The organism is Burkholderia sp. BCC1644 (assembly GCF_902833225.1).
GTDB lineage: Bacteria > Pseudomonadota > Gammaproteobacteria > Burkholderiales > Burkholderiaceae > Burkholderia.
The window spans coordinates 1-226,876 of sequence record NZ_CADFEI010000013.1; the positions used below are offsets into that span (position 1 = coordinate 1).

A 226,876-nucleotide genomic window follows, 5' to 3' on the forward strand; every position below is an offset into this window, starting at 1 on the left:
TGCGCTCCCTCTTACAGCACCTTGGCTTCGGTCTTCAGCTTCTCGACCAGCGTCTTCACGTCCGGCACCTTCACGCCGGCTGCGCGCTTCGGCGGCTCGACGACCTTCAGCGTCTTCAGACGCGGCGCGACGTCCACACCGAGGTCTTCCGGCTTCACGGTTTCCAGCGGCTTCTTCTTCGCCTTCATGATGTTCGGCAGCGTCACGTAGCGCGGCTCGTTCAGGCGCAGGTCCGTGGTGATCACGGCCGGCAGCGACAGCGACAGCGTTTCCGCGCCGCCGTCGACTTCGCGTGCAACCGTTGCCTTGCCGTCGGCCACCGTCACCTTCGACGCGAACGTCGCTTGCGGCAGGCCTGCCAGCGCGGCCAGCATCTGGCCGGTCTGGTTCGAATCGTCGTCGATTGCCTGCTTGCCGAGGATCACCAGTTGCGGCTGCTCCTTGTCGACCAGCGCCTTCAGGATCTTCGCGACGGCCAGCGGCTCGACGCTGTCGGTCGATTCGACGAGGATCGCGCGATCCGCGCCGATCGCCAGCGCCGTACGCAGCGTTTCCTGCGCCTGCGTGACGCCCACCGACACGACGATCACTTCGGTCGCGACGCCCGCTTCCTTCAGGCGCACGGCTTCTTCAACGGCGATTTCGTCGAACGGGTTCATCGACATCTTCACGTTCGCGATGTCGACACCGGATTGATCGGACTTCACGCCGACCTTCACGTTCGCGTCGACCACGCGCTTGACGGGTACGAGAATCTTCATGAAAAGGTTTCCTTCGGAAATCAGTAGGAACGGGGCAGTTGCAGCACGTGCTCGGCCACGTGCCCCAGAATCATGTTGGTGGAAATCGGTGCGACCTGATACAGGCGCGTTTCGCGGAATTTGCGTTCGACGTCGTATTCGCATGCGAAACCGAAACCGCCGTGCGTCTGCAGGCAGGCGTTCGCCGCTTCCCAGCTGGCCTTCGCGGCCAGGTACTTGGCCATGTTGGCCTCGACGCCCGCGTTCTGGCGCGCGTCGATCTTCTCGCACGCACGCCAGCGCATCAGGTTCGCGGCTTCCAGCTCGATGAACGATTCGGCCAGCGGAAACTGGATCCCCTGGTTCTGCCCGATCGGGCGGCCGAACACCTTGCGCTCGACCGCATAGTCGCGGGCCTTCTCCAGGAACCAGTAACCGTCGCCGATGCACTCGGCCGCGATCAGCGTGCGCTCGGCGTTCAGGCCGTCGAAGATCACCTTCAGCCCCTTGCCCTCGGTGCCGAGCAACGCGTCTTCCGGCAGTTCGAGATTGTCGAAAAACAGCTCGTTCGTCTCGTGGTTGACCATGTTGAGGATCGGACGCACGGTGAGGCCGTTGCCGATCGCCTTGTCCAGCTCGACGATGAAACACGACAGGCCGTCGCTCTTCTTCTGCACCTGGTCGAGCGGCGTGGTACGCGCGAGCAGGATCAGCAGGTCGCTGTGCTGCACGCGCGAGATCCACACCTTCTGGCCGTTGATGACCCAGCGGCCGTCCTTCTTCACCGCGGTGGTCTTGAGCTTGGTGGTATCGCTGCCGGTGGTGGGCTCGGTCACGCCCATCGACTGCACGCGCAGCTCGCCGGACGCGATGCGCGGCAGGTAGCGCTGCTTCTGCGCTTCGGTGCCGCTGAACACGATGGTGTTCATCACGTACATCTGGCCGTGGCACGCACCCGAATTGCCGCCGGAGCGGTTGATCTCTTCCATGATGACCGACGCTTCCGCCATCGACAGGCCGGGGCCGTCGTATTCCTGCGGAATCAGCGCGGCCAGCCAGCCGGCCTGCGTAAGCGCGGTGACGAACGCCTCGGGATACCCGCGCTCCTCGTCGATCTTGCGGTGGTATTCGGCCGGAAACTGGCTGCAGAGGCCGCGCACGGCATCGCGAATTTCCTGGTACTGGTCGGGGGCGGAAAAAATGGAGGCGCTCATGAATCCTGTCTCGTTTTTGGCATCGGTTAGGTCCATAATAAGTTTTGATGGATTCGTTAAAAAATAGAATTTTTTGATCGATGTATCAGTTTTCGGTATCGAGGACCCTGCGATGGATCTCAAGCAACTGCGCGCCTTCGTCACCGTGGCCGAGACCGGCAACGTCACGCGTGCGTCGACCCTGCTGAATCTCGTGCAGCCGGCCGTGTCGCGCCAGCTGCGCCTGCTCGAGGAGGACATGGGCACCGAGCTGTTCGAGCGCGGCCGTCACGGCATGCAGCTCACGCCGTCGGGCAAGACGATGCTCGAATATGCGCGGCGCATCCTCAACGAGGTGGCACGCGCCAAGGCCGAGATTCAGCCTACCGACGGGCCGGTTGCCGGCATCGTCAGCATCGGCCTGCTGGCCAGCACGTCGGACCTGCTGGCCACGCGGCTGGCGAGCGAGGTGGCGCGACGTTACCCGCACATCCGCCTGCGGCTCACGATCGGTTACGCGGGGCACCTGCAGGACTGGCTCGAAGCCGGCGACGTGGATGCCGCGCTGCTGTACGGGCAGAAGGAAACGCCCGCGCTGCACGTCAAGGCGCTGATCGAGGAAAGCCTGTGGGCCGTGGCCGCGCCGTCGGCCGGGCTGTCGCGCAAGCTGCCGCTCGCGTTGTCGCGCGTGGCGAGCGAGCCGTTCATCCTGCCGTCCGCGCCGCAGGGCCTGCGCGCGGCGATCGAGCACGCGGCGGCCGAGGCCGACGTGACGCTGCGGGTCGTCACCGAAACCAATGCGCTGAGCGTGCAGAAGGACCTGGTCGCGCAAGGCCACGGCTGGACGATCCTGCCGGCCGTCGGCGTCACACGGGAAGTCGAGCAGGGCACGCTGAGCGCGGCGCCGCTTGCGGCCCCGGGCATCAAGCGCACGATCGTGCTGGCCGCGCCCAGCAGCCGGCAGGCCACGGCGCCGGTGCGGTGCGTGGTGGGCGTGCTGCTCGACTGCGTGAAGGCCACGTTCGACGAGGGCCACTGGCCCGATGCGCGCTGGCTGGGCTAGGGGCCGCGCATGCCCGTTATTGACGTGAACGGGCACGGGGAAGAAGGGTACGAACTAGAGCCGCTCCTGCAATTGCCGCCTCATGAGCTTGCCATTGCTGTTGAACGGCAGTTTGTCGATGGGGATGAAACGCGCGGGATGCTTGTAGGGCGCGAGTTGCTCGCGCAAATACCGGCGCAACGCGGTTTCGTCCAGCGCGCGGGCGGCATCGAGCTCGACGAACGCGACGACGGCCTCGTTGCCGTCCGCTTGCTTCTGGCCGACGACGGCCGAGTTCAGGATGCCCGGAAAGCGGTTGAGCGCCTGCTCCACTTCGCCCGGATACACGTTGAATCCGGAGCGGATGATCATCTCCTTGAGCCGCCCGACGATGAACAGCGCGCCGTCGTCATGCAGCTCGCCCAGGTCGCCCGATGCGTACCAGCCGCCTTCGCGCATCACGTCGGCGGTGGCCTGCGGGTCGCGGAAATAGCCGGGCATCAGGCCCGTGCCGCGCAGCCAGATCTCGCCGCGCGCGCCGGCGGGCAGCGCCTGGCCGGTGGCGGGATCGACAATGCGCAACTCCGCGCCCGGGAAGGCGTAGCCCGCGCTGGTGTCGCCGCGCGTTTCGCCGAGGCGGGTGGCGTGCAGCGAGCCCGCGTATTCCGACAGGCCGTAACCGTGATGCAGCGTCTGCGCGAACAACGCCTCGACCTGCTGCTTGAGCGCCAGGTCGAGCGGCCCGGCTCCGGCGTAGAGATAGCGCAGGCAGGGCGCCTCGGGACGGACGATGCCTTGCTCCGCGCAATATCGCAGCAGCCGGGAGAACAGCATCGGCGGCCCCTGCACCTGGCTCACGCGCCGGTGTGCCAGCGCGTCGAACAACTCCGCCGGTTCGAACTGTGGCCGCATTTCCAGTGCCGCGCCCGCGTGCAGCGATGCCAGTAGCACCGTGCCGAGGCCGAAGATGTGCGTCATCGGCGCATACGCGTAGACGCGGTCGTCGGGGCCGAGCGCGCGCGACTCGGCCGACACGCGTGCGAAATGCAGCACACCGCGGTGGGTCATCATCACGCCCTTGGGCGCGCCGGTGGTCCCGGACGTGAAGATGACGGCCGCCACGTCGCTGGCCAACGGTTCCGGCTCGACTCGCGCCGCGGTATGCACGGCACTGCGCGCGAGGCCGTTCACGCATGACGGGCGGGCGTCGTGCCGCGCCGCATGCGCGCCGGCCGCCGGCGAAACGCCCGACGTGAAGTACAGCACGCGCGCATCGGCCTTGCCCGCGAACGCGTCGACTTCGCCCGGCGCCATGCGCGCATTGACGCCGCACGACCACGCACCGACGCGGCTGCACGCGATCAGCAGCGCGGCATGTTCGGCGCAGTTCTCGGCCACGACCAGCACGCGGTCGCCGCTGCGTACGCCGTCGTCCCGCAGTTCGCGTTCGAGCGCATCGGCCAGCGCGCCGACGTCCGCATAGCTCAGGCTGCGATCGGGGAGATGGATGAACGGGCGCGCGGGGGCCTCGGACAGCCAGCGATCCAGCAGTTCATGAATGCGTGCGGTCATGCTCGATGCTCCTCGTCCCTCACTGCGATACGCATGCGACGGCCGGCCGGCTCAGGCGAAGCGCACCAGGTCGTCCACGTCGGCACGCGTGGTGCGGAACTGGTTGACCGGATGCGCGTCTTCCGCGTAGCCGAACGAGATGCCGCAGATCATGTGCTGCGTATCGGGAATGCCGAAATACTCGCGCACGAAGTGGGCATGACGCGCCAGCGCGCCCTGCGGCGTAGTCGCCACGCCGTGTGCATAGGCCGCGATCAGGAACGACTGCACGAAGCCGCCGGCATCGACGAGCGCATACGGGCCGAGTTCCACCGGCACCGTGATGATCGCCACGTGCGGCGCGTCGAACATGCGGAAATTGCGGAATGCCTGCTCGGCGCTGCGCTCGCTGTCCTTCGGGCCGATACCCAGCGACGAATACAGCGCAATGCCCGCGCCGCGCCGGCGCTCGCCGTAAATGCCGTCGTAACGCGGCGGGAAGGGCAGGTCCGATTCGTTTTCCGGATGTTCGTTGACCCGCTGCATCAACGCCTGGCGAAAGCGTTCGGTGCTTTCGGGCGTTTCGGTGATGACCAGTTGCCACGGCTGCACGTTGCACCATGAAGCCGAGCGCCCCGCCATGCCGACGATGCTGCGGATCAGTTCGAGGTCCAGCGCCTGGTGCCGGTACGCGCGGCAGGTCGAACGGCCGCTCGTCAGGCGATCCAGTGCCGCGAGTTCGGGGATGGGGGATGTCATGTCAGTAGCGTCCTTGCCAGTTGCCCGGCCCGCGCGCCTCGGCGGCGCGATGGGCACGAGCGGAAAACCGCGGGGGACACGCGCGACGATTGCGCCGGCGGCCGCAGGGCGGTGCGCGCGACGCTGTCGGCGGTCGTGTTCGCCCGCATCAGATGAACGTACCCTGCGCGCGCAAGGCGTCAATGCGCGCGTCGGGAAGCCAGTCCTGCAGCGCGGCGATCGCGTTGTCGGTCGTCGGCGGCGCAGGCGGTTCGGGGTGTGCCGCGGGCGTGCGCGAAAAACGCGGGCCGGGTGCCGGATGCGTGACGCCGTCCAGATCGATGAACGTGCCGCGCGCCTTCACGTGCGGATGGTCGGGCGCTTCGTCGAAGTCGAGCACGGGCGCCACGCATACGTCGAGATGGCCGAGCCGTTGCGCCCACTCGTCGCGCGTGCGTTCCCTGAACTTCTCGGCGAGGATCTGCTTGGCTTCGGGCCATTGCGCGCGATCCATCTGCGCCTGCAGCCGCGGATGGTCCTGCAACCCGAGCTGTTCGAGCAGCAGCCGGTAGAACTTGCCCTCGATGGGGCCGACGCTGACGTACTTGCCGTCGGCGCACGCGTACACCTCGTAGAACGGCGCGCCGGTGTCGAGCAGGTTCGTGCCGCGTGCCTTGTCGAGCATGCCGGCCGCATGCAGGCCCATCGTCACCGTCATGATCGAGGCCACGCCGTCGACCATCGCGGCGTCCACCACCTGACCCTGCCCGGAACCGCGCGCTTCGAGGATGCCCGCGAGCAGCCCGAAGGCCAGGTACAGCGAGCCACCCGCATAGTCGCCCAGCACGTTGAGCGGCGGCGTCGGCGCCTGCCCGGCGCGGCCCATCGCATGCAGCGCGCCGGTGATCGAGATGTAGTTCAGATCGTGCCCGGCCACCTGCGACAGCGGGCCGTCCTGCCCCCAGCCGGTCACGCGGCCGTAGACGAGGCGCGGGTTGCGCGCGAGGCACGGTACGGGGCCGAGACCGAGGCGCTCCATCACGCCGGGGCGAAAGCCCTCGATCAGGCCGTCGGCTCGCTCGATCAGTTCGAGCACCATTTCGACCGCGGCGGGATCTTTCAGGTCGACGCGCACGGACTTGCGATTGCGCAGGCCCAGGTCGAATTCGACGGGGCGCGGCGCGCCGAGCCCCGAAGGTTCCTTGCGGTCCACGCGGATGACGGTCGCGCCCAGGTCGGCCAGGAACATCGCGGCCAGCGGCCCGGGGCCGATGCCCGCGATCTCGACGATCCGGATGCCCGCGAGCGGGCCGCGACGGGGTGGCACGGCTGGCATGGTCAGATCACTCCCTGTTCGCGCAGTTGCTGCAGGCGATCCTCGGACAGCTTGAGCAGCCCCCGATAGATCTCGTCGTTGGCGGCGCCGAGTTCCTGCGCCGGCTGGTCGAACTGCACGGGCGTCTGCGACAGCTTGATCGGCAGGCCCATGCCCATCGCGTCGACGTCGGCCAGCCCCGGGTGCTCCAGCTTCACCACCGCGCCGCGCGCCTGCAGCACCGGGTCCTTCAGCACGTCGAGCGGCGAGCGCACGGCCGCGGCCGGCACGCCACGTCGAACCTGCAGTTCGGCGATGACTTCCTCGGTGCTGCGACAGCTCGTCCAGTCCTCGATGATCGCGTTGATCTCGGCCGCATGCTTCATGCGCGGGCCGCGCGTTGCGTAGCGCGGGTCGGTGACGATCTCCGGCCGGCCCACGGCTTCCATCAGGTTCTGGAACCAGTCGGGCTGGAACGCGACCATCGCCACGTGGCCGTCGCGCGTGCCGTAGACGCCGAACGGCACCAGCCGGTCCTGGAAATTGCCCGAGCGCTTCGAGTAACCGTGCTTCAGGAACACGTCGAAATGCTCCTCGGCCACCAGCGACGACAGGCAGTCGAGCATCGACACCTGCACCGACTGGCCCACGCCGGTGCGGCCACGGTGAATCAGCGCGGCGAGGATGCCGTTGACGGCGTACAGCGGCGTGATCAGGTCGGCGATCGGCAGGCCCGAGCGGGTCGGCGGGCCGTCGGCGAAACCGGTCACGTCCATGATCCCCGATAGCGCCTGGACGATGATGTCCATGCCCTTCAGGTTCTTGTACGGGCTCGGTTCGCCGAACGCCTTGATCGACGCATAGACGATCCGCGGATTCACCTGGCGCACGCTCTCGTAATCCACGCCCAGGCGCGCCGTCACGCCCTCGCTGGCGTTTTCGATGACGACGTCGGATTCCTTGACCAGTTCCATGAACAGCGCCTTGCCCTGTTCCGATTTCAGGTCGAGCGTGATGCTTTTCTTGTTGCGTGCGCGGTTGAGGATGGTCAGCGACACCTCGTCGTCGCCCTTGACGCCGAAGTGGACGCCGTCCTTGCCGACATAGGGGGGATTGTTGCGCGCGATGTCGCCGCCGCCCGGCGATTCGACGCGGATCACTTCGGCACCCATGCCACCCAGCAGCAGCGATCCGTACGGGCCGGCCAGGGCCACGGTCAGATCGAGCACTCGGATACCTTCCAACGGTCTTGCAGCTGACATGCTTGTCTCCTGAAACTGGCCTGCGGCCGGTGCGCGGCCCGAATGCGCCGGGCGCGGCCCGCAGACAGTTCTTTATGCCTGTTCGATGCCCGACGCTTCCCGGACCGGGAAAACGTCGGCGGATTACCGGATTCAATAAGACTTCGGCAACCCGAGCTTGCGCTCGGCAATGTTCGACAGAATGAGTTGCGGAGTGACAGGGGCAATGTAGCCGATCCACGCCTCGCGCATGAACCGCTCGACGTGATACTCCTTCGCATAACCGAAGCCGCCATGCGTGAGGATCGACGTCTGGCACGCATTCATGCACGCCTCGGACGCCAGCAGCTTCGCCGCGTTCGCCTCCGAGCCGCACGGTTGCCCCCGGTCGTACAGGTCGGCCGCTGCGAAGATCATGTGGTTCGCGGCTTCCAGCTCAGCCCAGTTGCGCGCGAGCGGATGCTGCACGCCCTGGTTTTGCCCGATCGGGCGGCCGAACACGACGCGCTCCTTCGCATATTGCGTCGCCAGGTTGAGCACCGCGCGGCCGATGCCGACCTGCTCGACGGCCACCAGCACGCGCTCGGCGTTCATCCCGTGGAAGATGTAGCTCAGGCCCTTGCCTTCCTCGCCGATCAGTTCGTCCTTCGACACCGGCAGGTCGTCGATGAACAGCTCGTTGGTGTCGACCGCCGCGCGGCCGAGCTTGTCGATCTCGCGGATGTCGACATACTTGCGATCGAGCTTCGTATAGAACAGGCTCAGCCCCTCGCTGTGCTTCTTCACTTCCTCGATCGGCGTGGTGCGCGCGAGGATCAGCATGTGGTCGGCCACCTGCGCGGTCGAGATGAAGACCTTCTTGCCCGAGATCAGGTAATTGCCGTCAGGCTGCTTCTTCGCGACCACCTTGAGTTTCGTGGTGTCGAGGCCCGTGTCCGGCTCGGTCACCGCGAAACAGGCCTTGTGTTCGCCGCGCGCGAACGGCGGCAGCCACGCCTTCTTCTGCGCTTCCGTGCCGAAATGCACGACCGGCTGCAGCCCGAAGATGTTCATGTGGATGGTCGACGCCGCCGCCTGCCCGCCGCATTCGGCGACCGTGCGCATGAACAGCGCCGCTTCCGTCACGCCGAGGTTCGCGCCGCCCACGTCTTCCGGCATGCAGATGCCGAGCCAGCCGCCGCTCGCGACGGCCGTGAAGAACTCGTGCGGGAATTCGTGATTCTTGTCCTTGTTGCGCCAGTACTCGAGCGGAAAGTCCGCGCAGATCTTCTGCGCGGCATCGACGATCGCGACCTGGTCGGGGCTCAGTTGGTAGTCCATGTCAAATTCTCCTGCGGAAACGAGGTCAAGCCTGGCTGGCGGGGCGCAGCATCATCAGGCCCGTGCGCACGGCCGTGCACACGATCTCGTCGCGCTGGTTGCGGGCCACGTGCTTGAAGGTGACGATGCCCGAATCGGTGCGGCTCTTCGACAGGCGCGCCTCGACGATCTCGGTCTCGACGCGGATCGTGTCGCCGTGGAAAGTCGGCTTCGGGAACGCGATCTCGCCGAAGCCCAGATTACCGAGCGTCGTGCCGAGCGTCGTTTCGTACACGGTGATGCCGGCCACCAGCGCGAGCAGGAACATGCTGTTCACGAGGCGCTGGCCGTACATCGTGTTCTTGCTGTATTCGGCGTCGATGTGCAGTGGCGCGCAGTTGTAGGTCATCGCCGAGAACAGCACGTTGTCGGTCTCGGTCACCGTGCGGCGGATCGCATGCTCGATCACCATGCCGGGCTTGAATTCTTCGAAGTAGAGGCCTGCCATTTTGTGTCTCCTGACGTATTCGGGTGGGTAATCAGCGGTTGAACGACTGCGCGAGCGCGATGATTTCGCGTGCCGTTTTCGCGTGGGCGATGTCGATGTGCTCGCCGTCATAGATGCACGACGCGCGGCCTTCCGCCTGGGCCTGGTCGAGTGCGTCGATCATCCCCTGGTAGAACGCGACTTCCTCTTCGGTGGGGCTGTAGGTGCGGTTGACGATCTCGACGTTCGACGGGTGCAGCACCAGCTCGCCGCTCATGCCGAGCTGGCGATCGTTCGCCGACGAGACCTTGAGCCCGTCGAGGTCGTGCACCTGCTGCCACACGCCGCCGATCGGCAGCTTGCCGGCGGCGCGCGCGGCCATCACGATGCGCGACTTCAGGAACTGGGTTTCGCGGCCTTCGAGCGACCAGACGGTCTTCAGCGCGCGCGCCACGTCGGCGTTCTTCGCGGTCGCGCCGACGATCGCAGGCACCCGATCGTGCTGCGCGATTTCATACGCGAGTTGCAGCGAGCGGGCGGTTTCCAGCAGCGGAATCACCTTGGTGTGACCGACCTCGACGCCGGCGCGGTACTCGGCTTCGGCCAGCATCGACGACACGGTGTGGATGTCTTCCGGCCCGCACGGCTTCGAGATCACGATGCCCTCGACCACCGGGTTCACGATGGCCAGGATGTCGTCGAAGTCGTACAGGTGCGCGCTGCGGTTGATGCGCACCCAGACGCGCTGTTTTTGCTCGGCCAGCCAGGCCAGCTTGGAGCGGACGATCTCGCGCGCCTCGACTTTCTGCGCCGGCGGCACGCTGTCCTCGAGGTCGAGGATCAGCGCATCGGCGCCGGACTGAATGGACTTCTCGATCCAGGTCGGCTTGTTGCCCGGAACGAAAAGGAAGGAACGGATCGGTTTCATCTGCGTCGTCATGACTGTCTCGGCCTGTTGTTGGGGGGCATCGGATACATGCGTCAGGTTTTACCTAACAACTGGTAGTTAGTTTGATGCGCAAATGCCGAGACCGTCATTGGGGTTTATACCGAGACGCAGACGCTGTGGTGCAGTGGCGCGCACGCCGGTTCCGGGTTCGAGGGCGGCGCACGGTGGGGGTCGGCTGCGAGGCAGGGCGCGGCAATCAGCGCGACGCCGGCCCTGCGCCGGAGAAGAACAGGGTGCAAAGCTGGTCGGCGACCCGCTCCAGCGAGCCCTTTTGCGGGTTGAACCACGACTGGATCGAGTTGATGCTGCCCAGGATGTGGATGCGCGCGAGGGGAATGTCCACGTCGTCGCGGAGCCTGCCTTCGGCACGCAGGTCTTCCAGCAACCCGTTCCAGAGCGTCTGGTGATGTTCGCGCCGCACGACCTGCCGTTCGCGGATCGTGTCGGGCAACTGGCCCAACAGCCGGCCGTGCGCGACCGCGAAATCGCCGTGCATGACGAGGCCGCGCATCTGCCCGAGTACCGCCGCACGGAACCGTTGCTCGGCGGTGGCGCCGGCGCCGAGTGCGCCCAGCTGCTCGTTCAGGTGATGGAGGATGTGCAAGGCACCTTGCTCCATCACCGCTTCGACGAGTTCTTCCTTCGACGCGAAGTGGTAGTAGATGCTCGCGGCCTCGATGCCGGCCTGATCGGCAATGTTGCGCATCGTCGTGGCCGAATAGCCTTGCAGGCCGAACGTGCGGGCGGCAAAACGGATCAGCGATTCACGCGTCTCGCACGTACCGGCTGAATTCGATTTCGATCGTTTGGCCATTCCCCTGGTTGCCTGTACATGGTGAGTCATGCCGACATACTAACAGTAGTTAGGTTGGTGCCAGGGGAATCGGAATGCGCGAACGGATCGCCGCGCGAAGCAGGCGATCCGTTCGTTGTCCGTCCGGTCGGCACGGTGCGCGGTTGCGCGCACCGGCCGTGTACCGGTCGTGGTTCGCGTTACAGCGCGCCCTTGAAGAACGGCGCGAGCACGGAGACTGCTTCATCGACGTATTGCGGGACGTCGTACAGCGACATGTGGTTCGCGCCTTCGACCACATGGAAACGCTTGTCGGCGCTGGCGGCACGTGCGAACAGGTCGTCGCTCATCCACTTGCTGCCCGCGACGCTGCCGGCCACGATCTGCAGCGGCTGCGTGAGGAACGCTTCGGCCTTGTTATACGCGTCGTACGTGATGATCTGGTTGAGGCTGCGGGCGGTCATGAAGCCGGGCGCGTTCGGGTGTTCGCAGCGCGGCGTATGGTAGTACTCCCATGCTTCTTCCAGTTCCTTGTTCGGTGCATCTTCCTTGCGCATCGGCGCGAGCGGCAGCGTGGCCAGTTGCGCGCCCGACGCATCGCTGGTGCGTGCCTGCGAACCGTGCGCGATGTACGGGATCGCATCGGCGTCCTTCACGTTGTTGTCCCAGCCGTTGCGGAACATCGAACCGATGTTGACCGCGCTGACCGTGCCGAGGGCCTTGATGCGCCGGTCGTTGATGGCCGCGTTGGCCGCGTAGCCGCCGCCCGCACAGATCCCCATCGCGCCGATCCGCTCGACGTCGACGTACGGCAGCGTGGTCAGGTAGTCGACCACCGCGCTGACGTCTTCCGTGCGGATATACGGGTTTTCGAGCTGGCGCGGTTCGCCGGTGCTTTCGCCTTGATACGACGCGTCGAACGCGATCGCGACGAGACCGTTCTCGGCCAGTTTCTGCGCGTACAGGCCGGCCGTCTGTTCCTTCACGCCGCCGCCCGGATGCGCGACGACGACGGCCGGGTACTTCGCGTTCGAATCGAAACCGGCGGGAACGTGGATCACGGCGGCAATCGTGACGCCCTGGCCGTTCAGGTTCTTGAAGTTGACTTTCTGCATGATGGGTAACTCCAGTGGTGGGTGGCAACGAGGTGATGTGATGCCATGGTAGGCAAGAAATTGATTCGGATATATGGGCTAAAACAGACTTCAGTGTTAAGCCTGACTTTACAGAATCTGAGGCACACGCTTCGCCACGATGCGTTGCCCAAGGCCGCGATTGTTAAGGCTGGCATACGACTGATGTCAGATTTGCGCGCTTGAGTAATGCCAATCGGCCCCTACGATAGGAGGGTCCGCCGCACCACCGGCCCGGGCCGCGTGTCGCGAGTCCAGCGTCGGTGAGGCGAGCGCCACATCACCGCGGCGTCGAGCCGCACGTTCCACTCCATGCCGCACCGTGAACGCACCGCGTGCGGCAGCCAATCAGGGATTCCCATGACTCAAGCATTTCAGACGCTGTTCCAGCCGCTCACGTTTCCGAACGGCGTCACGTTCCGCAACCGCGTGCTGATGGCGCCGATGACGACCTGGTCGTCGCATCCGGACGGCACGATTTCCGATCAGGAACTCGCGTATTACCGCCGCCGCGCGAACGGCGTCGGCGCGGTGCTGACCGGCTGTACGCACGTGACGGAAAACGGCATCGGCTTCACCGACGAATTCGCGGCGCACGACGATCGTTACGTGCCGAGCCTGCGCAAGCTGGCGGACGCCGCGAAAAGCGGCGGGGCGCCCGCGATCCTTCAGATCTTTCACGCGGGCAACAAGGCCGTGCCGACGCTCGTGCCGGATGGCGTGCTCGTCAGCGCGAGCGCGATGAAGGCGCCGCCGGGGCCGTTCAACAGCGGCGAGCTCGAGAGTCGCGCGCTGACCCACGACGAAATCGGCGAGATGATCCGCGCGTTCGGCGAAACCACGCGACGTGCGATCGAAGCCGGTTTCGACGGCGTCGAACTGCACGGCGCGCACGGCTTCCTGATCCAGAATTTCTTCTCGCCGCGCTTCAATCAGCGCACCGATGCATGGGGCGGCTCGCTCGAGAACCGGATGCGTTTCCCGCTTGCGCTGGTTGCCGAACTCAAGCGCGTGATCGCGCTGCATGCGGATCGTCCGTTCGTGCTCGGTTACCGAATCTCGCCGGAAGAGCCCGATGCGGACGGGCTGCGCATCGACGATGCGCTGACGCTGGTCGATCGCCTGATCGTCGCGGGCATCGACTACATCCACGTGTCGCTGACGGACCTGCTGAATGCGAAACCGCTCGATGCGAGCGACGAGCGCCGCACGATCGAGCGCGTCGCCGCCATCGTGCAGGGCCGCGTGCCGCTGATGGCGGCCGGCACGATCAGGACGCCCGAGCAGGCGGAAGCCGCGCTTGCGCTGGGCGTGTCGGTGGTGGCGGTGGGCAAGGGGCTCGTGATGAACCCCGGCTGGGTCGAGCATGCGCAGCGAGGCGACGCTGCCGCGATCAATACGCAGTTGAATCCGTCCGATGTGCCGCAGCTCGGGATTCCCGACAAGCTGTGGGGTGTCATCGACGCGACGACCGGCTGGTTCCCGGTGCAGCGCGACACGCGTTCGGCCGCCTGAAGCAGCGATGCCGCCGGCGGGGTAACCCGGCGGCGGCATCGGTCGCGGCGCGGCCGCAGCGCCTACAGCGTGAGCTGCAGGCTAGGGCGAATCTCGAGTTCATTGACGAGCACGCCCGGCGGTTGCGCGAAGCTGTACACCAGCGCGCGGGCGACGTCGTCGGGCAGCAACGCGCCGATCGCGTCGCGACGCTCGCGCATCGCTTCGGCCGGGACGTTGTGCCCCCATTCGGTATGCACGGCGCCGGGGTAGAGCAGCGACACGCGGATGCCGTCGCCGGCCAGTTCCTGCCGCAAGCCTTCGCAAAAGCCGCCGACCGCGAACTTGGTCGCGCAGTACACGGCCCAGTTCGGTGCCCCCGTCTTGCCGCCGACGCTGGACACGGTAGAAATCATCGCGCCCGCGCGCCCCTTCATCAACGGAATGGCCGCGTGCGTGCAATGCAGCATGCCGTACAGGTTCGCGTCGATTTGCGTACGCCATTCATCGGGCCGGCTGTGTTCGAACGCACCGGCGATGCCCATGCCCGCGTTGTTGAACAACAGATCGAGCCCGCCGAAGTGCGCACGCACGGTGTCGAACAGCGCGGCGACCTGGGCGGCGTCGGAGACGTCCGCCGCCACGGCAAGCGCCGCATCGCCCAGCTCGGCGGCGAGCGTGTCGATCCGTTCCTTCCGGCGCGCGGTCAGGACGACCTTCATGCCTTCGGCGACCAGCAGGCGCGCGGCCGCTTCGCCGATGCCGCTCGACGCACCGGTAATCACGGCGATCTTGCCGTTCAGCTCCTGCAACTTCATCCGTGTCACCTCTTACATGAAGTACGGCTTGTCGCCGTCGCTGCCGGGCTGGTTGACGCCGAGGTTCTCGCCCACGTGCAACTCGGGCGCAGCGACGATCCGCACGATCAGGTCGCCCACGCTCTTGCGCGACACCACGGTGCCCTTGAACGGTTCGTTCCTGCCCGTGAGTTCGTAGTCGACTTCATCTTCGTCCGTCAGCCAGGCCGGGCGCAGGATCGTGTACTGCAGGCCGGACGCCTCGATCGCGTCGGCCGAGCGGCGGTAGGGCTTGAGGTCTTCGCCGATGATCGCGTTGTTCCAGTCGCCGAACTTGCCGGGCACTTCGTCGTAGATGCCGAGCGAGAGCACGAAGACGAGGCGCTTGACGCCCGCCGCCTGCATCGCCGCGATCACGCTCGCCGCCTGCGTGTCGAGGTTCGCGCCGGCAAGGTTCGCGTAGACGATGTCCTGCCCTTGCACCGTATTCAGCAACAGCGCCCGGTCGAGCACGTCGCCGGTCACGACCCGCGCGTTCGCCGGCGTATCGCCGAGATTCCTGGGATTGCGCACCAGCAAGGTTTGACGGACATTCCTGTCGGCCGCGAGTGCGTCGATCACCCAGCGGGCGATCTGGCCGTTTGCGCCCAGAATGAGGACGTGCTTCACGAGATGACTCCTTTTACGATGATTGCGATGGGTCGGCCGGCATGCGGGCCGGCGCGCACGCGGCGCGCCCGATCTCCCGGCACGCCGGCCGAGCCCGTCATGCGCCGATATAGGCGCCGTTGTCGACCACCAGCACGCGGCCGGTCACGGCCCGGCTCAGGTCGCTGGCGAAATAGAGGATCGCGTTGGCCTGGTCGTCCGGCTGGGTGAAGGGCAGGTCCTGGTTCGCGTACTTGCCCGCGTATTCGACCATCGTCGTGCCGCCCGGCAGTTCGCCTGCCGCCCAAGCCTGGGCCATCGGCGTGTCCGTATTGCCGGGCGCCACCGCGTTGCAGCGGATGCCGGTGCCCGAGAAGCGCACGGCGATGTTGGTCGTCATCGTGTTCACCGCGCCCTTGGTCGACGTGTAGGCCACGCCGCCGACCGGCAACGAGCCGTTGATCGACGTGACGTTCACGATCACGCCTTCGTTGCGCGGCAGATAGTGCTGGATCGCTTCGCGGCAGAAGCGGAACACGCCCGCGTAGTTGACCTGCACGACCTGGTCGAAGTGCTCGTCCGAGCACTCCTCGATGGAAACCATGTCGCCATAACCGGCGTTGTTGACCAGGATGTCGACCTGGCCGAAGGCGTCGATGGCCTGCGCGAAGACCGTCTTCGGCGCGCTCGGGTCGGCCGAGTCGGCCAGCACGCCGATGGCCTTGCCGCCCGCCGCGACGATGCCGTTCACGGCCGCGTCCAGGTCGGCCTGCTTGCGCGCGGTCAGCACGACATTGGCGCCTTCCTGCGCGAACAGTTGTGCAGTCGCGAGGCCGATACCCTTGCTGGCGCCGGTGATGATGGCGGTCTTTCCGGAAAGCAGTGATTTCATGGGAAATGATTTCGTATGGTCAAAAGAAAACGGGCGTGTGCCACGCCCGTCCGGTGAGTGGCGTTGCGGCTGGCCGTGACGCCTGGGGCCAGCGCAAGCCAGTTATTGGCGTGAACAGGCCTTAGAGGCTTTCCTTGAAGAACGGCACGACCTGCTTCATCGCGATGCCGACCGGTTCGGGTTTGTCGTACAGGTCGTAGTGCGACCAGCCTTCGGCCACGACGATCCGCTTGTCCTTCGACGCCGCGCGGCCGTAGATCTCCCAGCCGTCGCGATACGCGCCGAAGCCGCCCGGCTTGTCGCCGATCACGACCAGCAGCGGCTGGGTCAGCAGCACTTCGGCGTTCAGGAACGCATCCCAGCCCATCGCGGCGCTGCTGAACGACATCAGCTGGCTCGTGGCGCCGTTGGGCTGCTGGCCGCGTGCGGTCTTGTAGTACTCGGTGGCTTCGAGCACGTCGATGTCGGTGATGCCGGCCTGCTTGCCGGCTGCCACGGAGTCGGGCAGCAGGTTGGCGACGTGGCGTTCGACACCCTGTGCTTCGGCGGTACGCATCGACGCCATGTTCTCGAGGAACTCGACCGGCTTGAAGGCGGCGAAACCTTCACGGATCAGGCGGCCGTAGTTCACGCCGGTGATCGACACCAGCGCCTTGATGCGGTGGTCGGTAATGCCGGCATGCACGGTATAGGCGCCGCCGCCGCATACCCCGATCGCGCCGATGCGGCCGGCGTCGACGTACGGCAGCGACTGCAGGTAGTCGACCGCGAAGCGGATGTCGGACACGCGGATCGACGGGTCTTCGATGAAACGCGGCAGGCCGCCGCTCGCACCCTGGAAGCTCGCATCGTGCACCAGCACGACGAAGCCTGCCTCGGCCAGCCCCTTCGCGTAGATGTTGCCGGCGGTCTGCTCCTTGCAACTGCCGATCGGATGCGTGCTGACGATGGCCGGGTACTGCTTGCCCTCGTCGAAACCCGGCGGGAAATAGAGATCGGCGGCCGTGTCCCAGCCGAGGTTCGGGTAGGTGACGGTCTTGATCGGGGTTGTACTCATGAATTGCTCCAGTGTGACGGGCATGGCGGCCTGGTTCGCGCCCTGCGAGGACTTGCTTCGACGTGCGTCGGGAAAGCGGCGCGTGCGCCGAGGCGGCCGGGGTAGCGCATGGCGGCACGTCGTACGGCGACGTGGGGTTCGTTCCAGTACACGTCGTGCACCGGCTTGCGTGGCTGGCGATGTGCGACTGCGAATCGTCGCTCAATCGGCGATGCGTGATGTCAGGTTCAAATGGTAGGAACCGAATCCACCATCGACAAGCGCCGCCCGGCTACTACACATGTAAGTCCCGCTTAACAATGCAGGAACCGGCTTGTCCCCCTGGAAGGTGATGCCCTGCGGTGCACGTGCCTCCTATCATCGGTCTCGTCGTTTGCCCTCGCGAACGCGACGACAACGATCACAACCCACAGGAGACGTGTCCATGACATTCAGCGTGTCGTGCCGGCCCCGGCATCGAGCCGTGGCAGCCGGCCATCCGGCGAGGACCCCATGACTTCAACGACAGTGACAAGCCAGGCATTGCACCTGGAACGCACGCCCGTGGACGGTGCGTGTCCCGCGTGCGACGCGATGATGCTCGCGCGTTATCCCGTGCATTCGGAGGGCGGCTGGTTCGACGTCGTCAAATGCCAGGCATGCCTGCATTCCATCCGGCGCGAGCCGGCGTCCCGGCTCGGGCCCGTGCTGCGCCTGCTGTCGGACACCCTGTAGGAGAGAACCCGGATGATTGCTATCGACGTAGGCGGTACGTTTACCGATGTGGTCTCGCTGCGCGACGGCCGCATCGAGACCGCCAAGATCTCGACGGACTATGACGACGTGACGAAACCGATTCTCGCCGGCGCGCGCGAATTGAACGTCGCCGACGCCAAGGCCTTCAACCACGCCAGCACGCACGGCCTGAACGCCGTCATCACGCGCCGGCTGCCGAAGATCGGATTCCTGACGACCGAAGGTCACCGCGACATTCTCGACATGGGGCGCGTCTGGCGTCCCGCCTCGGCGATCCTCGATCCGCGGTGGCGCCGCAGCTTCGGCGACGCGACGCGCCCGCTGGTGCCGCGCTATCTGCGCCGCGGCATCCGCGAGCGGATCCTCGCCGACGGCTCGGTGCTGTTCCCGCTCGACGAAGCGCAGGCGCGCGAAGAGCTTGAAGTGCTCAAGCGTTGCGGCGTGACCGGCGTGTCGATCTGCCTGCTCAATTCATACCTGAATCCTGCCCACGAAGTGCGTCTCAAGGCGCTCGTGCGGGACGTGCTCGGCGACGTCGCCTGTTCGATCTCGAGCGAGGTTTCGCCGCTCGCGCGCGAGTATCCGCGTGCGTCGACGACCGTGATCGACACCTTCATGAAGATCATCTACGCGGACTACACCGAGCGGCTCGAGAACGGCCTGAAGGCGGCGGGCTTCGGCGGCGAGCTGAACTTCGCGGACTGCGCGGCGACGCTCGTCCCGGTGCGGCGCGCGATGGAGCAGCCGTACCGCATCGTGTTTTCCGGCCCGTCGGCGGGCGCGATCGGCAGCGCGCACTTCGGCGCGATGATCGGCGAGCCGAACCTGCTGTGCGCCGACGTCGGCGGCACATCGCTCGACATCAGCGTGGTCACGGGCGGCGCGCCGTTCGTCAACACGTCGTTCGAACTCGAGCACGACATGGTGGTGAACGCGCTCGCGATCGACGTCACGGCGATCGGGGCGGGCGGCGGCAGCATCGTCGCGATCGGGCCGGCCGGCGAGATCCAGGTCGGGCCGGCGAGCGCCGGCTCGACGCCGGGGCCGGCCTGCTACGGCCGCGGTGGCACGCAGCCGACCACCACGGACACCTTCCTGATGATCGGCGTGATCGACGAGCACGGCTTCGCGAACGGCGCGATCAAGCTCGACCGTGCGCTGTCGCGGCAGGCGTTCGAGCATCTCGATACGGGGTTCACGCTGGCCCGGCGCGTGCGCTACGCGTACGAGATCGCGATCCACAACATCGCCGAAGGGCTGCTCAACGTGGCGATCAAGAACGGCATCGACCCGCGCGACTACAGCCTGATGGCGTACGGCGCGGCCGGGCCGATGCTGTTGCCGGGCGTGCTCGATACGCTCAAGTGCAAGCAGGTGATCGTGCCGCCGAATCCCGGCCTGTTCTCCGCGCTCGGGCTGCTGTCGGCCGACCAGGTGTTCACCGCCAGCCGCAGCCACTACGCGATCCTCTCGGCCGAACTCGCGCCGCAGGTCGACGCACTCTACGCAACGATGGAAGCGCAGCTGCGCGAAGGGCTCGATGCGGGCGCACGCGTCACCTTCGAGCGCAGCTTCGACGCGCGCCTGGCCGGCCAGAGCTGGGAAACGCCGTTCGTGCCCGCGCCGAACGGCACGATCGACGCGGCCGCGATCGACACCATGATCGCCGCGTTCCACCACAGCTACGAGACGCGCTCGGGCAACCGCTTCGAGGCCTTCCCGGTGCAGGGCGTGACGTTCCGCGTGCGCGCCGTGCTCGAAACGCCGAAGGTCGCCTATCCGGAGCTGCCGGCGCGCGGCGCCGAGCCGCTGCGCCCGGCCGGCCGCACGACGCTGCGCTACCTCGGCGACCTGTCCGACGCGAGCGGCGAAGGGCGCCAGGACGCGGCCGTCTATCACCGCGACGCGCTGCGTCGCGGCGACGTGATCGACGGCCCGGCCGTCGTCAACGAAGGCTTGTCGACCACGCACATCGGCGCGCGCCAGACCGCGACCGTGGGCCGCTTCGGCGAAATGCTGATCCGCAACAAGGAATGAGCGCACCATGAATCTCCTGACCGATATCGCCGCCGCACCGCGCGCCGGCGACACCCATGCGCGCATCCGCGCGCTGTCCGATGCGCAATTCCTGGAGCGGTACGCATGCGAGCGCTTCACGGCGTCCGTGCTGATCAACCGGTTGCGCTACGCGGTCGAGCACATGTCGACCGGCTTCATGCGCGAAGCGTTCTCGCCGATCATTCGCGACTGGTACGACTTCGCGTGCACCCTCAGCGGGCCGCCGGAGATGGACTACCCGATGCCGGTGGTCAGCAACAGCCTGGTCGTGTTCCTCGGCACGATGGGCGACGCGGTGCGCAACGCGGTACAGGAATACGGGCCGCACAACCTCGAACCCGGTGACGTGCTGATCTGCAACGACCCGTACCGCGTCGGCACGCACGTCAACGACGTCTGCTTCATCCGTCCGGTGTTCGTCGACGGCCGGCTCGTGTCGTTCGTCAACATGCGCGCGCACCAGCTCGACATCGGCGGCGTCGTGCCGGGCGGCTTCTCGGCGAGCAAGCGCAACGTCTACGAGAACGGCCTCGTGATTCCGCCGATGCTGCTGTGGTCGAAAGGCAAGCCGGTGCGCTCGACGTTCAGCCTGATCTTCGACAACTCGCGCTTCGGCGGCCTGCTGCTGCCGGACTTCCACAGCATCGCCCATCAGCTGGAACTGGGCGAGCGGCTGGTGCGCGAAAACATTGCGCGCTACGGCCTCGAGGCCTATTTCGGCAGCCTGGCCTACGCGTGCGACGTTTCGGCCGAACGCATGCGCGACGCGATCGGGCGGATTCCTGACGGCGACTACACGGGCTCCGCGCTGATCGACGCGGACGGCGTCGATGACAGCGTCGACTATCGCGTCAACATCACGCTGCGCAAGCGCGGCCACCGGATCGAGGCCGACCTGTCAGGCAGCTCCGCGCAGGCGCGCTCGTCGATCAACTGCGGCATTCTCGATGCGAAGACGGCGCTCGGCGTCGCGCTGACGCTGTTGCTCGACCCCGAGGCGCCGTTCACCTCCGGCACCTGGCGCGACATCGACCTGGCCGCGCCGGCCGGCACGCTGCTGACGTCGCTGCCGCCCGACGGCGCGATCATGATGTTCTGGGAGAGCAGCGGCGCGCTGGTCGCGGCGATCCTCAACGCGCTCAACCCGGTGCTCGGCGAGAACGCGGTGGCGGGCGACTACGGCTCGACCAGCACGCACAACGCATACGGCGTGACACGTGCCGGCACACCCTGGGCCAACGTCTGCCAGTGCGGCGGCGAGCACGGCCCGTGGGGCGCGACCAAGGAGGCGGACGGCGACAGCTACACCGTGCTGCTGACGCTCAACAACCTCGATCCGGCGACGGAATCGATCGAGGCCGATTCGCCGGTCGTGCTGCTGCGCAAGGAGCATGCGATCGACGGCGGCGGCGCGGGCACGCATCGCGGCGGCGCCGCGCACCTGAAGGACACGCTGTGGCTGACGGCCGCCGATCACCACAGCTCGCCGTTCCGCACGCGCGAACCGAGCGGCGTCGGTGCAAACGGCGGCAGTGCGGGGCCATGCGGCGGCGTCTGGTTCTTCCCGCCCGCACGCGATGCGGACGGCCGCCCGGACGCGCTGCTCGGCACCGGCCCGGACGTCTATGCGGCCAGCACGCCGGTCGCGGGCGTGCTCGACCCGCAGAGCAAGGTGCTCGACCCGCAGCGGGGGCGCTACCACTACTACGGGAGCCAGCCGGTGTGGAAGACCGAGCCGGGTGCGATCTCGCGCTACATCACGAACGGCGGCGGCGGGTGGGGCGATGCGTTCGCGCGCGATCCGGCGAAGGTGCTGGCCGACGTGCGCGACGAGTACGTGAGCATCGCGGGCGCGGCGCGCGATTATGGTGTCGTGGTAGTTGGTGATCCGCTTCGGGACCCGGAAGGGCTGCGTATCGACGAAGCCGGCACGCAACGCCTGCGCGCGGCGCGCTGACGGCGTTCGAACGCGAAACGTTCGCGTACGCACGGCCGGATGCGTCTGGTCGGCTCGCCGGCCGTGCGCGGGTCGCATAGAGGAAAACACCAGCTATCAAACGTCACCCCGACTACCTAACATTTGATCGGTTCGGTTTCCGCCCCGGCGTCACACGCGGGCCGGAACCGGCATTCGATCAATCCACCCTGTTGGGGCAGACGGAGGCGAGCTTGTCCGGTGCGGCAATCAGATCGACCCATCCGCTCGACAGCCTGATCGGCGCGATCGGGAGCGCCGCGTTTCCCGAGCGGTTCGGCGCGTCGCTGCACGCTCTGTGCGGCGCGGAGCTCGCGTTCATTTTCCGGATCGTCGACGCGCGCCCCGTCGAGTTCGTCTCGATCGGCTGCGACGGGTCCGACCGTGTCGAGCACGTGCGCAACACCTATCTCGGCGGCCGATGGTGGCAGTTCGACGACGAGATCAACGAACTCGGAACGAGCAGGGGCGACGACTGCCGTCTGCTGAAGACCGACTTCAAGCTGTCGGCACCGCCGCGCCTGCGGCAGACCCTTTACGGGCAGCTGAACATCCGCGACCGGGTGCTGATGGGCGGCCGCGTCGACGGTCATCCGCTCGTGCTCGGCGTCACGCGCCCGGAACAATACGGCCCGTTCGCATCGCGTCACGTGGATGCGCTGGCCGACCGCGCCGCGACGATCCTGTCGATCGTCGCCAGGCATTACGACCTCGCGATGCGCGCGCGCCGGCTGCCGAGCCTGCTGACCGACCTGGCCGAGATCGAGCGGCAGATCGCGCTGTCCGGCGAGCGGCTGACCACGCGCGAATCGGAGGTTTGCGCGCGCTATCTGTACGGCCTGCCGACGTCGGGGATCGCGGCCGATCTCGGCATCGGCGCGGAGACCGTCGTCACGTATCGAAAGCGCCTGTATGAACGATTGTCGATCGGCAGCCACCGGGAACTGCTGCTCTGGTATCTGAATCTCTGCAGCTACCTGCAATGAAGGCCTGCGCGGTGTCGCAGCTCCGCCTTTTCGCTTCCAGTGCCCGTTATTCCGAAGCACGGAACGGTATCGCCGCGCGAATTGACTTGCCTGCACGCCGGAATCAGGCTGCCTCACATTGCGTCCAGCCGCCGTGCTGCCAGGGCCGCCCGCGACCGCTGCGCCGCGGCGATCGCCGGACGGCATGCGCTTGTCGGACGCAAACGCCCAAATGCGCTGATACGCGTGTTGCGGCCATGGTGCAAGCCGTTCGCGGGGTTTTACGTCTATGCGCCGACCCGGACGCAGATGCCGGCCAAGGTCAGGGCGATCATCGATTTCCTGGTGGAGAAGCGGGAAGCCATTGCGGCTTCCCTCGGTCGAGCGTCGGCGGTACCCGGTCGTTGACTGTCAACCCACGAGACGCAGGCCGGGTGTCGCCCGGTGCAGCCAACGAAACCACCCCGATGTACGGAACGTCGAAACACGCCGAATTGACACCCGGCAGCCCACCCCCTGTAATCGAACGATCAGGGAGGGGAATCGTGCGATGTTCGTCGCGCGTTTTCCAGAGGGTTGACAACCTCGAACGTATGCACTTGCAACGTTCGACAACCAGAGGCGACGAACATGATCGACGGACTGACCGTCCGGGTCGCGGCGAAACATGACGAAGCCGCCGACATCTGCGGTTTCGAACTGGTTCACGCGGACGGCCTGCCACTGCCGCCGTTCTCGGCGGGTTCGCATATCGACGTGGTCGTGCCGGGCGGGCCGACGCGCCAGTATTCGCTGTGCAACGCGTCCGACGAACATCATCGGTACCGGATTGCCGTGCTGCGCGACCCGAAATCGCGCGGCGGGTCGGCCGGCATGCACGATCGCGTGAATGCCGGCGACACGCTGACGATTAGCGCACCGAGGAATCACTTCGCGCTCGCGCATGACGCGACGCACAGCCTGCTTCTGGCAGGCGGCATCGGCGTGACGCCGATTCTCTGCATGGCGGAACGGCTGGCGCGCATCGATGCGTCGTTCGACATGCATTACTGCACGCGCTCACGCACGCGCACGGCCTTTCTCGACCATATCGCGCACGCACCCTATGCCAGCCGCGTGCAGCTTCATTTCGACGACGAAGGCGAAAACCAGCGCTTCGATATCGCAGCACGGCTCGCGGCTCCCGCGCCCGGCACGCACCTGTACGTATGCGGCCCGAAGGGCTTCATGGACGCCGTGCTGACCACCGCGCGTGCGACCGGATGGCCGGAAGCGCAACTGCATTACGAGTTCTTCGCGGCCGACGCGCGACAGACCGGTCGGGATGGCCGGTTCGAAGTCGAGATAGCAAGCTCGGGCAGGGTGATCGTCGTCGAGAAGAACGAATCGGTCGTGCGGGCACTTGCGAAGGCCGGCATCGCGATCGAGACGTCGTGCGAGCAGGGCGTGTGCGGAACGTGCGCGACCCGCGTGCTCGCGGGCGAACCCGAGCATTTCGATCTCTGCCTGACGCCCGACGAACGCGCGGCGAACGACCAGTTCCTGCCGTGCTGTTCGCGGTCGAAATCCGCGCGGCTGGTTCTGGATCTGTAACGAGCGTGCGTCGACGGCCGGTTCCGGCTCGTCGTACCGGATGCGAAATGCAGTGCGCCGCGCGAACCCGTCGCGAGGTCTGCGGCGGATTCGTGCGGCGCGGTACGTCGACACGGCGACCGGAGTCGCCGCGATGCGTCAGAACTTGTGCCGCATCGCGATGCGAAGCGCGACCTGGTGATTCGACGTCGACGGCGTCAACTGGTTGATCGACGCGACCGCGCTGCGGCCGGTCGAATCGGTTCCGCTTGCACGCTGATACGTGCCGACGAAGTAGAGGTCCGTGCGTTTCGACAGGAAGTAGTCGGCACCGACCGACGCCTGGTTGTAGTGAGCGCCCCCGACAGCATCCGCGCCGCTGTTCTTCGTGTAGACATAGTTCGCGCCGACGATCAACGCCGGCGTGATCTGATACTTCACGTTCAATTCCGCGTTGTTGAATTTCGCGGTACCGCCGATCCCGCCGGCCGGCACGGGGCCCGACGTGGTATCGCCGAGATGGCGGAACTGCGTATTCGAATACGTCGCGCCCAAGGTCAGCGAACCGATCGTATAAGCGGCACCGGTGCCGATCACCTGCAGCGTATGCGCCGATGCATACCCCGAAATCACCGGCGACGCACCGAAGTTCGAGCCGGGCACCTCGTTGACCGTCGCGGCGACAGTTCCCCCCGATCCGTAGAAGGACGTATTCGGGTTCCGCACGTTGAGGTAGCCCGCGCCCAGCGACAGCGGGCCGTTCGCGTAGCTGGCGCCGGCCGACCAGATCTGGTTGCGCCCGGTGCGGCCCGGCACGCCGCCCAGCGAGTAGAGCGCGGTCGCGGTCAACCCGTGAAATACCGGGCTGGTGTACTTGATCGCATTGTTGACGCGGTTGGTGTTGTTGAAGTTGTCGTTGTCGGACGGATGGGCGGCCAGGTAGCCGCCCCATTGATCGCCCGCCTCGAGCAGGCCGACCGAATCGACGACGGAGTCGTATTGACGCCCGAGGGTGACGACGCCGTACGGGCCGGAAAGCCCGACATAGACCTGCCGGCCGAATTCGAGTCCGCCCTGGCCGAGCTTGCCGGTGTTGACGTCGAAGCCGTTTTCCATCACGGCCACGACGCCGTAGCCGCCGCCGAGATCCTCCTTCACGCGCAACCCCCAGCGGCTTCCGTTCAGCACGCCGCTCGCGAGACTGTAGAGGGGATGGCCGGATGCGTTGCTGACGTAGTTGACCCCTTCGTCGAGGATCCCGTACAGCTGCACGCTGCTCTGCGCATGTGCCGTGCCGCAGGCGCACCCTACCGCTGCGCAAAGCGCAATCGTCTTTCTCATTGAACGTCTCCAAATTTCTTCTGAATTTACGTGTCGTGACGTAGCAATCAGCGGGCGATTCAATGATTCGGATGACTAAACGAAATGGCTCTACGGAGGTCTTTTTCCAACCACCTGTCCATCCGGATCGACCGAACCTGCAACGTCCCGCTGCAGCAACGTTCGGTGATTAGATGCGTGGCCGATATCACCGTCAATCGATCGGGCGATCCGATTCCGTGCAGTGAAACTGACGTGCCGCGAGGCCCTGCGCTCCGCGTGGAGACCCTTAAGGGTAAAGCCGCAGCGCGCGGTCTCGAACGCGTTTTGCCGCGATCGTCCGGCGTTGCGAGCGATACGTCGTGGGGGATGTGGGCGAGATCGATCGCTGGCGTATGCGTGCCTCCGATCGATCGTGGAAGGGTGATGGTGCAGCGCGTTCGAAACCGTCGTTACTTCACGAGGTGAATTCTTCGTCCGGATTCGGTGGATGTCGACGGCGTATCGATTCGCACGGTGCCGCCGCCTTCGACGTTCTCCTTTGCGATCCGCATCGCCTGATCGAACTGCGTGCCGGTCGCGACGTGACGATGATCGACGCTGACCAGCCATCCGCGTCCGCTGTGGCACCAGCGTATCCGCCGCTCGTCCAGCAACGCGGCAAACCATCGCCACAGCGCGGCGTCTTCCGCATTGGCGCTGTCGCGCGCGGCGGCGCGCGCGCCCATCATGCTCGATAAGTAGTTCTCGGTTCGTCGCTTCTGCATTGTCTGAGCCTCGCGATGAGCCAGGCTGGCCCGTCGATTCCGGCATCGCGTCGCACCGGTCGCCGACGCGGCCGCCCTTGACCACGCGTTCGACCGGAACCTGACCATGCCGTAGCATCAACAGTGTCGGTTCGCTTATCGCGACGTCAATACCGCTCGTTCGATGATTCCGTACTTCGGAAAGCGTGCCGGAAATATGGAATCCGGCGCGCCGGACGGATCATGCTTCCCGGACGAAAAGGCGCGAGGCCGGCGTTCCGACGTACGGAACAACCGCCGGCCTCGCATTGACGCTCCCCGGTGCGCCGCACACGATGAATGCCGATGACCGTCGCATTACCTGCGACCGGGCCCGGTTCCGGAACAGACGCACGTCCGGAGATCCCGTCGATACGCCGGCACCGCAGGCGCGACGCACGAGCACTTCAATCCGTCACGACGACGAATCCGGATGACCTGAACGACGCCGGAGCGTGTGACGTGACCTTCGACCTTGTTTATTCATGAGCCACGCAGAACTCGCGATTCCGGGCGGTTCGGCCGATGCCCGCCAGGGCGGCGACGGCCGCGCACTTTCCACGCTCATTCGCCCCGGCGACACGGTGATGTGGGGCCAGTCGCACGCCGAGCCGGTGACGCTGATGCGCGCGCTGGTCGCGCAGCGGCACGACCTGAAGCGGATTCGCCTCTTTCTCGGCATCGGCCTCGCCGACATACTCGCGCCCGACCATGCCGACGCATTCGATTTCCTCGCCTACTGCGGCAGCGGCGCGAACCGCAAGCTCGCGCGCGCGAACGTGCTCGACATTCTCCCCGCGCACTATTCGCAACTGCCGGAGCTGATCCGCAGCGGCGCGTTGCGGATCGACGTCGTGATGCTGCAGGTCTCGCCGCCGGACGAGCAGGGCCGCTACAGTCTCGGGCTCGCACGCGAATACCTGGTCGAAGCGGTGAAGCATGCGCGGGCGATCATCGCGGAAGTGCATCCCGACGTGCCGTGGACCTATGGCGGGCCCTACTTGCGCGCAGCCGACATCGATTTGCTGGTAGCGTCGGACGCGTCGTTCCCGGACGCCGTATCGACCGCTCCCGGGCCGGTGGAACAGGCGATCGGGCAGCACGCCGCATCGCTCGTGGAAGACGGCGCGACGCTGCAGACGGGCATCGGCGCGATTCCGGATGCGGTGATGGCCGCGCTCCACGGCAAGCGCGACCTGGGCGTGCATACCGGCAGCATCGGCGACGGCATCGCGACGCTGTGCGAAGCCGGCATCGTGACGAACGCACGCAAGACGATCGACGCGGGCGTCACCGTCGGCGGGGTCATCATCGGCTCCGCGCACGTGCGCCGTTTTGCGCATCGCAATCCCGCGCTCGAACTGCGCGGTACCGAATACACGCACAACCCGCACGTGCTGCGTCGCATCGATCGCTTCGTTGCAATCAATTCGGCGGTGGAGGTCGATCTGACAGGCCAGATCAACGCCGAGGTCGCCGCCGGTACGTACGTCGGCGCGATCGGCGGCGTGGCCGATTTCCTGCGTGCGGCGCAGGCCAGCCGCGGCGGCGTGCCGATCGTTGCGCTGCCTTCCACCGCGAACGCGCACAGCCGCATCGTGCCCCGGCTGTCGGGCCCCGTCACGGTGCCGCGCAGCGACGCGTGCGTGATCGTCACCGAATACGGGATCGCCGATTTGCGCGGCCTGTCGCTCGCGCAGCGCATTCCGAAGATGATTGCCATTGCCCATCCCGATCATCGCGAGCGGCTCGAGCGCGACGCCCACCTGCTCGGCTGAGCGCGACTGCGCGACGCGCCGCCTCCCGCGCGACCCTCCGTTTCGATCCGCCCGAAGTGCCGATTCGATTAATCGAAATTGGCCGGATCGCCCGACACGCGTACCCTGAAAACAAAATATTCACGGAGACGATCAAGACGGGCAATGCAAAAGGGCCGCTTTCGGGAATCAGGATAGTGGAACTGGGCGGCGTCGGGCCGGTGCCGTTCTGCTGCATGCTGCTGTCGGATCTCGGCACGGACGTCATCCGTATCGACCGCCCGCCGGGTTACGACGGCGGCCAGCCGGGCGATCCGCGCTTCAACCTGCTGAACCGCGGCCGGCGCAGCGCGGCATTCGACCTGAAGAAGCCGGAAGCGGCCGACGCGGTGCTGAAACTCGTCGCCCGGGCCGACGCGCTGGTCGAAGGGTTCCGCCCGGGCGTCGCGGAGAAACTGGGCCTCGGTCCGGACGCGTGCCTCGCGGTCAACCCGGCGCTCGTCTACGGCCGCATGACCGGCTGGGGGCAGGACGGCCCGCTCGCGCAGGCGCCGGGCCACGACATCAACTACATCTCGCTGAGCGGTGTGCTGCATGCGGTCGGCGCGGCCGGCGGCCCCCCTGTGATCGCGCTCAACCTGGCCGGCGATTTCGGCGGCGGCTCGCTGTATCTCGCGCTCGGGGTGGTGTCGGCGCTGCTCGAGAGCCGGCGCTCGGGGCAGGGGCAGGTCGTGGACGCCGCGATGGTCGACGGTTCGGCGTCGCTGATGACGCTCTTCTACGGCATGTTCGCGAGCGGGTAATAGGAGTGATAGCCCTCGAACGTCTTGCACCACGCGCCCAGCACCTCGACCAGTTGCCCGGACGCGAGCGCAGCGCGCACGTACTCTTCAGGCAGATAGGCGAGCCCGAGGCCAGCGAACGTCGCATCCCGCACGGGTGCGATGTTGCTGGGCACCAGCGGGCGAATCTGCCGTGTCGTCAGTTCCAGCCGCTCCGCTGCGCGCCACGGCTTGAGCTTGCCGTCCGCCACGTCCTGAATGACCTTGAATCGGTCCAGTTCGCGCATCGTCATCGTGATCCGTTCCGTTGCAGCCATCGCAGCCTCCGGCGCCGGACACCCGGCGGCCGGACAGCTTACGCGGCGCGAAAGCGGACATTTCTATGTAGCCAAAAGCGGACATTTCTATCTAGCCTCTACACCAAAAAAATTTGATCATCAGCATTATGTCAAGTCAAGAATCTGTTCAAATGCAGTACACGCCCCGAGTAATACTGACTTCTCCAGAAACGCGGCGACTTCCTCACGCAACTCGGCCTCGTCGTCGAGCAACAGCACCTTAGCCATCTCACCGCCCTGGCCGCCTGCGTCATCGACCCCACAATTGCTTGCGTTTCGCGAGCACGGCGAATTCTAGCCGACGATTACCGTGGAGACGATGGCCGGCTGCAAGGAATCAATGGTTGGGCGAGGCACAACAACATCCCGCATCGAATATCTTTGATATCAGTCAACGATCGTTCTTGACCACACACGCCAATTCTTGCGGTTGATCCTTCAATTGCCGCCGAACGTTGTCCGACAAACTCGGAGTATGGCGAACGTCCGCCAATACCGACCCGGCCTGCGTCCGGGCGACATTGATTCGTCTGACGGACAGTGATAGCGTCGCGTGCAGGAACAGCGCATCGTCATTCATTCCGGTATTTGCCGTCACATTGGTTTTTTGCCAGTCTGAGGAAGCGGCTTGAAGCGAAACTACCGAATATCGCGGGTGTCCGTGACGGCCGCGGCCATACTCGTTCTCGGCTTGATGTTCAGCCTGGCGGCAGGTCATTTTGTTGCCGACGGCAATGAACGCGAAACGCGGGCCGCATTCAGCCAGGCTGCCAATGACGCGGTCAATACGGTCATCGTACGCATCGGCCGATACGAATACGGGTTGAGAGGCGCGCGAGGGGCGATCGTCACCGCCGGCGACGATCGCATCAGCCGGGACACCTTCCACCGCTACAGCCAGACGCGCGACATCGAACGCGAATTTCCGGGCGCGATGGGTTTCGGATTCGTTCGCAGGGTCGCGCCGCCGGACTCCGCCCGGTTCGTCGAACGTCAGCGCTTGGACGGGGCCCCCGGCTTCGCTATCCGCCAGATCGCCCCGCACGACGGCGAGCTGGACGTCGTGGCATACGTCGAACCCGAAACGCCGAACCGTGCCGCAATCGGCCTCGACATCGCGTCCGAGCCCAATCGGCATGCCGCGGCATTGACCTCGATGCGCACCGGAGTCGCCACGCTGACGAGTCCCATCACGCTTGTCCAGGCGAGCGGCAAGGCACGGCAATCGTTTCTGTTCATGCTGCCGATCTATCGCCCGGGTGCGCCACTCCGGACGGCTTCGGAGCGCGAGGCCGCGGCGATCGGCTGGAGCTACGCGGCACTCGTCATGGAGGAAGTGCTGTCCGACCTCAACTTCCAGCGAAACGGCATCCGGCTGTCGGTCGAGGACCTCACCGTGCCCGGTCACCCCGTGCCGTTCTATACGTTCGGTGGGCCGCCCTCCTCCAGCTCCGCCGGGCGCGTTGCCTTCGTGACGCAACGGCAAGTCTACGGACGCACCTGGTCGTTCACGTGCGAACCGACCCCCGGGTTCGTTGCGTCATTGCATCAGACCTCCCCCGCCACCGTCATCGTGGCAGGCGGTGTCGCCAGCGCGTTGGCGGCCCTGATCGCATTCGTGATCGGCCGAGGCGCCGAACGGCGGCGGCAAGTGCAGGAGGAGCGCTCGGAGGAGCGCGCCAGGCTCGCGGCGATCGTCGAGAGCTCGGCCGATTGCATCGTCGGGATGACACTCGACGGCACCGTGAGCAGCTGGAATCGCGGTGCGGAATCGATCTTCGGCTACAGCGCGGGCGAGGCGATCGGCCATTCCCTCGCGAGCCTGATCGTTCCGGACGAGCTGGTTGGCGAAGAGCGGGAATGGCTGGCCATGATCGCGCAGGGGCAGCGCATCCCCGGCCGCCACACGCGCCGGCATCGCAAGGACGGCCATCTGATCGACGTGTCCGTGACCATTTCACCCATTCTCGGCCTGGCCGGCGAGGTCCTGGGCGTATCGAAAACCGTGCGCGACATTTCCGCGCAAAAGGCCGCGGAAGCACAGATCATCGCACTGAACTCCGGCCTCGAGGAGCAGGTCGCGAGGCGCACGGCACAACTGCACGAACTGAATGCGTTGTTGCAGGAACAGCGCCACGAACTGGCCGCCGCACGCGATCAACTGCTGCTCGCCGCACAGGCAGCGGAGCTGGGCATCTGGACCTGGGACATCGATGCCCGAACGGTCACGTGGAATGCGCGGATGTTCGATATCTACGGGTTGCCGTCGTCCACCGCGCAAGAACCGCTGACCGTCGAGCGCTGGCGATCGCTGTTGCATCCCGACGATCGCGAACTGCTGTTTCATGCGCTCGGCGAGATTCTCGAGCGGCGCGACGCGGCAATCGAGCCGTTTCGCATTGTTCGCCCGGACGGGGAAGTGCGCCATATCCAGGCCAATGCGCTGGTGGATCGCGACGTCGGAGGCGATGCCGTGCTCATGACGGGAACGCACCGCGATATTTCGGCGCAGTACCAGCTCGAACGCGATCTGCGCAAGGCCAAGGAGCAGGCCGACACGGCGAACGACGCGAAGTCGGCGTTTCTCGCCAACATGAGTCACGAGATCCGCACGCCGATGAACGGCATCATCGGCATGACGCGGCTCTGTCTCGACACCAGGCTGAACGAGGAGCAACGCGAATACCTGACCATGGTGCTGTCGTCCGCACAGTCGTTGCTGACGGTGATCAACGACGTACTCGACTTCTCGAAGATCGAGGCCGGGAAGCTGCTGCCCGATTCGACGGACTTCAACATTCGCGCGATGCTCACGGAGATGCTCCGAACGACGACCTTCCGGGTAACCGACCGGCAGGTCGAGATCCTGAGCGAAATCGATCAGGACGTGCCCGATTCGCTGGTCGGCGACGCGGGCCGTCTGCGGCAGGTGCTGACGAATCTGGTCGGCAACGCGCTGAAATTCACGGAACGCGGCGAAGTGAAACTGTCCGTTCGTCTCGATCGGGCCGTCGCGTCGGAGGTCATGCTGAACTTCTCAGTCTCCGACACCGGGATTGGCATCGCACCGGAATATCTCGAGCACATTTTCGATTCGTTTTCGCAAGGCGACAGTTCCACGACACGGCGATACGGCGGCACGGGCCTGGGATTGACCATCTCGTCGCGCCTCGTCGCGATGATGGGAGGCCGTCTGTCGGTACAAAGCTCGCCGGGTGCCGGCAGCACGTTCAGCTTCACGTTAACGTTCGCGCTGGGCAGCGGCCCGTCGCTCCCGCATCCGCCGCTACCGCCGACGCTGCGCGGCGTGCGCATTCTGGTCGTCGATGACAACGCAACGAATCTGCGCCTGATGAACGACATGCTGCGCAACTTCGGCACGAATCCGACCTGTGTCGGCACCAGTGACGACGCGCTGAACGCGCTGTACCGGCAGGCCAGGGCCGGCGAGCCTTTCGCGATCGCGCTGGTGGACGGCCAACTGCCCGACTGCGACGATTATTCGCTCGCGCTCGAAATCGCGGGCGATCCGTCGCTGCGTCGGACGTCGGTCGTCGTGCTGACGTCGCTCGCCAGCCGGCTCGACAGCGCGACGCTTCGGCAAGCCGGCATTGCCGCGCTGATGACCAAGCCGATCGACCAGTCCGAGATATTCAACACGTTGGTCAGGATTCTCGGCGACGCGGTCTTCGCGTCCCATCCGCCGACCGACGCGCCGCGCGTACCGGATGCCGAGGCGTCCCCGAAACACTACGACGTGCTGCTGGTCGAGGACAATCCGATCAATCAGCGGCTCGCGCTGCGCCTGCTCGAAAAACTCGGTCATCGCGCAGAACTGGCGTCGAACGGCCGGGAGGCGCTCGATAAACTCGAGCGCGGCAGCTTCGATGTCGTCCTAATGGATATCCAGATGCCCGAGATGGACGGGCTGGCGGCGACACGGGAGTGGCGTGCCCGCGAGCAGCATGGCGAACATGACCGTCTCCCGATCATCGCCATGACCGCGCATGCGATGCAAGGCGACCGGGAGCGCTGCCTCGCCGCCGGGATGGACGGGTATGTGTCGAAGCCGGTTGCCGTTGACACGCTGGTTCGGGAAATCGAGCGGGTGATCGGCGCGTCGCCGCATCATGCGCTCGTGAGCGAAGCGGACGAGCGGCCCGTCCTTTACGATCCGCAGATCGCGTTGTCCCGACTGGACGGCGATGCCGGATTGCTGAAGGAACTGGCTCAGTTGCTGGTTGGCGGATCGAAGCGACAACTGGACGAACTCGACGCGGCAACCGGAGCCTGCGACCTGGCGCAGCTCGCACGCATCGCGCACAAGCTGAAAGGCGATGCGGGCACGTTCGCGAGCAGCGAGCTCGCGCGCGTCGCACGGAACCTCGAGACGGCCGCCCGGCACGAACAGGTCGATGCCGTCGCCGCCAATAGCGCAGCGTTGCGGGAAACGTTCGCACGCATGGTCGATCAGGTCGAGCAGCACATTCTCGGCCCCGCGCCGTGAGCCCCTGCCGCGCGCAGCTAACCGGGCGTGCGCCCCGCCGCGGCCGCCCCGGCCGCGACGCTTTCACTGGCGCCGTGCGTGGCCATCTGGCGCATGAACTCGAGCCCGGGCGCAATGGTCATCGCCCACGCGATCTCGACCTTGGCATCGTAGTGGTGGCTGTCCAGGTCGCGAACCGTGGCGAGAATCGCGGCCCGCCACGCATTGAACATCGCCTCGGGAATGCACAGCTTCGCCGGGCCGTGTTCGATCGCGATGCGTTCGAGATAGTCCGACGTCACCTTGGTGTGGTAAAGGTTCAGCAGATGGAAGAACGACTTGCGCGCCAGTTGCTGGTGGCGGGGCATTTCGGTATGGGCGAATTTTTCGCGAATGTCGTCCGACGTCGCGAGAAAGTTCTCGTAGAAGCGTTCGAAGAACCGCTCGCCGTTGTCGTCACCCGTCACGCGGCGATAGCTTTCCTGGAAAATTTCTTCGTAGTTCGTCACGACCGCTCCCTGCGGAAGACCGTTGCCGCCGCGACCGGCCGCCCTCTTCCGTCCCGTCACCGGCAACAAGCGTAGCAGACTTCCCTGACCGATACGATCGGGAACATCGCCCCGTGGCCCCATCGCGCAGCCCGGTCGAAGCAACGAACGCGCTTGCCGCGGAACGGCCGGTCAGCCGCGAGCGCGATGCTTGACGAGTCGCAGCCGGTTGATGCCAAGGCGGCGCCGATACGCAACTACGTCGACGCACGCGTAAAGAATGCCGAGCCCCATGCCGCTTTCGGGCAAGTGCTCGATGTGGCCGGGATCGAACACCGGTGTCAGATGATACCGCTCGAACAGTCCGTTGGGCGCCGCGCGGCCCGCGTCGAAGAGGTCGACGACGACTCGGTCGGGACGAAAGCGGAGCACCAGCACAATGCCGAAATCGCGCTGCCCCACGCGTGCCGGCGAGGTGGCTCCGCCGTGCCGCATCGCGTTGGACGCGGCCTCCACGATCGCCAACTCCAGTTGATCGACCCAGGCCGGTGCTGCGTCGCGCTCGGATTCGGCACGCACCCAGCTCGCGATGTCGCGCAGCGCATCGAGCCTCGCGCGAAAGCGCGCGCGTACTTCGCGCGGGGAGGAGCCGGTTGCGGCCTGTCCGATGTTCATGCGGCGTCGGGTCCGGTCGGTTCGCGCGGCGTCACGTGCGCAGATAGGCGCACGCGGCGTCGACGTCGGCAACGACGTGAAACACGCGGTCCATGCGCGTGAGCCTGAGCAAGGTCCGTACCGCGTCGGAGGCACCGCACAGCACGATGTCGCCGCGCCTGTCGAGGGCCTTGTACCCCGAGACCATTGCGCCCAGTCCGCTGCTGTCGACAAACGAAACGTGTTGCAGGTCGACGACGATCCGGTGCGCCCCCTGCTGTACGAGGCCGACAAGATCGTCACGAATACGTGGCGCCACGAACGAGTCGAATCGCGCGACCCGTATTTGCATCAACGTGATGTCGTCCAGCGTCGTGGTTTCGGTCAGCACGATCCCTCCTTCCCGGGCAGGTGTCGCTCGGCACGCTTCTGCAATGCGAGTATCGAAATATCGTCGTCGAATACGGCGGATGCCGCGCCGCGCCACGCCTGCAATCTTTGCTTCAACGCAGCCAGGGTTTCGCGCAGGGAGTCGCCGGCATGCGCGGCGAGGAACGCTTTCAACCGTTCGTCGCCGAATTGCTCGCCGTCGGCATCCATGCATTCCGTCACACCGTCGGAATACAAATAGAGCCGGTCGGACGGCTGCAACGCGAACTGGATCGTTTCGTAGTCGCACCCGTCGATCAGCCCGACGGGAAAACCGCCGTCTCCGAGTGTCGTCACGTGCCCGGCAGCATCGACGAGCAACGGGTGCGTATGCCCGGCCTGCGTCAGCTTGCCTTCGCCGGTGCGCGTATTGACCACGCCGTACGCCATCGTGAAATACGCGCCGTCGGCCAGTTCGTCGACCAGCTGGCTGTTCATCCTCGCGACGACCTCGGAGGGCGCCCGCAGCGCGCTTTCGTCGCTGCGCTCCGCTTCTCGCGCCAGCAACCGGTTGACGATCACCGACAGCATCGCCGCCGGCACGCCGTGACCGGCCACGTCGATATCGTAGAAGATCACATGCTCGTCGTCGATCGCCTTCACGTTCAGCATGTCGCCGGAAAGATAGGCCGACGGGATAAACAGCCATTCGCAGTCGAGCCCGTCGAACGCCAGTTCGGCTGCCGGCAGCATCGATTGCTGGACGGTGGCCGCCGCCTGCAGGTCGTTGCGAATCTGCTGGTATGCGGTATCGAGGTGACGGTTGCGTTCGGCCAGTGCGGCCTCGAGATCAATGACGCGTTGCCCGGCACGCAGGCGCACGCGCAACTCGTTGACGTCGACGGGCTTGGTCAGGAAATCGTCCGCCCCCGCCTCCATGCCGTCCACCAGTGCGTCGGAACCGTCTCGCGCCGTGAGGAGAATGATGTAGACGTAGCGGCCGAGCGACTCTTCGCGGATCGCCCGGCAGAGTCCGGGACCGTCCAGCTCCGGCATTTCCCAGTCGCTCACCACCAGCGCGATCTCGTGACGCTCGCGCAGCAGCCGCAGCGCTTGCACGCCGTCCTCGGCCTCGACAATACCGAAGCCCAGCTTGCCGAGCGTACGTTTGAGCAGCAACCGGTAATTCGGCGAATCCTCGACGATCAGAACGAATGGGGAATTCATGGTGCCCGTTCAATGAGAAGGTTGACGGCACACCCGCGTGTTGGGCGTGCGCTGACGCTCCGGCTCCGATACGGTTGCATGCCCGGCAGGCTCGAAAACACCCCGGCCTTCGCGGCACGCAGTAGTTTTATCGTAAATGCCCGCGGCCATCAACCGTCGCGCGATGGCACGATCGAACCTGCATGCCGGCCGTTCGGAGTCACGCGATTGCGGGGCACTCGACGGGCATCCGGGCTTCGCGCACGTCGTCGTCAGCCGGCGCAACGGCGCGAGCATGCCGCGCGGCACCGCATTCGGGCACCGGCTCCCGCCAGCCCGGCACGTGCCGTGGTTCGCGCGTGCCGAGGAACGCATCCAGGTAAGCCCCGAATTCCGGCGCGACTTCCGGATGCCGCAACGCGAACTCGACCGTGGCTTTCAGATAATCGAGCTTGCTGCCACAGTCGAACCGTTTGCCGCGGTAGGCGTAAGCGAGCACCTGTTCGTCCGCGAGCAGCGACTGAATCGCGTCGGTCAGCTGCAGTTCGCCGCCCGAGCCCGGCTGCAACGTGCGCAGGTGGGCGAAGATGCGCGGCATCAGGATGTAGCGTCCGACGACGCCGAGATTCGACGGCGCGGATTCCGGCGACGGCTTTTCGACGATCCGCGACACCTTGACGACCGAATCCGCCCACGGCTTGCCCGCAACGATCCCGTACGAGCGCGTGTCGGCAGGCGGGATGGCCTCGATGCCCACGATCGAGCTGTGATAGTGGTCGAACAGCGTCACCATCTGCTGCATGACCGGGGGCGCGCCGTCAAGCAGGTCGTCCGCCAGAATGACCGCGAACGGATGGTCGCCGACGAGCTTTTCCGCGCACAGTACCGCGTGGCCGAGGCCGAGTGCCGACGGCTGCCGCACGTAAAAGAAATCGACGTCGCGCGGCTTGATGCTGCGCACGGCTTCGAGCAACGCCGTCTTGTCGCGGTGCTCGAGCTCGCGTTCCAGCTCGTAAGATTTGTCGAAGTGATCTTCGATCGTGCGCTTGCCGCGACCCGTGACGAAAATCATCTCCTTGATCCCGGCCGCGATCGCCTCCTCGACCGCATACTGGATCAACGGTTTGTCCACGACCGGCAGCATCTCCTTCGGACTGGCCTTCGTGGCCGGCAGGAAGCGGGTGCCGAGCCCCGCCACGGGAAACACGGCTTTCGTTACCTTGAGCATGACTCCTCCTTGCGATTCGATGATCGTGTCGATGTAGCGTGCGTGCGATTCGCGGGGGCGCTGCTTTCAGCCGATTCCGCGAGCCGGGATGCCTTCATGCAAACTTCAGTCTCAGCGCCGATGCCAGCAGGCGAAGCGACTGGAACGGCTTGCGCGTCGCGATGCCGTAGAGGTCGGCCGCCGCGTGGATTTCGCTCGTGAGCGGGTCGTCCGGCGGCAACGCGTCGTCCGGCAAGCCGGTGTCGATTCCGGCCGCAAGGACGGGCATGTTCAGCCATCCGGGCGGCCGGGCGCCCAGCAGCATTTGCCAGTCGTGAGGCAGCATCGCCAGCTGCACGGCGGAGCGAGGCCGCGGCCCGATCCAGTTGCGTACGCCGGCCGCGACATCGAGCGCGTTGCCGAACATCGACAGCACGGCGCCGCCAATTTTCCCGTGCCCTTTTCTCGGCACCCGGATCGCGCGTTCGATCCATTCGGCGGACGCGGCATCCCATCCGACCACGACGTTCTCGTGCGTCCACATCCTGGCGCCGACCCGCGAGAAACCCGCTGCCGCCACGCCATATGCGAACGGCGAAAGAGCCGCCGCGACCACGGCGGCCGCAAGACGTCCGGCCAGGCCGCCGCCCTGTTGCGCGGGCTGCGCGATCAGCGGCGCAATCACGGCATCGCCGCTGCGGAACGCAAGCTTCGCGCGCCAGCGTGCGCTGTACAGGCTCGCCTGCCCGGCGATGGCACCGTCGAGTACCAGGCCGGGCCCCACGTACACGCCCGACAGCACCGTCGTATCGCGCAGCGATGTACCGGTCGCCACGATCACGTCGTCGCCGATCACGACGTTCGGGCCGATTTCCGCGCCGGGGCCGATCAGGCATCGCTCGCCGATCAGGACCGGCCCGCGGATCGTCGCGTCGGGCGCGATCCGGCACTGCGCCCCGCGGCCGCCCCACCCTTCGGCCCGATACTGCGGCGGAACCTTGCCCGACGCGACTGCAGCCAGCACGGATGCCTGCGCGCGCATCCAGCCCGCGATCGAATCGACCCGCATGAAGTCGCCGGCACGCGCCGCCTGCGACGGCAATGCACGGTCGAGCAGCCGATGGAGCGCGTCGGCGTCCAGCGCGAGGTTCGCCTGATTCAGCGCGTCGGCGCGCGCGCCGGCCCAGCCGAGCCAGCGCGGTTCCTCCGCGTCGCATGGTTCGACGAGAAGCGCGGCGCGCTCGTACAGTCCGGACAACACATGCGCACCCGGCACAACCTCCGCATGCCCGACCAGCACGGTGTCCCCGGCCGCTCCGGCCACGATGCGGTGCAGCCATTCATACGGATGGCTCGCACTCGCACTCGCATGCAGGTGCAGGTCCAGCCCCCAGCGCTGGCCGTCGCCGACGATCGCGCGGAACAGAGCCGGCGCGTCGCTGACCACGAGATCGACACGCGAGCAGCCTGCCGCCGCCAGATGCTCGAGCACGCGTTCCAGTGCGGTTGTCGCGCCGAGCGGCAGCAGCGCTCCCGGCGTGTCGGCCGGCACCGGGAAATCGTCGGGCGCCGGGCGCGTGGCGAACAGCACGCAGCGCCGCCCGCCTCGCGTAGCCGGTTCCGGCGACGCGAATTCGTCCGCGCCGACGATCCGGCATACGATCCGGCGGCGCCAGCCGAGATGCTGCAACGCGATGCGCGCGAGGAACGTCGCATTGCCGATCAGGTAGCGCTTCCACATGCGGCCGGGCTCGATGGCCAGCCGGAACAGCCACTCGCCGCCGAGTTCGCGCAGCCAGGACGGCGCGCGCGGTGTCGCGCCGGACATGAAGTCGAACAGCCCGCCGACGCCCATCGCAACATCGACGCCGAACGCGGCGAGATGCCGCGCGATGAATTGTTCCTGCACCGGCACGCCCATCGCCACCAGCAGCAGGCGCGCGCCGCTTGCACGGATCGCATCCGCCACGTCGCGCGTTGCGGCCGCGTCGTGCGTGTCGAAATAACCGTGCCGCCAGCCGGCGATCGACAGGCCCGGATACTGCGCAGCGATACGCTCGACCATCGCCTGCGCGACACCGGGCTTGCCGCCCAGCAGGAAGATGCCGTGCCCGCTGCCTTCGAGCGCGGCGCACAGGCGCGGAAACAGGTCCGTGCCGTTCACGTTCTGACGCAGCGGTGTCGCCAGCAAGTCGCCGGCGATCTTGATGCCGATGCCGTCCGGCAACACCAGCGCGGCGCGGCGCAGGATCGTCCGATAGCGCCGGTGCCGCGCGGCGATGTTGACGCAGGCCGGATTCACGAAGCAGACCTGGGCCGGCGGCCCGCCGGCACCCAGCCGGTCGCGGATCTGCGCGATCGCGTCGTCCATCGACAGGTTGTCGAAACGCACGTCGACGATCGTCACGTCGTCCGGCATCGCGTGTTGCCCGGCGGCGCCGGTGATCAGCGTCAGCAGCGCATGACGAACGACGATACCGACGTCGCGCCGCACACCGCGATCGCGCAGGTATTCGAGGTCCGCCTGCCATTCAGTTCCGTAGTCGATCGACGTGCGGAGACGGAGCGACCACAGGCACATCAGTCCCGGCCGCACCGCGAGCCGCTGGGCGCCGATCCCGGCAGGCGCGTCGTCGGTGCTCGCGAGCGCCCTCGGGCCCACCCACGCCATCTGTCCGCATGCGACATTCAGCAGCGTGAGCCAATGATCGGCGCCGAACCGGGCACGGAGCGTGTGCCGGCCTGCGTCGCGCGACACGAGCCGCCACATCCCGAACCGGCGGCCCGACCGTCCGATGCGCGTCACCCGCTCGACGCGTGAAAACGGCACCAGCATGCCGAGCGGCACGGCGAGCAACACCAGCGTGAAGCAGGCAGCCAACGCGCCGATCCAGCGAACGGCGAAGCCGTCGCGTGTCGAATCCGTCAAGTTGAGCATCGTGGTTCCCCGGTCAGTACGCACCGTGGCCGCGCAGCACGGCCGGCACGGTCTTGCAGAGCAGCTTCAGGTCGAGCGCGAGCGAGCGTTCGCGGATGTATTCGAGATCCATCGTCACCTGCTGCGGAAATGCGATGTTCGCGCGCCCGCTGACTTGCCAGATGCACGTCAGGCCGGGCGTGACTAGCAGCCGGCCGCGGTCCGGCAGCGTGTAGCGCGCGACTTCCTGCGGCAGCGGCGGACGCGGTCCGACCAGGGTCATGTCGCCTTTCAGCACGCACCAGAGCTGCGGCAATTCGTCGATGCTCATGCGGCGAATGAAGCGGCCGACGCGCGTGATCCGGGGATCGTCCGCGCGCTTGAACGTCACGCCCGCGGCACCGTGCTGATTGAGGTGGGCAATTTCGGTACGGCGCCGCTCCGCATCGACGATCATCGACCGGAACTTCGGGAACGCGAATTCCCGCCCGTGGCGCCCGACCCGGCGCTGCCAGAACAGCACGGGCCCGCGATCCTCCAGCCGGATGCAGAGCGCGACGACGCCGAACAGCGGGCTCAACAGCAGCAACGACGCCGACGCGACCGCGATGTCGAGCAGGCGTTTGACGGATGCGTACCGGCATGCGTGCCAGCGCCATGCCAGCCGGGCGAGGCGAAGGGAATGCGCGGCGCGGCGCGGTGAAACGACGGCAAGGCGGGTATCGAGCGGCATGGTGGGTCTCCTGCACCGGGTTGTGCGCCATTAAAGCCCGCCGCCTCGCGCGAATCGTGACGGATTTGCAAACACTGGCGCGACACGCGCGCCAGCGCCGGCCCCACCGCACAACCGCCACCCGTAGTGGCATAATCGTCCGAACTTTCGCCATGGCAACCAGCCGGCTTGCCCAGCAAGGCCCCCGCGCGGGGCCATATCATGGAAGACACCCGATGACGCCTGATCCGGTCAGCCGTCTTTCCCGCGCGCCGCTCCGCGTGCTGGTGGTCGACGACATCGATACGAGCCGCGCGGCGCTCGCGGAACTCGTCCGCCAGGCTGGCCATGTACCGCTCGAAGCATCGAGCGGCGCCCAGGCGCTCTCGCTCAGCCGCGTCGAAGCGGTCGATCTCGTCTTGCTCGATCTGCTCATGCCGGACATGGACGGCTTCGAGGCCACACGCGTGCTGCGCGCGTCGCGCCGGGGCGCGTGGCTGCCGATCGTCGTGATGTCGTCGATGCAGGGCGACGACCTGTTCGTCCGCGCGATCCGCTGCGGCGCCGACGACTACCTGCTCAAGCCCGTCGATCCCGCGCTCCTCGACGCGAAGATCCGCAACCTCGGCCGCGTGCTCGACCTGCAGAGCCGGCTCGCCGAACTGGCCGCGCACAACCGCGAACTGTTCGATCATGTCGAGGACGCCGTGCTGACGGTCGATCGCGACGACCGTATTCGCGACGCCAACGCGGCCGCGTGCGCGCTGCTCGGCATCGATGCGCTGCCGCCTGACGGTTTGCCGCTTGCCGCGCTCGGCGCGCCCGTGCACGGCGAAGCGTGGCGGCTGGACGAGCGGCGTTCGATCCACGAGATCGACGCCAGGCGGCCCGACGGCACGATCTTCCCGGCCGAAGTGCGCATCAGCCGCTGGCGCCACGACACGGCCGGCCGCGTGTCGGTGCTGATTCGCGATCTCACCGAACAGCGCCGGCTCGAGCGCCTGAAGGACGAATTCCTGAGCACCGTGAGCCACGAGCTGCGCACGCCGCTGACATCGGTATCCGGCGCGATCGATCTGCTCGTGGCGGGCGCGGCGGGCGAGCTGCCCGCCGCCGCGCAAAAGCTGCTCGATGTCGCGAAACGCAACGGCGAGCGGCTGGGGCGGCTGATCGACGACGTGCTGGACGTCGCGAAGCTCGAGGCCGACCGCGTGACGCTGCAACTGAACGTGCACGTGCTCGACACGCTGCTCGACGAGGCCGTCGCCGCCAATCTCGACTATGCGCGCCGCTTCGGCATCGCGATCGAACGGATCGGTTGCGCTGCCGGCGCCACCGTGCGAGTCGACGCCGACCGCTTCCTGCAGGTGATGGCGAACCTGCTGTCGAATGCGATCAAGCATTCGCCAGCAGGCGCATGCGTCGACATCCGGACCGAAGTGTCGGCCGATCGCGTGCGGATCGCCGTCCGCGATCGCGGGCAAGGCGTGCCGGACGCCTTTCGCGCACGGATCTTCGAGAAATTCTCGCAGGCAGACGACACCGATCGCCGCGTCGGAACCGGTACCGGCCTCGGCCTGCACATCACTCGGGTACTGATCGAACGGATGCAGGGGCAGGTCGGGCTGACGTCCTCCATGGGGCGCGGCGCCGAATTCCACATCGATCTGCCGCGTTGCGATGCCGACGGACAGGCCGCCCCGATGCGTCGTACCGCACCGCGCGTCGTCGTGATCGATCGCGACGCGGCCGCCCGCTCGCGGCTCGGCATCCTGTTGTCGCCCCATTACGAGATCGTGCTGGCCCGCACGCTCGACGATGCGGCGCTGCCGCGACCGGACGGGCCGGCTCCGGCGCTCGTGATCTGCGATCCGGAGGGCGCGGGCACCACGCTTCACACGGTTGCCGCGCGCCTGTCGGCCCTCGCGGGCCCGGCCCCCGTGCTGCTTTATACCGACGCGGTGGCGGCCGCCCAGGCGCACGCGCTCACGTTCGCGCATCTCGCCAAGCGCGATGCCGACAACGATACGCTGCTGACGGCGATCGGCCATGCAATCGGCTGGAACGGAGGTGCGTCCCGATGAACGACTCGCTGCAGCGAATCCTGTGCGCGGAGGACGATCCGGATATCCGAACCATCCTCGATTTCAGTCTGTCGACCGTCGGGGGGTATGAACTCTGCCTGTGCGCGGACGGCACCGAGGCGCTCGAACAGGCCGATGCGTTTGCCCCCGACCTCGTTCTCCTCGACGTCATGATGCCGAGACTCGGCGGGCCGGAAACCATGCGTGCGTTGCGCGAACGCCCGGCGCTGCGCGACACGCCGATCGTGCTGATGTCGGCCCGCGCGCTGCCGGACGAGATCGAGGCCCTGCTCGCGCATGGCGCCACCGGCGTGATCGTGAAGCCGTTCGATCCGGTCGCGCTGCCGGAGAACCTGAAGATCTACTGGAACTACGCGCATGACAAGCCGGCCCACGACGCCTGACGGCGAAGAAGGCCGGTTCGCCGACAGGTTTGCGTCCCTGAAACGCAACTTCGCGCTTGGCCTCGCCGGGCGTCGCGACGAGCTGGCAGCGGGCTGGCAAGCCTGGGCGGCCTGCTCCGCGGCCGACCCACCTGACGCACCTGACACTCCGCGCGCCGCCGCCGCGCGCGCAGCGCTGGCCGCCGGCCTCCACCGGCTTGCCGGCGCCGCGGGCGCATACGGCTTCGATGCGCTGGGCAGGCAGGCCCGCGACCTCGAACGGCAGGTGGATTCCCCGGATGCCGTGCCCGCCCCGCTCGCGGCGCCGTTTGCCGCGTTGCAGCACGAACTGGCCACCATTGCCGGCGCCACCGCCGGCGCATCCTGATCCCCCGGTTTTCCCCCGTTCGTCGTTCAGTTCACATTCCGGTGACACTGTCGGCGCCGAGCTGGCGTCAAATGGGTGCGTCGAATCCGTCCGCACCATCGTCGAACCAGGGAGGCCCCATGGAACTGATCGCGACCCACGACCCGTCCGGAACGTTGCTCGTCCGCCTGAACGAGGCCCACCTCGATGCCGGCAACGTGAAGGACTTCCGCGAAGCCATCGCGCCCTGGCTGGAACGCCACGGCCACATCGTGTTCGACATGTCGGTGCTGCGGTTCGTCGACAGCTCCGGCCTCGGCGCGCTGATCGCGTGCCAGCGTCAGGTGCATCGGCAGCGCGGCGACTTCAAGCTGTGCGCGATGTCCAGGCCGGTCTGCGCGCTGTTCGAGCTGATGCGCATGCATCGCGTGTTCAGCATCCACGAAACGCGCGAAGAAGCCGTACGCGCGTTCGCCTGACGCCGGGGTGGCCGTCATGTCCGATACCCTTCCCGGCCCCGGCATCAAGCCGCTCGTCAGCCTGCGCGCGCATCCGCGCATTGCGGCGTGCGTCGTGATCGCCGTCGTGTTGCTCGGCATGCCGCTCGCATGGGTCAAGGGGACGGCCCGCTACCACGCGGAAGCGACCGTACAGGTTGCCCCTCGCTTCATGAAGAACCTGAGCGAGGATCAGGAGCTCGTCTTCGAATCGAATTCGCAGTACCGGCAGTTCGTCCAGCAGCAGGTCCAGACGGTGCGCCGCTACGACATCGTGCAGCGCGCGCTTGCCGCGCCGGCCGTGCGCGCGTTGTGGAGTCGCCCGGGCGAGCCGGACCGGCACGCGATCGAACGGCTCCAGACCGCACTCGTCGTGCAGCCGGTTCCCGATACCTACCTGATCCGCATCGCACTCGACGGCACGAAGCCCGCGGGCCTTGCCGAGATCGTCAATGCGGTTACGCAGGCGTATCTCGACACCGCGCACGACGAACAGCTGTACGCGGCGGACGAACGCACCGTCACGCTCAAGCAACGCGAGGACGAGCTGCTGTCGCAGATCACCACCCTGTCGGCGAACCGGGACGCGATCGCACGCGACCTGAACCTGACGAGCTTCGCGGACAACGTGACCAATCCGTTCGACAAGCTGATCGCGGACCAGCGGCATGCGCTCGAGGACGCGATGCAGCAGCGCATCGCGGCGGACGCCGCGCTCGACGCGTTCCGCAAGCGCGGCGATACCGGCATCAACGTGCGTTCCGTGCTGGAAAACGTGTTGAACGACCCGGGGCTGAACAGCCTGAAATCGAATCTGTACAAGCGCGAAGGCGACCTGACGACGCAGATGTCCGGCCTGCGGCCCGACCATCCCGCGTACACGGCGGCCCGGCAGGAACTCGCGGAGATCACGCAGACCGTCAATACGCAGGATGCGCGTGTCGAAGCGCGGGTGCGGTCCAACGTCGACGCGCGCCTCGCGGGCACGGCCGATCAGGCGCATCAGGTGGAAACCGGTCTCGCGCGGGAACTGACGGCGCTCGAGGCGCGTTCGGCCGATTACGCGCGCCTGTTCCAGCAGGCGCACACGCTGACCGGCGATATCGACCGCGCGCGCAAGGAACTCGACCAGATCCGCGACCGCGCGGACTTCCTGCGGATGGAGTCGGGCGCCCCCGGCTTCGTGCGCGGCGTCAGCAAGGCGTTGCCGGCGGTCGAACCCTACGGCCCGGGTCGCAAGAAGATGATGTTGATGGCGCTGCTGGCCGCCGTCGCGCTGGGGGCGATCGTCCCGCTCGCGGTCGATCTCGCCGACCGCCGCGTGCGGACCGTCAACGTCGCCCAGTCGCTGATGGGCATTCCGCCCGCCGGCTGGCAGATCGACCGGCGCGACTCGGCCAGCCACCTGTTCGCACTCGACCAGGACCGCCGGCTGGCGAGCGCCCTGATGAGGTTCAACGGGCGCAACGGGAAATCGGTGTTCGGCTTCACGGGCGTCAAGCCGTCGGCCGGCACGACCACGTTGCTGCTCGGGGTGGCCGACGCGCTGCGCCAGCTCGGTTCCCGCGTGCTGATCGTTGAGGCCAACGCGTTCCGGCCCGATGCGCGTTTCGGCGGCGCACCGGCCGGGCTGGCCGATGTGCTGGCCGGGCGGGCGCCGCGCGACGCGGCGGTGACCACCGACGGTGCGCTTCCGCCCCACGTCGCGTTCTGCCGTCATACCGCGACCGCGCACGACGGCGCGTCGTCCGAGGGGCTGACGCGCCTCGATCGCCTGGCCGAATGCCTGGCCGCATGGGCGGCCGACTACGACTTCGTGCTCGTCGACATGCCCCCGCTGCTCGTGTCGGCCGATACCGAACTGCTGTTGTCGCGCATCGCCCACGTGATGGTCGTGCTCGAGGCCGGCGCGACCACACGCGGCGAGGTGGCGCGCGCGCGGCGCATGCTGCAGACGATCGATCCCGATGCCGTCGGTTTCGTGCTGAACCGGGTCCGTCCGTTCAACGGCGGCGGTTATCTGCGGGAGAACCTCGTCGAATTCCTGACGCGCCGCAAGCACCGCGACGTGATGACGGCGGGCCAGTGGCAGCTCTGGCTCGGCCGCATGCAGGTGCTGTTGCTCAGGAAGCTTCGCGCCCGCTGATCTGCGCGGCACACGTCATATTCCGGGAGGGCGTCGCGTGACGCAAACGACATGAACCTGCTGGCGAATTTCGATCGCATCTACATCATCAATTTGCGTACGCGCACCGATCGCCGCCGCCAGATCGTCCGCGAGCTCGCGCGTGCCGGTTTTGCACACGACGACGCGCGCATCCGCTTTTTCGACGCGATCTGCCCGGACGTGCCGGACGGTTTCCCGGGCATCGGTGCGCGAGGGTGCTACCTGAGCCACCTGGGCGTGTTGCGTGAAGCACGCGATGCGGGGCTGGCCAACGTGCTGGTGCTCGAGGACGACGCCGTGTTCGAACCGGCGCTCGAGCGGTGCGGCGCGGCGATGGTCGACACGTTGCGGCTGGGCGCGTGGGATTTCGCGTATGTCGGCCATGTCGAGACCTGTGGCGTCGACGTGCCGGGCTGGCATCGCACGGACCGGCCGCTCGTGTGCGCGCATTGTTATGCCGTCAACGGGCCGGCGCTCGCCCCGCTCGTCGCCTTTCTCGAGGCCTGCGTCGCGCGCGCGCCCGGCGATCCGCTCGGCGGGCCGATGCACGTGGACGGCGCGCTGTCGATGTTCCGTGCGGCGCGCGCCGGATGCCGGACGCTGCTCGCCGTGCCGTCGCTCGCGCGGCAGCGCAGCTCGCGCAGCGACATCGCGACCGGCCGCTGGTTCGACCGGGCCGGACCGCTGCGCGGCGTCGTCGCGGGCGCGCGCTGCCTGAAGGAGTGGCTGTGGCACCGCCGGCACGCGTCGTCCTGAACCGGCTGCTGGGCGGCATCGCGGCGGGCCTGGCGATCGCGGCGATCGGCGCATCGCCGGGCGCGGTGCCGCTGCCCATGCAAGCGGATGCGCGGCTCGACCCGGGCGCGGTCGTGGCGACGCACGTACCGCGTTACGGCGTCAATCTCGGCAGCTGGACGACCTGGGGCGCCGAGCAATTGAGCGCGCACATCGTCAAGAATCCCGGGCTTCAGCCCGGGATCGATCGCGCGCTTCTGGTCGTCGCGACCATCGGCGACGACGGCATCGGCGACGACGCCCCATGGGCGGCCCGGCCGCCGGGCGCGTGGGACGGCGCACGCTTCGCTATCCTGACCGGTGCGAGCCGGGGCGCATCGGGTGTCGTGTCCGACCCGCCGCCCGCCGCCGGCGGCACGCGCGCGCCGCTCGGCCTCACGCCGCGTCCGGCCGGACTGGCGCGCGGCGACGTGATCGCGCTGACCCGCGACGCGGCCGGCACGCTTCCGCTCTGGTGGCAGGCCGGAGACGTGCGTCCCGCGGCCGGTGCCGGGCCGGCCGGCGGCCCGGCGGCCGTACTCGACGGCACGCGCGGCGTCGCTGCGCTGCGCCAGTATTTCGACATGCTCGGGCCGCGCGCCGGCAAGCTCCTGCCGCTCGACGGACGCTGGAGGATGACTTTTCAGGTCCGCGCACTGCGCGGCGCGCCCACACTGCACGCGGGTTTCGGCCGCGACCGTGCGCGCCTGCTGGTCGACCGCACGATTGCGCCGGGGCCGGCCTGGCAAACCGTAACGATCGATTTCGACGGGGCCGACCCCGGGCCCGCGGGCCCCGTCACGCTGTCGCTCGAAGCCGCGGGCGGCGTGCTCGAGCTGGCCGCGATCGACGTCGAGGATCGCGATCCGGGCGCCGGCGGTTTTCGCCGGGCTGTGGTCGACACGTTGAAGGCGTTGCACCCGGGTTACCTGCGCGACTGGCAAGGGCAGCTCGCGGACACGGCGGCAAATCGTTTCGCCGCACCGTTCGACCGGCGGCCGACGCGCTACCGGCCCGGCGACGCGGAATGGCAGTACGGTTATGGCACGGCCGACCTGTTCGCGCTCTGCGCGGCGGTGGGCGCCCGGCCGTGGCTGGTGCTGCCGACCACGCTCGACGACGCCGAGGCCGCCGACATCGGGCGACGGCTCGGCCGGCTCGCGCAGGCGTACGGCATCGATGAAACCGTCATCGAATTCGGCAACGAGAACTGGAACGCGATGTTCCGCCCCGCGGGCATCATGAATCCGGACAGCCTCGCCGAACGGGCCGACCGCGTGTTCGGCCTGATTCGCGAGGCGGCCGGCACGGCCCGGCTGCATCGGGTCGTGGGCGCGCAATACGCGAACCCGGGCGCGGTGGAGCGGCTCGGCGCGCGCCTACGTGAGGCGGACGGCGTCGCCGTCGCACCGTATTTCCTCTACCGCCTGTCCGCCGCCCAGTCCGGCGATGCGGCGCTCGACGGCCTGCTCGACGGCGATCGCGACGCGCTGGCCGAGGTCGCCGCGCGCCTGCGGCGCGCCGGCAAGCAAATGGACGTCTACGAGGTCAATTTCCATACGACGCTCGGCGACGCACCGGCGGCCGCGCGCGCCGACCTGCTGGCGCGGGGGGCGGCCGGCACGGCGCTGGCCGCGCGGCTCGTCGCGGCGACGCTTGCCGGCAGCCGCCGGCAGGCGGTCTACAGTCTCACGGGCTTCGACACGCGGATCGCACGCCCGGCCGCCGGTTCCCGCGATGCGCTGATTCCGCTGTGGGGCATTACCCGCGATCTGGCCGGCTCCGCGCACTGGCGGCCGACCGGTACCGCGCTCGCGATGCTCAACGACGTCGCGGGCGGAACCGTTCACGAGATGACGTGTACCGGCGCGGAATGCGGCACGTTGCTCGCCGCGGGTTTCGACGACGACCGGATCGCGGTCGTCTCGCGTGCAGCGCGGCCCATGCGCGTGACCGTGCCGTGTCACGGCAGGCCCTCGCTCACGATGCGCGTGCTCGACGACACGGCGCCGCAGTCGGTTGCGCCGCGTCCGGCGACGCTTGCGTGCCGCGCGGATCGTGCGATGGCGACGCTGCCGCCCCGCAGCCTGACGACCGTCCAGGCCGGCGATACCGATCCGGCCGACCGTTGAGTTGAACGCAACAGGGCGCCGGGCCCGGGCGCACGGGCGCCGCTTCCGTGCAGGCGTGCGGACGTGCACGCGCCGACGTGCCTACGAAATGACGCCCCTGAACGGCAGGGTCCGCTGGGGCGGCTCGCCCGCGGGCTGCGGCATCCGGGCCGGCACGGTATCCGGTGCCTGCAGATAGCCCTCGGACCATCCGACGATGAAGAAGAACAGCGGCATCGCGGCTTCCCCGAGGTACACGGTGCCGAGCGAGATCGCGACGGCGATCAGGATGCCGAGGAACGTGAACGACAGCGAATTCGGCGGCTCCTGCGTGCCGTCGCGGGCGCGCGCGCGGCCGACGTCGGCCAGGCCGAAGCGCAGCAGGCGGGCCGACATCCACACGATCAGGAACACGAGGAGCCCGGTGCCGACGAGGCCGTGCATCAGCGACAGCAGCAGGTAATAGTTGTCGATCGACGGCATGCCCGGCACCTTCGGCCAGGTATTGCGCCCCCAGCCGAGCGCCGCGTGATCCATCGCGATCGACAGATAGCGGTCGAACAGTTCCTTGCGGTACATCGCCGATTCCTGCGATAGCGTCATCGCCTGTCCGGGCTTGACGTCGAGATATGCGCCCAGGCCGATCCAGACCGCCGCGCCGCCCGCGACGAGCAGCGTGCCGACCTGCGCGAGTACCCGCTTCGGCTGCTTCGCGCGCCCGATCGCGGCGAGCAGCGCGCCCGCCGCCGCGCCGAGCCACGGGCCACGCGCGAGCGTCATCACGACCCCCGCTGCAAGGATCAGCGTGATCGTGCGGGCCTTGCCGATCCTGAGGTTGGGAAAGCGCTTGAAGCGCGGCTCCCAGTGCCCGCCGAGTTCGAGCCAGCGCTGCAGCCGGAACCCGATCACGAGGCCCACGCCCGCGAGAATCGCGTGGCTGAACGGCCCGGCCGTCCGGGCGACGCCGTAGCGAAAGGTCGTGACCCAGCCGAGCCCCTGCCCCGGGAAGAACAGGCCGGGAATCGCATGAAACAGGTTGATGCCGAAGCGGAATTCCCAGACGTTGACGATCGTGACGAAGGCCAGCAGCCCGACGATACGGCGAGCGACCGCAACGTGCAGACGCTCGCCCGGAATCACCCAGCGGGCGATGAAATACGGCAGCGCGGCGGACGTCAGCATCACGAAGGTGAGGTTCTGCGCCTCCTTGTAACCGGCGTTGCGGTACTCGGAACAGGCCACGCCGATCACCAGCGCGACGACCGCCAGATCGGCCACGCTCGGCCGCCAGCGCGGCAGGTAGCGCGGCAGCGCGACGCACGCTATCGCGACGATCGCGAGCTGGTTGAAGTTCGGCGTCGTCGACACCGTCGCGTGAAACGTGCTCGGGATCAGCAGCAGCACGGGCAGATAGACGCCGGCCAGCGCGGCCCCCGGCGTGCGGCGCACCGCCACCACGAACGCGGCAATCAGGGCGAGGAAGACGATCAGGGTCATGGATCGGCCGGCGGCGGGTTCTGCGACATGGCTGCCAGTATCGCCAAATCGCCGCGTGCCGGCGCATCACGCCCGCGAGAATTCACAATGCAGCCACAGTCTCGCGGCGGCCCGGCGGTTCAATACGCGTACCGCACCGGGAGACACCATGACCTCACCCACCCCTGCCCGCGCCGGCGCCCGGGACCCCTCGCTGGGGCACGACATGCTGTTCGTCGTGTTCAGCAAGGTTCTCTATCTGGCGGTCCGGCTCGCGATTCCGCCGCTCGTGCTCGCGCATGTCGGGCTCGCCGAGTACGGCTTGTGGACGACCTGCTTCATCCTGGTCAGCTACATCGGCATGTCGGCGTCCGGGTTCGCCGTTGTCTACGTCCGTTTCGTCGCGCAGTATCACGCGCAAGGCGACGTGCGCGCGATCTCGCGCCTGCTGTCGACCGGCATCGTCACGATGGGGACGGCGGCCATCGTGCTGCTCGCGGCGCTCTGGCTGGGCATGCCGCACCTGCTCGCGCTCTTCAAGGTCGCGCCCGCGTCCCGCCCGACCGCGGCATGGCTGTGGTTCGGCGCGTGCGCGATCTTCCTGCTCGACGCCAGCGTCGGTGCGTTCAGCTACGTGCTGCACGGGCTGCAGCGCATCCGCCGCGAACAGCAGATCTGGATCGCCGCGTACGTGCTCGAGACGGCGTGCATCGCGCTGTTCCTGCATGCCGGGATGGGCGTCTACGGCTTGCTGGTCGCATTCGGCGTGCGTTACGTGTTCTCGATCGCGGCGGCGGCGATCGTCGTGCGCGTTGCATTGCCCGGGCTGCGGATCGGCGTCGGCCAGTTCGACCGCCGTTGCCTGCGCATCTTTTTCGGATTCGGCACCGGCGTTCAGATCGGCGGGCTGATCAGCACGTTCCTGCAGTCCGCCGACCGCATGATCGCGGGACTGACGATGGGGCCGGCGGCGGCGGCGATCATGGATCTCGCCGGCAAGCTGCCGGCGACCGGCGCGTCGCTCGCCTCCTCCGTCAGCATGGTCGCGCTGCCGGCCGCTGCCCGGCAGGGGGCGCTCGGCGCGGACGCATCGCTGCTCGGCGTGTACGAACGCTCGGTCAGGATGACCGCGTGGTTGTCGGCGATGGTGCTGCCGCCGCTCGCGTGCCTCTCGCCGCTCGTCGTCGCGGCCTGGCTCGGCCCGCGCGCCGACGCGCCGGCACTGGCCACGATACTCACCTGTGTCGCGCTGTACACGCACCTGCATGTGCTGACCGGGCCGGCGTCGTCCGTCTATCGCGGCCTGGGCAAGCTGTCCAACGAGTACGTCTATCACGCGCTGCGACTGACGGGGCTCGCGCTCGGGCCGGTCGCGCTGTCGGTGACCGTCGCGATTTCACCGGTACAGCTTGCGCGCGCCCTTGCGGTATCAGGCATGTCGGCGGCCTCCCTCTACCTGATCGTCAGCCATCGGCGTCTCGCCGGCGACATCCGCGGCATGGTCCGCCTGTACGTCCTGCCCTACGGCCTGCCGTACGCGGCCGCCGCCGCCGTCGGCGCGCTCGCGCAACAGTGGCCGCTGCCCGCGCACGCCAGCCGGTTCGCGGCGCTTGTTCACCTCGCGCCGGCCGGGCTGCTTTATACGGTCGCCGCGTGCGCGATCGCGTGGCGCTGGATGCTCTGCGCCGAGCAGCGCAGCGCGTGCGTTGCCCGCCTGAGCCCGCTGGTTCGCCGTGCGGGCCGCTCGCAACGCGGCGCCACCCACCCGCTTTCGGAGCCTTCCCATGATTGAGTCGACCGTTCGCCGCATCGCGGCCTGGCTGCTGGCGGCCAGCACTGCCATTTCGCTGTGCGCCTGCCAGTCGGTCATGCCGACCGTCCCGACGGCGGGGGCCGACGCGGTCTTCAAGCCCGCCAGCAAGGCCGACCATATCGTGTTTCCGGACGACGACGAGCTGGCGCGCCTCGATGCGCCGGCCGACAGCGTCCAGCGCATCGGCGAAGGCGACGTCCTCAACGTCAACGTCTGGGGCCGCGCCGAGCTGACGGCGCACTACGTGGTCGGCCCCGACGGGCGCATCACGCTGCCGCTCGCCGGCAGCGTGAAAGTCGGCGACGACACCCGCGAAGCGGCCGCGGCGAGGATCCGCGATGCGCTGCTGAAGTACTACACGGCCCCGGCCGTGACGGTCGGCATCGAGCAGTACACGTCGAACCGGATCACGGTGCTCGGCCGCGTCCAGAACCCGGGCACGCTGCAGTTCGAACACGCGCCGACCGTGCTCGAAGCGCTGGCGCGGGCCGGCGCGCTGCCCGTCATCGACAAGCAGGCGAGCCTCACGCGCTGCGCTGTCTTCCGCGGCCGCGAACGCCTGATCTGGATCGACCTGAAGCGTCTGCTGAACCAGGGCGACATGGCGCAGAACCTCAGGCTGCACCCGGGCGATCTCGTCTATATCCCCGATTCGTTCGACACCCTCGTCTACGTGATGGGCGAAGTGGGCAAGCCGGGCGCATACCGGCTCACGCCGAACATGTCGCTGCTCGATGCGCTCGCGCAGGCAGGCGGCCCCAACGAGGACGCCGCGCCCAACGAGATCGGCATCTACCGGCCGAGTACGCATGCGGTGCAGCGCGTACCGCTGCGCAGCCTGCTGACCGCGGATCACAGCGTCAACTTCGCGCTAGAGGAAGGCGACGTGATCTACGTGCCCAAGAGCGGGATCGCCGATTTCGGCTACGTGATGCGGCAGCTTGCATCCGGGCTGACGATGATCACGGTCGGCGCGCTGCTCAAGTAGGCAGGCAGAAACGAGCGGCCCGGCCGGACATCGTGACATCGGGTTTTGCAGTTGCGTCACGATTCGGCGCGCGGCCGGCGTTCAAATGGACATCACGTTCTCCCGATGGAGTCATGTCATGACAACGCCACTCGTCTACATCCTGCACAGCGGCCAGCTGTTCGGCACCGAGCGCATGGCCGTCCGTACGCTGGCCGGGCTCGGCGGCTGCTTCGATCGCATCATCGTCGCGCCGCCCGGCCCGGTTCACGAGCATGTGCGCGCACAGGGCCTGCGCAGCGTCTGCGTCGAATCGCCGGCGGCGTTGGCCGGCTTCCTGTGGCGGATCGGGCGCACCCACCGTGCGTGCCGGGTGGCCGCCACCGGCTTGTCGCATTCGCTGGTCAGCGTGGCGGTGCAGGCGCTGACCGGCTGCCGGATGACGCACATCCATGTCGTTCACGGCGGCACCGATGAGCGGCTGAGCTACGGCCGCAAGCGCCTGCTTCTGCCGTTCGACGTGCAGTTCGTCGCGGTCTCGGAATTCGTGCGCGACCGGCTCGCGGCGCATGGTGTCCCGCCTGGCCGCGTGACCGTGATCGAGAACTTCATCGAGACGCCGCCGGACGGATGCCGCGCGGCGTTCACACGGGATGGCGTGCGGCGCGTGGTCGTGCTGAGCCGGCTCGACCGCATCAAGCGTGTCGGCCTGCTCATCCAGGCCGTGCGACGGACCCCGGCGCTCGCCGACATGCGCTTCGACATCTTCGGCACCGGCGACGAACAGGCGCTGCTGCGCGAACTGGCGGCGGATGTGCCGAACGTCCGTCTCCACGGCTTCGACCCCAATGCAGGGGCACGCCTGCGCGACGCCGACCTGCTCGTCCATACCTGCGCGGAGGAGCCGTTCGGCCTCGCGATCCTCGAAGCGTTCGCGGCACGCGTGCCGGTGCTGGTGCCGAACGCGGGCGGTGCCGGCGCGCTCGTGCAGGACGGCGACACGGGGTTCCATTTCGCCGCCAACGACGCGGCGGCGCTGGCCGGCGCGCTGACGCGCCTGCACGACGCGCCGGCCGCGCTGCTCAACGGCGTCGCCGATGCCGCGCGCGCGACGCTCGCCCAGCGCTTCGCGCCGGAGCGCCAGACGCGCCGCTACCTGTCGGTGCTGGGAGCATGGGCATGACCGGCGAACCGAAACCCTGTCACGTGTCGGTCGTCGTGATCGGCCGCAACGAAGGCGAGCGCCTGCGGCGCTGTCTCGACAGCATCCGTGCCGCGGACTGGCGGCATATGCGCTACGAGCTGATCTACGTCGATTCGGCGTCGAGCGACGGCAGCGCCGCGTGTGCGGCGCGCGCCGGCGCCCGCGTGCTGCAAGCAGCCGGCGCGCACCGCAACGCGGCGGCCGGGCGCAATGCCGGCTGGCGCGCGGCCCGAGCCGATACGGTGCTGTTTCTCGACGGCGACACCGTACTCGACCCGGGGTTTGCACTGCGCGCACTGGCCGCGCTCGACACGGGCCCCTATGCGGCCGTGTGGGGACACCGCCGCGAGATCGCGCCGCGGCAGTCGGTTTATACGGCCGTGCTCGATCTCGACTGGATCTATGCACCGGGCGAGACGGATTACTGCGGCGGCGACGCGCTGTTTCTGCGCGCGGCGCTGGCGCAGGCCGGCGGGTTCGACGAGACGTTCGATGCAGGCGAGGAGCCGGAGCTGTGCCGCCGCCTGCGTGCCCACGGATGGCGCATCCTGCACATCGATGCGCCGATGACGCTGCACGATCTCGCGATCTCGCGTTTCGGCCAGTACTGGCAGCGCGCGCTGCGTGCGGGACACGCGTATGCGCAGGTGTCGTCGCGCTATGCGGGCAGCCGAGACCCGCTGTGGCGCCGCGAAGCCCGGCGCAACCGCGTGCACGGCACGCTCGTGGCCACTGCGCCCTTTGCATGGGCCGCCGTGCTGGCCATCGCGCCGCTCGTCGCGTCCGTGCTGGCCGTGCTGGGCGTCGCGATCTGGTTGCGCTCGGCGGCGCGCGCGTACTGGAAGGCGCGCGGCTGGAAGCTGGCCCTGCTCTACGCGGCGCATGCCCATGCGCAGCAGGTTCCGATCCTCGTCGGCCAATGGCGCTACTGGCGATCGTCGCGCACCGGCCGCGCCGCGGCGACGCCGCAATACAAGGATTCCACAGTCGAACCCGCCAACCGGGAGGCATCGTGAACATCAAACTGCAGACCGCGCGCGCGCTTGCGCCGCTCGCGGCATTCGTCTCCGGCCCCGGCATGCGGTGGCGGCGCCTCTGGTCGTTCGTGCGGCTGCGCGAGGCGCTGGCCGGTGCGGTCGACGCATCGGTCGTCGTCGAGGGTTGCCCGGAACTGCACGGCACGCGCCGCATCGCGCTCGGCCGCTCGCTCTACCTGTATCCGGGCCAGTACTGGGAAACCCGCGATGCCGGCCGCATCGCACTCGGCGACCGCGTCGTCCTGTCGCGCGGCGTGCACCTCGTCGCACGCGCGGGCATCGACATCGGTGCCGGCACGATGATCGGCGAGTACGCGAGCATCCGCGACGCCAATCACGGCGTCGGCGCACCCAGCCTGCGCGATGCGCCGCACGTCGCGTCTCCGATCCGGATCGGCCGGGAGGTGTGGATCGGCCGCGGCGTCACGATTCTGCCCGGCGTGACGATCGGCGACGGCGCCGTGGTCGGCGCCAATGCCGTCGTGACCCGCGACGTCGCGGCCGGTGCCGTCGTGGCCGGCGTACCGGCGCGTCCCATTCATTCCGCTACCGTCACGGAGGCATCATGAAACAGGCCCCGATTCTCCTCGTCGCGTATCAATGCGGCCCGGGCATGGGCTCGGTCTCGCAGATCGGCTGGGAATGGCTGGCCGGTCTCGCACGCGTCAGGCCCGTCACGCTGCTCACGCATGTGCGCAACCGGCCCGCGATCGATGCGGCCGGGCCGCTGCCGGCCGGCGCGGACATCCATTACATCGACACCGAATGGCTGGCCGGGCCACTTTATCGCCTCGCGCGGCGGTTCTTTCCGCGCAGCGAGCACAGCGTGTTCCTGGTGTCCCAATGCGATTACTTCGCGTTCGACCGCGCGGCGCTTCGCGCGGCGCGCCGGATCGCCCGGCAACACGACGGCACGATGCCGTGGGCGGTGACGCACGTGGTCACGCCGGTGACGCTGTCCGCGCCGACCGTGCTGCATCGGCTCGGCCTTCCGCTGGTGCGCGGGCCGCTCAACTGCGGGCTGACCGATCCGCCGGGATTCGGCCACGTATTGCGGCAGGAATCGCGCTGGCTGTGGCGGGTACGCGCGCTGCTGAAAGCGTTCGATCGCGCGATCGGCTCGATCGCGCACTCGGATGCGCTGCTCGTGGCGACCGATGCGACGGCCGCCGCCGTTCCTGCCGCCCATCGTCATCGCTGCATTCCGATGCTGGAGAACGCGGTCGATCTCGCCCGTTTCACGCCCGGCACGCCATTGCCGCCGCCCGGGCCGGACGAACCGCTCGCGATCACGTTCGTGGGCCGGCTCGTGCCGGTGAAGGCGCTGGACCTGCTGCTCCACGCGCTGCACCGGTTGAATGCCGAGGGGCTGCGCGCCCGCCTCACCGTCGTCGGCGACGGCCCGATGCGGGCGCCGTGGGAAGCGCTGGCCCAGCGGCTCGGCCTGGCCGCGCAGGTTCGCTTCGCCGGCAATCTGAGCCACGACGAAGTGGCGCAGGCGATGCACGACTGCCACGTGTTCTGCCTGCCATCGATCCGGGAATCCGGCGGCGCCGTGCTGCTCGAGGCGATGGCATGCGAACGGCCGGTGATCGGCCTGGATTTTGGCGGTCCGGCGGAAATCGTCGACGACGAGATCGGCCGGTGCGTGCCGTTCGATGGCCCGAACAGCGCGATCGACGGGCTCGCGGACGCATTGCGCGACTGCGCCGCTCGCCCCGATGCGTGGCGCTGGCGCGGCATTTTCGCGCGCCAGCGCGTCGTCGACCGGCATACGTGGGAAGCCCGGATAGCGGCCGCCGAACAGCTGTACGGGCGGCTGTCCGAGACGCACACGAACGCCGGGCACGATGCCGGTCCGGCGCCGTTCGCCGTCTGACGAACGTGTCGCAATAGTTTGCAATTTCGTCACAGGTGCGCGGGCGTTCTCGCCTGTAATGCATCCATCGCCACACGAACCGTGCACGATCATGCGAACCCTGCCCACTGCCTGCCGCGCGAACCCATCCGCCTTGCGACTCGCCTACCTCGTGAGCCGCTATCCGGCCGTATCGCATACGTTCATCCTGCGCGAGGTACGCGCCCTGCGCGCCCTCGGCGCCACGGTCGCCGTGGCATCCGTCAACGCGCCGGATCGCCCCGCGCAACGCATGACGGACGCCGAGCGCGACGAGGCGCACGCAACCTACTACGTGAAGCGTGACGGCGCAGCCGGCGCGCTGCGCGCCGTGCTGCACTGCGTGCTCAGGCATCCCGGCGGGTGCCTGCGCGCACTCGCGACCAGCCTGACGCTCGGGCGCGGCGCACGTCGCCTGTATGCGCTCGCCTATCTTGCCGAGGCCGCGATGGTCGTGCGCTGGATGGCCGATCGCGACCTGCATCACCTGCATGTGCACTTCGCGACCGCGGGGGCGAACGTCGGCCTGCTCGCGCGAACGATCGCGCCGATCGGCCTGTCGCTCACCGTTCATGGTCCGGACGAATTCGACGACGTCGATGGCCAGCATCTGCGCGCCAAGGTGCGCGCGGCCGACCTGGTCGTGTGCATCAGCCAGTTCGCCCGGAGCCAGCTGATGCGGCTGTCGGAGCGCGCACAGTGGCGCAAGCTGCAGGTGTGCCGGCTGGGCGTCGCGGAGCATGCCGGGTCACGCATGCCGGCGCGCGGCGCGGCGACGGAGCTGCTGTGCGTCGGCCGCCTGACGGCGGCAAAGGGGCAGCATGTGCTGCTCGACGCCTGCGCCCGCCTGCGGGCGCAGGGGTGCGCATTCCGCCTGACGCTCGTGGGCCAGGGCAGCGACGAGGCAAGCCTGCGTGAGCGTGTGCGGCAGCTCGGCCTTGGCGAGCACGTGTGCTTCGCGGGAGCACTGAACGAAGCCGAAGTGCGCGCGGCCCTCGATGCCGCCGACGCATTCGTGCTGCCGAGCCTCGCCGAAGGCATTCCGGTCGTCCTGATGGAAGCGATGGCCGCCGGCGTGCCGTGCATTTCGTGCCCTGTCAACGGGATTCCGGAGCTCATCGAGGACGGCAAGAGCGGCTTGCTCGCGTCGCCTGGCGACGCCGATGCGCTGGCCGGCAGCATCCGGACACTGCTCGAGGATGCCGATGCGCGCCGCCGTTTCGCGGAAGCCGGACGACAGCATCTGCGCGAAGCATTCGATCTTCAGCAAAACGTCGCACGGCTCGCGTCGCTGTTCGTGGCCTTGCCGCACACCGGCGGCGCCACCCAACCCGAAGGGGATCAATGATGAAACTGCGCATCTGGATCGACCGCCTGCTCGGCCGTCTCGCGATCGAGCACGGGATCGGTGTCGCGTGGTGGAAGCGCATCTCGCGGCCGAACGGCATCGCGTGGGCAAACTACCTGCAACGGCACGGTGGCCTGTACGCGATGGGCGACGAATGCGTCGTTCAGACCAACGTGGTCATCACCGATCCGCCATACGTCCGGCTCGGCCGTAATGTGCACCTGTCCGGCTGTACGCTGTTCGGGCACGACGGCGTGGTCACGATGCTCGCGACGGCCTACGGCGTGAAGCTCGACAAGGTCGGCGGCATCGACATTGGCGACAACGTATTCGTCGGCCACCAGGCGATCGTGATGCCGGGCGTGCGCATCGGCGCGGACACGATCGTCGCCGCCGGTTCGCTCGTGACCCGGGACGTGCCGCCCGGCGTAATCGTCGGCGGCATTCCGGCGCGCCCGATCGGCACGGTCGACGCACTGGTCGACCGGCTGCAGCGCGAAACCGAGGCGCTGCCCTGGCATGCACTGTGGCGCGACCGCGCGGCGGGCGGACCGCACACGACGCCTGCCATCGATGCGATGCGCATCGCCCATTTCTTTGCCGGCGCACGCGCCACGGGAGACGGCCATGCCGGTTGAGCTCATCGGATTGGCGCTGACCGCGCTGCTGGCGCCGGGCGCACTTTACCTCCTCGTGCTGACCGTCGCGGCTGCGCTGCCCGCACGCCGGTGCGCGCCGGACTTGGACGTGCCCGCCGCGAACGCACGCCTGGCGATCGTGGTGCCCGCGCACGACGAAGCGGCCGGGTTGGCCGCCACGCTGGCGAACCTGCGCGACGCGACGGCCGGCGACGACGCCTGTTCGATCGTCGTGATCGCCGACAACTGCACGGACGACACAGCGGCCATTGCCGCGCGAGCCGGCGTCACCGTGCTCGAGCGCAACGATCCGCACTGGCGCGGCAAGGGGCCCGCACTCGGGTTCGCGTTCGCGCGGCTGCCGGGATTCGACTGGTACCTGATCGTCGATGCCGACAGCCGGATCGACCGGGCCTCGCTCGATGCCGTTCGCCTGACGATCGGGCGCGGTGCCCGGGCCCTGCAGTGCCGTTACCTCGCGATGCGGGAAGACGGCGACGCGATGCGTGCGCATCGCGCGCTCGCCGAGGTGGCGTGGTTCGGCTGGAATCTCGTGCGCCCGCGTGGACGTGCGCGGCTGGGCTGGTCGACGGGCGTGCTGGGCAACGGCTTCGCGCTGAGCCGCGAAACGCTCGCACGCGTGCCGTATGAATCGGTGTCGATCGTCGAGGACGTCGACTATCACATCCGCCTCGTGCGTGCCGGCTTGAAGGTCGAATGGGTCGACGATGCGACCGTGCGCGCGCCGGCCGCACCGGACCGCCGCGCGGCGGCAACGCAGCGGGCGCGCTGGACCGGCGGCCGGTTGGCGTTGTTGCGCACGCAGTGGCTGCCGTGCATTCGCGATGTTGCCGCCGGCAGGTGGCGCTGCGCCGACGTGCTCGGCGACCTGCTGCTGCCGCCGCTGACGTGGCTCGTGACGGCCGCGGCCGTGCTCGCCGCATGGCCCGCGCCGGCGGTGTCGGCCGGTGGTCTCGCGGTGCTGGGCATCGTCGCGCTGCATGTCGTCGTCGCCATGCGGGCGGGACGCGCATCGCGCCGGCACTGGCTCGCGCTGTTGCGGCTGCCGCTCTATCTCGCCTGGTCGTTCACCGTATTGCCGCGTGCGCTTCGGTGCGCGCGCGGAACCGCCGCGTGGGTTCGCACGCCGCGCGCCCCCCATGCAGGAGACCCGCAATGATGACCGCCATCTCGACCCACGGTACCGCCTTCGCCGATGCCCCTTCCAGATTCATGTGCTCGCCGAGCCGGCGCGCGCTGTCGATCCTGATCGTCACCTACAACTCGGCCGGTGAAATCGGTACGCAACTGGATGCATTGCGTGCCGATGCCGAACGGGACAACTGGCAGGTGATCGTGCTGGACAACGCATCCGCCGACGGCACGGCCGATCTCGTCGAACGGCGGCATCCGTGGGTCACGCTCGTGCGTTGCCCGCGCAACCTCGGTTTTGCTGCCGGCAACAATCTCGCCGCCCGCCATGCCGACGGTTCGCTGCTGTTGCTGCTCAACCCCGACGCCGAACCGGCTCCCGGCGCGATCCGGGCCGGGGTGGCGCGCATGCGCGCCCGCCCCGAAGTGGGCGTGGCCGGCGCGCGCCTGACCGGCGGCGACGGCAGCGATCAGCCATCGGCACGCATGTTCCCGTCGATCCTGAACGACGTACTGGCCATCAGCGGCCTGTCGGCCCGATACCCGCGTTCGCGGCTGTTCGGCCGCGCGGACCGGACCTGGTGCGATCCCGCCGCGCCCGCGCGCGTGGACTGGGTGCCCGGCGCATTCGCGCTGGTCCGGCGCGATCTCTTCTGCCATCTCGGCGGCTTCGACGAACGGTTTTTCCTGTACTACGAGGAGGTCGATCTGTGCCGGCGCGTCAAGCAACGCGGTTTCGACGTGTGTTACTGGCCCGATCTCGTGGTGCGGCATGTCGGCGGCGTGTCCGCGCGCAGCGTCAGCCAATCGACCGGCGAAGCGTTCTCGGGAGCCGGCGCGCAACTGACGCTCTGGCGCATGCGCAGCGCCATGCTCTATTACCGCAAGCATCATGGCCTGCCCGCCGCGTGGCTGGCCAGTCGGGCCGAACTCGGCTGGCACGCGTTGCGCATGGTGCGCAATGCGCGCGCGGGCGCCGCGCCGCGCCAGGACAAGGTGGCCGACTCGAAGCGGCAGGCCGCCATGCTCAAGCGCGCATGGCGCGAAACGATGGGCGGCCGCGTTTCGCCGCCGACCCCGTGGTAAGGAGCCGGTCATGTTCGACAATCTTCGCGAGGACTGGCGCACGTACGAGCGCGACATCTGGCGGCAAGGGTTCTGGGTGATGGCCGTCTACCGCTTCGGACGCTGGCGCTACCGCGTGCGCCCGAGCCTGCTTCGCCGCCCGCTTTCGTTCCTGTACAAGCTCGGCAAGATCGGCAGCCAGATCCTGACCGGCATCGACCTGCCTTGCGAGACCGTCGTCGGCAGGCGCTTGCTGATCGAGCATTTCGGCGGCATCGTGATCAGCGGCGACACGATCATCGGCAACGACGTCGTGATCCGTCACGGCGTGACGCTCGGGTTGCGCCACAGGGGTACCCGCGGCGCGCCGATCATCGGCAACGGCGTGGACATCGGGGCGGGTGCGAAGATTCTTGGCCCGGTACGGATCGGCCACGGTGCGGTGATCGGGGCCAATGCCGTCGTGCTCGACGACGTGCCGCCGAACGCGCTGGCCGTCGGTGTGCCGGCAACGATCAAGCGACGCCGCGTGCGTGCCGGCAGCTCGTTGACGGCATGCGTGGGCGACGACGCATGAGTGCGGCGGCGTGTCATGCCGGGTCGTCGATTCGGACGCAGCGATAGCCGAAGCCGTACACCGGCGCGACCTTCCAGCCATGGGTGCCGTCGAGCAGAAGCTTCTTGCGCAGGCGGCTCACATGCGTATCGATGGTACGGGTATCGACGTCGGCATTCACGCCCCAGATACGATTGAGAAGGTGATCGCGCGACAGCAGTTTCCCCGGATTCTGGAACATGTAGACAGCGAGATCGAACTCCTTCTGGGTGAGCTCGACCGGCCCGCCGCTCATCGACAGCGACATGCGCTGAATGTCGATCGTGTAGACGCCGAGCTGCATCGGCACGACGCTACCCACCCCGTAGCGCCGCGCCACCGCGCCGATCCGGGCCAGCAGTTCCGCCGCGCGCGCCGGCTTCACCACGTAGTCGTCCGCGCCTGCCTTCAACGCAGCCAGCACGGTCTGCTCGTCGTCGCGCACCGTCAGCACGATCACGGGCACCTCCCAGCCCAGGTGATTGCGAATCCACTGGATCACCTCGCCACCGGATGCGTCCGGCAGCCCCCAGTCGACGACATAGAGATTGAAGGGATCCTGTTTGATCCCGTCGAACAGCGCCTGCGCCGTACCGAACCCGCGTGCGCGGTGGCCGCCTTGCTCCAGCCAGAGCATCAGCAAGTCGCGTTGATCCTGGTCGTCTTCCAAGACTGCAATTAACATGGCCGATCTCCGTGAATGCATGCCGCCGATAACGCAGCGGCATGCCATTGGATACTTGCCTGGCGGCCACCCGAACGGGCATCGAATTCGTGGTGCCGATGAAATTGGCATCGTTAAACTAGCATACGAATTCAGAAGAATAAAGATCGCAACGGATTGGCTTCCGGTTTATCCGGAATGGCTGTACATAATCACGCCGTCGTTTTTTCGATTCCCCGCCCAACCCGTTGGCGATCGAGCCGTTGACGACACGGCCAGGCGCAACGCCGTCGCATCGCCGAAATCCATGTTGTATGTTGGCGAAATACACCCAGCATCGGCCGCCTTCGACAAAGAGGAGTCGTAGCCTTCATTCCGTACCGCTACGACGGCCACGGATACGCGCCCAACGGTTCTTTCGCACGTGCGACACCGAGGCTTTCGAGCGCTTACCTAATGGTCTCCGCCACAACCGTTTCACCTTTCGAATCAGAACCTGGCGGAACCACCGTGAATTCCCTCCCGTCATAACCCGAAACATAATCCCCATTGCTTAGCATTCCAGCAAACTTCGCCACACGATTTTCTTGTTGGCTTGCTTACCGAAGGAATGGTTTGTGGTCGGTGTTTGTGTATGCCTTCAAGGTATCGGTGTCGATCAAACGCAGTGACCACAGCATATGATTCTACCCAGTGCGCTGCCATTCCCGATGCAGCACTTCACTGAATTGAGGCTAGCCCAATTTCCGCCCCTGCAGCACAACTTTCAGATAGGCCAGAGAAGATAAATTATCTTGCCGAAGCTGTGAAAACTCGGCGAAATGGCGGAATTGGGGCTCTCATCTTTCGGGCTGCCACGCCGATCGCGCCAAGACCAGGGCTGCGATCGTGGGCTGCTGCGCGCGATAGCGACGATGTGGTTGCATCCACCCAGGCAACCATCTGACACACGAAGGGCGGACATTGCCCGCCCGCAGCCGGAACCACTTCTTCGCGCACGTTGACCGGTGACGGGATTCCGTTCAGGGTCGGCTGGCTCCAACGGAACCGTTGTTTCGGTTCCTTACCGTGTTGGCGCGCGACCTCGAAATAGATTTCCCTGGCTCGAGACTCTCGCGAACTATCGCCCGCATCTGCACTGCCATCCAGCGCCACCGACGCTCGGAGCCCGTCTACACTCCCGTGACTTCCTGCCCGGTGTAAGTCAAAAACTCCTGCTTATGCCTACCCGCTCTATCTCCGGTGCGTCACGGCGCTGCTACCCCTCCATGAGAATCCGCGACAAAGGCACCTGCGCTGTAATGGTGACGCCGTTGCCCGGCACACTCTCAATGGAAAGGATCCCGCCAAGCTGCAAGATCCGCTCACGCATTCCGAGCACGCCGAAGGCGTCCGCTCTGGTTGGCGATTGCTCCGGGAACCCCACCCCATCGTCATGGACCCGTAATCGGCACTCACGCTCGTTCGTTGACAATATGACCGATACCTCGTTCGCTTGGGCATGCCGCGCGACATTGGTCAATGCTTCCTGAGCCACGCGATATAGGGAAATGGCCGCCAGGTCGTTCAAATGCAGCGCATCCGTGTGGATCTCGCATCGTGTGCGCACACCGTATCGGCGCTCAAAACCCTCCGTCATCCATTCGAGTGCAGCTTCCAGTCCCAAGTCATCAAGGACAGGCGGGCGAAGATCGGCTGCGATACGCCGCACCGATGTGACCATCGCGTCGATCTGGCCAGCCATCTCGTGCATGGCCTCCAGATGCGTACGGATGTCTGCGGCAACGTATTGAGCCAATTCTGTTTCGTGGAGCGCGAGCGTCATTTTCAGTGCGGTAAGCTGCTGCCCGAGATCATCGTGCAGTTCACGTGCGATACGCCCCTGCTCGTTCTCACGCGCCTGCTGAACAATTGCCGAGGCGGCGCTCACGCGCTCAAGCTCTTCCAGACGCCGCCGCTCGCTCAGATCACGTGTGATTTTCGCGAATCCCAGCAGCGTCCCGTCATGGTCACGCACGGCCGTGATGACGACGTTCGCCCAGAACTGGCTACCGTCCTTGCGCACCCGCCACCCCTCATCCTCCGCGCGGCCCTGTGCCTCGGCTGCAGCGAGCAACTGAGCGGGCTTACCGGCGGCAATATCCTCACCCGTATAAAAGATCGAAAAATGCTTGCCGACAATCTCGTCGGGAACATAACCCTTGGCTCGCTGTGCTCCGGGGTTCCAGCTCGTCACGTTGCCGTTCGGATCCAGCATGAAAATCGCGTAATCCCGCACTGCCTCGATAAACAACCGGTAGCGGTGTTCGATTTCGATATCGCTCAAGTTACGAGAAGAGTACGACGCGGTGCTCCCTTTCATTGCATCTCCCGGAAAATCGGGCCACGTCTGCCGGCCGTCAAGCTGACCCCGAAAGGTGATCTCGGCCGGTTCAGTCCTGACAAACTCAATGCTATACGACCCGCGTTGACTTTCCCAATGAGGCGTCACGATAAGGGGTCAAAATGACTTGCCCCAAATTTGCCACTTACCGTTGATCAGTTGCAGCCGCCTACAAGGCGGCGGATAGCAAAAACGACACAAGTCCGGATTCTCGAGTGCAACCCGACTCGAGCGGGACCAGGCGAGGTGCACGGTAGCTGGACGCGAGGGCAGAAACCGCAATGTCAACTCGGAAGGATCCGGGTATTCCATGTTGCGGCGAGCACTAATCCAAGAAAGCTCCGGATGCATCGCAAACGGTTGCATTGACCGACGTTGATCGGTATCAAGTCCTTCGGCCTCCCCACCCATAGATTCTCGTTTTACAAGAAGCGGCGCGACCTCACGCGAAGACCACAGCGCCGCAACATTCGCTTTGCATGGGGAACAGTTGTGGATACGAACGACGCAGTCCGCACGGCAGAAGCTGGGCAGAAAAGGACAGCCAGTGGGCGTGGTTCGACGATGGAAACCGCACGTTGTCTTAATCCGGCGGTTGCGAGGTAGCGCGATGACATTCGTTTCGACGCTACCGTCGCTGCAGGTGGAGTATTTCCACCTATTCAATGCGCTCGTCGTGATCACATGTGTGGTCATCGAAGTGATCTATCCCATGCATCTGAACCCGAATGCGAGCGGCCCGGTCCGTTCGATTCTGGGCGATCTGCGAAACATGCACGTGATCGGGCCGCAAGAGTATCTGCCGTTCGTGTACCTGATTCGAAACGACGGCGGTCAACTCCAGGCAGCCCGACGTCCGCTCCCGATACGGCTCGATGCCGCGTTGACGCACCGCGAGACAATTCGCAGAATCACGAGACTGGAACGGCGATGACACGTGCGCGCTACCCCGGCGCACCGCAAGGTGCGACGATGCCCCGCATCTTTTGGCAAATGGTACAGAGGCGATTGCGATTCATGCCGTTTATGGCCAACAAGGATGATCGAACGGAATCGGACGATTCAACGGGGCTGACCAGCACGCTTTGGCAAGCATTGACGGCATCGTCACTAGTCTTCACGGTGTCCGGCACCACGATTGCGCTCATCATGGTCAGCCTGTGTGCGGTCGTGCTGTATGAAAGCCGGCAGGATGCGCTGGATCATACGCGCGAAACCCTGCGCAATATCGCAGTGATCGCCCAGCGAGACATCGAACGCAATCTCGATTTGTACGAGCTATCGCTGCAAGCTGTGGTCGACGGGCTGCAAAAACCCGAAGTGATGGCACTACCAAGCGAGCTGCGTCGTGGCGTCTTGTTCGACAGGGCTGCTACGGCCAAGCATCTCGGCTCCGTGCTGGTGCTGGACAAAGCCGGCAACATCATCTTCGACGCCGCGAACAATGTCCCTCGCAAAGGAAATTTTTCTGACCGACCGTATTTCACCGTCCAACGTGACAATCCGCACATTGGGCTTTATATCAGCGACCCGTATCAATCGCGATTGCGAGGCGGCAAGGCAAGCATCGCATTGAGCCGTCGGCTTTCCCATCCGGATGGATCGTTCGCCGGCATTGTGCTGATGGCAATCAACATCGACTACTTTCATGAACTCTTTTCCGGATTGTCGCTGGGCCCTCACGGCTCGATGGCGTTGATCGGCAAGAACGGTGTAATGATCATGCGCCAGCCATACGATCCGCGGATTATCGGACGGGACATCAGTACGGCAAACACCTTCCAGCATTTCATCGCTGCGCCTCAGGGGAGTTTCAGCGAGCGGGCCTCGATCGACGAAACACAGCGCCTCTACTGGTTCCAGAATTTTCCGAACGCACCACTGATCCTCATGGTCGCGGCCGGTGAACAGGACATCTATGCGGCATGGCGTCGACGCGCGATCACGATAGGTTCGCTGATGCTGGCATTCGCCGGCGCGTTCATCACGCTTTCCGCCTTGTTTGGCGTGCAACTGCGCAGACGGATCCAGGCGGAGTCGGAGTTGCGACTGCTGGCCCGTACCGATGGGCTGACGGGCCTGAGCAATCGCCGCAGCTTCGGCGAGATCCTTGAACGCGAATGGCGACGTGCGATACGAACTCGCAGTGTCCTATCGCTCCTGTTCGTCGATATCGACCGATTCAAGTCATACAACGACACCTATGGTCATCAGTCGGGCGACGATGTGCTTGTCGTGGTGGCGAAATGCATTTCGGATAACGTTTGTCGGCCGACCGACACTGCCGCGCGTTACGGAGGCGAGGAGTTTGTCATCGTCCTGCCTGATACCTCGGCATCGGGTGCCACTGAGATTGCAGAGAAAATTCGACGCTCGATCTTCGAGCGTCGAATCGAGCATGCCGGCAGCGAGTATGGACGCGTAACGGCAAGTATCGGTGTCGTGAGTCGGCAGCCGCAGGCGGACGACGAATCAAGTGTCGTCATCAAGGCTGCCGACGAGGCACTCTATCACGCGAAATCGACAGGTCGGAACAAGGTATCAGGATTGGAAGGCGCGTAAGTTTCGTATGCCATCTTGCGCTTCGCAAGCGCATGATTTCGGCCAAATTCCGGGAACGACGCGAACAGATCGTATGGTATGTATGCATGCTGCGCGATCAGTTTTTGGCACCTTTTCTAGCGCAGATCGCGTAGCCTCCAACCATCCCTGCGTTTCCCGAAAGAAGTCGGTCGAAATGTCGACGGCGTATACCAGCGGATCTTTCGCTTCCGTCTCCGAACGACTACTCCCCTCACGCGTTTCATCTGTCGATTCGACGTTTCTCGTTGATCGGGATCAAATGGGAACAGGGCGTGCGGCGATAAATAGTTCTCAGTGGCGCGTCCCCGATCGCACCGGCCGGGAACGACTCTTCAATGCAAGCAGATCTCCGCGTCGCGGCTCACGCATGCGGCGTTACGAGATCCGCGATTGCCGACGGTACGCCTTCCGATGCAAACCGCACCCGAGCATGATCCCGCTGCCGGCGCCCCGCTCCACGGGCATGTCGTCGCCATTCGTGGAGCGGTCGTCGACCTGGCCTTTCCGTCCGGCAAGCTTCCGCCGCTGGACACGTCGCTTTCGATTGAAAGCGACGACGGCCGTGAAATCGTCGCCGAAGTGCAAGCGCACCTGGATGAACGAACGGTGCGCGCACTGGCCATGCAGTCGACGAACGGGTTGCCGCGAGGCTTGCGCGTGACTGCGTCGGGCCAGCCGATATCCGTTCCCGTGGGCAACGCAATGCTCGGGCGTCTGATCGACGTGATCGGCACGCCTGGCGACCGCGGCCAGACACTTCCCGGCGATGTGCCGCGACGCCCCATCCACCAGCCACCGCCTCCCCTGTCGGCACAGGACGGCGCAACCGGCATGTTTGCAACCGGCATCAAGGTCATCGACCTCCTTGCTCCCCTCGCCCGCGGCGGCAAGGCCGCGATGTTTGGCGGCGCAGGCGTGGGCAAGACCGTTCTCGTGATGGAATTGATCCATGCAATGGTCGAGCACTACAAGGGCATTTCCGTATTCGCCGGCGTGGGTGAACGATCGAGAGAGGGGCACGAATTGCTGCAGGACATGCAGCGCTCTGGCGTGCTGCCAAGGACGGTGCTCGTATACGGCCAGATGAACGAGCCCCCCGGTGCGCGCTGGCGGGTGCCGCTGACGGCCTTGACCATCGCCGAGTACTTTCGCGACGAACAGCGCCAGAACGTGTTGCTGCTGATGGATAACGTCTTCCGCTTCGTCCAGGCCGGCGCGGAAGTCTCGGGCCTGCTCGGGCGCATGCCGTCGCGTGTCGGCTACCAGCCGACGCTGGCCACCGAAGTGGCCGCGCTGCAGGAGCGCATCGTCTCGGTCGGCGGGGTGTCGATTACGGCAATCGAAGCCGTCTACGTGCCGGCGGACGACTTTACCGACCCCGCCGTGACGACAATCGCCGCGCATGTCGACAGCATGGTCGTACTGTCGCGCGCGATGGCAGCCGAAGGCATGTATCCGGCGATCGATCCGATCGCATCGTCGTCGATCCTGCTCGACCCGCTCATTGTCGGCGCGGAACACGTGGCCGTTGCGACCGAAGTGAGGCGCACCATCGAACACTACCGGGAATTGCAGGACGTCATCTCGCTGCTCGGCATCGAGGAACTGGGCGCCGACGATCGTCGCGTCGTCGGTCGGGCGCGGCGCCTGCAACGTTTTCTGACGCAACCGTTTTCGGTTACCGAGGCGTTTACAGGCGTGGCCGGGCGTTCCGTCGCGATCGACGAAACCCTCGAGGGGTGCAAGGCCATTCTCCGCGGCGAATGCGACATCTGGCACGAAAAGTCGCTGTACATGGTCGGCACCCTGGACGAAGCGCGTGCGCGCGAGCGAGGCGCATCATGAACACGGCGCTGCGCGTTACGATCGCCGCACCGTCCGGATTGCTGGTCGACAGCGCCGACGTCGTCGCATTCCGCGGGGAGGATGCAACCGGCAGCTTCGGTATCCTGCCCGGCCATGCGGACTTCCTGACCGTACTGGTGCCCTGCGTGCTGCGCTGGCGCACCGCCGACGGCCAGCGGCGCTTCTGTGCCGTGAGCGGCGGAATACTGCGCGTCGTCGACGGGCAGCACGTCAGTATCGCGTGTCGTGCGGGCGAGCTCGGCGACGCGCTCGAGACGCTCGAGACGCAGGCGCGCGCGACGCGCGAAGCACGCCTCGACGCGGCACGCCGGGCGCGGGTCGAGCAGACACGCCTCAACGCCCGGGCGATCCGCCAGATCCTCAAGTACCTGCGCCCTGGCGCGACGGGAGCCGCCACACGAGCGGACGGCGCCAACGAGGGCGGCAATCATGGCTAGACGTCAAGAACCGGCGCCCCGCCGCGACGATCATCCGCCGGATCACGCTCGCAAGCGGAACGGGCATCCCCTCGAGCGTACCGCCCGACAGGCGCTGCAACGCGACCGGAAGGCCCGGGACGTGCCGGAGCCTAGCCTCGGGGCGAGGCTAGGCCAGATCGGCATTCTCGGCTGGACGATCGTCGTCCCCACCCTGCTGTGCCTGTGGGGCGGGCACTGGCTCGATCGCCGGTTCGGCACCGGCGTGTTCTTTTCGGCACCGCTTCTGATGGTGGGCGCTGCGATCGGCTTGTGGTCCGCGTGGCGCTGGATGCATCGCCAAGGCTCGGAGGATTGAATCATGCTGTCGATCCCCGCACTTTCCTCTTCACTGCAGATTGCCACGGGCGGCACGGCCGGCGTCATCGCCGGTGCCGCGTATTTCGCGGCCCTCCATGTGAACGCGCGCTGGTATGCGCATCACGCGTTGGGGGCCGCCCTCGTCATGCAGGTGCTGCGATTCGGGCTGCTCGCGCTGATGCTCTACGGTCTCGCCCGGCTCGGCTCCGCCGCCTTGCTGAGCGGACTGGCCGGCATTGTCGTCGCACGCCACGTCGCGACCCGGCTTCTGGAGCGTACGCCATGATTCATTCGCCGCTCGTCACGGAACCGCTCGTCCGCATTGGCTTCGTATCGATCTCCGCGCCCGTGCTGACCACGTGGTGCATGATGGTGCTGATCGTCGGCGCAGCGTGGGCAATACGAAAGCGCCTGTCGCTGACTCCCACGAAGCTGCAGGCCATACTGGAGCTGCTCGTCATCTCGCTGGATGACCAGATCCACGACACGATCCAGGCCGACCCCACGCGCTATCGCGCGTTGATCGGAACGTTGTTCGTGTTCATCCTGGCCTGCAACTGGTCCGGCGTGATTCCGGGCGTCGAGCCGCCCACCGCGCACCTTGAAACGGATGCCGCCCTCGCCGCCGTCGTGTTCGGCTCGACCGTCTACTACGGCATACGATCGCGCGGGGTGCTCCGCTATCTCGCATCGTTCGCCGAACCTGCATGGATCATGATCCCCCTCAATCTGATCGAACAGATCACCCGTACCTTTTCGCTGGTCGTCCGTCTGTTCGGCAACGTGATGAGCGGCGTCTTCGTGATCGGCATCGTCCTCTCGCTGGCGGGATTGCTGGTGCCGATCCCGCTGATGGCGCTCGACCTGCTGACTGGCGCGGTTCAGGCCTATATCTTTACCGTGCTCGCGGCCGTATTCATCGGCGCCGCGCTCGGCGACGAAACCACGACCGTGTCGCATCCACCGCAAGGAGCATCATGACCAACTGGATTCAACTCGTCAGCATCGTCGCGGCGACGATCGCCGTCTCATTCGGCGCCATCGGCCCCGCGCTCGCGGAGGGGCGTGCCGTCGCCGCCGCGATGGATGCGCTGGCACGGCAGCCCGAGTCGGCCGGCGCGATTTCGCGCACGCTGTTCGTCGGCCTGGCGATGATCGAGACGATGGCGATCTACTGCCTCGTCGTGGCGCTGCTTGTGCTGTTCGCAAACCCATTCACCAAGTAGGCGTGCGATGCGCATCGACTGGTGGACACTCGGCTTCCAGACCGTCAACGTGCTGGTGCTCGTGTGGCTCATGTCACGGTTCCTGTTCAAGCCGCTAGCGAAGATCATGGCGGATCGCCAGCAGGCCGTGGCGGCGCTGATGCAGGATGCCGCCGCCGCGCGCGACGCGGCCGAGCACGATCGCAAGCAAATCACCGGCCAGGTTGCGGAACTGGATGCGCTGCGCATGCAGCGGTTGAATGACATGTCCGCCGAAGCGGAGCGCCTCAAATCGTCGCTTCTGGCCGCCGCACGCGCCGAAGCCGACGCGTTGCGTGCATCGGCCGCCGCGGAAATCGAAGCCATGCGGCAACGCGCGTCGCGCGGCAACGCGGCGCAGGCTGCCGGATTCGCACTGGAGATCGCGTCCCGGTTGCTTGCACGACTCCCGCGCGACGGGCAAATCAGCGGATTCGTCGCGCCGCTTGCCGATGCCGTGCGTGCATTGCCCGACGCGCATCGCCAACAGCTCGGCCAACAACGTGAAGCGCTGCATCTGGTCGCGCCGCGCGCGCTCGATGACGGTGAACTGACACATTGCCGCGAGGCGCTTGCGACTGCGTTGGGCCACGAAGCGGCCCTGCAGGTCGACGTCGATCCGGCATTGATTGCCGGACTCGAGCTCACCGGTCAGCACGTCATCGTGCGGAACAGTTTTCGACACGATCTGGACACTCTGAAAGCCGAACTGCTGGCGCATGACGATGAACGACACGACTGATGCGACGAACGATGCGTGGTTGATGCGCGGCCGGGCAGCGCTGGCACGACTCGATCTTGCGCCGCAGGTCGAGATAGTCGGGCGCGTCGAGCATGTCGCGGATGGCATGGCGCGCGTGAGCGGACTACCGCGCGTCCGGCTGAACGAACTGTTGCGCTTCGACAGCGGCCAACTCGGGTTCGTGCTCACGCTCGACGCCGATACTTTGAGCTGCGTTCTGCTCGACGGAAGCGAGCGCATCGCCGCTGGCACGCGCGTTTCGGGTACGGGGCGCGTCGTCGAGGTACCCGTCGGCCCGACCCTGCTGGGCCGTGTGATCGATCCGCTCGGCAGGCCGCTCGATCGCGGCGCCCCGCCGGATTCCACGCTGTCGTTTCCCGTCGAACGACCGGCTCCGGCCGTCGTCGAACGTGCGCTGGTGTCGCAGCCGATCGAAACCGGCGTCCTGCTGATCGACGCGCTGTTTGCCATCGGCCGCGGCCAGCGCGAGCTGATCATCGGCGATCGGGCGACCGGCAAGACCTCCATTGCCATCGACACGATCGTCAACCAGAAGCATTCGGATGTGGTGTGCGTCTACGTGGCGATCGGCCAGCGTGCGACCGCTGTCGAGCGCGTGATCGACGCGGTGCGGCAGCATGGTGCGCCTGAGCGATGCATTTTCGTGGTTGCATCGGCGGCCGATCCTCCCGGCCTGCAGTGGATCGCGCCGTTCGCGGCATTCAGCATCGCGGAATACTTTCGGGACCGCGGCGAGCATGCGCTGATCGTGATCGACGATCTGACCAAGCATGCGGCGACCCATCGCGAACTGGCGCTGCTTGTGCGGGAACCGCCGGGGCGAGAGGCGTACCCCGGCGACATCTTCTATCTGCATGCCCGGCTGCTGGAGCGGGCCGCGCAACTGTCGCCGGAACAAGGCGGCGGTTCGCTGACCGCGATACCGATTGCCGAGACGGATGCGGGCAATCTTGCCGCGTACATCCCGACGAACCTGATCTCGATCACGGACGGGCAGATCGTGCTCGATGCGCGCCTGTTCGCCGCCAACCAGCGCCCTGCCATCGACGTCGGGCTGAGTGTCAGCCGAGTAGGCGGCAAAGCTCAAATGCCGGCCATGCGTGCGGCCTCCGGAAGGCTGCGGCTCGATTACGCACAGTTCATCGAACTCGAGATGTTTACGCGCTTCGGGGGCCTGAGCGATGCGCGCGTGAAGGCGCAGATCGTGCGCGGCGAACGCATTCGATCGCTGATCGCGCAGCCGCGCTTCTCGCCGCTACGGCCGATCGACGAAACGGCGCTCCTGCTTGCGCTGGCCGACGGCGTATTCGATACGTACCCGCCGGACGCCGTGGCCGGGATCCGCGATGCGCTGCCGGCCCGTCTCGATGCCATGGGCATCGCGGCAAAGCTGGGCCCGGCACTGCAGGCGGCGGAATTGACCGACGATGACCGGCGCGCTCTCGTGAACATCATCCGGAATCTCGCGGATGGGGAACGTACGGCAGGAGATACGCTTGAGCAACCGGATCGGTGACGTCCAGACGCGCCTGGACACGGTCCGGGAACTGGCGTCCGTCGTGACGGCGATGCGCGGCATCGCCGCAGCGCGCGTGCGCGAGGCGTTTGCGCGCCTGCCCGGCATCCGCGCCTGTGCCGGCGAGATAGGCGCCGCGATTGCCGACGCGATGACGCTTGCACGCCCGCCGGAGCCGGAGCCGACGTCGCCGCCGAATGACGCTGCAACGGGCGCAATGGTCGTGGTCGTGCTCGGTGCCGAACAGGGGTTCGTCGGCACCTTCAATCATCGCATCATGCAAGCCGCGCAAGCGGCCGCCACGGACTGCGCCGAGTACTTCGTGATCGGCGAGCGTGCCGGGCTTGTCGCGACGGAGTTCGGCCTGCCCGTCGCATGGACGGCCGGGATGATCGTCCATGCGGACGCCGTGGACGAACTTGCCGACAGGATCGTCAACGCCCTGTACCACCGCCTCGGAACCGGCGGCGTGTCGCGCGTGGCGCTCGTGCACGGGTCGCCCGAGGCGGTCGGCACATCGGAAATCGTCGCAACGTCGCTGCTGCCGTTCGACTTCCGGCGATTCAAACCCGTGGTTCGCCCTTTCGCGCCGCTGATCGCATTGCCAGTTCTCCATCTGCAGGAACGGCTGGTGGAGGAATACGTGTACACGCAGATCTGCGAAGCGCTCGTCCTCTCCTTCGGCGCTGAAAACGAGGCGCGCATGCGGGCGATGATCGCGGCTCGACGCAACATCGACGAAACCGCTCGAGACTTGACGAGGGAGTACCAGCATCTGCGTCAGGAGCAAATCACGACGGAAATCGTCGAACTGTCGATTGCCGACGGCGGCCACCCCGCATGATCGGTTGACGTGCATCAAGGCTGCACGCACGGACAAACCTAGACTGGATCATGGCCCTCGTCAGAGGGCGAACCACAGGAGTCTGCCGTGCGCATCACCGTTCATCTCGACACGTTCGCGCATGCCGGCCCTGCGGCGTATGCGATCGTCTGGCTCGATTTCGACGAGTACAAGTGGTCGTGCGAGGGGCACGACGCCATGGCCATGCCGTCATGGGGCACGCTTGCGCGGGCCGGCAACGGCATCCGGCTTGCCGCACCCGATTCCGACCACCCGCTCATCGTCCTCGACGACTTCCTGTCCGCCAATGCCAAAGCGCCGCCAACCGGAGCATCCGGCATCGCACGCTGGTACCGGCACGCGCACCACACGCAAGAAGCCGGCCGCTGGCATGTGCAGTGCATCGATACCGAACAGGCCGAACCCGAGCACCGGCTGTTTGCCGACGATGCAAGCTGAGCCCGTCGCACAAGCCGTGCCCGCTAGCGGCATGGCTGGCACCGCGCGCCGTGTCGGCATTGCGTGATTTCGGCCGGCGACGGTCGGCATCCCGCCCTCAACCCGTACCATCAGACGAACCGCCGGCCAGAGGTCGCGCGCGAAGCGCTAGGCTTCCGTTTCCGGAATCGCATTCACGATCATCGAGAACAACTTGCCGAGATCGTCCTCGAGTTTGACGCCGTCGAATGGATCGCGATTCGCGCCGAACGCGCTGTCGAGGTCCGCCCAGTCCTCGTCGGTCAGCAGACTTCTGGCGGCAGGCAGTATCACCATCTCCTCCACCCGCCGGTGAGCAGAATAGAAGTCGGCATAGGCATCCACCAGCGCCACCAGCGCCGGAAGTGCGGGCGTGCTGAGTCTCCAGCTCGTCAAGGAGACTGTCGAACTCGGACGTCGCATCGCGCAAGGGTGCGAACAGGTAGCGTTCCTCTTTCGGATGATGAACCTGTTCCGGGTACTCCCGAATGTAAAAGAGCATTGCCCTCAAAACCATGAGACCCGGAACGGCCTTGCCCGCCTCCAGCAGATGGGCAAAGCGCTGCATGCCGTCGATTACGGCAGACAGCCGTTCGTGCTCTTGGAGAATGACGGTGATCGCGCCACGTGGTTTTAACGACGACATATTCCACCCCATCGAGATAGGCGAAATGCGCTGGCGATCGATTGATCGACCGGCCGCCGCGGATGCGCGGCGAACCCATTGGCCAGTGCCCACAGCATCAATCTTGCTCGGCTGCCGCCCGACATCATAGTCGGCCGGCGCCATGGCCTTGAGAGAGATCAACGACTGTGCCGACACGTCCTGCGATCGATCCGCCGTGCCAGGCGGGCACGCCGCATGCCAGGCTCAGGCTCCGCGAATCGGCCGATCGGCGATCGACTTGAATCGCACGTCGCACGACGGCGGCACGGTTCGTGCGCGCCGGCCCGGTTTGTGCGACGCCCCGTCTGCAACGCAGGTAGCCAGCGTCATGCAGCCGTTCGCTCGCCTTGTCTTCTGATTTGCGTCAACCGTCGATCGAGCGCCGCGCATAACGTATTGACACGACGTCGCGCCCGTCTTGGGGATTGCATGATCGGACGCGCGCATTCCAGCTTCCGCGATTCCTCGGCACTTTCATGACCGCTGCCCTGATCTTCCTGAATGTCGCCGTTTTCCTCGTCGAACTGGGCGGCCCGCAGCCGCTCATCGACCTGTTCGCCCTTTGGCCTCTCCAGCCATCCGGCGAGCCCGGGACGGCACCGTTCCATGTGTGGCAATTGCTGACCTACAGCGTGCTGCACGCGAGCATCGCGCACGTCGCATTCAACATGTTCGGTCTGTACATGTTCGGGCGCGACGTCGAGCGTGTGCTCGGGCGCGCGCGCTTTCTCGGGCTGTATCTGGCGAGTGTCCTCGCGGGCGGCCTCACGCAGATCGCCGTCCTGTCGGCGGCGCCGCCGTCCGGCACCCCGACCATCGGCGCGTCGGCAGGCGTGTTCGGCATACTCGTCAGCTATGCGGTGCTGTTTCCGCAGCGGCGGGTCGTGCTGCTGTTTCCGCCGATTCCGATGCCGGCGTGGCTGTTCGCCACCGGATACGCATTGGTCGAGTTGCTGTCGGGCGTGAGCGGCGACACGAGCGGCATCGCGCATTTCGCGCATCTCGGCGGGATGCTCGGTGCGATCGTGTGTCTCGCGTTTCGGGCACGCGACGCGAGACGCTCGCAATGAGCAAACCTGGGCACGGCATCACGCCGCTGTCGACAGCAACAGTGCGCCTGCCAGGCCCGTACCCGTCATCGCGAGCACACCTCACGCGACGACGCGCAGCGCGCCGCGCCAGGCCGGCGCGCCGCCCAGCCTGGCGGAGACGGTACCGACCACCGCGAGCGCGACGAGCGTGACGCCCGCAACGCTTTCGACAACTCGCGGCTGCGGCGCGACGAAACCGGCGACGAGCGGCCCGAGCGCGCCCGCGGCAAAGCTCTCGCTCGACGCCAGCGCCGCCATGACCGGGCGTGCGGACAACGCGTCCGAGATACCGACGTCATCGCGCAGATGCGCGGTGAGCGCATCGTGATCCATCAACTGCCGCGCCACCTGTCGGGCGAACTCCGGTTCCAGCCCGCGCTGCGCATAGATATCCGCGAGTTCGGCCAGCTCGTCGTCGTAGTCGTCCCGCAACGCGCGGCGTTCGATATCGATGTCGGCGCGCTCGATGTCCGCCTGGGCACTCACCGACACGTACTCGCCGGCGCCCATCGACAACACGCCGGCCACGAGCCCGGCCACGCCTGCGGTGAGGATCTCGCGCGGATGCGACCGGGCGGCAGCGACGCCGATCATCAGGCTCGACATCGACAGCAGACCGTCGTTCGCGCCAAGCACGGCTGCCCTGAGCCATCCCGAGCGATGCGTGCGATGTATATGTCCGGTCACGTCGGTGCCCCACCGCGGTCAACGGCCGAAGGTGCGCGTATGGTCATCGTAGTCGAACAGCCCTGCATAGCGCCCCCAGTCGATCACGACGCGCAGCGCCTGGTCCGCGTTGCGCGGGTCGAGGTGATCCTCCAGCTCCAGCTCGAAGCGTTCGCGCGGCGCGCGGTGCCCCTCGCGCTCGCCCAGCACCTCGTCGATATGCGCGGCAAGCGGGACGAACCGGGCGAGATGCTCGCGAAACAAGCGCCGCCGGGCATCGTCGTCGCTGCGCGCGAACAGGTGTCCCGCCGCGCTCAGCCGGATCGTCCGCTCATGCCATTCGGCGAACGCGAGAAGATGAAGCCCCGCCACGGTCGGATAAAGCGCGTCGATTCGAAGTGCGAGCGCCGACGCGATCCCGCCGAGCTCGGCATGCCCGTCGTACGGCGCGGCCGCCAGCAGTTCAATCAAGCCGGCGAGATGATGGCTCGATACATCGGGAAGCGCCATGGCGAGCGTGTTCCACGATGCGTCCCTGCCCTCCTTCGTGTCGGCGATGCGCGCGGTCAGCGTCGCGTAGATCTGTCCGACGATCGCCTGAAAGGCCGGGTCGCGCCGGTTGCGCGGGCGAGGCAACGGCACGTTCAGCATCGCCTCGATACGCGCCGGGCCGGCGCCGAGCACCTGGATCCGGTCACACATGAGCACGGCTTCCTCGATGTTGTGCGTGACCATCATCACGGCCCTGATCGACAATTGATGCGCATCCCACAGATCGAGAAAATCGGTGCGCAGCGTTTCCGCCGTCAGCACATCGAGCGCGGAAAACGGCTCGTCCATCAGCAGGAGTTCAGGCTCGCTGACGAGCGCACGCGCGAAACCGACCCGCTGGCGCATGCCGCCCGACAACTCGCGCGGAAACGCCGATTCGAAACCGTCGAGACCGATCAGCTCGATCGCGGCGTTCGCCCGGGCGCGCGCATCGCGCGGCGCGATGTCCAGTGCATCGAGGCCGAGTTCCACGTTCTCGATCACGGTCAGCCACGGATACAGCGCGAACGTCTGGAACACCACGGCGATGCCGTCCATCGGGCCCGCGAGCGGCGCGCCGCGATATCGCACCGTTCCCGACGACGGCTCGGCCAGACCGGCCGCCATGCGCAACAGCGTGGACTTGCCCGAACCCGAGCGCCCCAGCAGGCCCAGGATCTCGCCCTCGCGCAGCGTTAGGTCGATATCCGCAAGGACGTGCAGCGGTTCGCCCGACGGTTTCGTGAAGGATTTGCACACGTTCGTCAGTTCGAGCACGGTCGCGCCCGTGCCTGCGAGCGGCGCGGCTTCGCGTGCCGTTTCGGGTTCGTCGAGGTTCGCCACGTGTGTCTCCGTCGAGGGTATCCGGTCAGTCGAGCCGCGTGCGACGCGCCGCGAGCGCATACATCGGCCGCCACACCAGCCGGTTGGTCGCGACGACGATCAGCGACATGATCGCGACGCCGAGCGCGATGCGCGGAAAATCGCCGGCATCGGTCATGCGCGCGATGTAGGCGCCGAGGCCGCCGGCGTCGAGGCGCGTATTGCCCCAACTGACGGCCTCGGTGACGATGCTCGCATTCCACGCGCCGCCGGATGCGGTGATCGCGCCTGTCACGAAGTACGGAAAGATGCCCGGCAGCATCACGCGGCGCCACCAGGTCCGCTGCCTGACCCGGAAACTCCGGGCCGCTTCGCGCAGATCGGCCGGAAACGCGCTCGCACCCGCGATCACGTTGAACAGGACGTACCACTGCGTGCCCAGTATCATCAGCGGACACAGCCAGGGGTCGGGGGCGAGCCGGAAATGCACGATCGCGAACACCGCGACCGGGAACAGCAGGTTGGCCGGGAACGCGGCCAGGAATTGCGTGACGGGCTGGATGTACGTGGCGAGCCTGGGTCGCAGGCCGATCATGGTGCCGATCGGTACCCAAACCAGCGACGCCGATACGACCAGCACCATCACGCGAACGAACGTAAGCGCGCCGGCGTGAGCGACGGCGGACAGATCGGCCCAGGTCAGCGTCGAGCGGCCGGCGCGAAACAGCACGACCGCAGCGTACGCGCATCCGGCACCGCCCAGCGCCAGCCAAAGTGCATCGCCGGCCCGTCGGGACAACACGATCGGGTTGCGCCACGGCAGCGCGACCCCGCGCAGCCGCGCATGGGCGATACGGCGCAGCAGCACGCCCGCCGGGCGGCATGCCATCGTCACCCACCGCGAACGCCGGAACAAATCGAGCACCCAGCTGTGCGCCCCGCCCTGCACCTCGGCATCCCCGTAGCGGAACTTCTCCGCCCAAGTCACGAGCGGCCGGAACAGCAACTGGTCGTACAGCACGATCGCGATGCTCATCGCGACGATCGCCCAGCCTACCGCGACGAGGTTGCGGTTCGCGATCGCCTGCGCGACATAGGCGCCGACGCCCGGCAGATCGACGTGCAGGGCGCCTACCGCGATCGCCTCCGACGCAACCACGAAGAACCAGCCGCCGGACATCGACATCATCGCGTTCCAGACGAGGCCCGGTATCGCGAACGGGACGTCGAGCCGCCAGAAGCGCTGCCAGGCAGACAGCCGGAAGCTGCGGCTCGCCTCGTCGAGGTCGAGCGGCACCGTGCGCAACGCCTGGTAGAAACTGAACGTCATGTTCCAGGCCTGACTCGTGAAGATCGCGAAGATCGCCGCGCACTCGGCACCCAGCATGCGCCCCGGAAACAGCGACAGGAAGAACAGCACGGTAAACGACAGGTAGCCGAGTATCGGTACCGATTGCAGCACGTCGAGCAGCGGGATCAGCACCCGTTCTGCCCGGCGGCTCCTGGCCGCAGCGGTCGCATAGACGAACGTGAACGCGAGCGACGCGACCAGCGCCGCGAACATCCGGGCGACGGTGCGCAACGTATATTCGGGCAATACAGCGGGCGACAGCGAGATGGCCGGCGGATGCGCGATGGTCAGCGGCCCGGCCATCTGGCGCGCGGCAATGCCGGCCAGCAGCAGGAAGCCCGACACGAGCAATGCCGCGGCGATGTCGCTCCAGCCCGGTGCAGGCAACGTCCACCGCCCTCCCCGCAACACCTCTGCATGGTGCTCCACGACGCTTCTCCCGCGATGATGGCGGTTTATCTTCGCGAAGGGGCCGACCGGCGCGCTTGACCTGCGTCAACCGTCGCGCGACGGTATCGTTTTCGGAGGCGCTGCCTGTCGGTGCCGATCGTCGCGCGCTGCACGGCGCCGCGTAGCGGACAGGCGGTTGACGTGCATCAAGCGCGCAAGACGGCCGACTGCAAAAATGTATCCCGACCGTTGTACCCACCCTCGCGGCGAGCCTTCGTATGAACGACACATCGCGTTGCGCCCCCGTCGTCGAAACCGACCGGCTGACCCGGCGTTTCGGCGCGCTGTGCGCGGTCGACGAACTGACGCTGACGGTGAAGCCCGGCGAAGCGCTTGGCCTGCTCGGCCGCAACGGCGCGGGCAAGACGACGGCGATCAAGATGCTGGCCACGCTGCTTCCGCCCACGTCCGGCCGTGCGACCGTCGCCGGCTTCGACATCGTGAACGACGCCGGGTCGGTGCGCCGTGCGATCGGCTACGTGCCGCAGGCGCTGTCGGCGGACGGCGACCTGACCGGCTACGAAAACCTGCTCGTGTTCGCAAAGCTGTACGACCTGCCGCGCGCGGAGCGGACGTCGCGGATTCGCGACGCGCTGGCGTTCATGGAGCTTTCGGAATTCGGCGACAAGCTCGTGAAGACCTATTCCGGCGGCATGATCCGTCGGCTCGAGATCGCGCAGTCGACGCTGCATCGCCCGCAAGTGCTGTTTCTCGACGAGCCCACGGTCGGGCTCGATCCGATCGCGCGGGCCACGGTCTGGACGCTGGTGGAGCGGCTGCGGTCCGAGTACCGCAGCGCGGTCCTGTTGACGACGCATTACCTCGACGAAGCCGAGCAGATGTGCGACCGCGTTGCGATCATGAGCCGCGGCCGCGTGACGGCGATCGGATCGACGCGCGAACTGGCCGCCCGCGTGCGGCCCGGCGCGACGTTCGAGGACGCGTTCGAGCACTTCACGCGCGATGAAGCCCGTTCGGAAGGATCCTACGATGAAATCTCGCAGACTCGCCGCACTTCCCAGCGGCTCGGCTGAAACCGGCGCTGTCGCGCATACCGGCGCGCGGGGGCCGAGGCCGATCCGCCGCACGGCCGGATTCTTGACGAAGACGCTGGCGATCGCCGACATGGAGATCCGCAAGCTGCGCCACGATCCGACCGAACTCGCCACGCGTGCGATCCAGCCCGCGCTGTGGTTGCTGATCTTCGGGCAGGTGATGAGTCGGGCTCGCGCGATCGAGACGGCGGACATGCGCTACCTCGATTTCCTGACGCCGGGGATTCTCGCGCAGAGCGTGCTGTTCATCGCGATCTTCAACGGCATCTCGATCATCTGGGAACGGGATCTGGGGATCGTGCACAAGTTTCTCGCGACGCCGACGCCGCGCGCAGCGCTGGTGATGGGCAAGGCGCTCGGCGGCGGTGCCCGTGCGCTGGTCCAGGCCGCCGTGGTCATGGCGCTCGGCGCGATGCTCGGCGTGCACATGCGCTACGATCCGGTCGCGCTCGCCGGCCTCGTGCTGTTCGTCGTGCTCGGCGCGGCGGTCTTCTCGACGTTCTCGCTGATCATTGCCTGCCTCGTGAAAACGCGCGAGCGCTTCATGGGGGTCGGGCAGGTACTGACCATGCCGCTCTTCTTCGCGAGCAATGCGATCTATCCGACCGCGATGATGCCGCGCGCGCTGCAGGTCGTCGCGCACCTGAACCCGCTCAGCTACCAGGTCGATGCGCTTCGTCTTCTGCTGCTGCCCGGCTACGGCGCGATCGCGCATATCGGGCTGGCGCAGGATTTTGCCGTTCTCGCCGGTACGCTCGTGTTTCTGGTAGTCGTCAGCGCGCGGATTTATCCGCACATTGCACGCTGACGCGCGATCGCCGCAGGCACCGTCACCGGGCGGACAAAGTCGCGCCGGGCCCGCTACCCGCGCTGTTTTTCCTCGAAATACGGCTGGCGTGCCGCGACGAGGCGCAACTCGTCGAGCAACGCCGCCGCCGCACGCAACAGATCGTCGAGGGCAACGATGCCGACCAGTTCGCCGTCATCGCCGACGACCGGAAGCCGGCGTACGCCATGCTGCCGCATGCGCTTGGCGAGCAGCCAGACATCGTCGCCGCCGTTTGCGATCGCGACGGGTTCCGACATGATGTCCCCGACGAACAGCGATCCCGCTTCGGCATCCGGGCTCACCACGGCGAGCACGATGTCGCGATCGGTCACCATGCCGACCGGCAGCAGGCATCCCTCCTGTTCACGCACCACGACCAGATCGCCGGCGTGCGCGTCGCGCATCCGTCTGGCTGCCTCGGCGACCGTGATCGTTGCGAAACACGTGGCGACATCGCGAGTGCAGAGCATCGCAGCATTCATGTCATCTCCTGGTTGTTCCGGGTGGCGCGGATCGTCACCTCAGTGCGGACGCCTTGCCCGTCGATCGGCGCCTGCCTTGCTCCGGACCGATGGCTTCGCGCATGCCGCACGCCGCACGCCGCACGCCGCATGCCGTGCGCCGCATGCCGTGCGCCGGCCACGCAGCATCGAACGCAAGCCGCCATTCGTGCAACGAATCCACGCGCGAGGTCAAAGTCACGCAGCCGTCCCGGAAGGTGATGCCGACGTGTCTCGCTTGTTGCGATCCGATAACAACAACGGTAGGCGCCGCGCCGCCGGCATGAATTGACGCAGGTCAGCGCGAAAGCCCGTGCGAGCGCCCGGAAGATGTCATAGTCCAACGCAGCGCCGTTATAGCCTCGCAGCGGCTTCGATCCGCCCGGTTCGATGAGGCGCAGGACGATCCGGCGTTCTCGATGCAGGTCGGCAATCGATCGACGATGATCGGGATATCCGCGCGAACTTCAGTCGGAACGCCTCCGCAAGAACCGGAGCGACCGTATTGGCGGCCTTGCGGCTGACCTGAATCGGGAACGGGTGCCGCGGGCCGCGCTCGGCTGCGCTTGACGTCGGTCAACGGCTGCAGCCGGTCGTTTCGTACGCTCTGGATCGGGTGCGCGTCGATTGCGCCCGGCCATAGAAAGGAGTCCGACCATGGTGACCGTGCTTACGCTCAGATCAATCCGTCTCGCAGCCGTCGTCGTAACGGCCGGATTCGTCGTATCGGTTCACGCGCAGAATCCGGGGGCAGCACCATCCGGCGCACCGTCGCCGGACGTCGACGCGACATCCGAACGCGCACCGCCGGCCACCGCCCCAACGTCGGGAAACAGCGATTACGGAAAAACGCGCGCACAGGTCAAGCGCGAGCTGGAGCAGGCCAGAAGGATTGGCGAAATGGAGCGCAGCACCCGGTTTTTCAGTGGCGGCAGTTGACCATGGCGAAACGACGCGGCCGCATACCGCGCCTGCCCGGCGGATTCAGTACAGCAGAAACGGCAAGCGCGCTTGCGCGAACGCCGCCGCCTGCACGTCGACGACCCGTTCGATGTCGTCGAGCGGCTGCCCCGCTTCCAGCATGTCCGCCACGTCGCGCGAACCGACCGATGCGCGAATCGCATCGATCCGGAACAGTTCGGGATACCGACGGTGCAAAACGAGCGCGACTGCGAGCCCGATTTCGCCGGGTTTTGCCGCGCCGGGCAGTCGCACGATGCGCACGCCCTCGCACGGTACACCGCGATAGGGGCCCTCCGCCGGCACGAAGCGAACCGGTGCGAAATTCGCGCCGAGCCGCATCGAACGAAGTTCGTCGGCGAGCGCATGGCCGTCGATCCACGGCGCGCCGACCACACCGAATGGCGTCGCGGTACCGCGCCCGACACTGATCGACGCACCTTCGACGAGCCCCGTATCGGGATATAACGACAGCGCGCCGGCATCGCGCAAGTTCGGCGACGGCGGTACCCAGCCCAGCCCGGTGGCGTCGAAGCGCATCGCACGCGCGTAGTGCGCCATCGGCACCACCGTCAGCGCGGCGCCGATTCGCAGCCGTTCGTTGAACAGGCGCGCGAGTTCGCCGATCGTCATCCCGTGTTGAAGCGGCAGCGGGTAATAGCCGGTGAACGTAACCGGCCCCGGATCGGCCGCCGGACCGCCGACGACATCCGCGCCCAGCGGATCGGGACGGTCCAGCACGAGCACCGGACGATGCGCGGCGGCCGCCGCCTCGAGCGCGTAGCCGAGCGTGGCCAGGTAAGTGAAGAAACGTACACCGGCATCCTGCAGATCGATCACCAGGACATCGGCGTCGGCGAGCCACCCGGGGGCGATCCGGCGCCGGCTGCCGTAGAGGCTGTGAACAGCCACACCGGTCGCGGCATCGGTCGTGTCGCCGAACGTTTCATCGACGTCCGTGCCGAGCCCGTGCTCGGGTGCGAACAGTGCAACGAGCCGTGCGCCCGGCGCGTGCGCGAGCAGGTCGGCGGTGCGCGTGCCGAACCGGTCGAAGCCGCTGCGATTCGTGAGCAGCGCGATGCGCTTGTCGGCCACGGCCGCGAATCCGCTCGCCGCGAGCACGTCGATGCCGGCCAGCACCGGACCGTGCGATGCCGGCAGCCGGCCGGCACGGGCGACGCCCTCGGCCATCGCGGGGGCGCGCGCCGCGATCTGCGACGACGTCACGGGCCCCGCCTCGCTAGATACGATGCCGAGCACCAGCTCGCGCAGCGGTGCGGCCGTGCCGGTTTCATCGGGATACAGCCGGCTCGTCAGCACGACCGCGAAGCGGCGCGTCACCGGATCGATCCACAGGGCCGTGCCCGTATAGCCGAGATGCTGCAACGCACCGACCGGGGGCAACCGGTAGCGGTTCGCGACGAGCGGCGCCGCGACGGCCCAGCCGGTCGTGCGCAGGTCGCCTTCGGCATCGAGTGTGGCCGGCGTCTCGAGCGTCGCAACGCTGGCGCGGCTCAGCACGCGTGTTGAACCAAGTGTGCCGCCATTCAGCAGCATGCGTGCGAAGCGCGCGAGATCGTCGGCGCTTGCGAACAGGCCCGCATTGCCCGCCACATCGCCCATCGCGGCGGCGATCGGGTCGTGCACGCGCCCCCTGAGCAGGCGGCCGTCCCGGACGATCGTGGGGGCGATGCGCGCGAGCCGGGATTCGGGCGGCCGAAATGCGGTGCTGATCATCCCGAGTGGCGCGAACAGGTGCATCGCGCACCACGTGTCGAGCGGCTGTCGCGACACGCGCTCGACGATCTCGCCGAGCACCACGTAGTTGACGTCGCTGTACCGCACGCGCGTTCCGGGCCGCGCGTGGGGCGCCATCGCCGCGATCTCGGCCAGCACGGCCGCGCGACCGTGCAGCGCGCGAGACGACACGCCGGCCGGCAGGCCGGACGTATGCGCGAGCAACTGTCGAACCGTGATGTCCGCCTTGCCGCGCGCGGCGAACGCCGGCCAGTAGCGTGCGGCCGGCGTGTCGAGATTGAGCTGGCCGCGCTCCTCTAGCTGCATGACGGCGACAGCCGTCGCCACGGGCTTCGTCAGCGACGCGAGATCGAAAACGGTATCGGCCGTCATCGCCTCGGCGGCCGCGCCCGTCACCCGCAAGCCACGGGCGACGCGTACGCGCACGCCGTCGGCATCGCCCGTCACGACGACAGCGCCGGCAAGATGACGATCGGCGATCTCGGCGGCAATGGCTGCGTCGATCGCGGCGGCCGGCGGCAGCGCCGCGGTCGCATCTGCGTCCGCCCGCGCGCCGGCGGGTGCCAGCGCGAGCAGCAGCGCGCCGGTCAGCGCGGCAGCGCAGCGGGATCGTAGCGGTTGCGCGGATTCCACAGCATCCACCCGTCCGTGCCTGCGGCGTCGGCCGCATCCGCTTGCGCACGGATCTCGTCGACATCGAACGCACGATGATCGAACGCATAGTCGCGAAACGCCTGCAGCCAGGGCCGGAAACGCACCCCATCGAGGCCGGTGCGGCGCTTCGCCTCCTCCAGCGACCGGGAAACGATCTCGCCGGGGTGGCCGGTGGGTTCCCGGCAGCCCGGCAATCCCCACGTGAACCCGGACGGATACAGCATCGGCGAAATGTAGTCGACGACCCGCCCGAACGTCTCGAGCCGCTGCCCGATCGAGGTGTCGTTGAAATTCCAGCAGACGTAGCCGAAGATGTCCGCCGACACATAGAGGTTGTACGGCCGCAGGCGCTCGTGCGCCCCCGCCAGGAACCCCGTGATCGCCGCCACCCGGTTGGCCTCGGTGTTGGGTTCGCCGAACCGCAGGCCGTTGGCGTCGGGAAAGCGCAGGTAGTCGAACTGGATCTCGTCGAAGCCGATCCGGGCCGCCTCCTCCGCGACGTCGTAGTTGTGTTCCCACGCCGCACGCACGGTCGGATCGATCCAGCGCTGGTGTTCGCGATCGCGCCAGATCTCGCCGGCCGCATCGTGCACGGCCCATTCGGGATGCGCGCGGGCCAGCGGGTCGTCCTTGAACACGACGATGCGCGCGATCACGTACAGGCCGCGCGCATGGAACGTCGCGAGCAGCGCCGACAGATCCGCGGGGCGCCGCTCGCCGCCGGCGACCGGGTCCGCCGCGCCGGCGATTTCCCGCGCGAGGCTGCGGTAAGGCGTCATCCCGCTGTCGCCCTTCACGTCGATCACGAGCGCGTTGATGGCCGTCCTGCCCTGCAGCGCCAGCACCGCATCGCGCAGCGTCCGGTCATTGACGCCGTAAGCCGACAGATAGACGGCCTTCGGGCGCAGTGCCGTCATGCGGATCGTGCGGGAAACGTCATGTCCGTCCAGCGTGATCGCCGCGCGCGCATAGCCCGGCGTCCGCACGCTCACGTTTGCCGCGCTGCCGTCCGCCGGCACCGTGAACTTGCCGGCGGCATCGGCAATTCGTCCCGCGCCGGCCGCGTAGCCGATCGCACCGGCCAGCGGGCGGCCGCTCGCCGCGTCGACGACCGTGATCGTCACGGTCGCCGTCTCCGCATGCGCGGAGAACCCGACGAAAAGCAGAACGATCCATACGAGCATGCGGTTAGCCATGGTTGCCTCCGTCGGTGCGCAGCAGGGCGTTCATGCAGCGTGTGTCGCATGCATCGGTCATCAGATAGCGCGGCAGCGCCATCGGCGGGTCGGTCATGCGCACCGGCCGCGCATCGATCGTGAACGCGGCGACATAGCCGTCGCGCTTGGCAAGCTGGTCCGTTTCCGTGTCGTGGACACCGAACGGCCAGGCCAGCAGCCGGACCGGCTTGCCGATTTCGGCTTCGAGCCGATCACGGGAGCGGCTCAATTGCCCGGAGACGAAGCGCCGGAAATCGTCAGGCGTTCGCCGCGCGCGCTCGGTCGCGAAATTGGGATGCCAGTACGTATGGGATTCGATGTCTAATGCCTCCGAACCGGCGAGCGTGCGCAATTGATCCCACGTCATTGCATAGCGGGCGTTGGAAATCGCCGACGGATAGATGAACAGCGTGACCGGCACCGGATGCTGCGCAAGGATCGGGCGCAGCACGTCGAAGACGGAGCGATGGCCGTCGTCGACCGTGATCGCGACGGCGCGCGGCGGAATCGCGCCGGCGTCGCCGGCATGCCAGCGCACGACGTCGGCGAGCGGCACGATCCGGTAGCCGGCCGCGTCGATTGCCCGCAACTGGTCGCGGAACGTGTCCGTCCGCACCGTCATCGAATCCAGCCGCTCGCTCGCAAACCGGTGATAAACGAGGATCAGCACGCGCGGCGACAACGGCGCGACGTCGCCGCCGAACACGGCCGACGGCGCGAATGACAGCAGGAACAGGCAGACGATCAACCGGACGGTCACGATGCACCTCGCACAAAACCCGTCCCTCATTCTTGCCAATCGCACGGTGCGCGCGTTGAGTCAGATCAATCGGCGACGAGGTGCGTGCGGTGCATCGTGATCCATCAACTGCCGAGCCAGCTGCTGATTCCGGCCCGCGCGGCTCTTGGATTTTCTCGGGTTCGGCAAGCTTGTCGTCATGGTCCTCCTGCCCTGCGCAGCGTTCGAGGTCGATGTCAGTCCGCGTTGGCCTGCGTTGGGAATCTCCGTGGCGCAACCCGGCAATCGGCAATCCGCGTGCCGTATTCGCCGGCCGATCGTTGCACCGGCTTGATACCGATCAAACGCGGCGGGGCGACTCACCGTACGGTGGATGAAGGGCGATTCGCCGCGAAGCGCACCGTCTTCCATGCGGCACGGCCACTTTCAGGAGCGTTGCATGACTCAAGCCGACCGAACTTCCCCCGCCCCGCTTTCCGACGCATTGCTGCATCGCATGAACGCGTGGTGGCGGGCCGCCAACTATCTGTCGGTCGGGCAGATCTACCTGCTCGACAATCCATTGCTTCGCGAGCCCCTGCAGATCGCGCACGTCAAGCCGCGCCTGCTCGGACACTGGGGCACGACGCCGGGACTGAACTTCATCTACGCCCATCTGAACCGCGTGATCAACGCACGCGACCTGGACGTGCTCTTCATCGCCGGACCGGGCCACGGCGGCCCCGGCGTGCTCGCCAACGCCTGGCTCGAAGGGGTTTACAGCGACGCCTATCCGAACGTGCCGCAAACCGCGGAAGGCATGGCGGCGCTGTTCCGCCAGTTCAGCTTCCCCGGCGGCGTACCGAGCCACGTCGCGCCTCAGACGCCAGGTTCCATTCACGAAGGGGGCGAACTGGGCTACTCGCTGTCGCATGCGTTCGGCGCGGCCTTCGATCATCCGGGACTGATCGTCGCCTGCGTCGTGGGCGACGGCGAGGCGGAAACCGGACCGCTCGCGACCGCCTGGCATTCGAACAAATTCCTCAATCCGGCATCGGACGGCGCGGTGCTGCCCATCCTGCATTTGAACGGTTACAAGATCGCCAGTCCATCGATCCTGGGCCGCATCGAACAGGACGAACTGGAGAGCCTGCTGATCGGCTATGGTTATCGGCCGCTGTTCGTCTCGGGTGACGAGCCGATGGCCACGCACCAGCGCATGGCGGCCGCGCTTGACGACGCGCTGGACGACATCCGCGACATCCAGAACCGGGCGCGCGGCGGAGGCGACCTTGCCCGTCCTCGCTGGCCGATGATCGTGCTGCGCACGCCCAAGGGCTGGACCGGCCCGAAGCTTGTCGATGGACTGAAAACGGAGGGGCACTTCCGTTCGCATCAGGTGCCGATCGCCGACCTGAAGCAACCGGGGCACCTGCAATTGCTGGAAGCCTGGCTGAACAGCTATCGCCCTGACGAACTGTTCGACGCGGACGGGCGTCCATGCGCGGCGATCCGGTCGCTAGCGCCGGCCGGATCGCGCAGAATGAGCGCGAATCCGGTCGCGAACGGCGGCGGCGAAGCGCGCGAGTTACGGATGCCGGATTTCACCCGCCACGCGGTGGCAGTGCCCGCACCAGGGCAGGTCGACGCGCAGGCCACGCGCGTGATGGGCGGCTTCCTGCGCGACGTGATGTCCGCAAATCTGGCCGACCGGACCTTTCGCGTGTTCGGCCCGGACGAAACGGAGTCCAACCGCTTGTCGGCTGTATTCGACGTAACCGCGCGCACCTGGATGGCTGCCACCGATCCTGACGACGTCCAGCTCGCGCCCGACGGCCGGGTCATGGAGATGCTCAGCGAGCACACCTGCCAGGGCTGGCTCGAAGGCTATCTGCTGACCGGCCGGCACGGGCTCATGTCGTGCTACGAGGCGTTCATTCATATCGTGGATTCGATGTTCAACCAGCATGCAAAGTGGTTGAAGGCGTGCCGCGAAATCCGTTGGCGCAGGCCGCTGCCGTCGCTCAACTACTTGCTGACATCGCACGTCTGGCGGCAGGACCACAATGGCTTCAGCCACCAGGATCCGGGTTTCGTCGATTTTGCGGTCAACAAGAAAGCCGACACGGTGCGCGTCTATCTGCCTCCCGACGCGAACACCTTGCTGGTCGTCACGGATCACGCACTGCGCACATGGAACCGGATAAACGTCATCGTCGCCGGTAAGCAGCCTGCGCCGCAATGGCTGGATCTGGATGCCGCGATCCGGCATTGCAGCACAGGTGCCGGCATCTGGGAATGGGCGAGCAGCGACGGCGAACCGGATGTCGTGATGGCCTGCGCCGGAGATGTGCCGACGCTCGAGACACTGGCCGCCGTCGACCTGCTGCGCACCCATCTGCCGGCGTTGCACGTCCGGGTCGTCAACGTCGTCGACCTGATGACACTGGAGCCTGCCGACGTTCATCCGCACGGGTTGAGTGACGCGGATTTCGACGCGATGTTCACGACCGACCGGCCGGTGATATTCGCGCATCACAGCTACCCCGCCTTGATTCACCGGCTGACCTATCGCCGCACCAATCACGCGAATTTCCATGTGCACGGTTTCATCGAGGAAGGAACGACCACGACACCGTTCGACATGACGGTCCTCAATCGGGTCGACCGGTTCCATCTGTGCGAGGCCGTGCTCAATCACATCGGCGAACACGGGCAGCCGGGCACGCATCTCAGACAGTACCTGCGTGACAGGTTGGTCGAGCATCGACGCCATGTGGACCGTTACGGCGACGACCTGCCGGAAATCCGTGATTGGCGCTGGCACGCGACGCCGGGAGGCCGAAACCCGATGCTGTGAGTTCATATCCGACGGGAGTCGGTTACAGCTCGGGTCCGATCGCGAACCCCGGCCGTGCGCCCTGTCGCAGTCCGGCCGACGGACAAACCGCCCGTCGGCCGGTAGCGACGCGCATCGATTCGATGACGATTACACTCATTCCGGCGAGATGCGCGCCCTGTCCTCTTTGAACATCGGGTCGGCAAACGACCGGAAGTCGCTCTCGATCTCGAGGATCTGTGCCACGCACACGTCGTATCGCACCTGTTCGAGCGCCCGCTCGCGCAAAACACGCATCGTCCGCAGCGGCGGCCGAGCCCGGCACGCCGGCGCGATCGCCGGCGCCAGGCATTCTCTGGATCGATACGGCCATGCGCCGCTGGTCACGCGAAGGTCATGCAGGGATGAACCTGCCGCGTCGGGGACGCTCGTCCACGAAGGCAGCACCACCCGGATGACGGGTACCGACAACGCCGACACCCTATGCTGGCTCGACGATTTCGATCGCAAAGCACCGTCCGGGCTATTCGAAGGCGAAGCCGGCCGCGCGCTTGCTACGCGACGCCCAGCGAGCACTATTGCCTGGCACATGGCGGGTGCAGTGGATCGACGATACGACGGCGATACCGGAACACGAGGTCTTCACGGGTAGCGAAGAAGATTTGCCGGACCAGAGGTGCTGACTGCCGTGGATCGACTCACGCTCGGCGAATCACTGCGGGTCGGTGTCCCCTATGCGCAGGACGAGTCAGCGTAGGCTCTCGCCGACTCCAGTGGCCGCCGTGCTGGCGAGTTGCCGTTCGGCGAGGTCGAATGCCCGCTTCAGCGCGTCCAAGACATCCGCGCCCGTCATATGCGGAACGGGACAGAATTCCCCCTTACGCGTGATCAAATCGAGTCGTACGTCATACCTCTGCTGGCGTGTCGTTGCATCCATGGTCTCGATCGCGAGATGACAGCCGGCCAGTTGTGCACTGAACGGCTCGAGGCGCATCAACTGGATGCTCGCTTCCGCCTCCAACTGAGCCGACCCGGCAAAGCCGAAGTAAGCGATCTGCATCCCGATTCCCATGTTCCGCACCTGTTGATCGCGTCGATTGATGCCAAGAGCCGGTTCACCCGTATGGTGCACTCGAAATACCCAATCTCGTGCATCCATCTTCCGCGGCGACGGCGCGGCCTCGTTGATGTGCGTCAAACAGCGGACATCACCGCACAGACCCTGCCTCGACTCCACGCACGGCAAGAAGTTGGATAATTTTTTGTGTCCGTCGAGAAGCACGTCGGAGGAACTGATACCAAGAAGGAAATACACGAAGGAATTCAAGATGGAGGCGCTACGGTCAGCCGATTACGCGTAGTTCGATGGGATGAACGCCGCTGCGCCTGCCGGACGTCGACCAGGGGGGGCAGATAAACTGCCTGCGCCTCAACTAGGCAACGGTGCAGATCCTGCCCGGCCAAAGCCCTGGGGAGTCGCTGGTCGATATCGCCAATAAACCGGGTGATACAGCCTGGGCGTCGACACCCGTCAATGCTGAGTTGTGCAGAGGCCGTGCTTGAGCGCGGAAGGACGCCTTGGCGGGGCGGGCAAGTGACGCTGCCAGGAAGCGCGCTTTGGCTCGATAACCGGCAACGGACGTGGTTGCGCCATTTGCACGCTGCTTGGGGAAGATGTCATCGTTCAGATCTACGGCGGCTGGACGGGCTACGCAGCGGCGACGGTGACTGGCGCTTTGCGAGCAAGGCGGAACTTCGGTCAATGACGATGCGCCGCAGGCGCCAAGACCAATCATCAACCCTTTGATAACCGACCGCACCCGACACCGGCCGGCCGCTGCCGGCATCGACGACCGTCACCGGGACGCTTCCGGCTCGGGCGGTGACGCACGACACGCGGCCAATTGACGATTGCCAGACTCTTCAATGCACACCTCGAGACGCGGATTCCTGCGCACATTGTTGCGAACCCGGCACAACGTCGCGTGAGGCAGATCAACGGTACGCGCTGCGCCGCCGCCCGATCCGCGTCGACCGCAACGTGCGTCTAGGGCGTGCCGGTGCCCGGACAACCGGCGCAAAGCCGTATCACACCGCGCCGCTCCGGGTTCCGCCAGTAGAACCGCATATCGACAGCACCGTGTGTCGGCACGACGACGTGACGGACTTCCTGGACGGCCCGATCGCGCGCCGATACCGTATATCGCCCCGGCGGCACGCGCGCGAACAGGAACGGGCCGGCCGTGTGCACGTCGAGGATCGTCGACTTGCCGGACGCCAGCGTGACATCGACGTCGGACAGGTAATGACCGGCCTTCGACGCGAACGTGATCCGCAGGTTGTAACGCGGCGCAGCGGCACGAAACGCAGCGACCTCCTCCCCGCCGATGCCGCCCGTGATGTACACGGCGCCGTTCTGCTCGACCGGCTCGGGCAGCGCTTGCGCCAGCACGCTCGCGGCAGCGGCCAGCAAACAGGTCGACAGCAGCAGCGACCCGATGATTCCAGTCCGCATTTCATTCTCCCGATTCAGGCACGCGGGTGGCGATGCGGCTCGCTGGTTCGGGCGCGTCACGGCTGGCGTGCCACGACATGACGCATTCGCATCGTCGACGAAGCCAGCGTCGCGCGGAACGTCGATTTCCCGTTGACGCAGGTCAATCGCCCCTGATCTACCCGCGGTGTGGCGCTCGATCACGAGACCGCCGACCGAGCGACGCGACGGGCCCGCGCGGCGGGCCACGCGCGGGCGTTGCGGCGCCGTCGCCCGTTCCGGCTGTCAGCCGATATTGCACGACGCGTCGGAAATTTCCGACACGCCGGCCCGATGTCGGACAGCAAGCTCAGGCCGCGCTGATTGTCCGGCCATGTTCCGCCGCCAATACTGGAGACGTGACAGGATGCAACGCGTTCCGCAGCCGGCAAACAGGTGTTCCGCGGGCCGCAAACGGATCCAGGAGCTGGCCATGACTCACCCGAACGCAGCCCATGCCGACGATGCCACGCCGGATCGCGACCTTCCGGTCGGCGCCCACCTCGTGACCCGGCGCCCCGGCTACGCACATCACGGGATCTACATCGGCAACGGCAACGTGATCCACTACGCGGGCCTGGCACACAGCCTGGGCGGCGGCCCGGTCGAAGTCGTCTCCCTTGACCGCTTCTGCGCCGGTTTCGGTCTCGCGATGGTCCGGCATGCGCGGACCCCGTACGACGGCGCGGAAGCAGCGCGGCGCGCTGCCTCGCGCCTTGGCGAATGCCGATACCGGCTGCTCACCAACAATTGCGAGCACTTCTGCCTGTGGTGCCTGTTCGGCGTCGGAAGGAGCGAACAGGTCGCGTCGTGCCTGCGCAACCCGGTTCACGGCATCACGGTCGTCGTCATGCTGCTTGCGTGCGTGCTGGCCGCGCGGCTGCATGCGGCATCCGTCGAATGCACGCCGGACGCGCACGCCTGCCCGGCTCGATGCGGGGCCTAGCGCCGCCTGAATCGACAGGACGCTCCGCCGCTCACGCGCGTTGGCGGAAGGCCGCACGTACCTGCCCCCAGCGCTTCGCCCGCGCGATCGCGATACGGATCGCGCTGCCCTCGGCGCGCCCTTGCCGCAGCAGCGCGTTGGCGATCTCGATCGCCTTGCCGCGAACCGGCGGCGGCAGGTTCCGCATCGACGGCGGATAGCGTTCGTCATCCCACGGCATGGTTGATCCCTCTCGTACTGGTGCGCCGGTCCCGACGTGCCGGCCGGCAGGTCATGCGGCGGACCCCAAGGAATCCGGCCGCGCGTGAACCCTGGCGGAGACGACATCGGCGAGCGGTGGCGGCAAATCCGCGATCCGGCGACCGGTCACGGTTTCTCCCCGGCGGGCTGGAGCAATCCGTTCATGCAACGCGTCTCGCACGCATCCGTCATCAGATAGCGAGGCAGCGCCATCGGGGGATCCGTCAACCGAACGGGGCGTGCATCGATCGTGAACGCCGCGACATAGCCGTCGCGAGCGGCCAGTTGGTCGGTCCCCGCGTCATGGACGCCGAACGGCCAGGCCAGCAACCGGACCGGCCGACCGGTTTCGGACTCGAACCGTTCGCGAGACCGGCCGAGCTGGAACGCGACGAATCGTCTGTAATCCTCTGTAGTGCGCCGCGCGCGCTTGGTGCGGAAATTCGGATGCCAGTAGGTATGCGACTCGATATCGCATCCGCCGGATCGGCCAAGCGCGCGCAGCGGGTCCCATGTCATCGCGTAGCCGGCGTTGGAAATCGCCGACGGATAGATGAACAGCGTGACCGGTACCGGATGCGCCGCCAGCAACGGGCGCAGCACGTCGTAGACGGAACGGTGACCGTCGTCCACCGTGATCGCGACCGCCCGCGCCGGTATCGCGTCCGTCTGGCCGTCGTGCCAGCGCACGACGTCGGCGAGCGGCACGATACGGTAGCCGCTCGCCTCGATCGCGCGCATCTGCTCGATGAATGTTCCGGTGCGCACCGTCATCGAATCCACGCGTTGCGCCGCGAAGCGGTGATAGACGAGTATCAGCACGCGCGACGGCACGGACGCGACCGTGCCCGCGCCGGCCATCGATGCAGGCCGGCCCTGACACCACCTTACGTGTGCCCCTTCGCACCGCCTTGACGACCGTCAAGCGATGCCGCAAGCGCGCGGGATTGCGCTCGATCAACGACGCGGGTGGGCAGGCCCGTACAGTGGGTCATCCGTCGTCGCCGAGCTCCGCCATGGACGAGCAGCCGCTGTGCACCACCGTGTTCGCCGAGCGCTATGCGCAGCCCGGCGAAACGTCCCGCGCGGCCGTCTTCCATCGCGTCGCCCATGCGCTGTCGCTCGCCGAGCCGCAGGCGCTGCGTGCGAGGGCCGAACGTACGTTCCTCCTGAACCTGCAGCGTGGCGCGATCGGCGCCGGCCGCATCCTTGCGAACGCCGGTACGCAGACGGGCGGGACGATGATCAACTGCTTCGTCCACCCGCTCGCGGTTCCCGTGGCGGTGCCGCTGCAAGGCGTCGACGCGGCGCTCGCACAGGCGCTCGACGACGCCCGGCTCACGCTGCTGATGGGTGGCGGAATCGGCTACGACTTCTCGCCGGTGCCGCCCGCCGGTGCGTACGAACGCCGCCTGTCGTCCGAACGTGGCGCATGTGCGGCGATCGACCGCTTCGATGCGATGTGCCGCGCACTGCCGTTCACCGGCCCGCGCCGCGGCGCGCAGATGGGCGTCCTGCGCTGCGATCATCCGGATCTGGCCGCGTTCGTCACGGCCAAGCGCGGGCGGTCGCGCTGGCCGACCTTCAACCTGTCGGTCGGCGTCACGGACGCGTTCATGGAAGCGGTCGCGCACGATCAGCCGTGGGCGCTCGTCCATCATGCGCCGCGCCATGCCGATGCCGGCGCACCGGCCCGGCGGCCCGACGGGCGCTATCTCCACGCGACGGTTCCGGCCCGCAAGCTGTGGCACGAGATCGTCAACGCCGCACGTGACAGTGCCGAACCCGGGCTGCTGTTCCTCGACACGATCCGCGAGGCGAATCCGCTGCGCGAGCACGAGCGGATCGACGCGACGAACCCGTGTGGCGAACAGCCGCTGCCGCCCTACGGCAGCTGTGTGCTCGGGCCGATCGACCTGTCGCGGTTCGTGCACCATCCGTTCGGTATCGACGGCAAGCCGCGCTTCGACTTTGCGACGCTCGCCGACGCCGTGCATGTCCAGGTCCGCCTGCTCGACAATGTGCTCGAGCTGACCGCCTGGCCGCTCGCCGCGCACGCGCACGAGGCGCACCGGACGCGGCGCATCGGTATCGGCGTGACGGGCCTGGGCGACGCACTGACGATGCTGCAATTGCGCTACGACAGCGTCGAGGCGCGTGCGTGTGCGCGCAGCATCGCGCTGACGATGCGCGAGCACGCGTTTGCCGCATCGGCCGCGCTGGCCTCCGAGCGCGGCGCGTTTCCCGCCTACGATCCGGCCGATTACCTAAGCGGCCCGGCGTACCGCATGCGCCTGCCGCTGAAGGTGCACCACGCGATCGCGCGGCACGGGCTGCGCAACAGCCATCTGCTGTCGTTCGCGCCGGCCGGCAGCGTGAGCCTCGCGTTCTGCGACAACTGTTCGAACGGCATTGAGCCGGCCGTCGGCTGGACACAGCGCCGGACGGTCCGAACGGCCGACGGCCAGGTGCGCCCGTTCCGGGTGCATAACCATGCCTACAGGCTGTTTCGCGCACTGCACGGCGACCACGTCGAGCTTCCGGACTATTTCGTCACCGCGGCCGAAATCGCGCCGATCGATCACGTCGCGATGCTCGCGGCGTTGCAGCCCTGCGTCGACGCCGGCATCTCGAAGACCGTGACGATGGACAGCCAGTGTTCGCTGGCGCAGGTCGACGCGCTGTTCTTCGCGGCGTGGCGCGACCGGCTCAAGGGCATCACGGTGTTCCGACCCGATCCGCGACTCGCGTCGGTCGTCACCGACGACACGGCGCAACTGCGCGATGGCGCAATGTGCATCGGCTGTTGAACGGCACGAGCGCCGGCGGCCGGTCAGGCCGGCGCGTCCGTTGCCGGCTCCTCCACCTCGGCTCGTGCCGGCTCGGACGCCCCGCCGCCATCGCCCGGCGGGGCGATGAGCGCCACCAGCCCGTCATGATCGATCGACTCGTGCTGCAGCAGGCACTGTGCGATCCGTTCGAGCGCGTCGCGATGCGCGCCGAGCGTCGCCGCGACGCGGACGTGCGCGTCTTCGAGCAGCGCGCGCACCTCCTCGTCGATCAACTGCGCGGTGTGTTCGCTGCAACGGCCGTCGCCCGGCGTCCACACGCCGGGTGAACCGCCATGCGGCGTCGCGTCGTCCAGCGTCGCCAGGCCGAGCTTCGCGCTCATCCCGTACTGCATGACCATGTGCCGTGCCAGCGCGGTCGCACGCTCCAGGTCGTTCTGCGCGCCGGTCGACACGTCGCCGAATGCAATTTCCTCGGCGACCCGGCCGCCGAGCAGGACGTCGAGCCGGTCGAGCAACTCGCTCCTGCGCAACACGTAGCGATCCTCTGTCGGCACCTGCTGCGTGTAGCCGAGGGCCGCGATGCCGCGCGGGATGATCGACACCTTCTTCACGGGGTCGCAGTGCACGCGGCTTTGCGCGACGAGCGCGTGGCCTGCTTCGTGATACGCGATGGTCCGTTTCTCCTGTTCGTTCATCACGCGGCTCTTGCGCTCCATGCCCGTCATCGCGCGATCGATCGCCTCGTCGAAATCGGCCATCCCGATCGCCGGCTTGCCGAGTTCGGCCGCATGCAGCGCGGCCTCGTTGACGACGTTCGCGAGATCGGCGCCGACGAAGCCCGGCGTGCGCTGCGCCAGCTCTGCCAGGTCGACTTCCGGGGCCAGCTTCACGCGCTTTGTGTGCACGGCCAGGATCTGCTTGCGGCCGGTCAGGTCCGGCCGGTCGATCGCGATGTGGCGATCGAAGCGCCCGGGCCGCAGCAGCGCGGGGTCCAGGATTTCCGGCCGGTTGGTCGCGGCCATGATGATCACGCCCGAATTGGCCTGGAAGCCGTCCATCTCGACGAGCAGCTGGTTGAGCGTCTGCTCGCGCTCGTCGTTGCCCGATATCAGGCCGACGCCGCGCGCCTTGCCCAGCGCATCGAGCTCGTCGATGAACACGATGCACGGCGCCTTCTGCTGCGCCTGCTCGAACAGGTCGCGCACCCGCGCCGCGCCGACGCCGACGAACATCTCGACGAACGCCGAGCCGCTGATCGTGAAGAACGGCACGGCCGCCTCGCCGGCCACCGCGCGCGCGAGCAGCGTCTTGCCGGTGCCGGGCGCGCCAACGACGAGCACGCCCTTCGGGATCTTGCCGCCAAGCCGCTGATAGCGTTCGGGGCTGCGCAGGAACGCGACGATCTGCTGCAGTTCGGCTTTCGCCTCGTCGATGCCCGCGATGTCGTCGAACGTGATGCCGGTTTCCTGCTGCACATACACGCGCGCCCGGCTTTTGCCCATGCCGCTCAGATCCCGGATCCCGCCCGGCCTGCGCATCATGAAGCTCCACATCACCACGAGGACGATCACCGGCAGCGCCCACGCCGCCAGCGTCTCGAACCAGCCCGAATCCGGCACGCCGCGATAGCGGATGCCGGCGGCCGTGAGCGTGGTGACGAGACGATCGTCGGCCACCCGGTTCGTCGCGAAGCGCCACGGCGCCCCCGCCTTCTTCACGGCGGCAGCATCGGTGGCCGGCAGCATCGTGCTAGCCTCGGGCATACGCAGCGCGCCCGAGATCGACGACTGGCCGATGTCAAGGTCGTCAACGAGCCGCGCGTCGACCAGGCGGTGAAAGTCGCTGTACGAGATCTGCGTGGTCGCCGGCTGAGCCATCAGCAGTTGATACGCCACCAGCACCGCGAACACGATCGGGATCAGCAGCCCGGAATAGTCGAAGGTCTTTTTCATGGCGTCGAGCCGGTGCGGCGGGCGTGGCCCGCTCACGCAACGGTCAGCCGGTCGACGACCTCGCGCACGCTCCTGACCGACGCGGCCGCGCCGCAAGCGGCACGCCGCTCCGCGAGCGACGCGACGGTGCCCGTCAACGTGACGATGCCGTCGGCGGCATCGATCGAGATCCCTGCGGATTCGCGCTGCGCGCGGCGCGCGAGCGCTTCGGCGATCCGGGTGCCGACGTCGGGCACCGTATGGTCGGCGCGCACGCGGATGCGGTTCGCCACACCGACGACGCCGATCATCCGGCTCACCATCCGTTCCGCCGCACGGCTCTGGAACGCGTGATCCACTTCGCCGTCGAGCGTCACGCAGCCGTGATCGACTTCGACGCGGATCTTGTGATCGCGCAGCGCCTCCTGCCAGCCGAGCGCGAACGTGATCGCCAGCTCCTGGTCCGCGCATGCGTTCTCCGGCGGCGCAACGTTCAGTTCGAGCACCAGCGCGCGCGCATCCTCGACATGCAGCGCCGTTTTCTGCGCCTCGAGCTTCTGGGCCCAGCTGTCGACCGTGCCGCGCAACGTCACTATCCGGTCGCGTACGTCGACGTCGATCCGCCGCGCATCGATCGCCGGATTCCAGAACAGCGCCTGCTCGACATCCTGCTTGAGTGATGCATCGGACTTCATGTCGGTCTCCCGTCGGCCCGTGCCGGTCGCGACAGTCGTGACCGGGTGCGGGCCGCACCGAATTCAGCATTGCGCATGGCGGCGCCGGCGGCTTGACGAGGATCAAGTAACGTCATGCTTGCGTCGGCTGCCGCCGGGCTTGGGAAAACCGGGTTTTCCCGTTGATGCAGATCAACCGCGCGGCGGAGCGCGAAGCGATCATGACCCCGGACGCAACGAAGCGCGTGGCGCCACGCGCACGTCGCCTCGTTGCGATAACCGCTCTCCGGGAGAACATCATGAACCGCAGGCAATACCGAATCGCGCTCGCGACACTCAGCGTGTTCATCGCGCTCGCCTCGCTCGCCGGCATCATTCACGGGATGCTGTTCGACGAGCGCGTGTTCAGGTATTCGCTCGTCACGCTGATCCTGAGCATCCTCTCATTCGTCGTACTGCTGAACCTAGCCCCGGGCGACCGGCTGTAACGCGAGCGACGCCGCTGCCTGCGAACTCGACGCAATGAGCGGCGTCGTTCCGCCGTCGCTCATGCGCCACGTCGACAGTGGCGCAACATTCACCGCGCCGGATTCGTCGCCCCCTCGAATTCGCAATCCCGCGCGGCCAGCACAGAGGTGCCGGCAGTGTCGTCGACGAGGCACGCGATCTCCGAGAGCGAACCGATGGACGCTCGCCGGCCGGTCGCACGTGCGAAGTCGCCGGCGGCCTCGACCTTCGGCCCCATCGAGCCAGGCGCGAAGGCCAGCGCGGCGAGCGCGTCCGCCGACGTTCGGCGAACCAGCCGTGCGTCCGCGGTGCCCCAGTCGAGGTAAACTCCCGCCACGTCCGTCGCGATCACGAACAGGTCCGCATCGATTTCACGTGCCAGGAGCGCCGCGCTGCGATCCTTGTCGATAACCGCCTCGATTCCCCGATGCTGGCCATCCCCTGCCTCGACTACGGGAATTCCGCCTCCTCCGGCGCAAATCACGATCGCGCGGCTGGCGAGCAGCGCCCGTACCGGCTCTATCTCGAGAAAGCGCAGCGGCCGCGGGCTCGGCACGACGCGCCGGTACCCGCCACCGTCCGCGACGATCTTCCACCCATTGGCATCGACCATCTCGGTTGCCGCTGCTTGCGTAAGAACCGGGCCGACCGGTTTGTCGGGATGGTGAAACGCCGGATCGTCGGCACTCACCTCGACCATCGTCAACAGCGTTGCGCATGGACGCGACTCCGGCAGCCGATTGCGCAGCTCCAGTTCGATCAGGTAGCCGATCATGCCTTCGGTTTCGGCGTCGAGCACATCGAGCGGAAAGCGTTCGGCGACCGGCACCTGTCGGGAAAGCGCCGCAAGCATGCCGACTTGCGGGCCGTTGCCATGCACGATCACCAGCTCGTTTCCGTGCGCGATGCTCGCCAGCTGAACCGCGGCCAGTCTCACGTTCTGCAACTGCGCGGCGGGACTCATTGCCTCTCCGCGACGCAGCAACGCATTGCCGCCGAGTGCGACCACGATACGCATCACGCGCCCTCCTCTAAGGCCTATTCACGCAAATAACGGGCTTGCGCTTGCCCCAGGAATGAATTTTTCCAAATAGGGGAATGTGTCGTGCCGGCCGCTTTGCGGCGTCGCGCGTCGCTTGTCCCCCAGGGTGACAGCCGGCAAGGAACGTTCGCAAGCCTGCCATTAGCGTGAACAGACGCTAGCCGGCGAGCGTTGCAACGAGCACAGCCTTGATCGTATGCAGTCGGTTCTCGGCCTGGTCGAAGACTATCGACGCGTCGGACTCGAACACTTCGTCGGTAACTTCAACGCCATTGGTCAAGCCGTAGCGATCTGCAATCTGCTTGCCCACCACCGTATGTGCGTCGTGAAATGCCGGCAGGCAATGCATGAATTTCACGCGGGGGTTACCGGCGTCTGACAGGAGTTTTGCGTTCACCTGATAGGGAAGCAACGTACCGATGCGCTCTCCCCATCGCTCCTCCGATTCTCCCATCGACACCCACACGTCCGTGTAGATGAAGTCCGCGCCCTTTACCGCTTTGCCGGGCTGCTCGGTCAGCATGAGCCGGGCGCCAGTCTTCCCGGCAATCTCCCGGCACTGCGCGATCAACTCGTCGTGCGGCCAAAGGTGCCGCGGCGCACACAGCCGAACGTCCATGCCGAGCTTCGCGCCGACGATCATCAACGAGTTGCCTGTATTGTTGTGCGCGTCGCCGATGTAGCAATACGCGATTTCGTGCAGCGGCTTGTCGCTGTGTTCGTGCATGGTCAGCACGTCGGCCAGCATCTGGGTCGGATGGAATTCGTCGGTCAGCCCGTTGTAGACAGGTACGCCGGCATACTGCGCGAGTTCCTCGACAATCTCCTGGCCGAAACCGCGGTACTCGATCGCATCGTACATCCGGCCGAGCACGCGGGCGGTGTCTTTCATCGATTCCTTGTGGCCGATCTGTGAGCCCGTCGGATCGATATAGGTGACGTGCGCGCCCTGGTCATGGGCGGCAACTTCGAACGCGCATCGCGTGCGGGTCGAGGTTTTCTCGAAGATCAGTGCGATGTTCTTGCCGGTCAGTCGCGGCACCTCGGTGCCCGAATATTTCGCGCGCTTGAGGTCGCGCGACAGATCGAGCAAATAACGGATCTGGCGCGGTGTGTAGTCCATCAGCGTCAGATAGCTGCGATTGCGTACGTTGAACATGATGAGTTTTCTTCTCTCGAGATCAGCATGGAATCGCGCGGTTCAGAGCGCGACCGGATCGCGCGCGACCGGGCAGCTCAGGCAATGACTGCCACCGCGCCCGCGACCGAGCTCGCCGCCCGGCAGTTCGATCACCTCGACACCGGCCCGGCGCATTTTCCGGTTCGTGTGGGTGTTGCGGTCATACGCGAGCACGACGCGGCGGTCGAGTGCGAGCACGTTGTTGCCGTCGTCCCATTGCTCACGTTCGCTTTCGTAGCGGTCCCCACCCGTCGTCAGTACCCGCAGCGAGCCGACGCCGAGCGCGTTCGCTAAGACCTGCAAGAATTTCTCGTCATGACGCTCGTAGCGAATCTGCCCGAGCGCGTCTCCGGCGTACAGGCTCGTGCAGCGGATCTCGTCGGCCACATCTGGATAAATGCTGACGAAATCGACGTCCAGGAACGAAAATACCGTGTCGAGATGCATCGATGCGCGCGACTTCGGAAGCTGGCATGCAATCACGCGCTTCGCGCCATTGCCGGCGAACAACGCGCGCGCGACCTGCGTGACCGCTTGCGGGCTCGATCGTTCACCCATGCCGATCAGCACGACGCCGTTGCCGATAGCCATCACGTCGCCGCCTTCGAGCGTCTGCGCACCGTGATCGACATCCGGGTTGCCCCACCACGTGCGAACCTTTCCCGCAAAGCGCGGATGAAACGCGTAGACGGCCGCGAGCAGCAGTGTTTCTTTCCGGCGCGCGGGCCAGAACATCGGATGCAATGTCACACCGCCGTAAATCCATGCACTCGGGTCGCGCTGAAACATCAGATTCACGAGGGGTGGAATCACGAAATCCGATCGCTCAAGATATCCTCCAAACAGACCGCTTGCGTCGAACGGCAGTTCCGATTTCGCGACGCCGCCGATCAGTACATCGGCAAGCTGCCGCGCCGGCATCGATTCAAGCCATAGTCGCAACTCGCGCAGCATGCCTGTTCCGACTTCCTCCTCGGTAATGCGGCGATCGAGTATCCAGTCACGCGCGCCGGTATCCAGGCAGACTTCGGCCAGCAGATGCTGAAACTCGAGCACCTCCACGTCCCGTTCGCGCAGCACCCGCACGAACGCCTGATGATCTTCGATTGCCTTGTCGACCCAGATCACGTCGTCGAAAAGCAAGGTTCCACAGTTGGCCGGCGTCAGCCGGCGATGGGCCAGGCCAGGCGCGCAAACCATCACGGTTCGCAGTTTGCCGGCCTCGGAATGAACGCCAAGTGTCATGGTCGGATTCCCGAAGTTCCGTAGCTGTTGTTCAGACACGACGCCGAATTGGCGTGGGCTGTTTGTCAATGGTCCTGTCGATCTCGTATTCGATACCCGATCATCCGATCGACACGACGCCCTTTGCGAAGAGCACGCACGCAATCGCCGCGACGGCAAGCAAGACGACAGCGGCCGTGCGCTCGACTCCGGTAAAAGCGGGTGAATCAGGATTCTTCTCGCGCTGCGCATACCAGAACACCGGGATACCGATCACGAAGAAGATCGTCGACATCAGCAGATACGTCGGACCGGCCGCATAGAGCAGCCATGCTGCGTATGCGGTGCCCAGAACGCCGGTCCACATCGACGCGCGTTTGCTCTCGCCCGCATGCTCGTGGAAGCTCCTCTGCGTCGCGCATTTCCACAGAAAGCCGGTACTCGCGAGATACGGCGGCAGGATCATCACGCCGGCCACGCTGATGAGCCACATCCAGGCGTCGTGCGCAAACAGCACGACGAACATCATGGCTTGCATCACGGCACTCGAAATCCACAGTGACGGCGCAGCCGCATGATGGCGATTCTCGTGCGACAGAAAACGCGGAAAGATGTTGTCTTTAGCGGCCGCATATGGCAACTCGGCAACGAGGACCGTCCACGCCAGCCAACAGCTCAGCACCGAGAACAGCAGCGCGACGACAATGAAGATCGCCCCCCAGTGTCCGACGAGCTGCTCGAGGACATATGCCGTGGACGGATTCTGAAGGCCGGCCAACTGATGCTGCGACATCAGGCCGAACGGCAACGCGGAAAGCAGGAAATAGAGCGTCGTGCAGACCGCGAGCCCGATGAAGGTCGCGGTGCCCACAGCATGCTGATCGCGCGCCCGATCGGACACGACGACAGCGCCCTCGATGCCGATGAACACCCACAGCGTGACCAGCATCGTGCTTTTGACCTGTGCCAGCGTGCCGCCGAGATGCTGCTGCTGCCCCCACACGTCGAACGAGAAATGTCCCTTCTGGAAGAACAGCGCCATGACGACAATCGCGACAGACAGCGTCACGACATTGACCACGCTCGTTATCGTGTTGAGGATCGCTGCGCGTTTCACACCGGAAAGCACCATGAAGTGCAAGGCCCAGATCAGCAACGATCCACCTACGATCGACTGCCAGTTCTTGCCGTCGAACGCAGGGAAGAAAAAGCCGAGCGTCTGCATGATCAGTACCGCGAACGCGACGTTGCCGAACGCGGAGCTCAGCCAGTATCCCCAGGCCATCTCAAAACCCGCGAACTTGCCGAAGCCTTCCCGCGCATACGAGTAGATGCCCGCGGTAAGTTCGGGCCGCTGATCCGCCAGCGTCCGAAATGCGTTCGCCAGAAAGAACATGCCGATGAGCGTGATGATCCACGCGATCGCGATGGCGCCGAGGCCGGCGCCCGCAGCCATGTTCTGCGGGAGGTTGAATGCCCCGCCGCCGATCATCGACCCGACGACTATGCCGCTCAGCAGCAGTAGACCTAGCTTGCGTGTATCGGGACTGCCGCCGGCCGCCCTTGGCGCAGACGCCGCCGGATCGCCCTCGATGGAGGGTTTCTCCACAACAGGTTGACTCATGTCAATTCTCCACAGACGTTGACGCCTCCTGGTCATGCGGCTGGCCGCATGAGACAGACGGCAACCATGACCAGGTTCCTGGCAAACGAGAATTCAATCCGGAGTACTGTATATTTGCCATTCATCGATTCCAGAATCAAACCGGAATCGGCGATGCAATGTGTCGGCGAGGCCGCACATTCGGGCGCCAGAGCGACCATGACCATAGTAGATGCGGAAACCCGGGAACCCGCTTGATTCAGGTCAACGGTGTGGGGCCGGGCAGGACGGGAAGGAGGCAGGCGGGTGTGAGGAGCAGAGGAACTGCCGCAACCCGAGGGTGAGCGGGTAGCGGGGAGATGTCGTCCGGGTCAAATCGGGCATGCCGACGAGTGCACTCAGTCGGGTTCGTCAGCCTCGACCGTGGCCAGCGGCATCACGATCGTCACCGTGAAGCCATGGCCGGGCGCCGTCTCGATCTGCAGTTCTCCGCCGAGGCGCTCGGCACGCTCTCTCATGCCGAGCAAGCCGAACGATTTCAACCCGGGACGCACGTCGCTGTTAGCGCCGCGGCCATTGTCCTCGATCGTCACGATGCAGTGCGGCTCGTCCCGCCGGATGCCGATCGTGACCTCGGTCGCTCCCGAATGCCGCGCACTGTTCGTCAGTGACTCCTGCACCATCCGGAACACGGCCGTTGCGCTCTCGCGGTTGAAAGCGATCTGGTTCGCATCGATACGCCTGACGACACGAATGCCGTACCGCGACGAGAAATCAGCAATCAGCCAGTCGACGGCAGGAACCAGTCCGAGATCGTCGAGCATCCTCGGCCGCAAATCCGCGGCGATGCGCCGCACCGAAACGACGATCTGATCGATCATCGAATACAGGTTCCCAACCATCGCCTCGGGCGATCCCGCCTCCGCGCCTTTGAGTTTGTTGTCGAGAACCGCGGTCACCATTTTGAGCGCAGTCAGCTGCTGCCCCAGGTCGTCGTGCAGCTCGCGGGCAATTCGCGCTTTTTCCTCTTCCCGTGCGCGCAGGATACTGGCAGACAGGCGTTTCAGCTCCTCGCGCGATTCGCGCAGTTGTTCCTCCGCACGTCTGCGATCCGAAATGTCCATGATCCATCCGACCATCCGGTAGGGCTTGCCCGTGCTGTCCCACAACGCCTGACCCCTGGACTGGATCCACCGGAACTCGCCGGACTTGGTGCGGACCCGGTATTCCACGTCGTAGGGCCGTTCATGCGCCAGATGCCGATCCAGGATCGACGTCACACGGTTAACATCGTCGGGATGAATCGCGGCGAGATGCGCGTGCGCCTCATTCGGCAGTTCACGATCGTCGTATCCCATGATCTCGTGGAAATGTGCGGATAGAAACATCGCGCCGGTGAGCAGGTTCCAGTCCCACAGGCCGGCTGCCGCACCGCTCACCGCCAACTGAAACCGTTCCTCGCTTGCCGCCAGGGCTACCGACACGTGATGCCGCTCGATGGCGTAGCGAATCGCACGGCCCAGTAACGCAGGTTGAATGTCCCGCTTGAGCAGATAGTCCTGTGCACCCTCCTGGATCGCCAGCAAACCTGCCGAAAGATCGTCCAGGCCGGTCAGCACGATGATCGGCACCTCCGGCTTCCCGGCATGCAGCCGGCTGAACGTGTCGAGTCCTTGTGAATCCGGAAGACCAAGGTCGAGCAGCACAACATCGAAATGTTCTGCCTGAAAGCGATCCATGCCTGCCGACAAGCGCTCGACGTGGAGCAGCACCGACACGAAATCCTGCACATCGGAGAGCGCTTCGCGGATCAAGAACGCATCGGTCGGGCTATCCTCGACGAGCAGGATCCGAACCTCGTTGAGCGGCGTATTCATCGCCCGGCAGGCGGCAGCGTGACGACACCGAACCAGAAATCGCTGATTCGGCGCACGACATCGGCAAACTTCGCGAAATCGACCGGTTTGGCGATGTAGCAATTGGCGTGAAGTCCGTAAGACTTCACCACGTCCTCTTCCGATTTCGAGGTCGTCAGGATGACGACGGGGATATTTCGCAGGTCGGGGTCATCTTTTAGTTCCTGAAGGACTTCGCGCCCGCTCTTCTTCGGGAGGTTCAGGTCCAGGATAATGAGACCCGGCCGGCGCTCGCCCTGGTACGGCCCTTCCCTACGGAGATACGCCATCGCAGCCACGCCGTCTTCCACGACCCTGAGCGGGTTGAGGACCTTGTAATACTCGAGCCCCTCGCGGGTCATCATCACATCGGTGGGGCTGTCTTCGACGAGCAGGATATCGACAAGACCATCAAGCGGTTCGGCTGGCATTGGCTCTCTCCTTAAACGACTTCGGCGTTCGGATGGGTCTGTGCTGCGCGCGGTAACGTGAAAAGAAAGCGCGTCCCCTTGCCGGGCTCGGATTCGACCCAGATCCTGCCGCCGTGCCGCTCCACGATCCGCTTGCACAACGCGAGCCCGATACCCGTGCCGGGGTAATCGCGACGCGTATGCAGCCGCTGGAAGATCAGGAAGATGCGCTCGAAGTACTGGGCATCGATCCCGATTCCATTGTCTTCGACGCGGAACAGCCATCCGTCGGCACAAGGCTCCGCAGCGATCCGGATCTGCAGCGGGGCTTCCTTGCGGCGGAACTTGACGGCATTGCCCACCAGGTTCTGAAACAGCAGCGCGAGCTGCGACGGAATGGCCTGCACCGCCGGCAGGAAACCCCGGTGCACGTCGGCTCCCGCCTCTTCCAGTGCCACGGCGAGATTGTTCAGCGCACTGTCGAGCGCGGCCGCACACGCGATCGGCTGGAACGGGTTGTCCGAACGGCCTACGCGCGAATACGTCAGAAGATCCTCGATCAACGCCTGCATGCGGGTGGCACCTTCGACGGCATGGCCAATGTATTCGTCCGCACGCGCGTCCAGTTGCCCCTGGTAGCGGCGCTGCAACAACTGCAACGGCCCGGCTACGGCCCGCAGGGGTTCCTGCAGGTCGTGCGAAGCCACGTACGCGAACTGCTCCAGGTCGCGATTGGAGCGGGCCAGTTCGTCGGTACGCTCGCGCAGCGCTTCTTCGGCACGTTTGCGTTCTGTAATGTCGACGATGGCTGCCAGAACGAACATCCCTTCATCCGTTTCGATCGGATTCAGTCCGATTTCGACCGGCAGTTCGGTCCCGTCGCTGCGCAACCCGGAAAGATGCCGACCCGCTCCCATGGGGCGACTCTTCGGCGAGGCGAAGAACGCCGCCCGATGGTTGGGGTGCTGGGCACGAAGCCGGGTCGGCACCAACGTCTCGATGCTCCGACCGATCAGGTCGTCGCGCGAGTAGCCGAAGACGCGCTCGGTCTGCGAATTCACCAGGACAATCTGGCCACTGCGATTCACCATGACCATCGCATTTGGCGACGCCTCGACGACGAGCCGAAGGCGTTCCTCCGCCCGTTTGCGTTCGCTGATATCGGTGGAGATGCCACCGATCGACACGATCCGCCCCGCCGAATCCCGAATCGGAAAACGGACTGACAGAAACGTTCGAGGCTGCTCCCCCACGAGCACGGTTTCCTCGGTCTCGACAACGTCGCCGGTGAGCACCCGGTCGTCAGCCTGACGATTCACGGCCGCCCGCTCCGACTGAAAGAGCTGATCGTCCGTCTTGCCGAGCGCCTCCTCGCGGCGGACATGGAAGACGTCCTCGAAACGCCGGTTGACCAGCACATAGTGCCGATCTGCCTGCTTGACGCTGATCACCGTGGCGGCGTTATCCACGATCGACTGAAGCTGCTGCTGGCTGTCGCGTATCGCCAGCTCCGCGCGTTCGTATTCGGCTACCTTGCGACGCAGCGCGTCATTGACGCTTTCGAATTCCGCCGTGCGCGTCGCAACCCGTCGCTCGAGCTCGTGGGTGAGCGCGCGCAGCTGTTTCTCGGCCGCCTGGCGCGCCGAGATCTCGCGTACGAGATCCCGGTTCGCCTGGTCCAGCTGCATCGGGCTCGGCAACGCGAGCGCTTTCGGTATCAGGGGCCATATCACAATGGCAGTGGCGAGGGACGCCGCCGCGGTCAGGGTCTTGACGCTCGCGTCCAGCCAGTACACCGGCTGCCAGATGTCGAGAATCGAGATCAGGTGGGTGGTGCCGCACGCGAGAATGAATACCGCGAACATCAGGAACAGCCAGCTGAACGGCAGATCCGTGCGACGACGCGCGAATATCCACAGCGCAACGGGTATCGAATAGTATGAAAGTGCGATGATCGCGTCGGCGATCACGTACGACCAGATCAGCCCGGGCGACCACTGCAGACAATAACCATGCGGAACAAAGCCCGACGCCGCAAAGAACTGAGTGATCGTTTCCACGCGCCATGCTCCTTCCTGTTGGAACCCTCAGGGTTCGGGCTCGGGTCGGCTAGCACAATCGATTCGTCGTTGACACTATATACGTCAGGGCAATGCCTCACGCAAGAAGCGGGCCGGGGGAATTGTCCCGGCGTCGGTGAGACGGCGAAAACGTCGCGCCGCGGGGTTGGCGTCGCCAGCCGGTACCGGCAAGCAGGGCCCCGCCGTGCACGACACGGCCGTCCGGGTTGACCGGCATCAATCGACGAAGGGGGTTCGGTCTCGAAAATCGATGCCAGGCTGTCCGGCAATCGGCACGGCGGCACAACAGGACTCGACATGAGAATGCTTGCGGTGGCGCTCGTCTCCCTTGTACTGGCACCGACCGGCGGTGGCCTTTCGCGACTGCGGGACGACGACAGCCGGGTCGCCTTGGCACTGAATGGGGTCGTCAGCACCTACAGCGAGCGGGCCGCGATCGTCGCCGACCTCCTGCAGACGGTGTCCCGAAAAATCGACGCACGGCCGGCGTCACTGCGTGCGACGCTCGACGCCTGCTCGGATCTCGTCGCCATGTCCGCCACCGCCGACGCGCTGCGGCGGGCCGACGCTCTCCCCCATTTCGACGGCGCGCAATTGAAACTCGAGGTCGCCGTCTCCAGCTTGCTGGTCGCTTCGGATTCCTATCGCGCCCTGTTCGCTGACCCGCACTACAGCGTGCTCAAGGTACGTCTTCGGGCAATCGAGTTGCGGATCGGCGTCGCCCGCGAGCAATACGACACCGCGGTCGCGTGCTACAACGCCAGGCTGCATGCGTTCCCGACACGCGTCACGGCTCGGCTGTTCGGCTTTCGCGAAAGCCGGACGTTTGCCGATCTTGCTTCCCATGCACCGCTGCCGCCCGGCTTGCTCGGCCCCGGCGCCCGGCGCCATCCGTGGGTCTGAGATCGCTCAGGCGCGTCGTTCAACCGAAGCACCGCTCGAAACGCATTCCCGCCGAAGTGATGCAGATCAAGGGTAGGAGCGTCATACGTCGGATATAACGGAACCCGAAGCGGCCCGCCAAGTGGCGGCGCCACCCCGCGTTTCCGTATTCGCCGAGGCTTTCCATGCGCGCCATCGCGCTTCCCGTCGTGTTCCGCATTGCAGCTTTCCGGTACGGGCGTTTCATTGCGCTCGCAACGAGTATCGGCCTGCTTTCCGGATGCCTGTCGCTCGCGCCGCCGGACCAGCGTCCCGCCGCGCCGATCCCTGCCGCCTATCCGGATCCGTCGGCCAGCGCCACGCCTGCAGCCGCTCCGGTGCCCGCGTGGCAGGACTACTTCGTCGATGCGCGCCTTCGGGCGTTGATCGTGCAGGCGCTGGCCAACAATCGCGACCTGCGCGCGGCCGTGGCACGCGTCGAACAGGCACGCGCCGTCTACGGCATCCGCGGCGCTGACCAGTGGCCGACGATCGGCGCCGGCGCGGCCTATGCGCGGTTTCGTGCGCCGGGCGGGTTCCTCACGCCGACACCGGTCATCGGACAGGTCTACGAGGTCCAGCTGGCCGAAACGCAATGGGAGCTCGATTTTTGGGGCCGCGTGCGCAACCTGAAGGAAGCGGCGCTGCAGCGCTATCTCGCGAGCGACGCGGCGCGGCGTGCCGCAACACTGAGCGTGATCACGTCGGTCGCCAACACGTATCTGACGCTGTGCGAGTACGACGAGCGCATCGCGCTGACCCGCGCGACGATCGACACGCGCCGCGAGTCGCTGCGGATTTTCCGGCTACGCCACGCGGCCGGCGCGATCTCGCGCCTCGACCTGAAGCAGGCCGAGATCCTGCTGCTGCAGGCGGAGTCCCTCGGCGCCCAGTTGCAGCAGGCGCGCGCGGCGGCGGCCGATGCGCTGGCCCTGCTGGTCGGTGCGCCGCCGGATCTGGCCGGCACGCCGCTCGTGCTCGACGACCGCGCCGTCGCGCCGTCGCTCGCCCCCGGCCTGCCCTCGTCGCTGCTTGCCCAGCGGCCGGACGTGATCGCGGCCGAGCACGAGTTGCAGGCGGCCCGCGCGAACATCGGCGCGGCACGCGCCGCGTTCTTTCCGCGCATCGCGCTGACGAGCTCGATCGGCTCGGGCAGCAGCGCGCTGCATGAACTGCTGACGTCCAGCACCGGCGTCTGGTCGGTGATCCCGAACGTGACGCTGCCGCTGATCGACGGCGGCCGCAACCGCTCGAATCTCGCGCTTGCGCACGCACAGCGCGACGAAGCGCTCGCGCAATACGAACGGACGCTGCAACGCGCGTTTCGCGACGTGTCCGACGCACTCGCGTCCCGGTACTGGCTGGCCGACGAGGTGCGTACCGAGCACGCGACGCTCGAATCGCAGGCCGAACGGGCACGTCTCGTGAAGCTGCGCTACGACAGCGGCGCGACCCGCTTCCTCGAAGTGCTCGACGCGCAGCGGGACCTGATGAACGCGGAGCAGCAATGGGTGATGACGCGTCGCGCGCTGTTGTCGAGCCGCGTCGCGCTGTATGGCGCGCTCGGCGGCGCCACGCACGACCGCGACGCGCCCGCCCCGCCACCGACCAACGAATCGACGAATCCGGATTCCACACGATGAAAACCCTCAAGCGCCCTCTTCTGATCGGGGCAGGCGTCGCCGTGCTCGCGATCGGCATCACGTATTACGGATGGACACGCTGGCGTGACGGGCAGGCTGATGCCGGCCTCGTGAGCGGCAACGGTCGCATCGAGGCAACCGAGATCGACGTCGCGACCAAGCTGCCGGGGCGCGTCACCGCGATGCTCGTCGACGAAGGCGACTTCGTGAAGGCCGGGCAGCCGCTCGCGCGCATGGACGTCGTCGTCCTGCAGGCGCAGCTCGACGAGGCGCGCGCCCGGGAGGAGCAGGCCGTGAACACGGCGGCGAGCATCGACGCGCAGGTCGCGCAGCGGCGCAGCGACAAGGCGGCGGCCGAGGCCGTCGTCGTCCAGCGGGAAAGCGAACTGGATGCGGCGACGCGGCGGCTCGCGCGCTCGGAGACGCTGTCGCGCGACGGCGCGTCCTCGCTGCAGGAACTCGACGACGATCGCGCGCGCGCCGGCAGCCTGCGGGCAACCGTGAATGCGGCGCACGCGCAGGTGCAGGCTGCCCAGGCCGCGATCGACGCGACCCGGGCCCAGCTCGTCGCGGCGCACTCCGCCGTAACGGCCGCGCAGGCAACGGTCGCGCGCGTGCAGGCCGATATCTCGGACAGCGACCTGAACTCGCCGCGCGACGGGCGCGTGCAGTATCGCGTGGCCGAATCGGGCGAGGTGCTGCCGGCCGGCGGCAAGGTGCTCAACGTGGTCGACCTGTCGGACGTCTACATGACGTTCTTCCTGCCCGAGACGGTCGTCGGTCGGGTGCCGCTCGGCGCCGACGTGCGGATCGTGCTCGATGCCGCGCCGGAATACGTGATTCCGGCGCGCGTGTCGTACGTGTCGAGCACCGCACAGTTCACACCGAAGACGGTCGAGACGGCCACCGAACGGCAGAAGCTGATGTTCCGGGTGAAGGCGCGCATCGACCGCGACCTGCTGCAGCGCCACCTGAAGCTCGTCAAGACCGGGCTGCCGGGTGTCGCCTGGCTGAAGGCCGATTCGAACGCCGCGTGGCCGGCTCCTCTCGCGATCAAGGTGCCGCAATGAAATCGGTGCCCCCGGCCGATACCGGTGCAGGCGCGACCGAAAGTCTGCCGGCACCCGCGACACCCGTGCCGGTCGCGCGGCTGTCAGGCGTCTCGCTGCGCTACGGCGGCAAGGCCGCGCTCGACGACGTGACGCTCGACATCCCGGCCGGCCGCATGATCGGGCTGATCGGCCCGGACGGGGTCGGCAAGTCGAGCCTGCTCGCGCTCGTGTCCGGCGCGCGCGCGATCCAGCAGGGGCGCGTCTGGACACTCGGCGGCGACCTGTCGTCGCGCCGTCATCGCGCACGCGTGTGCCGGCGCATCGCCTACATGCCGCAGGGCCTGGGCCGGAACCTGTATGCGACGCTGTCCGTCGAGGAAAACCTGCAGTTCTTCGCGCGGCTCTTCGGTCACGACGCGGCGGAACGGCGTCGCCGGATCGACACCCTCACGCGCAGCACCGGCCTTCACGCGTTCCTGGATCGCCCCGCCGGCAAACTGTCCGGCGGCATGAAGCAGAAGCTCGGCCTGTGCTGCGCGCTGATCCACGATCCGGACCTGTTGATCCTCGACGAGCCGACGACCGGCGTCGATCCGCTGTCGCGCGCCCAGTTCTGGGAACTGATCGCGCGCATCCGGGCCGCCCGTCCGGCGATGAGCGTACTGGTGGCGACGGCGTACATGGACGAAGCCAGGCGTTTCGACCGGCTGATCGCGATGGACGCCGGGCGGGTGCTGGCGACCGGCAGCCCGGACGAGCTGCTGGCCCGCACCGGGTGCGACACGCTCGAAGGCGCGTTCGTCGCGTTGCTCCCGGACGCGCAGCGGCGCGGGCACGAGCCGATCCGGATCGCGCCGTTTCAGCCCGAACCCGCCGCCGGTTACGCAATCGAGGCCGACGGGCTGACGATGCGGTTCGGCGATTTCGTCGCGGTCGATCACGTGAGCCTGCAAATCCGCCGCGGCGAGATCTTCGGCTTCCTCGGCTCCAACGGCTGCGGCAAGTCGACGACGATGAAGATGCTCACGGGCCTGCTGCCGGCCTCCGACGGCACGGCGACGCTGTTCGGCCAGCCGGTCGCGGCCGACGACATCGACACGCGCCGGCGGGTCGGCTACATGTCGCAAGGGTTTTCGCTGTATGGCGAGCTGACTGTACGGCAGAACCTCGTGCTGCATGCGCGCCTGTTCGGCGTGCCGGAGGCGGACGTACCGGGGCGGGTCGCCGAAATGGCCAGGCGCTTCGGGCTCACCGGCGTACTCGACGCGTTGCCCGACCGCCTGCCGCTCGGCATGCGACAGCGGCTGTCGCTCGCGGTCGCCATGGTGCACAAGCCCGAACTGCTGATCCTCGACGAACCGACGTCGGGTGTCGATCCCGTCGCGCGCGACGATTTCTGGCGGCTGATGATCGAGCTCGCCCGGCACGATCGCGTCACGATCTTCATCTCGACGCACTTCATGAACGAAGCCGAGCGCTGCGATCGCATCTCGCTGATGCACGCGGGCCGGGTGCTCGCCAGCGCCGCCCCCGGGGAACTCGTGCGCACGCGCGGCGCCGCCACGCTCGAAGAGGCGTTCATTGCGTACCTGACCGATGCGCAGCGCACGGACAGCGCGCCGACGGACGAGGCGTTCGACGCGGGCTGGCTGAGCGCGCCGTCCGACGACACCGCCGCCCGGGCCGGCACCGCCCGCGCGGCTGCGTGGTTCAGCCCGGCACGGGCCGGCAGCTACCTGTGGCGGGAAGTCCTGGAGCTGCGACGCGACCCGCTGCGCGCGACGCTGGCCCTGTTCGGTTCGCTCGTCCTGATGTGCGTCATCAGCATCGGCATCAGTCTCGACGTCGACAACCTGACGTTCGCGGTGCTCGACCGCGACCAGTCGATCCTGAGCCAGGACTACGCACAGAACCTCGGCGGCTCCCGCTACTTCGTGCCGCGCGCGCCGCTCGCGGACGAGCGCGACATCGACCGCCGCATGCGCAACGGCCAGCTGTCGCTCGCGATCGAGATTCCGCCCGGGTTCGCGCGCGACGTCGCGCACGGCCGCCGGGTCGAGATCGGCGCGTGGGTCGACGGCGCGATGCCGATGCGCGCCGAGACGATCCGCGGCTATGTCGCCGGCATGCACGAGAACTGGCTGCGCGACCAGGCGAAGCGCCGGCTCGGCGCGTCGCTTGCTCCGGCAGTCGAGATCGCCGTGCGCTATCGCTACAACCCGGACGTCAAAAGCCTGCCGGCGATGATCCCGGCCATCATGCCGATGCTGCTGCTGATGCTGCCCGCGATGCTGACGGCGCTCGCCGTCGTCCGCGAACGGGAGCTCGGGTCGATCGTCAACCTGTACGTGACGCCCGTCACACGCGCCGAATTCCTGCTCGGCAAGCAGGCGCCCTACGTGATGCTGGCCGTGCTGAACTTCCTGCTGATGGTCGTGCTGGCCGACGTCGCGTTCGGCGTGCGGATCAAGGGCAGTTTCTTCACGCTCGCGGCCGCGGTGCTGGTCTTCAACGTCGTGGCCACGGGCATCGGCCTGTTCGCCTCGACGTTCACGCGCAGCCAGATCGCCGCGATCTTCATGACGATCGTCGGCACGCTGATTCCGGTCGTGCAGTTCTCGGGGCTGCTCACGCCGCTGTCGTCGCTGGAAGGCACCGGCAGGTGGATCGGGACGATCTACCCGGCCACCTACATGCTCGCGATCAGCCGCGGCGTCTACAACAAGGCACTCGGCCTCGCCGACCTGTCGTCGCAGTTCTGGCCGCTGCTCGCGGCGGCGCCGGCCATCCTGGTCATGACGGCCGTCCTGCTGCGCAAACAGGAGCGCTGACCATGTCGCGCCTGCTCGTCATCTTCCGGCTCGGGGTCAAGGAACTCTGGAGCCTCGCCCGCGACCCGATCCTGCTCGCGCTGATCGTCTACACGTTCAGCGCGTCGATCTACGTCGCGGCCACCGCGCGCCCGGAAACGCTGCACAAGGTGCCGATCGCGATCGTCGACGAAGACGCGTCGCCGCTGTCGGCGCGCATCGCCGCGGCGTTCTTCCCGCCCCAGTTCGCACCGCCGCCGATCGTCGACGCGGCCGCGGCCGATCGCGGCCTCGACAACGGCGACTACACGTTCTCGATCGACATTCCGCCGGATTTCCAGCGCGACGTGCTCGCCGGCCGTCACGCGACGATCCAGCTCAACGTCGACGCGACCCGCATGACGCAGGCCTTCACCGGCGGCGGCTACGTGCAGCAGATCGTATCGGGCGAAATCGACGCATTCGTGCAGCGCTATCGCGGCGCGCCGTCACCGCCCGTCGATCTCGCGATGCGGATGCGCTTCAACCCGAATCTCGACGAAGTGTGGTTCGGCGCGCTGATGGAACTGATCAACAACGTGACGATGCTGTCGATGATCCTCACCGGGGCCGCGCTGATCCGCGAGCGCGAGCACGGCACGATCGAGCATCTGCTCGTGATGCCGGTCACCGCCGCGGAAATCATGCTCGCGAAGGTCTGGTCGATGGGGCTCGTCGTCACGGTGGCGGCCGTCGCGTCGCTGACGCTGGTCGTCGGCGGCGCGCTGCACGTGCCGATTCCGGGTTCCATCCCGCTGTTCGTCGCCGGCATGGCGCTGCACCTGTTCGCGACGACGTCGATGGGCATTTTCCTCGCGACGCTCGTGCGCAGCATGCCGCAGTTCGGGATGCTGCTGGTGCTCGTGCTGCTGCCGCTGCAGCTACTGTCGGGCGGACTGACACCGCGCGAGAGCATGCCGCTCGCTGTGCAGGACATCATGCTGGCCGCGCCGACCACGCATTTCGTCGAACTCTCACAACGCATCCTGTACCGCGGCGCGGGCCTCGATGCGGTCTGGCTCCAGTTCGCGGTGCTGTTTGCGATCGGTTGCGTGCTGTTCCTGCTGTCGCTGATGCGCTTTCGAAAGACGATCGCCCAGATGACGTGACCGGCCCGGCGGGCGGCCGCCCTTGCGGCGCCTGGATTCGTCCGTTGATACAGATCAACCGTGCCGGCACCCTTCGCGCAATCATGACATCACATCCTGCACAAGCCCTGTAGGCCGCGAGCGCGGCAAAGCGGCATTGCAATCACGGCGGCCGATGGCCACCACACCGGAGAACGTCATGATGCGCCCGCCCTACCGGATCGTTGTTGCCACGCTCGGCGTGTTCATCGCACTCGGGTCGCTGCTGGGCGTCGTGCATGCGATGCTGGTCGGGGTGCACGTCCTCCCGTACGCGATCGTCGCACTGGTTTCGGGCGTCGGCGCCTTCGTCGCCCAGTTGAATTCGGTCGTCGGCGAGCATTCGTGATGCGCCCGCACGTCACGCATTCTTCATCATGAACGGCATCCTCCGCCTCGCGTTCAAGCTGCTCGTGAACGACAGTGCGAAGTTCACCGCGCTGACCGTCGGCATCACGTTCTCGGTATTGCTGATGATCGAGATGACGTCGCTGTTCGCCGGGATCCTGAACAAGTCGTCGGCGTCCGTCATCAACATCGGCGCGAAGGTCTGGGTGATGGACCCGGCCGTGAAGACGATCGCGAACAGCATCGGCATGCCCGACTACGTGCTCGACGCGGTGCGCAGCATCGACGGCGTGAAGTATGCGGTGCCGCTCTACTCCGGCGCCGCGCTCGTCAAGCTGCGCTCCGGCACCTACCAGGCCGTGACGGTCGTCGGCCTCGACGACGCGAGCCTGCTCGGCCGCCCGACGATGCTGCAGGGCCGGATCGAGGACATCTACGCGGAGAACGGCTTCATCGCGATCCAGGATCCCGAGTTTCCGAAGCTCGAGAATCCGTCGGTCGGCACCGATTTCGAGTTGAACGATCATCGCGGCGTGATCGTCGGCATCGCAAAGGTGGCGGCCAGCGGGCTGTTCGGCACGCCGACGCTCTACACCACGTACGCCCGTGCGATCCAGTACATCCCGTCGCCGCGCTTCACGACGTCGTACATTCTCGTCGAGCCGAAGTCGGACGCGGACATCGCACACATCAAGGCCGTCGTGAAATCGCTCGGCTATCTCGCCTACACGCGCGACGAATTCATCGCGCAGATCGCGCGCTTCTACAAGTACGAGACGGGGCTGGGTACCAACATCATGCTGATGACGATCATCAGCTTCATCATCGGCCTGTCGATCTCGGGCCAGACGTTCTATGCGTTCATCCTCGAGAACCTGGACAAGTTCGGCGCGCTGAAGGCGATCGGCGCGAAAAGCCGCGAACTCGTCGCGATGATCCTGTTCCAGGCGACGTTTACCGCGCTGACCGGCTACGGCATCGGCGTCGGCCTGTGCGTGCTGATGATCAGCCTAGCGAAGCTGCAGATTCCGGATTACGCGGCGCTCGTCACGTTCGGCAATCTGGCGCTCGCGTTCGGGATGGTGGTCGTGATCGCGACGATCTCGAGCTATCTCGGCGTGCGGCGCGTGCTGCGCATCGAGCCGTTCGACATTTTCCGGGGCTGACGATGGCGAACGTCGCGATCGACGCACAAGGCGTCAGCAAGTGGTTCGGCGAAGGCGACGCGCGCACGCAGGCGTTGTGCGACGTATCGATGCAGGCGAACTTCGGCGAGATGCTGCTGATCGTCGGGCCGTCCGGCAGCGGCAAGACGACACTGCTCAGCGTGATCTCGGGCATCCTGCGGCCGGAATCCGGCTCGGTGGCGATCGACGGCGTCGACCTGTGGACGCAGCCGAACGACGCGATCGCCGATTTCCGGCTGAACCGGATCGGCTTCGTATTCCAGGACTACCACCTGTTCCCGCGACTCACGACCGTGGAGAACGTCGCGATCCCGCTGATCCTGAAACGCCGGCAGTGGGACGAAGCGATGCATGAAGCGCTCGGCTACCTCGACGTCGTCGGGCTCGGCAATCGTGCGCAACTGCCGCCCGTCAAGCTGTCCGGCGGCGAACAGCAGCGCGTCGCGATCGCACGTGCGATCGTCAGCCAGCCCGACCTGCTGATCCTCGACGAGCCGACCGCGTCGCTCGACGGCGACACGGGCCGCATGATCATCGACTTCGTCAAGCACCAGGTGCTGAACGACACGCGCTGCATCGTGATCGTCACGCACGATGCGCGGATCTTCGAATACGCGGATCGCATCCTGCGGATGGAGGACGGCAAGCTGAACGGCATCGATCGCGGAGGTGCGCGATGAAGCACAAGCTCGTGTTCGCGGCGGCCCTGCTCGGCTTCGTCGCGAGCCTCGCCGCCGCGTGGCTGTACAGCCGCCAGGAGCCGCCGCAGCCGCCGGTGTTCAAGCCGGCCGCCAATCCGTACGCGCGCGGCGTCTATGCGAACGGCATCGTCGAAAGCGAGCAGCCGGCCGGCGCGAACGTGAACGTCTACCCGGACGTGTCGGGCGCGGTGACGCGCATCCTCGTGCACGACGGCGATCCGGTGAAGGCCGACGATGCGCTGCTGACGATCGACGACTCGGTGCAGCGCGCCACCGCCGCGCAGCTCGCGGCGCAGGCCGACTCGGCCCTCGCCTTGCTCGACGAGCTGAAGGCGCAGCCGCGCCGCGAGGTGCTCGACGTGGCGAGTGCGCAGACCACGGCCGCGCAGGCCAGCCTGAAGCTCGCGCAGGACCAGTACGACAAGCAGCGGCACGCGTACGACATCGACCCGAAGGCCGTCAGCCGCGATGCACTCGATACGGCCGCGAACGCGGTACGCGTCGCGGCGGCCAACCTGGACGTCGTGACGCGGCAGTATCGCCTGACGAAAGCCGGCGCGTGGAGTTACGACGTGCGCAACCAGGAAGCGCAGGCCGTCGCGCTGCGGCGCGCGGCCGACGCGGCGGCAGCCCTGCTCGCCCGCTACACGCTGCGCGCGCCGGCGGACGGCACGGTTCTGGCGATGAACGCGGCCGTCGGGTCCTACCTGACTTCGCAGGGGCTCTACGACACCTATACGCAGGGCAACGCCCCCGTCGCAGTGCTCGGCACGCCGGTCGACCGCCTGCAGGTGCGCTGCTACATCGACGAGATCCTGATCCACCAGCTGCCCGACCTGCACGCGCTGAAGGCGCACATGTTCGTGCGCGGCACGTCGGTCGAGGCCGATCTCCAGTTCGTCCGCGTCCAGCCGTACGTCACGCCGAAAATCGAATTGTCCGACCAGCGCACCGAGCGCGTCGACGTGCGCGTGCTGCCGGTCATCTTCCGTATCGTGCCGAACAAGGATGTCCGGTTGTTCCCCGGACAGATCGTCGATGTGTACGTGGCCGGCAAGTGATCGCCCCGTCTGCAGCCTGCTGCGTGCAGCGGTCCTGCTCGCGACCATCGCGTGGCTGCCCGGATGCATGGTCGGCCCCGATTTCACCCGTCCGTCCGCCCCGCACGTGTCGCGCTTCGCGCCCGCCGACGCCAGTTCCGGTGCGTGGACCGGCGGCGGGCAAACGCAGGCGCTGTCGGCCGCCGAGCCGCTCACGCGCGACTGGTGGACGCGCTTCGGCAGCCATGCGATCGACTCGGCGGTCGACGACGCGTTGTCCGGCAGCCCGACGCTCGCCGGTGCGCAAGCGACGCTGCGGCGCAGCGAACATGCGCTGCGGGCCGGCGAAGGCATCTTCTTTCCGCAGCTGGATGCGCAGGCAGGTGCATCGCGCCAGCGCTACGCGCCGCTGCGCACGGGGCAGGCGCTGCCGGCGTCGATCTTCAACCTGTACACGCTGTCGGCGACGGTCAGCTACACGCTCGACCTGTGGGGCGGCGAGCGGCGCCAGGTCGAAGCGCTGGCGGCCGGCGTCGACGCGCAGCGCCAGGCGCTTGCGGGTGCGTATCTGATGCTGACCGCCAACGTCGTCAACACGATGGTCGCGCGCGCCGCCTATCGGGACGAAGCCGCGGCCACACGCGAGATGATCGGCCTGCTCGACGAGCAGATCCGCCTGACGCGCGCGCAGGTGACAGCCGGCGCGGCCGCCTACGTGGCCGTGCTGACGCTGGAATCGCAACGGGCGTCGCTCGAGGCGACGCTGCCCGCGCTCGACCAGAAACGCGCGCAGGCCGACGACCTGCTCGCGCTGCTCGCCGGGCGCTACCCCGCCGACTGGCAGCCACCCGACCTGTCGCTCGAGCGCATCGCCCTGCCGGCCAGCCTGCCGGATACGGCGCCGTCGTCGCTCGTGCGCCGCCGGCCAGATATCCTGCAAGCGGAAGCGCAACTGCATGTGGCCAGCGCTCAGGTCGGCGTCGCGACGGCCGCGCTCTACCCGAATCTCACGCTGTCCGCGTCGGGCGGCTTCGACAGCATCGTCGCCGGCCAACTGTTCGCGCCGGCCGGCCGCGCGTGGAGCGTCGGCGCCGGACTCACCGCCCCGCTCTTTCACGGCGGCACGCTGCTGAACCAGCGGCGCGCCGCGCAGGATGCGTACGACGAGGCCGACGCGGCCTATCGGCAGGTGGTGCTGGCGGCGTTCTCGCAGGTGGCCGACACGCTGCGCGCGCTCGCGAACGATGCGACCGCGCTCGATGCGCAGGCCCGCGCCATGGCCGCGGCCCGCGATGCACTGGCGCTCACGCAGGCCGGCTACGACGCGGGGATCTCGGGCTACGTGCAGTTGCTGGTCGCCGACGTGCAATTCCATCAGGCGCGTCTTGCCTGGCTGCAGGCGGTCGCGCAGCGGCTGCAGGACACGGTCGCGTTCTACGTCGCGCTCGGCGGCGGCTGGGGCGACGCGAGTTGACCCTCTGCCCGCGCGGGTGCCCGGTCAATCCGTCTGCGGGTGCGTCTCGATGCCGGGCTGCTGCCAGGACGGCAGTTCGGCCCAGCCGAGCGGGCCATAGACGGTACCGCCGGCGGCCTCGATTGTCTCGACGAATTCGGCGACTGTCGCGCCGGCCGGAACGGTCAGCTTCATCGCGTCGACGAATTCCTCGCTGCGCAACCACGGCACCGCGCCGTCGTTGATCTGCTCGACGCTCCAGTCCTGCCCGTGTCGACCGGCTTCGGGCGGCAGCAGGTTCGGTACGTCGAACGCCACGCGCAACAGCTGCGCGCGCGAATCGCTGTAAGGCGGTTGCGCGACGTCCTGGTAAGGCACGTCGGCCCAGCTTTGACCGCATTGCAGGTCGAGCGGCAGGCAGGTAAACCACGCCCAGGGCGCGCGGACGAAGCACAGCCGGTAGCCGGTCCGCGCGCCGTCCAGATTGGCGATCAGCGTCATGATGGTTCGTCCCTGAAGCGTCGTAATCTCGCTGCGCATTGCGCACAGGGTGTACGCAACCTGCGCGGATGGCGGGATCACGAAATCGCCTTCGCGCATGCGACCACTATCGTGCCACCGTCCGGCCCGGAGGTTGATTGACGTCAAACAGGAGCAGCGCCGGCTGGTTGGCAAACCTCGCGCCCCCGGCATGGATACGGAAATCCCTGATTTCCATCAATTGTTCCACGCGCATCCGCGCTGTAATCGGTTCACCGCTACCTCGAATCCCGGTGAGGCATTCATGAAACTGACTTTTCTCGGTGCGACCGAAACCGTGACCGGCTCGAAGTACCTGCTCGAGCGCGGCAACCGGCGCGTACTGGTCGATTGCGGGCTGTTCCAGGGCACGAAGAACCTGCGGCTGCGCAACTGGAGCCCGTTGCCGGTCGCGCCCGACACGCTCGACGCGGTCGTGCTCACGCACGCACATGTCGACCATACCGGCTACCTTCCGGTGCTGGCGCGCGAAGGGTTTCGCGGGCCGGTGTACTGCACGGCGGCCACGGCCGAACTCTGCGACATCATGCTGCGCGACAGCGCGCGATTGCAGGAAGAGGAAGCCGACTTCGCGAACCGCCACGGCTACTCGAAGCATCACCCCGCACAGCCACTCTACACGCTGGACGATGCGCAGCGCGCGCTGCACCTGTTGAAGCCCGTCGCGTTCGACGAATGCACCGCGCTGGGCGACGGCCTGGCGTTCCGCCTGCTGCCGGCCGGGCATATTCTCGGCGCGGCGAGCGTCGTGATGCACTGGGATCACAAGGTACTGGCGTTCTCGGGCGACCTCGGCCGCTATCACGACCCGATCATGCAGCCGCCGCTGGCGCCCGCGCATGCGGACTACCTGGTTGTCGAATCGACGTACGGCGACCGGCTGCATCCGGAATCCGACCCCGAGAACGAACTGGCCGCGCTGTTCGACAAGACCTTCGCGCGCGGCGGTGTCGTGGTGATGCCCTGTTTCACCGTCGGCCGCGCGCAGGAAATCCTGCACTACATCGCGCGGCTGAAGGCGTCCGGCCGCATGGCACGCGTCCCGGTATTTCTCGACAGCCCGATGGCGACGGACGTGACCGAGATCTATCGTCACCATATTCTCGAACACCGGTTGACCCCGTCCGAAGCGAATGCGCTCGGTCACGCGGCCACGATGATCCGGTCGGTCGAGCAGTCGAAAGCGATCGCCGAACATCATGGCCCGATGGTCATCATCGCCGGCAGCGGGATGGCGACGGGCGGCCGTGTACTGCACCACCTGAGCCGCTACGCGCCCGATGCGCGCAACACGATCGCGCTGGTCGGCTACCAGGCGGCCGGCACGCGCGGCGCGGCGCTGGCCGCGCACGAGCCGACACTGAAGATTCACGGCGAATACGTGCGCGTGCGCGCGCAGGTCGAGTCGATCACGACGCTCTCCGCGCATGCCGACTACGAGGAGATTCTCCGCTGGCTCGGTACGATGCAGCGCGCGCCGGTGCGGACCTTCGTCACGCACGGCGAACCCGCGGCGGCCGATGCGTTGCGTCGGCGTATCGCGGAGCGACTGCACTGGTCGTGCGAGGTGCCGACTTACGCGCAGTGCGTCGATCTCGATGCGGTCGAATCGGGCGACACGCAGGAGCCGGCCGCGCTTTCATCCTGACGGCAACGCCGACGGTGGCGGCAACGCTCGGGCCGGCGCGGCGGGAACCGGACATCGCGTACCAGTTCCCGTGCACGCACCGCTCGGCGATCGGCCCTCAACCGACTTCGATGATGACCTTCAGCGCATGGGTTTCAGCCGCGCGGCCGAAGGTGTCGTACGCACGCTCGACGTCATCGAGCGAAAACCGGTGCGTGATCAGGCGCGTCGGATCGAGACGCCCGGCGCGCACGGTCTTCAGCAGCATCGGCGTGCTGACCGTGTCGACGAGCCGTGTCGTGATCGAGATGTTGCGATCCCACAGCTTCTCGAGGTGCAGGTCGGCCTTGACCCCGTGCACGCCGACGTTCGCGACCACGCCGCCCGGTGCCACCAGTGACGTGCACATCTCGAACGTCGCCGGAATGCCGACCGCCTCGATCGCGCAATCCACGCCGACGCCGTCGGTCAGCTTCATGACTTCCGCCACCGGGTCGCCGGTGTGGCCGTCGAGGCAATCGGTCGCGCCGAAGCGCCGCGCCACGTCCAGCCGGTTGCTGTCCGGATCGATCATGATGATCTGCGCGGGCGAGTAGAACTGCGCGGTCAGCAACGCTGCCAGCCCGATCGGGCCCGCGCCGACGATCGCGACCGAGCAGCCGGGCTGCACCTTGCCGTTCAGCACGCCGCATTCGAACCCGGTCGGCAGGATGTCGGACAGCATCACGAGCGCGTCCTCGTCTGCGCCCGGCGGGATCCGGTAGAGGCTCGTCGGCGCATGCGGAATGCGCACGTACTCGGCCTGCGTGCCATCAATCCGGTTCCCGAGGATCCAGCCGCCCGTCGTGCAATGCGAATACAGGCCGCGCCGGCAGTATTCGCAGCGGCCGCACGACGAGATGCATGAAATGAGCACATGATCGCCCGGCTTCAGCGAATCGACCGCAGCGCCGACCTGCTCGACGATGCCGACGCCCTCGTGGCCAAGAATGCGGCCGGGCTCGCACGTCGGTACATCGCCCTTGAGAATATGCAGATCGGTGCCGCAGATTGTCGTGCGCGTCACGCGGACGATCGCGTCGGTGGGCGACTGCAGTTCCGGCATGGGCCGCTCCTCGAGCGTCTTGCGCCCGGGCCCGTGGTAGACGAGTGCTTTCATCGCGGTTCCTCCATCGAAAAAAGGGTTACGGGTTCGTTGATCAGGATTGCGGCGGATGCCGACCCTGCGCCAGCACCATCGCGAGTGCGCAGGATGCGATCCGGACAGCGACGCTGTCGGCGCGGCTCGTCAGCACGATCGGCACGCGTGCGCCCACGACGATGCCTGCGCTGACGGCACCGCCCAGATATTCGAGCTGCTTCGCGAGCAGGTTGCCCGCTTCGATATCGGGAACGATCAGGATGTCGGCGCGGCCGGCCACCGGCGAATCGATCCCCTTGTCGCGCGCGGCCCGCTGCGATATCGCGTTGTCGAACGCGAGCGGGCCGTCGACGATCGCGCCCGCGATCTGGCCGCGCTCGGCCATTTTCGCGAGCGCGGCCGCATCGAGCGTCGAGCGCATCGCCGGATTGACGGTTTCGACCGCGCACAGAACTGCCACGCGCGGGCAGGCAACGCCAAGCGCATGGGCGACGTCGATCGCGTTCTGCGTGATGGATGCCTTCTGCGCGAGATCCGGCGCGATGTTCACCGCCGCGTCGGTCAGGATGAACGGACGCGGATACGCCGGTGTCTCGATCAGGAAACAGTGGGACACGCGCTTGTCGGTGCGCAGGCCGGAATCTGCCGCGACGACCGCGCCCATCAGCTCGTCCGTATGCAGGCTGCCCTTCATCAGCGCGCCGGCGCGGCCGGCTGCCGCGAGTTCGACCGCGCGTGCCGCCGCCGCATGGCTGTGCGGGACGTCCTCGATCGTCCACTTCGAAAGATCGACGCCCGCCTCGTTCGCCACGAGCAGCACCTTGGCGCGAGGCGCGACGATCAGCGGTTCGATCAATGCCCCCACAGGCGACGAGCCCAGCGCGGCAAGCGCAATGAGACTGGTCGCGTCGCACGGATGCACGACGGCGACGACGAGCGGCGCAGCGTTTCGTGCACGCGCGATCAGCGACGGCAGTTCGCCGTCCGCGCGCGGCAACAGGCCGGGCAGGCATGCGTCGTCGGAACCCGCCGGATGAAGGTTGTCGTTCATGTTTCGAGTACGTAGGCGCCGGGCGCCGCCGCGAGTCCCGCGGCCGGCGTACGGGCCGGCACGTCGCCCGACGAGCGCGCGTGCAACCAGTCGCTCCAGCATGTCCACCACGATCCGTCGACCGCCGGCGTATCGCGTACGAAGTCGTGCCGGCTGCGGTAGGCCGCGCCAGGTTCGCGGGTCGCACATCGATAATGGCGCCCCGGATGGCCCGGTTCGGACACGATGCCCGCGTTGTGCCCGCCCGATGTCAGCACGAAGGTCAGCGCGTGGTGCGTGAGCAGATGGAGCTTGTAGACGGAACGCCACGGGGACACGTGATCGCGCTCGGTGCCGACCACGAACGTCGGCACGTCGAGATCCGACAACGCGACCGGCCGCCCGTCGACGCAGTAGCGGCCGGCCGCGAGATCGTTGTCGAGAAAGAGCCGCGTCAGGTATTCCGAATGCATGCGATAAGGCATGCGCGTGGTGTCCGCATTCCACGACATCAGGTCGTTGGGCTTCGTGCGCTTGCCGAGCAGATATTCGCTCATCATCCGCGACCAGATCAGGTCGCGCGCGTTCAGCAGTTCGAACGCGGCGGACATCTGCGCACCGTCCAGGTAGCCCTGCCGCCACATCAACGCATCGAGCGCGGACAGTTCGCTCGCATCGATGAACAGGCCGAGTTCTCCGGGTTCGCTGAAGTCGGTCTGGGCCGCCAGCAACGTCACCGAGCGCAGCGCTTCCTGTTGCTGCCCGTCGCGCGCCAGCGCCGCCGCGGCAATCGCCAGCAACGTGCCGCCCAGACAATAGCCGGCCGCGTGGACCGCCTCGCCGCAGATCGACCGGGCGGCGTCAAGCGCCGCCATGCATCCGTCACGCAGGTAATCGTCGAGCCCGAGGTCGCGGGCCTCCGCGCCCGGGTTGCGCCACGACACGGCGAACACCGTGTAGCCGGCATCGACCAGGAAGCGGATCAGCGAATTGTGCGGCTGCAGATCGAGGATGTAGTACTTCATGATCCACGACGGTACGATCAGGACCGGTTCGCGCGCCACGCGGGCCGTCGTCGGGTCGTACTGCAGCAGTTCGCACAACGCGTTGCGCCAGACGACGCGCCCCGGCGTGACCGCCACGTCGCGTCCCGGCAGATACGCGCGCGTGTCGCGGGCGGGTGTGCCACAAGCCCGGTCGAGCCATGCGTTCGTGTCGTCGAGACAGTGCCGCGCGCCCGTCGCGAGGTTCGCGCCGCCGCTGCTCATTGTCGCGTCGAGTACGACCGGATTGGTCGCCAGGAAGTTGCCGGGCGAGCACGCGTCCAGCCATTGACGTGCGACGAACCCGACCAGCTCCTCGTGGTGCCGTTCGACGCCCGGCACGCTGCGCGTCGCGTCGTGCCACCAGCGCTGGACCGACAGGAAACCGTCGCGATACACGCTGAACGGCCAGCCGGCCCACGCCGGCGCGGCGAAGCGCGGGTCGGCCTCGCCGGCATGCACGGCAAGGCCGCTCGTGTCGGCATCGTCGACGCTGCCCTCACGCCGGTTTGTCGCCGGTGCAACGGCGGCCGTGCACGCCTGCATCGCGAGCTCGAAGCATTTTCCCGGCGACACCGCCAGATGCGCGCCCCAGTCGAGCACGGCCAGCGCGAGCGACACGGGCGACAGGCCGAAGGTCATCGCGGCGACGTTCGCATGCGCCGCCCGGTTCCATTGTTCGGCGGGGGTCATCCGGGACGACGCGCATTCGCTCGCCACCGGCGCCTGCCCGTCGTGGCCCGGCGTCTGCGTCGATTCTCGCGGGAGCGGCACCCGCATGATGGACGCTTTCATTTCATGTGCATGCCGCCGTTGACATCGAATTCGGCGCCTGTCGCAAATGCACCCGCGTCGGAACACAGGAACGCGACGAGCGCGGCGATTTCGTCGGGATCGCCCAGACGGCCGACCGGAATCTGCGGCAGGATCTTCGTCTCGAGCACTTCCTTCGGCACCGACTCCAGCATCGCGGTGGCCAGGTAGCCGGGGGCGACCGTGTTGACCGTCACGCCGTGACGCGCGAGTTCGAGCGCGAGCGCCTTCGTGAAGCCGTGGATGCCGGCCTTCGCGGCCGCGTAGTTCGCCTGCCCGTACGCACCTCGCTCCCCGTTCACGGACCCGATGTTCACGATCCGCCCGAAGCCGGCGTCGATCATGCCAGGCACGAACGGCTTCGTCATGTTGAACAGGCCGTCGAGATTGGTGCGCAGCACCGCATCCCACATGCTCTTGGTCATCTTCACGAAGGTGGCATCGTGCGTGATGCCGGCGTTGTTGACGAGCACGTCGACGCGCCCGAACTCGGCCAGCACGCGTGCCGCACAATGCTGGCACGAGTCGTAGTCGGCCACGTCGACCTCGTACGCATGAAACGTGCGGCCCGCCTCGCGTTCGTGCGCGAGCCACGTCGCGACGTGGTCGTTGCGTTCGGTGTGCGACACCGCCACCGTCATGCCGTCCTCGTGCAGTCGCCGGCTGATCGCGGCGCCAAGGCCGCCCATCCCGCCCGTGACGAACGCAACCCGTTCAGTGCGCATGATCGTGCTCCTGCGCGGCATGGCTGCCGTCGAGACGCCGGACGTCCGCGGCCCCGTAGCCCGAATCGACGGCTCCCGTGATGCCGAGCTCGAACGCGGCCATCCAGTCGCGCCACGGCATGCTTGCTTCGTTGACCATGGCCAGCTTCCCGAGATCGGGCCACCAGTCGGTCTGGTGGCGCGACAGCGCGCCGGCGCTGTAATCGCTCAGCCACGTGCGCCATGCACTCGCGCTTTCGAACTGCCCGTGCATGCACAACTCGGCGGCACCCTGGCAGATCGCGACGGTGGCGACCGTGTAGTCGTGCATCACCTGCCGCGCCGCTTCGCCGAACGCCGTCCACTCGCATGTCGCCGTGAGCGCCTGCTGCAGGTCGCGTACCGCGTCGCGGTCCCGTTCGATGCGCCGCCCAGCCAGCGCATGCCACTCGCGCTGCCAGGCGCAGTTCAGCGCGGCCATGCGCAACGCGAGGTCGCATCCGACGCGCCAGGCGTCGTTCGGTGTCGTCAAAGCGCGGGCGCTCATCGTGTTCCCTCCTTCGATCCGGTCAATGGTTGGCATCCAACTCATGCCGCCTGCCCGCCATCGGCATTGCGACCGCCTCACTGTGCGGCCGCGGCGCACGGCTGCTGTTGATCTGAGTCAAGCGCGCGGAAACCCTGCTTCGTAGACTGGATTGCACTGGCGGATCACCCGTCGATGGAGCGATTCCGATGAGCTACAAAAGCATGGTCGTGCACCTCGATACGAGCGCCCGCGCGCATTCGCGTCTCGAGTTCGCGTTGCGTCTCGCCCGGCGCTTCGGTGCGCATCTCACCGGGCTGTTCGCGGTCTACACGCCCGAGCCGCATTCGTTCTACGTGATGGCCGGTTCCGCCGACTATTTCCGCGAGCACCGCGAGCAGCGCGACGAACGGCTCGCCGCGCTGGAGCGCCTGTTCCATGCGGAGACCGCTCGCGCGAAGGTGCCGTCAACCTGGGTTCGCGCGGACGAGCGCGCGAATCTGGCCGTGCCGCGCGCCGCCCGTCTCGCCGATCTAGTGATTGCCGGCCAGAGCGACCCGAACGATCCCGAGACCTACATCGACGACCAGTTTCCGGAAAACCTGGTGCTGTCCGCCGGCCGCCCGGTTCTGTTCTGGCCGTACACCGGAGAATTCCCATCGATCGGCGAACGGGTTTTCGTCGCGTGGGACGGCAGCCGCGAAGCGGCCCGCGCCGCGCACGACGCGCTCCCGTTTCTCGAGCATGCGAAGCGCACGACGGTCGTCGCCGTGGTCGACGCCGATTCGGAAGCGGCGACCACGCGCATTCCGGCCGCCGATGCCGCGCTGATGCTCGCGCGCCATGCACGGGACGTGAACGTGCTCGATATCGGGACCGGCACCGGCTCGTCGGTCGGCGACACGCTGCTGTCGCGCGCTTACGAAACGGGTTCCGACCTGCTCGTGATGGGGGCCTACGGCCATCCTCGCTGGCAGGAACTGGTGATGGGCGGCGCCACGCGCACGGTGCTGGCGTCGATGACGCTGCCGGTGCTGATGTCGCATTGAGCCGGCCGATGCGCACGCTCGCGTTGCTCGTCGTCAACGCCGGTTCGTCGAGCGTGAAATTCGCGCTCTTTGCGTACCCGCCGCGCGACGATCCCGCGCGGCGGCCGCTGCACGAGGGCGAAGCGGTCGAGACCGGCAGCAGCGTGTCGATCCGCTTCGATGCCGAACCGGCCGGTGCGCTGCCGCTCGGCGCGAGCGCCCCCTATCGCGACGTGCTCGCACGGATTGCGATGTGGATCCGTGTGCAGTTGCCGCACATCACGGTGGGCGCGATTGCACATCGCGTCGTGCACGGCGGCACACGCTACATGGAGCCGGTGGTCGTCGACGACGCGGTGCTCGACGCGCTTCGCACGCTGACGCCGCTTGCACCGCTGCATCAGCCGCACAGCCTCGATGCGATCGAGGTGCTGCGCGACGCGTTTCCGGGCGTTCCGCATGTCGCCGTGTTCGACACGTCATTTCATCGCACGCTGCCGCGCACCGAGCAGTTGCTGCCGCTGCCGCACGCGTGGTTCGACGAGGGCGTGCGGCGCTACGGGTTCCATGGTTTGTCGTACGAATACTTGGCCGTCGCGCTCGACGAGCAGTTCGGCGCGCGTGCGCACGGCCGCGTGATCGCCGCCCATCTCGGCAGCGGCGCCAGTCTGTGCGCAATGCGCGACTGCCGCAGCGTCGCGACGACGATGGGCTTCTCGGCGCTCGACGGGCTGATGATGAGCACGCGCTGCGGAACGCTCGATCCCGGCGTGGTCCTGCACCTGCTCGAGGTCGGCAAGCTGTCGGGCGACGCGCTGGGCCACCTGCTGTATCACGAGTCGGGGCTCAAGGGCGTCTCGGGCGCATCAGGCGACCCGCGCGTGCTGCTGGCATGCGAAGCCGCCGGCGATGCACTGGCCGGCGATGCGCTGGCGCTGTACGTCCATCGCATCGTGCGCGAGGCCGGTGCGCTGACCGCGGTGCTCGGCGGCCTCGACATGCTGGTCTTCACGGCCGGCATCGGCGAACACTCGGCGGTATTGCGCGAGCGGATCTGCGCGGCGCTCGGCTGGCTCGGCATCGTCATCGACGCGTGTGCGAATGCGGACCATGCACAGGTCGTGTCGTCTTCGTCGAGCGCGGTCACGGTGGTCGTCGAGCCGACCAACGAAGCGTGGATCGCCGCGCGCGCCGCGGTGCGCGTGCTGCGCGGCAACCCTGACGCTTGATCCAGATCAGCGCGAGCGGCGCGCACGCGTCGATGATGATCTCATCCACATCCGTTCAAGGAAATGCCATGTACTCGAACATTCTGGTTGCGCTCGACGGCAGCGACACGTCGTCCCGCGCACTCGACGCCGCGATGACGCTCGCGGCGGAGACGGGTGCGCGGCTGACACCCGTCTACGTCGTCGATTTCCTGGTGCCAGCCTATGACATGTACGGATATGACCCGTCGATCCTGGTCGACGCATTCCGTGAAGAGGGACTGCGCGTCACCGAAGACGCGGCGCGACGCCTGAAAGCGCGCGACGTGGCCGGTACGCCGCAGATCTCCAACGTCGAGCCAGCGGGCGAAGACATTCCGCATCGGATTGTCCGTCTTGCCGACGAAACCGAAGCCGACCTGATCGTGATGGGCACGCACGGCCGGCGCGGCTTTCAGCGCCTGTTCCTCGGCAGCGTGGCCGAGCGCGTGCTGCGTCTGGCCACGTGCCCGGTCCTGATGATTCCGGCGCACTGTCCGTCGGCGCAACCCGCCGAAACCACCGCAGCATCAACCGAAAAGGAGCCGTCATGAGCTACAAGACCCTGCTCGTTCACCTCGACGACAGCGAGCGCTGCGCGACACGCGTCGGCCTCGCGCTCGAACTCGCGGCGCGCTGGAACGCGCATCTGATCGGCCTCTACGTGGTGTGCCAGGACCTGTTCGAGCCGTTGCGGCGGCCCGACGAACCGCTGAAGCTGGCCGTCTACGAGCGGCTGTGCGAACAGCGGCGCAAGGAGGCCGAAGAGAAATTCCTGACGGCAGCCGAGCGCGCGGGGCGCAGCGTCGAATGGCAGGCACCGACCGGCGACGCGACCACGGTCGCGATTCTGCACGCGCGTCACGCCGATCTACTGGTGCTCGGCCAGGAAAACCCCGACGATCGCATGACCTACGTGGCGCGCCATTTCGTCGAGGATGTCGTGATGGGCAGCGGCCGGCCGGCGATCGTCGTGCCCTACGCGGGCGACGTGCGAACGATCGGAGAGAACGTGCTGATCGGCTGGGACGGCGGGCGCGAAGCCGCCCGCGTGATGGCCGATGCGCTGCCGCTGCTCGCGCGCGCGCGTTTCGTCAACGTCGAGACGGTCGTGCGCGGGCAACCCGATCCGGACAGGACACCCGCGGGCGTCGACGTCGCCGCGTATCTCGAACGGCACGGCGTTCGCGCGTCGTTCTCGACGACACCGCGCGAACGGTCGGTCGGCGTAGGCGCGACGCTGCTGAACCGGGCGACCGATCTGCATGCGGATCTGCTCGTCATGGGCCTGTACAGCCATACCCGCGCCCACGAGCGCGTGCTGGGCGGAGCGACGCGCACGATCCTCGAGACGATGACGGTGCCGGTGCTGCTGTCTCACTGAGCCGTCGAACAAGGGGCAGCCACTTGCGGCTGCCCGCGCTTGTCACAGGACGGCCGCACACGCGCCGCGCCCCTCCCGCACCACCAGCACCGGCCGGTCGGCGGTGCGCACCAGCGACTCGGCGACGCTGCCGAGCAACGCGCGGCGCACACCGCGGCGGCCATGCGTGCCCATCACGATCAGGTCCGCCTCGCATTCGGTGGCCGCGCGCGCGAGCACCGACGACACGTCCTCGCCGCACGCGTCGATCGCATGCGCCGTACCGTGCACGCCGCACAGCTGGAACGCGGTCTCGGCATCCGCCACCGCGATTGCGGCGTTGTCCGCATCCAGCCCGGCCGGGTCGCGCCGGTCGATATAGCCACTGTCGACGTCCGTCAGACGTGGCGCGTCCGATACCACGCATACCGCGACGATCAGGCCGCCCGACTCGCGGGCGAGCGCGATCGCCTCGTCGAGCGCGAGTCGCGAACTGCGGCTGCCGTCGAGTGCGGCAAAGATCCGTGAATACATGATGCCTCCCTGTTGTCGTCCGGTTTCCATAGGAATGCGACAACAGTCTGGGTCCGACGGGCGTCGTCCGGTTGACGCCGGTCAAACAAGCACGGCGCGAAACTTACGCATCGGTCCTGATTGGCGAGTGCCGGCAAAGCGTGCACAATTTCGGGCAACATCGCAGTTTCGGCCCGCCCCACTTCTCGTGCCCCGCGTCCGGCTCACCGCCCGCCAGCCACCGGCAGAGTCCGTCAGGATGAACGGCAATGACAGTCCATGCCCCCGCCTTCAAGGCCGGGCCGGCTCCGTGCAGGATTCGGCCCTTACAATATGCGACCCTGCCCGCACTGCTCGCGCTCGGCCGGGCTGCGTCGCTTGCCGCCTCCCGGCTTTTGCAGGGCCGCGTGCTGGAAGCCGCGCATGCACGCTTCGGGCATTCGGCGACACTCGCGAAGGCCGACCTTCGGCGCAACCTCTCCGGCGCCGCGGCCGTGTTGCACAGCGCACACGGCTGCGCGTCAACGCTGGCCGCGCCTCAATCCGGCGACGCGTGGCGTCGTTACCTTGCCAGTCTCGATCTGGACGGTTTACAGTCGCCCGTCCCGAGCCTCGGGAGAATCGAGCCGAGCGCCGCCGACGACAGTCAGGCAAACCGGCGGGCCCTGCAGCGCACGGCGGAAACCGGCAAGGTCGCGCTGGCCGCGCACGCGATCCAGAACGGCACGGACGCGACGAGCGCCCGAACAGCGCCGACGCTGTGTCTCCAGATTTATGCGAACGCTGAAGACGGGGCGTCGCTCGGGCCGTGGCAGGTGCGCGCGACCGCATACGTCCATACCATGCTCGATCCAGCGCGTCTCGTCGATACCGGATCGGCGTCCGCGATGCGTTCGCACATAATCGACGGTGTGGCGACGATCGGCGGCCGGCCTGGAGCGGGATTCACGATTACCGTGGCGTCGCGGGCTGACGCCATCCAGCAAGGAGATGTGCTGTCATGATCAGGGTACTCATTGCCGACGACCACGCACTCGTCAGGGACGGTCTGCAGCACATCCTGCGGAACGCAAGCGGTTTCGAGGTCGCGGGCGAAGCGTGCGACAGCGCGTCCACGATCGCGCTCGTGCGCGGCACGGCCGCGAACGTGCTGGTGCTCGACCTGTCGATGCCCGGCCGCAATGGCGTCGAACTCATCAAACAGATCAAGGAGGAGAAACCGGCCTTGCATATCCTTGTGCTGACGATGCACGCCGAGCAGCAATACGCGGTGCGCGCGTTCCGCGCGGGTGCGTCCGGCTACATGACCAAGGAGAGCGCGAGCGCCGAGTTGGTCGCGGCGCTGACCAAGATCGCGGCCGGCGGCGTTTATGTCAGCCTGACGATGGCCGAACAGTTTGCGCAGAGTCTGAATGAACCGACCGATCTCCTGCCGCACCAGCGCCTGTCCGACCGTGAATTCGACGTATTCCGGCGCGTAACCTCCGGCGAGTCGATTTCCGAAATCGCGCAGGCGCTCTGCGTCAGCGTCAAGACCGTCAGCACGTACAAGACGCGGATTCTCGAGAAGATGCAAATGCCGAACGACACTGCGCTCGTGCGTTATGCGATGCGTCACAAGCTGTTCGACGACCCGGACGAACTCTAACGGTGGCAATACCGCTTGCGACTACCACGTCCGGTATTGGTGCCCGATGCGTCGACGCTGCGTCGCGCGATATCGAAGATAGTTTCCGCCATCGCCGCCGGGCTTGCGTCAGGTCAACGGAATCGTCGCCCGCTGCCGCTGCGTCGTTACCCGGCGGTCGACAACCTCAGCTGAGCGAAATGCGCTCGCCTCGGCTCGACGATCGCGGCAAGATGCCGCCCCCTTTGTAGGAAACCGCCTACAGGGCTTCCCCGACTCCTACCGCATCTTCAATTCCGGCTGATTTCCGTCGAGCCCCGCACCATCCATACTGCGTATCAAGAAAAACAAGCAAGCGTGCCTCCCGGAGCAAGGCAGCATCACAGTCGAGACCGGCTATCGGTCTCCTGGCCCCTCCGGTGTGGTTCCCCAACAGGAAGGCGGCAGACACCGAGGCCGCCGATACGACGGTCAGCGCGATCCCGCCCGCCAGCGATTCGCAGCCGCCCCAGGAATTGGAGCAGATCATGCAAAGCCATGCCGATGTTTCACCGACCATGCCGTTACGCCCGTTCATCCCGTTGCATCCGGTCGAACGGACGGATCAGCCGAAGCGTGCCGCGTCCCGCTGTTCGACGTGCGCATTGCGTACCGTGTGCATGCCGCCCGACCTGTCGCCCGACGATTTCGCGCGTGTCGACGCGATGATCTGCACGACGCGGCACGTCAGACGCGGCGAAACGCTGTTTCGCGCGGGTGACGCATTCAACAGCATCTATGCGGTGAGGACGGGGTCGTTCAAGACCATCGTGATGCATCGCGACGGCGACGAGCAGATCACCGGCTTTCAGATCGTCGGCGAATCGCTCGGGCTTGATGGCGTGCACACCGGCCGCCACAACGGCGACGCGATCGCGCTCGAGGACAGCACGGTCTGCATCATTCCGTTCGGCCAGCTCGAGCAAATGTGTCGCGAAGTGCGGCCGATGCAGCATCACGTGTACCAGATGATGAGCGGCGAAATCGTCCGCGAATCCGCGCTGATGCTGCTGCTCGGCACGATGACCGCCGAACAGCGCGTGGCCGCCTTCCTGCTGAACCTTTCCACGCGCTTCAAGGCGCGCGGTTACTCGGCCGCCGAGTTCGTGCTGCGGATGACACGCGACGAGATCGGCGAATATCTCGGGATGAAACTTGAAACGGTCAGCCGCATGATGTCGAAGTTCCAGCACAAGGGGCTCGTCGCGGCGCAAGGCAAGCAGATTCGCATCGTCGATCCGGAAGGCCTCGGGCGAATCTGAGCGCATCGCCGTTCGGGCACCTCAAGCGGGATCAGGCGCGCATGCCGAGCACGGCGGCACCGGACACGCGCCCCATGCGCAGATCGTCCAGTGCGCGGTTCGCATCGGTCAGCGCGTAACGCACGGCTTCGACCCGCAGCGGCATCGCCTCGGCGATCCGCATGAATTCGACCGCATCCGCACGCGTCAGGTTGGCGACCGACGCGATGCGGCGCTCGCCCCACAGCCACGCGTACGGAAAGCTCGGGATATCGCTCATGTGAATGCCGCCGCATACGACGATCCCGCCTTTGTCGACGGCGCGGAGCGCGGCCGGCACCAGTGCGCCCACCGGAGCAAAAATGAGCGCGGCGTCGAGCGTTTCCGGTGGCGCTTCGTCGCTGCCGCCGGCCCATGCGGCGCCAAGCGACAGCGCGAGCTGCTGGGCCACCGTATCGCCGGGCTTCGTCAGCGCAAACACCTTCCGCCCCTCGAAATGCGCGACCTGCGCGACGAGATGGGCTGCCGCGCCGAAGCCGTAGAGGCCGATGCGATGCGCATCGCCCGCCATCCGCAAGGTTCGATATCCGATCAGGCCGGCGCACAGGAGCGGCGCGGCCTCGAGATCGGAATAGCGCTGCGGCAGGTGTACGCAATACCGATGGTCGGCGACGGCGCACTCGGCATAACCGCCGTCGATCGTGTAACCGGTGAATCCCGGGCTGTCGCACAGGTTTTCGCGACCGGAAGCGCAATACGCGCAATGCCCGCATGTCGCGCCCAGCCATGGAACACCGACCCGGTCGCCGACGGAGAATTCCGTCACGCCATCGCCGAGCAGGCGCACCGTCCCCACGATTTCGTGCCCGGGAACCAGCGGCAGTTTCGGGTGCGGGAGTTCGCCGTCGACGACATGGAGATCGGTGCGGCATACACCGCATGCATGCACGTCGATCAATAGCTCGCCCGGCGCCGGCAGCGGATCCGGCACGTGCGCCTCGCGCAAATGCGGTGTCGTGCCGTCAAACATCATCGCAAGCATGCTCGCCTCCCCGCGCAATCGTGTTCGCGCGCTTCACTGTCCAAGGCTAGTCCCCACGCGTCGCGTGCGCATGGCCCGGTGACGGGCGCTTGATGTGGGTCAACGGCGACCGGACGGTTGCTGACACGATGAAGTGGCATGACGCCGCCCGTGCGGCGACCAGGAGATGATCGAATGATATCCATTCCCCCGCTTGCCGCAAGCGCCCATCCCGACGATCGGCTGAAGTCTCTGCTGGCGTACGCGGTGCTGGCCCCGTCCAGCCACAATTCCCAGCCGTGGCGGTTCATCGTCAACGGCGCCACGATCGCCGTCTGCGCGGACCGCGTCCGTGCGTTGCCCGTGGTCGATCCGTTCGACCGCGAGCTGATCATCAGTTGCGGCGCGGCATTGCTCAATCTGCGCGTCGCGCTCGATCACGCCGGACTCGCTCACACGATCAGCACGTTTCCGTCCGAAGTCGACCCCGACCTCCTTGCACTGGTCCGGGTCTGCAATGACGGCTATTCCGACGACGCCCTCGGCACGCTGTTCGACGCGATTCAGGACCGCGTCACGACGCGCGCGCCGTTCGAATCGACGGCGGTACCCGACGAGATTCAGCGCGAGCTGATCGCGGCCGGCGTCGCGGAAGGCGCCGAGGTCGCGTGCGTCGATTCGATCGCACATCGCGCGCGAGTCGCCGAACTGGTTGCGGAGGCCGATCAACAGCAGTTCGCGGACCCGCGTTTCCGGCGTGAACTGGCGAGCTGGATCGATCCGCGCCGGCGTGTCGACGGCATGCCGGCATTCGCGGCCGGCGTGCCGACGCTGCTGGACTTCGCGGCACCCGTCGTGACGATGGCGGTGCGAACGTTCGATCTCGGCAATGGGCTGGCCGCGCTTCATCACCAGCTCGTCGGCGCGTCGCCCTTGATCGTCTGCATCTCGACCGTGCGCGACGATCGCGAGGCGTGGCTGGCTGCGGGCCAGGCGCTGGAGCGAATCCTGCTCGTCGCGGCGCGCGCGGGCTATACGGCGTCGTACCTGAACCAGCCGATCGAGACGGCCGCGCTGCGTGCGCACCTGAGCCACCTGCTCGGGCTTCGCGGCGAGCCGCAACTGCTGCTGCGGGTCGGGCGCGGCCCGCATACGCCGCATTCGCCCCGCCGCCCGCTCGGCGAAGTGATCTCCTGAGCGCAACCGCCGACGCGATGCGCGCCGTCCGATCCGGATGAGGAAAAACATGAACATCACGCGTTGCACTGCTTTCTTTCTGATCGCCGCGACAGCCGGCATGGCGGCCGCGCAGACGACCGTGCCCGAGCCGACCGAACTCGTCAATGCGCAGCACTGCATGTTCTGCCATACACCCGACATGACGTTCCTCGGGCCGTCGTTCCACGAGATCGCCGAGCGCTACCGCGGAGATCCGCACGCGGCTGCCGAACTGGAGCGCAAGTTGCGCGTCGGCGGTCGCGTGCACTGGGGCGACACGCCGATGCCGTCCGCCGAGGATCGCGGCGGGCCGCTGTCTTCCGACGACGCGCATCAGCTCATCCAATGGGTATTGAGTCAGTGACCGCGCCGCCCACGACAGTCAAACGCGTCCCCGTCGGCATTGCGAGCAGCGAGGCGCGCAGCAAGCGGGTACGCATCCGGCACGAAGCGATCGCCGGCCACGCCGACATCCCGCCCCCGTCTCGCCGGGTGCGGCGTCTCGCCAGCAGTCCGAACTGCACGCCTGCCGACGACGATGCGACATTGCTGCAACGGGCGGCCATGCGAGGTATCCGGCTGCAGCTCGACTACTGGAAAGCCGAAGCGCGTTTGCAGCATGAACGCATCGGTCATGCCGTCGTGATCTACGGCAGCACGCGCATCGTCGCGCCCGCCGTCGCGAATGCGCGGCTGGACGAAGCGAATCGCCTGCTGGCGCAGCGCCCGCACGACCCGGGCCGGCGTCGTGCCGTCACGGTCGCCCGCCGTCTTGTCGAGCACAGCGCGTACTACCGCGTCGCACGCGAATTCGGCCGTATCGTCGGCCATGCCGACCGGTGCACGCGTACGGCGCGCCTGGCGATCGTCACCGGCGGCGGCCCCGGCATCATGGAGGCCGCCAATCGCGGCGCCTGCGAGCGTGGTGCGCCCAGCATCGGCTTCAATATCGAGCTGCCACGCGAACAGGCACCGAATCCGTACATCACGCCGGATCTCTGCTTCCGGTTCCACTACTTCGCGATTCGCAAGCTGCACCTGCTCGAGCGCGCAAAAGCAGCCGTATTTTTTCCTGGCGGATACGGCACGTTCGACGAGCTGTTCGAGGTGCTGACGCTGCTGCAGACGCGCAAGATCGCGCCACTGCCGGTCATCCTGGTCGGTGAAGCGTACTGGCGCCGCGCGGTCGACCTGGCGTTTCTCGCGGACCAAGGGATGATCGACCGCCGCGACCTCGACCTGTTCACCTATTGTGAATCGGCCCCAGACATCTGGCAGGCGATCGGGTCCTGGTACGCGCGGCATGGCGCAAAGCGACCGGCCCGGCGCACCGCTTCGCGGAAGCCGTCTGCCGTGTAGGAATCCGCCGACCGCATCTGCACGATTCCTACCGCAGCTTCGGGGCACGCTGATTGAATCGCGCCCGCTCGCCATCGATACTGAAATCACGGATCACGGCTGCCCGGCACACCGATCGCGCGCCATCAGGAGAGACGTCATGTCACACGCTACCCCGCTTTCCGACTCGGGCAGTCAGTCCGATGCAGCCGCGCTCGACCCCCTGGCCCTTGTCGCGCTTGCTCGCGACGCCGGCATGCTCGTGATACTCGACGGCCAGATCGGGCGGGAACGGTACGAAAGCGTGACGGGATCGGTCGCCACGCTGGTCCGTTTCGCACAGGCCGTGCAACTTTCTGCGCTCAAGGCCGCATGAAGCCGGCCGCGGTCGTGTCGTGCCGCGCACCGGCCGCATTCCCGTGAACGTGCGCCTGCGGGATCGGCCCGTCCCTTTCGCCCGGATATTCACCGGATGACGCAGCGATGAACCTGTCCCGTTCCGGACGCATCGCACGCATGTTCCCGGGTGTGGCGCTGCTCGCGAACTACCGGCGTGCGTGGTTTTCGCGCGATCTTTATGCAGGCATCGCGCTTTCCGCCGTGCTGGTTCCGGTCGGCATGAGCTATGCGCAGGCGGCCGGCCTGCCGGCCGTCACCGGGCTGTATGCGTCGATCGCGGCATTGCTGGCCTACGCGGTACTCGGCCCGAGCCGTATCCTCGTCCTCGGCCCCGATTCGGCACTGGCTGCCCTGATCGCCGGCGCCATCGCACCGCTCGCCGGCCACGATCCGCAGCGGGCCATCGCGCTCTCCGGCGCATTGGCGCTGTCGGCCGGTGCGATCTGCATCCTGCTCGGTACGCTCGGCCTCGGATTCGTCACCGACCTGCTGTCGCGCCCGATCCAGTACGGGTATCTGAACGGCATTGCCATCACGCTCGCGATCGGCCGCTTGCCCGAGCTGTTCGGCATGACTGCACCGGGTGGCGACGTATTCGCGAGCGTGCCGCACATCGTGCATGCGCTCGTCGAACGCCAATTTTCACCCGCTGCCGGCCTGCTCGGCGCCGGCGTGCTGGCGGCCATTTTCCTGATGAAGCGCGTGATCCCGCACTGGCCCGGCGTATTGATCGCCGTGCTCGCCGCGACGCTGGTCGCGCGCGTGATGCCGTTGCATGGAATCGCGACGGTCGGCGCGTTGCCGGCCGGCACACCCGCCCCGCACATTCCGGTCGTCTCGCTCGCCGACCTGACCGCGCTCGCGTCCGGTGCGATCGCCGTGGCGCTGGTGTCGTTCGCCGACATCAGCATGCTGTCGCGGGCGCTTTCCGCGCGCGCGGGCGACACGCCGGACCGCAACCAGGAACTGATCGCGCTGGGGGCGGCCAATCTGCTGGCCGGCGTGACGCAGGGCTGTGCGGTCAGCAGCAGCGCGTCACGCACGCCGGTTGCAATTGCCGCCGGCGCGCAGAGCCAGGTCACCAATCTCGTCGCGGCGGCGTGCATCGCGATACTGCTCATTGCCGCGCCGGCGCTGCTGACGCTCGTCCCGCGCGCGGCGCTGGCCGCGGTCGTGATATACGCGGCGTTCGGCATCGCGGACCTCCGTAGCGTCGTCCGGTTGTACCGGATGCGTCGCGGCGAGTGCCTGATTTCGGTGCTGTGCTTTGCCGGCGTGATCGGCCTGGGTGTCGTCCCCGGCATCCTGCTCGCCAGCGCGCTGTCTCTGCTGTCGTTCGTATGGCGGGCCTGGCATCCGTACGATGCCGTGCTGGGCCGGCTGTCCGGCGTGCGCGGCTATCACGACATCGCACGGCATCCGGATGCCGTGCAGACGCCGGGGCTCGTGCTGTTCCGCTGGGACGCGCCGCTCTTCTATGCCAACGTCGAGATCTTCTGCGAGCATCTGCACGCTGCGATCGCGCGCTCGCCGAGCCCGGTCACGCGTATCGTCGTCGCCGCGGAGCCCGTCACCGATATCGACGTCAGCGCCGCTGACCGGCTCGTCGCGCTTTGCGAGGAACTCCGGGAGCAACACATCGCGTTGAACTTCGCGGAAATGAAGGGGCCGGTGAAGGATCGCCTGCGCGCTTACGGGCTGTTCGACGGGTTCGGCGCGGCCAGCTTCTTTCCGACCGTGACCGATGCCGTTGCGCATCACGTCCAGCGGAAAGGCTGGCACGGGGTGCGTCCCGCGTCATCGCAGCCCGCGCGGAACAGGACCGGCGGCTAGGCGCCTGACGACGTGCGGCCGCCGCGCGTGTCGCATCGGGCCAGGAAGCGCGCTCGGCGTCGATGCGACACGTGGCGTGTCGTCCGTTCAAACCGTAAAGGTGTTCGACTTCTTCATTTCGACCCAGGTCATCCCGGCGCGCAACCCGTCGACCGCGGCTTCGCGCTCGGTGTCATGGATCCTGCTGTGAGCAAACGTACGCTCGCACGTGCCGTCCGGCGACATGAGCGTCACGTGGATACTGCAACGATAGCCGCCCGTTTCGGTGGCGCTCGTCTCGATCGCCACCGACCAGTCCGCGTCGTGTACCTCGCCTGACAGTGCCATCCTGCTTCCCTCCTGTGCCCGCGCGGACGTCCTGTCCGGCTTCGGCATGCCGTCCTTATTCGACCACCAGGTCGTCGACGACCGCACGCACGCCACGCGCCGACCACGCGGCCCCGCGCACGGCCTTGCGTTCGGAGAACGAGCCGACCTTGCCGGACAACCGGACGGTGCCGTCGCGCACCTCGATCGCGATGTGTTTCGCCTCGCGCTCCGCGTGGCGCATGATCGCGCGCTTGATGTTGCCGCCGATGTCGGCCGAGCCGACCGCCCCCTGCACGACGATGTGGTCGGTCACGCCGGTCACGCTGCGCATCTGCGAAATCGCCCGTACGGCCAGGTGGCTCTGGTATGCCCATTCGACCCTGCCGGACAGCGTGATCCAGCCGTGCTCGACCTGCACCTTGACCGCGTCGTCATGCAGCCCGACCGTCCAGTGCAGAACCGAGCGCACGGCATTCGCAACGTCCTCGTCGGTGCGGACGTCGTCGTTCGGCAAGTGCACGGTCATGTCGACGACGAGCGCCCGGACGCCGGCCACACGGTTCGCCGCGCGCTCGATCGCCAGTTTCTCGGCATAGCTTGGCGGGTGACCCGAAAGCGTCACGATTCGGTCGGAGACCTCGACACCGATCCGTGTCGCGTCGATTGCCGGGTCGGATTCCAGTTCGTCCTGAACGTCCTGCTTCAACTGCTTGTCGGTTTTCATCGTCTGCACTCCAGTGAGATGCGGCGCGCTTGTCCGCCGTACACGGCCAGATTTGCATAGGGGCGGCTCGGCATCGCTGATGCAGGTCAACGGATGCCTTGCGCCGCGCTGCGAGGTGCGTGCAAGCGTCGCTTGATGAAGGTCAAATCGATATGGCCCGGCCGTCTTATCGTGAAATCGCCGATGCGCGACGTTCCAGGCCCGCGCAACGATGCTCGAAGGAGAATCACATGACGGAACAGCAACTGTTGGCCTATTCGCCGGCGCCACCGGCACTGCCGGCGCCGCCCCAGGGCGAATCGCCTGCCATCATCGATCTGCCGCGCCCGAACCTCGACGGCGGCTCGCCATTGATGGCGGCACTCGCCATGAGAATGAGTTCACGCGAATTCACCGCCACGCCGCTCCCGCCTGCAACGCTCGGCGAATTGCTGTGGGCGGCGGACGGCATCAACCGGCCGGCAAGCGGCGGCCGTACGGCACCGTCCGCGCATGCGTTCAATGAAATCGACATCTACGTCGCGCTGCCGAACGGCGTTTACCGATACGACGCGCCCGCGCATCGGCTCGTGCTGAAACACGCGGCCGATGCACGCGACCTCACGGGGTACCAGGATTTCGTAGGCCGCGCCCCCCTCGATCTCGTCTACGTGGTGCGGACTTCCTCGATCCTCGACATGCCGCCGCCACAACGCGACGTGTTCTCGGCCGTCGCGGCGGGCGCCATCACGCAGAACGTTTCGCTCTACTGTGCGGCAGCCGGCCTCGGCACGGTCGTGCGCGGCTGGATCAATCATCGCGCGCTCGCCGACGCGCTGCGGTTGAACGAGGACGAACTGCCGATCCTTGCGCAGACCGTCGGCTACCGCGCGGGCGGTACGGTATCGGAAGCGTGAGCACACGTTCGGCCGGTTGAAATCATCGGCGCGCGGATGGCTCCGTGCGCCGTTGCCCTCCCTTCGGGCGACGCGTGCCCCCGCATCGCCCGGTGCCTGCCTCCCGATCAGCTGATCGTCAGCTTCTTCTGCCCGACCGGCGCCTTCTTCGGCAACGTCAGCGACAGCACGCCATCCTGATACGTCGCCGTCGCGTTCGCGTCGTCGATCTCGCCAGACAGCGAGAACGACCGGCCGATCGCGCCGCTGTAGCGCTCGCGCCGGATCACGCGCTCGCCATCCTTCTGCTCGTTGCTGCGCTCGACCTTCGCGTTGATCGTTACGGTCCGGCCGGTTACCTGGACATCGATGTCCTCCTTCGCGACGCCCGGCAGCTCCGCATTGACCTTGTAGGCGTCGTCGCTTTCCGTCACGTCGATCTTCATCGATGCAAGATCGGGTTCGTCCGTCATCGCCATGCCGCGCAGCGGCCTGAACAGCCCCTGAAACAGGTCGGAGACGGGCTCGATCGAAAACGGATCGTAACGTGTGAGGTGAGTCATGGTTCGCACTCCTCGTACGGTTGACATGCAGCCGCGCTTTCGTCCCGCCAGCGCGGTGCCGTGATGCGGATCGGACTGGCGCGGCATCGCGTGCCGCGCAACGGACGAAGGATCCTTCCGAAACCAGCGTATCCGCCCGCATCGTCAGGCGCTTGATACGCGTCAATGCCCCGAGGCGATCAGGTGCAGAACCGGAAAAATCCGCTGTGAAGCAGGATCGGCCTGCCGTCCATCTCCTCGAGCAGGCAGCGCGCCGCTCGCTCGATGGCGGGACGATGGCGCGCAAATGCATCGACGAGGTCCTGTTCGCGCGGCGATGCCGCGCGGAAGTGATCTTCCAGCGCTGCCGCAGTGATCACGCAGCGCACACGACGGCCTTCGACCAGCGCCGGAAAGGCCAGCGCCGGGTCCAGGCCGCAATACGTCGGATGTTCGGTGGGGAAGGATATCTGCATGATGATCACCTGGGCAGGTTGCGTACTGACCGTCGCCCGCTTCCGGCAAGCCGGTGCGGTCGTGCCAGCCCATGGCCGGCTCGACTGTCGGGCTGCATTCGTATCGTCCGCGGCGCCGCTAGGCTGCCGCTACGGCGGCATGTGCGGCATCTTGGCCGCGCACGAGCAGGACCGGGCAACTCGATCCGCGCAGGAAACGCTCGGCTACGCTGCCGAGGAACAACCGGCGGACCCCGCGCCGTCCGTGCGTGCCGATTACGGCCAGATCGATCGAACGATCGACGACATAGCGTTGCAGCCGTTCGGCGATATCCTGACCGAGTTCGGTCTCGACGATTTCCGTCTCGCCGTTGACGGCCGCATGCGTGATGGCCCGTTGCGCACTTCGCAGTACCGCCGCGCCATCGCGCCGCACCTCGTCGAGCAGCGCGTCCGGGTCCATTCGCCCGGCGTACGTGATCAGAAGCGATGTGTCGACGACAAAGACGGCGAACAGGCGCGCGCCGCACGATCGGGCAACCTTCAGGCCTTCTTCGAGCGCCTGATTCGACGAAGGACTGCCGTCTACGGCGACCATGATGTTCGTGTACATGCCAACCTCGCTGGATGAATCGACGCGCCGGGGCGTTCGGATACGTTTCATCATCAGCGCTGGCCGGAAACGGGCGTTGACCGAGGTCAACGACTGGATGCCGCGTGGAGACCGGTATGTTCCGACATGAACGACGCGGAATTACAGAGGGGCTGCCGGTAGCGTCGGCATGTCTGGCGAGTGCGGCGGGTTCGCGTACGTCGGGAACGCTCTCTCGATTTCAAGGATCTGCGACGCGCATGCGCCGTATTGCCAGCCCGGGCCGCCATCGCTGTCGTACATGCCCTTGCACATTGCCTTGAGCCGGATCACCCAGCCGCCGCCGTCGCTCGACGCCATGCGAGAGGCCCACAGATAGACTTCTCCCGCGAAGTACGGTTGCGCGGTTTCGATCCGGTCCGCACTGAATCGCGTGATCCGGGTCGATGAATGTAGTTCGACGTAGTGCCGTGTGAGGTTCCACATTCGGTCGCATTCGGATGGCGACGAGCACGGCCGTGACGCTGCCTGGCGTGTCGCAAGCAACTGCGTTTCAGTCGACCTGAATGCCGCGACCTGCCCTGCTCCAGCACAAGCACCCAACACGAGCACGACGATCGTGGACAATGCCCATCGTTTCATCGCCAATTTCCCGTCATTTCGTCAGGCATGCGGCCCATTCAAGGGAGGGGGGTAAAACCCGGCGGCATTCGGACCGTGCCGCATCCCGCCCATGGAGACGCGCTGCATTGCCCAGGCGCCCGGATCGACTGTATTGCCAACGCGGCGGACGCGGTTGACATGCGTCAATCCTCGTTTGCAGCGTGGGCGCGCAAACCGGAACGGCTGGCAATAGCGTGATCGCGGCGACGCTTCGGCAAGATCGGACCGATGTCGACGCACTGACGATGCATCGAGATGCGGAATCTCGCTCGCGCAACGAACGCTTCCCGATCCCGATCGGATCACTCGTGGCTGATGTTCGGCGGCCGGACCGTGCAACTCCTCGACGCCATCGTCGACGACATCTTCAAGCAGCCAGTCCCGCCGATGACGCCTTCGGGATCTCCGGATTGAACCGCGTCATGCAGTTCAGGTCGAGCGCGCGAATCTCCTCGGTCATGAAGTCGACGAAGATACGAATCCGCGTCGGCAGGTGTTGCCGGCTCAGATAGCAGATGTAATGGCCACGATCCGCCGGCACGTGCTTCGCCAGCGCGACGACGAGTTCGTTCGACGCGAGATGGTCGCGGATCTGGTAGCCCGCCATCTGTGCGATGCCCGATCCGTTCAGCACCGCACGCAACACCAGATCCGCGTCGTTGAACGTGCGGCGCGCCGTCGGCTGGTACTTCTGCACGCGTCCGTCCACGTTGAACTCCCATTCGAACAGGCGCCCGCTCGCAAACCGGAAATTGATGCACTCGTGCCGGCCGAGATCATCGATGCTCTGCGGGAGACCGTGCCTCGCCACATACGACGGCGCCGCGCAAAGCGCCATCTGCATCGGAATCAGTTGCCGGGCGATGATGCTCGAGTCCTCGATGCGCCCGTTGCGGAACGACACGTCGATCCGCTCGGACACCAGGTCGACGGGCCGGTCGTCCAGCAGCAGATCGATGATGATGTCCGGATAGGCATCCGCGAACTTCTCCAGCAGCGGCGCCACGATCTTCCTGCCGAATCCCACTGCCGAGCTGATGCGAATCAGGCCGCGCGGCGGCCCTTGCCGCAACTCCAGCATGTCGTTCATCGCTTCCACGATCTGCGCCACGCCCTGATGGCAATTCTCGAAGAAGCGCTGGCCCTCGCACGTCAGCTCGGTCATGCGCGTGGTGCGCTGGAACAGCCGCGTGCTCAGTTGCGCCTCGAGCTTCTGGACGTTCCGGCTCACGGCCGGCCGCCCGACGCCCAGCAGCTCGGCGGCCTTGGTGAAACTCCCCTCGCTCGCGACGGCAACGAATGCAAGGATGCCTGCATAGCTCGCACCGAAGCTCGCCGACAGTGCATCGGCGCGACTGGCCAGGTCGCGACGCGCGCCGTGTTCCGATGGTTCCGAATGATTCATTTCCGCTGCCCCCAGACCCTGCTGCTCAAACGGATTGATTCGTCGCCGGCCTGCGCCGGCGTGCCGCATGCATGCGAACGTGAATCAGCTTCCTGCCAGCCACTGGTCGAGACCGATGCGACCGAGTCGCGCAGCCCCGAGCGGCACCAGCGATGCTTCCTCGACGCGGCCGCCGTAGTAGCGGGCGTCGCGATCGGTCACCACCGCGCGTGTGTCGCCGACCGACTTCAGGTAGCGCGCGACGATCTCCGCGAACGGCGCGCGATCCGGGCCCGCAATCTCGATCGTGCCGTTCTGCGGCCCGCCGAGCGCGACCTGTGCGACGAGTGCCGACACGTCTTCCGCGGCGATCGGCTGGAACAGTCCGTCGCCGATGCGCACGGTGCCGTCTTCGGTGCCGAAATCCGCGATGCCGCCGATGAATTCCATGAATTGCGTCGCGCGCACGATCGTATAGGGCACGCCCGCCTCCTCGACCGCCTGCTCCTGCGCAACCTTGGCCGCGAAATAGCCGTTCTCCGGCATGCGGTCGCAGCCGACGATCGACAGCGCGACGTGATGGCGCACGCCTGCGGCCACTTCCGCCTTGCCGAGATTACGCGCCGACGTGCGGAAGAAGTCCAGCACTGCCTGCGGCTCCCATGACGGCGCATTCGCCACGTCCACGACGACGTCCGCGCCAGTCAATGCGTCGGTCAGGCCCTCGCCCGTGATGGTATTGACGCCGGTGCGCGGCGATGCGGCCAGCGCCTGATGGCCGGCTTCGCCGAGCAGCGTGACGACACGCGAGCCGATCAGGCCCGAACCGCCGATGACAACGATCTTCATCGCAAAATCTCCTGACAAGTGGATTGCATTCGAATGTGACGGGGACGTGACGGCTGCCGGATCGGGTGAATGCGGTGATGACCGTCCATCGCGCAGCGCAATTGTGGAAGAATCATGTCCTATCCAGCAGTGCCAAGAATCGTCGATCGGACTGGTCCATGCCGTGTCCGTCCCCGTCATCCACGAGAGCGTCATGTCTGCGCAACCCTCCACACTGACCATCGAAATCGACCGGCAGCACCAGTTGCCGATCTATCTGCAGATTTGCGAGCGGTTCCGGACCGCGATCGCCGCGGGCCACCTGCGTCCCGGCGATCGCGTGCCGGCGCTGCGCGGCCTGGCGACGCAATTGAACACGGCGCGCGGCACCGTGGAACAGGCCTACACGATCCTGGTCGACGAGGGATATCTGCAGATGCGCGGCGCGGCAGGCACGTTCGTTTCGCCGTCCCTGCCGAAATCGCTGCCGCGGACGGCGCCCGCGCGTGACGACGAATCGGCACGGCACGTCGACCACGCCGGTCCGCTTCCGGTACCGGGCATGTCGCGCGACAGCCCGCCGCCGCGACGCGCGCAACCGATCGCCGTCGCGATGAGCGGCGAGCCGCGCCCGTTGCAACCCGGGGTGCCGGCCCTCGATGCCTTTCCGCGCAAGGTCTGGCACCGGCTCGTGTCGCTGCGCGCGCGCAGCGGCGATCGCGCGCTGCTGGGCTACCCGAATCCGGCCGGTTACCGGCCGCTGCGCGAACACATCGCCACCTATCTGGGGCTGTCGCGCGGCGTCACCTGCGTGCCGGAACAGGTGTTCATCACCAGCGGCTACCGTGCCACGCTGGAACTCGTGCTGCGCAGCCTCGCGCGTCCGAACGACCGCGTCTGGTTCGAGGACCCAGGCTATCTGCTCGCACGCAGCTTCCTGTCCGAGACCGGCGTGCAACTCGTCCCGGTACCGGTGGACGCCGAGGGAATCGACGTCGAGCGCGGCCTGCAACTGGACGCGCAGGCGCGCTTCGCGCTCGTGACGCCGTCGCATCAGAGCCCGCTCGGGCATACGCTGTCGCTGTCCCGCCGCGTCGCGTTGCTGGACTGGGCCGAAAAGACATCGGGGTGGATCGTCGAGGACGACTACGACAGCGAGTTCCGCTATCTCGGCCGCCCGCTGCAAGCGCTGAAGAGTCTCGACCGGCGGGATCATGTGATTTATTGCAGCACCTTCAGCAAGGCGATGTATCCCGGTTTGCGGCTGGCCTACACGGTCGTGCCGGAACGTGCCGTGGAGCGCGTCGAGCGCGTGGCATGCAGCATGAACGCGGGTTCGCCGGCACTCCTGCAGGCAGCCCTCGCCGATTTCATCGAGCAAGGGCACTTTGCCCGGCATCTGAAGCGCATGCGCACGCTGTACGGCGAGCGCCGCACGCTGATCGTGCACGCATTGCGGCAGGCGTTCGGCGAACGGTTGATCGTCGACCTGCCGCCCGGCGGCATACAGTTCGCGGTGCGGTTCACGGCGGGGCCCGAAGGGCCGGTCGACGATGTCGCCGTCGCCGCGCGCGCCCGCGAAGCCGGGCTCGCGGTGCTGCCGTTGTCGATCTGGTATTCAAACAGCCACACGCAGCAAACGCCACGCGGCCTGATCATCGGGTTCGCGAACATCGCCGACGCGGAAGAAGCGCAACGTCATGCACACACGTTGCGCGCGTGTCTCGGCCGCTGACGCGCGGCGTGCGGCCGTGCGTGCCGTGCGTGCCGTGCGCGCCGGCCAGCGCTGCCGCCGGGCGCCTCGTTGAACTTCATCGCGCGTCCCGGATTGGTGTCCAACGGGAAACATACAATCGCACGGAACGGCCGTACCGCCATCATGTGCGCGCCTCTAGCATGGAAGCGTCTTACTCCCGTAGACGAACCGGGAATCGGGCCGCACCGGAAGATTGCCGCATTCTCCAGACAATCATCCGCGCCCGTCGTTCCTCGCAGACGCTACTTGCCCGGGCAGTCCCGCCCCTTCGCAAGACGTTTCGACGCTCGCATGACCGAGGGTCGGAGCACGTCGCCGAATTCGAGCATGCATCATGGATGACAAGAAGCTGCAGGCCCCTCCGCTGTCCCTCCTCGACCGATATCGGGGCCGGGATTTTCAACCGCTTTACAGCACGACCGTCACCGTGTCCGGCGGCGAGACGGGACATGGCCGCGCGTCCGGCGTGGTCCGCTCGGACGATGGCAACCTCGCCGTCGACCTGCGCCTGCCCACCGAGTTCGGCGGACCCGGCAACGGGACCAATCCGGAACAGTTGTTCGCGGCTGGCTTCGCCGCGTGCTTCCACGGCGCGCTCAATCTGCTCGAGAAGCGCGCCGATCTGGAGACACCCGATACCGTCGTCGAGGTGCAGGTTTCGTTCGGCCGCGATCCCATGGATGGTGGCTATGCGTTGCTCGTCGACGTTCGGGTGCGGATGCCGGGCGTCGATCGAAGCATCGCGGAAGAAATGGTTCGCACCGCGGAACGCTTGTGCCCTTACGCGAAGATGGCACGGCAGGGCACCGTCAATATCGTGACCGTCGTCGACTGACCCGACGCGTGTCGTGCAGCAGCAGCGTGTTGGCCGCCGACGGCGCGCCGGCCCCCCGCTGCGCATCTCGCGACACGCGCGGGGGGCGACCGGTCAATCGAACGACGCCTGCGGGTTGCCCGCCGCCAGTGCCTCGGCACGATTCGGTGCCGGCGGATAGATCCATTGCGTGTTGATCATCTGCTTGCGCGCTTTTCCTTCGGCATGCGTCAGCTTGATCTGCCGATCCCAGCCTTCCGAGTAAACAGCGCCCCAGTCGCCCAGGTCGACGCATGTCGCGTAGAACGGCTGCCGGTATGCCAGTGTCGGCGCACCGATCAGATCCGCCGCGACGTTGTGACCGCCGAATTGCCCCATCACGATCGCGTGCTGGCACGACATCAATGCATCGTGCCCGTCGTCGTCGCAGCGCGCCCGCGCCACGTCTCCCGCAACAAACACATGCGGCGCTTCTGCCACGCGCAGATCCGCTGCGACTTCGACGCGCCCGAGCGGGTCGAGGTGCGACGAGACCTGGGCGGCCAGCGTGCTCGCCTGCATTCCGCCCGCCCAGATCACGGTCATGGCTTCGACGTGCGTGCCCGACGCGGTCCGAACACCGTCGGCCGCGACCGACACGACGCGCGATCCGAGCACGGTCTCGATGCCCAGCGACGCGAACGCTTCGGCCACATACGGTCGAGGATTGGGGCCAAGATCGGGGCCGATCTCGGCCTGCGCGCCGATCACGACGACACGGCTCGTCGCATCCGGACCCAACACCTCGCGCAAGCGCCCGGGCAACTCGGTGGCCACCTCGATACCCGTGAAGCCGCAGCCGACCACCGCGACCGTATTGCGTGCCGGCGATGCCGGCAGTTTCGCGAGCGCCGCGAAGTGGTCGTTGAGCGCGACGGCATCCTCGATGCAGTCGACCGAGAACGCGTGCTCCGCGAGCCCCGGCACCGGCGGTCGGCCCAACTTGCTGCCGCTCGTCAACAACACCCTGTCATACGCAAGCAATCGTCGCTGGCCGTTGGCGCATGTGACGCCGACCGTTTTCTCGCGGACGGAAATCTCTTCGACGCGACCTTCGAGAAACTTCACGCCGACGGCATCGAGCAGCGGCAACAGCGGTGCAGCCATCCGCTGCGGCTCGCGTTCGTACAGACGCGGCCGGATCTGCAGTTCCGGTTTCGGGGAGATCAGCGTGATCTCGACGTCGCCGCTCGTCACTCCGGCGCCATCCAGCACGCGAGCCGCGCCCAGTGCGCCCCATACGCCGGCAAAGCCGGCACCCACAATCAGGATCTTCTGCGACATGATCATTGCCCTCGGTTGATGTCGATGGCGGCAACGCGCCGCGCGAAGTCATCCTAGGTCGACACGGCATTGCGCAGTAGATCCGCAGTTGTGCTCACGATGTTGCCGCTTCGGCACCAATCCATCACATGTCGCCCCGATCGATCGCAGGCATGATGTCGACGCACGATCGCACGTGATTCGAACATCGTCTTCGTCACTCACCTGAATCAACGATGAGGCAAATAAAATGCATCTGGGGAAATCGTACAGACTATCGGAGTTCCTGATCTGGACGCGCTGGAAAATCTACGAACTGCTCATCTTCGGTTCCGTGCCGGTTGTCCTGTATCAATTCTTCTCCGTGACATGGCTGTCGATACCGCTGACGATCGTGGCACTTCTCGGGACCGCGACATCGTTCATCGTCGGTTTCAAGAACGTCCAGACCTACAACCGTGCAATGGACGCGCTGGAAATCTGGACCGATATCCTGAGCAAGAGCCGCCGCTGGGGCCAGCTCACCCGCGACTTCGTCACCGACGACGAGATCGCCCGCAAACTCGTCTATCGGCACCTTGCCTGGCTGACCGCGCTGCGATACGAGCTGCGTCGCCCCCGGATCTGGGAAAGCACGAACAAACGCTACAACGCGGAGTACCGCCGGTTCTATCGCGTTCCCGAATGGGAACATGACATCCGGGAACTCTTGCCCAAATACCTGTCTTCCTCCGAAACGGCGCAGGCGCTCTCCTCTGCTTCCATCGCGACGTTCGTGCTGAGCCTGCAAGGCACCTCTCTCAGGACGCTTCACATGGCCGGCCAGCTGAATTCGAGCTTCTACATGGAGCTTCAAAAGACGATCGGCGACTTCATCGATCTCCAGGCCAGATCCGAACGTTTCAAGAACTTTCCGTATCCGCGCCAGTACGCGACCGTCAGTTCCCTGTTCGTCCGGTTCTTCTGCCTGTCCCTTCCGTTCGGTTTGCTGAACGAATTCAACCGCCTGAACGATAGCGTGAGCGGCTTCATGCACGGCAACATGGTCTGGCTGGTCGTGCCGTGCAGCGTCGCCGTTTCCTGGATGTACACCTCGCTCGAACAGGTCGGCGAAAGCACGGAGAACCCGTTCGAAGGCGGCGCCAACGACGTACCCATTTCGACGCTGTGCGGCACGATCGAGCGCGACCTGAAAGCGATGCTCGGCGAACCTGCGCGCGATCCGTCGAGCCGCACGGTCATCGCGCTGTAGCGCGTAGGGTACCTTGCGTCGCGCCGTCCTCCCTCCGTCGATTGTTGCCGCCGAGACAACATGATGAGGTCGCTCGCGACGCTACTGCCGCGCGGGCACATCGCCTACGCTTGGCGCTGACGGTGGCCGTGCATGCATGCCCGATCCCTTCCGGGAAACGAACACGACACCGCAAGCGCAACGTGCGACCCGCGCGGCCGTCTGCGCCGCCTTGCGTCTTCGCGCGTCATTGGTCGCGGCAGCACACGCTGTTGCGACGGGTGTGATCCAGCACTTCACCAACCGAGGAACGATCCGTGACAGAAGAAGATATCCGCAACAACGCGTTTGCGATGCCCGTGCACAATCCCGCGTATCCGCGTCCGCCCTTCCGCTTCGTCAACCGGGAGTATTTCATCATCTCGTACGAAACGGACATGGACGCCCTGCGGGCCGTCGTTCCCGAACCGCTGACGGTCGACCGGGCCGTCGTCCATTACGAGTTCATCCGCATGCCCGATTCGTCGGGCTTCGGCGATTACACGGAAAGCGGCCAGGTGATCTCCGTTCTGGACGAGGACGGCACACGAGCCAACTTCACGCACGCGATGTACCTCGATGACGAAGGCCCGATCGCCGCCGGACGGGAAATCTGGGGATTTCCCAAGAAGCTGGCGTCGCCGCGGCTCTGCGTCGACGGCAAGGACACGCTGCTCGGCACGCTCGACTACGGCACGCAGCGCATCGCCACCGGAACGATGGGTTACAAGTACCGCGCGCTCGACACGGAAGCCGAGCGCCGCAAGCTCGCCGACACGCCCAACTATCTGCTCAAGGTCATTCCGCACGTCGACGGCTCGGCGCGCATCTGCGAGCTGGTGCGCTTCTTCTTGCGCGATGTCGACGTGATCGGTGCATGGGAGGGGCCCGCCGCGCTCGAACTGCATCCGCATGCGCTCGCGTCGGTGGCCGACCTGCCGGTTCGCAAGGTGATCGGCGCGCGTCATGTCATCGCCCATCTCACGCTCGATATCGGCGAAGTCGCGTACGACTATCTCGCCCCCGCCGAGTCGTTGAAGCTCGCGGTCAACCAATAACCCCCTGGAGGACGTATGGCACTGAATGACAAGGTCGCGCTCGTGACGGGCGCAGCAAGCGGCATCGGCGATCTGTGCGCACGCAAGCTCGCGGCAGACGGCGCGACGGTCGTGATCGCCGACCTGAATCTTGCGGCCGCACGGAAGGTTGCGGACGAGATCGTCTCGGCCGGCGGCAAGGCATTGGCGATCGCGATGGACGTCACCAGCGAGGAAGCCGTCGACGCCGGCATGGCCGAAACGGTGAACCGGCTGGGCGGCATCGACGTGCTCGTGTCGAACGCGGGCATCCAGATCGTCAACCGGATCGAGGACTACGCATTTTCCGACTGGAAGAAGATGCTGGCCATTCATCTCGACGGTGCATTCCTGACGACGCGTGCCGCCATCCGGCACATGTACGCGGCGAACAAGGGCGGCACGGTGATCTACATGGGCTCGGTGCATTCGCACGAAGCCTCACCGCTGAAGTCCGCCTACGTGACCGCGAAGCACGGCTTGCTCGGTCTCGCGCGCGTCGTCGCGAAAGAAGGCGGGCCGCGCGGCGTACGCGCCAATGTCGTCTGCCCGGGCTTCGTCAGGACGCCGCTGGTCGACAAGCAGATTCCCGAGCAGGCGAAAGTGCTGGGCATCTCGGAACAGCAGGTCGTCAAGGACGTGATGTTGCGGGAGACGGTCGACGGCGAATTCACGTCGGCGGCCGATGTCGCGAACACGGTCGCCTTCCTGGCCGGCTTCGAGTCGAATGCGCTCACCGGGCAATCGATCGTCGTCAGCCACGGCTGGTTCATGCAGTAAGGAGAACATCATGCATTCGAGCCAGCGCAACAAGCTGAAGCAGCCCCATCGCATCACGCTCCCCGCTTATGACGAAGTCGGACTCGTGCTGCAGGGTGGCGGCGCACTCGGCTCATACCAGGCCGGCGTGTATGAAGGCATGGCCGAAGTCGGCGTGGAGCCGACGCGAATCGCCGGCGTATCGATCGGTGCGCTGAATACCGCGATCATCGCCGGCAATGCGCCCGCGGACCGGACGGAGGCGCTGCGCGGCTTCTGGAACACCATCAGTCAGCCGACCGATCCGTTCGCTCACGTCGGCGCATGCATGTCGGCGTGGCCCGGGCTCGCCGACGTGGGGCGCAGGTGGTCGAGCGCTTGGGCCGCCACACGCACGCTGATGGAAGGCCAGGACGGATTCTTCTCGCCGCGCATGCACGCGCCGTTCGCCGGGTTCGGCGCAAGGCGTCCCGATCAGGTCAGCTATTACGACACGTCGGCGTTGCGCGAGACGCTGTTGCGGTACGCCGACTTCGACCGCATCAACGACGGGAACATTCGTGTTTCCGTCGGAGCGGTCAATGTGCGGACGGGCAATCTCGTCTATTTCGACAATACGAAGATGCGCCTGGCACCGGAGCATTTCATCGCTTCCGGCGCGCTGCCGCCGGGCTTTCCGGCCGTCGAGATCGACGGCGAGTTCTACTGGGACGGCGGCCTCGTTTCCAATACGCCGCTCACCGAGATCATCCGGGAAAGCCAGCACAAGGACACGCTCGTTTTCCAGCTCGATCTGTGGAGCTCGCGCGGCAAGTTGCCGGGCAACTTCCTCGATGTCAGCGAGCGCACCAAGGACATTCAGTACTCGAGCCGCACGCGCGCGATCACCGCGTTCATGTCGCAGAACCAGAAGCATGCGCAGATGATCAAGGCGCTGCTCGAACATATTCCCGAACACGTGCGGCTTGCACACCCGCTGCTGCGGGAAGCGCAGAAGACGGCGGATGGTAGCGCGGTGAACGTGGTGCACCTGATCTACAAGAACAAGGCGTTCGAGGGGCACTACAAGGACTATGAGTTCAGCAAGGACACGATGCGCGAGCACTGGGCAAGCGGTCTCGAGGATATTCGCCGGTCGTTCGGCCACCCGGAGTGGTTCGAGGTTCCGAGCCGGGAGATCGGCTTCGTCACGCGCGACGTGCACCGCTATCGGCACGACGTCGACGAAGCCGGCAACCTCAGCAGGCATGCCGCTCCCGCGGAACACCTTGCGCCGGAGAAGGAATCGTCCGTCGCCGGGTAACCCGTATCGACGCCAGCCGCGGGCGAGCCAGGCGGTCGGCCGCGGGCCGGCGACGCGTGACCGGCGGCCCGCCGGCGCCGTTCCCGACTCGCGGTACCGCGCCTGCAGGACCGCTTCAGGCGGCGCAATGACCGATCGTCGAGATCGCGCATGCGCCCGCCGCAAGGAGAGCACCATGATGTCGCATGAAATGATCGCGAGGTACGGCACGCTGGTCGTATTCCTGAACGTGCTCGGATCGTCGCTCGGCCTGCCGCTGCCTGCCATTCCGACCTTGGTCACAGTGGGCGCGGGCATCGCGCTCGTGACCCATGTCGCGTCGTCGGCGCTGCTGCATTTCTCGGCGCTACTGGCCGCCGCCGTGGTTGGCGGCCTGCTCGGCGACCTGGTCTGGTACCAGGGTGGGAAGCGCTACGGCAAGCGCACGCTTCACACCGTCTGCAAACTGACGCCGTCGCGCGACGCGTGCGTCCGGACGACCGAGCGCTTTTTCGGCCGCTGGGGCGTTCGCGTGCTCGTGGTCGCGCGGTTCGTACCCGGCCTGTCGCTCGTGGCCGTTCCGCTTTGCGGCGCGATGGCCGTCAGGTTGCGCGCCTTTGTCCTGCACGATTGCGTCGGCATCGCGCTGTGGGCGTCGATCGGGCTGGCCATCGGCACGCTGTTCGCGTCGCAGATCGACGCGGTCTTCGCCTTTGTCGCCCGTCTCGGCTGGCACGTGCTCATCGTGATCGCCATCGCACCGCCGCTGTATTTCGTGTACGGATATTGCCGCCGGCGAATGCTGGCAAGCGCGCTCGGGAAAGCGCGGATCAGCGCGGGCGAACTGCATGCGCTGCTCGCGAACAATCCGCGGCCGGCCGTGATCGATATCCGTTCCGCCGAGCGGAGAATGCTCGATCCGTTCGTCATTCCGGGCGCGGTGATCGGCGATGAACGCAAGCCCCGCCAGATCATGGAGCGCTATGGCACGAACCGGACGCTCGTCATCTATTGCGCGTGCCCGCACGAAACGTCTGCCGCGTCGGTGGCCAGGCAGTTGCGGCTGTCCGGCGTCAAGCTCGCCCTGCCGCTCACCGGCGGTATCGATGCGTGGCGCGTCGCGGGCTTCGACGTGGAACCGATGGTCGCGATGAACGACGCGGCAATCGGCCCGGAAAAGCAGAAAGCCTTCACGTATTGACTCCGTGGCCCCGTGGCGCGCCCGGGTTCCCGGGCAGCGTGGTATCGCACCGTTGGCGGCCTGCGGGCCGCCGATTCGGCTGGCGACCGACAACACCGCCATGACGCCTTCATCCGCTCGTGCAGCGCGCGCCGGACATTGGTATCGCAACCTTCCCTCCCCCAGCTTCACGCCTCTTCCCGGTCGCATCCTCGGCAGACCTGACACGGCTTTCTCGATCACAGTTGCGCCATGCGGCGACTGCACCGCTTGTCGCAAACCTGCTGGCAAGACGACCTGTCGTTCGGATTGCGGGTAACGCGTCCCTTCCGCCGCTGCACGCCTGGCGGGCACATTCCCCGACACAGGCAGTGAGATCGGCGTAACGGACAAGCGATGTCAGCACGCTCGAAACGCCATCCGGCGCGTTTCCGTGACGATGAAGGCACGCGCTGGCCTCGAACGGCTTGATCACAGTTGGACGAAGCGTTTGAAGCACGGGGTGGCGGCTCCCTGCAACGATCCGGCCAGTCGGCCAAATGCGACGGCATGGTGGCCATCATGTTGACGGACACCATGCCGGGATCGACGCTCGCAGGTTTGGCACATCCCGACGCCGCGGCAGCCGGGCGATCGTCGCCGTGCGGTTCCGGCGGCCGCGTTCAGTGCCCGCCTGCCGCTATCCCGCCGCCGCCGCCCTTGACCGGCCGGGTGAGCCAGACCAGCGGAATGATGACGACGAAGATGATCGACGACACCCAGAAGATGTCGTTCAGTGCGAGCATCGCGGCCTGCGCGTTCAGCGAGCGTTCGAAGAAGGCCGTGGCCTGATCCACACCGCCGCCGAGCGTCGCCTGGAGCTGCGCGACGGCACTCGTGTAGGTCGGGTTGTTCACGCTCGATTGCTCGGCGAGCCGTGCATGATGCAGGATCGTCCGGTCGTTCCATCCGGTCGCGATCAGCGACGTGCCGACGCCGCCCGCGAACACTCGCACGAAGTTCGACAGCCCGGCGGCCGCCGGAATCCGGTCGGGCGTCAGGCCGGACAGAATGATCGCGGTGAGCGGCGTGAAGAAGAGCGCCATCGGAATGCCTTGCAGCAAGGTCGGCAGCACCAGCGTATACGGGTCGACGCCCGTCGTGTAATGCGAGCGCATGAAGAACACGCCCGCAAAGCCGACGAAGGCCAGCGTCGCGAGCACCCGCGCGTCCGACTTCGGCATGATCTTCGCCATCAACGGTGCCATCAGCACGGCGAAGATCCCGAGCGGCGCCGTCACGAGCCCGGCGTCCACCGACCGATAGCCGAGATAGCCCTGAATCCATTGCGGCAGGATCACGAGGTTCGAGAAGAACACCGCGTATGCGACCGAGATCGCAATCGTGCCGCCGCGGAAATTGCGCACCGCGAACAGGCGAATGTCGACGATCGGGTTCCGCTCGGTGAGCTCCCAGATCAGGAAGAACACGAAGCTGACGGCGGCGATCACGGCAAGCGTGCAGATCACGGGCGAGCTGAACCAGTCGAGGTCCTTGCCCTTGTCGAGCATGATCTGCAGCGTCGCCACCCACAGGATCAGCGACATCAGGCCGACCTTGTCGATGGGCAGCTTGCGCACCTGCGTCTCGCGGTCGCGATAGATCATCCACGTCACGCCGGCCGCGAACAGGCCGACCGGAATGTTGATGTAGAAGATCCACGACCAGCTGTAGCTGTCGGTGATCCAGCCGCCCAGCGCGGGACCGGCGATCGGCCCGACCGTCGCGGTCATCGACCAGAGCGCGAGTGCGGTCGAGCTCTTCTCCTTCGGATACGAACCCAGCAGGATCGCTTGCGAAAGCGGAATCAGCGGCCCCGCGACGGCGCCCTGCAGGACGCGCGCGGCGAGCAGCACGAGCAGGTTCGGCGCGACGCCGCACAGCCACGACGAGAACACGAACAGCACGATCGCGGCCACGAACAACCTGATCTGCCCGACGCGCTGCGTGAGCCAGCCCGTCAGCGGAATCGCGACGGCATTGGCCGCCGAGAACAGCGTGATCACCCACGTGCCTTCGTCGACGGATACGCCGAGGTTTCCCGAGATGGTCGGAATCGCCACGTTGGCAATGGACGAATCGAGCACGTTCATGAACGTCGCGAGTGCGACGGCGAGCGTCGCAAGGACGAGCTTGCCACCCGTCAGCGGCGGCGGTGCGGGTTGCGTTGAGGAATTCATCTCGCTTCCAGTCTGAAGTTGCGACTGTGCCGGCGTGTCGAGCCGGCCAGTCGGACGATTGAATCGACCGGGGCGCGACAGCGACGCGCACCGGGTCGACGATTCAGCTTGCGCGCTGCGCGGTGTCGCGCGCATCGCGCGCGACCCTTGCGTCGCGCTTGCCGGAAGCCGCCGGCGCGCCGGTTTGCGCCGCCGCATGCTCGCCGACGACGTTGCGCGCGATGATCTTCTCGATCTCGGCATCCGCCTGTGCGCCGTATTCGGCAAACACGTCGGTGCGATACGACGTGTTGATCGCCGCACCGAGCTGCGGGCCCGTGTCGTCGCGCGTATCCACGTCGACATCCATCGACAGTCCGATACGCAGCGGATGCGCGTCGAGTTCCGCCGGATCGAGCTGAATGCGCGCGGGCAAGCGCTGAACGATCTTGATCCAGTTGCCCGTCGCGTTCTGCGCGGGCAGGCTGGCGAATGCGCTGCCCGTGCCCGCCGAGAAGCCGACCACGCGGCCGTGATACTTGACCTTTGCGCCGTATACGTCGGCCGTCATCGTGACCGGTTGACCGATGCGCATGTTGCGTAACTGGCTTTCCTTGTAGTTCGCGTCGACCCACACACCGTCGAGCGGCACGATCGCCATCAACGGCGTGCCGGGCGACACGCGCTGTCCGACCTGGACCGAACGCTTCGCGACATAGCCGGTGACGGGCGCGGGCAGCACGTTGCGTGCGTACGCCAGATAGGCGTCGCGCACCTTCGACGCGGCCGCCTGTACATTCGGGTGCTGATCGATCGTCGTACGGGCAGTCAATGCGCGGTTGGCGGCCGCCTGTTGGCGGGCGGCGTCGAGCGCGGCCCGCGCGGCCGCCACGGTGTCGCGTGCGTGCGCGATATCTTCCGCAGACACCGCCCCCGTATCGGCAACGGCTGCGCGGCGGCGCAGATCGTCCTGGGCACGGACGAGATCGGACTGCTTCTGCGCGACGTTCGCGGCATACAGATCGTCGTTCACGTACAGACTGCTCACCTGGCGCACGGTCTGGCCCAGTGCCGCTTCGGCGTTGCCGAGCGCGACTTTCGCATCGGCGGCGTCGAGCGTGACGACGGGATCGCCCGCCTTCACGATCTGCGTATCGTCGGCGTTCACGGCGACGACGGTGCCCGCCACCTGCGGCGTCAACTGCACGAGATTGCCGCTGACGTACGCGTCGTCGGTGGATTCGTGATAGCGCGCAACCGTCAGGTAGTACACGCCATACGCAACCGACGCCGCGACGACCGTCACGCCGAGCAGCGCCAGCAGCAGCCGGCGCCGGCGCGTCGAGCCGGCGCTCGCGACATCGTCGCCTCCAGACGGTGAAGCGTCACGATTCATGCGGGGGGCATCGACCGGCTTGCGCACCGGCGGATTGATTTCGCTCATTTTCATTCTCCAGGCAGATTCGATCGATCGCCGCTCAGCGCGCGGCGACAGCAGGCAGGGTCGTTCCGCGCGCGTCGGCACGCGCCGCGGCGCCGGTGCCTGCGAATGACGTGTCGACGAAACCGCCGCCCAGCGCGGAAGCGAGCGCGATCTGACGATCGCGGCGGTCCATGCGCAGATTCGCGACGCTCTGATCGGCGGAAAGCGCGTTGACGTCGGCATTCAACACGGTCAGTTGATTCGTCAGGCCGGCCTTGTACTGGGTGAGCGCAAGCGCGGCCGCCTTCAGCGCGGCCTGCTGCGCGGTCTGCGCATCGACCAGCTGTGCGTCCGTCGAACGCACGTCGGCGACTTGCGTCGCGACCTCGCTCAGCGCGGTGACGAGCGCCTGGTTATAGGTCGCGACGGCAAGATCGAAGTCCGCGTAGCGTCCCTTCAGTTGCGCGCGGAGCGCGCCGGCGTCGAAGATCGGCAGGTGGATGGCCGGCCCGACCGACGCGGTACGGCTCGCCGCCGTCAGGAAGCGCCCGAAGCCAAACGCATCGAGTCCGATCGCGGCGCTCAGGTTGATGTCGGGATAAAACTCGGCTTTCGCTTCCTTCACGTCGTGCGCGAGCGCATCGATACGCCACCGCGCGGCGACGATGTCGGGGCGCCGGCTCACGAGATCCGCGGGCAGATTGTCGGGCAGGCGCACCTCGTTGCCGGTGCCGAGCGTCGGGCGCGCGATCCGCAGCCCGCGATCGGGACCGGCGCCGATCAACGCGGCGATCTGGTAGCGCGTCGCGAGCATCCGGCCATCGAGCGATTTCAGCAATGCACGGCTCGTCGCGAGATTCGCGCGGGCGGTCTCGCGCTCGACCTGCGTGTCGAGCCCCGTCGCGATTCGGCCCACGGCGATGCGATCGATCCGTTCGCGCCGATCGATCTCCTGTTGCGCGATGTCATGCAGCAGGTGCAGGCGTGCAAGCTCGTTATAGGTGCGCGCGATCGCCGTCGCGAGTGTCAGCCTGACCGCTTCCGCGTCGGCGCGGCTCGCCTGCAGTCCGGACACCGACGCCTGCAGCGCCTCGCGTTTCTTGCCCCAGAGGTCGAGTTCATACGATGCGCCGAGGATGCCGCGATTCTCCGTCTGCCATGACCCGCCATACGGCGGCGGCACGAGCGCCGTTCCGGAAAACTGCTGGCGCGTGAGCGCGTAGCTGGCGTCGACACGCGGCATCGTCCCCGCTCGCGCGGATTCGCTATAAGCCTGGGCGGCCGCCACGCGCGCCCGCGCCTGGTCGAGCGTCGGGCTGCTCTTGAACGCCTCGTCGATCAACGATTTCAGCTGGCCGTCGCCGAACTGGTCGGCCCAATCCGCGGTCGGCCAATGTCCTTGCTCGAACGGCAGGCTCTGTTGCGTCGCGTCATGCTGCGGATCGGTCATCGTCGCATCGCCGTGAATGCCGGCGTAGTTCACGCATGCCGACAACGTGCCTGCGACGATCACCGGCATCCCGGACTTGAATGCGCGCGCCGCATGCCGGCCCGCGATCGAGAGAATGTTCAATGCGGGTTCCTTCACCAGTGCGTACAGCGCCCGGATGCCGATCCACGGATTCCGCAAGCCGCGGCATACCTGCTCGCTGTGCCCGACGCCGCGCACGCACCAGCTGCAGAAGTGCTCGCAGTTGTTCGTCAGAAGCCGGTAGCGGTCCTCGCCGACGCGAGACCTGGCGCGCTCGACGACCGCCATCCCGGTATAGACGGCATCCGGTTCCGCCTGAACACGGATGTCCTCGCGCGCGGCGAAGCGACGCAACGGAATGCATTCCACCGGACAGCGTCGTGCGGAATGGTGGAAGCCGCCATAGTGAATGACCAGTCCGTCCCCTGCGTAGATGCCGTGATGCGCATAGCCGTCACGGTCGCTGACGAGATGCGCGCCTGCGTCGATGCCGGGTGCCGCATCGATCGGCACGCGCGACGCCGTCGACGAGTCGAATTTCAAAGTGTCCATCGCAAGCCTCCGATTGCGTATGTGTGCCGCATGTCGCGTCACCGATGGGCCGCTTGCGTGCGCAAGCCGAAGATCGGCCGCATTGCCTTGCCGTCATACTAGGAGCCGCATGCATGCTCAGGTAGACCCGTATCCGAACACTTTCCCGTTCCTCATCGGCACCAATCGGCCGCACCACTGCAGTCGGTGCAAAGACCGACGCAACCGCTGCCCGGCGGTCCTGCCGCATTGGTGCAAAGAGGGCAACACCATGCATCCCTGGTTGATCTGGCCGGGCGGCGCGTCTTTGCCTAGCATGCAAGAGCGCTGGGGCCATCCTTCGGATGGCGGTCATGGGGAACGACCTGCAGGCGAGGACTGCACCATTGCGCCGATTCGCTTCGACACAAGACGCATCGTTCAGATCCGGACGGCTCGGAACGCGCGCGTCGGTCAATACAAGCATCCGGGAGGCATATGGAGAACGAGAGGTTGCAACCTCCGTCACTGACACTGCTCGACAAATACCGCGGGCGAGAATTCGCCACGCTCTACACCACCACGGTCACCGTCTCCGGCGGCCCATCAGGTCATGGCCGTGCATCGGGCGTCGCACGATCCGACGACGGCTGTCTCGCCCTCGATCTGCGATTGCCGACCGAACTCGGCGGGCCTGGTGGCGGGACCAACCCCGAACAGCTTCTCGCGGCCGGCTACGCCGCGTGCTTTCACGGCGCGCTGAGCCTGCTCGCGCAACGCGACCGGATCGACATCCGGGAAACGACCGTGGCTGTCGAAGTCTCGTTCGGTCGCGATCCGGTCGATGGCGGATATGCGCTGACCGCCAATGTCACCATCCGCATGCCGGGAGTGGACCAGCAGGTCGCGGAGCGTCTCGTCCGCGACACGGAGCGCCTGTGCCCCTATTCGAAGATGGCGCGGCAGGGAATCTGCAGTGTCGTCGCCGTGTCGGGGTAGTGAACGTCAACGGCGCGGCCACGCACCCGTCGTGCGATTGGTGCCGAAGCGGCAACATAGTGCGCACGTTGCGGGCACTACTGGCCCGCAAGTCCCGCGATTACGATGGTTTCCAGGGCGGTCGTGCAATGAATGGTCATATGCAGGATCGATAGTCCAGCTTCAGAAAATCAGGAGAACGGATCATGACGCAACGTATCAACTACTTTCAGCAATCGCCGGAGCTGACCAAGAAGCTCGTCGAACTCGACGGGCTGCTTCAGAAGACGACGATCGAGGTGCCGGTCCGCGAGCTCGTCGAGATTCGGGCGTCGCAGCTCAACGGCTGCGCGTTCTGCGTCGACATGCACATCAAGATGGCGAAGATCCACGGCGAGCGCGAACTGCGCGTGCATCACGTCGCGATCTGGCGCGAGTCGCCGCTGTTCTCGCCGCGCGAGCGTGCCGCACTCGAATGGACCGAGACGCTGACGCAGCTGTCGTCGCACGGTGTGGCGGACGATCTGTACGAACGCGTGCGGGCCCACTTTTCCGAGAAGGAACTGTCGGATCTCACCTTCCTCGTGGGGGCGATCAACAGCTGGAACCGGCTGAACGTCGCGTTCCGCATCGTGCCCGGCTCGTTCGACAAGATGTTCGGGCTCGACAAGGCCAACCTGGAGTAACGACATGAAACGCATCGTGCTCGCGCTTGCACCGCTTGCGCTGTCGCTGCTGATACCCGCTCAGCCGGCCGCCGCCGCACCGCAAGCCAACGTTACGCAGCTGACCACGGAACCCTTGCCCGAGTATCCGGGCAAGGAAGTCGAGATGATCGTCGTGGACTATCCGCCCGGCAGCGTCGATCCCGTCCATCGCCACGACGCACACGCATTCGTCTACGTGCTCGACGGCAGCATCGTGATGGGCCTGAACGGCGGCAAGGAGGTCACGCTACACGCCGGCGACACGTTCCACGAAGGCCCGGAAGACGTGCACACGGTCGGACGGAACGCCAGCAGCACGAAGCCGGCAAGATTCGTCGTGTTCCTGATCAAGAACAAGGGGGCGCCGGTCCTCACGCCCGTGAAGTAACGGAACCACTTGCGAGGCCCGGCAACACGCGGGCCGCGTCGTTGGTTTCAAGGGAAGCGACGAGTTGAATGCATGCCGCCGGGTATTAGTCCAAACTCGATCCGCCGTTGATATGCGGATCACTAACATACTGATTTAAAATTATAAATATTTAGGGCCGCAGTCCAGGGCTTGGCCCCGCTTAAGATCATCTAACCGGAAAGCGCACGGGAATCAAAGCCCCCGGTCGAGAGTCCTTGCTGCCCACTTCACAGTACCCCTTCAAAACCCGCTCAAACGCCTTGCCAGTTTGATACACTGCCTGACATTCACCCTACACACGAACAATTGCCTCCAGATAGTCGGCAATAAATCAAATTCAGTCTAATTGATTCCGAATGTTCGGATTTTAGAATTCCAATCACGCGTTAACTTTCGACGGAAAGGATCACGATTTATGGCAGTCGATCCGCAGGCACCTCAATCTGCCCACGTGCGTCTCGATCGTCATGTGACCTTTCTGAACGAAGACTCAGGCAATCTCGAGTTGCTGGCGGATACCGCGACTGCCGCATTTGACGCCCATCAGCCATGAGGGGCCGGTCGATGCCGGCACGATCCCCGTCGCCGGACGGGAATGTCAGCTTGGGCTCGCGATTGCATTCGGCTTGCCGGCGAGTTTTGCCGCCCTCTCGTTCGTCGGCCGGCAGTCCGACACCGAAAGGCGGGCCGCGCCCGTTGGACGTAACGCTCCGGGCGCATATCGACCTGTTGCTCGCGGCGGGCGTGACGGACGAGTTCCAGCTAACGCGCGCAACGGTCGAACATGTGCTGCCCCGGCAATTCGGCGACGAGCAGGTCAACGATCCGACGTTTCAGTCGATTGCGAATCGGGTGACGCAAGCCATTCTGGAAGACGGCAACCTCAAGGACGACCTGATGGCAGCATTTGCACTTCGAAAGTAACGTTCGTCGGACTGAGCCAACGCACTTCACGGGGGTAAATTGACAAGCGACCAAACCGCGCTCGACAGCGCATACAAGACCTACCTCCGCGACAGATCCGCGAGCACCGGACTCGCGCTGTGTCGGGCGCTCAGACTTTCCGGTCACGCAGAAGAAGCCATACGGGTGCTGAAAGAACTCGCAGACCGGGTTGAAGATCCGTTTTTTCGTGCGCAGATCGGTATTGACATGAACCTTCTCGGCCTTTTTCCGCAGGCCGAAACCCTATTGATTCAATCGCTCTCGGCGCTTCACCACGAACCTGACCTGAGAGCCTTGCAAGCTGAACTCGTGATCTCGCAGTACGCTCAAGGTCGTTTTCACGAGGCCCACGCCCTTAATCGCAGGTCGCGCGATGCTTGGGCGCGAGCCGGTGTGGTTTCAAATCCTTATCCGGCTCATACCAGCGAGTATCAGCGAATTGTCAAAAAATTCCTTCGATTTGACGAATCTGCCGCCGGGAAACGCGTACTCATCATTCAGGAAGGCGGCCTGGGCGATGTGATCATGTTTTCCCGGTACTTGCACTTGTTACGGGATGAAGGTGCTGCGACTATCGTATTACAGGCACCAGCCATTCTGGCGCCGATATTCGCCTCCTATAACTGGATCACAATTGTCGAGAACGCCAGCGATGCAATTGATCAAAGTGATTGCATCATCTGTACCTTTGATCTCTTTATCCGGTATCAAAAAACGCAATACTTCCCAAGCTGGGCAGAAGCCTATGTACATGCGCCGGCTGGACGAGAAATGGCGAAGCTTGCGGCTGACACTTTCAGCAATCGACGCAATGGAGTTCGCGAGATAGGCTTGATCTGGCGCAGCAATGCTGCGGTGCGTCATGAACCTTATCGGTCAATCTCGCTGCAGCAACTCGCCCCATTGTTCAGTTCGTCTGCGTGCCGTTTTCATGCGCTACAGTTCGGCACGATTACCGACGAAGAACATGCACTGCTGGATAAACACGGCATTGGCATCATTGGCGGCGAGCTGCGTGATCTCGGTGATACGGCCGTCATTCTCAATGAGCTGGATTTACTGATCACGGTGGATACGGGGCCGGCCCACCTCGCTGGAGCACTTGGACGGCCTGTATGGGTGTTGCTGTCGGCGGCATGCGACGAACGCTGGTACAACTGCCATCGCGATACGCCGTGGTACAGGTCCATGCAGCTATATCGGCAAGCAACACTCGGTGACTGGAGCAGGCCCGTATCGGAGATGGCCGGTGCTTTGGCTGGCAATCACGCAACAGGGTGATCGCAGCGCGGGAATCGCGTTGATGTCCCGCCTCGACGATGATTTGCCGGCCGTCATTCCATGCGGCGCAAAACTTCCCGCTCCGATCTCAATGCATCACGAACAGCCTCGGTGACACGCCGCCAGTTTCCGGGAGCCGCCTGCCGGAAAATTCGGACATTCGGATACCAGCGCCTCGTGTCGCTTTTCGTTCCCCTGCGCCCTTCCCGCGCGCCGAGCATGACCCACGCAGGCAGGCCCAGCGTGCCTGCCAGATGCACAGATGGTCAGATCCAGGGATGTCGCAAATAGACAGCAGCGACCGCGCCACGTGGTGCCACGGCAGCAGCGCGTCTACGCGGTTGGCCGAATGGTCGGCAATGCGCCAAGCATCATGTATTTTCCGGCGCGCGTGTGCCATACAGACGGCTTCATGGATGGTGCCGTGGTACTTGTCCGTCGGCGCTCGGCCTCTGATGCTACGAGCGGACGCAACGTTTCCTGAAGCGGGACGATCGATTTCACTCAAAAAGCCCGAGAAGCAACTTGTCATACGCTTCGATCTGCTTCGGATTGGTGGACAAAAACCGGCCGATTTTTTCTCGTTGCTGATTTCGATAATCCTGCCAACTCTCGTCGTGAAATTCGATCGCTCGCTCGAGTTGCCGACAGCCTTCATCCACGTCGTTCTTATTATAAAAGTAACCTAACTCGCGGCAGAGGTCGGCGTTATGAACCAGTGCGTAACCGTTCCAGCAAACATCGAAATAGAAATAATTCAGCGCAAGCCCTGATTGATGGGAGATGACAATATCTGTGAATTCCGAAAGAAACTGAGGCGTATTGTGGTACCCGACGAAGCTTATTTTTGAATCTCGCACAAGGTCCAGATGATGCACAACGCCGATGAATTCTGGGCTGCTTTTTGCAAGATGTTCCGTGTTCGTCGCATGCACATAGGATATTTTTGCGCCGAGCTTCCGGTAACCCAATTCCGCGATCAAGATCGGGTAGAGGCAAAACTTGGTGACGTCGATATTCGGCTCCATGACGGACAACCGCTTCGGTTGTCCGGTCGGGCGATACTCCCCGCGATGCGGGAGCGCGGCCGAACGTTCTTCCACGCAGATCGGATCCCAGACGAACGGTACTTCGCGAACAGGCTGACGCCGCAATACGCTGAAGTAGCCGGCGCTGGTATCGGCGACTTGCGGGATGATCCACACCTGGTCGTAACGCTGGTTGATGAATACCGTTTCAGCATGCCGCCTGCCGAAAATCATCGCTTGCATCATGTGCACGTATTCGGGACCGCAACAGTAGCTCACGACTTTCGTGCCACGCGCCTGCAGATACGCGGTTTGCTGTTGATCGATTTGGCCGCCGAGCTCGATAAGAACATCGAGCGAATCTTTCGCGTCGTCGAAGGAGCACACCGGAAACTGCCCGAGATCCCACGGAAGATCGGACGAGACCTTGACGCTCGTTGTGTTGACGAGCGTGACCTGATGACCGAGCGGCGAGTGCTGAAAGAGCTTCATCAGGTACAGGGCGTTCTGCTTGATGCCGTTGACCCAAAGGCTCTCCGTCGCGTGGTGAAGGCCGATTGTGATGCCGATGTGGAGTGATCGCGCTGAACTCATTGGGTCCCCGGTGTGCTCATCAAGTAGCGAACGAGATCATACCGCCCCCGCTTTTTCCGGGCGGTTAAAAACTGTCAGAATTTTGACCCTCGCGCTTTCCAACGGAACATGAGCTTGGGCGGGGGTCTGCGGCGGTTCTAATTGCACTCAGCCAATCCAGTGAACGGGCAAGATCCACAGCCATGACTTTATCGGCATCGAGATCGGGGGCGATCAACTCCGGCAGACGGACCGCCGCAAGAAGACTTGCGCCATGGCGGCTGCCGTAGCGAGCCACCGAGCGAGTCGGGACGAGCCGACAGCGGATTCCAGATTTCTCAACACTGCCATCGTCGATCAGACGTTCACTACCGATTCAATACATCGCCAACAAGAATATAAAATATCGAAAGCATTATTAATTCATACGAAAAAATGCCAACCAGAAATAATCAAGATAAATATTTAACAAAATAAGTTCCGACTCTCGTTTCATCTCCGCTTCACCTCGCCCATCCCGCTCGCCCCCACCGTTTCCCGCGTACCACAAAGCGCTCCCCCCTTCCCATCGACGCGACGCTATCGACGCCCCCCCAACGCACCCGACGAGATCATTTCAAATTTCTCACCAAACCCCGACTTGATTAACGAAGCCGACATGAAAAATTAATCAAACTGGAAATATCTTGTAATTATAAAAACGACCCTCTAGCATGCCTCTGCTGTTCGCGACATGTCTTATATCGAAGTCTTCACTTGATTCATTCCTCGAACAAACCCATTCATAATCTGGGGAATTACATGAAGAAACTGTCTCGACTGCTGCCCATCACCGCGATTACCGTCGCGAGTCTCAGCGCTTTTGCCCAGGCCGGCGACCAGTCGGCTGCGGTCGACAAAGCGCTGCAACTGATCCAGCAGAACCCTTCCGCCTTCAGCCTGGCTAGCGGCGGCACAGCACGGACGTTGAAGTTCGCGGGGCCGCAAGCGAACGCGCCGACGGACGGCGACCAGTTCCAGGTACGCGACGTGATCGTCGATCCCGACGGCACCGAGCACGTGCGCTTCGATCGCTTCTACGCGGGCCTGCCCGTGATCGGTGGCGACGTTGTCGTCCACTCGAGCAAGGGGCAGTTGAAGCAAGCGAGCCTGACCCAGCTCGCGCCGATCAATCTCGCCGCCACGATCGGCAAGGTCGGAAACCGCCCGGTGGTACGCAACGCACCCGACGTCGGCGCGACCAGGGCCAGGCACATCGCGGCCGCGCGTTTCAACTCGGACGTACGCCGCGTCGATGACGCGGAACTCGTCGTGTTCGCACGCGACGCCGCGCCGGCACTGGCCTACGCGGTGCGCGTATACGGCAAGGCGACCGATGTGCACGGCGATGCGGTGCTGTACTACGTCGACGCGCGTACCGGCGCCGTGCTCGACGCGCAAGACCTGATCAAGACCGCCGCCGCAACCGGTACCGGCCGCTCGCTGTACTACGGCAACCTGACGCTCACGACGGACCAGACCGGCACGAACGCATACCGGCTGCTCGATCCGAGTCGCGGCAGCGGCTCGGTCTACGACGGTCGCGGCCTGAGCTCGGACGATGTCGAGCAGGCAACCGACCTGCCGATCTTCACGAGCAGCACGAACGTGTGGGGCAACAACACGACGACCGACCGACAGACTGTCGCCGCGGACATCGACTACGGTCTTGCATTGACTTGGGACTACTACAAGACCACGCACAACCGCAACGGCATCTTCAACGACGGCCGCGGCGTGAAGAGCTACGCACACGTGGTATTCAACACCGGCAGCGGCACGACCGGCGCGAACGCGGCATGGCTGTCGTCGCACGTGATGGTATATGGCGACGGTGAACCGGGCACCCGGCTGCCGAAACCGGTCGTTTCGGTCGATGTGGCCGGGCACGAGATGAGTCACGGCGTGACCGAGGCCACCGCCAACCTGAACTATTCGGGTGACGCGGGCGGTCTGAACGAATCGACGTCCGACATTTTCGGCACGCTCGTGAAGTACTACGCGAACAACCCGAACGATCCCGGCAACTACGTGATCGGGGCGCGCGTGGTGAGCGGCGGCCTGCGCAAGATGTACAAGCAGGATCTCGACGGCCGCTCGTTCAGCTGCTACCCGTCCGGCGGTTTCTCGTGGTCGAATCCGCGCCACGATCCGCACTTTACGTCGGGCGTCGGCAACCGCTTCTTCTACCTGCTGTCGGAAGGCCCGGTGGTGCCGTCGACCGACACCGGCCTGTCGAGGACGCAACTGGTCTGCAACGGCGACACGACCTTCAGCGGCCTCGGTCGCGAGAAGGCCGGCAAGATCTGGTACCGCACGCTGACCGTTTACCTGAACGCCAACTCGAGCTACCCGAACGCGCGACGTGCGTCGATCCAGGCAGCGAACGACCTGTATGGCGCGAACTCGGCCGAAAGCGCAACGGTCGCACGCGCCTGGAGTGCGGTCGGGGTGAATTGACGGCGCGTACGTGAGCCCGTCGAATGCCCGGAGATCGCGTAGCAGCGCTTCGGTACTTCGCTTCGAAGGAAAGCGAGCCGGACCGAACGAGGTCACGCGACGCTCAGGCGAATGACGCGCCGGGATCGATCAACCGTCTGCGATTGCAGGCGGTTGATCGACGGACAATGTCTTCTGGCTACCCGACTTCGGACTCGCGAAAGCGACACCGACTGGCAGGCAGTCGCCTCCGATCATCCAAGCGCCCTCGCCGCCTGCGCCACCGCATCGTAGCGGTCCATCCTCATGCGCCCCAGTTGCGCGGTCACGGCGTCCAGAATATCGCGTGCGGCGCGCTCCGGCCGGCCGCTGTCGAACGGCGGCGCCGGCGCGTACTCGATGCACAGCTGCACCGACTGCGCATGCACGGCCCCCGCAATTTCCGCCATCACCGTCAGCGCCATGTCGATGCCCGCCGTCACGCCGCCGCCGGTGATCAGATTCCCGTCGCGCACCACGCGTGCCTCGTCGACGGTCGCGCCGAACGCCGGCACCAGATCGCGCCATGACCAATGACAAGCGGCCCGCTTGCCGCGCAGCAACCCTGCCGCGCCCAACAACAGCGAGCCGGTGCACACCGACGTGACATAGCGCGCGCCTTCTGCCAGCCGGCGCAGCTCGCGCACGTATTCCGCATCGCCCATCGCCTCGATCACGCCGAGGCCGCCCGGCACGCACACCAGGTCCGCGTGCGGGATGTTGGCCAGGCGCCGGACATTCGCGATCGTGAGGCCGCCGTCGGCCTCGATCGTCCCGCCCGTCGACGACGCCATCACGCATTGCGCACCGGGCAGGCGCAGGAAAACCTCGTAGGGGCCGGCGAAATCCAGTTGCGTGACGTTCTTGAACAGCGCGAAGACAACCACGTACGGTGCAGCAGTCATTGCAAGAATCTCCTGGTGGTGGATTGACACCCACAGGGTCGCGCTCTATCGTGCTGGCTGCAATGTCGCCCTTCCCCCTTTTCCTGCCATGCCTCACCGCGTCGCCGTACTCGTCTACCCCGACTTCCAGTTGCTCGACGCGGCCGGCCCCATTGCCGCGTTCGAAATCGCCGGCCGCTATCGCCAAGGCCACTACACGCTGCGCACCATCGCCGCGCAGGCCGGCCTCGTGCGCAGCTCGTCCGGTGTCAGCTGGGCCGCCGAGGCACTGCCTCCGGCCAGCACGATCGACACGCTGCTCGTCGCCGGCGGCGACAACATGGACGACCGCATGTCCGATCCGCGCCTGCTGCGCTTCGTGCAGCGCTGCGCGCGGCGCGGCACGCGCGTGACGAGCGTGTGCTCGGGCAGCCTGCTGCTGGCCGCGGCGGGCGTGCTCGACAATCGGCGCGCAACCACGCACTGGTCCTGCAGCGAACAATTTGCATGCCGCTTTCCCCAGGTGCACCTGGAGCCCGATCGCATCTTCGTGGAGGATGGTCCGTTCTGGACCAGTGCCGGCATCAGCGCCGGCATCGATCTCGCGCTCGCGCTGGTCGGCAACGACCTCGGCGAGCAGGTCGCGCGCCTCGTGGCGCGCCAGCTGGTGGTCTACTACCGGCGTCCCGGCGGACAATCGCAGTTTTCCGCGCTGATGGAGATGAACTGCGCGAGCGGCCGCTTCAAGCCACTGCTCGATCACGTCCGCCGCAACCTCGCGGCGCGTCACCGCGTCGGCGATCTGGCCGAACGCGCATGCATGAGCCCGCGCCACTTCGCCCGTGCGTTTCAGGCCGAAACAGGTCTCACGCCTGCAAAGGCCGTAGAAAAACTGCGCGTGGAAGCCGCGCGTGCTGCGCTCGAAAGCGGCGCGGTGTCGCTCCAGCGCGTGGCGCTCGAATGCGGCTTCGGCGACACCGAGAACCTGCGCCGCAGCTTCCAGCGCCTGCTGGGTGTCCCGCCATCGGCGCTGCGGGCGCGCTGACGCGCGATTCGCTTCACTTTTTCAGCGCCTTCTCCTCCCACCAATCCCAGGATTTCAACGCCTGGCGCGCGACCCTGCCGCCGAGATACGAGAGCGAGTCGCTCGTCATCGACAGCGACTTCCGGTTCACGATCCAGAAGTCCGTCAGCTCGGATTGCTTCCCGCCAAGCAGATCGGCGATGGTCCGGCCATTCAGATGCGTCAACGCGACACCATGACCGAAGCATCCGCCCGAATAGATGATGCGTTCGTCGTCGATGAAGCTGATTTCGGGCGCCATGTCCAACGTGACCGAGACCGGACCGCCCCATCGATAATCGATGCGTGTGTGCTTCAGTTGCGGGTAGATCCATTTCAGATGAGCTTCGCAATGCTGCCAGGCCAGCGGCGCGGAAACCTCTTCCGAAGCGGCTGTCCGGTACACGATCACGTCGCCGCCGCCCATGATGATCCGGCCGTCTGCGGTCGGCCTGAAGTAGTGCAGCATCTGCCGGTTGTCGCCGAATGATTGCCGGTCGCTCCAGCCGATGCTGTCCCATTGCGCAGCGCTCAACGGTTCGGTGACGACCTGATAGGTCCAGAGGGGATACTGGCGCGCGCGCAGCCGTTCCGGGCCGGGAACCTCGCGCGAGTATGCGTTGGTCGCGAGGACCAGCTTGTCCGCCTTGATCTTTCCGTGCGGGGTCGTGACCACGATCGCGGAAGATGTCCTTTCCATGTTCGTGACCTGGGTCGTCTCGTACACGGCAACACCGGCGGATTCCGCCAGGGACTTGAGCGCCCGCACCTGCTTGCAGGGATTGAGGTATCCCGTCCCGGACTCGTAGATGCCACCCGCAAAGCGTTCCGAATGGAAGTCCTGCTGAAACTGCTCCGCGCTGCGCCACACCATGTCCTCGTCGATGCCCAGCTTCTGAAACAACGCGTAGGTCTTCTGCAATCGGCCCAGTTGCTGCTTCGTATAAGTGGCGCGCACCAGCCCACTGTGGCGGTACTCCGACTGAATGTCGTTTTCCTCGATCAGTTGCCTGGTATGGGCTACCGCGAGCTGCAGATAGCGATGGGCATCGATCGTTTTCTGCTTGCCCCAGCGCAGCACGACCATCTCGGGTTCGAGACCGAACATCTTCGTGCTGAACCCTGCGTTGCGGCCGCTGGCGCCAAAGCCGACGATGGCGGCCTCAAGCACGACCACGCGTGCATTGGGGTGGTCTTTTTTGAACTGCCATGCGGTGTTCAGCCCCGTGAAGCCGCCGCCGACGATCGCGACGTCAACCTTGAGATCTTCCGTCAACGGCGGATTCGGTGCGTACTCGCCATACGCGTGCTGCCAGAACGATCTGCTTTGAAGCAGCGATGCTTGATCAAATGACATGGTGGTGTGTTCGCTTGACGGGATCAGACTCCGGAACAGCCCGGGCCGCTTTCATTGTTCCTGCTTTCATCCATGCTTTTCGAGCATGAATTTTCCATCGTACTTTTTGACGAAAGAATCAACCTTTCGAGCCAGAACGGCATCCTGCCCCTCAAGCGACAGACGCATCATCTCGATCTGCAGATCCTCCTGATCGACCATGTAATCCAGAAAATCCCTGCCATCCGATGGGCCGATATTTCTGAGTCGGCGCAATTCCTCGCAATAGACGACCGTTTTCGAGTACACGAGCTTCAGGAACGGCCCAAGAAGAAATTTCGGAACCGAGCCAAGCGCCCACGCTTTCAGCAGCGTGCCGGTGTCGGGTGCCACGTCGAACCCCCATCGAGCTGCTGCTTGACGATAAATGGGGGCATTGAATTCTTCCAGCCTCAGATAAGCCGCCCAAAGCGATTGACGCGGATCACCATCGAGACGATTGGCAAGGCGCGCAATGGCACGAATTGCAAATGCCCGATTCTGGATTTCGCCTTTGAATCCCTTGGAAAATTGACTGGCAATCATGAAAATAGTTACCTCACACGACGCTTGCCTTGCTCGAATCCATTTCTCCAGGCAGCGTTTTTAAGTTTTCCAATTGAAAATCTGCAACGTGACATCACGGCAGTGACGACTTATTTCGCCTCGGGCAGTCGCTCTTCGAATGCCTTGATCGCAGCGGCAATGGAACCGTCGAGATAACCCCGCGTCTGCTCCGACACCAGCGCGTCACCCACCAACGGATTCGCGACGCCGTCAGGGCGCGTGATCGTCGCCACCGAACGGCGATGCGTGAACGTATCGAATCCTGTCTTGCCGTGATAAGCGCCCGAGCCGGAGTTTCCGATTCCACCGAACGGCGCGCCAGGAAGCAGTGCATGCAACAGCCCGTCGTTGCGCGTGACCCCGCCACTCGTCGTGCGATCCAGGAAGCGCCGGAATTCCGCACCGTCGTCGCCGTACCAGTAGGCGGCAAGCGGCGCGGGGCGAGCCGTGATGTAATCGATCGCCTCCTGCAGATCGTCGTATCCATACACGACGAGCACCGGGCCGAATACTTCTTCGTCGGTTATCTCGGCCGACGCGGGGACATCAACCAGGATAGTCGGCGGAATCTTGCGCGACGCCCGATCGGGCAGCCGCCCAGCCTCGCCTTCCGGCGCTGCCACGTATTTTTTCGCGCCCTTCGCCGTCGCGTCAGTCACGAGGCCGACGATTCGGTCGAAATTTCGCTCGTTCACGATGGAAACGACTGCAGGATTCTCCAGACAGGAGGGAAATATACAGTTGTACTGAGTAATAAGCTTATCAACAAACTCGGTCACGATGCCTCTGGGTACCCAGACATAGTCCGGGCACAGGCAAACCTGCCCGCCGTTCACGACGCGCGTGGCCGCAATCCTGCTGGCCGCCAGATCCAGATCGGCATCGGGCGCGACGACGACCGGATTCTTGCCGCCAAGCTCGGTCGTCACGGGAACGAGATTCCTGGCTGCCACCTGCGCGACGATCGAACCAATCTTGGGCGAGCCGGTGAAGAAGAGATGGTCGAACCGCAACGCGGAGAAGGACTGCGACGTCGACAGGTCGCCGTGGATGAAGGCCACCTCCGCCTCGTCAAACGTGTCCGATACGATCTTCGCCAGCAAGCGCCCGGTTCTGACCTGATATTCCGGGAAATTCATCATGACGCGGTTCCCGGCCGCGAGCGCGCTCAGGGCCGGCTCGAACGTGAGCGTGACCGGAAAATTCCACGCGCCCATTACACCGACCACCCCCTTGGGTTTTTGCTGAATGAAGCCCCCGGGAATTGCTTCAGGCTCCATCCACTTCTCGATGTTGTCGAGCGTGTAGAGAATGTCTTCGGACCACGGCAACGCTTCGAGCGCCTTGGTCAGTTCGGGCGGACGGTTGCCGTAGTCGGCGCTGAGCGCTTCCGCAATCGCATCGAAGTTGGAAAGAACGGCAATCGCGAGCCGCCCCACCCGCGACTTTCGCACCTCGGCTGACGCCCCGCCCTCGGCAAGGAATGCCGCGCGCTGAACGTCGAGAATGCGTTCCAGTTCTGCCTTTTCATCCGTCATGGTCGTTCCCTTTCAAAATGAGGTGCCGGATGCACGCTTCATGGTCACCCGCTGCCCGATCGCGTTCCGGAGCCATCCGCCAACCCTGTGGAGCGCTCGTCCCGCCTTCTGTCGAATCGGAGCGCCATTTCGGCTGGCTGACGACAATTATGTCATATGACCTAGTTGGCGTTATACAACACAATCCCGGGTGGCGCAACACCGATCGCTGTTGCACTGCGAGAAACTCCACGGAGGCCGAGGGCCAAGATAGTCGACGGCCAAATGTTGTGACATGCACAAATATTGCGAAAATTGCCGGGTAAACCATCAAATATCGAAGCACAAAGACGATATCCATCGTCAGATGCAATGAGTCCGCGCACCAGGCGAGGCAACCGCAGGGGAAGCCGGTGACGAGCACTTCTTGCCCGCCGCACACCTGGTGCCGATCCATCCAATATCTTGCATAATTTGGTCGATCGACCTATAAATATGAATTCGCGCATCTCGAGTCGTCGCCCGACGCATCGCGCCACCTGGCAACTTCATCCGCCGGCGCGGGGCAACGGAACGCCACGAACACCATCGGCGTCAGCGTCGCATCGACAGGGGGATGGCGGGTTTATCGAAGTGAAGTCGGCTACGCCGGACGACGAGCGCGTCGTGTCCGAGCGCGGCAGACGCGTGACAAGGAGAGGGAAACCATGGCAACCATTGATCAGTCGGCCAACCACGAATCAGATGTACTAATTATTGGCGCAGGCCTCTCGGGCATGAAGGCTGCGCTCGAGCTCAGGGACGCCGGGAAGCGCGTTCTGATTCTCGAGGCGCGCGACCGAGTCGGCGGACGGTCCATGCCAGGAGAGGTCGGCGGCCAGACGGTCGACTTTGGGGGCCAATGGGTCGGTGCATCGCAAAAGCTGTTGCGGGAGCAAGCAACGGCGCTCGGCGTGCCGATGTATCGCCAATATACGAACGGCAACAGCCTCGTCAATATCGACGGCAAAGTGCACGCGTACACCAGCACGCCGAAGCTCCCTTTCTTGTCGACGCTGGAGCTTGGCCTGACCTTGCACCGGTGGAAGCGCGACATGCAGACGCTCCCCGTCGGCGCGCCGTGGCTGGCGGAAAACGCACTCCAGTGGGACGCCATGTCGATCGAGGTATGGATCGACAAGCACGTGGACACCACCGCTGCGCGCGACTTCGCGCGTCTCGTCACGAGCGCGATTACCTGCACCGAGACCTTGCACGTGTCGTATCTGTTCTTCCTGGAATGCCTGCGACAAGGGGGCGGCCTGGAAACGATGATGGGCGTCGATGGGGGCGCTCAGCAGGACAAGTTCCTCGGCGGTGCGTGGCAGATCCCGAAAAGAATGGCCGACCGACTGAACGGGTGCATCGTACTTGACGCACCGGTGAGCACGATCGAGCAGGATGAGAACGGCGTTCGTGCGATATGCCCGCAACGCACGTATGAGGCAAGGTATGCGATCGTCACCGCCCCGCCTGCGCTCGCATCCCGCATCCGCTTCACGCCGCCGCTACCCGCCAAACGTGCGGGACTGCTGCAAAGAATGCAGATGGGCGCCGTCATCAAGATGCACGTTGCCTACCCAACCCCGTTCTGGCGCCGTCGCGGGCTCAATGGATCGGTTGCCAGCGTCGGCCGCCATCTGGGTTTTGTTTTCGACCAGTCGCCGGCGGATGAAAGTGTCGGCGTGTTGGTGGGCCTGATCGAAGGCAATCACGCGCTTGAACTGAGCGGGCTCGGCAAGGCAGCGCGCCGCGAGCATGTCATTGCCGATCTCGTCCATTACTTCGGCGACGACGCGGCGGCCCCGCTCGACTACGCGGACCATGACTGGACGACGGACGAATGGGCGCTCGGCGGGTACGCATCCCATATGCCGCCCGGCGTTCTGACCTCGTACGGCGACAGTATCCGCGAACCGTTCGGCCGCATTCATTGGGCGGGCACCGAGACGGCGACGGAATGCATCGGCTATTTCGAGGGCGCGCTGGAGTCCGGGATCAGGGCGGCGGACGAGGTGATCAAGGCCTTGCGCTGACCGCGGGCCCGCACCCCGGCATCTTCCGGGTTCATGCTGTGCTGGCGATGCGCGGACAACGCGTTATATTCTCGTCCGAGGCGGGACGACGCACTCGCATCCGCGGCAGACGTCCCGCGCTCGCCGCATTCCCCGACGCGTTTCCTCACCCAGCGAGAACGAAACAATGGACCACGCGCAGTACTTCAGCCAGAGCTCGATCCAGGGCGCGAATCTTCGCCTGCACTATCTGTCGCAGTTGCTGCGCGAGCAGACAGGCTCGATCGTCCAGTACGGCATCCTTCGCGGGTTTCCGATCGGCTTCAGCCACTGGGCGGAAGTCGCCGTCGGCGGCTACCTGCTCGGCACCTATGAAATCGCCGTCTGCGCGATCCTCGAGGCGCTTGGCTCGCCCGAAAGGGTGCTGGTCGACCTCGGCGCCGCCGACGGGATCTTCGGCATCGGCCTGGTCCGGAACAACGTGTTTGCCCGCAGCCTGTGCTTCGAGATGGACGAGCAGCGCCGTCAGGCCATCCAGCACCGCGCCGCGGAGATGGGGCTGGCGGACCGCGTCGCGGTCTACGGCAAGGCCGATCGCAACCTGCCCGCAGTCCTGTCGGAGCACGGCGGCGCGCCGGCCGAACGCGTCATCCTGTGCGATATCGAGGGCGCGGAGTTCGACCTGTTCGACGACGCGCTGCTGGAACAGCTCTCCGGCAGCCACGCGATCATCGAAATCCACGACTTTCTGCTGTCGGACCCGGAGCAAGCCGCGCGCGCATTCGACGAACTGAGCCAGCGCGCGAGCAAGCACTTCCACGTATACGAGATCCGCGACGGATTGCGGGACATTCGCAATATCCCGTTGCTGCGCCACTGGTCGGACTGGGACGCCTGGCTGATGTGCGTCGAGGCGCGTTACCGGATGATGCGATGGCTCTGGCTCGAGCCGAAAAGCCAGCCGCGGCGCTCCGATCAGGACATCGATCGCCTGATCCTCGACTACCAGCGCCGGATCTTCACCGCCTGACGCGCTCGCGCCGGCACGCATCGGGCTACCGCGTGTCCGGCTGCCGCTACGCCATGCGTGCCGCACGACGATCTCCCACGCGGCATGACATGCCTGCCCCGGCAACGTGAGCGCGCTCAGCGCGATGCGGCACGAAATTTCCGCTGCTCCGTACTTTTGTTAAATAGCTTGAATGACCGACAACCCGTCGGCAATTTGCCTTACCATCCGGCCGTCATCCTCGCTGATGCCGAACACGGCCGACCGGCCGCAGGCAACGGCCGTGGTTTTTTCTATCGGCAGCTCGAATCGGGCGCCGATTTCATTCGAACGCCAGGACCGATCATGTTCCAGTCCCCGGGAGATTCATTCGTCAGCGGTTCGTTGCTCGGCCTGTGCGTCGAGGTGCCGCTCGCCGCGCTGGTTTCGCTGGCCATGCACGGCGTCGACTGGAACGGGCAGCGCATCGCGATGCTGGTCGCCACGCCCGTGCTGATCGCGTGTATCGCGCTGCTCACCCGCCCGGTGGCGTTCAGCACGATCTGGAAGCACAAGCGCTCGCCGTTCGTGCTCGACGACAATGTTCGCGCGTCGATTTACGGCCGGCTCAGCGGGATCGCGCTCGGGCTGGTATTCGGCATCATGGTCGCGACGACGTTTTCCTGATTCCGCACGCCCGATCGCTCGATCGCTCGACGCAGCCCGCGTCGGGCCCGACGCATCGCCCGTTCGCACGGGCATCGCCGCGCGGCACTGCCTCACCCCGCCGCAACCACCGGATTGAACGACGTATCCCACAACGGCGCGACATTGGCCGGCCCGTCGAGCACGCCGATCCGGGCGAACACATCCGCAACCTGTTGATGCTGCGCGACCACGTCAGGCGTCACCGGCAGCAGCGCAAAGTCTTCGCTGCGCTGGTCGAACATCGTGACGAGATCGGCAACCGGCACGCGCGTCTCGCGGTTCTGCGCGAGCGCGTAGTCGCGGAAATGCCCGTTCGCCCACGCATACGCGTGCCGGAACCGCAGCAGCAGATCGCCGGTGGCCGCGCGACGGCGCGCATCATCGAGTGCGCGAGGATTCGCGTACACCGGGAAATTGCCCGACAGATAACCCTTCCCCGTCTTCAGCACGCGCGCACCGTAGCGATTGCGCGCGAGTTGACCGTTGTAGCCGTAGATCGCCCACGCGTCGATGTCGCCGCGATCGTACGCGGATAGCCCGTCGGTCGGCGACAGGTTGATCGGCTGGATATCGTCGAAACCGAGGCCGGCCTCCGTCAGCTGGCGATACAGGAAATAGTGCGACGTCGTCGCGCGCACGTAACCGACGCGCTTGCCCTTCAGGTCCGCGATGCTGCGGATCGGCGTGTCCTTGCGCGCGAGCGTGACCTGGTTGTTCAGGTCTTCGCGCACCCGCGAAATGAACCGCACATTGGCTTTCTGGCGCGCGGCGAACACCGCGGGAATTTCGCTACCCGAACCGATATCGAGCGCATCCGCATTGAGCGCCTCGATATGCAGCACGCCGTTGTTCAGCTCGCGCCAGTCGATCCGGTACGGCGTGTCGCCGAGCCCGGCCGCCTGCAGCAGCGCACGCCAGCCGCCCTTGTAGGTCGCGACGCGCAACGTCGTGCCGGCGAGATCGGTGTTGACGACCGGCGCCGCGAACCCGGCCCTCGCGGCCAGGGGTGCCGCCACGACCGCGGCGCCGGCGAGCAGCAGGCGGCGGCGTGCCGCCGAGATAAACGACATCGGGTGCTCCTGTCGATCGAGAATGAGTCGTTGGAACCGTCGCGTCAATGCAGCGCCGGAAATCCGTGGCGTTCGGCCAGCAGCGCGAGGATGCGGCGCGCGTCGGTGACGAAGCGCACGTCGCCGAGCGTCTGCGCGTCGTCCGGCGCCGGCTGGTCGCGACCGAGTACAAGGACCGGCAGGCCCTGGTGCGCATCGTCGAGCGCGTCGATCACCGCGGGCCGCGGCCGCTCGAAGCCGACGCGCTTCACGTCCAGGCGGCCGGCACGATCGGGGGCGCTCGCCAGCAACCCTTCGATCGACAGTCCGTGCGGACAGACGAAGCGTTGACCCGGATGCTTCGGATCGGCAAAGCCCGGTTCCAGCAGAAACAGCACATCGCGACTCATCTCAAACGGCTCCTGTGTTCGTTGATCCACCCATCCGGGATGAACGCGCTTGCGTGCGCTGTCGTTCCCGGAGCATGCCGGCCCGCGACCGGATGCCCGACTCTACCGTCACGCTTCGCGTGGCCCTACCAACGTTTTACGGAATCGATATGCGGGCGCGCATAGCGCAACGATGGCTCGCCGCACAGCGGGCGTTGCGTAAAAACATCGTGATCGCGGCCGCAGGTGCTGCGTACATCGAACGATTTCATCGATCGATATGACGGCGCGCACGGCTTTCCGGCGCCAGGCGTACGCCGTCCGTGCGATGCATTCGCCGCAGCGTGCGCGCCGGGCGCGATCGCGACGAACATGCCGGGCCGACGGCAACGCACATTACAAATCGGCCGCGCCGCGATTTACAAACCACGGATCGACCGTTCGTCGGCGCGCCCGTCATCAATAGCATCGTGATCCTCACAGACGTACCCATAAAAACAGAGGATAGTCATGATCAAAAAATCGGTAGTCCTGGGTTTGGTTTCGATCGGTTCGGTCAGTGCGTACGCGCAGAGTTCGGTCACGTTGTACGGCGTCGTCGACGCCGGCATCGCGTATACGAACAACCAGGGCGGCGCGAGCAACATCCAGCAGACGAGCGGCAAGCTGAGCGGCAGCCGCTGGGGCCTGAAAGGCGCGGAAGATCTCGGTGGCGGCCTGCAGGCGGTCTTCACGCTCGAAAGCGGCTTCCGCCCGAGCGACGGCGGGCTCGGCCAGGGTGGCCGCCTGTTCGGCCGCTCCGCGTACGTGGGCCTCGGCAAGAAGGGCCTCGGCACGCTGACGTTCGGCCGCCAGTACGAGCCGATCACCGACCTCGTCGCGCAGTACTCGGGCGCCGGCTTCTGGTCGCCGGCCACGCACGTGGGCGACAACGACAACCTGAACCAGAGCTTCCGGCTGAACAACGCGGTGAAGTTCCGCAGCGACACGATCGCCGGCTTCACGGCCGACCTGCTCTATGCATTCAGCAACCAGGCGAACGGCGGCGCGGGCACGGGCTTCTCGAACAACAACGCGTGGGGCGCATCGGCGAACTACGTGAACGGCCCGCTGTCGGTCGGCGGCGGTTATGTGCGGTTCAACCACCCGAACGCGACGTCGAACACGAGCGGCGCGGTGGGCGGCGCGACCTCGACCACCGGCAACGACTACAGCGGTGCATTCTTCTACGGGCTGAACGGCGGCGTGCTCAAGCAGCAGATCGGCGCGCTCGGCGCGAACTACGCGCTCGGCCGCGCGACGCTCGGCTTCGCATGGAGCCATACGCAGCTCGACTACGTCGATGGCTCGTCGCGCAAATTCAACAACTACGACGTGAACGCGCGCTACCAGATCACGCCGGCCGCCACGCTGATCGGCGTCTATACGTTCACCGACGGGCGCGCGAGCGGCCTGCCGGGCACCGGCGGCCAGACGCTGAAGCCGCGTTGGCACCAGTTCACGCTCGGGTTCGACTATGCGCTGTCGAAGCGCACCGATATCTACGTGTCGGGCATCTACCAGCTCGCGGCCGGCGATGCGAGCACGGCCACGCCGGGCGGCTATCGCAAGATCGCGGCGATCTCGAACATCGGCAGCGCGTCGTCGACGAACCGGCAGCTCGCCTTCGTCAGCGGGCTGCGCGTGAAGTTCTGACGGCACGCGTAACGGGCGCGGCACGATAAGCAAAGCGGTTTTCGTTGTTTGCCGCGCCGCGCCCGGTTGCCGAGAATGTCCGTTTCCCCGCGCGCGGCCGCCTGCGTAGACGCCGAACCGCACCGGCTTCGTGCCCGTCGTCGTTGCCCAGCGTGCGCAACCCTCGCCAGGAGCCCGCCATGAGCGACACCGTCCTCGCCGCCCCGCTCGCGCCGTCGCCGTTCGTCGACGTCCGTTCGCCGGCGGATTTCCCCGACAGCCCCGTATCGCGAGCGCTCGCGCAACCGCTGATGCTCGGGCTGTTTCTGCCGATCCAGGCCGGCGGATGGAGTGCGTCGACCTTGCCGCGTTCGACCGACTGGACGTTCGACTACAACGCCGACCTGGTCGCGCGCGCCGAGGCGCTCGGCTTCGATCTCGTGTTCGCGCTGTCGCAGTGGTTGCCGAAAGGCGGCTACGGCGGCGTGTTCGACGGCCACGCGCTCGATTCGTTCATGACGCTGGCCGCGCTGACCGCGCGCACCGAACGGATCATCCTCGTCGCGACGAGCCACGTGCTCTACGGGCCGTGGCATCCGCTGCATTTCGCGAAATTCACCGCGACGCTCGATCACATCTCGCGCGGGCGCTGGGGCATCAACGTCGTGACGGGCCACCGCGCGGTCGAACACGAGATGTTCGGCTGGAACCGGATCGAGCACGACCGCCGCTACGAGCTTGCCGCCGAATTCCTCGACGCGGTCCAGCAGTTGTGGGCGCAACCGGACAACTTCAGCTATGCGCCGGCGCTGTCGAGCTGGCGCCTGGGCGGCGCGTTCGTGACGCCGAAGCCGCGCTACGGACGCCCGCTGCTGATCAACGCAACGGGCTCCGACGCCGGCATCGAATTCGCGGCGCGCTATTCGGACATCGTGTTCGTCACGAGCCCGGCCGGCCCCGACGCCGAACGCGCGATCGACGCGCTGCCCGCGCATGCCGCTCGCGTCAAGGCGGCCGCCGCCGCACACGGCCGGACGGTCCGCACGCTGCTCAATCCGCTCGTGATCTGCCGCGAGACGGCGGCGGAGGCGCGCGCGTACCGCGACGCGATCGTCGCGCATGCCGACGAAGGCAGCTTCCACCGCTTCGACAGCGACGCGCATGCGTGGCGCGGCGGCTTCGACCAGCGTTCGCAGGCCGCGGCGCGCGCGATCGGCGGCAACATCTCGATCACGGGCTCGCCCGACGAAGTCGCCGACACCATCGTGCGGCTGCACCGCGCCGGCATCGACGGCATCCAGTTGAGTTTCTACGACTTCAAGCCCGATCTCGACTTCTTCGGCGAACGCGTGCTGCCGCTGCTGCGTGAAGCCGGCCTGCGGCGCTGACGTCCGGTCTCGAAGGCCTGCCGCAATGCGCTCAGAACACGCGCCCTTCGGTCAGGTGCGTCGTCACGCCGTTCAGCTCGTAGTCGCCGATCACGCGGGCCTTGTGCAGTAGCGGGTTGTGACTGAAGATCGTGCGCAGGTTGCGCCAGTGCCGGTCGAAGTTGTGTGTGCGCGCCGTCGCCGACGCGCCGCCGACTTCGAACAGCCGCTCGGCCGCGTGCAGCGCGAGCTTGCTGACGATCAGCTGCGTTCGCGCGGTCGCGAGCGCACTGTCGAGCACGTGCGCATGCGCTTCGGCGTCGCCCGCTTCGATCGCGTCGGCGGATCGATCGAGCGCCCGCGCGTTTTCACGGACGAGCGCGTCGACCGCGTGACTGTGCGCGGACAGCTCGCCGACGACTTGCTGGACGAAATGATCGTCGCGCGCCGTCGGCGCCGGGCTGTGCAGCGCCGGACGTCCGTGCGCGAGCACGTAGCGGCGCGCATCGGCCACCACGTTGCGCACGATGCCCGCGCCCGTCGCGACGAGATGCAGCTGCCGCAGCGCGCCGCAATGGCGGCCGACGAGCGTCGAACCGTCGCGCGCGGCCACTTCGTGCGCGAACACCTGCACGTTGTCGAGCAGCAGGCTGCCGCTCGCCGTCATGCGCTGCCCCATCCCGTCCCAGTCATCGAGCACCTGCACGCCGTCGCGCGCGACGGGAACGATCACGGCCAACGCGCCGCCCTGCTCGTCCTCCACGTTGATGCGCGCGAAATCGGCAAACGCGGTGCCCGTCGAATAGTATTTGTGGCCCGTCAACCGATGGTGATCGCCGTCCCGGCGCAGCACGGTCGTGTTCTCGCCCGGCCGCGACGTGCCGAGCTCGGTCGACGCACCGCCGAAGATCGCGCCGGCCAGCACGCGTTCGAGCTGCACGTCGTTGAACGGCGTGCGCGGCGACAGCCGCAGCGTCTCGGTCTGGTCGTAGTGAATGCGCAGCGCGTGCGCGAGATTCGAATCGGCGGCGGCCAGCGTCGCGATCGTGTCGAACAGATCGACCAGCGTGCCGCCGAGGCCGCCACGTTCCGCCGGAATCCGCAGCGCGCCCAGCGCCGAGCGCCGAAAGATCGCGAAACCGTCGAACGGCAGTTCGCGGCGCGCCTCGCGTTGCGCGGCATCCTGACCGATCGCGTTCGCGAGATCGCGCAGCGTGGCGAGCGCGTCGCGCAACGCGTCGCGCGGATCGACGGCATCACGGGCAGTCATCGGGCAAATCCTTGTGCGAGAAGAGCGGGAGCGTCGCGGCGTGGCGTGGCGCGATCGCGGCTTCGCAAAGTATAGGGACGCATCCGGCGCACGTGAAAAGCCGATTTCAGCTTTTGTTATGCGTGCGCCGGGATTGGTCGCGCACCGCCGTCGCGTCAGTGCTGGATGCCCCAGCGACGCACGGTCACGCGCTCGAGCGTGTCGAACACGAGATTCTCGACGAGCAGGCCGATCACGATGACGGCCGCCAGGCCCGCGAACACGCGGTCGGTGTACAGCTCGTTGCGGTTCTGGAAGATGTACCAGCCGAGCCCGCCCTGCCCGGCGCTCGCACCGAACACGAGCTCGGCCGCGATCAGCGTGCGCCACGCGAATGCCCAGCCGACGCGCAGGCCCGACAGGATCGACGGCAGCGCGGCCGGCACGAGGATCAGCGCGATCTGGCGCAGGCCGGTGAGGCCGTAGTTGCGTCCGGCCATCTTCAGCGTAGCCGGCACGCCCGCGAAGCCGGTATACATGCTGAGCGCGAGCGGCCACAGCACCGCATGCACGAGCACGAACAGCAGGCTGCCGGTGCCGAGCCCGAACCACAGGAGCGCAATCGGCAGCAACGCGATCGACGGCAGCGGATTGAACATCGACGTGAGCATCGTCAACAGGTCGCGGCCGATGCGCGTCGACACCGCGAGCGACGTCAGCACGAACGCGAAGAACACGCCGAGCGCATACCCGCGCAGCAGTACCGACATCGAGATGCCGGTCTTGACGAGCAGTTCGCCCGACTCGATGCCCTGCACGAATGCAGCCAGCGTCGCGCCGAAGGTCGGCACGAGCAGGTCGTTCGCGACGATGCGCGCGACGGTTTCCCATGCGGCGATCAACACGAGCGCGATGACGCTGCGACGAAACCATCCGGCATCGACGATGCGGCGCACCAGCGGGGCCGGCGCCGCGCGTTCGGCATCGGGCAGCGTATCGAGCGTGCGTTCGTACTCGGCGCGAACGGGCGGCAGCGGCGACAGGGGCCGATCGATCGTGCTCATGAAGCGGCCGCCTCCGTCGTCGGTACGCCCGTCGCATCGGTGTCGAACAGCAGGCGATGAATCCGCGCGACGTTGTCGCGGAAGTCGCCGGTATCGACGCTGTCGAGCGAATGCTCGTGACTGTTGAGTTCCGCGCGTACGCGGCCCGGATGCGGCGACAGCAGCAGGATCCGGTTGCCGACGACGAGCGCTTCCTCGATCGAATGCGTGACGAACAGCAACGTGAAGCGGAACTCGTCCCACAACCGCAGCAGTTCCTCCTGCATCTTGCGGCGCGTGAGTGCATCGAGCGCAGCGAACGGTTCGTCCATCAACAGCACGCGCGGCTGCATCGCGAGCGCGCGCGCGATCGCGACGCGCTGCTTCATGCCGCCCGACAGCGTGTGCGGATAGGCATCGGCGAATGCGCTCAATCCGACCTTGTCGAGATAGTGCAGCGCGCGCTCGCGCGCGTCGGCACGCGACAGTTTCGCGGCGGCGCGCAACGGAAACGCGACGTTCTCGACGACTGTCTTCCATGGCGGCAACTGGTCGAACTCCTGGAACACCACGACACGATCGGGCCCTGGCCCGCGCACGGGTTTGCCGTCGAGTGCGATCGAACCGGACACGGGCTCGATGAAACCGGCGATCGCCTTCAGCAGCGTCGACTTCCCGCACCCCGACGGGCCGAGCAGCACGAAGCGATCGCTGCCGTACACGTCGAAGCTCACGTCGTGCGTTGCGCGGACGATCCTCTCGCCGCTCCGGTATTCGAGGCTCACGCGATCGATGGCGAGCAGACGCTCGCTGTGCGACCGGGCCTGCGCGGCGTCCACGCCGGACCACCCGGCAGCAGGTGTGGCGGGCGCAGCCTGAGCGGCGGACGACGCACCGCGGCGCGTCGCATACGGCGGTAGCCAGGTTCGGAGAGAAGTGGCGTTCACGATCGGGACTCTTGCGGGGAAAGCATCAACATACGGCCGCGCATCGTGCGGACCAACCATCGATTGCGCATATCGAAACCGCGCCGACGCATAAGCGTCGATCGCGGCGTCGAAGCGCCGGCGCGGCTCAACTGCCGCCGGCAGTCGCCGGATCGTCGAAGAAGTAGTCGCGCCACGACTTCGGCTCGTTACGGATCGCGCCGGTGCGATGCATGAACTGCGCGAGCGGCAGCGTGTTCTGCGGCGCGGTCTTGAACTGCACCTGCGGATTGCGCAGGATTTTCAGCAGCAAGGCGCGATCGATCTTCGATGCATTCACGCGGATATACGTATCGGCCGCGCGCTCGGGATCGGCCGCGATCTGCCGCGCGGCGTCGGCCAGCGCGGTGACGAATGCGCGGTAGGTCTTCGGGTTGTCGTTGCGGAATTTTTCCGTTGCATACAGCACCGTCGCGGAGCTCGGGCCGCCGAGCACGTCATAGGAATTCAGCACGATGTGCGCGTTCGGGTTGCCGGCAAGTTCCTGCTCCTGGAACGGCGGATTGCCGAAGTGGCCGGTGATCACGCTGCTGTTCGCGAGAATCGCGGCCGTCGCGTCGGGGTGCGGAATCGCCTGCGTGAGCGCGTCGAGCTTGTCGAACTGCTTGTCGCCCCACTGCTTCGCGGCTGCGTACTGCAGCACGCGCGACTGCACCGACACGCCGACTGCCGGCACCGCGATGCGGTCCTTCGCGCTCAGGTCGGCGATCGTCTTCACGCTCGGGTTGCTGCTGACGAGGTAGTACGGGAAATTGCCGAGCGACGCGACGCCCTTCACGTTCTGCCGGCCGCGCGTGCGGTCCCACACGGTCAGCAACGGCCCGACGCCCGCACCGGCGACGTCGACCGCGCCCGACAGCAGCGCGTCGTTCACGGCCGCGCCGCCCGACAGCCGCACCCAGTCGACCTTGATGTCGAGGCCGGCCTTGCGCCCTTCCTTCTCGATCAGTTGCTGGTCGCGCGCGACGTTCAGCATCAGGTAGACGACGCCGAACTGCTCGGCGATCCGGATCCGGCCCTCCGCGTGCGCGGTTTGCGGGACGACCGCGCCGGCAAGCGCGAGCGCGGCGGTGAGCGTGGCCGCCAGCGCGCGGCGCGCCGGCAAGAACGAAAACGACATCGGAACTCCGGTCAGGATGGGGCGGATGAATGACGCGGCACGCGGCTCAGAAAGGCGCGTCGCCTTCGATCGTCGTGCGGAACAGCTTGCGGCGCAGGTGGTCGGGCGTGCCGGCGGCGAGATGCATCAGCGACCGGTTGTCCCAGAACACGAGATCGTGCGCGCGCCACCGGTGCCGGTACTGGTGCTCGGCGCGGACGCTGTGCGCGAACAGCTCGTCGAGCAGCGCGCGGCTTTCATCGTCCGGCAAGCCGACGATGCGGGTCGTGAAATGCTCGCTGACGAACAGTGCCTTGCGGCCGGTTTCGGGATGCGTGCGCACGACCGGGTGGACCACCGCCGCCACCTGGGCGATCTGCTCGGGCGACAGGTTCGGCCGCCACGGGCTGCGCGCCTGCAGCTCCGCATAACGCGCGAGATACGTGTGCTCGGCGCGTCGCCCCTCGATCGCGCGGCGCTGGTGGGCCGGCAGCGTGTCCCATGCAAGGTGCATGTTCGCGAACAGCGTGTCGCCGCCTTCCGCCGGCAATTCCTGTGCGTGCAGCAGCGAGCCAAGGCTCGGCTTTTCCTTGTACGACAGGTCGGAATGCCAGAAATGACCGGCGTCGCCGAGCCCGACCGGCTTGCCGTGCTCGACGATGTTCGACACGATCAGCACTTCCGGATGCCCCGCCAGCGCGAACTGGTGCAGCACGTGGATCTGCAGCGGGCCGAAGCGGCGGCTGAACGCGATGTGCTCGTCCGGCGTGATGCGCTGGTCGCGAAACACCAGCACGTGATGGTCGAGATGCGCGCGATGGATGCGCGCGAAACCGTCGGCGTCGAGCGGTCGCGACAGGTCGAGGCCGATCACTTCGGCGCCGAGCGGCGCGTCGAACGGAACGATCTCGAAGCGTTGCGCCGCGTCGCCCTGCCACGATGCGGGCGCATGCCCGGCGGAAATCGATGCGGCGTCGCGGATGGCGGTAGTCGTCACTGCACGGCCCCTGATTCGGTCAAAACGCGAATCTACGAGTGCCTGCCGGACTGCGTCAACGAAGCGATTCGGATACGTTTATCTGCTGCGGTGATAAAGATTGCTGCTCGCGCATACGGCCCGGCCACTCGCGGTTGCCCGACGCGCGAAACCCGCCGTTCGTGCCCCTCAGGATTCCGTCGGCGGCGCCGGGACCCGTGCGATGCCGTCCGGATAGCGGAGCTCGATCGCTCCGTGCTTGTCGCGGATCCCCGACGGCGGCACGGCCTCCACGCTTGCGCGATCGACGCCTTCGCACACGGCCAGGTTCCTATCGGTGCGGTAGTAGACGCGCTGGTCGTCGACCGCGAACGACCAGTTCAGGAAACGCAGGCTTGGCGCGTCGATCCCCGGCAACGGCTTGCGGTAGTTCTTCCCCCATAGCAGGTGGCCATCCGCATCGATCAGCACGTCGTGAAAAACGGCGCGTGCCGTTTCGACGTCGATACGCCCCGGCGCGGTCACGATCTTGCCGTCGTAAAGAATCTGCCCGCCGAGCCGCGCATAGCGATAGCCGAGGCCGGCCACACCGGCCGGATCGTCGATGCCGCGCTTGCGCACGCCGGCACAGAACAGGTGCTTCGCATCCCGTGCGTACGCGCTGCCGATATGCGTGAGGCTGGCCACGTCGGCCTTGACCACGGTCAGATGGCACTGGCCGCGATCGGGATTGTGAATGTCGCGATCGAAGTAGTAAGCCTGCCGTGCATCGCGATACCAGTCGCCACCGAGCGATTCCAGCGTGGCCGCGTCGCCGTCGGCGATGAGCCCTTCGCCTGCGTCGTCGTAGCGGGACGCGGCGCCGGCCGCGTAATAGCGCAGCCCCGATGCATCAGCCGCAAAGTTGTCGACCAGATGCCGGAAAGTGCCGAGATCGAAATGGTTGAGCGCGTGATAGCGATGCCCGCTGCCGACGCGCGCCCATACGCGTTCGCCATCGGTATGGAACGGCCCGCCGAGCAGCGCCAGCGGCGCTGTCCGCGTGTCGCGCCGCTGCCGCGCTTCGGTCTCCTGCCGGCGCTGCGCTTCCTCTGCGTCGTAGATCGCCTGCTGCTCCGGCGTGACGGCCGACGCGTCCAGGTGTTTCTGCATGTGCCGCGTATGCAACGACTGTACGGTCGCGATGCAGAACACCGCGTGCGGCACCGCGCGCAGATACAGCGCCCAGTCGTCGGCGTCGTTCCGGTAGAACCAGTGCACCGACTCGCCGCTCCATCCGGCCGGGTCCGTGCGGGTCAGCAACGCAGCCTTGACGTCCTTGACCTTGCCGGGCACGACGAACGTGAGGCTGTAGTCGCTTGTTCCGAAGTCATCGAGGCTCTCATCCTCGAACAGGCTTCGCATCAGTTTTTCGAGTTCTTGTAAGGTCATGGGCGCATGTCGACCCGGTGACGGGCCACGGAATGAAAGGATGTGCGTCGGTCATTCTAATCGTGGCGACATGCGCTGCCCCCGCCGGGACATTCAGTCGGCCCATCGCATATCCGTCCGGATACGAACATGTCGTCGATCGTCGGCTCATCGTTTCTGGCTCCCGATCGGGAACGAAATAGGCAATCCGTTACCTATGCGATCAATTCGTATCCGTACGGATACGAACTGCCTCCCGCTCCGGCGAGTTGTGCAATACTGTTCCCGATCAGATACGAAGCACGGAGGACGTCATGCAGGAGATCCTGCCCGTCAGCACGATCGGCGCACTCGCCAACCTCATCCGCGCGGCACGGCTCCAGCAGGGGTTCACGCGTGACGAACTCGCGAACGCCACGGGGCTCTCGCCGAAATTCATCAGCCAGGTGGAAGCCGGGAAACCCACCGCGCAAGTCGGGAAGATCCTGCTGCTGCTCGGCGAACTGGGCATCAGCCTGCTCGCGCAATCGTCCATCGAGATTTCGGCGGCAAACGTGCTGAAGGCGGCGCAACGCCGCAGGAGCCGTCATGGCGACTAGAACGCTGACCGCATCCGCGAACGGGCTGCGCATGGGCACGCTGACCGACGACAAAGGCGTCTGGTCGTTCACGTACGACGCACAGTGGCTGGCATCGCCACGCGCGTACCCGCTGTCACCCGCCTTCCCGCTGCGCGCCGGCACCTTCACCGACACCTCGACCGATCGCCCGGTTCAGTGGTTCTTCGACAACCTGCTGCCGGAAGAAGGCATGCGCACGTCGCTTGCGCGTGAGGCCAAGGTCGATGCCGCCGACGCATGGGGCCTGCTCGCATACTTCGGGCGTGAATCGGCCGGCGCGCTTACGCTGCTCGCCGAAGGCGAGCAGGAAGCAGCCGGCAGCACGCAGCCGTTGCCGCTCGACGAACTCGAGCGCCGCATCCAGGCGATGCCCGAACATGCGCTGACGGCCACCGCGCCCAAACGCATGTCGGCGGCCGGCGCACAGCAGAAGCTGCTGCTGATCCTGCGCGGCGACGCGCCGGACTACACGCTGTTCGAGCCGGTCGGCAGCGAACCGTCGATGCATCTGCTGAAACCGGACATGCGCGCCGCCGGCTATCCGCATTCGGCGATCAACGAGTTCTTCTGCATGAAGCTCGCGAAGCGGATGGGTCTCGACGTGCCCGACGTGCATTTCCTGCGTGCGCCGTCCGCGTGCTACGTGATCGACCGCTTCGACCGCGATACCGCATCGGAGGCGGCCGCGCGTCTGCATACGATCGATGCGATGCAGTTGCTGAACTACGATCGCGGCTTCAAGTACCAGCGCGCAAACGCGGAAGAACTCGGCCGCGCGATCGCACAGACCAGCACACGCGCACTCGCACGTCTGTCGGTATTCCGCTGGACGATCTTCAACGTGGTAGTCGGCAACGGCGACGCGCACCTGAAGAACCTGTCGTTCTTTGTCGATGTGCGAGGCTACCGGCTCGCACCGTTCTACGACATCGTCAGCACGGTCGTCTATCACACGCCCACGCACCGGCCCAATCATCGCGGCGATCATTGGCCGCACTGCGAACTGACGATGCCGCTCGGCGCGGCGACGCGCTTCTCCGACGTCGACCTGGGTGCGCTTGTCGCATTCGGTAACGCGCTCGGGCTCCGGGAGAAGGCCGCCGAAAGCGAGCTTCTGCGCTTTCTCGAACCGCTCGATCGCAGCGTCGCGCAGACTCTCAACGAAGTGCGCGACGCCGCGCGCCCCGACGCCGGGGAAATGCGCCTGCTGAACTCGATCATCGCGATGCCGATTGCGGAGATGGGCCACGCGCTTCGGAACGCGCGCCAATAGATGGCCACGCGCGCGGCGCGCGCAACGCTCGACCGTCGACGCACTGGCAGCGTGCTGCCATGTATCGCGCTCGACGTTCACGCTCCATTTCAAGCGGCGGCCGGGATTCGGGCCGCTCGAATACATGCTTCGGTGGCACGACCGAAGCTGCAGTTTCATCGACTGGATTCATTCGCATCAACGATATCGGGATAAGTATTCTTATCACAACGTATCTATTTCTCGATGAAACTGGCCTTCGCACGAATCGTCGCACCGCGCGCGACACCGTGCCAATACACGGCAACTCGGCGGGCAAACGCTGCGCAACGTGCGAGCGACACGCCGCGCCGGCGCGTTACCCGCGCGTATGCCGCAATTCGCCGTCGATCTGCTGCGGCAGCCTCAGCAGGTTGAAGATCGGGCAAACGGCTTCGACCGCCTGATGCAACGCACGGATGGCCTCCGGCGGCTCGGGCGACGCGATGTCCAGCGTATAGCGGAGGTTGTGCGGGAAGACCGGGACATGCTCGAACCCCGGCTGCTGCGCGAGCGGATGCTGGTCGCCGGTCACCTCGACCGCGATCGAGTCGATCTTCAGGCCGCGCTCCGCAGCCTGGATCAACGTGATATGCGTGAGGCAACTGCCGAGCACGCCGAGTTGCAGTTCTGGCGACGCAGGCCCGAGGTTATAGCCCGCGAAATCGGGCGGGCTGTCGCTGATCACCTGGAAATCGCGAATCCGGATCTCGCGCACGCCGCTGCGGCCGAGCGCGCGTACGGTCGCCTTCAGCGGCGTCGCCTTGAAATCGGGATCGTTGCGTGCCGCTTGCTGCTTCGCGTGCCATGCAGCGCGTTTTTGGGCGAGATAGTCGTTCAGGGTCGTCATGGTCAGGTCACGGGCCAGCGGCACGCGGAAGGAGGAGCAAGTCGCTGCGGTTAAAGGCGATCAGTCGATCGCCGGAATCCATGCGGCCGTCGCCGCGTCGCTCGCGCGGAACGCCGGGAACTTCGCGCCGAGTTCGGCCACGGTGCGAATGTCGTTTTTCACGAGATCGTCGCGCGTGATCAGCGTCGGCCTGACCGCGATGCGTGCGCCCGGATTCTGGCCGGCGACGAGCAGCGCCGCGGCCCGCACGGACACGGCCCCGACGACCGCGGGATTGGTCGCGGCCGTCGCGACCCATGCGCTGTCCGGCGCGCGGATGGCCTCGATGTCGGCCGTCGAGATGTCCGCGCTATAGATACGAACCTTCGACGACAGCCTGGCCTCGTCCGCCGCGAGCTTCGCGCCGCGCGCGAACTCGTCGTAAGGCGCGAATACGACGCGGATGTCCGGGTTCGCACGATAGGCGGCGGCCGCCTGATTCGCGACCGATTGCGCGATCGGCGTGTCGACGGTGCCCCACCGCGCCTTTTCCCGAACCTTCGGGTGCGCGCGCTTGAAATCCCGCCAGGCCGCATCGCGCCGGTCGAGCGGCGCGAATCCGGCCACATAGACGTAACCTGCCGCGAACGCGTCGCCGTTGTCCTTGACGGCCTGATCCAGCAGCAGGTTCGCGAGGTCCCGATCGTTCTGTTCGATCTGCGGCACCTTCGGATTGGCAAGATCGACGTCGAACGCGACAACCTTGATGCCCTTGTCGAGTGCACGCTGAACGACATCCTTCAGCGACTCGGGCAAGCCGTGGTTGACGATGATCGCGGACACGCCGATGCTGATCGCCTGCTGGATCTGCTCGCGTTGCTCGGCCGCATCCTGGCGGCCTTCGTAGATGCGCAGATCCACGCCGAGCGCACGTGCCTGCTTCTGCGCGCCGGCCTCGTACGCCTGGAAGAAGTCGCCGGTCGACAGGTAGTTGACGAGCGCGATCTTCACGCCGCCCTTGTCGAACGGCGCCGGCGCGCCCTTGAGCGGTCCCGCGTGTGCCGCGGACGTACCCAGCACGATCGCGGCACCCACGACGAGCGCGCCGATCTTCAGGTCGATACGCGACTTCCGGCGAAGCAACGATTGCATGGCGTGTCTGCCTCCACATCGAACGATATCGGCCCAATCTATCAGTGCGACACACGAACGCAAACCGATCGATTCTGCAATGGATATTACTTTGGATAACAAACTATCCGAAACCGGCGAAGCAGTGAATCGACGAGCCTGTCCGCACCCGCGCCGGGCGCCGCGCCAGCGCGCATCATGCGCGGGCATCCGCACGGCGACCGATGCCGAACGTAAACGCAAGCGCCAGCACGAGCAACACGCCCTTGATGAAATCCTGCATGTAGTACGGCGCGTTCAGCATCGTCAGCCCGTTGAGCAGCACGCCGACGAACACCGCCCCGACCACCGTACCGAAGACGTTGGGCCGCTTTGCGCCCCACACCGCGTATCCGATCAGTGCGGCGGCCACCGCGTCGAGCAGCAGCGAGTGTCCCGCGCTCGCGTCGCCGCGGCCGACCCGCGCGGCGATCAGCACGCCGCCCAGCGACGCGATCGCGCCCGACACGACATACGCGGCGACACGATAGCGTGCAGCTGGCGCACCAGCCAGCCGTGCCGCCGTTTCGTTGCCGCCGATCGCGTAGATCACGCGGCCCCAGCGCGTCGCCTCCATCGTGACGCAGGCCAGCACCGTCACTGCCGCGAGGATCAGCACGGGCAACGGCACGACGTCGAACGCGCGCAGCCGGCCGAGCGCAAGAAAGGCGGCGGGGAACACGCCCGTCGCGTCCGTGCCGTCGGGCAACACCGAGCCGGTCGCGAGCGAACGGCCGCCGGTCGGGATCAGCTGCAATCCGGCCAGCAGGAACAGCGTGCCGAGTGTCGCGAGCTGATCGGGCACGCGCAACCGCGTAATCAGCACGCCGTTGAACCATCCGGCGGCGACACCAAGCGCGAGGCACGCGATCACGGCGGCCAGCGCGCTGCCGTGCCAGACGACCAGCACGTAGCTCGCAGCCATCTGTGCGGTCGCGGCCACGCTGCCGACCGACAGGTCGAAGCCACCGGCCGCGAGCGTGACGGTCACGCCGATGCCGAGCAACGCGACGATCGACACGGCCTGCAGGATGCTGAACAGATTGTCGAGGTTCAGGAACGCGGGCTCCCTGAGCGCGAACACGATCACGAGGACGGCCAGCACGAGCAGGATGCCCGTGCGTTCCAGTGCATCGCGGATGCGGGCCGGCGCGGGACGCGACCGCTCGCCGGGCGAGGCGGGCTGCATGACGGAAGGGGGAACGGATTTCATGAGGTAGCTTGCACGACGGTAGAAACCGGATGCGGACGATCGAGCGTGGCGCGATCGAACCGCACGATACGATCGGCGATCTCGGCCGCTTCCTCGAGATCGCTGACGAACACGATCGTCGCGCGCTCAGGCGCATGACGCCTCAGCAAATCGACGATATCGGCACGCGCACCCGCATCGACGCCCTGAAACGGCTCGTCGAGCAGCAACAGCCGCGCAGGCTCGGCGTGCCAGCGAGCGAGCACGACCTTCTGCTGATTGCCGCCGGACAGGCGGGCCACGCGATCGTCCGGGCCCGTGCAGCGAATGCCGAACCGGGCGATCGCCGCCGCCGCGACCGCGCGTTCGCGCGAGCGACGCACCGCGCCGCTCCCGAACCAGCGCGACAGGAACGGAAAGCCGATCGTGCCCGCGATCGATGCGAACGGCACGCTGTCGGGAAACAACGACGTACGCCAGCGATCTTCGCCGGCCAGGAATACGCCCGCGCGAATCGCGTCGGCCGGCGAACGCGGCCGCCATGGCCGGCCGTCGAGCGTCATCTCGCCGGCCGCCGCACGCTCCGCACCGAAGATCGTATTGGCGAAGCGCGACTTGCCGCCGCCGACCGGGCCTGCGATCGCGACGATCTCGCCGCGCCGGACCTCGAGGTCGAACGGGGTACTGGTCGGCGTCAGCCGGATCTGCCGCGCACTGAAGCCCGGGCCGGACCCGGACTGCCCGTCGCGAACCGGCGCCGACGCACGCGCGCGCGGCAATGCGCGTCCGATCATCGTTTCCACCGCCGCATCGAAATCCACCGGCGTGGCCAGATCGGCAACGATCCGGCCATCGCGGACGATCGCCACGCGATCGGCGATGCGACGCAAATCGCCGAGCCGATGCGACACCAGCAGGATCGCGACGCCGTCGCGGCGCAACGCATCCACCAGCCCGAACAGCCGCTCGGCCTCCGGCGCGGACAGGCTGGCGGTCGGCTCGTCGAGAATCAGCAGCGACGGCTGACTGGCCAGCGCGCGCGCCATCGTCACACGCTGCTGGTCCGCCAGCGACAGCGAGGCCAGCGGCGCCGCCAGGTCGACGTCGAGCCCGACGCGCTCGGCGAGCGGTCGCGCCGCGGCGCGCCGCGCGGCCGGCGGCACGCGCCAGGCCGACGCCGGATCGCACAGCCGGTCCAGCAACAGGTTGTCGGCAATCGACAGCGTCGGCACGACCGTATCGGCAACCGACTGGTGCACGGTCGCAACGCCGAGCCGCTTCGCGGCATGCGGCGACGCCGGTCGATAGGGTTCGCCGCGCAGCGCCAGCGTCCCGCCGTCCGGCCGCAGCGCGCCGCTCAGGATCTTGACGAAGGTCGACTTGCCGGCACCGTTCGCGCCCATCAACGCGACGACTTCGCCGGCCTCGATCGACAGATGCAGCGCCGACAGCGCGACGGTCGCGTCGAAGCGCTTCGCGATGCCCGCGGCGCTCAGGACGGGCGGCGGCATGAAGCAATCCGGCCGGTTGTCACGGATGGCTGCCGCAACCCGTTCGCGCCTTCCCGTTTCGCCGGTATCGGCACGTCATGGTTCATGTCTCGCGACTCCCCTGTCGTTCGTTTCGCCGTGGCCGACGGCTCGTTCACCCTGCGCCCGTTCATGCCGGCGCGGTCTCGTGCCGCAACGCCGGCAGTTCCAGGTTCGCGCGGAAATCTCCGCCCACATAATCGGTGTCGAGCAGATCGCGGCGTCGCAATTCGGGCAGCAAACCGTTCAGCAGCAAATCCTCCTGGTCGGGCTGGCCGAGCCCGTGCAGCGACAGTACGTCGACGAGTCCCGCGCGATAGCGCGTCTCGATCGCATCGGCGAGCTGCTCCGGCGTGCCGGCCACGAACCAGTGGCCGGTCTCCTGCGCGCGGACGATCAGCTCGCGCAGCGTCAGCCGCTGGCGCGCGTAGCCGACGAAGATCGCAACACGCCCGCGCCGGCGATGCACGCTGTCGATCGCCGGCAACAGCGATTCCGGCAACGGCTGATCGAGCGGCAGGCCGCGCAGGTCGACACGACCGCCGAGCATGTCGGCGAGCTTCAGCCTGCCTTGTTCGTAATCGATGCGTTCATGCTTGTCGCGCAACCGCCGTGCGACATCGGCATCGGATTCGCCGATCACCGAATGAAACGAATTCATCACGAGCGGCGGCCGGTCGCCGCGACCGAATGCGGCGGCCTGCCGGTGCAGCTCGGCGACGAACACGCGGGCATCGTCGAGCGTCGGCTGCGACGTATAGACGACTTCCGCATACCGCGCACCGAGCGCCACGCCGCTCGCCGACTGCCCTGCCTGAAACAGTACCGGCCGCCGTTGCGGCGAGGGCGGCACGTTCAGCGGCCCCTGGACCTGAAAGTGCGCGCCGCGGTAGTCGATCGGGCCGAGCCTGAGCGGATCGACCGAAATGCCGCCGCCGCGCCCGCGCCGCGTCGCGTCCGGATCGTTCGCGTCGAACAGCGCGTTGACGACTTCGACGAATTCGGCCGCGCGTGCGTAACGGCGCTCCGGGTCGGGCAACGCCGCGTCACCGAAGTTTTCCTCGCCGACCGACGACGTGACCGCATTCCACGCGGCGCGGCCGCCGCTCACGTGATCGAGCGTGCCGATCAGGCGCGCGAGGTTGTAGGGATGGTGATACGTGGTCGACACGGTCGCGACGAGCCCGATTGCCGAGGTCGCCTGGCTCAGCGCCGCCAGCGCGACGATGGGCTCCTGGCTGCCCGTGTTGCCGGCAAGGCCGGCTGTATCGGCCTGCAGCAGGTCGGCGGTAAACAGGCCCGTGATCTTCTCGGCTTCCGCCTTGCGTGCGAGCGACGCCGCGCGCCGCACGCCCTGCGCAACCTCCGCATCGCCGGGTGCGTACAGCACGCTGGCCGTGCCGACGAGCGTCTTCAGCCGTCTGCGGGCCCGGCTCATGACGCGGCCCCGGTCATCGCGCCCGTGCGTGCGGTGCGCGCCATGCGTCGTTCGCCATCGTCGTTCATCTGCACTCCTCGTGATTCCGTTGGTTCGGGCGATGCATGCCGGCATCACGATGGCGAGCACACTCGCGTCGGATCGTCCGGCAGGCGCCATGCACGCGCCACGAGGCGCGCAGCCAACGACCATAACGCAAGCCCCCCGGTCGGTCGGAACGAATATTTTCGGCTTTCGATATTCCTCTTGATTGTTTGACCGCGCGAACGCCGCCGAAAAATAATTCTGCATGCCTAACCCGTTGATCAGGCCGCTTCGACCCGCGCCGATCGCCTCATCATGACGTTCGACGCCATCCGCTCCGACTCCCCTTTGTCCACGTTGCCGTTCCGCCTGAGCGTGCTCGACAAGAGCCCCGTTGCGCCGGGGGAAAGCGCCGCCGACGCGCTGGCGCGCAGCGTATCGCTCGCGCGCTTCGCCGATGCCGCCGGCTACCACCGCTACTGGCTCGCCGAGCATCACAACACGGCCGCGCTCGCGTGCCCGTCGCCCGAGATCCTGATCGCGCACGTGCTCGCGCACACGCAGCGCATCCGTGTCGGGTCGGGCGGCGTGATGCTGCAGCACTACAGTCCGTACAAGATCGCGGAAAACTTCAACCTGCTCGCGTCGCTCGCGCCCGGCCGCGTCGATCTCGGCATCGGCAAAGCGCCGGGCGGGCTGCCGCTGTCGACGCGCGCACTGCAGGACGGCTACGATCCGGCGCGGCGCGCGTCGTTCGCCGATCTGGCCGACGCGCTGCACCGCCATCTTCAGGGGACCGCCGCGACCGCCGATGCGACCGGGCAGGATGCCGGCGCACTGCACGCGACGCCGCACCCGCCGGTCCCCGCGCAACCGTTCCTGCTCGGCGCCAGCGCGGCAAGCGCCGCGCTCGCGGCGCGGCTCGGCTGGGCGTACGTTCATGCGTCGCACCTCAACGCATCCGTCGCGGATCTGGAACTTACGTTCGACGCATACCGCCGCGCGTCGGGCAACCGCGCGCCGCTGCTTGCGGTCTCCGTGATCGTCGCGGCCACCCGCGACGCGGCGGCTCGACTGGCAAGCGGCCATCAGGGCTTTCGCGTACAGGTGGGCGACACGCCCGCCGTCAACGTCGGCAGTCTCGAACAGGCGCATGCCTACATCCGCCAGGCCGGTGGCGGCCCGTACCGGATCGACCCGCGCGAAACGCGAATCGTGCACGGCACGCGCGACGACGTGCTGCGCGAACTCGACGCGCTGCACCGCCGTCACGGGATTGCCGAATTCGTCGTCGACACGCCGGTCGCCGATGCCGCGCCGCGGATTGCGTCGCTGCGCTTGCTGGCCGGCGCGCGCGCCGACGACCACGACGCGGCGGCGCCACGCGACCGGCAGGATGCGCGAGACGCGAGCATGCACCCGGTCGCCCGCCAATCGGACCTCGAGAGCGCGGCGCGATGACCGATACGATCCGCATCGCCGGCGCCGACGACGTGCCGGCTGTCTATGCGTTGCTGCAGGACGCGTACGCACCCCTGATCGCACAAGGCGTGCACTTCAACATCACCCGCTCGCCGATCGGTCTCGTCGCACAGACGATCGTTCGCGAAACGACATTCGTGCTCGAACGGGCCGCCGACGACGGTCGCACCGCGCTCGCGGCGACACTGACCGTGCGGTTCCCGTGGGTATCCGGCGAACCCGGTCGCACGCCGTATCCGTTCCTGCACTGGTTCGCGGTGGCCCCCGCGTTCAAACGCCAGGGCCTCGGCCAGGCACTGATCGAGCACGTCGAATCGCGGTTCCTGGCCGCGCAGGTCAAGGCCCCCGCGACCTATCTCGCGACCGCGACCAATCATCCATGGCTGCAGCCGTATTACGAGCGCCACGGCTACCTCGCCTTCGACCGCTCGACGAATACGCTCGGCACGCCGCTGGTGTGGTTGAGAAAGATCCTGATCCCCGATCTCTATCGGGATGCGCCGGCGGTCGTTTCCGCCGGGGACGGTGCACGCGTCCACGCGAACGCGTAACGCACGGTCCGCCGCGCCGTGCTCTCCTGCAATCCCCTTCGTGAAAGGCTTCCCAGCATGACATTCGCATTTCCGGATTCCGCCCGCTTCATGTCGCGCCGCACCGCGTCGGCCGCGCTCGTGCTCGCCCTCGCGTTGCCGCACGTCGCGTTCGCACAGGCCACGCCCGTCTCGGGCGGCACGCTGACCTGGGGCGTCGAAACGGAGCCCCGCACGCTGAACCCGCAACTGAACGGCCAGGACAAGGTCGAGTTGCTGCTGCGCAACGCGTACGAGAGCCTGCTCGTGCAGAAACCCGACGGCAGCTACGTCCCGTGGCTCGCGACCGGCTACAAGGTGTCCGCCGACGGCAAGACCTACACGTTCACGCTGCGCGACGGCGTGAAGTTCACCGACGGCGCGCCGTTCGACGCGAAGGCCGTTGCGCGCAACTTCCTGAACGCGCGCGAACTGTCATATGCAGCCGGCAGCCAGCTCGCGCGGCTGATCTCGCACGTCTCGGATGTCAAGACACCGGACGAACGCACGGTCGTCATCACGCTCGACGCACCGTATGCGCCGTTCCTGACGTTCGCCGGCCGGCTGCCGCTGCTGTCGCCCAACGCGTTCGACCGGCCCGGCCTGAAATCGGGCGGCACCGACATCGCGGGCACCGGCCCATTCATCCTGCGCCGCTACGTGAAGGGGCAGGAAATCGAGTTCGCGAAGAACCCCGACTATCGCTGGGCGCCGCCGACGGCCGGCCACCAGGGGCCCGCCTACCTGGACCGGATCGTCTACCGGTTCCTGCCCGAATCGTCGGTCCGCACCGGCGCGCTGCTGTCCGGTCAGGTCGACGTGATCGAGGGCGTGTCGGGCAACGACGCCGCGCTGATCCGCAAGAACGCCGATTTCACCTACCGCCGTGCGCTCAACACCGGTACGCCCTACTCGCTGTTCCTGAACGTCGCCCATGGCCCGACGCAGGACGTGAAGGTGCGCCGCGCCCTGCTCGAGGGTCTCGACACGACCGGCATCGTGCAGTCGATCTACCGCGGCGAGCGCACGCGCGCGTGGGGGATCACGTCGCCGATCGATCCGCTCTACGACGCCACGATCGAACGGACCTATGGCAATAATCCGGCGCTCGCGAACCGGTTGCTGGATGAAGCCGGCTGGAGCACGCGCGACAGCGGCGGCTACCGCACGAAGAACGGCGAGCGGCTGACGATCGCGGTGATCCAGGCACAGGCGACGGTGCGCGACCAGCGCGACGTGCTGCTGCAGGCGCTGCAAGCGCAGGCGCGGCAACGGCTCGGCATCGACCTGAAGATCCAGTACGTCGACGACGGGACCTACGTCGAGGCACGCAAGAGCGGCAAGTTCGGCTCGATCGCGAACTCGAACACGCCGCCGGACGGGATCGACATCGAAGGCCATTACCTGCCGGTCGATCGCGGCGGTGCGCTGAACTACAGCCGTGCGTCGGCGCCCGAGCTGACGCGCTGGCTGCAGGCGGCCGCGCGCACGCAGAACGCGGCGGAGCGCAAGAAGCTGTACGGCGAACTGCAGCGCTTCGCGATCAACGAGCAGGCGTATGCGGTGCCGCTGTACGAGCCCGAAGACCAGATCGCCGCCGCGAAGACGGTCCAGGGGTTGCGCTTCCGCCCGTTCGCGCAGATGCCCGAGAACCCGTACGACGTGTGGGTGAAGCGGTAGGCCGACGCGCATCGATCCGACAGGAGAATTCGATCATGAACCGTTCGCCGTCCACGCCCCTCGCCGTCCCGGACGCGCTGCCGGCCGCAGCGTCGCCGGCGGCATGGCGCCGTTGGCTGCGCTCGCCGATCGCGACGCGGCTCGCGACCAGCGCACTCGTACTGTGGGCCGCGGTGACGCTGTCGTTCGCGGCCGTGCATCTCGCCCCGGGCGATATCGTCGGCATCCTGATCGGCGAGCAGTTGAGCACGCCGGAGATCGAGGCGGCGATCCGCCAGGAATGGGGACTCGACGAGCCGCTTGCGCTGCAGTACCTGCATTACCTGTGGCGCGTGCTGCACGGCGAGTTCGGCCGCTCGTACATCCTGAACACCGACGTTGCGCCGCTCGTGCTCGGACAGCTGTGGCCGACACTGAAGCTGACGGGCGCGGCGCTCGTCGTGACGATCGTGTTCGCCGTCGGCCTCGCGGTGCTGACGGCCGGCCGCCGCTGGGCCGGGCGCGCCGCGTCCGGCGTCGAGCTGCTGCTCGCGTCGACACCGTCGTTCTGGCTCGGAATCATGCTGCTGTTCGTGTTCAGCTTCACGCTGAAGCTGTTCCCGGTGGCCGGCGATCGCGGCTTCGCGTCGCTCGTGCTGCCCGCGCTGTCGCTCGGGCTCGCACAGGGCGCGGTGATCGGCCGTGTGCTGCGGCAAGGCATCGAGCGTGCGCTCGACGAACCCTACGCGCTGACGGTGCGTTCGTGGGGCATCGACGGGCTCGCGCTACGCGTGCGTCATGCGCTGCGCCACGCGGCGCTGCCGGCCGTCACGCTCGCCGGCTGGCTCGTTGGCGGCCTGCTGAGCGGCGCGGTGATTACCGAGCAGGTGTTCGGCCGGCCGGGGCTCGGCAAGGTGACGGTCGACGCGGTGCTGTCGAGGGACATGCCGGTGATCCTCGCGATCGCGATCCTGTCGGCCGCCATCTATGTCGCGCTCAGTACCGCCGTCGACCTGCTGTACCTGCTGATCGATCCCCGCCTGCGCGACCGCCGCGCAGCGCATTGAACCGGAGGCACCGATGTCCGTTCCCGTCGATCTCGCGCCGCCCGCACCGGCGACGTTCCGCGCGGCCGGCTGGCTGCGTCGCCATCCCGGCCTCGCGCTCGCGGCCGTCTATCTGCTGCTGAACGCGGTCGCCGTCCTCGCACCCGGTTGGCTCGCACACGACGATCCGCTGGCGGCCGATCCGCTGTCCGCGCAGCTCGGCAGCAGCGCCGAGCACTGGCTCGGCACCGATCAGCTCGGCCGCGACATCTTTTCGCGCGTCGTGCATGGCGCGCGCTACTCGCTGTCGATCAGCGCGGCGGCAATCGGCGTCGCGACGCTGTTCGGCACCGCACTCGGACTGTTCGCCGGCCTCGCGCGCGGCTGGCTCGACGAGCTGATCACGCGCTCGCTCGATGTCGTCTCCGCATTCCCCGACCTGCTGCTCGCGCTGATGCTGATCTCGTTCACCGGCCCGGGCGCGACGAACCTCGTGTTCGCGCTCGGCGTCGCGTCGGTGCCGCGCTTCGCACGCGTGGTGCGGGCGCAGACCTTCGTCGTCGCGGCTTCAGGCCATGTCGAGCACGCGCGCACGCTCGGCCTCGCACCGGCGGTACTGGTATGGCGACACGTGCTGCCGCATGCGATTGCCCAGGTACCGGTACTCGCGACGATCGGGCTCGGCACCGCGATCATCGGCACGTCGGGACTGAGCTTCCTCGGCATGGGGCCGCAGCCGCCCGCCGCGGAATGGGGGTTGATGCTCGCCGAAGGCCGCAACTATCTGTACAACGCGTGGTGGATCGCGGTATGGCCCGGCCTCGCGATCACCGCGGCCGTCATCGCCGTGAATGCGCTCGGGGGCTACTGGCAGACGCGCTTCGAGCGCCGGGAGGCAGCATGAGCGCACGCGGCACCCAAGGCACCGTTTCGCACGCGACGGCCGCCGGCACACCGCTGGTCCGCATCGAGCGCCTGACGATCGGGTTTCGCGGCCCGCGCGGTACGCGGACCGTCGCCGGCCCGCTCGATCTTGCCGTGCATGCCGGCGAATGCGTCGCGCTCGTCGGCGAATCGGGTTCCGGCAAGTCGGTCACCGCACGCAGCCTCGTCGGGCTGAACGGCCCGCACGCCGTGATCGATGCCGCGTGCTTCGAGATCGGCGGCACCGACGCGCGCAGCCACCGGGAACGCGACTGGCGAGCCATACGCGGCCGCCGGATCGGCTACGTGCTGCAGGACGCGCTGGTGTCGCTCGACCCGCTGTGGCGCGTACGCGACCTCGTGGCGGAGGCGTTGCACGACATGCGCCGGCGCGACGTCGCCGCGCGCAGCGCCGACCTGCTGCGCTCGGTCGGCATCGACGACCCCGAGCGGCGGCTGCCGCAGTATCCGCATCAACTGTCGGGCGGCTTGCGGCAGCGCGTGCTGATCGGCACCGCGATCGCGGGCGGCGCGTCGCTGCTGATTGCCGACGAGCCGACCACCGCGCTCGACATGACCGTGCAACGCCAGATTCTGGCGCTGCTGCGTGCGCGGCGCGACGCCGGCGACGCGATACTGCTGATCAGTCACGATCTCGCGGTCGTCGCGGACCTGGCCGACCGCGTGCTCGTGATGCGCGCCGGCCAGGTCGTCGAGCAAGGGCCGGCACGCAGCGTGCTGAGTTCGCCGGCGCATCCGTACACGCGCGAGCTGCTCGCGGCGATTCCCACCCCCGCGTCGCGCGGGTTTCGGCTCGCGACCGCCGCACGCGTTCCGCTGCCGCCGAAGCGCATCGATGCGCACGCACCGGTGCTGGCCGTCGACGCGCTGACGAAGCGCTATGGCGGACGCGACGCGCCGGCCGCGGTCGACGGCATCTCGTTCTCCCTCGCGCGAGGCGAGACGCTCGGCATCGTCGGGGAATCCGGCTCCGGCAAATCCACGGTCGCGCGAATCGTGCTCGGGCTCGTCGAGCCCGACAGCGGCACCGTCATGCTTGACGGCCAGCCGTGGAACGGCGTACCGGAAGCCGCGCGGCGCCCCCGTCGTGCGCGGCTACAGTTGATTGCACAAGACCCTTACAGCTCGTTCGACCCGCGCTACTCGGTCGGACGGATCATTGGCGAAAGCCTCGATGCGCCCGCTATCCACGGCGACGCACGGCGCCGCCGCGTGCTGCAACTGCTCGACGAAGTACAGCTCGGCGCCGCGTGCCTCGACCGCTACCCGCGCGAATTGTCCGGGGGCCAGCGCCAGCGCGTCGCGATCGCGCGCGCGTTCGCATCGAACCCGGCACTGCTCGTCGCGGACGAACCGGTCAGCGCGCTCGACGTATCGATCCAGGCCCAGGTACTCGATCTGCTCGCCGATCTGCAAGCGGAACACGGCACCGCGATGCTGTTCATCTCGCACGACCTGGGCGTGATCCATCACGTGGCCGACCGGATTCTCGTGATGCGGCGCGGCCGCGTGGTCGAGAGCGGCCCGGTCGGACAGGTGTTCGATGCGCCGTCGCACCCGTACACCGCATCGCTCCTCGATGCGCTGCCGACGCTGCCCGGTGCGTACGCCGCACCGGCGCTTGACGCGTTCGCGTGAGCGTTGCCCGGCGCCAACCCGATCGTCAGCGGCCGATCGGCAACCCGGTCGGTTCGATCCAGCCGAGCTTGTACGCGATCAGCAGCGACAGAAACAGCGTGACCGACAACCCGACGCGGGCCGCAAGCGACCACGCCATCCGCTTGGACTTGCCGCGATCGTGATTCATGAAATACAGCGCGAAGATGAGGCTCGCGATGATCATCGCGAATGCCACGGAAACCAGCAGGGTTTTCATTGCTGTTGCCTTTGAAGATCCGAATCGGCCTGAATCAGTTCGGCCAGTTTATTCCGTTCGTCGGCGATGCCGCCGACGCCTGACGCCGGCCAGTCCAGCGCGACGCCGTTGCCCAGCGAGTCGCGCACGAGCGTCTGGTAACGCCGGTCGTTGATCCGGCCATGGTCCATGGCTTCCGAGATCTCGTGCCGGAACGGCAGCGGGAAACTCGCGTACGCGCGCGACAGCGCCGCATATTGTCTCGCATCAATCTCTTTCGACGATGGTATGACAGTCCAGAGCACCACGGCCACGATGGCCGTGAACGGAATCGCCGTGTAGCGAAGGATGAACTTGATCGGGGTCATGAAGCGGTAGGTCGAAGGGAGCGCGAACACGGGCCACTCGGCCGCGAAGCCGCAGGCCGGTCGTACCGTTCGCATTGTACTGTCAGCCCCATGAGGCTAACAGAGTATGATAATGGAATTATCATGTTCATCACATGATTCGACAGACCCGGCCTTCGGCGCAGGCAGCGTGCACGCCCTGCCGCCAGGCGCCGGTCTTCATGTCCGTGCCCGCGATCCGCGGCGATTGAGCAAAGCCCTTATGCCAGCGCAGTACTTTCGAAACCTGACGGGAAAACACCGCAGCGCGACCGCGAACCGTCAGCTCGGGTTTTCGCTGGCGTTCGTCGCCGGCGCAGCCAATGCCGGCGGCTTTCTCGCGGTCAAGCAATACACGTCGCACATGAGCGGCATCGTGTCCGCGATCGCCGACCAGACGGCGCTCGGCGACGTACGGCTGGCACTGGCCGGCATCAGCTCGCTGGGATCGTTCCTGATCGGCGCCAGCTGCTCGGCGATCCTTGTCAACTGGGGACGCCGCCGCGGCCTGCAGAGCCAGTTCATGCTGCCGTTGCTGGTCGAGGCAGCACTGCTGCTTCTGTTCGGACTGCTCGGCAGCCATCTCGCGCTGTGGGAAACCTTCTTCGTGCCGGTGACCGTGACGCTGCTGTGCTTCATCATGGGGCTGCAGAACGCGACGATCACGAAGCTGTCGGGCGCGGAGATCCGCACGACGCACATGACGGGCATCGTGACCGATCTCGGCATCGAACTCGGGAAGCTGTTCTACTGGAACCGGTCGGCCGTCGACGTCGACGCGCATGCGGTGATCGCCAACCGCTCGAAGCTGAGGATCCACGCGACGATGCTCGCGTCGTTCTTCGTCGGCGGGCTGGCCGGCGCGATCGGCTTCAAGCATGTCGGCTACGTGTCGACGGTGCCGCTCGCCGCGGTGCTGGTGCTGCTCGCGATCGTGCCCGTCATCGACGACCTGCTCGCGCTGCTCCGCAGCAGCCGCTGATCGGCCGCGAGAACCGTCATTCCGGCGGTGGCGCCGAAGTCGGATCGATTATAATTTGATTAACATATCGACCACGCTCGCCCCGTCATGGAAACGAAAACCGCCCGCCTGACCGTCCTGATCGACCCCGCCAAGAAGGAAGCCTTCGAAATGCTCTGCGCGGAGCAGGATCTCACGCCGTCGCAGGTCGTGCGGCAATTGATCCGCGAATATCTCGACCGGCACGGCGTCACGTACAAGACCAAGAGCGCGCTCGGCAAGCGCGTGAAGTAAGCGCGGCCGCACCGGCCACGCCCACGGCGCCGATCACACGCCGGTCACGCGCCGATTTCCCATCGCCCGTGCGATTGCGCTCGCCACACCAGCCGCCGCGGATCGACGTTCTCCCCCGCCTTCATGCGCCTTGCCGTGGCCGCCAGCTTGAGCGTGCCGGCCTGCGCACACGCGAGCGCGCGTTCGAGCAGGATCCGCAATGACGGCAGCCGGTTGTCGCTCTTCCATGCGAACGCGACGAAGTTGTTGTCGTCGCCGCAGTGCACCAGCGCATACGACGCGCCGAACACCGCCCGCAACTGCTCGAGATGCTGCGGCAGCGCCGGGTCGTCGTCCATCAGGTTGATCGCCAGCACGCCGGTTTCGCCCAGGCGCGCGCGGCACGCGTCGAGGAATGCGCCGCCCGTACACCGGCCTGGCGTGCCGTCGGCGACGAACGCGTCGTGCAGGATCACGTCCGTCCGGACGTCCGCCCTGTTCACATGATCCGCGCCGTCGGCGCATACCACTGCGAACCGCGCGTCATCGGCAGGAATCCTGAAGACATCGCGCAGTGCGATCACGTCCGGATTGATCTCGACCGCGTCGATCGCCGTAGCGGGCAAGTGCCGGTAGCAGTACTTGGCGAGCGAACCGCCGCCGAGCCCGAGCATGCAGATGTGCGCAGGCTCGGGCTGCAGCAGCAGAAAGCCCATCATCACGCGCGTATAGCCAAGCTCGAGCCGGACCGGGTCGCGCAGCGACATGAAACTCTGCGTGCCGAAATGATCGAAGTGCAGCGACAGCGCGTGCCGCGTCTCCAGCACGAACGGCCGGCCGTCGTTCAGCGGCGTCGCCAGGAATTTGACGAACGCGTCGTAGGAAGCTCGATCGTCGATCATGGTCGGGCGCGCGCGGGCGCTCAGACCTTCTTCAGATAGCAGGCCTTCAGCATGAAGCCGCCCATGTCGGTCTTGCAGTCGACTTCGTGATCGCCGCCGACAAGCCGGATGCTCTTCACCTTGGTGCCCATCTTCAGCGTGATCGACGAGCCCTTCACGCGCAAGTCCTTGATCAGCACGACCGAATCGCCGTCCGACAGCACGTTGCCGTTCGCGTCCTTGACGACGTCGCCCGCGGGTTCGTCACCTGCTTCGGTACCCGCGCCGGCCGACCATTCATGGCCGCAGTCGGCGCAGACGGTCAGCGTGCCGTCCGGGTAAGTGTTTTCCATCGCGCATTGCGGGCAGGCGGGGGCGGCGTTCATTGCAGCTTCCATTCGGGAGGAGTCGGGTCGATCAGAAAAATGCCGGGCGAGCAGGTTGCGCACCCGGCGGTCATGCGGCCGGCAAACGCCTGCCGGCAATAGCGGCAGGCCGGTAGCGGCGCACACGACATTATAATGCAATACACATGTTCTGACCGATGCATTATAATCCTCGACTTCGCGACATTCAGCGAACTTGAACGCAGCTTTACCGAGGTTGCCGGCACGTTCGCACCGGATCGTGCGCCGCGATTCCGCGAAAAACCGTGAAAGCCCGGCCTGCCGGCGCACGCGGCACGCGTCCCGGCACCGCATTTCGCGCGACCCGGCGCGTGGCCGGCCCCGCGCCGCACACCGATCCCGCCCCTGTCCGGAGGATTTCCAGCATCGTGGCAACCGTTGTGTACGTTCAGATCGGCCCCGCGTGGAACCGCAACCGCGGCGCCGCCGCCCGCGACGCAACCGCCGACGCAGCGCGCCGCTTCGACAGCGACATCCTGCTGATCGCGAACGGGCTCAGCGGGAACGCGAAGGACAGCGCCGCCATCGCGTCGCTGCAGGTACACGGCGGCACGTCGGCCCAGGTGCTGGCCACCGGGCCCGACGAAGAAGCGGCGCTTCACGCGCTGCTGCCGTTGCTCCAGGCGCGCTGATGCTGGTGCCGCCAGTCTCGCGGCATTGCGCCGCCCACCCCGAATCTCCACTCCCCCCGAGGAAGCGATGAGCGATACCGACATGTCCAACACTCCCAACCTGTCCGCCTCCGCCATCTGGGCGCTCGAGCGCCTCGCCGATGTCCGCTACGGACGCGACGCGCCGGCACTCGGCTGGTCGATCGCGCGGGAGCTCGTCAGCGCCGGATTCGTCAGTCACCCCGTGCACGGCCGCTCCGGCGCGTCGATCACGGCCGAAGGACGGACGTTTCTGAAAAGCCGGAAGTAGGTCGCCCGCGGGCGGCCGGTCGTGGTGCCGGAGGTAATCGATTTTCGGTTGATACTTTTGAGCATCTTTATGGCGATTTCAAGTCTTACAAGGATCAGCCTGCGCTTCTAAAGTGGAGTCACCCCGAACCAACGGGCCTCAACTTTCCGATCAAGGAGCCAGTCATGAGCCGCATCGCCATCCCCGCCATCGAATCCGCCACCGGCGCCACTGCCGACGTGTACGCCCAGGTCCGCAAGGTCGCCGGCGGCACCGTCCCGAACCTGTTCGCCGCCGTCGGCCATCTCGCGCCGAACGTGCTCGCCGCCGTGCTCAACGGCGAAGGCGTGCTCGCCGGCGGCACGCTGAGCAAGCAGGACCTCGAGACGATCAAGCTGCTGGTCAGCGCCGACACCGGGTGTGACTATTGCGTGGCCGCGCACAACCTGCTCGGCAAGATGACCGGGCTGTCGGCCGACGCACTGCGCACGATCCGCTCGGCCGAGCCGAACACCGGCGATGCGAAGCGCGACGCATTGATCCGCTTCGTGCTGACGCTGCAACGGACCAGCGGCACGATTACCGACGACGAGTTCGCGGCGATCCGCGAAGCCGGCTACACCGACGCGCAACTCGCGGAAATTTCGCTCGCGATCGCGCTGACGATCTTCACCAACACGTTCAACCGCATCAACGATACGGTCGTCGATTTTCCGCCCGTGAAGTAAGCGCCGCTGGCGCGCCGGCATGCCGCTGCGATGCCGGCTCCTGCCGCAGCCCCGATCGCGCCCGTCGCCGGCCTTGCCGCCGTGACGGGCGCGTCGCGTTGATGACGGCCGCGGCACGGGATGCGCCGTCGCCATTCCCGCCGGGAATGGAAGTTATGAGTCCGCGCCCGCTACCGGTGCGACCAGGCTTCTCCGAAGATGGGTTCCACGACGAGCCGCTCGCTCGCCGCCCAGCTACCGGACTTCCATCCACGCACAGGAGATTCGCCATGTCGCTCCAGGACAAACTCGACGCATTCAAGGCCGACTTCAAGGCCGGCAAGCCGCCGTATTACGCGCCGCCGGAAATCCACCCGATCATGGAGCGCGCGACGGCCGAACTGATCGCGAGCGGCCAGGCCGCCCGTGCGATCAAGGCCGGCGACCGCGCGCCGACGTTCCGCCTGAAGGACCAGGACGGCAACGAGGTGTCGTCGACCGAATTGCTCGCGAAGGGGCCGCTCGTCGTCACGTTCTATCGCGGCGTCTGGTGCCCGTATTGCAACCTCGAACTGCAGGCGCTGAACGAAGCGCTGCCGCAGCTCAACGCGCTTGGCGCGAACGTGGTCGCAATCTCGCCGCAGACGGCCGTGAACAGCCGCAAATCGGTGCGTACGAACCATCTCGATTTCCCGGTGCTCGGCGACGTGAACGGCGAGACGGGCGCGGCGTTCGGTTTGCGCTTCAACCTGCCCGACTATCTGGTCGACCTGTACAAGGCGCTGAAGAACGACCTGCCCGCCTTCAACAACGATCCGGGCTGGACGCTCCCGATGCCGGCACGCTACGTGATCGGACAGGACGGCATCGTGCTGTATTCGGAAGTCAATCCCGACTACACGCATCGCCCCGATCCGTCGGAAATGTTCCCGGTCATCGACAAGGCCGTGCACGCGTGACCCGGTGCTCCACGCCGCAGTACGCGGCACGGAGCCTGTCCCGATGCTTTTCGTCTGGAATCCTTCATGACCACACGCACCTTTCTCGTCACCGGCGCAACCAAGGGAATCGGACGCGCGTTGTCCGAACGGCTCGTGCGCACCGGCCATCGCGTCATCGGCCTCGCGCGTGACGACGCGCCATTCCCGGGCGAACTCGTACGCGTCGATCTCGCCAACCGCCACGCGACCGATGACGCGCTGCGCGCGCTCGTGCAGCGGCACGCGATCGACGGCGTCGTGAACAACGTCGGCCGCGTGCGCGCGCAGTCCGTCGACGACGTGACGCTCGGCGACCTCGACGACGTGCTCGCGCTGAACCTGCATCCGGCCATCCAGACCGTGCAGGCGCTGCTGCCCGGCATGCGCGAGCGCGGCTGGGGGCCTGTCGTCAACATATCGAGCCTGACCGTGCTCGGCATCGTGCAGCGCACCGCGTATGCCGCTGCGAAAGCCGCGCTCGTGAGCTTCTCGCGATCGTGGGCGCTGGAACTCGCAGGCACCGGCATCACCGTCAATGCGGTTGCGCCCGGGCCGACCGAAACGGAACTGTTCCGCGCGAACAACGCGCCGGGCAGCGAAGGCGAACGGCGCTATCTCGCCGCCGTGCCGATGGGCCGCTTCGGCCGGCCCGACGAGATCGCGGCGACGATCGCGTTCCTGCTGTCGGACGACGCCGGCTTCATGACGGGGCAGACGCTCTACGTCGACGGCGGCGCGTCGATCGGCAAGGCGCCGTTCTGAGCGACAGCGGCGCGCTCGCGCGCAGTACCGGCAGCCATCACGGCGCCGGTGCGGGTTCGCCTTCGGCCAGCGCCTGTTCGACGAATTCGACAAATGCGCGGGCGCGCGCGGTGACCAGGCGGCCGGCCGGAAACACCGCCCACAGGTCGACCGGCGGCAGCGTCCAGTCGGTCAGCACCGCCTGAACGGCACCGGTTGCGAGCTCCGGCGAGAACATCCAGCGCGACGCGACCGCCAGCCCCATGCCGCCGATCACGGCGGTCCGCATCCCTTCTGCCGCGCTCACGCGCAGGCGCCCGGACACGGCCACCGCAACCTCGGCACCGTTGCGGCTGAACGACCATGCTTCGCCGCCGCCGCGTTGCGCATACACGATCGCCTGGTGACCGGCGAGATCAGCCGGCGATTGCGGGATGCCGGCCCGTTCGAAATACGCAGGCGTGCCGACGACGAGCCGCGGGCTGCGCGCAATGCGGCGCGCGATCATCGACGAATCGATCAGCGTGCCCATGCGCAGCGCGACGTCGGTGCCCTCTTCGAGCAGGTCGATGTTGCGATCGTCGAGCGCGAGGTCGATCTCCAGATCGGGATGACGGCTCAGGAACGTGTCGAGTTTCGGCAGCACGTGCAGGCACGTGAAGCTGACGGCCGCGCTCACGCGCAGCTTGCCGGACAGGCTCGCGGACGCATCGCGCACGACGTGCTCGGCCCGGTCGGCCTCGCGGATCGCCACCTTCGCGTGTTCATAGAACCGCTGGCCGGCGTCGGTCGTCGTCAGCCCGCGCGTCGAACGCAGCAGCAGACGCACGCCGAGCCGCTCCTCGAGCTGCGCGATCGACTTCGAGATCGCCGGCTGACCGAGATTCATCCGCTTCGCGGCCGCCGAGAACGAACCGGCCTCCACGACGCTGACGTAGGTTTCCATTGCCGAGAGTCGATCCATGCCCTGCTTCTCCCTGTCCTTGTTTGATGCGGCGTGCCGCCCGCGCAACGGGTAATCCGACGCTCGCAGCGATCCTATTCCGCGTCCGTCGCGTCGCCGTCGATCGGCGTCGCCGCATCGCGCCGCTCCCCCATCGACTGGCGCCGCCAGTCGCCCGGCGTCATGCCCGCCCAGCGCGTAAACACGCGCCGAAACGCAGCCACCGACTGATAGCCGACATCGGACGACACGGCCTCGGCGCTGGCCGACGGCTGGCGCAATGCGTTCGCGGCAAGACTCATCCGGATGTCGGTCAGCAGGTCGGCGGCCGAGTGCCCGAGCTTCGACTGGAAATGACGCATGAAGGTCGCGCGCGACATGCTGCACAACCCGGCCAGCTCGGGCAGCGTCCACGGCCGCGCGGGATCGTCGAGCATCGCGACGATCGCGGGCGCGAGGCGCGGATGGCCGGCCAGCGCAAGCAGGCCGGTCGGCGCCTGCCCCGTTTCGCTGATCGCGCGCAGCGCGAGCGCGAACAGCGCCGCCGACAACGCGTTCAGGATCGCGAGGCCGCCGAGCTGCTGTTCGAGCGACTCGGCACGCATCAACTCCACGAGTGCCGTGAGCCGGGCGGTGACGGCCAGCGCATCGGGCATTCGGCTGTCCACCGCCGCACGCACGACGAGATCCGGCGGCAGGTGGCGCCGGATCAACCGGTCGTGCGGCGGCGCGACCACGAAACGGCCGCACAGCATGTCGAGCCGCTCGCCGGTGCCCGCGTTCTCGCCGATGAGGACGTGACCGCCCGGCCGCTTGAAGGCCGGCACCGGCGGCAGCCCGCTGCCGTCGTGCAGCACGTGCGGCGAGCCGTGCGGAAACAGCACGATGTCGCCGCTGCCGAGTTCGCGCACGGCGCCGTCGTCGGGATTCTCGAGGATCGCGCGGCCGCGCAGCACGACGTGATACGGAATCTCACATGCGGGCGACCGCTCGTACGCGATCGCCCACGGCGCACCGAACGCGCAGCGGATCTCGAGCTTCCCCGTGACCGTGACGAGCGCCATGAAGCGGCTGAGCCAGTCGGATTCAAGCGTCATGTTGAGTGGTGAAGGCGAGCCGGTCATGCGGCACGTGCCGCACGTGATTGCGATTATCGCGCGGGAAGCGGGATCCCATCGTAATGCCGCCACCGTCGTTCAGGGCTTTTGATATGATTTCGGCGCTTTGACGGTCTGGCTGTTCTGTTCAACCCTGTTCCGGAAACCTCGATGCCGCCTGTCTCTTCCCCGCCCGTTCTCGACACGCCCCGTCTCGTCCTCGAAGGCCATCCGCTCGGCGACTTCGACGCGCTCGCCGCGATGTGGGCCGAACCGGCTGTCGTCGCGCACATCTTCAACGGAGAGCCGTCCGCGCCGCGCGACTCGTGGATGCGCATGCTCGCGTATCGCGGCCTGTGGCCGCTGCTCGGTTATGGCTACTGGGCCATTCGCGAGAAGGCATCGGGTCGTTATGTCGGCGATCTCGGCTTCGCGGATTTCCACCGGAACATCGAGCCGTCGGTGCGCGGCGTGCCGGAAGCCGGCTGGGCGCTCGCAACCTGGGCGCACGGCAAGGGCTACGCGACCGAGGCGCTCGCGGCTGCGCTGGCGTGGCTCGACGGGCAGCAGCGATTCGAGCGCAGCGTGTGCCTGATCGCGCCGACGAATGTCGCGTCGATCCGCGTGGCGGAGAAAGCCGGTTATGGCGCGCCGGAACGCATCCGCTTCAACGACGCCGATTCGCTGCTGTTCTCGCGCAAAAGCCGATAGGCGCGGGCGCCACGTCGACCCGGTGGCCGGGTCACTCCGCTACCGGTTCGTAGAAATGCTTGAAGAGGCCGTTTTCCATCGGCCAGCAGTTTCCGCATTCGTCGAGCAGGATCCAGTCGCCCGGCTTCACCGAGCGCCAGCCTTCGGGCGTCGCGACGGCCCAGATGCCGTGACGGCGCTCCACCCGGTCATGATCGCCGTCGGCGAACCATCGTGTTGCATCGACATAACTGGTGCGTTTTCTGAATCTCATGCCACTCCCGAAGGAAGCGAATATCAGCTTCGTGTTGCAGGGCGGGAATTGGGTCGGATGCCCGTGCGGGAAGCACGGCGCGATGCTGCAGCGCCCACCCCGAGCGGCTGCTGTTTCGCCTTCAGCGCGTTCATCGCCGCGCGGGTTTCGTGCAACGCAATCCGGCTTTCGGCAATGCGCACCTGCAACGTGTCGCGTGCGACAGCGGAGATCCGGACGTCGATCTCCTGCATGCGCCTGAGCGCCGCCAGCACCTCGTCCGGTGGTTCGGGCGCAAGCGCAGCCACGAACTTCAAACGCGCGTCGGCGGCCTGAACGGCCTCGCTCCAGTCGGCCCGCGCCACCGCGATTTCGATCGCGTTCGTGAGCGCATCGAGACGCTGGACGACTTGCAACGGCGTCATTTCATCCCCCGTCAATGGCACGCGGCCCGTCTATCTGCCCGGCAGGTGCCGGCGCGCAATGCGGCCGGGACACCAACGGAATCGCGGTCCATCATGCGCACGTGGCAGGTGCTGCAATTGTAGGGACGGATACCCGGCGATGTTGGTAATATTTTGTAATGATATGTCGAGTAACCTTGCCTGGCCTCGGTTCCGCCCATGCGGGCGACGTTTGGGGCAACGGATTTCCGCAAACGTTTTCGTCTGAAGGATGTCCGGTCGCGCATCCTCGCCGGCCCCGCGCCAGATATCGCGCCGCACCGTTTCGACCGGTCGCTCGCCGCCGCTCCGCCAGCCATTCACCGCTCCGCCAGGCAGCGGCGATTTCCACATCGATACGCTCACCGAACGAATCAGATTTCGTCACATTCCGCCGGAATGTTGCGCAGTACCATGCACGTCGCGTCGGCTACCACGCGTTCGGACTGGGCCTGACCGCTCGCCACTTTCCCGTTTTACCCCTCGTTCAGCGATGCCCATCCGAATCCTCCTCGTCGAAGATGACGTCCCTCTGTCCGCGCTGATCGCCGACTATCTGCGCAAGCATCATTACCAGGTGGATACGCTGTTCGACGGCGCCGGCGCTGCCGCGACGATCGTCGCGAGCCGCCCCGACGTGGTGCTGCTCGACATCAACCTGCCGGGTAAGGACGGATTCGAGATTTGCCGCGCGGCACGCACGCAATACGACGGCGTCGTCATCATGGTGACGGCCCGCGACGAGCCGTTCGACGAGTTGCTCGGCCTGGAACTGGGCGCCGACGACTTTCTCCGCAAGCCGGTCGAGCCGCGCATCCTGCTCGCGCGGATCAAGGCGCAGTTGCGGCGGACACGCCCGCAGCCGGCCGACTGCGTGCCGGAGTCACCGCAGCGGTTCACCTTCGGCAAGTTCTCGATCGACCGCGCGGATCGCCGCGTCCACCTGCCCGACGGCAGCGTACCGCGTCTGACGTCGACCGAATTCGACCTGCTGTGGGCCCTTGCATGCCGCGCCGGCGAAGTGGTCAGCCGCGCAGACCTGACGTTGCTGCTGCGCGGCATCGCGTTCGATGGCCTCGATCGCTCGATCGACGGCCGCATCTCGAAGCTGCGCCGCAAGTTGTGTGACGACGCGACCGAGCCGAAACGGATCAAGACGATCCGCTCCAAGGGCTATCAGTTCAGCAAGCACGCGTGGGAATGACGCGGCGCGGGTGCCGACGTGCGATGCTTCGGATCACGTACCCTTCGTCTTCTCGTCCGGCGCGGCAACAGGCGACTGCGGATCGCGCGCGAGGCCTTGCGCGAACACCTTCAGGCCCTCGAGCAACGGCGTCAGCGCATCCCACAGCGCTTCGTCGTGCAGCAGCCGGTAAGCCCCGCGCACGCCGGGCGCGACGTGTTGGTGCTGCGACGGCTGCCACGCGCCGACATGATGCAGCGCGTCGGCGGCCGCGAACACGGCCTTGCCGAACTGTTCGGGCGGAATGCGCGACAGCGCAGTGAGCAGGACGGCAAGATTCTGCATCCCGCTTTGCATGCCCGGCTTGTCGAGCGCATCGACGAACGTGTCGGCCAGCCGCGCATTCGCGCTGACGACCTCGTTGGCGAAATGCAGGAAGCCGTGCCGGTGCAGGCTGCCGAGCAGGTGTTCGAGCGCGTCGTGCGCACTGGGCTCCGCGTGCGGAGCGGTCGGATCGGGGGGCTGGCGTTCGGTCATCGGTGTTCTCCGGATGAGACGCTGCGTGGATGTCACGGCGACAGCCGTGCGCGCCGGATGCATGTCGTTCGGCTATCGACATGGCGCCGGCGACGGTCGCCGGGCGAGCGGGCCATGCAGCAATCCGCATGCCGTGCCCGGACGCCCGTCGTCGTCGCAATGCGACACAGGCTGCACCGACGCATAACGGCCACGCACCAGGCTTCGTCGATGCCCGACCCGATCAGCGTACTCTCATCCCGCCTGACTTCGTCGACCTGACGGCACCGCTGGCCCGCAGGGATTGCAGGACACGAAATGGATGCCGGCCAAGAATGCGGACGCGCACGGCCTGCTCCGCCGTGCGCATCCGGTCGCCCGCCGTTACTTGCACGAATAGTTCGCCGCGTCCTTGATCGACCCCGAACCGTTGTACGTCGCCTTCGTCGGATACATGCAGACGGGCTGGCTCGCGCTGCCGTCCGCCGACGTCAGCTTGATGCTGGCCGGCGCGTTGCCGTTCTCGACCCAGTTGACCAGCTGCGCGTACAGGTCCTGGCGGTCGGCATGCGGCAACGGCAGCGTACTGGCCGTTTGCGCCGGGCCGGCCGTGCCGTTGACACCGCCATAGCCGCTGCAATGCCCCATGCCCGGAACCAGGAACAGCCGGTCGAACTGCTGCACCGCGGGAATGCCGCCCATCCGGCTCGCCACGCGTTCGTAGTAGTTGATGCTGCCCGACGGCGTGATCAGCGGATCGGCCAGGCCGTGGTAATGCAGCACCTTCGCACCGCTCTTCACGAGCCCCGACAGGTCCGGGTTGTCGGTATTGATGTTGCCGAACGACGGCTGCAGCGCGATCCCCTGGTCGTAGGCGTTCGCGAGACCGGCATAGCCCAGGCCCTTCCACTTGTTCGCGCCGTTCCCGGTCGCGTTCGTGAAGTTGGTGCCCGCGATCGTCGGATCCTGCAGCTCCAGCGCGACCAGGTCGGTCGAGATGCTGAACGGCGACGCGCCGGCCAGCGCACCGGTCAGCGTGCCGCGCATCAGGCCGAACCACAGCTGGTTGCTGGCGAGCGACGTGGCCGTGCCGATGTCGGCCGCGGGGCTCGGCACCGAACCGTCGCGCGTCATCCCGTACCAGGTCTTGTTCATGGCCGTCGCCTGGGCGGCCGTCACGCACGCGGCCGTCGTGTTCGTGCCGGTGACGGCGCCGATCTTCACGCCCGAGCACAGCACGGTCGCGTCCTGGGTCGGATCGTAACGACACTGGGCCGGGTCCATCAGGTAACCGAGATGCTGGCCGCCGACCGAATCGCACGCGCTGACCGCCGCCCCCGACAGCAGCGACTGCTGCGCATCGGTCAGCATCGCGCCGCCGAGATCGCTTTGCGCGACGACCTGCGGATACAGCTCGCCCGTGATGAACTTCGACCAGTTGAAGGCAGGCGCGCCGTTCAGGTAGCCGTCGTAGTCGGACGGGTTGTTCTGCACCTCGTTGTAGCCCTGCCGGCCGCCCGTCGAACAGCCGTCCCAGTACGCATACTTCTGCGGCGTCGCGTAGTACGCGGCGACCAGCGCCTTCGTCTTGAGCGCCAGTTCGTGCAGGCTGCGCTGCGCGAAGTCGTTCCACAGCGCCGTGTTGATCGTGCCGTCCGGATTCATCGCGAACGAACCGTTCGGCACGGCATGCCCGGTATCCGTCGTGCCGACCACCGCGCCCTCGGCGGCCGCGATCGCCGCCGCGCCCGGCACGCCGCCGGCGCTCGCGACCTGCGTCGGGTCGTCATACGCGCCGCCTTGCCAGCCGCCGCCACCGAGGTTGTGGATCCGGTGATTCCAGTTCGCCGGCGCAGGCAGCCAGATCTCCATGCCGATGCCGGCCGACGTCGACGGCGCACCTGCCGGCCCCGCGTGACCGGGGCCCACGTTCAGCTTGACGAGACACAGGTCGCTGCCGGCAACCGGCGTCGCGGACGTGGCGGCCGATGCCGTCAACACCAGCGGATCGCCGGCCTTGAACGACTTCACGGCGATCACCGAGGTGTTCGCGTCCGGCGCGAAGCGCGCCTTCATCGTGTCGTTGCATTCCAGCGCGACGGACGTCGTGCCGCTTCCCGACGCCTCCACGTCGTGATCGTTACAGCCGGACAACGCCAGCGTTCCTATCGCGGACGCGACCGCCAACGCACCCACACGCCATGCACCGCGACCGCCGTTGCCGCTTGTCGTCGAATTCATATTGCCCCTCCGTCTTCTCTCGAGTTATTTGCGTTGATGAAAGCGATCCGCTCAGAACATGTGCCGGATGCCGGCCATCACGCCGACCTGGTTTTGCCCCGGTGCGGGCGTCGTGCCGCCCCCGCCCGCGCTGATCGTGAACGCGGCGTGCGCGCTGTTGGCGAGGTACGCGCCTTGCAGGTAGACGGCCGTCTGCTTCGACAGGAAGTAGGTGCCGCGCAACGCGCCGAGCGTCGCGCGCGCATCCTGGCCCGATACGTTGACGTGATAGATGCCGCCGTCGACGAGGAAAGCCGGCGTCACGTAGTAGTTCGCGGTGAGGTAGAACAGGTTCGAATGCACGTTCGGGCCGCCCGACGAATCGGTGTCGACCCAGCGGCCGATCCAGCCGCCGCCGATCTTCACGCCGAACGCGTTGACGTAGCCGTTGACCTGCGCGCGATCGTCCTTGTCGCCGTTCGACGTCAGCGGCATCGGCTTGACGCCGTCGAAGAAGTTCGCGGCCGCCGTCGCGCCGCCGCCGCGTTGCTCTTCATACGAAGCGGCCGCGCCGAACGACGTCGAATCGTATTTGAGCATCGCCGACCACAGCCGGCACACGGTCGTTTCGCCGGGCGTCGGCCCCGCGCATGTGCCTTGCCCCGGCGAGTTGCCGGTCCCGGCCGAATCGCGGCCGAACGAATACATCGCGCCGGCCGTCAGGCCGCCGAACTTGCCGCGCCATGCCACTGCGTTGTCGGCGCGGCCGTTCGGGATATACGCGTCGAGGGACGGCAAGCCGTAGATGTTCGGGCCGAGCAGGTCGGCATCGAGTACCGCGTAATACGTCATCGTGTACTGGCGGCCGAACGACAGCGTGCCGTACGGGCTTTCGATCCCCACCCAGCTTTGCCGGCCGAACAGCCGACCGCCTTGCCCCATCGTGCCGCTGCCGACGTTGAAGCCGCTCTCCAGCGCGAATACGGCCTTGTAGCCAGCACCGAGATCCTCCGACCCGCGCAGCCCCCAGCGCGACGGCAATTCGCCGGTGACGGACGGCATCCGGACGATGCCCTTGCCTTCTGCGTTGGCGTGCGACACATACTCGACGCCCGTATCGATGACGCCGTACAGCGTCACGCTGCTTTGCGCAAAACCGGCCGTCGTGAATCCGAGCAAAGCTCCGCCTACGAGATGCTGAAATCTCATTCCGTCTCCAAATGTTGATATGGGTATTTCTTGTTGATTCGGGCTACTGATCAGTAACCGGGCGTTTCGGAAGAAAAAGACCGAGCCGGATCATCGCGTGACGACAGTCGGGCATCGACGCGCGTTCGCTCGACTCGCCGCGGGCTTCCGGCCAAAGGGGATGTGATCGGGGGCGTCTCCTTGTTGCATTGTTCCGTTCGGCTTTGCAACCTGTTTGCGGCGATAGTAGCGACCGCAAAATGACCAGTCCAACACCGAATGGGTATCGGTTCATATCTGCGAGGTATGCATCGCCATGCCGCCCTCCTTTGGTGCATCGATTGCGGCCATGCATCAAAAATCGATCTGCAAACCGAATTGATTTTTACGAAAATCCGGTCACGCGATCGCCGTCTCTGCCTTAGAATCGACACAACCATTCGCGCCTCGCGCCCTCTTCCCCCTCCCCACTCGACCGCACCGAACATGGAGCTACGCCATCTGCGCTATTTCGTCGCCGTCGCGGAAGAGCGCAGCTTCACGCGTGCCGCACAAAGGCTTCACATCGCTCAGCCGCCGTTGAGCCGGCAGATCCAGCAACTCGAACAGCTGCTCGGCGCGTTGCTGTTCGAGCGTGAATCGCGCCCGCTGAAGCTCACCGAGACCGGCCGCTTCTTTCACCAGCATGCGGTGCAGTTGCTCGCTCAAACAGCCGAACTCGAATCGATGACGCGCCGCGTCGGCAAGATCGAGCGCAGTCTTTCGGTCGGCTTCGTCGGCTCGACGCTGTACGGGATGCTGCCGAAAGTGATTCGCCGCTATCGCCAGCTGCATGCGGAAGTCGAGCTGAGCCTGCACGAGATGTCGACGATGGACCAGATCAAGGCGCTCAAGGAAGGCCGTATCGACGTGGGCTTCGGGCGCATTCGCCTCAACGACCCGAGCGTGCGCCGCGTCGTGCTGCGCGAGGAGCCGATGATCGCGGCGCTGCCGCTCGGCCACCGGCTGTGCGCAACGAACGCGCCGCTGTCGCTGCACGACCTGCTCGGCGACACGCTGATCGTGTTTCCGAAGGCGCCGCGCCCGAGTTATGCGGACCAGGTGCTCGCCGCGTTCCATGACCGCGCGATCAAGCCCGCACGCGTGCTGGAGACGCGCGAGCTGCAGGTGGCGCTCGGTCTCGTCGCGGCCGGCGAAGGGGTGTCGATCGTGCCGAAGAGCGTGTACGGGCTGAAGCGCGACGACGTGTCCTACCAGGAACTCGACGACGCGCGGCTCGTGTCGCCGATCATCATGAGCATGCGCATGCTCGACGAATCCGACGACATCGAACGCATGCCGCGGCTCATCTACGACCTGTACGACGAACACGGGATGGTGTACCTGCCTCCGGCGTCGCAGGACCGCTCGGAAACCGGACCGTGATGCAACGTCGCGGTCAGTCCGGCAGCACGGCCACCGCCTTGATCTCGACGATGTAACCGGGCGAACCGCCCAGCATGTGCGCGCCGACCGCCGTCCATGCCGGCTTCGGATGCGCACCGAGATAGCGGTCGCGTACCTGCATGAACAGCGGCAGGTCGCGCATGTCGGTATGGAACGTCGTCAGGTCGACCACGTCGTTGAACGACGCGCCACCCGCCTCCAGCACCTGCTTCAGGTTCTCGAACGCCTGCACGATCTGTGCTTCGCGGCCCTCGACCAGTTGCATCGCCGCATCGCGGCCGATCTGGCCGGACACGTACAGCGTATCGCCGACCCGCAGGCCCGGCGCGTAGCCGATTTTCTCGTACACCGCTTCCATTCCGGCCGGAACGATGGCTTTGCGATCACGCATGGATGTCTCCGTGACCGGCGTCGTGGCGCCGGCCGTCTGGTTGTCGATGAAGGTTGTCGATAGGCAAAAGCAGGCGGCGCGCCGCTCAACCCGTATCGCCGCCCGCGACCGGCAGCACCGTGCCGGTGATGTAGCTGGCCTCGTCGGACGCGAGGAACAGGATCGGCGCGATCTGCTCGTCGAGGCTGCCGTAACGCTTGAAGTACGT

General features: G+C 66.5%; 211 protein-coding genes and 4 pseudogenes. 112 read left to right on the forward strand and 103 right to left on the reverse strand.

Annotated features, from left to right (window positions below):
• Positions 1-11: 11 nt before the first annotated feature.
• A complete protein-coding gene (locus HWX87_RS24395) occupies positions 12-761 on the reverse strand; it encodes an electron transfer flavoprotein subunit beta/FixA family protein (protein ID WP_176049665.1) in 750 nt (249 codons plus the stop codon).
• A gap of 20 nt (positions 762-781) precedes the next feature.
• Positions 782-1,954, reverse strand: coding sequence for an acyl-CoA dehydrogenase family protein (locus HWX87_RS24400; protein WP_059241687.1), 1,173 nt, complete (start codon positions 1,952-1,954; stop codon positions 782-784).
• A 112-nt stretch (positions 1,955-2,066) separates the two neighbouring features.
• On the opposite strand from HWX87_RS24400, the gene HWX87_RS24405 reads away from it, so the two are divergent.
• Positions 2,067-2,996 (forward strand): LysR substrate-binding domain-containing protein, encoded by a 930-nt coding sequence (locus HWX87_RS24405; protein WP_176049666.1) that lies wholly within the window; start codon positions 2,067-2,069, stop codon positions 2,994-2,996.
• Positions 2,997-3,050: 54 nt separating this feature from the next.
• On the opposite strand, the gene HWX87_RS24410 is transcribed toward HWX87_RS24405, so the two are convergent.
• The 9 genes from HWX87_RS24410 to HWX87_RS24450 all read right to left on the reverse strand — a co-directional run bounded on the left by HWX87_RS24410 (position 3,051) and on the right by HWX87_RS24450 (position 12,463).
• Positions 3,051-4,547 (reverse strand): class I adenylate-forming enzyme family protein, encoded by a 1,497-nt coding sequence (locus HWX87_RS24410; RefSeq protein ID WP_176049667.1) that lies wholly within the window; start codon positions 4,545-4,547, stop codon positions 3,051-3,053.
• A gap of 51 nt (positions 4,548-4,598) precedes the next feature.
• Entirely contained in the window at positions 4,599-5,285 is a 687-nt protein-coding gene (locus tag HWX87_RS24415) for a nitroreductase (protein ID WP_176049668.1), read from the reverse strand.
• Positions 5,286-5,433: 148 nt separating this feature from the next.
• Positions 5,434-6,600, reverse strand: coding sequence for a CaiB/BaiF CoA-transferase family protein (locus tag HWX87_RS24420; RefSeq protein ID WP_176049669.1), 1,167 nt, complete (start codon positions 6,598-6,600; stop codon positions 5,434-5,436).
• 2 nt (positions 6,601-6,602) lie between these two features.
• Positions 6,603-7,841 carry a CaiB/BaiF CoA-transferase family protein gene (locus HWX87_RS24425; RefSeq protein ID WP_176049670.1) on the reverse strand — a complete coding sequence of 413 codons (1,239 nt, stop codon included), beginning with the start codon at positions 7,839-7,841 and terminating at the stop codon, positions 6,603-6,605.
• 132 nt (positions 7,842-7,973) lie between these two features.
• A complete protein-coding gene (locus HWX87_RS24430; RefSeq protein ID WP_176049671.1) occupies positions 7,974-9,140 on the reverse strand; it encodes an acyl-CoA dehydrogenase family protein in 1,167 nt (388 codons plus the stop codon).
• Between the two features lie 25 nt (positions 9,141-9,165).
• Complete coding sequence (locus HWX87_RS24435) at positions 9,166-9,627, reverse strand: MaoC family dehydratase (RefSeq protein ID WP_069751361.1); 462 nt, start codon at positions 9,625-9,627, stop codon at positions 9,166-9,168.
• Between the two features lie 31 nt (positions 9,628-9,658).
• Complete coding sequence (locus tag HWX87_RS24440; protein WP_059241700.1) at positions 9,659-10,546, reverse strand: CoA ester lyase; 888 nt, start codon at positions 10,544-10,546, stop codon at positions 9,659-9,661.
• Positions 10,547-10,751: 205 nt separating this feature from the next.
• Entirely contained in the window at positions 10,752-11,369 is a 618-nt protein-coding gene (locus tag HWX87_RS24445) for a TetR/AcrR family transcriptional regulator (protein ID WP_176049672.1), read from the reverse strand.
• A 179-nt stretch (positions 11,370-11,548) separates the two neighbouring features.
• Entirely contained in the window at positions 11,549-12,463 is a 915-nt protein-coding gene (locus HWX87_RS24450) for an alpha/beta hydrolase (RefSeq protein WP_175688213.1), read from the reverse strand.
• Positions 12,464-12,841: 378 nt separating this feature from the next.
• Here HWX87_RS24450 and HWX87_RS24455 point away from each other — a divergent pair, with 378 nt between their 5' ends.
• Positions 12,842-13,996, forward strand: coding sequence for an NADH-dependent flavin oxidoreductase (locus tag HWX87_RS24455; RefSeq protein WP_176049673.1), 1,155 nt, complete (start codon positions 12,842-12,844; stop codon positions 13,994-13,996).
• 62 nt (positions 13,997-14,058) lie between these two features.
• Here the strand turns inward: HWX87_RS24455 and HWX87_RS24460 are convergent, their stop codons facing one another.
• From HWX87_RS24460 to HWX87_RS24475, 4 genes are all read right to left on the reverse strand, one after another.
• The gene (locus HWX87_RS24460; protein WP_176049674.1) at positions 14,059-14,793 is read right to left on the reverse strand and encodes an SDR family oxidoreductase; all 735 of its coding nucleotides are present in this window, start codon (positions 14,791-14,793) and stop codon (positions 14,059-14,061) included.
• Between the two features lie 12 nt (positions 14,794-14,805).
• Entirely contained in the window at positions 14,806-15,441 is a 636-nt protein-coding gene (locus HWX87_RS24465; RefSeq protein WP_176049675.1) for an SDR family oxidoreductase, read from the reverse strand.
• A gap of 97 nt (positions 15,442-15,538) precedes the next feature.
• Positions 15,539-16,312, reverse strand: a complete 774-nt coding sequence (locus HWX87_RS24470) for an SDR family oxidoreductase (RefSeq protein ID WP_176049676.1) — start codon at positions 16,310-16,312, stop codon at positions 15,539-15,541.
• Between the two features lie 121 nt (positions 16,313-16,433).
• Positions 16,434-17,369 (reverse strand): alpha/beta hydrolase, encoded by a 936-nt coding sequence (locus tag HWX87_RS24475; protein WP_176049677.1) that lies wholly within the window; start codon positions 17,367-17,369, stop codon positions 16,434-16,436.
• A 492-nt stretch (positions 17,370-17,861) separates the two neighbouring features.
• Here HWX87_RS24475 and HWX87_RS24480 point away from each other — a divergent pair, with 492 nt between their 5' ends.
• The 5 genes from HWX87_RS24480 to HWX87_RS24500 all read left to right on the forward strand — a co-directional run bounded on the left by HWX87_RS24480 (position 17,862) and on the right by HWX87_RS24500 (position 24,695).
• Positions 17,862-18,083 carry a hypothetical protein gene (locus tag HWX87_RS24480; RefSeq protein ID WP_176049678.1) on the forward strand — a complete coding sequence of 74 codons (222 nt, stop codon included), beginning with the start codon at positions 17,862-17,864 and terminating at the stop codon, positions 18,081-18,083.
• Between the two features lie 12 nt (positions 18,084-18,095).
• Complete coding sequence (locus tag HWX87_RS24485; protein WP_176049679.1) at positions 18,096-20,141, forward strand: hydantoinase/oxoprolinase family protein; 2,046 nt, start codon at positions 18,096-18,098, stop codon at positions 20,139-20,141.
• A gap of 7 nt (positions 20,142-20,148) precedes the next feature.
• Positions 20,149-22,119 carry a hydantoinase B/oxoprolinase family protein gene (locus tag HWX87_RS24490; protein ID WP_176049680.1) on the forward strand — a complete coding sequence of 657 codons (1,971 nt, stop codon included), beginning with the start codon at positions 20,149-20,151 and terminating at the stop codon, positions 22,117-22,119.
• Between the two features lie 212 nt (positions 22,120-22,331).
• Complete coding sequence (locus tag HWX87_RS24495; RefSeq protein ID WP_176049681.1) at positions 22,332-23,123, forward strand: LuxR C-terminal-related transcriptional regulator; 792 nt, start codon at positions 22,332-22,334, stop codon at positions 23,121-23,123.
• Positions 23,124-23,732: 609 nt separating this feature from the next.
• A complete protein-coding gene (locus HWX87_RS24500; RefSeq protein ID WP_176049682.1) occupies positions 23,733-24,695 on the forward strand; it encodes a PDR/VanB family oxidoreductase in 963 nt (320 codons plus the stop codon).
• Positions 24,696-24,833: 138 nt separating this feature from the next.
• On the opposite strand, the gene HWX87_RS24505 is transcribed toward HWX87_RS24500, so the two are convergent.
• Both HWX87_RS24505 and HWX87_RS38085 read right to left on the reverse strand, forming a co-directional pair.
• The gene (locus HWX87_RS24505) at positions 24,834-26,015 is read right to left on the reverse strand and encodes a porin (protein WP_060341767.1); all 1,182 of its coding nucleotides are present in this window, start codon (positions 26,013-26,015) and stop codon (positions 24,834-24,836) included.
• A 431-nt stretch (positions 26,016-26,446) separates the two neighbouring features.
• On the reverse strand, positions 26,447-26,761 hold the full coding sequence (locus HWX87_RS38085; RefSeq protein WP_244137738.1) for a hypothetical protein: 315 nt from the start codon (positions 26,759-26,761) through the stop codon (positions 26,447-26,449).
• Positions 26,762-27,366: 605 nt separating this feature from the next.
• Here HWX87_RS38085 and HWX87_RS24515 point away from each other — a divergent pair.
• Together HWX87_RS24515 and HWX87_RS24520 are read left to right on the forward strand one after the other, a co-directional pair.
• Positions 27,367-28,557 carry an acetyl-CoA hydrolase/transferase C-terminal domain-containing protein gene (locus HWX87_RS24515; RefSeq protein WP_244137752.1) on the forward strand — a complete coding sequence of 397 codons (1,191 nt, stop codon included), beginning with the start codon at positions 27,367-27,369 and terminating at the stop codon, positions 28,555-28,557.
• Positions 28,558-28,688: 131 nt separating this feature from the next.
• Positions 28,689-29,336, forward strand: a pseudogene (locus HWX87_RS24520) (CaiB/BaiF CoA-transferase family protein); the annotation flags it as partial.
• Here HWX87_RS24520 and HWX87_RS38090 read toward each other — a convergent pair.
• Entirely contained in the window at positions 29,315-29,635 is a 321-nt protein-coding gene (locus HWX87_RS38090) for a hypothetical protein (protein ID WP_176049684.1), read from the reverse strand. The pseudogene HWX87_RS24520 and the gene HWX87_RS38090 sit on opposite strands and share 22 nt — an antisense overlap.
• A gap of 649 nt (positions 29,636-30,284) precedes the next feature.
• On the opposite strand from HWX87_RS38090, the gene HWX87_RS24530 reads away from it, so the two are divergent.
• Positions 30,285-34,163, forward strand: a complete 3,879-nt coding sequence (locus tag HWX87_RS24530; RefSeq protein WP_176049685.1) for a CHASE domain-containing protein — start codon at positions 30,285-30,287, stop codon at positions 34,161-34,163.
• Positions 34,164-34,180: 17 nt separating this feature from the next.
• Here HWX87_RS24530 and HWX87_RS24535 read toward each other — a convergent pair whose 3' ends face one another.
• The 7 genes from HWX87_RS24535 to HWX87_RS24565 all read right to left on the reverse strand — a co-directional run bounded on the left by HWX87_RS24535 (position 34,181) and on the right by HWX87_RS24565 (position 41,716).
• Positions 34,181-34,720 (reverse strand): globin, encoded by a 540-nt coding sequence (locus HWX87_RS24535; RefSeq protein WP_176049686.1) that lies wholly within the window; start codon positions 34,718-34,720, stop codon positions 34,181-34,183.
• Positions 34,721-34,822: 102 nt separating this feature from the next.
• The gene (locus tag HWX87_RS24540; protein ID WP_176049687.1) at positions 34,823-35,305 is read right to left on the reverse strand and encodes an ATP-binding protein; all 483 of its coding nucleotides are present in this window, start codon (positions 35,303-35,305) and stop codon (positions 34,823-34,825) included.
• Positions 35,306-35,336: 31 nt separating this feature from the next.
• Positions 35,337-35,675 (reverse strand): STAS domain-containing protein, encoded by a 339-nt coding sequence (locus HWX87_RS24545; protein ID WP_176049688.1) that lies wholly within the window; start codon positions 35,673-35,675, stop codon positions 35,337-35,339.
• Positions 35,669-36,880, reverse strand: coding sequence for a SpoIIE family protein phosphatase (locus tag HWX87_RS24550; protein WP_176049689.1), 1,212 nt, complete (start codon positions 36,878-36,880; stop codon positions 35,669-35,671). Before HWX87_RS24550 ends, HWX87_RS24545 begins: the two co-directional genes overlap by 7 nt.
• Before the next feature lie 199 nt (positions 36,881-37,079).
• Entirely contained in the window at positions 37,080-38,087 is a 1,008-nt protein-coding gene (gene galU / locus HWX87_RS24555) for a UTP--glucose-1-phosphate uridylyltransferase GalU (RefSeq protein WP_176049690.1), read from the reverse strand.
• A 94-nt stretch (positions 38,088-38,181) separates the two neighbouring features.
• Entirely contained in the window at positions 38,182-41,004 is a 2,823-nt protein-coding gene (locus HWX87_RS24560) for a WecB/TagA/CpsF family glycosyltransferase (protein ID WP_176049691.1), read from the reverse strand.
• A 13-nt stretch (positions 41,005-41,017) separates the two neighbouring features.
• On the reverse strand, positions 41,018-41,716 hold the full coding sequence (locus HWX87_RS24565) for a sugar transferase (RefSeq protein ID WP_176049692.1): 699 nt from the start codon (positions 41,714-41,716) through the stop codon (positions 41,018-41,020).
• 215 nt (positions 41,717-41,931) lie between these two features.
• Between HWX87_RS24565 and HWX87_RS24570 the strand changes: the two genes are divergently transcribed.
• From HWX87_RS24570 to HWX87_RS24600, 7 genes are all read left to right on the forward strand, one after another.
• Complete coding sequence (locus HWX87_RS24570; protein WP_176049693.1) at positions 41,932-43,779, forward strand: ATP-binding protein; 1,848 nt, start codon at positions 41,932-41,934, stop codon at positions 43,777-43,779.
• Positions 43,776-44,183 carry a response regulator gene (locus HWX87_RS24575; protein ID WP_176049694.1) on the forward strand — a complete coding sequence of 136 codons (408 nt, stop codon included), beginning with the start codon at positions 43,776-43,778 and terminating at the stop codon, positions 44,181-44,183. Before HWX87_RS24570 ends, HWX87_RS24575 begins: the two co-directional genes overlap by 4 nt.
• Positions 44,158-44,550, forward strand: coding sequence for an Hpt domain-containing protein (locus HWX87_RS24580; RefSeq protein WP_176049695.1), 393 nt, complete (start codon positions 44,158-44,160; stop codon positions 44,548-44,550). Before HWX87_RS24575 ends, HWX87_RS24580 begins: the two co-directional genes overlap by 26 nt.
• A 119-nt stretch (positions 44,551-44,669) precedes the next feature.
• The gene (locus HWX87_RS24585) at positions 44,670-45,008 is read left to right on the forward strand and encodes an STAS domain-containing protein (protein WP_176049696.1); all 339 of its coding nucleotides are present in this window, start codon (positions 44,670-44,672) and stop codon (positions 45,006-45,008) included.
• Positions 45,009-45,024: 16 nt separating this feature from the next.
• Positions 45,025-47,172: a cellulose synthase operon protein YhjQ/BcsQ gene (locus HWX87_RS24590; protein ID WP_176049697.1), complete on the forward strand. Its 2,148-nt coding sequence runs from the start codon at positions 45,025-45,027 to the stop codon at positions 47,170-47,172.
• Between the two features lie 51 nt (positions 47,173-47,223).
• A complete protein-coding gene (locus HWX87_RS24595; protein WP_208456547.1) occupies positions 47,224-47,949 on the forward strand; it encodes a glycosyltransferase family 25 protein in 726 nt (241 codons plus the stop codon).
• The gene (locus tag HWX87_RS24600) at positions 47,922-50,099 is read left to right on the forward strand and encodes a hypothetical protein (RefSeq protein WP_176049698.1); all 2,178 of its coding nucleotides are present in this window, start codon (positions 47,922-47,924) and stop codon (positions 50,097-50,099) included. The genes HWX87_RS24595 and HWX87_RS24600 overlap by 28 nt, the downstream gene beginning before the upstream one ends.
• An 81-nt stretch (positions 50,100-50,180) precedes the next feature.
• On the opposite strand, the gene HWX87_RS24605 is transcribed toward HWX87_RS24600, so the two are convergent.
• Positions 50,181-51,575, reverse strand: a complete 1,395-nt coding sequence (locus HWX87_RS24605) for an O-antigen ligase family protein (protein ID WP_176049699.1) — start codon at positions 51,573-51,575, stop codon at positions 50,181-50,183.
• Positions 51,576-51,723: 148 nt separating this feature from the next.
• Here HWX87_RS24605 and HWX87_RS24610 point away from each other — a divergent pair, with 148 nt between their 5' ends.
• From HWX87_RS24610 to HWX87_RS24660, 11 genes are all read left to right on the forward strand, one after another.
• Complete coding sequence (locus HWX87_RS24610; protein ID WP_176049700.1) at positions 51,724-53,346, forward strand: oligosaccharide flippase family protein; 1,623 nt, start codon at positions 51,724-51,726, stop codon at positions 53,344-53,346.
• On the forward strand, positions 53,339-54,355 hold the full coding sequence (locus HWX87_RS24615; RefSeq protein WP_176049701.1) for a polysaccharide biosynthesis/export family protein: 1,017 nt from the start codon (positions 53,339-53,341) through the stop codon (positions 54,353-54,355). Before HWX87_RS24610 ends, HWX87_RS24615 begins: the two co-directional genes overlap by 8 nt.
• Before the next feature lie 118 nt (positions 54,356-54,473).
• Entirely contained in the window at positions 54,474-55,517 is a 1,044-nt protein-coding gene (locus HWX87_RS24620) for a glycosyltransferase family 4 protein (protein ID WP_176049702.1), read from the forward strand.
• A complete protein-coding gene (locus HWX87_RS24625; RefSeq protein ID WP_176049703.1) occupies positions 55,514-56,554 on the forward strand; it encodes a glycosyltransferase in 1,041 nt (346 codons plus the stop codon). Before HWX87_RS24620 ends, HWX87_RS24625 begins: the two co-directional genes overlap by 4 nt.
• The gene (locus tag HWX87_RS38250; protein WP_279612976.1) at positions 56,551-57,144 is read left to right on the forward strand and encodes an acyltransferase; all 594 of its coding nucleotides are present in this window, start codon (positions 56,551-56,553) and stop codon (positions 57,142-57,144) included. Before HWX87_RS24625 ends, HWX87_RS38250 begins: the two co-directional genes overlap by 4 nt.
• Complete coding sequence (locus HWX87_RS24635) at positions 57,141-58,454, forward strand: glycosyltransferase family 4 protein (protein WP_176049704.1); 1,314 nt, start codon at positions 57,141-57,143, stop codon at positions 58,452-58,454. The genes HWX87_RS38250 and HWX87_RS24635 overlap by 4 nt, the downstream gene beginning before the upstream one ends.
• Positions 58,455-58,587: 133 nt before the next feature.
• Positions 58,588-59,820, forward strand: a complete 1,233-nt coding sequence (locus tag HWX87_RS24640; RefSeq protein WP_208456548.1) for a glycosyltransferase — start codon at positions 58,588-58,590, stop codon at positions 59,818-59,820.
• On the forward strand, positions 59,820-60,458 hold the full coding sequence (locus tag HWX87_RS24645) for an acyltransferase (RefSeq protein ID WP_208456549.1): 639 nt from the start codon (positions 59,820-59,822) through the stop codon (positions 60,456-60,458). The genes HWX87_RS24640 and HWX87_RS24645 overlap by 1 nt, the downstream gene beginning before the upstream one ends.
• Complete coding sequence (locus tag HWX87_RS24650; protein WP_176049706.1) at positions 60,448-61,638, forward strand: glycosyltransferase family 2 protein; 1,191 nt, start codon at positions 60,448-60,450, stop codon at positions 61,636-61,638. Before HWX87_RS24645 ends, HWX87_RS24650 begins: the two co-directional genes overlap by 11 nt.
• A complete protein-coding gene (locus tag HWX87_RS24655) occupies positions 61,635-62,696 on the forward strand; it encodes a glycosyltransferase family 2 protein (protein WP_208456550.1) in 1,062 nt (353 codons plus the stop codon). Before HWX87_RS24650 ends, HWX87_RS24655 begins: the two co-directional genes overlap by 4 nt.
• A gap of 10 nt (positions 62,697-62,706) precedes the next feature.
• On the forward strand, positions 62,707-63,252 hold the full coding sequence (locus HWX87_RS24660; RefSeq protein WP_176049707.1) for a serine O-acetyltransferase: 546 nt from the start codon (positions 62,707-62,709) through the stop codon (positions 63,250-63,252).
• 13 nt (positions 63,253-63,265) lie between these two features.
• On the opposite strand, the gene HWX87_RS24665 is transcribed toward HWX87_RS24660, so the two are convergent.
• Positions 63,266-63,955 (reverse strand): response regulator transcription factor, encoded by a 690-nt coding sequence (locus HWX87_RS24665; RefSeq protein ID WP_176049708.1) that lies wholly within the window; start codon positions 63,953-63,955, stop codon positions 63,266-63,268.
• On the opposite strand from HWX87_RS24665, the gene HWX87_RS24670 reads away from it, so the two are divergent.
• The gene (locus HWX87_RS24670) at positions 63,954-64,301 is read left to right on the forward strand and encodes a hypothetical protein (RefSeq protein ID WP_176049709.1); all 348 of its coding nucleotides are present in this window, start codon (positions 63,954-63,956) and stop codon (positions 64,299-64,301) included. The two genes, HWX87_RS24665 and HWX87_RS24670, sit on opposite strands and share 2 nt — an antisense overlap.
• Before the next feature lie 698 nt (positions 64,302-64,999).
• On the opposite strand, the pseudogene HWX87_RS24675 reads toward HWX87_RS24670, so the two are convergent.
• A pseudogene (locus HWX87_RS24675) lies at positions 65,000-65,079 on the reverse strand (transposase); the annotation flags it as partial.
• Between the two features lie 113 nt (positions 65,080-65,192).
• Positions 65,193-66,296, reverse strand: a complete 1,104-nt coding sequence (locus tag HWX87_RS24680) for a PAS domain-containing sensor histidine kinase (protein ID WP_176049710.1) — start codon at positions 66,294-66,296, stop codon at positions 65,193-65,195.
• A 631-nt stretch (positions 66,297-66,927) separates the two neighbouring features.
• On the opposite strand from HWX87_RS24680, the gene HWX87_RS38100 reads away from it, so the two are divergent.
• The 12 genes from HWX87_RS38100 (at position 66,928) to HWX87_RS24740 (ending at position 76,368) form a co-directional block, all read left to right on the forward strand.
• Complete coding sequence (locus HWX87_RS38100; RefSeq protein ID WP_244137739.1) at positions 66,928-67,251, forward strand: hypothetical protein; 324 nt, start codon at positions 66,928-66,930, stop codon at positions 67,249-67,251.
• A complete protein-coding gene (locus tag HWX87_RS24690; RefSeq protein ID WP_244137740.1) occupies positions 67,248-68,879 on the forward strand; it encodes a sensor domain-containing diguanylate cyclase in 1,632 nt (543 codons plus the stop codon). Before HWX87_RS38100 ends, HWX87_RS24690 begins: the two co-directional genes overlap by 4 nt.
• Before the next feature lie 432 nt (positions 68,880-69,311).
• Positions 69,312-70,745 carry a F0F1 ATP synthase subunit beta gene (gene atpD, locus HWX87_RS24695; RefSeq protein WP_176049711.1) on the forward strand — a complete coding sequence of 478 codons (1,434 nt, stop codon included), beginning with the start codon at positions 69,312-69,314 and terminating at the stop codon, positions 70,743-70,745.
• Positions 70,742-71,203, forward strand: coding sequence for a F0F1 ATP synthase subunit epsilon (locus HWX87_RS24700; RefSeq protein ID WP_176049712.1), 462 nt, complete (start codon positions 70,742-70,744; stop codon positions 71,201-71,203). The genes atpD and HWX87_RS24700 overlap by 4 nt, the downstream gene beginning before the upstream one ends.
• Positions 71,142-71,540, forward strand: coding sequence for an AtpZ/AtpI family protein (locus tag HWX87_RS24705; RefSeq protein ID WP_244137753.1), 399 nt, complete (start codon positions 71,142-71,144; stop codon positions 71,538-71,540). The genes HWX87_RS24700 and HWX87_RS24705 overlap by 62 nt, the downstream gene beginning before the upstream one ends.
• Positions 71,541-71,543: 3 nt before the next feature.
• Positions 71,544-71,828, forward strand: a complete 285-nt coding sequence (locus HWX87_RS24710; RefSeq protein WP_176049714.1) for an ATP synthase subunit I — start codon at positions 71,544-71,546, stop codon at positions 71,826-71,828.
• Entirely contained in the window at positions 71,825-72,523 is a 699-nt protein-coding gene (locus HWX87_RS24715) for a F0F1 ATP synthase subunit A (RefSeq protein WP_176049715.1), read from the forward strand. The genes HWX87_RS24710 and HWX87_RS24715 overlap by 4 nt, the downstream gene beginning before the upstream one ends.
• Complete coding sequence (locus tag HWX87_RS24720) at positions 72,520-72,768, forward strand: F0F1 ATP synthase subunit C (RefSeq protein WP_175828812.1); 249 nt, start codon at positions 72,520-72,522, stop codon at positions 72,766-72,768. The genes HWX87_RS24715 and HWX87_RS24720 overlap by 4 nt, the downstream gene beginning before the upstream one ends.
• A 7-nt stretch (positions 72,769-72,775) precedes the next feature.
• Positions 72,776-73,528, forward strand: coding sequence for a F0F1 ATP synthase subunit B (locus tag HWX87_RS24725; RefSeq protein ID WP_176049716.1), 753 nt, complete (start codon positions 72,776-72,778; stop codon positions 73,526-73,528).
• Positions 73,512-75,065, forward strand: coding sequence for a F0F1 ATP synthase subunit alpha (locus HWX87_RS24730; protein WP_176049717.1), 1,554 nt, complete (start codon positions 73,512-73,514; stop codon positions 75,063-75,065). Before HWX87_RS24725 ends, HWX87_RS24730 begins: the two co-directional genes overlap by 17 nt.
• Positions 75,046-75,909: a FoF1 ATP synthase subunit gamma gene (locus tag HWX87_RS24735; RefSeq protein ID WP_176049718.1), complete on the forward strand. Its 864-nt coding sequence runs from the start codon at positions 75,046-75,048 to the stop codon at positions 75,907-75,909. The genes HWX87_RS24730 and HWX87_RS24735 overlap by 20 nt, the downstream gene beginning before the upstream one ends.
• Positions 75,910-75,996: 87 nt before the next feature.
• Entirely contained in the window at positions 75,997-76,368 is a 372-nt protein-coding gene (locus HWX87_RS24740) for a DUF3564 family protein (protein ID WP_176049719.1), read from the forward strand.
• Between the two features lie 147 nt (positions 76,369-76,515).
• Here the strand turns inward: HWX87_RS24740 and HWX87_RS38345 are convergent, their stop codons facing one another.
• Both HWX87_RS38345 and HWX87_RS38350 read right to left on the reverse strand, forming a co-directional pair.
• Positions 76,516-76,782 (reverse strand): hypothetical protein, encoded by a 267-nt coding sequence (locus HWX87_RS38345; protein WP_347880184.1) that lies wholly within the window; start codon positions 76,780-76,782, stop codon positions 76,516-76,518.
• A gap of 31 nt (positions 76,783-76,813) precedes the next feature.
• Positions 76,814-77,176 (reverse strand): annotated as a pseudogene (locus tag HWX87_RS38350) (hypothetical protein); the annotation flags it as partial.
• 353 nt (positions 77,177-77,529) lie between these two features.
• Here HWX87_RS38350 and HWX87_RS24750 point away from each other — a divergent pair.
• Positions 77,530-78,123 (forward strand): rhomboid family intramembrane serine protease, encoded by a 594-nt coding sequence (locus tag HWX87_RS24750; protein WP_176049720.1) that lies wholly within the window; start codon positions 77,530-77,532, stop codon positions 78,121-78,123.
• Positions 78,124-78,204: 81 nt separating this feature from the next.
• Here HWX87_RS24750 and HWX87_RS24755 read toward each other — a convergent pair whose 3' ends face one another.
• From HWX87_RS24755 to HWX87_RS24765, 3 genes are all read right to left on the reverse strand, one after another.
• Positions 78,205-78,831 (reverse strand): VIT family protein, encoded by a 627-nt coding sequence (locus tag HWX87_RS24755; RefSeq protein ID WP_279612977.1) that lies wholly within the window; start codon positions 78,829-78,831, stop codon positions 78,205-78,207.
• A gap of 18 nt (positions 78,832-78,849) precedes the next feature.
• Positions 78,850-80,118, reverse strand: a complete 1,269-nt coding sequence (locus HWX87_RS24760) for a nitrate/sulfonate/bicarbonate ABC transporter ATP-binding protein (RefSeq protein WP_244137754.1) — start codon at positions 80,116-80,118, stop codon at positions 78,850-78,852.
• A gap of 91 nt (positions 80,119-80,209) precedes the next feature.
• Complete coding sequence (locus HWX87_RS24765; RefSeq protein ID WP_176049723.1) at positions 80,210-81,943, reverse strand: ABC transporter permease subunit; 1,734 nt, start codon at positions 81,941-81,943, stop codon at positions 80,210-80,212.
• A gap of 239 nt (positions 81,944-82,182) precedes the next feature.
• Between HWX87_RS24765 and HWX87_RS24770 the strand changes: the two genes are divergently transcribed.
• Complete coding sequence (locus tag HWX87_RS24770; RefSeq protein ID WP_176049724.1) at positions 82,183-82,998, forward strand: ATP-binding cassette domain-containing protein; 816 nt, start codon at positions 82,183-82,185, stop codon at positions 82,996-82,998.
• A 64-nt stretch (positions 82,999-83,062) separates the two neighbouring features.
• A complete protein-coding gene (locus HWX87_RS24775; RefSeq protein WP_244137741.1) occupies positions 83,063-83,827 on the forward strand; it encodes an ABC transporter permease in 765 nt (254 codons plus the stop codon).
• 53 nt (positions 83,828-83,880) lie between these two features.
• Here the strand turns inward: HWX87_RS24775 and HWX87_RS24780 are convergent, their stop codons facing one another.
• Positions 83,881-84,330, reverse strand: coding sequence for a CBS domain-containing protein (locus HWX87_RS24780; RefSeq protein ID WP_176049726.1), 450 nt, complete (start codon positions 84,328-84,330; stop codon positions 83,881-83,883).
• A gap of 675 nt (positions 84,331-85,005) precedes the next feature.
• On the opposite strand from HWX87_RS24780, the gene HWX87_RS24785 reads away from it, so the two are divergent.
• Positions 85,006-85,287: a DUF4148 domain-containing protein gene (locus HWX87_RS24785; protein WP_175828822.1), complete on the forward strand. Its 282-nt coding sequence runs from the start codon at positions 85,006-85,008 to the stop codon at positions 85,285-85,287.
• A gap of 45 nt (positions 85,288-85,332) precedes the next feature.
• Here HWX87_RS24785 and HWX87_RS24790 read toward each other — a convergent pair whose 3' ends face one another.
• Genes HWX87_RS24790 through HWX87_RS24800 form a run of 3 tightly spaced genes read right to left on the reverse strand, consistent with a single transcriptional unit; the run spans position 85,333 to position 89,697 of the window.
• The gene (locus HWX87_RS24790; RefSeq protein WP_176049845.1) at positions 85,333-87,699 is read right to left on the reverse strand and encodes a serine hydrolase; all 2,367 of its coding nucleotides are present in this window, start codon (positions 87,697-87,699) and stop codon (positions 85,333-85,335) included.
• Positions 87,654-88,916 carry a putative glycoside hydrolase gene (locus HWX87_RS24795; RefSeq protein ID WP_176049727.1) on the reverse strand — a complete coding sequence of 421 codons (1,263 nt, stop codon included), beginning with the start codon at positions 88,914-88,916 and terminating at the stop codon, positions 87,654-87,656. Before HWX87_RS24795 ends, HWX87_RS24790 begins: the two co-directional genes overlap by 46 nt.
• A complete protein-coding gene (locus HWX87_RS24800) occupies positions 88,909-89,697 on the reverse strand; it encodes a polysaccharide deacetylase family protein (protein WP_244137742.1) in 789 nt (262 codons plus the stop codon). The genes HWX87_RS24795 and HWX87_RS24800 overlap by 8 nt, the downstream gene beginning before the upstream one ends.
• A gap of 418 nt (positions 89,698-90,115) precedes the next feature.
• On the opposite strand from HWX87_RS24800, the gene HWX87_RS24805 reads away from it, so the two are divergent.
• Complete coding sequence (locus HWX87_RS24805; RefSeq protein WP_176049729.1) at positions 90,116-92,515, forward strand: phosphoketolase family protein; 2,400 nt, start codon at positions 90,116-90,118, stop codon at positions 92,513-92,515.
• 135 nt (positions 92,516-92,650) lie between these two features.
• Here the strand turns inward: HWX87_RS24805 and HWX87_RS24810 are convergent, their stop codons facing one another.
• The 3 genes from HWX87_RS24810 to HWX87_RS24825 form a co-directional block, all read right to left on the reverse strand.
• Positions 92,651-92,965, reverse strand: coding sequence for a hypothetical protein (locus HWX87_RS24810; RefSeq protein WP_244137743.1), 315 nt, complete (start codon positions 92,963-92,965; stop codon positions 92,651-92,653).
• 277 nt (positions 92,966-93,242) lie between these two features.
• Entirely contained in the window at positions 93,243-93,554 is a 312-nt protein-coding gene (locus HWX87_RS24820) for a hypothetical protein (protein ID WP_176049846.1), read from the reverse strand.
• A 987-nt stretch (positions 93,555-94,541) separates the two neighbouring features.
• On the reverse strand, positions 94,542-95,009 hold the full coding sequence (locus tag HWX87_RS24825) for a carboxypeptidase regulatory-like domain-containing protein (protein WP_176049847.1): 468 nt from the start codon (positions 95,007-95,009) through the stop codon (positions 94,542-94,544).
• 451 nt (positions 95,010-95,460) lie between these two features.
• Between HWX87_RS24825 and HWX87_RS24830 the strand changes: the two genes are divergently transcribed.
• Positions 95,461-95,973: a lecithin retinol acyltransferase family protein gene (locus HWX87_RS24830; protein WP_176049848.1), complete on the forward strand. Its 513-nt coding sequence runs from the start codon at positions 95,461-95,463 to the stop codon at positions 95,971-95,973.
• Between the two features lie 31 nt (positions 95,974-96,004).
• On the opposite strand, the gene HWX87_RS24835 is transcribed toward HWX87_RS24830, so the two are convergent.
• Together HWX87_RS24835 and HWX87_RS24840 are read right to left on the reverse strand one after the other, a co-directional pair.
• The gene (locus tag HWX87_RS24835) at positions 96,005-96,193 is read right to left on the reverse strand and encodes a hypothetical protein (RefSeq protein ID WP_175828828.1); all 189 of its coding nucleotides are present in this window, start codon (positions 96,191-96,193) and stop codon (positions 96,005-96,007) included.
• Positions 96,194-96,339: 146 nt separating this feature from the next.
• Positions 96,340-97,074 carry a polysaccharide deacetylase family protein gene (locus HWX87_RS24840; RefSeq protein WP_176049731.1) on the reverse strand — a complete coding sequence of 245 codons (735 nt, stop codon included), beginning with the start codon at positions 97,072-97,074 and terminating at the stop codon, positions 96,340-96,342.
• A 155-nt stretch (positions 97,075-97,229) separates the two neighbouring features.
• Between HWX87_RS24840 and HWX87_RS24845 the strand changes: the two genes are divergently transcribed.
• Positions 97,230-99,023, forward strand: a complete 1,794-nt coding sequence (locus tag HWX87_RS24845; RefSeq protein WP_176049732.1) for an adenosylcobalamin-dependent ribonucleoside-diphosphate reductase — start codon at positions 97,230-97,232, stop codon at positions 99,021-99,023.
• A 23-nt stretch (positions 99,024-99,046) separates the two neighbouring features.
• Here the strand turns inward: HWX87_RS24845 and ftsH are convergent, their stop codons facing one another.
• Together ftsH and HWX87_RS24855 are read right to left on the reverse strand one after the other, a co-directional pair.
• Entirely contained in the window at positions 99,047-100,957 is a 1,911-nt protein-coding gene (gene ftsH, locus HWX87_RS24850) for an ATP-dependent zinc metalloprotease FtsH (RefSeq protein ID WP_176049733.1), read from the reverse strand.
• A gap of 32 nt (positions 100,958-100,989) precedes the next feature.
• Entirely contained in the window at positions 100,990-101,631 is a 642-nt protein-coding gene (locus tag HWX87_RS24855) for a BON domain-containing protein (protein WP_176049734.1), read from the reverse strand.
• 278 nt (positions 101,632-101,909) lie between these two features.
• Between HWX87_RS24855 and HWX87_RS24860 the strand changes: the two genes are divergently transcribed.
• Positions 101,910-102,098, forward strand: a complete 189-nt coding sequence (locus HWX87_RS24860; protein ID WP_175828833.1) for a DUF2964 family protein — start codon at positions 101,910-101,912, stop codon at positions 102,096-102,098.
• A gap of 89 nt (positions 102,099-102,187) precedes the next feature.
• Here HWX87_RS24860 and HWX87_RS24865 read toward each other — a convergent pair whose 3' ends face one another.
• The 7 genes from HWX87_RS24865 to HWX87_RS24895 form a co-directional block, all read right to left on the reverse strand.
• A complete protein-coding gene (locus HWX87_RS24865) occupies positions 102,188-103,135 on the reverse strand; it encodes a carbamate kinase (RefSeq protein ID WP_176049735.1) in 948 nt (315 codons plus the stop codon).
• A gap of 181 nt (positions 103,136-103,316) precedes the next feature.
• Positions 103,317-104,321 carry an ornithine carbamoyltransferase gene (locus tag HWX87_RS24870; protein ID WP_176049849.1) on the reverse strand — a complete coding sequence of 335 codons (1,005 nt, stop codon included), beginning with the start codon at positions 104,319-104,321 and terminating at the stop codon, positions 103,317-103,319.
• Positions 104,322-104,360: 39 nt separating this feature from the next.
• Positions 104,361-105,584 (reverse strand): arginine deiminase, encoded by a 1,224-nt coding sequence (locus HWX87_RS24875; RefSeq protein ID WP_176049736.1) that lies wholly within the window; start codon positions 105,582-105,584, stop codon positions 104,361-104,363.
• 100 nt (positions 105,585-105,684) lie between these two features.
• Positions 105,685-107,187: a basic amino acid/polyamine antiporter gene (locus HWX87_RS24880; RefSeq protein ID WP_176049737.1), complete on the reverse strand. Its 1,503-nt coding sequence runs from the start codon at positions 107,185-107,187 to the stop codon at positions 105,685-105,687.
• A gap of 377 nt (positions 107,188-107,564) precedes the next feature.
• A complete protein-coding gene (locus HWX87_RS24885; RefSeq protein WP_176049738.1) occupies positions 107,565-109,043 on the reverse strand; it encodes a PAS domain-containing protein in 1,479 nt (492 codons plus the stop codon).
• Positions 109,040-109,492: a response regulator gene (locus HWX87_RS24890; protein ID WP_176049739.1), complete on the reverse strand. Its 453-nt coding sequence runs from the start codon at positions 109,490-109,492 to the stop codon at positions 109,040-109,042. Before HWX87_RS24890 ends, HWX87_RS24885 begins: the two co-directional genes overlap by 4 nt.
• Positions 109,493-109,503: 11 nt before the next feature.
• Entirely contained in the window at positions 109,504-111,531 is a 2,028-nt protein-coding gene (locus HWX87_RS24895) for a PAS domain S-box protein (protein ID WP_244137744.1), read from the reverse strand.
• A gap of 318 nt (positions 111,532-111,849) precedes the next feature.
• Here HWX87_RS24895 and HWX87_RS24900 point away from each other — a divergent pair, with 318 nt between their 5' ends.
• The 10 genes from HWX87_RS24900 (at position 111,850) to HWX87_RS24945 (ending at position 123,894) form a co-directional block, all read left to right on the forward strand.
• The gene (locus HWX87_RS24900) at positions 111,850-112,455 is read left to right on the forward strand and encodes a LemA family protein (protein ID WP_176049740.1); all 606 of its coding nucleotides are present in this window, start codon (positions 111,850-111,852) and stop codon (positions 112,453-112,455) included.
• A 164-nt stretch (positions 112,456-112,619) separates the two neighbouring features.
• The gene (locus HWX87_RS24905) at positions 112,620-114,116 is read left to right on the forward strand and encodes an efflux transporter outer membrane subunit (protein ID WP_176049741.1); all 1,497 of its coding nucleotides are present in this window, start codon (positions 112,620-112,622) and stop codon (positions 114,114-114,116) included.
• On the forward strand, positions 114,113-115,186 hold the full coding sequence (locus tag HWX87_RS24910; protein ID WP_176049742.1) for an HlyD family efflux transporter periplasmic adaptor subunit: 1,074 nt from the start codon (positions 114,113-114,115) through the stop codon (positions 115,184-115,186). Before HWX87_RS24905 ends, HWX87_RS24910 begins: the two co-directional genes overlap by 4 nt.
• Positions 115,183-117,999, forward strand: a complete 2,817-nt coding sequence (gene rbbA, locus HWX87_RS24915; protein ID WP_244137745.1) for a ribosome-associated ATPase/putative transporter RbbA — start codon at positions 115,183-115,185, stop codon at positions 117,997-117,999. The genes HWX87_RS24910 and rbbA overlap by 4 nt, the downstream gene beginning before the upstream one ends.
• Before the next feature lie 2 nt (positions 118,000-118,001).
• The gene (locus HWX87_RS24920) at positions 118,002-119,126 is read left to right on the forward strand and encodes an ABC transporter permease (protein WP_176049743.1); all 1,125 of its coding nucleotides are present in this window, start codon (positions 118,002-118,004) and stop codon (positions 119,124-119,126) included.
• Positions 119,127-119,304: 178 nt separating this feature from the next.
• Complete coding sequence (locus HWX87_RS24925) at positions 119,305-119,493, forward strand: DUF2964 family protein (RefSeq protein ID WP_176049744.1); 189 nt, start codon at positions 119,305-119,307, stop codon at positions 119,491-119,493.
• Between the two features lie 28 nt (positions 119,494-119,521).
• Complete coding sequence (locus tag HWX87_RS24930) at positions 119,522-120,658, forward strand: ABC transporter permease (protein WP_176049745.1); 1,137 nt, start codon at positions 119,522-119,524, stop codon at positions 120,656-120,658.
• Positions 120,655-121,359, forward strand: coding sequence for an ABC transporter ATP-binding protein (locus HWX87_RS24935; RefSeq protein WP_176049852.1), 705 nt, complete (start codon positions 120,655-120,657; stop codon positions 121,357-121,359). Before HWX87_RS24930 ends, HWX87_RS24935 begins: the two co-directional genes overlap by 4 nt.
• Positions 121,356-122,441, forward strand: a complete 1,086-nt coding sequence (locus tag HWX87_RS24940; protein ID WP_176049746.1) for a biotin/lipoyl-binding protein — start codon at positions 121,356-121,358, stop codon at positions 122,439-122,441. Before HWX87_RS24935 ends, HWX87_RS24940 begins: the two co-directional genes overlap by 4 nt.
• Positions 122,419-123,894 carry an efflux transporter outer membrane subunit gene (locus HWX87_RS24945; RefSeq protein WP_176049747.1) on the forward strand — a complete coding sequence of 492 codons (1,476 nt, stop codon included), beginning with the start codon at positions 122,419-122,421 and terminating at the stop codon, positions 123,892-123,894. The genes HWX87_RS24940 and HWX87_RS24945 overlap by 23 nt, the downstream gene beginning before the upstream one ends.
• 24 nt (positions 123,895-123,918) lie before the next feature.
• Here the strand turns inward: HWX87_RS24945 and HWX87_RS24950 are convergent, their stop codons facing one another.
• Positions 123,919-124,374: a hypothetical protein gene (locus HWX87_RS24950; RefSeq protein WP_176049748.1), complete on the reverse strand. Its 456-nt coding sequence runs from the start codon at positions 124,372-124,374 to the stop codon at positions 123,919-123,921.
• Between the two features lie 283 nt (positions 124,375-124,657).
• On the opposite strand from HWX87_RS24950, the gene HWX87_RS24955 reads away from it, so the two are divergent.
• Positions 124,658-126,061, forward strand: a complete 1,404-nt coding sequence (locus HWX87_RS24955; RefSeq protein ID WP_176049749.1) for an MBL fold metallo-hydrolase — start codon at positions 124,658-124,660, stop codon at positions 126,059-126,061.
• A 97-nt stretch (positions 126,062-126,158) separates the two neighbouring features.
• Here the strand turns inward: HWX87_RS24955 and HWX87_RS24960 are convergent, their stop codons facing one another.
• From HWX87_RS24960 to HWX87_RS24980, 5 genes are read right to left on the reverse strand one after another with little or no spacing between them, the layout of a single operon-like run.
• Positions 126,159-127,199: a zinc-dependent alcohol dehydrogenase family protein gene (locus HWX87_RS24960; RefSeq protein ID WP_176049750.1), complete on the reverse strand. Its 1,041-nt coding sequence runs from the start codon at positions 127,197-127,199 to the stop codon at positions 126,159-126,161.
• A 40-nt stretch (positions 127,200-127,239) separates the two neighbouring features.
• The gene (locus tag HWX87_RS24965; protein WP_176049751.1) at positions 127,240-128,232 is read right to left on the reverse strand and encodes a bifunctional enoyl-CoA hydratase/phosphate acetyltransferase; all 993 of its coding nucleotides are present in this window, start codon (positions 128,230-128,232) and stop codon (positions 127,240-127,242) included.
• Positions 128,229-130,049, reverse strand: coding sequence for an alpha/beta fold hydrolase (locus HWX87_RS24970; RefSeq protein WP_176049752.1), 1,821 nt, complete (start codon positions 130,047-130,049; stop codon positions 128,229-128,231). The genes HWX87_RS24965 and HWX87_RS24970 overlap by 4 nt, the downstream gene beginning before the upstream one ends.
• Positions 130,046-130,792 carry a beta-ketoacyl-ACP reductase gene (locus tag HWX87_RS24975; RefSeq protein WP_176049753.1) on the reverse strand — a complete coding sequence of 249 codons (747 nt, stop codon included), beginning with the start codon at positions 130,790-130,792 and terminating at the stop codon, positions 130,046-130,048. Before HWX87_RS24975 ends, HWX87_RS24970 begins: the two co-directional genes overlap by 4 nt.
• Positions 130,782-131,318 carry a hypothetical protein gene (locus tag HWX87_RS24980; protein WP_176049754.1) on the reverse strand — a complete coding sequence of 179 codons (537 nt, stop codon included), beginning with the start codon at positions 131,316-131,318 and terminating at the stop codon, positions 130,782-130,784. The genes HWX87_RS24975 and HWX87_RS24980 overlap by 11 nt, the downstream gene beginning before the upstream one ends.
• Before the next feature lie 188 nt (positions 131,319-131,506).
• Between HWX87_RS24980 and HWX87_RS24985 the strand changes: the two genes are divergently transcribed.
• The 4 genes from HWX87_RS24985 (at position 131,507) to HWX87_RS25000 (ending at position 134,956) form a co-directional block, all read left to right on the forward strand.
• Complete coding sequence (locus tag HWX87_RS24985) at positions 131,507-132,346, forward strand: universal stress protein (protein WP_176049755.1); 840 nt, start codon at positions 131,507-131,509, stop codon at positions 132,344-132,346.
• An 8-nt stretch (positions 132,347-132,354) separates the two neighbouring features.
• Entirely contained in the window at positions 132,355-133,554 is a 1,200-nt protein-coding gene (locus HWX87_RS24990) for an acetate/propionate family kinase (protein ID WP_176049756.1), read from the forward strand.
• Positions 133,555-133,622: 68 nt separating this feature from the next.
• Positions 133,623-134,126 carry a universal stress protein gene (locus HWX87_RS24995; protein WP_176049853.1) on the forward strand — a complete coding sequence of 168 codons (504 nt, stop codon included), beginning with the start codon at positions 133,623-133,625 and terminating at the stop codon, positions 134,124-134,126.
• A complete protein-coding gene (locus tag HWX87_RS25000; protein WP_176049757.1) occupies positions 134,123-134,956 on the forward strand; it encodes a universal stress protein in 834 nt (277 codons plus the stop codon). The genes HWX87_RS24995 and HWX87_RS25000 overlap by 4 nt, the downstream gene beginning before the upstream one ends.
• Before the next feature lie 42 nt (positions 134,957-134,998).
• Here the strand turns inward: HWX87_RS25000 and HWX87_RS25005 are convergent, their stop codons facing one another.
• Positions 134,999-135,469: a universal stress protein gene (locus HWX87_RS25005; protein WP_176049758.1), complete on the reverse strand. Its 471-nt coding sequence runs from the start codon at positions 135,467-135,469 to the stop codon at positions 134,999-135,001.
• 248 nt (positions 135,470-135,717) lie between these two features.
• Between HWX87_RS25005 and HWX87_RS25010 the strand changes: the two genes are divergently transcribed.
• The 3 genes from HWX87_RS25010 to fnr all read left to right on the forward strand — a co-directional run bounded on the left by HWX87_RS25010 (position 135,718) and on the right by fnr (position 138,376).
• Entirely contained in the window at positions 135,718-136,452 is a 735-nt protein-coding gene (locus tag HWX87_RS25010; RefSeq protein ID WP_176049759.1) for a hypothetical protein, read from the forward strand.
• Entirely contained in the window at positions 136,449-137,096 is a 648-nt protein-coding gene (locus tag HWX87_RS25015; protein WP_176049760.1) for a response regulator transcription factor, read from the forward strand. The genes HWX87_RS25010 and HWX87_RS25015 overlap by 4 nt, the downstream gene beginning before the upstream one ends.
• 506 nt (positions 137,097-137,602) lie before the next feature.
• Positions 137,603-138,376, forward strand: coding sequence for a fumarate/nitrate reduction transcriptional regulator Fnr (gene fnr, locus HWX87_RS25020; protein WP_176049761.1), 774 nt, complete (start codon positions 137,603-137,605; stop codon positions 138,374-138,376).
• Between the two features lie 31 nt (positions 138,377-138,407).
• Here fnr and HWX87_RS25025 read toward each other — a convergent pair whose 3' ends face one another.
• Positions 138,408-139,397, reverse strand: coding sequence for a zinc-dependent alcohol dehydrogenase family protein (locus HWX87_RS25025; protein ID WP_176049762.1), 990 nt, complete (start codon positions 139,395-139,397; stop codon positions 138,408-138,410).
• Between the two features lie 174 nt (positions 139,398-139,571).
• Between HWX87_RS25025 and HWX87_RS25030 the strand changes: the two genes are divergently transcribed.
• From HWX87_RS25030 to HWX87_RS25050, 5 genes are all read left to right on the forward strand, one after another.
• The gene (locus HWX87_RS25030) at positions 139,572-140,573 is read left to right on the forward strand and encodes a nitroreductase family protein (protein WP_176049763.1); all 1,002 of its coding nucleotides are present in this window, start codon (positions 139,572-139,574) and stop codon (positions 140,571-140,573) included.
• A gap of 49 nt (positions 140,574-140,622) precedes the next feature.
• A complete protein-coding gene (locus HWX87_RS25035; protein WP_176049764.1) occupies positions 140,623-140,958 on the forward strand; it encodes a c-type cytochrome in 336 nt (111 codons plus the stop codon).
• A 74-nt stretch (positions 140,959-141,032) separates the two neighbouring features.
• The gene (locus HWX87_RS25040) at positions 141,033-141,953 is read left to right on the forward strand and encodes an LOG family protein (protein ID WP_244137755.1); all 921 of its coding nucleotides are present in this window, start codon (positions 141,033-141,035) and stop codon (positions 141,951-141,953) included.
• Positions 141,954-142,092: 139 nt separating this feature from the next.
• Entirely contained in the window at positions 142,093-142,308 is a 216-nt protein-coding gene (locus HWX87_RS25045; protein ID WP_176049766.1) for a hypothetical protein, read from the forward strand.
• A 107-nt stretch (positions 142,309-142,415) separates the two neighbouring features.
• A complete protein-coding gene (locus tag HWX87_RS25050; protein ID WP_176049767.1) occupies positions 142,416-144,164 on the forward strand; it encodes a SulP family inorganic anion transporter in 1,749 nt (582 codons plus the stop codon).
• 87 nt (positions 144,165-144,251) lie between these two features.
• Here the strand turns inward: HWX87_RS25050 and HWX87_RS25055 are convergent, their stop codons facing one another.
• Together HWX87_RS25055 and HWX87_RS25060 are read right to left on the reverse strand one after the other, a co-directional pair.
• Positions 144,252-144,491 (reverse strand): hypothetical protein, encoded by a 240-nt coding sequence (locus tag HWX87_RS25055; RefSeq protein ID WP_176049768.1) that lies wholly within the window; start codon positions 144,489-144,491, stop codon positions 144,252-144,254.
• 55 nt (positions 144,492-144,546) lie between these two features.
• A complete protein-coding gene (locus HWX87_RS25060) occupies positions 144,547-145,197 on the reverse strand; it encodes a BON domain-containing protein (RefSeq protein ID WP_059608895.1) in 651 nt (216 codons plus the stop codon).
• A gap of 230 nt (positions 145,198-145,427) precedes the next feature.
• On the opposite strand from HWX87_RS25060, the gene HWX87_RS25065 reads away from it, so the two are divergent.
• Complete coding sequence (locus HWX87_RS25065; RefSeq protein WP_176049769.1) at positions 145,428-146,093, forward strand: nitroreductase family protein; 666 nt, start codon at positions 145,428-145,430, stop codon at positions 146,091-146,093.
• A gap of 107 nt (positions 146,094-146,200) precedes the next feature.
• Here the strand turns inward: HWX87_RS25065 and HWX87_RS25070 are convergent, their stop codons facing one another.
• From HWX87_RS25070 to HWX87_RS25095, 6 genes are all read right to left on the reverse strand, one after another.
• Positions 146,201-146,635 (reverse strand): Hsp20/alpha crystallin family protein, encoded by a 435-nt coding sequence (locus HWX87_RS25070; RefSeq protein ID WP_176049770.1) that lies wholly within the window; start codon positions 146,633-146,635, stop codon positions 146,201-146,203.
• Positions 146,636-146,814: 179 nt separating this feature from the next.
• Positions 146,815-147,090 (reverse strand): DUF1488 domain-containing protein, encoded by a 276-nt coding sequence (locus tag HWX87_RS25075; protein ID WP_176049771.1) that lies wholly within the window; start codon positions 147,088-147,090, stop codon positions 146,815-146,817.
• 118 nt (positions 147,091-147,208) lie between these two features.
• A complete protein-coding gene (locus HWX87_RS25080; RefSeq protein ID WP_176049772.1) occupies positions 147,209-147,682 on the reverse strand; it encodes a universal stress protein in 474 nt (157 codons plus the stop codon).
• A gap of 141 nt (positions 147,683-147,823) precedes the next feature.
• Positions 147,824-148,147 carry a hypothetical protein gene (locus tag HWX87_RS25085; protein ID WP_244137746.1) on the reverse strand — a complete coding sequence of 108 codons (324 nt, stop codon included), beginning with the start codon at positions 148,145-148,147 and terminating at the stop codon, positions 147,824-147,826.
• 544 nt (positions 148,148-148,691) lie between these two features.
• Positions 148,692-149,729, reverse strand: a complete 1,038-nt coding sequence (locus HWX87_RS25090; protein WP_176049774.1) for a LysR family transcriptional regulator — start codon at positions 149,727-149,729, stop codon at positions 148,692-148,694.
• Positions 149,730-149,813: 84 nt separating this feature from the next.
• The gene (locus HWX87_RS25095; RefSeq protein ID WP_176049775.1) at positions 149,814-150,557 is read right to left on the reverse strand and encodes an SDR family oxidoreductase; all 744 of its coding nucleotides are present in this window, start codon (positions 150,555-150,557) and stop codon (positions 149,814-149,816) included.
• Positions 150,558-150,750: 193 nt separating this feature from the next.
• Between HWX87_RS25095 and HWX87_RS25100 the strand changes: the two genes are divergently transcribed.
• Positions 150,751-152,271, forward strand: coding sequence for a PLP-dependent aminotransferase family protein (locus tag HWX87_RS25100; RefSeq protein WP_176049776.1), 1,521 nt, complete (start codon positions 150,751-150,753; stop codon positions 152,269-152,271).
• Positions 152,272-152,626: 355 nt separating this feature from the next.
• On the forward strand, positions 152,627-153,127 hold the full coding sequence (locus HWX87_RS25105; RefSeq protein WP_176049777.1) for an Ohr family peroxiredoxin: 501 nt from the start codon (positions 152,627-152,629) through the stop codon (positions 153,125-153,127).
• 93 nt (positions 153,128-153,220) lie between these two features.
• Here HWX87_RS25105 and HWX87_RS25110 read toward each other — a convergent pair whose 3' ends face one another.
• Positions 153,221-154,429, reverse strand: coding sequence for an FAD-dependent oxidoreductase (locus tag HWX87_RS25110; RefSeq protein ID WP_176049778.1), 1,209 nt, complete (start codon positions 154,427-154,429; stop codon positions 153,221-153,223).
• 229 nt (positions 154,430-154,658) lie between these two features.
• On the opposite strand from HWX87_RS25110, the gene HWX87_RS25115 reads away from it, so the two are divergent.
• The 5 genes from HWX87_RS25115 to HWX87_RS25135 all read left to right on the forward strand — a co-directional run bounded on the left by HWX87_RS25115 (position 154,659) and on the right by HWX87_RS25135 (position 159,996).
• Positions 154,659-155,660 carry a bestrophin family ion channel gene (locus HWX87_RS25115; RefSeq protein ID WP_176049779.1) on the forward strand — a complete coding sequence of 334 codons (1,002 nt, stop codon included), beginning with the start codon at positions 154,659-154,661 and terminating at the stop codon, positions 155,658-155,660.
• A 296-nt stretch (positions 155,661-155,956) separates the two neighbouring features.
• Positions 155,957-156,736, forward strand: a complete 780-nt coding sequence (locus HWX87_RS25120; protein WP_176049780.1) for an acetoacetate decarboxylase — start codon at positions 155,957-155,959, stop codon at positions 156,734-156,736.
• Between the two features lie 15 nt (positions 156,737-156,751).
• A complete protein-coding gene (locus HWX87_RS25125) occupies positions 156,752-157,534 on the forward strand; it encodes a 3-hydroxybutyrate dehydrogenase (RefSeq protein WP_176049781.1) in 783 nt (260 codons plus the stop codon).
• A 10-nt stretch (positions 157,535-157,544) separates the two neighbouring features.
• Positions 157,545-158,816 (forward strand): patatin-like phospholipase family protein, encoded by a 1,272-nt coding sequence (locus HWX87_RS25130; protein WP_244137747.1) that lies wholly within the window; start codon positions 157,545-157,547, stop codon positions 158,814-158,816.
• 175 nt (positions 158,817-158,991) lie between these two features.
• On the forward strand, positions 158,992-159,996 hold the full coding sequence (locus HWX87_RS25135; protein WP_176049782.1) for a VTT domain-containing protein: 1,005 nt from the start codon (positions 158,992-158,994) through the stop codon (positions 159,994-159,996).
• 641 nt (positions 159,997-160,637) lie between these two features.
• Here HWX87_RS25135 and HWX87_RS25140 read toward each other — a convergent pair.
• From HWX87_RS25140 to HWX87_RS25150, 3 genes are all read right to left on the reverse strand, one after another.
• Complete coding sequence (locus HWX87_RS25140; protein WP_176049783.1) at positions 160,638-162,194, reverse strand: DHA2 family efflux MFS transporter permease subunit; 1,557 nt, start codon at positions 162,192-162,194, stop codon at positions 160,638-160,640.
• 103 nt (positions 162,195-162,297) lie between these two features.
• Entirely contained in the window at positions 162,298-163,569 is a 1,272-nt protein-coding gene (locus HWX87_RS25145; protein ID WP_244137756.1) for an HlyD family efflux transporter periplasmic adaptor subunit, read from the reverse strand.
• Positions 163,570-163,651: 82 nt separating this feature from the next.
• Positions 163,652-165,619, reverse strand: coding sequence for an efflux transporter outer membrane subunit (locus HWX87_RS25150; protein ID WP_176049785.1), 1,968 nt, complete (start codon positions 165,617-165,619; stop codon positions 163,652-163,654).
• A gap of 456 nt (positions 165,620-166,075) precedes the next feature.
• Here HWX87_RS25150 and HWX87_RS25155 point away from each other — a divergent pair, with 456 nt between their 5' ends.
• From HWX87_RS25155 to HWX87_RS25180, 6 genes are all read left to right on the forward strand, one after another.
• Positions 166,076-166,576 carry an Ohr family peroxiredoxin gene (locus tag HWX87_RS25155; protein WP_176049786.1) on the forward strand — a complete coding sequence of 167 codons (501 nt, stop codon included), beginning with the start codon at positions 166,076-166,078 and terminating at the stop codon, positions 166,574-166,576.
• Between the two features lie 185 nt (positions 166,577-166,761).
• Positions 166,762-167,241: a carboxymuconolactone decarboxylase family protein gene (locus HWX87_RS25160; RefSeq protein WP_176049787.1), complete on the forward strand. Its 480-nt coding sequence runs from the start codon at positions 166,762-166,764 to the stop codon at positions 167,239-167,241.
• A gap of 4 nt (positions 167,242-167,245) precedes the next feature.
• Positions 167,246-167,650: a cupin domain-containing protein gene (locus HWX87_RS25165; RefSeq protein ID WP_176049788.1), complete on the forward strand. Its 405-nt coding sequence runs from the start codon at positions 167,246-167,248 to the stop codon at positions 167,648-167,650.
• A 436-nt stretch (positions 167,651-168,086) separates the two neighbouring features.
• Complete coding sequence (locus tag HWX87_RS25170) at positions 168,087-168,224, forward strand: hypothetical protein (RefSeq protein WP_176049789.1); 138 nt, start codon at positions 168,087-168,089, stop codon at positions 168,222-168,224.
• Positions 168,225-168,367: 143 nt separating this feature from the next.
• Complete coding sequence (locus HWX87_RS25175) at positions 168,368-168,595, forward strand: hypothetical protein (protein WP_244137748.1); 228 nt, start codon at positions 168,368-168,370, stop codon at positions 168,593-168,595.
• Positions 168,596-168,760: 165 nt separating this feature from the next.
• Positions 168,761-169,897, forward strand: coding sequence for a glycosyltransferase family 9 protein (locus tag HWX87_RS25180; RefSeq protein WP_176049790.1), 1,137 nt, complete (start codon positions 168,761-168,763; stop codon positions 169,895-169,897).
• 500 nt (positions 169,898-170,397) lie between these two features.
• Here HWX87_RS25180 and HWX87_RS25185 read toward each other — a convergent pair whose 3' ends face one another.
• Positions 170,398-171,519 (reverse strand): DUF2827 domain-containing protein, encoded by a 1,122-nt coding sequence (locus HWX87_RS25185; RefSeq protein WP_176049791.1) that lies wholly within the window; start codon positions 171,517-171,519, stop codon positions 170,398-170,400.
• Positions 171,520-172,299: 780 nt separating this feature from the next.
• On the opposite strand from HWX87_RS25185, the gene HWX87_RS25190 reads away from it, so the two are divergent.
• The gene (locus tag HWX87_RS25190; RefSeq protein ID WP_176049792.1) at positions 172,300-173,997 is read left to right on the forward strand and encodes a M4 family metallopeptidase; all 1,698 of its coding nucleotides are present in this window, start codon (positions 172,300-172,302) and stop codon (positions 173,995-173,997) included.
• A gap of 233 nt (positions 173,998-174,230) precedes the next feature.
• Here the strand turns inward: HWX87_RS25190 and HWX87_RS25195 are convergent, their stop codons facing one another.
• Entirely contained in the window at positions 174,231-174,920 is a 690-nt protein-coding gene (locus HWX87_RS25195) for a DJ-1/PfpI family protein (protein ID WP_176049793.1), read from the reverse strand.
• 88 nt (positions 174,921-175,008) lie between these two features.
• On the opposite strand from HWX87_RS25195, the gene HWX87_RS25200 reads away from it, so the two are divergent.
• Entirely contained in the window at positions 175,009-175,944 is a 936-nt protein-coding gene (locus tag HWX87_RS25200) for a GlxA family transcriptional regulator (RefSeq protein ID WP_176049854.1), read from the forward strand.
• A gap of 13 nt (positions 175,945-175,957) precedes the next feature.
• Here HWX87_RS25200 and HWX87_RS25205 read toward each other — a convergent pair whose 3' ends face one another.
• The 3 genes from HWX87_RS25205 to HWX87_RS25215 form a co-directional block, all read right to left on the reverse strand.
• A complete protein-coding gene (locus HWX87_RS25205; protein ID WP_176049794.1) occupies positions 175,958-177,319 on the reverse strand; it encodes an FAD-binding oxidoreductase in 1,362 nt (453 codons plus the stop codon).
• A gap of 66 nt (positions 177,320-177,385) precedes the next feature.
• Positions 177,386-177,883, reverse strand: coding sequence for a hypothetical protein (locus HWX87_RS25210; RefSeq protein ID WP_176049795.1), 498 nt, complete (start codon positions 177,881-177,883; stop codon positions 177,386-177,388).
• A gap of 110 nt (positions 177,884-177,993) precedes the next feature.
• Positions 177,994-179,442 carry an aldehyde dehydrogenase family protein gene (locus tag HWX87_RS25215; RefSeq protein WP_176049796.1) on the reverse strand — a complete coding sequence of 483 codons (1,449 nt, stop codon included), beginning with the start codon at positions 179,440-179,442 and terminating at the stop codon, positions 177,994-177,996.
• 686 nt (positions 179,443-180,128) lie between these two features.
• On the opposite strand from HWX87_RS25215, the gene HWX87_RS25220 reads away from it, so the two are divergent.
• The 3 genes from HWX87_RS25220 (at position 180,129) to HWX87_RS38105 (ending at position 183,150) form a co-directional block, all read left to right on the forward strand.
• The gene (locus HWX87_RS25220) at positions 180,129-181,496 is read left to right on the forward strand and encodes a flavin monoamine oxidase family protein (RefSeq protein WP_176049797.1); all 1,368 of its coding nucleotides are present in this window, start codon (positions 180,129-180,131) and stop codon (positions 181,494-181,496) included.
• A gap of 166 nt (positions 181,497-181,662) precedes the next feature.
• The gene (locus HWX87_RS25225) at positions 181,663-182,505 is read left to right on the forward strand and encodes a hypothetical protein (RefSeq protein ID WP_176049798.1); all 843 of its coding nucleotides are present in this window, start codon (positions 181,663-181,665) and stop codon (positions 182,503-182,505) included.
• 84 nt (positions 182,506-182,589) lie between these two features.
• A complete protein-coding gene (locus HWX87_RS38105; protein WP_244137749.1) occupies positions 182,590-183,150 on the forward strand; it encodes a hypothetical protein in 561 nt (186 codons plus the stop codon).
• 92 nt (positions 183,151-183,242) lie between these two features.
• On the opposite strand, the gene HWX87_RS25235 is transcribed toward HWX87_RS38105, so the two are convergent.
• Positions 183,243-184,241: an ABC transporter substrate-binding protein gene (locus HWX87_RS25235; protein ID WP_176049799.1), complete on the reverse strand. Its 999-nt coding sequence runs from the start codon at positions 184,239-184,241 to the stop codon at positions 183,243-183,245.
• Positions 184,242-184,285: 44 nt separating this feature from the next.
• The gene (locus tag HWX87_RS25240) at positions 184,286-184,630 is read right to left on the reverse strand and encodes a DUF3088 domain-containing protein (protein WP_176049800.1); all 345 of its coding nucleotides are present in this window, start codon (positions 184,628-184,630) and stop codon (positions 184,286-184,288) included.
• Positions 184,631-185,119: 489 nt separating this feature from the next.
• On the opposite strand from HWX87_RS25240, the gene HWX87_RS25245 reads away from it, so the two are divergent.
• Together HWX87_RS25245 and HWX87_RS25250 are read left to right on the forward strand one after the other, a co-directional pair.
• Positions 185,120-186,304: a porin gene (locus tag HWX87_RS25245; protein ID WP_176049801.1), complete on the forward strand. Its 1,185-nt coding sequence runs from the start codon at positions 185,120-185,122 to the stop codon at positions 186,302-186,304.
• A gap of 179 nt (positions 186,305-186,483) precedes the next feature.
• The gene (locus tag HWX87_RS25250) at positions 186,484-187,671 is read left to right on the forward strand and encodes an LLM class flavin-dependent oxidoreductase (protein WP_176049802.1); all 1,188 of its coding nucleotides are present in this window, start codon (positions 186,484-186,486) and stop codon (positions 187,669-187,671) included.
• A 31-nt stretch (positions 187,672-187,702) separates the two neighbouring features.
• On the opposite strand, the gene HWX87_RS25255 is transcribed toward HWX87_RS25250, so the two are convergent.
• The 6 genes from HWX87_RS25255 to HWX87_RS25280 form a co-directional block, all read right to left on the reverse strand.
• Entirely contained in the window at positions 187,703-188,920 is a 1,218-nt protein-coding gene (locus HWX87_RS25255) for an acyl-CoA dehydrogenase family protein (RefSeq protein ID WP_176049803.1), read from the reverse strand.
• A gap of 155 nt (positions 188,921-189,075) precedes the next feature.
• Positions 189,076-189,963 (reverse strand): ABC transporter permease, encoded by an 888-nt coding sequence (locus HWX87_RS25260; RefSeq protein WP_176049804.1) that lies wholly within the window; start codon positions 189,961-189,963, stop codon positions 189,076-189,078.
• On the reverse strand, positions 189,960-190,949 hold the full coding sequence (locus HWX87_RS25265) for an ABC transporter ATP-binding protein (RefSeq protein WP_176049805.1): 990 nt from the start codon (positions 190,947-190,949) through the stop codon (positions 189,960-189,962). The genes HWX87_RS25260 and HWX87_RS25265 overlap by 4 nt, the downstream gene beginning before the upstream one ends.
• Before the next feature lie 67 nt (positions 190,950-191,016).
• Positions 191,017-192,048, reverse strand: coding sequence for an ABC transporter substrate-binding protein (locus HWX87_RS25270; protein WP_176049806.1), 1,032 nt, complete (start codon positions 192,046-192,048; stop codon positions 191,017-191,019).
• Between the two features lie 46 nt (positions 192,049-192,094).
• A complete protein-coding gene (locus tag HWX87_RS25275; protein ID WP_176049807.1) occupies positions 192,095-193,024 on the reverse strand; it encodes a TauD/TfdA family dioxygenase in 930 nt (309 codons plus the stop codon).
• A gap of 168 nt (positions 193,025-193,192) precedes the next feature.
• Positions 193,193-194,434: a DKNYY domain-containing protein gene (locus HWX87_RS25280; RefSeq protein WP_176049808.1), complete on the reverse strand. Its 1,242-nt coding sequence runs from the start codon at positions 194,432-194,434 to the stop codon at positions 193,193-193,195.
• 293 nt (positions 194,435-194,727) lie between these two features.
• On the opposite strand from HWX87_RS25280, the gene HWX87_RS25285 reads away from it, so the two are divergent.
• The 3 genes and pseudogenes from HWX87_RS25285 to HWX87_RS38355 form a co-directional block, all read left to right on the forward strand.
• A complete protein-coding gene (locus HWX87_RS25285; RefSeq protein ID WP_176049809.1) occupies positions 194,728-195,012 on the forward strand; it encodes a helix-turn-helix domain-containing protein in 285 nt (94 codons plus the stop codon).
• Positions 195,002-196,306, forward strand: coding sequence for a HipA domain-containing protein (locus HWX87_RS25290; RefSeq protein ID WP_176049810.1), 1,305 nt, complete (start codon positions 195,002-195,004; stop codon positions 196,304-196,306). Before HWX87_RS25285 ends, HWX87_RS25290 begins: the two co-directional genes overlap by 11 nt.
• Before the next feature lie 22 nt (positions 196,307-196,328).
• A pseudogene (locus tag HWX87_RS38355) lies at positions 196,329-196,442 on the forward strand (helix-turn-helix transcriptional regulator); the annotation flags it as partial.
• Positions 196,443-196,643: 201 nt separating this feature from the next.
• Here the strand turns inward: HWX87_RS38355 and HWX87_RS25295 are convergent.
• The 5 genes from HWX87_RS25295 to HWX87_RS25315 form a co-directional block, all read right to left on the reverse strand.
• Positions 196,644-197,174 (reverse strand): OsmC family protein, encoded by a 531-nt coding sequence (locus tag HWX87_RS25295; RefSeq protein ID WP_176049811.1) that lies wholly within the window; start codon positions 197,172-197,174, stop codon positions 196,644-196,646.
• Between the two features lie 60 nt (positions 197,175-197,234).
• The gene (locus HWX87_RS25300) at positions 197,235-198,305 is read right to left on the reverse strand and encodes a substrate-binding domain-containing protein (protein ID WP_176049812.1); all 1,071 of its coding nucleotides are present in this window, start codon (positions 198,303-198,305) and stop codon (positions 197,235-197,237) included.
• 175 nt (positions 198,306-198,480) lie between these two features.
• The gene (locus tag HWX87_RS25305) at positions 198,481-199,536 is read right to left on the reverse strand and encodes an ABC transporter permease (RefSeq protein WP_176049813.1); all 1,056 of its coding nucleotides are present in this window, start codon (positions 199,534-199,536) and stop codon (positions 198,481-198,483) included.
• Entirely contained in the window at positions 199,533-201,026 is a 1,494-nt protein-coding gene (locus HWX87_RS25310; protein ID WP_176049814.1) for a sugar ABC transporter ATP-binding protein, read from the reverse strand. Before HWX87_RS25310 ends, HWX87_RS25305 begins: the two co-directional genes overlap by 4 nt.
• Before the next feature lie 148 nt (positions 201,027-201,174).
• Positions 201,175-202,482 (reverse strand): NtaA/DmoA family FMN-dependent monooxygenase, encoded by a 1,308-nt coding sequence (locus HWX87_RS25315; protein WP_176049815.1) that lies wholly within the window; start codon positions 202,480-202,482, stop codon positions 201,175-201,177.
• A 339-nt stretch (positions 202,483-202,821) separates the two neighbouring features.
• Between HWX87_RS25315 and HWX87_RS25320 the strand changes: the two genes are divergently transcribed.
• The 6 genes from HWX87_RS25320 to HWX87_RS25345 are packed head-to-tail and all read left to right on the forward strand — an operon-like array spanning position 202,822 to position 209,845.
• Complete coding sequence (locus HWX87_RS25320) at positions 202,822-203,967, forward strand: MsnO8 family LLM class oxidoreductase (RefSeq protein WP_176049816.1); 1,146 nt, start codon at positions 202,822-202,824, stop codon at positions 203,965-203,967.
• A complete protein-coding gene (locus HWX87_RS25325) occupies positions 203,964-204,539 on the forward strand; it encodes a GNAT family N-acetyltransferase (protein ID WP_176049817.1) in 576 nt (191 codons plus the stop codon). Before HWX87_RS25320 ends, HWX87_RS25325 begins: the two co-directional genes overlap by 4 nt.
• A gap of 57 nt (positions 204,540-204,596) precedes the next feature.
• Entirely contained in the window at positions 204,597-206,237 is a 1,641-nt protein-coding gene (locus HWX87_RS25330; protein ID WP_176049818.1) for an ABC transporter substrate-binding protein, read from the forward strand.
• A gap of 35 nt (positions 206,238-206,272) precedes the next feature.
• Positions 206,273-207,283: an ABC transporter permease gene (locus HWX87_RS25335; RefSeq protein ID WP_176049819.1), complete on the forward strand. Its 1,011-nt coding sequence runs from the start codon at positions 206,273-206,275 to the stop codon at positions 207,281-207,283.
• A 13-nt stretch (positions 207,284-207,296) separates the two neighbouring features.
• Positions 207,297-208,166, forward strand: a complete 870-nt coding sequence (locus HWX87_RS25340) for an ABC transporter permease (protein WP_176049820.1) — start codon at positions 207,297-207,299, stop codon at positions 208,164-208,166.
• Positions 208,163-209,845 carry an ABC transporter ATP-binding protein gene (locus HWX87_RS25345; protein ID WP_176049821.1) on the forward strand — a complete coding sequence of 561 codons (1,683 nt, stop codon included), beginning with the start codon at positions 208,163-208,165 and terminating at the stop codon, positions 209,843-209,845. Before HWX87_RS25340 ends, HWX87_RS25345 begins: the two co-directional genes overlap by 4 nt.
• Positions 209,846-209,870: 25 nt before the next feature.
• Here the strand turns inward: HWX87_RS25345 and HWX87_RS25350 are convergent, their stop codons facing one another.
• Both HWX87_RS25350 and HWX87_RS25355 read right to left on the reverse strand, forming a co-directional pair.
• Positions 209,871-210,083 (reverse strand): twin transmembrane helix small protein, encoded by a 213-nt coding sequence (locus tag HWX87_RS25350; RefSeq protein ID WP_006489184.1) that lies wholly within the window; start codon positions 210,081-210,083, stop codon positions 209,871-209,873.
• Complete coding sequence (locus HWX87_RS25355; RefSeq protein ID WP_176049822.1) at positions 210,080-210,430, reverse strand: hypothetical protein; 351 nt, start codon at positions 210,428-210,430, stop codon at positions 210,080-210,082. Before HWX87_RS25355 ends, HWX87_RS25350 begins: the two co-directional genes overlap by 4 nt.
• A gap of 241 nt (positions 210,431-210,671) precedes the next feature.
• Between HWX87_RS25355 and HWX87_RS25360 the strand changes: the two genes are divergently transcribed.
• Positions 210,672-211,430 (forward strand): YoaK family protein, encoded by a 759-nt coding sequence (locus tag HWX87_RS25360; protein ID WP_176049823.1) that lies wholly within the window; start codon positions 210,672-210,674, stop codon positions 211,428-211,430.
• An 87-nt stretch (positions 211,431-211,517) separates the two neighbouring features.
• Entirely contained in the window at positions 211,518-211,703 is a 186-nt protein-coding gene (locus HWX87_RS25365; RefSeq protein WP_021158209.1) for a ribbon-helix-helix protein, CopG family, read from the forward strand.
• A 44-nt stretch (positions 211,704-211,747) separates the two neighbouring features.
• Here HWX87_RS25365 and HWX87_RS25370 read toward each other — a convergent pair whose 3' ends face one another.
• Entirely contained in the window at positions 211,748-212,584 is an 837-nt protein-coding gene (locus HWX87_RS25370; RefSeq protein ID WP_176049824.1) for a spermidine synthase, read from the reverse strand.
• Between the two features lie 20 nt (positions 212,585-212,604).
• Positions 212,605-212,949, reverse strand: a complete 345-nt coding sequence (locus tag HWX87_RS25375) for a zinc ribbon domain-containing protein YjdM (protein ID WP_176049825.1) — start codon at positions 212,947-212,949, stop codon at positions 212,605-212,607.
• A gap of 389 nt (positions 212,950-213,338) precedes the next feature.
• On the opposite strand from HWX87_RS25375, the gene HWX87_RS25380 reads away from it, so the two are divergent.
• The 5 genes from HWX87_RS25380 to HWX87_RS25400 all read left to right on the forward strand — a co-directional run bounded on the left by HWX87_RS25380 (position 213,339) and on the right by HWX87_RS25400 (position 216,319).
• The gene (locus HWX87_RS25380; RefSeq protein ID WP_244137750.1) at positions 213,339-213,602 is read left to right on the forward strand and encodes an HPr family phosphocarrier protein; all 264 of its coding nucleotides are present in this window, start codon (positions 213,339-213,341) and stop codon (positions 213,600-213,602) included.
• 67 nt (positions 213,603-213,669) lie between these two features.
• A complete protein-coding gene (locus HWX87_RS25385) occupies positions 213,670-213,891 on the forward strand; it encodes a hypothetical protein (protein ID WP_034190041.1) in 222 nt (73 codons plus the stop codon).
• Positions 213,892-214,055: 164 nt separating this feature from the next.
• Entirely contained in the window at positions 214,056-214,598 is a 543-nt protein-coding gene (locus tag HWX87_RS25390) for a carboxymuconolactone decarboxylase family protein (RefSeq protein ID WP_176049826.1), read from the forward strand.
• A 269-nt stretch (positions 214,599-214,867) separates the two neighbouring features.
• Positions 214,868-215,536, forward strand: coding sequence for a peroxiredoxin-like family protein (locus HWX87_RS25395; protein ID WP_176049827.1), 669 nt, complete (start codon positions 214,868-214,870; stop codon positions 215,534-215,536).
• A 66-nt stretch (positions 215,537-215,602) separates the two neighbouring features.
• Positions 215,603-216,319, forward strand: coding sequence for an SDR family oxidoreductase (locus HWX87_RS25400; RefSeq protein WP_176049828.1), 717 nt, complete (start codon positions 215,603-215,605; stop codon positions 216,317-216,319).
• A gap of 37 nt (positions 216,320-216,356) precedes the next feature.
• Here HWX87_RS25400 and HWX87_RS25405 read toward each other — a convergent pair whose 3' ends face one another.
• Complete coding sequence (locus HWX87_RS25405; protein ID WP_176049829.1) at positions 216,357-217,262, reverse strand: LysR family transcriptional regulator; 906 nt, start codon at positions 217,260-217,262, stop codon at positions 216,357-216,359.
• Positions 217,263-217,336: 74 nt separating this feature from the next.
• On the reverse strand, positions 217,337-218,338 hold the full coding sequence (locus tag HWX87_RS25410) for an AraC family transcriptional regulator (protein ID WP_176049830.1): 1,002 nt from the start codon (positions 218,336-218,338) through the stop codon (positions 217,337-217,339).
• 171 nt (positions 218,339-218,509) lie between these two features.
• Between HWX87_RS25410 and HWX87_RS25415 the strand changes: the two genes are divergently transcribed.
• Entirely contained in the window at positions 218,510-219,049 is a 540-nt protein-coding gene (locus tag HWX87_RS25415; protein WP_176049831.1) for a GNAT family N-acetyltransferase, read from the forward strand.
• A 31-nt stretch (positions 219,050-219,080) separates the two neighbouring features.
• Here HWX87_RS25415 and HWX87_RS25420 read toward each other — a convergent pair whose 3' ends face one another.
• Positions 219,081-219,302, reverse strand: a complete 222-nt coding sequence (locus HWX87_RS25420) for a hypothetical protein (protein ID WP_176049832.1) — start codon at positions 219,300-219,302, stop codon at positions 219,081-219,083.
• A 23-nt stretch (positions 219,303-219,325) separates the two neighbouring features.
• Positions 219,326-219,646: a hypothetical protein gene (locus tag HWX87_RS25425; RefSeq protein ID WP_244137751.1), complete on the reverse strand. Its 321-nt coding sequence runs from the start codon at positions 219,644-219,646 to the stop codon at positions 219,326-219,328.
• A 571-nt stretch (positions 219,647-220,217) separates the two neighbouring features.
• Here HWX87_RS25425 and HWX87_RS25430 point away from each other — a divergent pair.
• On the forward strand, positions 220,218-220,928 hold the full coding sequence (locus HWX87_RS25430; protein ID WP_176049856.1) for a response regulator: 711 nt from the start codon (positions 220,218-220,220) through the stop codon (positions 220,926-220,928).
• A 33-nt stretch (positions 220,929-220,961) separates the two neighbouring features.
• On the opposite strand, the gene HWX87_RS25435 is transcribed toward HWX87_RS25430, so the two are convergent.
• The 3 genes from HWX87_RS25435 to HWX87_RS25445 form a co-directional block, all read right to left on the reverse strand.
• Positions 220,962-221,444, reverse strand: a complete 483-nt coding sequence (locus tag HWX87_RS25435) for a DUF1641 domain-containing protein (RefSeq protein ID WP_176049834.1) — start codon at positions 221,442-221,444, stop codon at positions 220,962-220,964.
• A gap of 363 nt (positions 221,445-221,807) precedes the next feature.
• A complete protein-coding gene (locus HWX87_RS25440) occupies positions 221,808-223,664 on the reverse strand; it encodes a tannase/feruloyl esterase family alpha/beta hydrolase (protein ID WP_176049835.1) in 1,857 nt (618 codons plus the stop codon).
• Positions 223,665-223,715: 51 nt separating this feature from the next.
• The gene (locus HWX87_RS25445; RefSeq protein WP_176049836.1) at positions 223,716-224,852 is read right to left on the reverse strand and encodes a porin; all 1,137 of its coding nucleotides are present in this window, start codon (positions 224,850-224,852) and stop codon (positions 223,716-223,718) included.
• 465 nt (positions 224,853-225,317) lie between these two features.
• Between HWX87_RS25445 and HWX87_RS25450 the strand changes: the two genes are divergently transcribed.
• Positions 225,318-226,256, forward strand: a complete 939-nt coding sequence (locus tag HWX87_RS25450) for a LysR family transcriptional regulator (RefSeq protein ID WP_176049837.1) — start codon at positions 225,318-225,320, stop codon at positions 226,254-226,256.
• A 13-nt stretch (positions 226,257-226,269) separates the two neighbouring features.
• Here the strand turns inward: HWX87_RS25450 and HWX87_RS25455 are convergent, their stop codons facing one another.
• The gene (locus tag HWX87_RS25455; protein WP_176049838.1) at positions 226,270-226,668 is read right to left on the reverse strand and encodes a RidA family protein; all 399 of its coding nucleotides are present in this window, start codon (positions 226,666-226,668) and stop codon (positions 226,270-226,272) included.
• Positions 226,669-226,753: 85 nt separating this feature from the next.
• Positions 226,754-226,876: SDR family oxidoreductase (locus tag HWX87_RS25460; protein ID WP_176049839.1), on the reverse strand; the 123-nt coding region annotated here is incomplete at its 5' end.

Excerpts from the sequence above, each read along its gene's own strand:
- HWX87_RS24965 (WP_176049751.1), bottom strand. The coding sequence starts at position 128,232 with ATGAACGACAACCTTCATCCGGCGGGTTCCGACGACGCATGCCTGCCC.
- HWX87_RS24475 (WP_176049677.1), bottom strand. The coding sequence starts at position 17,369 with ATGAGTACAACCCCGATCAAGACCGTCACCTACCCGAACCTCGGCTGG.
- HWX87_RS24455 (WP_176049673.1), top strand. The coding sequence starts at position 12,842 with ATGACTCAAGCATTTCAGACGCTGTTCCAGCCGCTCACGTTTCCGAAC.
- HWX87_RS24785 (WP_175828822.1), top strand. The coding sequence starts at position 85,006 with ATGGTGACCGTGCTTACGCTCAGATCAATCCGTCTCGCAGCCGTCGTC.
- HWX87_RS25140 (WP_176049783.1), bottom strand. The coding sequence starts at position 162,194 with ATGAATTCCTCAACGCAACCCGCACCGCCGCCGCTGACGGGTGGCAAG.
- HWX87_RS25105 (WP_176049777.1), top strand. The coding sequence starts at position 152,627 with ATGGATGACAAGAAGCTGCAGGCCCCTCCGCTGTCCCTCCTCGACCGA.
- HWX87_RS24515 (WP_244137752.1), top strand. The coding sequence starts at position 27,367 with ATGTGGGGCCAGTCGCACGCCGAGCCGGTGACGCTGATGCGCGCGCTG.
- HWX87_RS24410 (WP_176049667.1), bottom strand. The coding sequence starts at position 4,547 with ATGACCGCACGCATTCATGAACTGCTGGATCGCTGGCTGTCCGAGGCC.
- HWX87_RS25035 (WP_176049764.1), top strand. The coding sequence starts at position 140,623 with ATGAACATCACGCGTTGCACTGCTTTCTTTCTGATCGCCGCGACAGCC.
- HWX87_RS24660 (WP_176049707.1), top strand. The coding sequence starts at position 62,707 with ATGTTCGACAATCTTCGCGAGGACTGGCGCACGTACGAGCGCGACATC.
- HWX87_RS25270 (WP_176049806.1), bottom strand. The coding sequence starts at position 192,048 with ATGTCGTTTTCGTTCTTGCCGGCGCGCCGCGCGCTGGCGGCCACGCTC.
- HWX87_RS25025 (WP_176049762.1), bottom strand. The coding sequence starts at position 139,397 with ATGCTTGCGATGATGTTTGACGGCACGACACCGCATTTGCGCGAGGCG.
- HWX87_RS24590 (WP_176049697.1), top strand. The coding sequence starts at position 45,025 with ATGTCCGATACCCTTCCCGGCCCCGGCATCAAGCCGCTCGTCAGCCTG.
- HWX87_RS24835 (WP_175828828.1), bottom strand. The coding sequence starts at position 96,193 with ATGCCGTGGGATGACGAACGCTATCCGCCGTCGATGCGGAACCTGCCG.
- HWX87_RS24950 (WP_176049748.1), bottom strand. The coding sequence starts at position 124,374 with ATGACGCTGATCGCCAATCTGGACGGCGCGCGGACCGGCTACCGGCTG.
- HWX87_RS24820 (WP_176049846.1), bottom strand. The coding sequence starts at position 93,554 with ATGCAGATCGCTTACTTCGGCTTTGCCGGGTCGGCTCAGTTGGAGGCG.
- HWX87_RS25045 (WP_176049766.1), top strand. The coding sequence starts at position 142,093 with ATGTCACACGCTACCCCGCTTTCCGACTCGGGCAGTCAGTCCGATGCA.
- HWX87_RS24930 (WP_176049745.1), top strand. The coding sequence starts at position 119,522 with ATGAACGGCATCCTCCGCCTCGCGTTCAAGCTGCTCGTGAACGACAGT.
- HWX87_RS25390 (WP_176049826.1), top strand. The coding sequence starts at position 214,056 with ATGAGCCGCATCGCCATCCCCGCCATCGAATCCGCCACCGGCGCCACT.
- HWX87_RS25435 (WP_176049834.1), bottom strand. The coding sequence starts at position 221,444 with ATGACCGAACGCCAGCCCCCCGATCCGACCGCTCCGCACGCGGAGCCC.
- HWX87_RS25285 (WP_176049809.1), top strand. The coding sequence starts at position 194,728 with ATGCAGGAGATCCTGCCCGTCAGCACGATCGGCGCACTCGCCAACCTC.
- HWX87_RS24425 (WP_176049670.1), bottom strand. The coding sequence starts at position 7,841 with ATGTCAGCTGCAAGACCGTTGGAAGGTATCCGAGTGCTCGATCTGACC.
- HWX87_RS24795 (WP_176049727.1), bottom strand. The coding sequence starts at position 88,916 with ATGGCTAACCGCATGCTCGTATGGATCGTTCTGCTTTTCGTCGGGTTC.
- HWX87_RS25265 (WP_176049805.1), bottom strand. The coding sequence starts at position 190,949 with ATGGTTGGTCCGCACGATGCGCGGCCGTATGTTGATGCTTTCCCCGCA.
- HWX87_RS25250 (WP_176049802.1), top strand. The coding sequence starts at position 186,484 with ATGAGCGACACCGTCCTCGCCGCCCCGCTCGCGCCGTCGCCGTTCGTC.
- HWX87_RS25165 (WP_176049788.1), top strand. The coding sequence starts at position 167,246 with ATGAAACGCATCGTGCTCGCGCTTGCACCGCTTGCGCTGTCGCTGCTG.
- HWX87_RS24780 (WP_176049726.1), bottom strand. The coding sequence starts at position 84,330 with ATGAATGCTGCGATGCTCTGCACTCGCGATGTCGCCACGTGTTTCGCA.
- HWX87_RS24665 (WP_176049708.1), bottom strand. The coding sequence starts at position 63,955 with ATGTTAATTGCAGTCTTGGAAGACGACCAGGATCAACGCGACTTGCTG.
- HWX87_RS25095 (WP_176049775.1), bottom strand. The coding sequence starts at position 150,557 with ATGAAGATCGTTGTCATCGGCGGTTCGGGCCTGATCGGCTCGCGTGTC.
- HWX87_RS38090 (WP_176049684.1), bottom strand. The coding sequence starts at position 29,635 with ATGGCTGCAACGGAACGGATCACGATGACGATGCGCGAACTGGACCGA.
- HWX87_RS25205 (WP_176049794.1), bottom strand. The coding sequence starts at position 177,319 with ATGTCATTTGATCAAGCATCGCTGCTTCAAAGCAGATCGTTCTGGCAG.
- HWX87_RS25015 (WP_176049760.1), top strand. The coding sequence starts at position 136,449 with ATGATCAGGGTACTCATTGCCGACGACCACGCACTCGTCAGGGACGGT.
- HWX87_RS24710 (WP_176049714.1), top strand. The coding sequence starts at position 71,544 with ATGCTGTCGATCCCCGCACTTTCCTCTTCACTGCAGATTGCCACGGGC.
- HWX87_RS38085 (WP_244137738.1), bottom strand. The coding sequence starts at position 26,761 with ATGCAGAAGCGACGAACCGAGAACTACTTATCGAGCATGATGGGCGCG.
- HWX87_RS24585 (WP_176049696.1), top strand. The coding sequence starts at position 44,670 with ATGGAACTGATCGCGACCCACGACCCGTCCGGAACGTTGCTCGTCCGC.
- HWX87_RS24635 (WP_176049704.1), top strand. The coding sequence starts at position 57,141 with ATGAAACAGGCCCCGATTCTCCTCGTCGCGTATCAATGCGGCCCGGGC.
- HWX87_RS24990 (WP_176049756.1), top strand. The coding sequence starts at position 132,355 with ATGCGCACGCTCGCGTTGCTCGTCGTCAACGCCGGTTCGTCGAGCGTG.
- HWX87_RS24680 (WP_176049710.1), bottom strand. The coding sequence starts at position 66,296 with ATGAAAGGGAGCACCGCGTCGTACTCTTCTCGTAACTTGAGCGATATC.
- HWX87_RS25365 (WP_021158209.1), top strand. The coding sequence starts at position 211,518 with ATGGAAACGAAAACCGCCCGCCTGACCGTCCTGATCGACCCCGCCAAG.
- galU (WP_176049690.1), bottom strand. The coding sequence starts at position 38,087 with ATGCTCAAGGTAACGAAAGCCGTGTTTCCCGTGGCGGGGCTCGGCACC.
- HWX87_RS25135 (WP_176049782.1), top strand. The coding sequence starts at position 158,992 with ATGATGTCGCATGAAATGATCGCGAGGTACGGCACGCTGGTCGTATTC.
- HWX87_RS25445 (WP_176049836.1), bottom strand. The coding sequence starts at position 224,852 with ATGAGATTTCAGCATCTCGTAGGCGGAGCTTTGCTCGGATTCACGACG.
- HWX87_RS24720 (WP_175828812.1), top strand. The coding sequence starts at position 72,520 with ATGACCAACTGGATTCAACTCGTCAGCATCGTCGCGGCGACGATCGCC.
- HWX87_RS25355 (WP_176049822.1), bottom strand. The coding sequence starts at position 210,430 with ATGACCCCGATCAAGTTCATCCTTCGCTACACGGCGATTCCGTTCACG.
- HWX87_RS25065 (WP_176049769.1), top strand. The coding sequence starts at position 145,428 with ATGACGGAACAGCAACTGTTGGCCTATTCGCCGGCGCCACCGGCACTG.
- HWX87_RS24920 (WP_176049743.1), top strand. The coding sequence starts at position 118,002 with ATGTCGCGCCTGCTCGTCATCTTCCGGCTCGGGGTCAAGGAACTCTGG.
- HWX87_RS24750 (WP_176049720.1), top strand. The coding sequence starts at position 77,530 with ATGACCGCTGCCCTGATCTTCCTGAATGTCGCCGTTTTCCTCGTCGAA.
- fnr (WP_176049761.1), top strand. The coding sequence starts at position 137,603 with ATGCAAAGCCATGCCGATGTTTCACCGACCATGCCGTTACGCCCGTTC.
- HWX87_RS24975 (WP_176049753.1), bottom strand. The coding sequence starts at position 130,792 with ATGCGCACTGAACGGGTTGCGTTCGTCACGGGCGGGATGGGCGGCCTT.
- HWX87_RS24485 (WP_176049679.1), top strand. The coding sequence starts at position 18,096 with ATGATTGCTATCGACGTAGGCGGTACGTTTACCGATGTGGTCTCGCTG.
- HWX87_RS24955 (WP_176049749.1), top strand. The coding sequence starts at position 124,658 with ATGAAACTGACTTTTCTCGGTGCGACCGAAACCGTGACCGGCTCGAAG.
- HWX87_RS24440 (WP_059241700.1), bottom strand. The coding sequence starts at position 10,546 with ATGACGACGCAGATGAAACCGATCCGTTCCTTCCTTTTCGTTCCGGGC.
- HWX87_RS38100 (WP_244137739.1), top strand. The coding sequence starts at position 66,928 with ATGACATTCGTTTCGACGCTACCGTCGCTGCAGGTGGAGTATTTCCAC.
- HWX87_RS25115 (WP_176049779.1), top strand. The coding sequence starts at position 154,659 with ATGCATCTGGGGAAATCGTACAGACTATCGGAGTTCCTGATCTGGACG.
- HWX87_RS25315 (WP_176049815.1), bottom strand. The coding sequence starts at position 202,482 with ATGAGCCGGGCCCGCAGACGGCTGAAGACGCTCGTCGGCACGGCCAGC.
- HWX87_RS25330 (WP_176049818.1), top strand. The coding sequence starts at position 204,597 with ATGACATTCGCATTTCCGGATTCCGCCCGCTTCATGTCGCGCCGCACC.
- HWX87_RS24615 (WP_176049701.1), top strand. The coding sequence starts at position 53,339 with ATGATTGAGTCGACCGTTCGCCGCATCGCGGCCTGGCTGCTGGCGGCC.
- HWX87_RS24605 (WP_176049699.1), bottom strand. The coding sequence starts at position 51,575 with ATGACCCTGATCGTCTTCCTCGCCCTGATTGCCGCGTTCGTGGTGGCG.
- ftsH (WP_176049733.1), bottom strand. The coding sequence starts at position 100,957 with ATGAAAAAGACCTTCGACTATTCCGGGCTGCTGATCCCGATCGTGTTC.
- HWX87_RS25410 (WP_176049830.1), bottom strand. The coding sequence starts at position 218,338 with ATGACGCTTGAATCCGACTGGCTCAGCCGCTTCATGGCGCTCGTCACG.
- HWX87_RS24405 (WP_176049666.1), top strand. The coding sequence starts at position 2,067 with ATGGATCTCAAGCAACTGCGCGCCTTCGTCACCGTGGCCGAGACCGGC.
- HWX87_RS25085 (WP_244137746.1), bottom strand. The coding sequence starts at position 148,147 with ATGTGGAACCTCACACGGCACTACGTCGAACTACATTCATCGACCCGG.
- HWX87_RS25155 (WP_176049786.1), top strand. The coding sequence starts at position 166,076 with ATGGAGAACGAGAGGTTGCAACCTCCGTCACTGACACTGCTCGACAAA.
- HWX87_RS24490 (WP_176049680.1), top strand. The coding sequence starts at position 20,149 with ATGAATCTCCTGACCGATATCGCCGCCGCACCGCGCGCCGGCGACACC.
- HWX87_RS25170 (WP_176049789.1), top strand. The coding sequence starts at position 168,087 with ATGGCAGTCGATCCGCAGGCACCTCAATCTGCCCACGTGCGTCTCGAT.
- HWX87_RS24580 (WP_176049695.1), top strand. The coding sequence starts at position 44,158 with ATGACAAGCCGGCCCACGACGCCTGACGGCGAAGAAGGCCGGTTCGCC.
- HWX87_RS25415 (WP_176049831.1), top strand. The coding sequence starts at position 218,510 with ATGCCGCCTGTCTCTTCCCCGCCCGTTCTCGACACGCCCCGTCTCGTC.
- HWX87_RS24845 (WP_176049732.1), top strand. The coding sequence starts at position 97,230 with ATGGACGAGCAGCCGCTGTGCACCACCGTGTTCGCCGAGCGCTATGCG.
- HWX87_RS24610 (WP_176049700.1), top strand. The coding sequence starts at position 51,724 with ATGACCTCACCCACCCCTGCCCGCGCCGGCGCCCGGGACCCCTCGCTG.
- HWX87_RS24860 (WP_175828833.1), top strand. The coding sequence starts at position 101,910 with ATGAACCGCAGGCAATACCGAATCGCGCTCGCGACACTCAGCGTGTTC.
- HWX87_RS24550 (WP_176049689.1), bottom strand. The coding sequence starts at position 36,880 with ATGAATTCCCCATTCGTTCTGATCGTCGAGGATTCGCCGAATTACCGG.
- HWX87_RS24985 (WP_176049755.1), top strand. The coding sequence starts at position 131,507 with ATGAGCTACAAAAGCATGGTCGTGCACCTCGATACGAGCGCCCGCGCG.
- HWX87_RS25305 (WP_176049813.1), bottom strand. The coding sequence starts at position 199,536 with ATGAAATCCGTTCCCCCTTCCGTCATGCAGCCCGCCTCGCCCGGCGAG.
- HWX87_RS24645 (WP_208456549.1), top strand. The coding sequence starts at position 59,820 with ATGAAACTGCGCATCTGGATCGACCGCCTGCTCGGCCGTCTCGCGATC.
- HWX87_RS24970 (WP_176049752.1), bottom strand. The coding sequence starts at position 130,049 with ATGAAAGCGTCCATCATGCGGGTGCCGCTCCCGCGAGAATCGACGCAG.
- HWX87_RS25060 (WP_059608895.1), bottom strand. The coding sequence starts at position 145,197 with ATGAAAACCGACAAGCAGTTGAAGCAGGACGTTCAGGACGAACTGGAA.
- HWX87_RS25340 (WP_176049820.1), top strand. The coding sequence starts at position 207,297 with ATGTCCGTTCCCGTCGATCTCGCGCCGCCCGCACCGGCGACGTTCCGC.
- HWX87_RS25075 (WP_176049771.1), bottom strand. The coding sequence starts at position 147,090 with ATGCAGATATCCTTCCCCACCGAACATCCGACGTATTGCGGCCTGGAC.
- HWX87_RS25110 (WP_176049778.1), bottom strand. The coding sequence starts at position 154,429 with ATGTCGCAGAAGATCCTGATTGTGGGTGCCGGCTTTGCCGGCGTATGG.
- HWX87_RS25130 (WP_244137747.1), top strand. The coding sequence starts at position 157,545 with ATGCATTCGAGCCAGCGCAACAAGCTGAAGCAGCCCCATCGCATCACG.
- HWX87_RS25000 (WP_176049757.1), top strand. The coding sequence starts at position 134,123 with ATGAGCTACAAGACCCTGCTCGTTCACCTCGACGACAGCGAGCGCTGC.
- HWX87_RS25070 (WP_176049770.1), bottom strand. The coding sequence starts at position 146,635 with ATGACTCACCTCACACGTTACGATCCGTTTTCGATCGAGCCCGTCTCC.
- HWX87_RS25400 (WP_176049828.1), top strand. The coding sequence starts at position 215,603 with ATGACCACACGCACCTTTCTCGTCACCGGCGCAACCAAGGGAATCGGA.
- HWX87_RS24435 (WP_069751361.1), bottom strand. The coding sequence starts at position 9,627 with ATGGCAGGCCTCTACTTCGAAGAATTCAAGCCCGGCATGGTGATCGAG.
- HWX87_RS25245 (WP_176049801.1), top strand. The coding sequence starts at position 185,120 with ATGATCAAAAAATCGGTAGTCCTGGGTTTGGTTTCGATCGGTTCGGTC.
- HWX87_RS38105 (WP_244137749.1), top strand. The coding sequence starts at position 182,590 with ATGACATGCCTGCCCCGGCAACGTGAGCGCGCTCAGCGCGATGCGGCA.
- HWX87_RS25350 (WP_006489184.1), bottom strand. The coding sequence starts at position 210,083 with ATGAAAACCCTGCTGGTTTCCGTGGCATTCGCGATGATCATCGCGAGC.
- HWX87_RS25100 (WP_176049776.1), top strand. The coding sequence starts at position 150,751 with ATGTCTGCGCAACCCTCCACACTGACCATCGAAATCGACCGGCAGCAC.
- HWX87_RS25185 (WP_176049791.1), bottom strand. The coding sequence starts at position 171,519 with ATGAGTTCAGCGCGATCACTCCACATCGGCATCACAATCGGCCTTCAC.
- HWX87_RS24570 (WP_176049693.1), top strand. The coding sequence starts at position 41,932 with ATGACGCCTGATCCGGTCAGCCGTCTTTCCCGCGCGCCGCTCCGCGTG.
- HWX87_RS24865 (WP_176049735.1), bottom strand. The coding sequence starts at position 103,135 with ATGCGTATCGTGGTCGCACTCGGCGGCAATGCGTTGCTGCGTCGCGGA.
- HWX87_RS24840 (WP_176049731.1), bottom strand. The coding sequence starts at position 97,074 with ATGGCCGGCGCGGGCACGGTCGCGTCCGTGCCGTCGCGCGTGCTGATA.
- HWX87_RS24540 (WP_176049687.1), bottom strand. The coding sequence starts at position 35,305 with ATGAACATCGGACAGGCCGCAACCGGCTCCTCCCCGCGCGAAGTACGC.
- HWX87_RS24420 (WP_176049669.1), bottom strand. The coding sequence starts at position 6,600 with ATGCCAGCCGTGCCACCCCGTCGCGGCCCGCTCGCGGGCATCCGGATC.
- HWX87_RS24445 (WP_176049672.1), bottom strand. The coding sequence starts at position 11,369 with ATGGCCAAACGATCGAAATCGAATTCAGCCGGTACGTGCGAGACGCGT.
- HWX87_RS25195 (WP_176049793.1), bottom strand. The coding sequence starts at position 174,920 with ATGACTGCTGCACCGTACGTGGTTGTCTTCGCGCTGTTCAAGAACGTC.
- atpD (WP_176049711.1), top strand. The coding sequence starts at position 69,312 with ATGCAAACCGCACCCGAGCATGATCCCGCTGCCGGCGCCCCGCTCCAC.
- HWX87_RS25010 (WP_176049759.1), top strand. The coding sequence starts at position 135,718 with ATGACAGTCCATGCCCCCGCCTTCAAGGCCGGGCCGGCTCCGTGCAGG.
- HWX87_RS25260 (WP_176049804.1), bottom strand. The coding sequence starts at position 189,963 with ATGAGCACGATCGATCGGCCCCTGTCGCCGCTGCCGCCCGTTCGCGCC.
- HWX87_RS24450 (WP_175688213.1), bottom strand. The coding sequence starts at position 12,463 with ATGCAGAAAGTCAACTTCAAGAACCTGAACGGCCAGGGCGTCACGATT.
- HWX87_RS25255 (WP_176049803.1), bottom strand. The coding sequence starts at position 188,920 with ATGACTGCCCGTGATGCCGTCGATCCGCGCGACGCGTTGCGCGACGCG.
- HWX87_RS25370 (WP_176049824.1), bottom strand. The coding sequence starts at position 212,584 with ATGATCGACGATCGAGCTTCCTACGACGCGTTCGTCAAATTCCTGGCG.
- HWX87_RS25455 (WP_176049838.1), bottom strand. The coding sequence starts at position 226,668 with ATGCGTGATCGCAAAGCCATCGTTCCGGCCGGAATGGAAGCGGTGTAC.
- HWX87_RS24905 (WP_176049741.1), top strand. The coding sequence starts at position 112,620 with ATGCGCGCCATCGCGCTTCCCGTCGTGTTCCGCATTGCAGCTTTCCGG.
- HWX87_RS24880 (WP_176049737.1), bottom strand. The coding sequence starts at position 107,187 with ATGAGTCAACCTGTTGTGGAGAAACCCTCCATCGAGGGCGATCCGGCG.
- HWX87_RS24910 (WP_176049742.1), top strand. The coding sequence starts at position 114,113 with ATGAAAACCCTCAAGCGCCCTCTTCTGATCGGGGCAGGCGTCGCCGTG.
- HWX87_RS24825 (WP_176049847.1), bottom strand. The coding sequence starts at position 95,009 with ATGCGGACTGGAATCATCGGGTCGCTGCTGCTGTCGACCTGTTTGCTG.
- HWX87_RS25055 (WP_176049768.1), bottom strand. The coding sequence starts at position 144,491 with ATGGCACTGTCAGGCGAGGTACACGACGCGGACTGGTCGGTGGCGATC.
- HWX87_RS25325 (WP_176049817.1), top strand. The coding sequence starts at position 203,964 with ATGACCGATACGATCCGCATCGCCGGCGCCGACGACGTGCCGGCTGTC.
- HWX87_RS24855 (WP_176049734.1), bottom strand. The coding sequence starts at position 101,631 with ATGAAGTCCGATGCATCACTCAAGCAGGATGTCGAGCAGGCGCTGTTC.
- HWX87_RS25200 (WP_176049854.1), top strand. The coding sequence starts at position 175,009 with ATGCCTCACCGCGTCGCCGTACTCGTCTACCCCGACTTCCAGTTGCTC.
- HWX87_RS24565 (WP_176049692.1), bottom strand. The coding sequence starts at position 41,716 with ATGCCGCTCGATACCCGCCTTGCCGTCGTTTCACCGCGCCGCGCCGCG.
- HWX87_RS25300 (WP_176049812.1), bottom strand. The coding sequence starts at position 198,305 with ATGCAATCGTTGCTTCGCCGGAAGTCGCGTATCGACCTGAAGATCGGC.
- HWX87_RS24725 (WP_176049716.1), top strand. The coding sequence starts at position 72,776 with ATGCGCATCGACTGGTGGACACTCGGCTTCCAGACCGTCAACGTGCTG.
- HWX87_RS24730 (WP_176049717.1), top strand. The coding sequence starts at position 73,512 with ATGAACGACACGACTGATGCGACGAACGATGCGTGGTTGATGCGCGGC.
- HWX87_RS25150 (WP_176049785.1), bottom strand. The coding sequence starts at position 165,619 with ATGGACACTTTGAAATTCGACTCGTCGACGGCGTCGCGCGTGCCGATC.
- HWX87_RS24470 (WP_176049676.1), bottom strand. The coding sequence starts at position 16,312 with ATGAAATCACTGCTTTCCGGAAAGACCGCCATCATCACCGGCGCCAGC.
- HWX87_RS25405 (WP_176049829.1), bottom strand. The coding sequence starts at position 217,262 with ATGGATCGACTCTCGGCAATGGAAACCTACGTCAGCGTCGTGGAGGCC.
- HWX87_RS25215 (WP_176049796.1), bottom strand. The coding sequence starts at position 179,442 with ATGACGGATGAAAAGGCAGAACTGGAACGCATTCTCGACGTTCAGCGC.
- HWX87_RS25430 (WP_176049856.1), top strand. The coding sequence starts at position 220,218 with ATGCCCATCCGAATCCTCCTCGTCGAAGATGACGTCCCTCTGTCCGCG.
- HWX87_RS24655 (WP_208456550.1), top strand. The coding sequence starts at position 61,635 with ATGATGACCGCCATCTCGACCCACGGTACCGCCTTCGCCGATGCCCCT.
- HWX87_RS25240 (WP_176049800.1), bottom strand. The coding sequence starts at position 184,630 with ATGAGTCGCGATGTGCTGTTTCTGCTGGAACCGGGCTTTGCCGATCCG.
- HWX87_RS25290 (WP_176049810.1), top strand. The coding sequence starts at position 195,002 with ATGGCGACTAGAACGCTGACCGCATCCGCGAACGGGCTGCGCATGGGC.
- HWX87_RS24830 (WP_176049848.1), top strand. The coding sequence starts at position 95,461 with ATGACTCACCCGAACGCAGCCCATGCCGACGATGCCACGCCGGATCGC.
- HWX87_RS24805 (WP_176049729.1), top strand. The coding sequence starts at position 90,116 with ATGACTCAAGCCGACCGAACTTCCCCCGCCCCGCTTTCCGACGCATTG.
- HWX87_RS24690 (WP_244137740.1), top strand. The coding sequence starts at position 67,248 with ATGACACGTGCGCGCTACCCCGGCGCACCGCAAGGTGCGACGATGCCC.
- HWX87_RS24980 (WP_176049754.1), bottom strand. The coding sequence starts at position 131,318 with ATGAGCGCCCGCGCTTTGACGACACCGAACGACGCCTGGCGCGTCGGA.
- rbbA (WP_244137745.1), top strand. The coding sequence starts at position 115,183 with ATGAAATCGGTGCCCCCGGCCGATACCGGTGCAGGCGCGACCGAAAGT.
- HWX87_RS24650 (WP_176049706.1), top strand. The coding sequence starts at position 60,448 with ATGCCGGTTGAGCTCATCGGATTGGCGCTGACCGCGCTGCTGGCGCCG.
- HWX87_RS25190 (WP_176049792.1), top strand. The coding sequence starts at position 172,300 with ATGAAGAAACTGTCTCGACTGCTGCCCATCACCGCGATTACCGTCGCG.
- HWX87_RS24995 (WP_176049853.1), top strand. The coding sequence starts at position 133,623 with ATGTACTCGAACATTCTGGTTGCGCTCGACGGCAGCGACACGTCGTCC.
- HWX87_RS25320 (WP_176049816.1), top strand. The coding sequence starts at position 202,822 with ATGACGTTCGACGCCATCCGCTCCGACTCCCCTTTGTCCACGTTGCCG.
- HWX87_RS25030 (WP_176049763.1), top strand. The coding sequence starts at position 139,572 with ATGATATCCATTCCCCCGCTTGCCGCAAGCGCCCATCCCGACGATCGG.
- HWX87_RS25450 (WP_176049837.1), top strand. The coding sequence starts at position 225,318 with ATGGAGCTACGCCATCTGCGCTATTTCGTCGCCGTCGCGGAAGAGCGC.
- HWX87_RS24700 (WP_176049712.1), top strand. The coding sequence starts at position 70,742 with ATGAACACGGCGCTGCGCGTTACGATCGCCGCACCGTCCGGATTGCTG.
- HWX87_RS24890 (WP_176049739.1), bottom strand. The coding sequence starts at position 109,492 with ATGCCAGCCGAACCGCTTGATGGTCTTGTCGATATCCTGCTCGTCGAA.
- HWX87_RS25395 (WP_176049827.1), top strand. The coding sequence starts at position 214,868 with ATGTCGCTCCAGGACAAACTCGACGCATTCAAGGCCGACTTCAAGGCC.
- HWX87_RS24595 (WP_208456547.1), top strand. The coding sequence starts at position 47,224 with ATGAACCTGCTGGCGAATTTCGATCGCATCTACATCATCAATTTGCGT.
- HWX87_RS24505 (WP_060341767.1), bottom strand. The coding sequence starts at position 26,015 with ATGAGAAAGACGATTGCGCTTTGCGCAGCGGTAGGGTGCGCCTGCGGC.
- HWX87_RS24940 (WP_176049746.1), top strand. The coding sequence starts at position 121,356 with ATGAAGCACAAGCTCGTGTTCGCGGCGGCCCTGCTCGGCTTCGTCGCG.
- HWX87_RS24460 (WP_176049674.1), bottom strand. The coding sequence starts at position 14,793 with ATGAAGTTGCAGGAGCTGAACGGCAAGATCGCCGTGATTACCGGTGCG.
- HWX87_RS25005 (WP_176049758.1), bottom strand. The coding sequence starts at position 135,469 with ATGTATTCACGGATCTTTGCCGCACTCGACGGCAGCCGCAGTTCGCGA.
- HWX87_RS24560 (WP_176049691.1), bottom strand. The coding sequence starts at position 41,004 with ATGCTCAACTTGACGGATTCGACACGCGACGGCTTCGCCGTTCGCTGG.
- HWX87_RS25225 (WP_176049798.1), top strand. The coding sequence starts at position 181,663 with ATGGACCACGCGCAGTACTTCAGCCAGAGCTCGATCCAGGGCGCGAAT.
- HWX87_RS25345 (WP_176049821.1), top strand. The coding sequence starts at position 208,163 with ATGAGCGCACGCGGCACCCAAGGCACCGTTTCGCACGCGACGGCCGCC.
- HWX87_RS24875 (WP_176049736.1), bottom strand. The coding sequence starts at position 105,584 with ATGACACTTGGCGTTCATTCCGAGGCCGGCAAACTGCGAACCGTGATG.
- HWX87_RS25385 (WP_034190041.1), top strand. The coding sequence starts at position 213,670 with ATGAGCGATACCGACATGTCCAACACTCCCAACCTGTCCGCCTCCGCC.
- HWX87_RS25050 (WP_176049767.1), top strand. The coding sequence starts at position 142,416 with ATGAACCTGTCCCGTTCCGGACGCATCGCACGCATGTTCCCGGGTGTG.
- HWX87_RS25125 (WP_176049781.1), top strand. The coding sequence starts at position 156,752 with ATGGCACTGAATGACAAGGTCGCGCTCGTGACGGGCGCAGCAAGCGGC.
- HWX87_RS25420 (WP_176049832.1), bottom strand. The coding sequence starts at position 219,302 with ATGAGATTCAGAAAACGCACCAGTTATGTCGATGCAACACGATGGTTC.
- HWX87_RS25090 (WP_176049774.1), bottom strand. The coding sequence starts at position 149,729 with ATGAATCATTCGGAACCATCGGAACACGGCGCGCGTCGCGACCTGGCC.
- HWX87_RS25335 (WP_176049819.1), top strand. The coding sequence starts at position 206,273 with ATGAACCGTTCGCCGTCCACGCCCCTCGCCGTCCCGGACGCGCTGCCG.
- HWX87_RS24400 (WP_059241687.1), bottom strand. The coding sequence starts at position 1,954 with ATGAGCGCCTCCATTTTTTCCGCCCCCGACCAGTACCAGGAAATTCGC.
- HWX87_RS24960 (WP_176049750.1), bottom strand. The coding sequence starts at position 127,199 with ATGAAAGCACTCGTCTACCACGGGCCCGGGCGCAAGACGCTCGAGGAG.
- HWX87_RS25310 (WP_176049814.1), bottom strand. The coding sequence starts at position 201,026 with ATGCCGCCGCCCGTCCTGAGCGCCGCGGGCATCGCGAAGCGCTTCGAC.
- HWX87_RS24575 (WP_176049694.1), top strand. The coding sequence starts at position 43,776 with ATGAACGACTCGCTGCAGCGAATCCTGTGCGCGGAGGACGATCCGGAT.
- HWX87_RS24480 (WP_176049678.1), top strand. The coding sequence starts at position 17,862 with ATGACTTCAACGACAGTGACAAGCCAGGCATTGCACCTGGAACGCACG.
- HWX87_RS25360 (WP_176049823.1), top strand. The coding sequence starts at position 210,672 with ATGCCAGCGCAGTACTTTCGAAACCTGACGGGAAAACACCGCAGCGCG.
- HWX87_RS25210 (WP_176049795.1), bottom strand. The coding sequence starts at position 177,883 with ATGATTGCCAGTCAATTTTCCAAGGGATTCAAAGGCGAAATCCAGAAT.
- HWX87_RS24885 (WP_176049738.1), bottom strand. The coding sequence starts at position 109,043 with ATGAATACGCCGCTCAACGAGGTTCGGATCCTGCTCGTCGAGGATAGC.
- HWX87_RS24415 (WP_176049668.1), bottom strand. The coding sequence starts at position 5,285 with ATGACATCCCCCATCCCCGAACTCGCGGCACTGGATCGCCTGACGAGC.
- HWX87_RS25440 (WP_176049835.1), bottom strand. The coding sequence starts at position 223,664 with ATGAATTCGACGACAAGCGGCAACGGCGGTCGCGGTGCATGGCGTGTG.
- HWX87_RS24770 (WP_176049724.1), top strand. The coding sequence starts at position 82,183 with ATGAACGACACATCGCGTTGCGCCCCCGTCGTCGAAACCGACCGGCTG.
- HWX87_RS24670 (WP_176049709.1), top strand. The coding sequence starts at position 63,954 with ATGGCCGATCTCCGTGAATGCATGCCGCCGATAACGCAGCGGCATGCC.
- HWX87_RS24500 (WP_176049682.1), top strand. The coding sequence starts at position 23,733 with ATGATCGACGGACTGACCGTCCGGGTCGCGGCGAAACATGACGAAGCC.
- HWX87_RS24715 (WP_176049715.1), top strand. The coding sequence starts at position 71,825 with ATGATTCATTCGCCGCTCGTCACGGAACCGCTCGTCCGCATTGGCTTC.
- HWX87_RS25080 (WP_176049772.1), bottom strand. The coding sequence starts at position 147,682 with ATGTACACGAACATCATGGTCGCCGTAGACGGCAGTCCTTCGTCGAAT.
- HWX87_RS25145 (WP_244137756.1), bottom strand. The coding sequence starts at position 163,569 with ATGAATCGTGACGCTTCACCGTCTGGAGGCGACGATGTCGCGAGCGCC.
- HWX87_RS25235 (WP_176049799.1), bottom strand. The coding sequence starts at position 184,241 with ATGTCGTTTATCTCGGCGGCACGCCGCCGCCTGCTGCTCGCCGGCGCC.
- HWX87_RS24900 (WP_176049740.1), top strand. The coding sequence starts at position 111,850 with ATGAGAATGCTTGCGGTGGCGCTCGTCTCCCTTGTACTGGCACCGACC.
- HWX87_RS24625 (WP_176049703.1), top strand. The coding sequence starts at position 55,514 with ATGACCGGCGAACCGAAACCCTGTCACGTGTCGGTCGTCGTGATCGGC.
- HWX87_RS25280 (WP_176049808.1), bottom strand. The coding sequence starts at position 194,434 with ATGACCTTACAAGAACTCGAAAAACTGATGCGAAGCCTGTTCGAGGAT.
- HWX87_RS25220 (WP_176049797.1), top strand. The coding sequence starts at position 180,129 with ATGGCAACCATTGATCAGTCGGCCAACCACGAATCAGATGTACTAATT.
- HWX87_RS24925 (WP_176049744.1), top strand. The coding sequence starts at position 119,305 with ATGATGCGCCCGCCCTACCGGATCGTTGTTGCCACGCTCGGCGTGTTC.
- HWX87_RS25160 (WP_176049787.1), top strand. The coding sequence starts at position 166,762 with ATGACGCAACGTATCAACTACTTTCAGCAATCGCCGGAGCTGACCAAG.
- HWX87_RS25375 (WP_176049825.1), bottom strand. The coding sequence starts at position 212,949 with ATGAACGCCGCCCCCGCCTGCCCGCAATGCGCGATGGAAAACACTTAC.
- HWX87_RS24430 (WP_176049671.1), bottom strand. The coding sequence starts at position 9,140 with ATGGACTACCAACTGAGCCCCGACCAGGTCGCGATCGTCGATGCCGCG.
- HWX87_RS24945 (WP_176049747.1), top strand. The coding sequence starts at position 122,419 with ATGTGTACGTGGCCGGCAAGTGATCGCCCCGTCTGCAGCCTGCTGCGT.
- HWX87_RS24395 (WP_176049665.1), bottom strand. The coding sequence starts at position 761 with ATGAAGATTCTCGTACCCGTCAAGCGCGTGGTCGACGCGAACGTGAAG.
- HWX87_RS25295 (WP_176049811.1), bottom strand. The coding sequence starts at position 197,174 with ATGACGACCCTGAACGACTATCTCGCCCAAAAACGCGCTGCATGGCAC.
- HWX87_RS24620 (WP_176049702.1), top strand. The coding sequence starts at position 54,474 with ATGACAACGCCACTCGTCTACATCCTGCACAGCGGCCAGCTGTTCGGC.